This window comes from Parajatrophihabitans canadensis (assembly GCF_053764775.1).
Genome location: NZ_CM132445.1, coordinates 4806399 through 5036299, shown reverse-complemented (window position 1 = coordinate 5036299; position 229901 = coordinate 4806399). Strand labels below are relative to the sequence as shown.

Annotated in this window: 210 protein-coding genes, 1 pseudogene and 2 riboswitches (1 of these 213 only partly in view); of the genes and pseudogenes, 118 read left to right on the top strand and 93 right to left on the bottom strand. The window is 64.2% G+C overall.

From position 1 onward, the window contains the following. The first annotated feature begins 178 nt into the window (after nucleotides 1–178). Together ACSMXN_RS24140 and serA are read left to right on the top strand one after the other, a co-directional pair. Nucleotides 179–559, top strand: a complete 381-nt coding sequence (locus ACSMXN_RS24140; RefSeq protein ID WP_022915838.1) for a GlsB/YeaQ/YmgE family stress response membrane protein — start codon at nucleotides 179–181, stop codon at nucleotides 557–559. Between the two features lie 132 nt (nucleotides 560–691). After that, nucleotides 692–1903, top strand: coding sequence for a phosphoglycerate dehydrogenase (serA, locus tag ACSMXN_RS24135; RefSeq protein ID WP_022915839.1), 1212 nt, complete (start codon nucleotides 692–694; stop codon nucleotides 1901–1903). 99 nt (nucleotides 1904–2002) lie between these two features. On the opposite strand, the gene ACSMXN_RS24130 is transcribed toward serA, so the two are convergent. Continuing rightward, nucleotides 2003–2929: an LLM class F420-dependent oxidoreductase gene (locus tag ACSMXN_RS24130; protein ID WP_022915840.1), complete on the bottom strand. Its 927-nt coding sequence runs from the start codon at nucleotides 2927–2929 to the stop codon at nucleotides 2003–2005. Nucleotides 2930–3033: 104 nt separating this feature from the next. On the opposite strand from ACSMXN_RS24130, the gene ACSMXN_RS24125 reads away from it, so the two are divergent. From ACSMXN_RS24125 to ACSMXN_RS24110, 4 genes are all read left to right on the top strand, one after another. Continuing rightward, nucleotides 3034–3381: a YciI family protein gene (locus ACSMXN_RS24125; RefSeq protein WP_022915841.1), complete on the top strand. Its 348-nt coding sequence runs from the start codon at nucleotides 3034–3036 to the stop codon at nucleotides 3379–3381. A 77-nt stretch (nucleotides 3382–3458) separates the two neighbouring features. After that, nucleotides 3459–4679, top strand: coding sequence for an RNA polymerase sigma factor (locus ACSMXN_RS24120; RefSeq protein ID WP_027140055.1), 1221 nt, complete (start codon nucleotides 3459–3461; stop codon nucleotides 4677–4679). Nucleotides 4680–5220: 541 nt separating this feature from the next. After that, a complete protein-coding gene (locus ACSMXN_RS24115) occupies nucleotides 5221–5478 on the top strand; it encodes a hypothetical protein (protein WP_155958591.1) in 258 nt (85 codons plus the stop codon). A gap of 108 nt (nucleotides 5479–5586) precedes the next feature. Then, nucleotides 5587–7488 carry an acyl-CoA dehydrogenase gene (locus tag ACSMXN_RS24110; protein ID WP_022915844.1) on the top strand — a complete coding sequence of 634 codons (1902 nt, stop codon included), beginning with the start codon at nucleotides 5587–5589 and terminating at the stop codon, nucleotides 7486–7488. A gap of 71 nt (nucleotides 7489–7559) precedes the next feature. Here the strand turns inward: ACSMXN_RS24110 and ACSMXN_RS24105 are convergent, their stop codons facing one another. Continuing rightward, entirely contained in the window at nucleotides 7560–7694 is a 135-nt protein-coding gene (locus ACSMXN_RS24105) for a hypothetical protein (protein ID WP_022915845.1), read from the bottom strand. A 285-nt stretch (nucleotides 7695–7979) separates the two neighbouring features. Here ACSMXN_RS24105 and ACSMXN_RS24100 point away from each other — a divergent pair, with 285 nt between their 5' ends. Next, nucleotides 7980–8468: a glutathione peroxidase gene (locus tag ACSMXN_RS24100; protein WP_022915846.1), complete on the top strand. Its 489-nt coding sequence runs from the start codon at nucleotides 7980–7982 to the stop codon at nucleotides 8466–8468. 39 nt (nucleotides 8469–8507) lie between these two features. On the opposite strand, the gene ACSMXN_RS24095 is transcribed toward ACSMXN_RS24100, so the two are convergent. The 3 genes from ACSMXN_RS24095 to ACSMXN_RS24085 all read right to left on the bottom strand — a co-directional run bounded on the left by ACSMXN_RS24095 (nucleotide 8508) and on the right by ACSMXN_RS24085 (nucleotide 12194). Then, nucleotides 8508–10010 carry a dihydrolipoamide acetyltransferase family protein gene (locus ACSMXN_RS24095; RefSeq protein ID WP_027140056.1) on the bottom strand — a complete coding sequence of 501 codons (1503 nt, stop codon included), beginning with the start codon at nucleotides 10008–10010 and terminating at the stop codon, nucleotides 8508–8510. Between the two features lie 61 nt (nucleotides 10011–10071). Beyond that, nucleotides 10072–11067, bottom strand: a complete 996-nt coding sequence (locus ACSMXN_RS24090) for an alpha-ketoacid dehydrogenase subunit beta (protein ID WP_022915848.1) — start codon at nucleotides 11065–11067, stop codon at nucleotides 10072–10074. Further along, nucleotides 11067–12194 carry a thiamine pyrophosphate-dependent dehydrogenase E1 component subunit alpha gene (locus ACSMXN_RS24085; RefSeq protein ID WP_022915849.1) on the bottom strand — a complete coding sequence of 376 codons (1128 nt, stop codon included), beginning with the start codon at nucleotides 12192–12194 and terminating at the stop codon, nucleotides 11067–11069. Before ACSMXN_RS24085 ends, ACSMXN_RS24090 begins: the two co-directional genes overlap by 1 nt. Nucleotides 12195–12445: 251 nt before the next feature. Between ACSMXN_RS24085 and ACSMXN_RS24080 the strand changes: the two genes are divergently transcribed. The 3 genes from ACSMXN_RS24080 (at nucleotide 12446) to ACSMXN_RS24070 (ending at nucleotide 15651) form a co-directional block, all read left to right on the top strand. Continuing rightward, nucleotides 12446–12775, top strand: coding sequence for a PadR family transcriptional regulator (locus tag ACSMXN_RS24080; protein ID WP_022915850.1), 330 nt, complete (start codon nucleotides 12446–12448; stop codon nucleotides 12773–12775). After that, nucleotides 12775–13908: a hypothetical protein gene (locus ACSMXN_RS24075; RefSeq protein WP_455407652.1), complete on the top strand. Its 1134-nt coding sequence runs from the start codon at nucleotides 12775–12777 to the stop codon at nucleotides 13906–13908. The genes ACSMXN_RS24080 and ACSMXN_RS24075 overlap by 1 nt, the downstream gene beginning before the upstream one ends. A 102-nt stretch (nucleotides 13909–14010) precedes the next feature. Further along, nucleotides 14011–15651, top strand: a complete 1641-nt coding sequence (locus ACSMXN_RS24070) for a purple acid phosphatase family protein (protein ID WP_022916007.1) — start codon at nucleotides 14011–14013, stop codon at nucleotides 15649–15651. Between the two features lie 57 nt (nucleotides 15652–15708). Here the strand turns inward: ACSMXN_RS24070 and ACSMXN_RS24065 are convergent, their stop codons facing one another. Continuing rightward, entirely contained in the window at nucleotides 15709–16176 is a 468-nt protein-coding gene (locus tag ACSMXN_RS24065; protein WP_022916008.1) for a hypothetical protein, read from the bottom strand. 22 nt (nucleotides 16177–16198) lie between these two features. Here ACSMXN_RS24065 and ACSMXN_RS24060 point away from each other — a divergent pair, with 22 nt between their 5' ends. From ACSMXN_RS24060 to ACSMXN_RS24050, 3 genes are all read left to right on the top strand, one after another. Then, a complete protein-coding gene (locus ACSMXN_RS24060; RefSeq protein ID WP_022916009.1) occupies nucleotides 16199–16804 on the top strand; it encodes an NADPH-dependent FMN reductase in 606 nt (201 codons plus the stop codon). A 99-nt stretch (nucleotides 16805–16903) separates the two neighbouring features. After that, on the top strand, nucleotides 16904–17278 hold the full coding sequence (locus ACSMXN_RS24055) for a hypothetical protein (RefSeq protein ID WP_027140080.1): 375 nt from the start codon (nucleotides 16904–16906) through the stop codon (nucleotides 17276–17278). Nucleotides 17279–17306: 28 nt separating this feature from the next. Then, nucleotides 17307–18431 carry an aminotransferase class I/II-fold pyridoxal phosphate-dependent enzyme gene (locus tag ACSMXN_RS24050; protein WP_022916011.1) on the top strand — a complete coding sequence of 375 codons (1125 nt, stop codon included), beginning with the start codon at nucleotides 17307–17309 and terminating at the stop codon, nucleotides 18429–18431. Between the two features lie 79 nt (nucleotides 18432–18510). Here the strand turns inward: ACSMXN_RS24050 and ACSMXN_RS24045 are convergent, their stop codons facing one another. Next, the gene (locus ACSMXN_RS24045; RefSeq protein WP_022916012.1) at nucleotides 18511–20604 is read right to left on the bottom strand and encodes an AAA family ATPase; all 2094 of its coding nucleotides are present in this window, start codon (nucleotides 20602–20604) and stop codon (nucleotides 18511–18513) included. Between the two features lie 57 nt (nucleotides 20605–20661). Between ACSMXN_RS24045 and ACSMXN_RS24040 the strand changes: the two genes are divergently transcribed. The 4 genes from ACSMXN_RS24040 to ACSMXN_RS24025 all read left to right on the top strand — a co-directional run bounded on the left by ACSMXN_RS24040 (nucleotide 20662) and on the right by ACSMXN_RS24025 (nucleotide 24774). Then, nucleotides 20662–21327, top strand: coding sequence for a hypothetical protein (locus tag ACSMXN_RS24040; RefSeq protein ID WP_022916013.1), 666 nt, complete (start codon nucleotides 20662–20664; stop codon nucleotides 21325–21327). A gap of 7 nt (nucleotides 21328–21334) precedes the next feature. Continuing rightward, a complete protein-coding gene (locus ACSMXN_RS24035) occupies nucleotides 21335–21565 on the top strand; it encodes a hypothetical protein (protein WP_022916014.1) in 231 nt (76 codons plus the stop codon). Nucleotides 21566–21628: 63 nt separating this feature from the next. Next, nucleotides 21629–24301 carry an MGH1-like glycoside hydrolase domain-containing protein gene (locus ACSMXN_RS24030; RefSeq protein ID WP_027140082.1) on the top strand — a complete coding sequence of 891 codons (2673 nt, stop codon included), beginning with the start codon at nucleotides 21629–21631 and terminating at the stop codon, nucleotides 24299–24301. Then, on the top strand, nucleotides 24298–24774 hold the full coding sequence (locus ACSMXN_RS24025; protein ID WP_455407651.1) for a barstar family protein: 477 nt from the start codon (nucleotides 24298–24300) through the stop codon (nucleotides 24772–24774). Before ACSMXN_RS24030 ends, ACSMXN_RS24025 begins: the two co-directional genes overlap by 4 nt. Before the next feature lie 48 nt (nucleotides 24775–24822). On the opposite strand, the gene ACSMXN_RS24020 is transcribed toward ACSMXN_RS24025, so the two are convergent. From ACSMXN_RS24020 to ACSMXN_RS24010, 3 genes are all read right to left on the bottom strand, one after another. Continuing rightward, the gene (locus ACSMXN_RS24020) at nucleotides 24823–26655 is read right to left on the bottom strand and encodes a phosphoenolpyruvate carboxykinase (GTP) (protein ID WP_022915902.1); all 1833 of its coding nucleotides are present in this window, start codon (nucleotides 26653–26655) and stop codon (nucleotides 24823–24825) included. A gap of 370 nt (nucleotides 26656–27025) precedes the next feature. Beyond that, entirely contained in the window at nucleotides 27026–28468 is a 1443-nt protein-coding gene (locus ACSMXN_RS24015) for a metallopeptidase TldD-related protein (protein ID WP_035944986.1), read from the bottom strand. Nucleotide 28469: 1 nt separating this feature from the next. Next, the gene (locus ACSMXN_RS24010; RefSeq protein WP_022915900.1) at nucleotides 28470–29993 is read right to left on the bottom strand and encodes a TldD/PmbA family protein; all 1524 of its coding nucleotides are present in this window, start codon (nucleotides 29991–29993) and stop codon (nucleotides 28470–28472) included. Between the two features lie 149 nt (nucleotides 29994–30142). On the opposite strand from ACSMXN_RS24010, the gene ACSMXN_RS24005 reads away from it, so the two are divergent. Together ACSMXN_RS24005 and ACSMXN_RS24000 are read left to right on the top strand one after the other, a co-directional pair. After that, nucleotides 30143–32488, top strand: coding sequence for an EAL domain-containing protein (locus tag ACSMXN_RS24005; RefSeq protein WP_196811477.1), 2346 nt, complete (start codon nucleotides 30143–30145; stop codon nucleotides 32486–32488). A gap of 240 nt (nucleotides 32489–32728) precedes the next feature. Beyond that, nucleotides 32729–34054 carry an ice-binding family protein gene (locus ACSMXN_RS24000; RefSeq protein WP_051149093.1) on the top strand — a complete coding sequence of 442 codons (1326 nt, stop codon included), beginning with the start codon at nucleotides 32729–32731 and terminating at the stop codon, nucleotides 34052–34054. A gap of 27 nt (nucleotides 34055–34081) precedes the next feature. Here the strand turns inward: ACSMXN_RS24000 and ACSMXN_RS23995 are convergent, their stop codons facing one another. The 4 genes from ACSMXN_RS23995 to ACSMXN_RS23980 all read right to left on the bottom strand — a co-directional run bounded on the left by ACSMXN_RS23995 (nucleotide 34082) and on the right by ACSMXN_RS23980 (nucleotide 37882). Then, nucleotides 34082–35227, bottom strand: coding sequence for a ScyD/ScyE family protein (locus tag ACSMXN_RS23995; RefSeq protein ID WP_155958597.1), 1146 nt, complete (start codon nucleotides 35225–35227; stop codon nucleotides 34082–34084). A 255-nt stretch (nucleotides 35228–35482) separates the two neighbouring features. Further along, nucleotides 35483–36028 (bottom strand): hypothetical protein, encoded by a 546-nt coding sequence (locus tag ACSMXN_RS23990; RefSeq protein ID WP_155958596.1) that lies wholly within the window; start codon nucleotides 36026–36028, stop codon nucleotides 35483–35485. 3 nt (nucleotides 36029–36031) lie between these two features. Beyond that, complete coding sequence (locus tag ACSMXN_RS23985; RefSeq protein WP_022915895.1) at nucleotides 36032–36253, bottom strand: I78 family peptidase inhibitor; 222 nt, start codon at nucleotides 36251–36253, stop codon at nucleotides 36032–36034. A 129-nt stretch (nucleotides 36254–36382) separates the two neighbouring features. Next, entirely contained in the window at nucleotides 36383–37882 is a 1500-nt protein-coding gene (locus tag ACSMXN_RS23980; protein WP_022915894.1) for a CoA-acylating methylmalonate-semialdehyde dehydrogenase, read from the bottom strand. A 59-nt stretch (nucleotides 37883–37941) separates the two neighbouring features. On the opposite strand from ACSMXN_RS23980, the gene ACSMXN_RS23975 reads away from it, so the two are divergent. Continuing rightward, nucleotides 37942–39345, top strand: a complete 1404-nt coding sequence (locus ACSMXN_RS23975) for an aminotransferase class I/II-fold pyridoxal phosphate-dependent enzyme (protein WP_022915893.1) — start codon at nucleotides 37942–37944, stop codon at nucleotides 39343–39345. Continuing rightward, the gene (locus ACSMXN_RS23970; protein ID WP_196811476.1) at nucleotides 39342–40574 is read left to right on the top strand and encodes a CapA family protein; all 1233 of its coding nucleotides are present in this window, start codon (nucleotides 39342–39344) and stop codon (nucleotides 40572–40574) included. Before ACSMXN_RS23975 ends, ACSMXN_RS23970 begins: the two co-directional genes overlap by 4 nt. Here the strand turns inward: ACSMXN_RS23970 and ACSMXN_RS23965 are convergent. The 4 genes from ACSMXN_RS23965 to ACSMXN_RS23950 form a co-directional block, all read right to left on the bottom strand. Next, a complete protein-coding gene (locus tag ACSMXN_RS23965; protein ID WP_051149092.1) occupies nucleotides 40519–42156 on the bottom strand; it encodes a PH domain-containing protein in 1638 nt (545 codons plus the stop codon). The genes ACSMXN_RS23970 and ACSMXN_RS23965 overlap by 56 nt on opposite strands. Nucleotides 42157–42308: 152 nt before the next feature. After that, the gene (locus ACSMXN_RS23960) at nucleotides 42309–42857 is read right to left on the bottom strand and encodes a PH domain-containing protein (RefSeq protein ID WP_022915890.1); all 549 of its coding nucleotides are present in this window, start codon (nucleotides 42855–42857) and stop codon (nucleotides 42309–42311) included. Nucleotides 42858–42956: 99 nt separating this feature from the next. Next, complete coding sequence (locus ACSMXN_RS23955; RefSeq protein ID WP_455407650.1) at nucleotides 42957–43784, bottom strand: helix-turn-helix domain-containing protein; 828 nt, start codon at nucleotides 43782–43784, stop codon at nucleotides 42957–42959. Next, nucleotides 43781–45241, bottom strand: a complete 1461-nt coding sequence (locus ACSMXN_RS23950; RefSeq protein WP_022915914.1) for an MFS transporter — start codon at nucleotides 45239–45241, stop codon at nucleotides 43781–43783. Before ACSMXN_RS23950 ends, ACSMXN_RS23955 begins: the two co-directional genes overlap by 4 nt. Nucleotides 45242–45443: 202 nt before the next feature. Between ACSMXN_RS23950 and ACSMXN_RS23945 the strand changes: the two genes are divergently transcribed. Together ACSMXN_RS23945 and ACSMXN_RS23940 are read left to right on the top strand one after the other, a co-directional pair. Further along, nucleotides 45444–45875 (top strand): nuclear transport factor 2 family protein, encoded by a 432-nt coding sequence (locus tag ACSMXN_RS23945; protein ID WP_027140067.1) that lies wholly within the window; start codon nucleotides 45444–45446, stop codon nucleotides 45873–45875. Nucleotides 45876–45983: 108 nt separating this feature from the next. Further along, nucleotides 45984–47885 (top strand): acyl-CoA dehydrogenase family protein, encoded by a 1902-nt coding sequence (locus ACSMXN_RS23940; protein ID WP_022915912.1) that lies wholly within the window; start codon nucleotides 45984–45986, stop codon nucleotides 47883–47885. Nucleotides 47886–47911: 26 nt separating this feature from the next. On the opposite strand, the gene ACSMXN_RS23935 is transcribed toward ACSMXN_RS23940, so the two are convergent. Next, a complete protein-coding gene (locus ACSMXN_RS23935) occupies nucleotides 47912–48937 on the bottom strand; it encodes a hypothetical protein (protein WP_022915911.1) in 1026 nt (341 codons plus the stop codon). Continuing rightward, entirely contained in the window at nucleotides 48934–49488 is a 555-nt protein-coding gene (locus ACSMXN_RS23930; protein WP_022915910.1) for a SigE family RNA polymerase sigma factor, read from the bottom strand. The genes ACSMXN_RS23935 and ACSMXN_RS23930 overlap by 4 nt, the downstream gene beginning before the upstream one ends. 260 nt (nucleotides 49489–49748) lie before the next feature. Here ACSMXN_RS23930 and ACSMXN_RS23925 point away from each other — a divergent pair, with 260 nt between their 5' ends. The 6 genes from ACSMXN_RS23925 (at nucleotide 49749) to clpB (ending at nucleotide 59583) form a co-directional block, all read left to right on the top strand. Next, on the top strand, nucleotides 49749–52607 hold the full coding sequence (locus tag ACSMXN_RS23925) for an Ig-like domain-containing protein (RefSeq protein ID WP_155958599.1): 2859 nt from the start codon (nucleotides 49749–49751) through the stop codon (nucleotides 52605–52607). A gap of 308 nt (nucleotides 52608–52915) precedes the next feature. Next, nucleotides 52916–54766, top strand: coding sequence for a molecular chaperone DnaK (dnaK, locus tag ACSMXN_RS23920; RefSeq protein ID WP_022915908.1), 1851 nt, complete (start codon nucleotides 52916–52918; stop codon nucleotides 54764–54766). Between the two features lie 8 nt (nucleotides 54767–54774). Next, nucleotides 54775–55434 (top strand): nucleotide exchange factor GrpE, encoded by a 660-nt coding sequence (gene grpE / locus ACSMXN_RS23915; RefSeq protein ID WP_022915907.1) that lies wholly within the window; start codon nucleotides 54775–54777, stop codon nucleotides 55432–55434. A gap of 59 nt (nucleotides 55435–55493) precedes the next feature. Continuing rightward, a complete protein-coding gene (locus ACSMXN_RS23910) occupies nucleotides 55494–56465 on the top strand; it encodes a DnaJ C-terminal domain-containing protein (protein ID WP_022915906.1) in 972 nt (323 codons plus the stop codon). Nucleotides 56466–56470: 5 nt separating this feature from the next. After that, nucleotides 56471–56938 (top strand): heat shock protein transcriptional repressor HspR, encoded by a 468-nt coding sequence (locus ACSMXN_RS23905; RefSeq protein WP_022915905.1) that lies wholly within the window; start codon nucleotides 56471–56473, stop codon nucleotides 56936–56938. Nucleotides 56939–57000: 62 nt separating this feature from the next. After that, on the top strand, nucleotides 57001–59583 hold the full coding sequence (gene clpB, locus ACSMXN_RS23900; protein ID WP_022915904.1) for an ATP-dependent chaperone ClpB: 2583 nt from the start codon (nucleotides 57001–57003) through the stop codon (nucleotides 59581–59583). A 3-nt stretch (nucleotides 59584–59586) separates the two neighbouring features. Here clpB and ACSMXN_RS23895 read toward each other — a convergent pair whose 3' ends face one another. Together ACSMXN_RS23895 and ACSMXN_RS23890 are read right to left on the bottom strand one after the other, a co-directional pair. After that, nucleotides 59587–60237: a hypothetical protein gene (locus tag ACSMXN_RS23895; RefSeq protein WP_155958598.1), complete on the bottom strand. Its 651-nt coding sequence runs from the start codon at nucleotides 60235–60237 to the stop codon at nucleotides 59587–59589. A 104-nt stretch (nucleotides 60238–60341) separates the two neighbouring features. Beyond that, nucleotides 60342–60983, bottom strand: coding sequence for a hypothetical protein (locus tag ACSMXN_RS23890; RefSeq protein WP_455407649.1), 642 nt, complete (start codon nucleotides 60981–60983; stop codon nucleotides 60342–60344). A gap of 69 nt (nucleotides 60984–61052) precedes the next feature. Between ACSMXN_RS23890 and ACSMXN_RS23885 the strand changes: the two genes are divergently transcribed. The 6 genes from ACSMXN_RS23885 to ACSMXN_RS23860 are packed head-to-tail and all read left to right on the top strand — an operon-like array spanning nucleotide 61053 to nucleotide 64900. Continuing rightward, the gene (locus ACSMXN_RS23885; RefSeq protein ID WP_455407648.1) at nucleotides 61053–61457 is read left to right on the top strand and encodes an RDD family protein; all 405 of its coding nucleotides are present in this window, start codon (nucleotides 61053–61055) and stop codon (nucleotides 61455–61457) included. Between the two features lie 4 nt (nucleotides 61458–61461). Next, on the top strand, nucleotides 61462–61986 hold the full coding sequence (locus ACSMXN_RS23880; protein WP_022915709.1) for a DUF2752 domain-containing protein: 525 nt from the start codon (nucleotides 61462–61464) through the stop codon (nucleotides 61984–61986). A gap of 31 nt (nucleotides 61987–62017) precedes the next feature. Continuing rightward, nucleotides 62018–62905, top strand: coding sequence for a hypothetical protein (locus tag ACSMXN_RS23875; protein ID WP_155958573.1), 888 nt, complete (start codon nucleotides 62018–62020; stop codon nucleotides 62903–62905). An 11-nt stretch (nucleotides 62906–62916) separates the two neighbouring features. Beyond that, complete coding sequence (locus tag ACSMXN_RS23870) at nucleotides 62917–63678, top strand: SDR family NAD(P)-dependent oxidoreductase (RefSeq protein WP_155958574.1); 762 nt, start codon at nucleotides 62917–62919, stop codon at nucleotides 63676–63678. Nucleotides 63679–63688: 10 nt separating this feature from the next. Beyond that, nucleotides 63689–64216 carry an orotate phosphoribosyltransferase gene (pyrE, locus tag ACSMXN_RS23865; protein ID WP_022915706.1) on the top strand — a complete coding sequence of 176 codons (528 nt, stop codon included), beginning with the start codon at nucleotides 63689–63691 and terminating at the stop codon, nucleotides 64214–64216. A 51-nt stretch (nucleotides 64217–64267) separates the two neighbouring features. Beyond that, nucleotides 64268–64900: a TrmH family RNA methyltransferase gene (locus tag ACSMXN_RS23860; RefSeq protein WP_027140031.1), complete on the top strand. Its 633-nt coding sequence runs from the start codon at nucleotides 64268–64270 to the stop codon at nucleotides 64898–64900. Here ACSMXN_RS23860 and ACSMXN_RS23855 read toward each other — a convergent pair. Genes ACSMXN_RS23855 through ACSMXN_RS23845 form a run of 3 tightly spaced genes read right to left on the bottom strand, consistent with a single transcriptional unit; the run spans nucleotide 64893 to nucleotide 67718 of the window. Next, nucleotides 64893–66254 (bottom strand): 6-phospho-beta-glucosidase, encoded by a 1362-nt coding sequence (locus ACSMXN_RS23855; protein WP_022915704.1) that lies wholly within the window; start codon nucleotides 66252–66254, stop codon nucleotides 64893–64895. The two genes, ACSMXN_RS23860 and ACSMXN_RS23855, sit on opposite strands and share 8 nt — an antisense overlap. A gap of 28 nt (nucleotides 66255–66282) precedes the next feature. Next, nucleotides 66283–66891, bottom strand: a complete 609-nt coding sequence (locus ACSMXN_RS23850) for a hypothetical protein (protein WP_022915703.1) — start codon at nucleotides 66889–66891, stop codon at nucleotides 66283–66285. Beyond that, nucleotides 66888–67718 (bottom strand): ATP-binding cassette domain-containing protein, encoded by an 831-nt coding sequence (locus ACSMXN_RS23845; protein ID WP_022915702.1) that lies wholly within the window; start codon nucleotides 67716–67718, stop codon nucleotides 66888–66890. Before ACSMXN_RS23845 ends, ACSMXN_RS23850 begins: the two co-directional genes overlap by 4 nt. A gap of 79 nt (nucleotides 67719–67797) precedes the next feature. Between ACSMXN_RS23845 and ACSMXN_RS23840 the strand changes: the two genes are divergently transcribed. Continuing rightward, on the top strand, nucleotides 67798–68127 hold the full coding sequence (locus tag ACSMXN_RS23840; RefSeq protein ID WP_022915701.1) for a GNAT family N-acetyltransferase: 330 nt from the start codon (nucleotides 67798–67800) through the stop codon (nucleotides 68125–68127). Nucleotides 68128–68152: 25 nt separating this feature from the next. Here the strand turns inward: ACSMXN_RS23840 and ACSMXN_RS23835 are convergent, their stop codons facing one another. Continuing rightward, on the bottom strand, nucleotides 68153–68848 hold the full coding sequence (locus tag ACSMXN_RS23835) for a TetR/AcrR family transcriptional regulator (protein ID WP_022915700.1): 696 nt from the start codon (nucleotides 68846–68848) through the stop codon (nucleotides 68153–68155). Between the two features lie 80 nt (nucleotides 68849–68928). Between ACSMXN_RS23835 and ACSMXN_RS23830 the strand changes: the two genes are divergently transcribed. Then, entirely contained in the window at nucleotides 68929–70542 is a 1614-nt protein-coding gene (locus ACSMXN_RS23830; RefSeq protein ID WP_022915699.1) for a DHA2 family efflux MFS transporter permease subunit, read from the top strand. A 1-nt stretch (nucleotide 70543) separates the two neighbouring features. Here the strand turns inward: ACSMXN_RS23830 and ACSMXN_RS23825 are convergent, their stop codons facing one another. Continuing rightward, on the bottom strand, nucleotides 70544–73171 hold the full coding sequence (locus ACSMXN_RS23825) for a DEAD/DEAH box helicase (protein WP_022915698.1): 2628 nt from the start codon (nucleotides 73169–73171) through the stop codon (nucleotides 70544–70546). Nucleotides 73172–73234: 63 nt separating this feature from the next. Here ACSMXN_RS23825 and ACSMXN_RS23820 point away from each other — a divergent pair, with 63 nt between their 5' ends. Next, a complete protein-coding gene (locus ACSMXN_RS23820) occupies nucleotides 73235–74692 on the top strand; it encodes a glucose-6-phosphate dehydrogenase (protein ID WP_022915697.1) in 1458 nt (485 codons plus the stop codon). 87 nt (nucleotides 74693–74779) lie between these two features. Here ACSMXN_RS23820 and ACSMXN_RS23815 read toward each other — a convergent pair whose 3' ends face one another. From ACSMXN_RS23815 to ACSMXN_RS23795, 5 genes are all read right to left on the bottom strand, one after another. Beyond that, nucleotides 74780–76441: a S53 family peptidase gene (locus ACSMXN_RS23815; protein WP_022915696.1), complete on the bottom strand. Its 1662-nt coding sequence runs from the start codon at nucleotides 76439–76441 to the stop codon at nucleotides 74780–74782. 64 nt (nucleotides 76442–76505) lie between these two features. Continuing rightward, on the bottom strand, nucleotides 76506–76889 hold the full coding sequence (locus tag ACSMXN_RS23810; protein WP_022915695.1) for a DUF1707 SHOCT-like domain-containing protein: 384 nt from the start codon (nucleotides 76887–76889) through the stop codon (nucleotides 76506–76508). 189 nt (nucleotides 76890–77078) lie between these two features. After that, entirely contained in the window at nucleotides 77079–78734 is a 1656-nt protein-coding gene (locus ACSMXN_RS23805; RefSeq protein ID WP_027140027.1) for an FAD-binding dehydrogenase, read from the bottom strand. Nucleotides 78735–78814: 80 nt separating this feature from the next. Then, nucleotides 78815–79732 carry a type I methionyl aminopeptidase gene (gene map / locus ACSMXN_RS23800; RefSeq protein WP_022915693.1) on the bottom strand — a complete coding sequence of 306 codons (918 nt, stop codon included), beginning with the start codon at nucleotides 79730–79732 and terminating at the stop codon, nucleotides 78815–78817. Between the two features lie 7 nt (nucleotides 79733–79739). Next, the gene (locus ACSMXN_RS23795) at nucleotides 79740–81446 is read right to left on the bottom strand and encodes a ribonuclease J (RefSeq protein ID WP_022915692.1); all 1707 of its coding nucleotides are present in this window, start codon (nucleotides 81444–81446) and stop codon (nucleotides 79740–79742) included. A 129-nt stretch (nucleotides 81447–81575) separates the two neighbouring features. Here ACSMXN_RS23795 and ACSMXN_RS23790 point away from each other — a divergent pair, with 129 nt between their 5' ends. After that, a complete protein-coding gene (locus ACSMXN_RS23790; protein WP_022915691.1) occupies nucleotides 81576–81899 on the top strand; it encodes a hypothetical protein in 324 nt (107 codons plus the stop codon). A gap of 48 nt (nucleotides 81900–81947) precedes the next feature. Here ACSMXN_RS23790 and ACSMXN_RS23785 read toward each other — a convergent pair whose 3' ends face one another. Then, a complete protein-coding gene (locus ACSMXN_RS23785; RefSeq protein WP_035944889.1) occupies nucleotides 81948–82826 on the bottom strand; it encodes an oxygenase MpaB family protein in 879 nt (292 codons plus the stop codon). A 136-nt stretch (nucleotides 82827–82962) separates the two neighbouring features. On the opposite strand from ACSMXN_RS23785, the gene pgi reads away from it, so the two are divergent. After that, a complete protein-coding gene (gene pgi / locus ACSMXN_RS23780) occupies nucleotides 82963–84633 on the top strand; it encodes a glucose-6-phosphate isomerase (protein WP_022915689.1) in 1671 nt (556 codons plus the stop codon). Between the two features lie 34 nt (nucleotides 84634–84667). Here pgi and ACSMXN_RS23775 read toward each other — a convergent pair whose 3' ends face one another. After that, nucleotides 84668–85333 carry a VTT domain-containing protein gene (locus tag ACSMXN_RS23775; protein WP_022915688.1) on the bottom strand — a complete coding sequence of 222 codons (666 nt, stop codon included), beginning with the start codon at nucleotides 85331–85333 and terminating at the stop codon, nucleotides 84668–84670. A 464-nt stretch (nucleotides 85334–85797) separates the two neighbouring features. Here ACSMXN_RS23775 and ACSMXN_RS23770 point away from each other — a divergent pair, with 464 nt between their 5' ends. The 5 genes from ACSMXN_RS23770 (at nucleotide 85798) to ACSMXN_RS23750 (ending at nucleotide 89536) form a co-directional block, all read left to right on the top strand. Further along, nucleotides 85798–86802 (top strand): FAD:protein FMN transferase, encoded by a 1005-nt coding sequence (locus ACSMXN_RS23770; protein WP_022915686.1) that lies wholly within the window; start codon nucleotides 85798–85800, stop codon nucleotides 86800–86802. After that, nucleotides 86796–87416 carry a hypothetical protein gene (locus ACSMXN_RS23765; protein ID WP_022915685.1) on the top strand — a complete coding sequence of 207 codons (621 nt, stop codon included), beginning with the start codon at nucleotides 86796–86798 and terminating at the stop codon, nucleotides 87414–87416. Before ACSMXN_RS23770 ends, ACSMXN_RS23765 begins: the two co-directional genes overlap by 7 nt. Continuing rightward, nucleotides 87413–88675 (top strand): NADH-ubiquinone oxidoreductase-F iron-sulfur binding region domain-containing protein, encoded by a 1263-nt coding sequence (locus ACSMXN_RS23760; RefSeq protein WP_455407647.1) that lies wholly within the window; start codon nucleotides 87413–87415, stop codon nucleotides 88673–88675. Before ACSMXN_RS23765 ends, ACSMXN_RS23760 begins: the two co-directional genes overlap by 4 nt. Then, nucleotides 88672–88875 (top strand): ferredoxin, encoded by a 204-nt coding sequence (locus ACSMXN_RS23755; protein ID WP_027139983.1) that lies wholly within the window; start codon nucleotides 88672–88674, stop codon nucleotides 88873–88875. The genes ACSMXN_RS23760 and ACSMXN_RS23755 overlap by 4 nt, the downstream gene beginning before the upstream one ends. Before the next feature lie 97 nt (nucleotides 88876–88972). Continuing rightward, a complete protein-coding gene (locus ACSMXN_RS23750) occupies nucleotides 88973–89536 on the top strand; it encodes a DinB family protein (protein ID WP_027139982.1) in 564 nt (187 codons plus the stop codon). Nucleotides 89537–89551: 15 nt separating this feature from the next. On the opposite strand, the gene ACSMXN_RS23745 is transcribed toward ACSMXN_RS23750, so the two are convergent. Continuing rightward, nucleotides 89552–90562, bottom strand: coding sequence for an NAD-dependent epimerase/dehydratase family protein (locus ACSMXN_RS23745; protein ID WP_022915496.1), 1011 nt, complete (start codon nucleotides 90560–90562; stop codon nucleotides 89552–89554). Continuing rightward, a complete protein-coding gene (locus ACSMXN_RS23740) occupies nucleotides 90547–90729 on the bottom strand; it encodes a hypothetical protein (RefSeq protein WP_155958552.1) in 183 nt (60 codons plus the stop codon). Before ACSMXN_RS23740 ends, ACSMXN_RS23745 begins: the two co-directional genes overlap by 16 nt. Between ACSMXN_RS23740 and fbaA the strand changes: the two genes are divergently transcribed. Beyond that, nucleotides 90728–91759, top strand: a complete 1032-nt coding sequence (fbaA, locus tag ACSMXN_RS23735; RefSeq protein WP_022915495.1) for a class II fructose-bisphosphate aldolase — start codon at nucleotides 90728–90730, stop codon at nucleotides 91757–91759. The two genes, ACSMXN_RS23740 and fbaA, sit on opposite strands and share 2 nt — an antisense overlap. A 40-nt stretch (nucleotides 91760–91799) precedes the next feature. Next, nucleotides 91800–92192: a DUF3151 domain-containing protein gene (locus tag ACSMXN_RS23730; protein ID WP_022915494.1), complete on the top strand. Its 393-nt coding sequence runs from the start codon at nucleotides 91800–91802 to the stop codon at nucleotides 92190–92192. 86 nt (nucleotides 92193–92278) lie between these two features. Here the strand turns inward: ACSMXN_RS23730 and rox are convergent, their stop codons facing one another. The 6 genes from rox to ACSMXN_RS23700 form a co-directional block, all read right to left on the bottom strand. Further along, entirely contained in the window at nucleotides 92279–93745 is a 1467-nt protein-coding gene (rox, locus tag ACSMXN_RS23725; protein WP_022915493.1) for a rifampin monooxygenase, read from the bottom strand. An 8-nt stretch (nucleotides 93746–93753) separates the two neighbouring features. Then, nucleotides 93754–94716 (bottom strand): RNA polymerase sigma-70 factor, encoded by a 963-nt coding sequence (locus ACSMXN_RS23720; RefSeq protein WP_022915492.1) that lies wholly within the window; start codon nucleotides 94714–94716, stop codon nucleotides 93754–93756. Further along, entirely contained in the window at nucleotides 94716–95684 is a 969-nt protein-coding gene (locus tag ACSMXN_RS23715) for an NAD-dependent epimerase/dehydratase family protein (protein WP_051149071.1), read from the bottom strand. The genes ACSMXN_RS23720 and ACSMXN_RS23715 overlap by 1 nt, the downstream gene beginning before the upstream one ends. A 93-nt stretch (nucleotides 95685–95777) precedes the next feature. Beyond that, nucleotides 95778–96362 carry an RNA 2',3'-cyclic phosphodiesterase gene (gene thpR, locus ACSMXN_RS23710; protein ID WP_022915490.1) on the bottom strand — a complete coding sequence of 195 codons (585 nt, stop codon included), beginning with the start codon at nucleotides 96360–96362 and terminating at the stop codon, nucleotides 95778–95780. Further along, nucleotides 96359–97570: a PrsW family intramembrane metalloprotease gene (locus ACSMXN_RS23705; RefSeq protein WP_022915489.1), complete on the bottom strand. Its 1212-nt coding sequence runs from the start codon at nucleotides 97568–97570 to the stop codon at nucleotides 96359–96361. Before ACSMXN_RS23705 ends, thpR begins: the two co-directional genes overlap by 4 nt. 124 nt (nucleotides 97571–97694) lie before the next feature. Beyond that, nucleotides 97695–98444: a hypothetical protein gene (locus ACSMXN_RS23700; protein ID WP_155958551.1), complete on the bottom strand. Its 750-nt coding sequence runs from the start codon at nucleotides 98442–98444 to the stop codon at nucleotides 97695–97697. A 58-nt stretch (nucleotides 98445–98502) separates the two neighbouring features. On the opposite strand from ACSMXN_RS23700, the gene ACSMXN_RS23695 reads away from it, so the two are divergent. The 3 genes from ACSMXN_RS23695 to purD all read left to right on the top strand — a co-directional run bounded on the left by ACSMXN_RS23695 (nucleotide 98503) and on the right by purD (nucleotide 102646). Beyond that, on the top strand, nucleotides 98503–99792 hold the full coding sequence (locus ACSMXN_RS23695) for an adenylosuccinate synthase (RefSeq protein WP_022915487.1): 1290 nt from the start codon (nucleotides 98503–98505) through the stop codon (nucleotides 99790–99792). 61 nt (nucleotides 99793–99853) lie between these two features. Then, a complete protein-coding gene (locus tag ACSMXN_RS23690; protein ID WP_081649357.1) occupies nucleotides 99854–101317 on the top strand; it encodes an outer membrane protein assembly factor BamB family protein in 1464 nt (487 codons plus the stop codon). An 81-nt stretch (nucleotides 101318–101398) separates the two neighbouring features. Further along, nucleotides 101399–102646, top strand: coding sequence for a phosphoribosylamine--glycine ligase (gene purD / locus ACSMXN_RS23685; RefSeq protein ID WP_022915484.1), 1248 nt, complete (start codon nucleotides 101399–101401; stop codon nucleotides 102644–102646). Nucleotides 102647–102653: 7 nt separating this feature from the next. Here the strand turns inward: purD and ACSMXN_RS23680 are convergent, their stop codons facing one another. Beyond that, nucleotides 102654–104534, bottom strand: coding sequence for a 5'-nucleotidase C-terminal domain-containing protein (locus tag ACSMXN_RS23680; RefSeq protein WP_081649359.1), 1881 nt, complete (start codon nucleotides 104532–104534; stop codon nucleotides 102654–102656). Nucleotides 104535–104696: 162 nt separating this feature from the next. Between ACSMXN_RS23680 and purB the strand changes: the two genes are divergently transcribed. Continuing rightward, nucleotides 104697–106115: an adenylosuccinate lyase gene (purB, locus tag ACSMXN_RS23675; RefSeq protein ID WP_455407794.1), complete on the top strand. Its 1419-nt coding sequence runs from the start codon at nucleotides 104697–104699 to the stop codon at nucleotides 106113–106115. 30 nt (nucleotides 106116–106145) lie between these two features. On the opposite strand, the gene ACSMXN_RS23670 is transcribed toward purB, so the two are convergent. Next, nucleotides 106146–106550 carry a PPOX class F420-dependent oxidoreductase gene (locus tag ACSMXN_RS23670; protein WP_022915481.1) on the bottom strand — a complete coding sequence of 135 codons (405 nt, stop codon included), beginning with the start codon at nucleotides 106548–106550 and terminating at the stop codon, nucleotides 106146–106148. 81 nt (nucleotides 106551–106631) lie between these two features. On the opposite strand from ACSMXN_RS23670, the gene ACSMXN_RS23665 reads away from it, so the two are divergent. The 10 genes from ACSMXN_RS23665 (at nucleotide 106632) to ACSMXN_RS23620 (ending at nucleotide 117920) form a co-directional block, all read left to right on the top strand. Beyond that, nucleotides 106632–107570: a phosphoribosylaminoimidazolesuccinocarboxamide synthase gene (locus ACSMXN_RS23665; RefSeq protein WP_022915480.1), complete on the top strand. Its 939-nt coding sequence runs from the start codon at nucleotides 106632–106634 to the stop codon at nucleotides 107568–107570. Between the two features lie 68 nt (nucleotides 107571–107638). After that, complete coding sequence (locus ACSMXN_RS23660; protein WP_022915479.1) at nucleotides 107639–108175, top strand: GNAT family N-acetyltransferase; 537 nt, start codon at nucleotides 107639–107641, stop codon at nucleotides 108173–108175. A 139-nt stretch (nucleotides 108176–108314) separates the two neighbouring features. Continuing rightward, nucleotides 108315–108432, top strand: a riboswitch (guanidine-I (ykkC/yxkD leader). A 71-nt stretch (nucleotides 108433–108503) separates the two neighbouring features. Further along, nucleotides 108504–109241 carry a DUF1989 domain-containing protein gene (locus ACSMXN_RS23655; RefSeq protein WP_022915478.1) on the top strand — a complete coding sequence of 246 codons (738 nt, stop codon included), beginning with the start codon at nucleotides 108504–108506 and terminating at the stop codon, nucleotides 109239–109241. Further along, nucleotides 109238–109882 (top strand): DUF1989 domain-containing protein, encoded by a 645-nt coding sequence (locus ACSMXN_RS23650; RefSeq protein WP_022915477.1) that lies wholly within the window; start codon nucleotides 109238–109240, stop codon nucleotides 109880–109882. Before ACSMXN_RS23655 ends, ACSMXN_RS23650 begins: the two co-directional genes overlap by 4 nt. Then, nucleotides 109879–112002: a 5-oxoprolinase/urea amidolyase family protein gene (locus ACSMXN_RS23645; protein ID WP_196811446.1), complete on the top strand. Its 2124-nt coding sequence runs from the start codon at nucleotides 109879–109881 to the stop codon at nucleotides 112000–112002. Before ACSMXN_RS23650 ends, ACSMXN_RS23645 begins: the two co-directional genes overlap by 4 nt. Then, on the top strand, nucleotides 111999–113768 hold the full coding sequence (gene atzF, locus ACSMXN_RS23640) for an allophanate hydrolase (RefSeq protein ID WP_081649358.1): 1770 nt from the start codon (nucleotides 111999–112001) through the stop codon (nucleotides 113766–113768). Before ACSMXN_RS23645 ends, atzF begins: the two co-directional genes overlap by 4 nt. A 52-nt stretch (nucleotides 113769–113820) precedes the next feature. Then, nucleotides 113821–114051, top strand: coding sequence for a phosphoribosylformylglycinamidine synthase subunit PurS (purS, locus tag ACSMXN_RS23635; protein WP_022915475.1), 231 nt, complete (start codon nucleotides 113821–113823; stop codon nucleotides 114049–114051). A 55-nt stretch (nucleotides 114052–114106) separates the two neighbouring features. Continuing rightward, complete coding sequence (purQ, locus tag ACSMXN_RS23630) at nucleotides 114107–114799, top strand: phosphoribosylformylglycinamidine synthase subunit PurQ (protein WP_022915474.1); 693 nt, start codon at nucleotides 114107–114109, stop codon at nucleotides 114797–114799. Next, nucleotides 114796–117144, top strand: a complete 2349-nt coding sequence (gene purL / locus ACSMXN_RS23625; protein ID WP_022915473.1) for a phosphoribosylformylglycinamidine synthase subunit PurL — start codon at nucleotides 114796–114798, stop codon at nucleotides 117142–117144. Before purQ ends, purL begins: the two co-directional genes overlap by 4 nt. Nucleotides 117145–117155: 11 nt before the next feature. Beyond that, nucleotides 117156–117920 carry a sterol carrier family protein gene (locus tag ACSMXN_RS23620; protein ID WP_022915472.1) on the top strand — a complete coding sequence of 255 codons (765 nt, stop codon included), beginning with the start codon at nucleotides 117156–117158 and terminating at the stop codon, nucleotides 117918–117920. 85 nt (nucleotides 117921–118005) lie between these two features. Here ACSMXN_RS23620 and ACSMXN_RS23615 read toward each other — a convergent pair whose 3' ends face one another. Next, nucleotides 118006–118275 carry a hypothetical protein gene (locus ACSMXN_RS23615; RefSeq protein WP_155958550.1) on the bottom strand — a complete coding sequence of 90 codons (270 nt, stop codon included), beginning with the start codon at nucleotides 118273–118275 and terminating at the stop codon, nucleotides 118006–118008. 195 nt (nucleotides 118276–118470) lie between these two features. Here ACSMXN_RS23615 and purF point away from each other — a divergent pair, with 195 nt between their 5' ends. Both purF and purM read left to right on the top strand, forming a co-directional pair. Beyond that, nucleotides 118471–120015 carry an amidophosphoribosyltransferase gene (purF, locus tag ACSMXN_RS23610; RefSeq protein WP_022915470.1) on the top strand — a complete coding sequence of 515 codons (1545 nt, stop codon included), beginning with the start codon at nucleotides 118471–118473 and terminating at the stop codon, nucleotides 120013–120015. Then, nucleotides 120012–121106 (top strand): phosphoribosylformylglycinamidine cyclo-ligase, encoded by a 1095-nt coding sequence (purM, locus tag ACSMXN_RS23605; RefSeq protein WP_022915469.1) that lies wholly within the window; start codon nucleotides 120012–120014, stop codon nucleotides 121104–121106. Before purF ends, purM begins: the two co-directional genes overlap by 4 nt. A 124-nt stretch (nucleotides 121107–121230) precedes the next feature. On the opposite strand, the gene ACSMXN_RS23600 is transcribed toward purM, so the two are convergent. Then, entirely contained in the window at nucleotides 121231–121434 is a 204-nt protein-coding gene (locus ACSMXN_RS23600; protein ID WP_022915468.1) for a DUF3073 domain-containing protein, read from the bottom strand. Nucleotides 121435–121855: 421 nt separating this feature from the next. Here ACSMXN_RS23600 and ACSMXN_RS23595 point away from each other — a divergent pair, with 421 nt between their 5' ends. After that, nucleotides 121856–122068: a BldC family transcriptional regulator gene (locus ACSMXN_RS23595; protein ID WP_022915467.1), complete on the top strand. Its 213-nt coding sequence runs from the start codon at nucleotides 121856–121858 to the stop codon at nucleotides 122066–122068. Between the two features lie 166 nt (nucleotides 122069–122234). Here ACSMXN_RS23595 and ACSMXN_RS23590 read toward each other — a convergent pair whose 3' ends face one another. Genes ACSMXN_RS23590 through ACSMXN_RS23575 form a run of 4 tightly spaced genes read right to left on the bottom strand, consistent with a single transcriptional unit; the run spans nucleotide 122235 to nucleotide 127403 of the window. Beyond that, a complete protein-coding gene (locus ACSMXN_RS23590) occupies nucleotides 122235–122585 on the bottom strand; it encodes a UBP-type zinc finger domain-containing protein (RefSeq protein ID WP_022915466.1) in 351 nt (116 codons plus the stop codon). Beyond that, on the bottom strand, nucleotides 122582–124159 hold the full coding sequence (locus ACSMXN_RS23585; RefSeq protein ID WP_022915465.1) for an ATP-binding protein: 1578 nt from the start codon (nucleotides 124157–124159) through the stop codon (nucleotides 122582–122584). Before ACSMXN_RS23585 ends, ACSMXN_RS23590 begins: the two co-directional genes overlap by 4 nt. Beyond that, nucleotides 124156–125856, bottom strand: a complete 1701-nt coding sequence (locus ACSMXN_RS23580; RefSeq protein WP_022915464.1) for an FAD-dependent oxidoreductase — start codon at nucleotides 125854–125856, stop codon at nucleotides 124156–124158. The genes ACSMXN_RS23585 and ACSMXN_RS23580 overlap by 4 nt, the downstream gene beginning before the upstream one ends. Nucleotides 125857–125903: 47 nt before the next feature. After that, a complete protein-coding gene (locus ACSMXN_RS23575; RefSeq protein WP_022915463.1) occupies nucleotides 125904–127403 on the bottom strand; it encodes an MFS transporter in 1500 nt (499 codons plus the stop codon). Between the two features lie 46 nt (nucleotides 127404–127449). Here ACSMXN_RS23575 and ACSMXN_RS23570 point away from each other — a divergent pair, with 46 nt between their 5' ends. Continuing rightward, on the top strand, nucleotides 127450–127956 hold the full coding sequence (locus ACSMXN_RS23570) for a winged helix-turn-helix transcriptional regulator (RefSeq protein WP_022915462.1): 507 nt from the start codon (nucleotides 127450–127452) through the stop codon (nucleotides 127954–127956). Continuing rightward, a complete protein-coding gene (locus ACSMXN_RS23565; RefSeq protein WP_196811445.1) occupies nucleotides 127953–128393 on the top strand; it encodes a PaaI family thioesterase in 441 nt (146 codons plus the stop codon). Before ACSMXN_RS23570 ends, ACSMXN_RS23565 begins: the two co-directional genes overlap by 4 nt. A 71-nt stretch (nucleotides 128394–128464) precedes the next feature. Here ACSMXN_RS23565 and ACSMXN_RS23560 read toward each other — a convergent pair whose 3' ends face one another. From ACSMXN_RS23560 to ACSMXN_RS23550, 3 genes are all read right to left on the bottom strand, one after another. Beyond that, nucleotides 128465–128803, bottom strand: coding sequence for a DUF3800 domain-containing protein (locus ACSMXN_RS23560; protein ID WP_022915460.1), 339 nt, complete (start codon nucleotides 128801–128803; stop codon nucleotides 128465–128467). 138 nt (nucleotides 128804–128941) lie between these two features. After that, nucleotides 128942–129112 carry a hypothetical protein gene (locus ACSMXN_RS23555; RefSeq protein WP_155958549.1) on the bottom strand — a complete coding sequence of 57 codons (171 nt, stop codon included), beginning with the start codon at nucleotides 129110–129112 and terminating at the stop codon, nucleotides 128942–128944. A 253-nt stretch (nucleotides 129113–129365) separates the two neighbouring features. Then, on the bottom strand, nucleotides 129366–129827 hold the full coding sequence (locus tag ACSMXN_RS23550) for a type II toxin-antitoxin system antitoxin SocA domain-containing protein (protein ID WP_022915459.1): 462 nt from the start codon (nucleotides 129825–129827) through the stop codon (nucleotides 129366–129368). A gap of 217 nt (nucleotides 129828–130044) precedes the next feature. On the opposite strand from ACSMXN_RS23550, the gene ACSMXN_RS23545 reads away from it, so the two are divergent. From ACSMXN_RS23545 to ACSMXN_RS23530, 4 genes are all read left to right on the top strand, one after another. After that, nucleotides 130045–130707 carry a DUF6318 family protein gene (locus tag ACSMXN_RS23545; protein WP_455407793.1) on the top strand — a complete coding sequence of 221 codons (663 nt, stop codon included), beginning with the start codon at nucleotides 130045–130047 and terminating at the stop codon, nucleotides 130705–130707. Next, a complete protein-coding gene (locus tag ACSMXN_RS23540) occupies nucleotides 130707–131615 on the top strand; it encodes a hypothetical protein (RefSeq protein ID WP_455407646.1) in 909 nt (302 codons plus the stop codon). The genes ACSMXN_RS23545 and ACSMXN_RS23540 overlap by 1 nt, the downstream gene beginning before the upstream one ends. Before the next feature lie 224 nt (nucleotides 131616–131839). Then, nucleotides 131840–132544, top strand: coding sequence for a hemerythrin domain-containing protein (locus ACSMXN_RS23535; RefSeq protein ID WP_022915759.1), 705 nt, complete (start codon nucleotides 131840–131842; stop codon nucleotides 132542–132544). A 485-nt stretch (nucleotides 132545–133029) separates the two neighbouring features. Next, nucleotides 133030–133977, top strand: a complete 948-nt coding sequence (locus tag ACSMXN_RS23530) for a phosphatase PAP2 family protein (RefSeq protein WP_196811464.1) — start codon at nucleotides 133030–133032, stop codon at nucleotides 133975–133977. Here ACSMXN_RS23530 and ACSMXN_RS23525 read toward each other — a convergent pair. The 3 genes from ACSMXN_RS23525 to ACSMXN_RS23515 form a co-directional block, all read right to left on the bottom strand. After that, a complete protein-coding gene (locus ACSMXN_RS23525) occupies nucleotides 133974–134810 on the bottom strand; it encodes a PIG-L family deacetylase (protein ID WP_022915757.1) in 837 nt (278 codons plus the stop codon). The two genes, ACSMXN_RS23530 and ACSMXN_RS23525, sit on opposite strands and share 4 nt — an antisense overlap. After that, nucleotides 134807–136069, bottom strand: coding sequence for a glycosyltransferase family 4 protein (locus ACSMXN_RS23520; protein WP_081649385.1), 1263 nt, complete (start codon nucleotides 136067–136069; stop codon nucleotides 134807–134809). Before ACSMXN_RS23520 ends, ACSMXN_RS23525 begins: the two co-directional genes overlap by 4 nt. Before the next feature lie 230 nt (nucleotides 136070–136299). After that, a complete protein-coding gene (locus ACSMXN_RS23515) occupies nucleotides 136300–137430 on the bottom strand; it encodes an NlpC/P60 family protein (RefSeq protein ID WP_022915755.1) in 1131 nt (376 codons plus the stop codon). A 12-nt stretch (nucleotides 137431–137442) separates the two neighbouring features. Then, nucleotides 137443–137614, bottom strand: a riboswitch (cyclic di-AMP (ydaO/yuaA leader). A 294-nt stretch (nucleotides 137615–137908) separates the two neighbouring features. On the opposite strand from ACSMXN_RS23515, the gene ACSMXN_RS23510 reads away from it, so the two are divergent. Continuing rightward, on the top strand, nucleotides 137909–138280 hold the full coding sequence (locus tag ACSMXN_RS23510) for a glyoxalase superfamily protein (RefSeq protein WP_027140042.1): 372 nt from the start codon (nucleotides 137909–137911) through the stop codon (nucleotides 138278–138280). Nucleotides 138281–138285: 5 nt separating this feature from the next. Here ACSMXN_RS23510 and ACSMXN_RS23505 read toward each other — a convergent pair whose 3' ends face one another. Further along, the gene (locus ACSMXN_RS23505) at nucleotides 138286–138789 is read right to left on the bottom strand and encodes a DUF5994 family protein (protein WP_022915753.1); all 504 of its coding nucleotides are present in this window, start codon (nucleotides 138787–138789) and stop codon (nucleotides 138286–138288) included. A 350-nt stretch (nucleotides 138790–139139) separates the two neighbouring features. On the opposite strand from ACSMXN_RS23505, the gene ACSMXN_RS23500 reads away from it, so the two are divergent. Next, nucleotides 139140–139352, top strand: a complete 213-nt coding sequence (locus tag ACSMXN_RS23500) for an RGCVC family protein (RefSeq protein WP_022915752.1) — start codon at nucleotides 139140–139142, stop codon at nucleotides 139350–139352. Nucleotides 139353–139420: 68 nt separating this feature from the next. Then, complete coding sequence (locus ACSMXN_RS23495) at nucleotides 139421–139666, top strand: hypothetical protein (protein WP_022915751.1); 246 nt, start codon at nucleotides 139421–139423, stop codon at nucleotides 139664–139666. Between the two features lie 57 nt (nucleotides 139667–139723). On the opposite strand, the gene ACSMXN_RS23490 is transcribed toward ACSMXN_RS23495, so the two are convergent. Together ACSMXN_RS23490 and ACSMXN_RS23485 are read right to left on the bottom strand one after the other, a co-directional pair. Beyond that, the gene (locus ACSMXN_RS23490; protein WP_022915750.1) at nucleotides 139724–140515 is read right to left on the bottom strand and encodes a YbjN domain-containing protein; all 792 of its coding nucleotides are present in this window, start codon (nucleotides 140513–140515) and stop codon (nucleotides 139724–139726) included. Continuing rightward, nucleotides 140512–143289: a hypothetical protein gene (locus ACSMXN_RS23485; RefSeq protein WP_022915749.1), complete on the bottom strand. Its 2778-nt coding sequence runs from the start codon at nucleotides 143287–143289 to the stop codon at nucleotides 140512–140514. Before ACSMXN_RS23485 ends, ACSMXN_RS23490 begins: the two co-directional genes overlap by 4 nt. A 90-nt stretch (nucleotides 143290–143379) precedes the next feature. Here ACSMXN_RS23485 and ACSMXN_RS23480 point away from each other — a divergent pair, with 90 nt between their 5' ends. From ACSMXN_RS23480 to ACSMXN_RS23415, 14 genes are all read left to right on the top strand, one after another. Further along, nucleotides 143380–143937: a septum formation family protein gene (locus ACSMXN_RS23480; protein WP_022915748.1), complete on the top strand. Its 558-nt coding sequence runs from the start codon at nucleotides 143380–143382 to the stop codon at nucleotides 143935–143937. Nucleotides 143938–143949: 12 nt separating this feature from the next. After that, nucleotides 143950–144339, top strand: a complete 390-nt coding sequence (locus tag ACSMXN_RS23475; RefSeq protein WP_081649384.1) for a DUF4280 domain-containing protein — start codon at nucleotides 143950–143952, stop codon at nucleotides 144337–144339. 311 nt (nucleotides 144340–144650) lie between these two features. Then, a complete protein-coding gene (locus ACSMXN_RS23470) occupies nucleotides 144651–146222 on the top strand; it encodes a phage tail sheath subtilisin-like domain-containing protein (RefSeq protein ID WP_022915746.1) in 1572 nt (523 codons plus the stop codon). Nucleotides 146223–146329: 107 nt separating this feature from the next. Continuing rightward, nucleotides 146330–146806, top strand: a complete 477-nt coding sequence (locus tag ACSMXN_RS23465; RefSeq protein WP_022915745.1) for a phage tail protein — start codon at nucleotides 146330–146332, stop codon at nucleotides 146804–146806. 68 nt (nucleotides 146807–146874) lie between these two features. Then, nucleotides 146875–147411 carry a hypothetical protein gene (locus ACSMXN_RS23460; RefSeq protein WP_022915744.1) on the top strand — a complete coding sequence of 179 codons (537 nt, stop codon included), beginning with the start codon at nucleotides 146875–146877 and terminating at the stop codon, nucleotides 147409–147411. A gap of 19 nt (nucleotides 147412–147430) precedes the next feature. Then, nucleotides 147431–147604, top strand: a complete 174-nt coding sequence (locus tag ACSMXN_RS23455) for a DUF6760 family protein (protein ID WP_022915743.1) — start codon at nucleotides 147431–147433, stop codon at nucleotides 147602–147604. Between the two features lie 17 nt (nucleotides 147605–147621). Then, the gene (locus ACSMXN_RS23450; protein ID WP_022915742.1) at nucleotides 147622–148104 is read left to right on the top strand and encodes a phage tail protein; all 483 of its coding nucleotides are present in this window, start codon (nucleotides 147622–147624) and stop codon (nucleotides 148102–148104) included. Continuing rightward, nucleotides 148101–151646, top strand: coding sequence for a hypothetical protein (locus ACSMXN_RS23445; protein WP_022915741.1), 3546 nt, complete (start codon nucleotides 148101–148103; stop codon nucleotides 151644–151646). Before ACSMXN_RS23450 ends, ACSMXN_RS23445 begins: the two co-directional genes overlap by 4 nt. Further along, nucleotides 151646–152305 (top strand): LysM peptidoglycan-binding domain-containing protein, encoded by a 660-nt coding sequence (locus ACSMXN_RS23440; protein WP_022915740.1) that lies wholly within the window; start codon nucleotides 151646–151648, stop codon nucleotides 152303–152305. Before ACSMXN_RS23445 ends, ACSMXN_RS23440 begins: the two co-directional genes overlap by 1 nt. Beyond that, nucleotides 152302–154068 carry a phage baseplate assembly protein V gene (locus ACSMXN_RS23435; protein WP_022915739.1) on the top strand — a complete coding sequence of 589 codons (1767 nt, stop codon included), beginning with the start codon at nucleotides 152302–152304 and terminating at the stop codon, nucleotides 154066–154068. Before ACSMXN_RS23440 ends, ACSMXN_RS23435 begins: the two co-directional genes overlap by 4 nt. Then, complete coding sequence (locus tag ACSMXN_RS23430; protein ID WP_022915738.1) at nucleotides 154068–154511, top strand: GPW/gp25 family protein; 444 nt, start codon at nucleotides 154068–154070, stop codon at nucleotides 154509–154511. Before ACSMXN_RS23435 ends, ACSMXN_RS23430 begins: the two co-directional genes overlap by 1 nt. Nucleotides 154512–154542: 31 nt before the next feature. Beyond that, nucleotides 154543–156495 (top strand): putative baseplate assembly protein, encoded by a 1953-nt coding sequence (locus tag ACSMXN_RS23425; RefSeq protein ID WP_022915737.1) that lies wholly within the window; start codon nucleotides 154543–154545, stop codon nucleotides 156493–156495. Between the two features lie 13 nt (nucleotides 156496–156508). Further along, nucleotides 156509–157231 carry a phage tail protein gene (locus ACSMXN_RS23420; RefSeq protein WP_022915736.1) on the top strand — a complete coding sequence of 241 codons (723 nt, stop codon included), beginning with the start codon at nucleotides 156509–156511 and terminating at the stop codon, nucleotides 157229–157231. Nucleotides 157232–157391: 160 nt separating this feature from the next. After that, on the top strand, nucleotides 157392–158054 hold the full coding sequence (locus tag ACSMXN_RS23415; RefSeq protein ID WP_022915123.1) for a hypothetical protein: 663 nt from the start codon (nucleotides 157392–157394) through the stop codon (nucleotides 158052–158054). A 6-nt stretch (nucleotides 158055–158060) separates the two neighbouring features. On the opposite strand, the gene ACSMXN_RS23410 is transcribed toward ACSMXN_RS23415, so the two are convergent. From ACSMXN_RS23410 to ACSMXN_RS23390, 5 genes are all read right to left on the bottom strand, one after another. Next, the gene (locus tag ACSMXN_RS23410; RefSeq protein WP_035944574.1) at nucleotides 158061–158318 is read right to left on the bottom strand and encodes a PspC domain-containing protein; all 258 of its coding nucleotides are present in this window, start codon (nucleotides 158316–158318) and stop codon (nucleotides 158061–158063) included. A 157-nt stretch (nucleotides 158319–158475) separates the two neighbouring features. Further along, nucleotides 158476–164706: a carboxypeptidase regulatory-like domain-containing protein gene (locus ACSMXN_RS23405; RefSeq protein ID WP_022915121.1), complete on the bottom strand. Its 6231-nt coding sequence runs from the start codon at nucleotides 164704–164706 to the stop codon at nucleotides 158476–158478. Beyond that, nucleotides 164699–167392 (bottom strand): carboxypeptidase-like regulatory domain-containing protein, encoded by a 2694-nt coding sequence (locus tag ACSMXN_RS23400; RefSeq protein WP_022915120.1) that lies wholly within the window; start codon nucleotides 167390–167392, stop codon nucleotides 164699–164701. Before ACSMXN_RS23400 ends, ACSMXN_RS23405 begins: the two co-directional genes overlap by 8 nt. Further along, complete coding sequence (locus tag ACSMXN_RS23395; RefSeq protein WP_196811423.1) at nucleotides 167392–169827, bottom strand: carboxypeptidase regulatory-like domain-containing protein; 2436 nt, start codon at nucleotides 169825–169827, stop codon at nucleotides 167392–167394. Before ACSMXN_RS23395 ends, ACSMXN_RS23400 begins: the two co-directional genes overlap by 1 nt. Before the next feature lie 4 nt (nucleotides 169828–169831). Then, nucleotides 169832–170431, bottom strand: coding sequence for a DUF4255 domain-containing protein (locus ACSMXN_RS23390; protein ID WP_022915118.1), 600 nt, complete (start codon nucleotides 170429–170431; stop codon nucleotides 169832–169834). A gap of 188 nt (nucleotides 170432–170619) precedes the next feature. Between ACSMXN_RS23390 and ACSMXN_RS23385 the strand changes: the two genes are divergently transcribed. After that, nucleotides 170620–172458 (top strand): eCIS core domain-containing protein, encoded by a 1839-nt coding sequence (locus tag ACSMXN_RS23385; RefSeq protein ID WP_022915117.1) that lies wholly within the window; start codon nucleotides 170620–170622, stop codon nucleotides 172456–172458. Further along, nucleotides 172440–174368 (top strand): AAA family ATPase, encoded by a 1929-nt coding sequence (locus ACSMXN_RS23380; protein WP_022915116.1) that lies wholly within the window; start codon nucleotides 172440–172442, stop codon nucleotides 174366–174368. Before ACSMXN_RS23385 ends, ACSMXN_RS23380 begins: the two co-directional genes overlap by 19 nt. A 3-nt stretch (nucleotides 174369–174371) precedes the next feature. On the opposite strand, the gene ACSMXN_RS23375 is transcribed toward ACSMXN_RS23380, so the two are convergent. From ACSMXN_RS23375 to ACSMXN_RS23360, 4 genes are all read right to left on the bottom strand, one after another. Next, a complete protein-coding gene (locus ACSMXN_RS23375) occupies nucleotides 174372–174914 on the bottom strand; it encodes an SRPBCC family protein (protein ID WP_051149030.1) in 543 nt (180 codons plus the stop codon). Further along, nucleotides 174911–175231, bottom strand: a complete 321-nt coding sequence (locus ACSMXN_RS23370; protein WP_027139890.1) for a winged helix-turn-helix domain-containing protein — start codon at nucleotides 175229–175231, stop codon at nucleotides 174911–174913. Before ACSMXN_RS23370 ends, ACSMXN_RS23375 begins: the two co-directional genes overlap by 4 nt. Nucleotides 175232–175312: 81 nt before the next feature. Further along, a complete protein-coding gene (locus tag ACSMXN_RS23365; RefSeq protein WP_022915115.1) occupies nucleotides 175313–178672 on the bottom strand; it encodes a TM0106 family RecB-like putative nuclease in 3360 nt (1119 codons plus the stop codon). A 183-nt stretch (nucleotides 178673–178855) separates the two neighbouring features. After that, the gene (locus tag ACSMXN_RS23360; protein ID WP_022915114.1) at nucleotides 178856–180163 is read right to left on the bottom strand and encodes an HNH endonuclease signature motif containing protein; all 1308 of its coding nucleotides are present in this window, start codon (nucleotides 180161–180163) and stop codon (nucleotides 178856–178858) included. Between the two features lie 394 nt (nucleotides 180164–180557). Here ACSMXN_RS23360 and ACSMXN_RS23355 point away from each other — a divergent pair, with 394 nt between their 5' ends. The 3 genes from ACSMXN_RS23355 to ACSMXN_RS23345 are packed head-to-tail and all read left to right on the top strand — an operon-like array spanning nucleotide 180558 to nucleotide 182789. Then, nucleotides 180558–181685, top strand: a complete 1128-nt coding sequence (locus ACSMXN_RS23355) for an acyl-CoA desaturase (RefSeq protein ID WP_022915112.1) — start codon at nucleotides 180558–180560, stop codon at nucleotides 181683–181685. Between the two features lie 10 nt (nucleotides 181686–181695). Beyond that, entirely contained in the window at nucleotides 181696–182424 is a 729-nt protein-coding gene (locus ACSMXN_RS23350; RefSeq protein ID WP_022915111.1) for an alpha/beta fold hydrolase, read from the top strand. A gap of 20 nt (nucleotides 182425–182444) precedes the next feature. Further along, a complete protein-coding gene (locus ACSMXN_RS23345) occupies nucleotides 182445–182789 on the top strand; it encodes a winged helix-turn-helix transcriptional regulator (RefSeq protein WP_022915110.1) in 345 nt (114 codons plus the stop codon). A gap of 49 nt (nucleotides 182790–182838) precedes the next feature. Here the strand turns inward: ACSMXN_RS23345 and ACSMXN_RS23340 are convergent, their stop codons facing one another. Then, nucleotides 182839–183417, bottom strand: a complete 579-nt coding sequence (locus ACSMXN_RS23340) for a YfcE family phosphodiesterase (RefSeq protein ID WP_022915109.1) — start codon at nucleotides 183415–183417, stop codon at nucleotides 182839–182841. Between the two features lie 295 nt (nucleotides 183418–183712). On the opposite strand from ACSMXN_RS23340, the gene ACSMXN_RS23335 reads away from it, so the two are divergent. From ACSMXN_RS23335 to ACSMXN_RS23320, 4 genes are all read left to right on the top strand, one after another. Then, nucleotides 183713–185161 carry an EAL domain-containing protein gene (locus ACSMXN_RS23335; protein WP_022915108.1) on the top strand — a complete coding sequence of 483 codons (1449 nt, stop codon included), beginning with the start codon at nucleotides 183713–183715 and terminating at the stop codon, nucleotides 185159–185161. A gap of 18 nt (nucleotides 185162–185179) precedes the next feature. After that, nucleotides 185180–185851 (top strand): PilZ domain-containing protein, encoded by a 672-nt coding sequence (locus ACSMXN_RS23330; RefSeq protein WP_022915107.1) that lies wholly within the window; start codon nucleotides 185180–185182, stop codon nucleotides 185849–185851. Between the two features lie 317 nt (nucleotides 185852–186168). Next, complete coding sequence (locus tag ACSMXN_RS23325; RefSeq protein ID WP_022915106.1) at nucleotides 186169–187005, top strand: enoyl-CoA hydratase-related protein; 837 nt, start codon at nucleotides 186169–186171, stop codon at nucleotides 187003–187005. A 190-nt stretch (nucleotides 187006–187195) separates the two neighbouring features. Continuing rightward, nucleotides 187196–188218: a DUF2889 domain-containing protein gene (locus ACSMXN_RS23320; RefSeq protein WP_022915105.1), complete on the top strand. Its 1023-nt coding sequence runs from the start codon at nucleotides 187196–187198 to the stop codon at nucleotides 188216–188218. Nucleotides 188219–188239: 21 nt separating this feature from the next. Here ACSMXN_RS23320 and ACSMXN_RS23315 read toward each other — a convergent pair whose 3' ends face one another. Then, on the bottom strand, nucleotides 188240–188752 hold the full coding sequence (locus tag ACSMXN_RS23315) for an OsmC family protein (RefSeq protein ID WP_022915104.1): 513 nt from the start codon (nucleotides 188750–188752) through the stop codon (nucleotides 188240–188242). A 127-nt stretch (nucleotides 188753–188879) separates the two neighbouring features. Between ACSMXN_RS23315 and ACSMXN_RS23310 the strand changes: the two genes are divergently transcribed. Next, the gene (locus ACSMXN_RS23310; RefSeq protein WP_022915103.1) at nucleotides 188880–189941 is read left to right on the top strand and encodes a calcium-binding protein; all 1062 of its coding nucleotides are present in this window, start codon (nucleotides 188880–188882) and stop codon (nucleotides 189939–189941) included. A 34-nt stretch (nucleotides 189942–189975) separates the two neighbouring features. Here the strand turns inward: ACSMXN_RS23310 and ACSMXN_RS23305 are convergent, their stop codons facing one another. After that, nucleotides 189976–190812 (bottom strand): MerR family transcriptional regulator, encoded by an 837-nt coding sequence (locus ACSMXN_RS23305; RefSeq protein WP_022915102.1) that lies wholly within the window; start codon nucleotides 190810–190812, stop codon nucleotides 189976–189978. Between the two features lie 89 nt (nucleotides 190813–190901). On the opposite strand from ACSMXN_RS23305, the gene ACSMXN_RS23300 reads away from it, so the two are divergent. Continuing rightward, entirely contained in the window at nucleotides 190902–191240 is a 339-nt protein-coding gene (locus ACSMXN_RS23300; protein WP_022915101.1) for a nuclear transport factor 2 family protein, read from the top strand. 41 nt (nucleotides 191241–191281) lie between these two features. On the opposite strand, the gene ACSMXN_RS23295 is transcribed toward ACSMXN_RS23300, so the two are convergent. From ACSMXN_RS23295 to ACSMXN_RS23280, 4 genes are all read right to left on the bottom strand, one after another. Further along, the gene (locus tag ACSMXN_RS23295) at nucleotides 191282–191581 is read right to left on the bottom strand and encodes a hypothetical protein (RefSeq protein WP_155958520.1); all 300 of its coding nucleotides are present in this window, start codon (nucleotides 191579–191581) and stop codon (nucleotides 191282–191284) included. Between the two features lie 128 nt (nucleotides 191582–191709). Continuing rightward, a complete protein-coding gene (locus tag ACSMXN_RS23290; RefSeq protein ID WP_022915099.1) occupies nucleotides 191710–192192 on the bottom strand; it encodes a phage holin family protein in 483 nt (160 codons plus the stop codon). A gap of 41 nt (nucleotides 192193–192233) precedes the next feature. Beyond that, nucleotides 192234–194294 carry a hypothetical protein gene (locus tag ACSMXN_RS23285; protein ID WP_022915098.1) on the bottom strand — a complete coding sequence of 687 codons (2061 nt, stop codon included), beginning with the start codon at nucleotides 194292–194294 and terminating at the stop codon, nucleotides 192234–192236. Nucleotides 194295–194354: 60 nt separating this feature from the next. Continuing rightward, nucleotides 194355–194984 (bottom strand): DUF1269 domain-containing protein, encoded by a 630-nt coding sequence (locus tag ACSMXN_RS23280; protein WP_022915097.1) that lies wholly within the window; start codon nucleotides 194982–194984, stop codon nucleotides 194355–194357. 55 nt (nucleotides 194985–195039) lie between these two features. Between ACSMXN_RS23280 and ACSMXN_RS23275 the strand changes: the two genes are divergently transcribed. Further along, the gene (locus ACSMXN_RS23275; protein WP_022915096.1) at nucleotides 195040–195483 is read left to right on the top strand and encodes a nuclear transport factor 2 family protein; all 444 of its coding nucleotides are present in this window, start codon (nucleotides 195040–195042) and stop codon (nucleotides 195481–195483) included. Here ACSMXN_RS23275 and ACSMXN_RS23270 read toward each other — a convergent pair. Next, a complete protein-coding gene (locus tag ACSMXN_RS23270; protein WP_022915095.1) occupies nucleotides 195480–196034 on the bottom strand; it encodes a MarR family winged helix-turn-helix transcriptional regulator in 555 nt (184 codons plus the stop codon). The two genes, ACSMXN_RS23275 and ACSMXN_RS23270, sit on opposite strands and share 4 nt — an antisense overlap. A 104-nt stretch (nucleotides 196035–196138) precedes the next feature. Here ACSMXN_RS23270 and ACSMXN_RS23265 point away from each other — a divergent pair, with 104 nt between their 5' ends. Beyond that, nucleotides 196139–196567: an SRPBCC domain-containing protein gene (locus ACSMXN_RS23265; protein ID WP_027139885.1), complete on the top strand. Its 429-nt coding sequence runs from the start codon at nucleotides 196139–196141 to the stop codon at nucleotides 196565–196567. An 87-nt stretch (nucleotides 196568–196654) separates the two neighbouring features. Here ACSMXN_RS23265 and ACSMXN_RS23260 read toward each other — a convergent pair whose 3' ends face one another. Beyond that, the gene (locus ACSMXN_RS23260; protein ID WP_081649315.1) at nucleotides 196655–196777 is read right to left on the bottom strand and encodes a 50S ribosomal protein L36; all 123 of its coding nucleotides are present in this window, start codon (nucleotides 196775–196777) and stop codon (nucleotides 196655–196657) included. A 92-nt stretch (nucleotides 196778–196869) separates the two neighbouring features. Here ACSMXN_RS23260 and ACSMXN_RS23255 point away from each other — a divergent pair, with 92 nt between their 5' ends. Continuing rightward, entirely contained in the window at nucleotides 196870–197754 is an 885-nt protein-coding gene (locus ACSMXN_RS23255) for an alpha/beta fold hydrolase (RefSeq protein WP_022915093.1), read from the top strand. A 34-nt stretch (nucleotides 197755–197788) separates the two neighbouring features. Here the strand turns inward: ACSMXN_RS23255 and ACSMXN_RS23250 are convergent, their stop codons facing one another. Further along, nucleotides 197789–198451, bottom strand: coding sequence for an ABATE domain-containing protein (locus tag ACSMXN_RS23250; RefSeq protein ID WP_022915092.1), 663 nt, complete (start codon nucleotides 198449–198451; stop codon nucleotides 197789–197791). A 142-nt stretch (nucleotides 198452–198593) separates the two neighbouring features. On the opposite strand from ACSMXN_RS23250, the gene ACSMXN_RS23245 reads away from it, so the two are divergent. Next, on the top strand, nucleotides 198594–199688 hold the full coding sequence (locus ACSMXN_RS23245) for a pyridoxamine 5'-phosphate oxidase family protein (protein WP_455407645.1): 1095 nt from the start codon (nucleotides 198594–198596) through the stop codon (nucleotides 199686–199688). Here the strand turns inward: ACSMXN_RS23245 and ACSMXN_RS23240 are convergent. Then, the gene (locus ACSMXN_RS23240; RefSeq protein WP_022915090.1) at nucleotides 199656–200177 is read right to left on the bottom strand and encodes a general stress protein; all 522 of its coding nucleotides are present in this window, start codon (nucleotides 200175–200177) and stop codon (nucleotides 199656–199658) included. The two genes, ACSMXN_RS23245 and ACSMXN_RS23240, sit on opposite strands and share 33 nt — an antisense overlap. Before the next feature lie 96 nt (nucleotides 200178–200273). Continuing rightward, nucleotides 200274–200498, bottom strand: coding sequence for a hypothetical protein (locus ACSMXN_RS23235; protein WP_155958519.1), 225 nt, complete (start codon nucleotides 200496–200498; stop codon nucleotides 200274–200276). A 374-nt stretch (nucleotides 200499–200872) separates the two neighbouring features. On the opposite strand from ACSMXN_RS23235, the gene ACSMXN_RS23230 reads away from it, so the two are divergent. From ACSMXN_RS23230 to ACSMXN_RS23205, 6 genes are all read left to right on the top strand, one after another. Next, nucleotides 200873–203020 carry an MMPL family transporter gene (locus ACSMXN_RS23230; protein WP_022915088.1) on the top strand — a complete coding sequence of 716 codons (2148 nt, stop codon included), beginning with the start codon at nucleotides 200873–200875 and terminating at the stop codon, nucleotides 203018–203020. Between the two features lie 132 nt (nucleotides 203021–203152). Beyond that, nucleotides 203153–203599, top strand: a complete 447-nt coding sequence (locus ACSMXN_RS23225) for an ester cyclase (protein ID WP_022915087.1) — start codon at nucleotides 203153–203155, stop codon at nucleotides 203597–203599. A gap of 64 nt (nucleotides 203600–203663) precedes the next feature. Continuing rightward, a complete protein-coding gene (locus tag ACSMXN_RS23220) occupies nucleotides 203664–204218 on the top strand; it encodes an RNA polymerase sigma factor (protein ID WP_022915086.1) in 555 nt (184 codons plus the stop codon). Beyond that, complete coding sequence (locus ACSMXN_RS23215; RefSeq protein WP_022915085.1) at nucleotides 204215–204841, top strand: methylated-DNA--[protein]-cysteine S-methyltransferase; 627 nt, start codon at nucleotides 204215–204217, stop codon at nucleotides 204839–204841. The genes ACSMXN_RS23220 and ACSMXN_RS23215 overlap by 4 nt, the downstream gene beginning before the upstream one ends. After that, nucleotides 204838–205578, top strand: coding sequence for a 2OG-Fe(II) oxygenase (locus ACSMXN_RS23210; RefSeq protein ID WP_022915084.1), 741 nt, complete (start codon nucleotides 204838–204840; stop codon nucleotides 205576–205578). Before ACSMXN_RS23215 ends, ACSMXN_RS23210 begins: the two co-directional genes overlap by 4 nt. An 85-nt stretch (nucleotides 205579–205663) precedes the next feature. Then, nucleotides 205664–206935, top strand: a complete 1272-nt coding sequence (locus tag ACSMXN_RS23205; RefSeq protein WP_022915083.1) for a multidrug effflux MFS transporter — start codon at nucleotides 205664–205666, stop codon at nucleotides 206933–206935. A 25-nt stretch (nucleotides 206936–206960) separates the two neighbouring features. On the opposite strand, the gene ACSMXN_RS23200 is transcribed toward ACSMXN_RS23205, so the two are convergent. Together ACSMXN_RS23200 and ACSMXN_RS23195 are read right to left on the bottom strand one after the other, a co-directional pair. After that, nucleotides 206961–207614, bottom strand: a complete 654-nt coding sequence (locus ACSMXN_RS23200) for a DUF4328 domain-containing protein (RefSeq protein ID WP_196811421.1) — start codon at nucleotides 207612–207614, stop codon at nucleotides 206961–206963. Nucleotides 207615–207971: 357 nt separating this feature from the next. Next, complete coding sequence (locus ACSMXN_RS23195) at nucleotides 207972–209405, bottom strand: APC family permease (RefSeq protein ID WP_196811420.1); 1434 nt, start codon at nucleotides 209403–209405, stop codon at nucleotides 207972–207974. 172 nt (nucleotides 209406–209577) lie between these two features. Between ACSMXN_RS23195 and ACSMXN_RS23190 the strand changes: the two genes are divergently transcribed. Then, a complete protein-coding gene (locus ACSMXN_RS23190; protein ID WP_196811419.1) occupies nucleotides 209578–210504 on the top strand; it encodes a phosphotransferase in 927 nt (308 codons plus the stop codon). Nucleotides 210505–210626: 122 nt separating this feature from the next. On the opposite strand, the gene ACSMXN_RS23185 is transcribed toward ACSMXN_RS23190, so the two are convergent. Further along, complete coding sequence (locus ACSMXN_RS23185; RefSeq protein ID WP_022915079.1) at nucleotides 210627–211520, bottom strand: TIGR03560 family F420-dependent LLM class oxidoreductase; 894 nt, start codon at nucleotides 211518–211520, stop codon at nucleotides 210627–210629. 104 nt (nucleotides 211521–211624) lie between these two features. Next, complete coding sequence (locus tag ACSMXN_RS23180; protein ID WP_022915078.1) at nucleotides 211625–212047, bottom strand: ArsI/CadI family heavy metal resistance metalloenzyme; 423 nt, start codon at nucleotides 212045–212047, stop codon at nucleotides 211625–211627. 87 nt (nucleotides 212048–212134) lie between these two features. Between ACSMXN_RS23180 and ACSMXN_RS23175 the strand changes: the two genes are divergently transcribed. Genes ACSMXN_RS23175 through ACSMXN_RS23165 form a run of 3 tightly spaced genes read left to right on the top strand, consistent with a single transcriptional unit; the run spans nucleotide 212135 to nucleotide 214097 of the window. Continuing rightward, the gene (locus ACSMXN_RS23175; RefSeq protein ID WP_022915077.1) at nucleotides 212135–212494 is read left to right on the top strand and encodes a metalloregulator ArsR/SmtB family transcription factor; all 360 of its coding nucleotides are present in this window, start codon (nucleotides 212135–212137) and stop codon (nucleotides 212492–212494) included. Further along, nucleotides 212491–213186, top strand: coding sequence for an aquaporin (locus ACSMXN_RS23170; RefSeq protein WP_027139882.1), 696 nt, complete (start codon nucleotides 212491–212493; stop codon nucleotides 213184–213186). The genes ACSMXN_RS23175 and ACSMXN_RS23170 overlap by 4 nt, the downstream gene beginning before the upstream one ends. A 17-nt stretch (nucleotides 213187–213203) precedes the next feature. Continuing rightward, nucleotides 213204–214097 (top strand): GNAT family N-acetyltransferase, encoded by an 894-nt coding sequence (locus tag ACSMXN_RS23165; RefSeq protein WP_081649312.1) that lies wholly within the window; start codon nucleotides 213204–213206, stop codon nucleotides 214095–214097. A gap of 44 nt (nucleotides 214098–214141) precedes the next feature. Here ACSMXN_RS23165 and ACSMXN_RS23160 read toward each other — a convergent pair whose 3' ends face one another. Together ACSMXN_RS23160 and ACSMXN_RS23155 are read right to left on the bottom strand one after the other, a co-directional pair. Further along, the gene (locus tag ACSMXN_RS23160) at nucleotides 214142–216193 is read right to left on the bottom strand and encodes an ATP-dependent helicase (RefSeq protein WP_022915076.1); all 2052 of its coding nucleotides are present in this window, start codon (nucleotides 216191–216193) and stop codon (nucleotides 214142–214144) included. An 87-nt stretch (nucleotides 216194–216280) separates the two neighbouring features. After that, a complete protein-coding gene (locus ACSMXN_RS23155; RefSeq protein WP_022915075.1) occupies nucleotides 216281–218641 on the bottom strand; it encodes a CoA transferase in 2361 nt (786 codons plus the stop codon). 257 nt (nucleotides 218642–218898) lie between these two features. On the opposite strand from ACSMXN_RS23155, the gene ACSMXN_RS23150 reads away from it, so the two are divergent. The 5 genes and pseudogenes from ACSMXN_RS23150 to ACSMXN_RS23130 all read left to right on the top strand — a co-directional run. Further along, nucleotides 218899–219891: a protease inhibitor I9 family protein gene (locus ACSMXN_RS23150; protein WP_455407644.1), complete on the top strand. Its 993-nt coding sequence runs from the start codon at nucleotides 218899–218901 to the stop codon at nucleotides 219889–219891. A gap of 38 nt (nucleotides 219892–219929) precedes the next feature. Next, nucleotides 219930–222302: a S8 family serine peptidase gene (locus ACSMXN_RS23145; RefSeq protein WP_455407643.1), complete on the top strand. Its 2373-nt coding sequence runs from the start codon at nucleotides 219930–219932 to the stop codon at nucleotides 222300–222302. Nucleotides 222303–222440: 138 nt separating this feature from the next. Continuing rightward, nucleotides 222441–222755: a muconolactone Delta-isomerase family protein gene (locus ACSMXN_RS23140; protein ID WP_022915073.1), complete on the top strand. Its 315-nt coding sequence runs from the start codon at nucleotides 222441–222443 to the stop codon at nucleotides 222753–222755. An 18-nt stretch (nucleotides 222756–222773) separates the two neighbouring features. Further along, a complete protein-coding gene (locus ACSMXN_RS23135) occupies nucleotides 222774–223484 on the top strand; it encodes an SDR family oxidoreductase (RefSeq protein WP_022915072.1) in 711 nt (236 codons plus the stop codon). 82 nt (nucleotides 223485–223566) lie between these two features. Continuing rightward, a pseudogene (locus tag ACSMXN_RS23130) lies at nucleotides 223567–223848 on the top strand (muconolactone Delta-isomerase family protein); the annotation flags it as partial. A 62-nt stretch (nucleotides 223849–223910) separates the two neighbouring features. Here the strand turns inward: ACSMXN_RS23130 and ACSMXN_RS23125 are convergent. From ACSMXN_RS23125 to ACSMXN_RS23110, 4 genes are all read right to left on the bottom strand, one after another. Next, entirely contained in the window at nucleotides 223911–224669 is a 759-nt protein-coding gene (locus ACSMXN_RS23125; protein ID WP_155958517.1) for a hypothetical protein, read from the bottom strand. 2 nt (nucleotides 224670–224671) lie between these two features. Further along, nucleotides 224672–225232: a SigE family RNA polymerase sigma factor gene (locus ACSMXN_RS23120; RefSeq protein WP_022915069.1), complete on the bottom strand. Its 561-nt coding sequence runs from the start codon at nucleotides 225230–225232 to the stop codon at nucleotides 224672–224674. Nucleotides 225233–225311: 79 nt separating this feature from the next. Continuing rightward, complete coding sequence (locus ACSMXN_RS23115; RefSeq protein WP_051149031.1) at nucleotides 225312–225770, bottom strand: DinB family protein; 459 nt, start codon at nucleotides 225768–225770, stop codon at nucleotides 225312–225314. A 124-nt stretch (nucleotides 225771–225894) separates the two neighbouring features. Next, nucleotides 225895–227163, bottom strand: a complete 1269-nt coding sequence (locus tag ACSMXN_RS23110; RefSeq protein ID WP_196811418.1) for a M48 family metallopeptidase — start codon at nucleotides 227161–227163, stop codon at nucleotides 225895–225897. 112 nt (nucleotides 227164–227275) lie between these two features. Here ACSMXN_RS23110 and ACSMXN_RS23105 point away from each other — a divergent pair, with 112 nt between their 5' ends. Then, on the top strand, nucleotides 227276–227629 hold the full coding sequence (locus ACSMXN_RS23105; RefSeq protein WP_027139877.1) for an MmcQ/YjbR family DNA-binding protein: 354 nt from the start codon (nucleotides 227276–227278) through the stop codon (nucleotides 227627–227629). Here ACSMXN_RS23105 and ACSMXN_RS23100 read toward each other — a convergent pair. The 3 genes from ACSMXN_RS23100 to ACSMXN_RS23090 form a co-directional block, all read right to left on the bottom strand. Beyond that, nucleotides 227626–227916: a hypothetical protein gene (locus tag ACSMXN_RS23100; protein ID WP_155958516.1), complete on the bottom strand. Its 291-nt coding sequence runs from the start codon at nucleotides 227914–227916 to the stop codon at nucleotides 227626–227628. The two genes, ACSMXN_RS23105 and ACSMXN_RS23100, sit on opposite strands and share 4 nt — an antisense overlap. 90 nt (nucleotides 227917–228006) lie before the next feature. Beyond that, a complete protein-coding gene (gene ligD, locus ACSMXN_RS23095) occupies nucleotides 228007–228993 on the bottom strand; it encodes a non-homologous end-joining DNA ligase (protein WP_022915064.1) in 987 nt (328 codons plus the stop codon). Nucleotides 228994–229042: 49 nt separating this feature from the next. Beyond that, nucleotides 229043–229901, bottom strand: partial view of an MFS transporter gene (locus ACSMXN_RS23090; protein WP_022915063.1) — the 3' portion only. The gene runs 491 nt beyond the window's last position; the window shows 859 of its 1350 coding nt (coding positions 492–1350); its start codon lies beyond the right edge, outside the window — the gene reads right to left on this strand; it ends in the stop codon at nucleotides 229043–229045.

Here is a 229901-nt window from a genome sequence, read left to right as displayed (position 1 = left end):
GGTACCCGCGGCCGCGCGGTGGATGTGAAGCTTGTCTACGAATCTAGTTTGTCGGCGCTCAACCCGCAGCAGGAATAATGATCACCAAGGCCCCGGAAGTATCGCGTTGCGGCCACCGCGTCGGACAACCGGGCACGTGTCCCAACAACATCGCCGGCGCACAAGCTGGTGTGGGAACGTGGCGATCGAACCTGTCGTTCACATATCAGGTCCAGTAGGCGTATCCATCGGCAGCTCGAGACACGGCAAGCAGATGGCCACCGGACAGAAAGGGCAGACGATCGCAATGTGGAACCTTCTCAGCTTTATCTTGCTCGGCTTGGTGGCAGGCGCGATTGCGAGGCTGCTGGTGCCAGGGCGGCATTCCCTGGGCCTGATCTTGACGGCCGTGCTCGGCATGGTCGGGTCATTCGTCGGCGGCTTCATCGGCTATCTGATCGGCCACGACAAGGGTGAGGGCGGCTTGCAGGTCAGCGGCATCTTCGGGTCGGTGGTCGGGGCAGTCATCGTCCTCGCCATCTACCAGCGACTGAACCGCAAGAAGCTGGCGCGGCGCTGATCCGGACCCGATCCGGACCTGATCGCTGCCGACCGTCACGGCGATAAATGGCCAGTGGCGGACCCGTAGACTGGTGACAGGTCCGGGCAGGCCGCTCGGATTCGCCCTAGACGCTCGCCGCGAGGTACTCAAGTGCATCCCAAAACAGTTCGTGTTCTGCTGCTGGAGCAGATCCATCCGGACGCGGTGGAGCTTCTCCAATCGCAGGGCTATGACGTCACCTCGCTCAGTCATGCTCTCGACGAGGATGAGCTCATCGAAGCGATCGCGGACGTCCAACTGCTCGGCATTCGGTCGAAGACCAATGTCACAGACAGGGTCCTGGCGGCGGCGCCCAACCTGCTGGCCATCGGTGCGTTCTGCATCGGTACCAATCAGATCGACCTGGTGTCTGCCACCAGCCACGGTGTCACCGTGTTCAACGCGCCGTTCTCCAACACCCGTAGCGTCGTCGAGCTCGCAATCGCTGAGCTGATTTCGCTGACTCGGCGGCTGTCGGAGAAGAACGCCATGATGCACGCGGGCACCTGGGACAAGTCCGCTGACGGCGCACATGAGATTCGTGGTCGCACGCTGGGCATCGTTGGCTACGGCAACATCGGTACCCAACTCTCGGTCCTCGCCGAAAACCTCGGCATGCGGGTGCTGTTCTACGACACGTCCGATCGGTTGGCGCTCGGCAACGCTCAGCGCAGCGCGTCCTTGAAAGAACTGCTGCACGACTCGGACGTCGTGACCTTGCACGTCGACGGCCGGCCGGAGAACAAGAACATTTTCGGTGAGGCCGAGTTCGCCGCAATGCGAGACGGCAGCATCTTCCTCAATCTTTCGCGCGGTTTCGTAGTCGACTACGCGGCGTTGCGGACGCACATCGAATCAGGGCACATCGTCGGCGCGGCGGTCGATGTCTTCCCGGTCGAGCCGAAGGGACGCGGTGACGAGTTCGTTTCCGAGTTGCGTGGCCTGCCGAACGTCATCCTGACGCCGCACATCGGTGGTTCGACCGAAGAAGCGCAACTAGACATCGGCCAGTTCGTCGCGAACAAGTTCGTGGCCTTCCTCGGCGAGGGTTCGACCGCGTTGAGCGTCAACCTGCCCGGCCTCGATCTGCCACGTCGTCAGGACACCCTGCGCATGGTGCACTTGCACCGCAACGTGCCTGGCGTCCTCGCGCGCATCAACGGGTTGCTCGCCGAGCATCACGTCAATGTCGAGGCACAGCTGCTGGGCACCCGTGGCGAACTCGGCTACGTGGTGACCGACAGCGCGAGCGGAGTAACCCAGGCGATCGTGGACGAGATCCGTGCGATGCCGGAGACAATCCGGCTCCGCGTCGTCTTCTAGCTACTCCCGCCGACCCATCACCGAATCGTGTAACGCTCGGCATCTCTACGGTGCCGAGCGTTACACGATTCGGTGCGCGGTGGGTTCGGAATGGTGGAGTCAGAACTGACTCAGGACGGACGAGGCAAGCAGCTCGAGGTGATCGAGATCTGCCAAATCCATCACCTGCAGGTAGACCCTCGTGACGCCGATATCGGTGTAGCTGCCGATCTTGTCGACGATCTCGGCGGGGCTTCCGGCCAACCCGTTGCGGCGCAGCTCATCCGGCTCACGTCCGATGGCCGCCGCGCGTCGCTCGAACTCGGCGGCGTCCTTACCCGCACACACCGTCTGCGCGACGGAATACGTCATTTCCTCCGCCGGACGCCCGGCCTCGGTGACAGCAAGCCGCACCCGATCAAATACCTCGCCCGAGCGGGCGACCGAGGAGAATCCGACGTTGTACTCAGCGGCGTAGCGCGCGGCGAGCGCGGCAGAACGCCGCTTGCCCGAGCCCCCGAGAATGATCGGCAACCGCGCCTGAACGGGCTTGGGACGGCCGGGTGAACCCTCGATCGTGTAATGCTCGCCGGCAAAGTCATAAGTCTGGTCAGCCGGCGTCTGCCACAGACCGTCGATGATCTGCACCTGCTCGCTGAGTAGGCCGAAGCGGTCGGCCAGCGCCGGGAACGGCAAGCCATACGCGCGGTGCTCCGCCTCGAACCACCCGGCGCCGAGGCCGAGCTCGACCCGACCGCCGCTCATCTGATCAACGCCAGCCACCGTAACCGCGAGCGGCCCTGGGTGCCGGAAGGTAACTGGTGTCACGAGGGTGCCGAGCCGAATGCGGCTGGTCTCGCGCGCGAGACCAGCGAGGGTCGTCCAAGCGTCCGTCGAACCAGGCAAACCTGGATCCGCACCCATATGCAGGTAGTGATCGGACCGAAAAAATGCGTCAAAGCCAAGATCCTCGGTCGCCTTGGCCACGGCAAGCAGGTCGTCATAAGTCCCGCCCTGCTGCGGTTCGGTGAAAATGCGGAGCTTCATGTCGCCAGGCTACTGATCAATGTTGTCGATTCGGATGGCGACCGTTCGTCGGTTTGATGAAACGATCCACACGTGTCTAGTGGCACCGACCTTAGGAGACTGGCATGGCGCAGTACCTCATCCTCATCTACGAAGACGAAGCCGGCTACGCGAGCGCGACACCGGACGTAATGCAGGAGGTCATGGAGGCTCACAATCGATTCGCGGTCCAGGTAGGCGAGGTCGGCGGCAAGCTGCTCGGCGGCAACGCGCTGCAGCCGACCGTGACTGCGACAACCATCCGCGGCGATGTGGTCACCGATGGCCCGTTTGCCGAGACCAAAGAGGCCCTCGGCGGTTACTACTTGGTCGACGCTGCTGACCTCGATCAGGCCCTCGCGATCGCGAAGCTCTGCCCTGCTCGCTTCGGCGGCGTCGAGGTCAGGCCGATCATGGAGTTCCCGCCTCAGTGACCGAATCGGCCGATCACCGTCCGGACGCCGACGTCCGGGCGGTGCTCGCCCAAGCGCACCGAGACGAGTGGGCGCGGGTGCTTGCTTCGATCGTTCGGGTGGCGGGCAGCATCGATCTCGCCGAGGAATGCACGCAGGACGCCTTCGTCATGGCGTTGCAGACGTGGGAACGCGACGGTGTGCCGAGAAACCCGGGCGCGTGGCTGACTACGACGGCCCGCCGCAAGGTCCTCGACGCACATCGACGCGAGCACACGCTGCGTGCGAAGTTGCCGCTGCTGATCGAGCCAGATGGCGACGCGCTTTCAACCGGGGATGCTGCTTCAGCAGGCAGCGCGTCTTCGGGAGGCGGTGTGGCTGAGATGGGCCTCGAGGACGAGCGGCTGCGGCTGATTTTCACCTGTTGCCACCCGGCCCTGGCCCGAGAAGCGCAGGTCGCCCTGACCCTGCGTCTGTTGTGCGGCCTGACCACGGCCGAGATTGCCAGGGCTTTTCTGGTGTCCGAGCCGACGATGGCGGCGCGTGTCACGCGTGCCAAGAAGAAGATTGCGGTAGCGCGGATTCCGTATCGGGTGCCGTCGTCCCACGAGCTTCCCGATCGACTCGACGCGGTGCTGACCGTCCTGCACCTGCTCTTCACCACCGGCTACACCGCGCCGTCCGGCGACGATCTGACCCGGCCCGAGCTCGTCGATCGTGCCATGTCGCTGGCTCGCATGCTCGCGGGTTTGATGCCGGACGAGGCCGAGGTACACGGGTTGCTGGCTCTGATGCTGGTTACCGATGCGCGCAGGCCCGGACGAACCGACGCTGGCGGCAATCTGGTGCTGCTGGCAGATCAGGATCGAACCCGGTGGGATCGGGCCGCCATCGACGAGGGCCACTTGCTCGTGGTCGGCGCCCTTCGCCACGGCGGGTTGCCAGGTCGGTTTGCGCTGCAAGCGGCCATCAGTTCCTTGCACGCCGAAGCTCCTAGCTACTTCGAAACCGACTGGCCACAAATCGTCGGTCTCTATGACCTCTTGCTGACCCGCTGGCCCTCGCCGGTTGTCTCGCTCAACCGCGCAGTGGCCGTGGCGATGTCGCTGGGTCCGGCCGCTGGTCTCGATGCGATTGAGGCGATCGCCGGGTTGTCGAGCTTGGCCTCGTATCACTACCTGCCCGCGGCTCGCGCCGATTTTCTCCGCCAGCTCGGACGGAACGACGAGGCCAAGCAGGCTTACCAGGCAGCGCTCGATCTCTGTGAAAACTCGGCCGAGCAGCTGTTCCTGCGGCGCAGACTGGCCGAGCTGGACTGACTCGGCGAGTGTTGAGTTGCACTGAGATTGCGCCGCAAAATCGCACCGGCGCAATCGGAGTTGCAACGGCGCAAACAGCGGTTGCATCCGCGCAATCTCGCCCGCGAAGGAGAGTTGCATCGGCGCAAGGGCGAGTTCGAGGGTGTCCGATTGTCGAACGAGCTGCTCGACGCCTGTGCCAGCCCTTTGACAGGCCCGCAACTGGGGTGGTTCGGGCCCACCTTGGCGGTACCCGGACCCCGGTCCTCGTCCGTAGAGAAGTGCCGGTTGAGTTCTAATCGTACCGGGTGCCCGCGGCCACGCCAGCATCTGCCGGACCCGCGGTGTTGCTTCGTCGCCGGATGAGTGCGTAAGTCCGATGGCCCGGCCTCCGCCGTTTGCCCAGTGGCGCCGCGCCGGGCCGACCCCCCGTCCAGGCACGTGCCCAGGGCGCTGTAACTCGCCGGTCATCAACAAAATAACTGCCCGCAACACCCGGACTACTCGCGACTCGAGAACTGCCCGGTTGCTGCGGCTGACACACGACGGCGACATTGAGGCGATGTGGATTCGGTTCTACAAGTCGTTCAACTACGACTCCGAGCTGAAGGCGCGCCCCGACGCAGTGCTCCAGCAACGGCTGATGACCACCGACGGCTGGCGGCCACACGTGTGCGTCCCCCTCGAACACGACATCACAGCTGTTGTTGGCGCGCCGCTGCAACCAGGCGCAATCCGGGTGCAACTCAACGGCGAGATTTTGTCTGATCTGGCCCTTATCCCGTGCCTTCGAAGGCTGATGCCCGATCTGCCCGTTTAGATATTCGTCATCAGACTCTCCTTGCGGCGGTTACTCACCGGTAATATAGTGGTCGTTACCAGTGAGTAACTTACTGAGCGCAGCGCCCGAATCAGGGAGAGATCGTCGATGGGCCACTACAAATCGAATCTGCGAGATATCGAGTTCAACTTGTTCGAAGTGTTCGGAACTGGCGACAAGCTCGGGACCGGGCCTTTCGCCGACATCGACGCCGATACAGCTCGCACCGTGCTGGCCGAGGTCCGCGCGCTGGCTGAAGGTCCGCTCGCGGAGTCCTACGTCGATGCCGATCGAAATCCGCCGGTCTTCGACCCGGCCACGAACTCGGTGACGATGCCCGAGTCGTTCAAGCGGTCGTATCAGATCTGGCAGGACGCAGAATGGTGGCGCCTGGAATCGACCCCCGCCTACGGCGGTACGCTCGCGCCCCGCTCTCTCGTGTGGTCGATGGCCGAGATGGTGCTCGGCGCGAACCCGGCGATCTGGATGTTCAACTGTGGGCCCGCCTTCGCGAACGTCATCCACGAGGTCGGCACGGACGCCCAGCAGCAGGTCGGCCAGCTGATCATCGACAAGCGCTGGGGCACGACGATGGTGCTGACCGAGCCCGAGGCCGGTTCTGATGTAGGCGCCGGCCGCACCAAGGCCATCAAGCAGGACGACGGAACGTGGCATATCGAGGGCGTAAAGCGGTTCATCACGTCCGCAGAGCACGATCTGAGCGAGAACATCGTGCACTTCGTGCTCGCTCGTCCCGAAGGTGGCGCGCCAGGAACCAAGGGCCTGTCGCTCTTTCTGGTGCCCAAGTACGAGTTCGACTGGGCTACCGGCGAGCTCGGCGAGCGCAACGGTGCGCTGGTCACCAACGTCGAGCACAAGATGGGTTTGAAAGTCTCGACAACGTGCGAGATCACCTTCGGCGACAAGCGCCCGGCGAAGGGCTGGCTCCTCGGCGACGTGCATGACGGTATTGCGCAGATGTTCAAGGTCATCGAGCACGCGCGCATGATGGTCGGGACGAAGGCGTATTCCGAGCTCTCAGCGGGTTACCTGGCCGCGCTCGAGTACGCCAAGACCCGCGTTCAGTCCGCTGATCTGACCCGGACATCGGACAAGACAGCTCCGCGGGTCACGATCATCAACCACCCAGAAGTTCGCCGCCAGCTCATGACCCAGAAGGCCTACGCAGAGGGATTGCGCGCGCTGGCCCTCTACACCGCGAGCGTGCAGGACCGCATCCAGATGGCCGACTTCGAACACGCCGCGGCTGCTGGTGCGGCGGCGGACGGCGAAGATTCCGGCGCAGCGACTGTTGAAGTGTCGGTCGATGTGCGCCTGAACGACCTGCTGCTGCCGATCGTCAAGGGAGTCAGCTCGGAGCGCTCTTACGAACAGCTCGGGCAGGCGCTGCAGGTGTTCGGCGGTTCCGGCTTCTTGCAGGATTACCCGCTCGAGCAGTACATCCGCGACAACAAGATCGACTCGTTGTATGAGGGTACGACTGCGATTCAGGGTCAGGATTTCTTTTTCCGCAAGATCGTGCGCGACAAGGGGGTCGCGCTAGGCGCGTTGTCTGCTGAGATCCAATCGTTCCTTGATTCGATTGCAGACGAAGGCCGGCTCAAGCTCGAACGCGAGGCGGTCAGCCGGGCCCTTGCTGAGGTCGCCGCGATGGTAAAGGCGATGACCGCTCAGTTGGCGTCGGCGGCCGAGGACGAACGCAACGTCTACAAGGTCGGGTTGAACACGACCCGGTTGCTGATGTCTTGTGGCGATCTTGCGATCGGCTGGTTGCTGCTGCGGCAGGCTTCGATCGCGCTGCACAACCTCGACGATGCGGGCCAGCAGGCTGCCTCGACCTCGATCGCCGCCGACCGATCGTTCTACGAAGGCAAGCTCGCGGTGGCGAAGTTCTTCTCGGCGGTTGTCCTGCCGGAGCTGGTCGCTCGTCGCAAAGTGGTGGAAGGTACCGACCTCGCCGTGATGGACGTGGCCGAAACCGCCTTCTAACGCACGAATCGTGTAACGCTCGGCACCGATACGGTGCCGAGCGTTACACGATTCGAGGGTTTTGCTGTTGCTTAGCGGTTGCCGAGGTTCTGCCGAGCGGCAAGTGCGATCAGCTCGCTACGCATCGCGGGCGAGGCTGAGTCGAGTGCGCGCTCGAACTGGCGAACGTTGCGGCGGCTGCGGAGCTTCTGCTTGATGTTGGTCATGATGTTTCTCCCCTTGGTAAAAGCCCGTCTGGCCGGGCTCTCTAGTGACGTCGCTGTCTCATCGGGGCCGGCTCATTGAACGATCAAACGTCTAGCTTCGTTCGACAAACCGGGTACTACGGCCTCGATCTATTAACTACTTTACGCCGACTGCCTAACAGATCAATTTATTAAGTCAACATGTGGTTAACGCCACGCACTCTGGGATCATTCCAAAGAGAGGTGAGACGGGCGTCACCGATCAGAGCCTGCCCAGCCGACGAACGCGGTGCCTAAGGTGGACACATGAGCCTTCTCGATATCGATATTGCTGGGCTGACGGACGCGAGCGCCAACCTCGCCCCTCAGCCAGGCGTTACCACCCTCATCGTCAACGTGGCCTCCAAATGCGGACTGACGCCGCAGTACGAGGGTCTCGAGCGACTGCAGGAGCGCTTCGCCGGTCAGGGTTTCACCGTCCTCGGCGTGCCCTGTAACCAGTTCGCCGGGCAAGAACCGGGCACGAGCGAAGAGATTGCCGAATTCTGTTCCGCGACCTACGGCGTCACCTTTCCGCTGACGGAGAAGGTCGACGTCAACGGCGCGGGGCGGCATCCGCTGTACAAAGAGCTCGTCGAGGTCCCAGATGCATCGGGTTACACCGGTGACATCCGCTGGAACTTCGAGAAGTTCTTGATCGGGCCGTCTGGCGAGGTAGTGGCACGGTTCGACCCCCGGACCGAGCCAGAGGACGCATCTGTCGTTACTGCGATCGAAGCCTCGCTACCGATCTGAGCCGGTCACCGATCTGGGCCGCCTACCGATCTGAGCCGGTTACAGCACCGCCAGGCCCGGATCGCGGAGTATCGCGGCGACGTCGGCAAGAAATTGTGAACCCTGCTGACCGTCCACCGAGCGGTGATCGAATGACACCGCGAGCTGGGTAATCCAGCGCGGCTCGATGCGTTCAGCTGCGCCCGTGCCCACCACCCAGGGCTGTCGACGTATCGAGCCGAGCGCCAGGATCGCTGCCTCGCCAGGGTTGATGATCGGGGTGCCGGTGTCGACCCCGAAGACGCCGACATTCGTGATCGTGAATGTTCCTCCGCTCATGTCCGCAGGTGGCGTCTTGCCCGAGCGAGCGATGTCGGTGAGCGACGCGATGGCCTCGGCAAGTTCGAGCAGCGACATCGTCTCGGCGCCCTTGATATTGGGCACGATAAGACCTCGATCGGTCGCGGCGGCGATGCCGAGGTTGACGTAGTGCTTGACGATGATCTCGGCGGCAGCCTCGTCCCATGTCGAATTGATGATCGGCGTCCGGTTCGCGGCCCACAACACCGCACGGGCGACGAAGAGCAGCGGCGACACCTTCACGTTCTGGAACTCGCGCCGCGCGGCAACGCGATCTCGCAGCTCCATCATTTCCGATACGTCCACCGTGATGAACTCGGTGACGTGCGGAGCTGTGAACGCCGAGCTGACCATGGCGGCGGCCGTGTGCTTGCGCACGCCCTTGATGGCAATCCGCGTCTCGCGCGCACCGGTGGGGACATTCTCGGGTCGGCGGCCATCCGCAGGCTTCGCGGTTGCGACTGGGCTCTTCGAGGCCTCTTCGACGTCGATCCGTGAAATCGAGCCGTTCGGGCCGGTCGCGATGACGCTGGTCAGGTCAACGCCAAGGCTCTTGGCCAGTTTGCGCACCGGCGGCTTGGCGAGCACGGCATGCGCCGGCCGCACGACTGCGTTGGCAGCGTGCGCGCCCGGAGTCACGCCGAACACGTCGTTGGCGCTCGGCGCGGGCGAGACGTCGGGCTGGGAGCGCTTACGACGACGGCCTCGCTCGCCAGACACTCCGTAACCGACCAGCACAGCCTGTCGGCCGTTGTCGGCGGCGCTCGACCCAGCGCTAACCGATCCGTTGACTGATCCGTTGGCCGATCCGCTAGTCGAACTAGGTTGTGAAGCGTCGTCACCAGAGTCGAGGCCGCCGTCTGCGGGCGGGGTGGGCACCAAGTCCTCACCAGCACTGCCTGCCGTAGGCGCACCCGGCGAAGTCAGGGTCGCGCCGGTCGCGGTCGGGAGATCGCCACTGCCAACCTTGATGCTCACGATGGGCTGGCCGACGTCGACTGTCGCGCCTTCTTCGAAGAAGATTTCCTCAATCGTCCCGGCAAAAGGACAGGGCAGTTCTACGGCGGCTTTAGCCGTCTCGACCTCGACCAGGGTCTGGTTGACGACCACCGTGTCACCGACCTTGACGTCCCAGCGCAGGATGTCCGCCTCGGTCAGGCCCTCGCCGATATCAGGCAGCTTGAATTGTTTGAGTTCAGCCATCGATGCGTCCTTGCTCATTGGTACGTAGCGAATTGGTAGGTAGCTAATCGATACGTGCGAGTCAGTACGAGAATGTGCGGTCGACCGCGTCGAGGATGCGGTCGACGTCTGGCAACCACTCCTCTTCGATCCGACTCGCTGGGTACGGGGTATCGAAACCGCCCACCCGCAGCACTGGTGCTTCGAGGGAGTAGAAGGCCCGCTCTTGAACCCGAGCAGCGATCTCGGCTCCCATGCCCAGCGTCACCGAGGCCTCGTGTACGACCACGAGGCGTCCCGTCTTCTGCACCGAAGCCACCACGGTGTCGGTATCGATTGGCGAGAGCGAGCGAAGATCGATTACCTCGATGTCGCGGCCATCTTCGGTCGCAGCCTTGGCAGCATCGAGCGCGGTGGCAACCATCGGGCCGTATGCGACGAGCGTTGCGTCGGTGCCGGGCCGGGCCACGCGGGCCTTGTGCAGGCCCAAGGCCACCGAGTCATCGGAGCTGAAGCCCGCGCTCACGTCGACCTCGCCCTTGCCCCAGTATCGGCGCTTCGGCTCGAAGAACACGATCGGATCATCGGAGGCAATCGACTGCCGGAGCATGAGGTAGGCATCAGCCGGGTTCGAGCACGTCACCACTTTCAGTCCCGCTGTGTGGGCGAAGTAGGCCTCGGGCGATTCCGAATGGTGCTCGACGGCACCGATGCCACCGCCGTACGGGATTCGGATCGTGATCGGCATCCGCACCTGACCGAGTGACCGGTTATGCATCTTCGCGACCTGGCTGACGATCTGATCGAAGGCTGGGTAGACGAAGCCGTCGAACTGAATTTCGCACACTGGTCGGTAGCCACGGATCGCCAAGCCAACCGCAGAGCCGATGATGCCCGACTCGCCAAGCGGAGAGTCGATGACGCGGTCCTCGCCAAAGTCCTTCTGCAGGCCATCGGTGATGCGGAAAACGCCACCGAGCTTGCCGACGTCCATGCCCATGATGACGACCTTGTCGTCGGCTTCGAGTCGCTCGCGCAGAGCGGAGTTCAGAGCGCCGGCCATCGTCAAGGTTGCCATCAGCGATCAGCCCCGCTCACCGATTCGAACGAAGCCAGGTAGTCGGCGTAGTCCTCGCGCTGTTCAGACAATTCGTCGGTGATTTCGACGTAGACGTTGTCGAAGACGGACAGCGGGCCAGGGTCCTCGAGCGCCCGGCAGGCATCACGAATACGCAGCGCCAACTCCTCCGATTCCGCCTCGATGGCGTCGAAGAAGCTCTGCTCGACGCCGGCCTCGCGAATCAGGTAAGCCCGGACGCGCTCGATGGGGTCGCGAAGCTTCCATTTCTCCAGTTCTTCGTTGAGGCGATAGCGGGTCGGATCGTCCGATGTCGTGTGTGCGCCCATCCGGTAGGTGAACGCCTCGATCAGGGTCGGTCCTTGGCCTGAGCGGGCTTCGTTCAGCGCCATCCGGCTCACCGCAAGACAGGCCAGCACGTCGTTGCCGTCGATCCGAATACCGGGGAAACCGAAACCGGAAGCGCGCTGGAAGAGTGGCACCCGGGTCTGTCGCTCGACCGGCTCCGAGATCGCCCACTGGTTGTTCTGGCAGTAGAAGACCACCGGCAAATTCGCGGCCGCGGCCCAGATGAAGGCCTCGTTGACGTCGCCCTGGCTGGAGGCTCCGTCGCCGAAGAAGGTCAGGACGGCAGTATCGCGTGCAGGCTCACCAGTGCCGACCGCGCCATCGCGGGCCACCCCCATCGCATAGCCGACTGCGTGCAGAGTCTGTGCGCCGAGCACGATCGTGTAGAGGTTGAAGTTGTTCTCGTTCGGATTCCAGCCGCCGAGGCTGACGCCGCGGAACATGCCGAGCAAGGTCACCGGATCGACATCGCGGCACCAGGCCACGCCGTGCTCTCGGTAGGTCGGAAACGCCATGTCCTGCGTTCGAAGGGCACGCCCAGCACCGACCTGCGCCGCTTCTTGACCAAGGCAGGAGGCCCAGAGGCCGAGCTCGCCCTGGCGTTGGAGTGCGGTCGCTTCGCCATCGAATCGGCGTACCAACACGAGATCTCGGTAGAGCGACTTGATCTCGTCGTCGGTGATCTCGAGCGGGAAGTCAGGATGGTCGACCCGCACGCCCTCGGGGGTCAGAAGCTGAACCAAATCCGGCTCCGGCGGGACGTGCCCGTGCAACGTCATCTTCGCTCCTCGCGTCTCGAGCACCGTTCGCGGGATCGCCGCCGGGTGCTGCCTTTGCGTCTGATGCTCTCAGTTCGCGGTTGGCGGCGCCCCAGGGGTGACGGATCGACGCTGACCGCTACAGCTCATAGTGGCATGAGTTTCCACGTCGCGGGCGTTAAACGCGATTCGACAGCGCGCGTTGTAACTAGTGCGAAACACGCCGTACTACGCTCTTGATGGTACTGCGGATTGCGTAGTACCCTCCTCGCATGGACAGCACCCAGCTCCTCAAGGGAGTACTCGATCTTGCCGTGCTGGCGGTACTGCGCGATGAGGACGGCTACGGCTATGACATCGTCCGGCGACTGCGCACCGCCGGGATGGACGAAATCGGCGACGCCTCGGTGTACGGCACCCTGCGGCGGCTCTTTCAAGCCGGTTCGCTCACGACTTATGTGGTACCGAGCGAAGAGGGTCCGCACCGTAAGTACTACGCCCTGAACAAGGCCGGTCGAGGGCAGCTCGAGCTTTCGAGCAAGGTCTGGCGCGAATTCGCGTTGTCGATGGACAAGCTTCTGGACGGAAAGGCAGCCGCCTGATGAGCGTGCCAGCGACCACTACTTCGACGGTCGAGATCGAGGAATATTACGAGCGGGTACGAAACGCGCTGGCGGGCCTCGCTCCCGAAACTCGCGATGACCTGCTGGAGGACCTGCCCGACCATCTCGCCGAAGTTCATGCCGAACTCAGCGCGGAGTTCGGCGAGACGACCGAGGGGCGTACGTCGTTGCGCGACCGGCTGGGCGAACCGGAGATCTACGCGACCGAATTGCTGGCCGCGGCGGGCCTCGAGCCGGATCTCTCCGGCCCCGCACCGGCAACGGCCCGCATCGCGACGGTGCAGGTCACCCTCGGTCGCTGGCTGACTCGGGCCGCTGACGCCGCAGACCGACTCGATCACCGCGCCGGACGCTTCTTCGCCTACCCGCGGTTGACCGACCTGTTCCGTGCGGTACGTCCTGGCTGGTGGGTGTTACGCGGCTGGATCGTGGCGCAGTTCCTCTCCGGCGCCCACAACCGTGACACCTGGCACGGGTTCGTCCCGAGTCTGGGCGGCAATTCGCTGGTGGGCTTCGTCCTGACCGTCGTGCTCGTGGCCGCTTCGGTCTGGCTCGGCAGGCGATCGCTGAGATTTGCGCGCTGGGCACGCCGCGCGACGGTTGCGGCCAGCGTCATCATCGCCGTCTGGGGCATAGCTGTGCTTGCCAACAACGTGGGCGGTACGGCCTACGCCTACAGCGGGCCGCCGGACGCCTACTCATCGCCGTATGCGAACGTCGGCGACATCTACGTCTATGACCAGGACGGCAAGCCGGTCAACGGCGCGCGGCTGTTCGATCAGAGTGGCAACCCGATCCAGCTCGGGAACACCTATTGCAGCAACGGTGAGATCGCGCCTGGGACCGGGCCGGACGGCCAGAACCAGACCTGGACGTACCCGCTCTGTCCGAGTGACACCGGCCCATTCCGAGCTGGGCCGGGTCCAGTCACGCCAGCCAGCGGTACGGCGGGAGCCAGCGGTACGGCGGGAGTCAGCGGTACGGCGGGAGCCAGCGGTACGGCGGCGGGACTCAGCGGTACGGCGGGAGCAAGCGGGAAAACGCCAAGCGGCCCCGCTGACAAAGTGACCCCAAAGCCCTCGGGCAAAGTGACGGTCAAACCGACGTCCTAATACCGGCAATTCGCCGCATGATGTGCAGATCGTGTTCACCTCAGTTTCGGTTGCGCCTCCTAATTTCTCTGGGAGTAAGGCCATGCCGATTCAGGAGGATCTGTGAACGACGAAGCAAGCGTCAACGACCAAACGTCCGAGTCATCTGATGATCAGTCCCGCCATGGTTTGAGCCGCCGACACGCGCTCGGTCTGTTCGGAACGGTTGGTGCCGCGGTGGCAGCTACGCCGTTGCTCGGCAGCACAGCAGCTTCAGCGAGCACCGCAAGTGACGAGGCGGTCGGCAGCACGGCCTTTCACCCCACTCCCGGTTCGAGCGGCACCGGACCCGTCCAGGGACTGCACCTCACCTTCGGAGCGGACCCGACGCGAGAAATGGTCGTCTCCTGGTTGACAGATACGGCGGTCGCGAACCCGCGCGTCATGTACGGCACGCTCGACCACGGCTTCGGCTCGTCTGCGAAAGCGAGCAGCGAACAGTACGTTGACGGCGCGTCCGGTCGGGTCGTTTACGTCCATCACGCGCGGCTGCGCAGCCTGCGCCCGAACACCGACTACATCTATGCGGCTCAGCACGACGGCGCCGGCCCCGATTCCGGCTCGTTCCGGACCGCACCATCCGGCCGGGCCCCCTTCACCTTCACCAGCTTCGGTGATCAGTCCGCTCCCCAGGTCACGTGGGCTGCCGACGGCACGGTGGCGCTGGATGCCAACTCGACGCCCGCGACCAAGGACATCGTTACCGGCATCGAGAAGGTCGCACCGCTGTTTCATCTGCTCAACGGCGACCTCTGCTACGCCAACCTCGATGTGGACCGGGTGCGCACCTGGAACAATTTCTTCACCAACAACACCCGCTCGACCCGGTTCCGACCGTGGATGCCGGCGGCGGGCAACCACGAGATCGAAAAGGCCAACGGCCCGATCGGACTGGGCGCGTACCAGACGTACTTCCAGCTTCCATCGACTGACACCGACGCCGAGGTCGACAATCTCTGGTACGCCTTCACCGTCGGCTCAGTGCGCGTCGTCGTGTTGCAGAACGACGACATCGCGCTGCAGGACGGCGGGGACGTGTACATCCACGGGTACTCAGGCGGCCGGCAGCTTGCGTTCCTGGAACGGGAGCTGAAGAAAGCGAGATCATCGAAGGACATCGACTGGATCGTTGTCGCGATGCACCAGGTCATGATCAGTTCTTCAGACGCCAATGGTGCCGATCTCGGACTGCGCCAGGCGTACGGGCCGCTCTTCGACAAATACTCCGTCGACCTCGTGGTCTGCGGCCACGAGCACAACTACGAACGCTCGCTCGCCGTACGCGGAGTGGTGCCGGGCAGCGAGACGCTGACCCCGAACCCGGCCTCACACGCGACCGAGGTCATCGACACGTCGATGGGCACCGTCCACATGATTCTCGGTGGCGGCGGTGTCTCGGGCACCACCAACCAGGCCTTCTTCAAGGACGGTACGGCGAAGGTGATCACCGCGGTGTCGGCTACCGCCGGTTCGAACGGCAAGCGCACGTCGACCTACGTGAAGGAACAAGCGGTGTGGACGGGTGTTCGCGACCTCGAACACCCCTACGGTTTCGCGGCGTTCACTGTCGACCCGGGGCGGCACGCCGGTGACCTGACCAGCCTGCACGTCACGTATTACAACGTGAACAAGCCGCACGGAGAGCTTTCGGTGTTCGAGCAGTTCACGTTGCAGCGGCGGCGATCAGACGCACCGCATCGTTGATCCGGGCAGCCGGGCTCTGTTCCAGGGTTATTCGTTCAGGGGTTATTCGTTCCGGGGTTATTCGGTGGCGAGCGCGACCATGAACTGACCACCACCAGGCTGCACCGACGCGCTGATCGATAGTTGCGGGGCAAGGCGGGAGAACCGGTCGACCAGCCAATCCGCGGTGTCGGCAGCGTCCTGCTCGCTCGGGCAGCGTGCGACGACCTCGCGGCCGCCCTTGCGGCTGAGCCGCTCGGCAACGCCGATGAGCGGGGCCGGATCGGAAACGAAGAGCCGATTCGGCCAGGGGACCACCGGCTTGATGGCACCCTTCTTGGTGTTGCAGCCGCGGTGGGCCAGGCGCTCCCCCGTCGGATCACTGTTGCCCTTGGCTCGGCCGGTCTTGCCGGACTTCGGGGTGGCGGTCAGGCTGTCGACGCTTGGCCCGCGAGCGTCGTTGACCGACATCTGCGGATCCACAGGCTCATCGCAGAGCCAGCACAGCCAGCCATCGCGGTCGGCAATTTCCTCGAGTCGGGTCATGGCGTCACGTTAGCCTGCTCAAGTGAGTGCTGATGGCGATCCTGCTGGTCCGACCACGCCGACCGCGACAGTGCGCATCCTGCTGGTCTGTGGCAGCCTGCGAGCGGGATCGACCAACGAGGCTGTGTTGCGAACGGCAGCCGAATTGACCGAATCGCCCGGCAACGGTGACGAGGCGGTGGCCGCCGTCGCGATGGCGCTCTATCCGGGGTTGGCCGACCTGCCGCATTTCAACCCCGACGATGACCGTGATCCCTTGCCGGGTTCGGTCACCGAGTTGCGTAGGGCGCTCGGGTCCTGCGAGGCGGTGTTGTTCTGCACGCCCGAGTACGCGGGCGCGCTACCGGGGTCCTTCAAAAACCTGCTCGATTGGACGATCGGCGGCGGCGAGATGTACGGCAAGCCAGTCGGCTGGATCAATGCCTCAGCCGGCGGCGGTGCCCAGAACGCGCACGCATCGCTGCGAATCGTGCTCGGCTACGCCGGAACGACCATCGTTGAGGACGCCTGTACCGCGATTCCCGTCGGGCGTCCTGACGTCGGCGAGGACGGTCTGGTCCACTCGCCGGCGATTCGCGAGCGCATCGCCGATACCGTGCGGGCTCTGGCCGCGGCCGCGCGTGCTTGATCTGGCGGTGCCGATAGGCCAGTGCCTGGCGGTGCCGATGGGCGAGTGCCTGGCGGTGCCGGTAAGCCAGTTCTCAGCCTGACTCGGTACTTTGATTCGATGGAAGAAAATCGGGCCAGAAGAGTTACCGACGCATTGAGAGCACGGGGAATCAACGCCCAGATGGCCCGCGCCGGTGTGTACCAATTTGGCATTCAGGTCTCGCTCGGCGACGGCAGGGAGGCGATCTGGGACACCGACGGCACCGCCGAGTTGGAAGCCAACGTCATGCGCGACGGCGTTCTGGTCGGCTTCGTGCCGGTGATCGACGGTTCGGACGACTTCGATGACGAGCAAACGATCGATGCGATTGCGCGCACCGACTACGACAAGCCGATTGCCCGCCAGCGAGCAACGGTCCCGCCACCGAGCACCCCGCTGGCGCCCCAAGGTGGAGTGTTCCGCCGGTTCCTCGACGGGTTCCGGTACAAGTAGCGAACCGCGGAACGGAGTCCAAAGACCGATGCTTCCTGACTTCCGCCTCGAGACGTACTTCTCCAAGTGGGAGTTTCGCGCTCGGTATCACCTGACTGCCTCCGATGCTCAGACCATGCCGGTGTCCGAACTGCTCGAACTCGCCGATGAAGACGGCCGCGCGCGCTGGGAGACGCTGGATCTCGGCTACACCGAAACCTACGGACTGCTGGCGCTCCGAGAGGCGATCGCAGCTACCTACGACGGCTTGTCCGCCGAGGACGTGCTCTGCTTCGCGGGCGCCGAAGAGGCTCTGTATTTGGCCATGCAGGTTCTGCTCGATCCTGGTGACCATGCCGTCGTGATCACGCCCAACTACCAGGCGGCCGAGACCGTGCCCAGTTCGATCTGTGAGGTCACCGGGGTGGCGCTGCGGCCGGCTGCCGGTTGGACGTTGGACGTCGACGAGGTCGCGGCTGCGCTCCGCCCGACGACCCGACTGGTCTCGGTCAACTTTCCGAACAACCCGACCGGCGCGGTGCCCGACCCGCAGAGCTGGCGACGACTCGCAGAATTGTGCGATGACCGGGGCATCCACCTCTTCAGCGACGAGGTCTACCGCGGGCTGGAGCAGCACCCGAGTCGGCCGCTGGCGCAAGCCGCCGATTTGTCGTCCGCGGCCCTCTCGCTGAACGTGATGTCCAAGGCTTATGGACTGCCAGGACTCCGCATCGGCTGGATCGCATGCCGCGACCGGAGCGTCCTTGATCGTCTGGAACGGGCCAAGCACTACACCTCGATCTGCAACGCGGCACCGAGCGAGGTGTTGGCGCTCATCGCGCTACGAGCACGCGAGCGGATCTTGGACCGAAATCGACAGATAATCGCCGACAACCTGCCTGTCTTTGACGAGTTCTTCGCCCGCCACGCTGACACGTTCGAATGGCAACCGCCCCAAGGCGGTTGCGTGGCCTATCCGCGGTATCTCGGCGCTGATGGCGTTGAAGCCATGTGCGCAAGCCTCGTCGACCAGGCTGGCGTGCTGTTGCTGCCAGCCAGCGTCTACCGCTCCGAGTTGACCTCGACGCCGACCGATCGGTTTCGGATCGGGGTCGGCCGACGGGATCCGAAAGCCGCGCTCGACGCGTGGGATGCCTGGCTCGCGGTTCGCTGACCCCGCAAACCCCTCGAATCGTGTAACGCTCGGCATCGATGCGGTGCCGAGCGTTACACGATTCGCCGAAAAAGGGGGGTTAGGCGAGCTCGGGCGGCAGCGGTTGCTGGTGGACCACGGCCAACCGGGAAACCGCTCTCGTCCACGCCACGTACAACCGACGCAACCCGGCGACCCGGTTCGGCTCGGCCGCAACGATCTCGGCCGGCTCGAGCAGCACCACCGAGTCGTATTCCAGACCCTTGGCCGCAGTGGCCGCAACGACGGTGACCCGCGACGTAGCGTCGTCGTCGAGGGATCCCGCCGCGATGCCGGCCGCCGCCAACACATCGGAAACGGCGGACACCGAACTGTCGGGCACGATCACCGCAATCGATCCCTCGATGGCCAGACAGCGGCGGACGGCGGCGACGAGGTCCGCCGAATAGGTGAGGGCATCGGCACCCGCGCGGACCGATGTCGCGGCCGGCACCTCGGCTGCGATGAACGGCAACAGCCGGTTCGCCACCGTCAGTACTTCGCCGGGCACCCGATAGCCGATCGTGAGCGGACGGACCGGAGCTTCGGGTTGACCCAGATGCGTCATCGTCGCGAGCCAGGATCCGGTCGCCCACGGAGCGGTGGCCTGCGCCTGATCGCCCAGCACGGTGACCGAGCCGATCGGGCAGCGCCGGGCCACCGCGCGGCACTGCATGGCCGACAAATCCTGGGCCTCGTCGACCACGACGTGGACGTACTGATCGTTGGCTGTGATCAGCCCGCGCAGCTCGTCCAGCAAGACGCTGTCGGCGAAGGAGTATCTCGCGGTGCGTGCCGACTTGGGGGCCTGAGGCCAGCGGAGCAATGCCAGCTCATCATCGGACAGGACCGATCCTGCACAGCGACGTGCGAATGCTTCGTCGGTGTACAGCCGGGTCAGGAGGTCACGGGGATCGATGGTCGGCCACACCTCGTCGATGAAGGCCTTGACGGCCGCCGAGCGGGCAACTTTGCGTGTCTCGGTGTCAGAAGGCGCGCCGCCGGCATCTTCGCGCTGGCGCCGGACATCCTGCGCGAGCAACATCTGCAACCGTTCGCGGGCGGAATCCCAGCGCAGCTCGCCGGCTGCCAGTGAGCGCCGGGCGTCATCGACATAGCGTTTGACCCGTTCGATCTGAATTCGGTAACGCTTGGTCCCGACGATCGCGACGACATCGTCGCTGGGCTTCTTCACGTGGCTGAAGACTGCTCGGCGCAGTACGTCTGCCATCCGGGCATCGCCTTTGAGGATCGACACCTCGACCGGTTCGTCCCGTACGGTGGGTGGTTTGGTGGGCGATTTAGTGCTCGCCCGGGCGCGGCCGTCCGCCACCAGCTCGCCGACGGTCGTTTGGGTAATGCCGCTCTCTCCGAGTGCCGGCAGCACCTGCGCGATGTAGCGCAGAAAGGCGGTGTTCGGGCCGACCACGAGGACGCCGGAGCGGCGCAGGCGCTCTGGGTAGGTGTAAAGCAGATACGCGGCGCGGTGCAGCCCTACGGCGGTCTTGCCGGTGCCGGGCGCGCCCTGAATGCACAGCGACGTGTCGAGCGTGGCTCTCACCAGCTCGTCCTGATCAGGCTGGATAGTGGCCACGATGTCACGCATCGGACCAACGCGGGGACGTTCGATCTCCTCGCGGAGGAGGTCCGATGCCAGACCGAGGTTTTCGCCGGCGTCCAGATGCTCGTCCTCGTAGGAGGTGAGCTCAGCGATTTCCGATGCCGTGGGCGTGCTGAACCCGAACCGTCGGCGCAAGGTGACGCCTTGTCGGTCCGCGGGCGTCGCCCGGTAGAAGGGGCGCGCAATCGGCGCCCGCCAGTCGATCACTACCGGATCCCCGAGATCGTCGCGCAAGTGGCGCCGACCGATGTGGAAAACCTCGACGGCCGACGTTGTTGCTGCCGCCGCTGGGGTGGGGCGACTGGGGCTGTCGGCGTCGCGATCTCGGTCGATCCGGCCGAAGAACGGCGGCGCATCGCTGTCGGAGCTGAGATATTCGATGCGGGCGGCACGCATGCGCCCAAGGCTCTCGCTCGCCAGCGCATCTACGCCGTAATCGGCAATCCGCTCGGCGTCCTTTCGCATCTGCACCAGGCAGGCTCGTGCCAATTCCAGCTGCGCCCGCTCGGACTGAAGTACTGGATCGTCGCTCACGATTGATCAACCCTAGTCGGGTGCGGCAACTGCTTTTCCTACTGTCAGACTCGGCTGGTGCAGAGTGACGACCCGCTGGTCCAGCGACTCCCGGCCCACTGGGAGAGCTGGCTCACCGTCGCGCTCGGCGCAGTGTGTTTCCCGCTCGGCGTGTACCTGCTGGTCCACGGCATCCTCGATTCGTCGCTATGGTTCGGAATCACCGGCGCGGCCGTCTGCCTGGCGAGCTTCCCGCTGCTCGCCCTTTCCGGGCGTGAAGTCCTGCGAAGGCCGCTACTTCGGACGAGCACGCTCGTCTTGCCGCGGACTTTCCACCGGTCACGGACATTGGCCCTCGGCGATATCTCCGGCGTCGGTCTGCTCTATGAAATCGGCGGCCCACGAGATGGCTGGTCGATGAGAGTGTGGACGGTGGACGGCTCGACCTATGGCGTCGACACGGTGCGTACCTATGCCCGGGGGCGCAAGCAGGGCCGCCAGCCTGCACCGCCGCCCGGAACGCCGCGCTGGCACCGGCCAAGGCTGGACTGGGGCGCGCTGGCCAAAACTGGGGCCGGCCGTGCTGTTACCGCGGTTGACCGACAGGTGCGGCTCGTTCAGGGCCCAGCTGGGCCGCTCGCCGAGTCGATGGACCAGTGTTTCGCGCCGTCCTACGGCACCTATCTCGCCTTCTGGTCGCCGGACGGCCAGGTGGGCTGGCTGGACGGGGAGAACATGCCATGATTCGAGGGTGACCGATGACGCCGCGCGCTCGGAAGGCGCTGTCGGCGGCCCGCAGCAACGCGGTGCGGGCCGTGAACCGTGCGCTGTCTTCAAACGCCGCGTGATTCTCACAGTGGGTCAAGACCTGCTGATGGAACGTCGCCGTCGCAGAGACGAACCCAAGCGACTTCGCGGCGGCCGGGAGTCTGGCCCGTTAGCGCAAGCCGATTCGCACAACAGTCCCGAGCGCGGGCGCTGAGCAGCTTTGAGCCCGTCAGCAGGTAGGCACGCAGCGGCCGAAACCACCCCCCTCAGACACGAGATACGCAGTGCCGAGCACGCCAGGCTTGCCGAATCACCTGGGGCATCCGATCCCTGGCGGTTGTGGGGTCCCTACGTTTCCGGTCGGCAATGGGGCACGGTCCGCGAGGACTACTCGGCTGACGGTGATGCCTGGGCGTACTTCCCTTTTGAACAAGCACATTCGCGGGCCTACCGTTGGGGCGAAGACGGCCTTGGCGGCATCTGCGATCGGTACGGTTTCCTCAACTTCTCAGTCGCGCTCTGGAACGGCAAGGACGATCGCCTGAAGGAGCGACTGTTCGGCGTGACCAATCCGCAAGGCAATCACGGCGAAGACGTCAAGGAGTATTGGTGGGCGGTCGACGCCACGCCAACTCATTCCTACGCCGAGTGGCTGTACCGCTACCCGCAGGCGGCCTATCCGTATGACGATCTGGTGGCAGAGAACGGCCGCCGCGGACGCGACCAGCCGGAATATGAACTGAATGACACCGGGGTGCTCGATGACGACCGGTTCTTCGACGTCGTCGTGCAGTACGCCAAAGCCTCGCCCGATGACATCTGCATCCGGATCACCGCAACCAACCACGGACCCGACGCCGCGCCGTTGGATTTGTTGCCGCAGCTCTGGTTTCGCAACACCTGGGCCTGGGGCCGGGACGATCGACGACCGTCGTTGAGCCGGCTCGATCCGCCGAGCGTCTCCGATGGCGATCTTCGCGCGGTCGCAGCCGAGCATGCCTTTCTCGGAAGATACGTGCTCGCGGCCTCGACGACGGCGGCCGTGCCCGAGGTGCTGGTCTGTGACAACGAGACCGATTCGGTTGCCCTTTTCGGCACAGCGGAAAACCCGTCGCAATACCCGAAGGACGCCTTCAACAGGCGGGTGGTTTCGCAAGACCCGGCGGCAGTGAACCCGGACGGCCGCGGTACGAAGGCGGCGTTCTGGTACCACTTTGACGATATTTCGCCAGCTAGTTCAGTCACCGTCGAGTTGCGGCTTCGCGCCGAGAGCCTGCCTGACCGCTCGTTCGGGCCGGCCTTCGACGCGGTATTCGCAGACCGGTTGGGCGAGGCGGACGAGTTCTACGGCGAGGTCATTCCTGCTGATACCTCCGAGGGTGATGCCGTCATTGCGCGGCGCGCGTTCGCTGGGTTGCTTTGGGGAAAGCAGCTCTATCGCTATGCGATCGAGGACTGGCTGGACGGTGACCCCGCGCAACCTGAGGCACCGCCGGAGCGGACGATGCGGGGCGCCCGCAACGTCGGCTGGCCTCACCTCGACCTGGCCGATGTCATCTCGATGCCGGACGAGTGGGAATACCCGTGGTTCGCCTCATGGGATCTGGCGTTTCACTGCGTTACGATCGCCCACATCGACCCGGCGTTCGCGAAGGATCAGCTGATCTTGCTGTGCCGGGAGTGGGCGATGCACCCGAATGGCCAATTGCCCGCATACGAATGGGCGTTCGATGACGTCAATCCGCCCGTCCACGCTTGGGCCACCTGGCACGTCTACTGTACGGACGGCCGAACGGATCGGGACTTTCTCGTGCGGGTGTTCACCAAACTGCTGCTCAATTTCTCGTGGTGGGTCAACCGCAAAGACGCCGACGGATCGAACCTGTTCGAAGGCGGCTTTCTCGGCATGGACAACATCGGTTTCTTCGACCGGTCCGCACCGTTACCCGCAGGCCACCGCCTGGAGCAGTCCGACGCGACGAGTTGGATGGCCTTCTACTGCTTATCGATGTTGCAGATCGCGCTCGAGTTGGCACGCCACGACAGTGCCTGGGACGATACGGCGACGAAGTTTCTCGAACACTTTCTCTCTATCGCACAAGCCCTTTCGACGTTCGGCAGCCAGAACGTCTCGCTGTGGGACGTCAAAGACGGCTTCTTCTACGACGTTCTCGTCCACCCCGACAACACCTATCAGCCGCTGCCGGTACGCAGTGTGGTTGGGTTGTTACCTCTGCTGGCGGTGGCGGTCGCGCAGAATTGGGTGACGACCGAGCTGCCCGATTTCACCGCCCGGGTTCGCTGGCTGCAACGCCGCCGACCGCAACTGTTGAAGAGTCTGGTGACAACGCACGGTGCCAACGGGCAACATCTGACGCTGGCGCTGGTCGATACAGACAGGGCTGTGTTGGTCCTCTCACGAGCGCTGGACGAGGACGAGTTCCTCTCGCCGTACGGGCTTCGGTCGCTCTCGGCGGCGTACCGCGAGCCGTACGAGGTGGACATCGAGGGCCGGCTGATGTCCATCTCCTACGTCCCCGCGGAGTCAGAAAGCGCAATGTTCGGCGGTAATTCCAACTGGCGTGGACCGATCTGGTTTCCGGTCAACGTGCTACTGGCCGATGCCCTTCGGACCTTCGGTGCGGGTGCCGGATCCGATATCAGACTCGCCTTTCCAACCGGGTCGGACAACAAGCTCACGTTGGTTGAGATTGCCGATGCGCTGCATGACAGGTTGATCGAGCTGTTCCGGTCAAGGCCGGAGGGTGGCCGCCCTGGCGATCCGCGCGATATCGGGGCGGGGCCGTTGTGGTCGGGATCGCACGTGACCTTCAGCGAGTACTTCAACGGAGACACCGGTGCCGGGCTCGGTGCATCACACCAGACCGGTTGGACTGCACTGGTGGCTCATCTGATTTGCATGGGCCCGGAAGGCGACTCGTCGCTATGACCGGCTGGACCTCGATTGCCGAGCTGCTGCCCTGGCTGCGCGGACAAGGTTTGTACATCGCGGCCGCGGGAAGCGAAGGGGTGGTTCGCAATACGGTCTCGACGGCCGGCTACCAGCCGGTCGGGGTGCACACCGGTGCGGTAGCGAACCGGCATGCCGTTTACGCCTCGCTCGCGAATGCCCTGCGGCTGCCTGCGACCGCTGGCACCAATCTGGACGCGTTCGCGGACGGGCTCTCCGATCTCGCGGACTACTGGCCGGGCACCGACCGGATCGCCCTGTTGTGGTCCGGCGCCGAGGCCCTCGTCCTCGAGGACTTGCTGGCCTGGACGATGCTGGCCGGGGTTCTGCGCGACGCCACCGGCTCGGCCTGGTCCAGCGACCAGGCTCGTCCGATTGTGTTCGAGACGGTGGTCTTCGTCGCTGACGGGTTCGGAGCCGACCACCCCGCCCTAACCCCCAGAATCGTGTAACGCTCGGCACCGATACGGCGCCGAGCGTTACACAATTCGCTGAATGGGTTAGCCGAGGCGCTGCTTGAGAGATTCGAGTTCGTCGCTCAGTGAGCTGGGGAGCTTGTCGCCGATCTTGGCGAACCACTCTTCGATCCCCGGAATCTCATTTCGCCACTTGTCGAGGTCGACTGCGACGGCGACGTCCATGTCCTCATCGGACACGTCCAGGCCGTTGATGTCGAGCGCGCCCGGCGCCGGCACCAGACCGATCGGGGTGTCGACAGCGGCCGCCTTGCCCTCGATGCGTTCCATCGCCCACTTCAGGACCCGGACGTTCTCACCGAAACCTGGCCAGACGAACTTGCCTTCATCGTTGCGGATGAACCAATTCACGTAGAACATCTTCGGCAGCTTCACTGCGTCGGCGCTCTTGCCGATACCGATCCAGTGGTTGAGGTAATCGCCTGCGTGGTAGCCGAGGAAGGGCAGCATCGCCATCGGGTCGCGGCGTACCACGCCGACCTGACCGACCGCGGCTGCGGTGGTCTCGGACGAGAGCGTGGCGCCCATGAACACGCCATGCTGCCAATCGCGCGCCTCGGTCACCAGCGGCACCGTGTCACGGCGACGGCCGCCGAAGAAGATCGCGTCGAGCGGCACACCCTTCGGGTCGTCCCACTCGGGTGCCTTGGTGTCGCACTGTTCCATCGGCGTGCAGTACCGGGCGTTCGGGTGCGATGCGAGCAACCCGGAAGCGGCGGCCGCCGTCTTGTCCCAGGACTCGCCCTTCCAGGTCGTCTGGTGCTCCGGCGCGTCACCCATGCCTTCCCACCAGACATCACCGTCATCGGTCAGCCCGACGTTGGTGAACAGCGAGTTGCCCTTGGCGATGGTGCGCATCGCGTTGCCGTTCGTCGACCACCCGGTGCCGGGTGCCACGCCGAAGAAGCCGTTCTCGGGGTTGACGGCATACATCCGGCCGTCCTCGCCGAAGCGAATCCACGCGATGTCGTCACCGACGGTCTCGACCTTCCAGCCCGGCAGCGTCGGCTCGAGCATCGCAAGGTTGGTCTTGCCACACGCGGACGGGAAAGCGGCCGCAATGAAGTAGGACTTCTGTTGCGGGTTGGTCAGCTTCAGGATGAGCATGTGCTCGGCAAGCCAGCCGTCGTCATGTGCTTGAACGGAGGCGATCCGCAGGGAATGACACTTCTTACCCAGCAAGGCGTTGCCGCCGTAGCCCGAGCCGTAGGACCAGATGGCACGATCTTCGGGGAAGTGCACGATGTACTTGGTCTCGTTGCAGGGCCACTTGACGTCCTGGGCACCTGGGGCCAGCGGAGCGCCGACCGAGTGCAGGCCAGCGACGTAAGCCTGGTCGACGCCGTCCTTGGTGAACAGTTCAAGTGCCTTGGCGCCCATCCGGGTCATGATGTGCATCGAGGCGACGACGTAGGCGGAATCGGTCAACTCGACACCGAGCATGGGCTGCGCTGCGTTCAGTGGACCCATGCAGTACGGGATCACGTACATCGTCCGGCCGCGCATCGAGCCACGGAAGCGCTCGGTGAGCAGGGCCTTCATGTCGCCCGGGTCCATCCAGTTGTTCGTCGGACCACAGTCGGACGGGTCGACCGAGCAGATGAACGTGCGATCTTCGACTCGAGCAACGTCGGACGGATCAGACGCGCTGTAGAAGGAATTCGGCTTCTTGTCAGGGTTGAGCCGCACGAAGGTGCCAGCGGCCACGAGCTCGTCGGTGATCCGAATCCACTCGTCCTGCGTTCCGTCGCACCAGACGATCTTGTCCGGCTGTGTCAGTTCGGCGGTTTCACGTACCCAGCGCAGCAGTTCGACGTGGGCGGTGGGGGCTTTCTCGAGATCGAAAGTGGCTGTCATGGGGTGCACTCCTTGGCAGTCGACATTGACTGGATTCAGACCGTTCTAGAAAGAGACAGTCCTCGATTCGGGCAATCACGGATCGTTGAACATCAGAACCTATCGACGACGATACGAGCTGGTGATCTTCGGTCCCCGCGATGGGATAACCGAAAGTAACCGCTGGCAGCGCTTACATGCACAAATTTACCGATGCGTCTCTCCTCACACAGTGACCTGGCTGACGTCGAAATGCGACGGTCACAGTGCGTCGCGCGTCACAGGTGTCACACCGAGTCACCACAATTCGTGAGTCCGAACCGTTGGATCGTGGGTCAGAACTGCCTCAAGGCGCGTCCAGAATGGTCGAATCGAGAGGTATTTCGGGTGGCTATGAGGCTTGGCTCACCGTCGACATGTTGAAGTCAGGGACCCGGACCGCTGGCATGGCGGTTCGGGTGAAGTAGTCGTTCCACTCGCGAGGCAGCGTGTGCACGGTTTGCCCGACTTCGGTGATCCGGCCCAGCAGGTCGACCGGGGACTCGTTGAATCTGAAGTTGTTGACGGCACCGACGACCTGGCCGTTCTCGATCAGATACACCCCGTCTCGGGTGAGACCGGTCAGCAACAGGGTTTGCGGGTCGACCTCGCGGATGTACCAAAGGCAGGTCAGGAGCAGCCCACGCTCGGTCGAGGCAATCATGTCGTCCAGGGTCGCTGTGCCCATTGCTGTGCCTATTTGCGAGCCTATTTGGGAGGACTCAGAACCGTCCGCCTGAGCGCCGACCTCGAGAACGAGGTTGTCGATGAGCGGAACGTAGGCCTGCCCGGTGCGCTGTGCCCAGTTGCGGGTGCGAACCAAGTTCGTGAGCACTCCATCGCTGATCCAGGACGTAGGACCGATCGGTGCGCCGTTGTCGAACACCGACTGCAGGGCAGCCGAGGACGATGTCGCGATCTCGAACGGCGCGCACTCCAGCCCGGGCTCTGACGGGTCCGAGCGCAGCGACAGCGGTAACGGCGACAGCTTCTCGCCGATCCGGGTCGCGCCGTCGCTGGCCGAGTACACGTTGCGCCCCTCCTCGGCGTCGCGAGCTGACGACGTCCAGTACGCGTAGATCATCAGATCGGCAACCGCGCCTGGCGGCAGCAAGGTCTCGTATCGTCCGGCCGGAAGGTCGATGCGGTTGGCCGCCCAGTCCAAGCGCTTTGCCAGCTCCGCGGACAACGACTGGACGTCGACGTCGGCGAAGTTCTTAGTCTGTACGCCGACCCAGGCCGACCGGGACAGATCCGCCGACTTGCCGTTGATCTCGACGCGTCCGGTCGGCTGATCGAACCGGCGCCGAAGCCCGGTCGAAGACGCCATGAAGTACGAGGTCATGATGTGTTCGGCGAAACCGAACAGCAGCCGGTCGGCCGCGGCGGCCTCGGCGAAGGCCGCGCCAAGAGCCGGCGCGAAGTCACCGAAAACCTCGATCGATGTGCGCGCTGGTGCGGCATCCCAGTCGTCGTCAGTCTCGTACTTCTCGACAAGCGGGAACGCGTCATCTGCCGCGGTTGCTGTCTGCGCCGCCGCCTCGCTCGCGGCGACCAGCTCGGCGAGTTCGGTGGAGGTCGTCACCGCACGAGTCACGATCCCCGCTGCCGTCCCGCCGTCGGCGACCTCGATGGTCGAGATAACCGTGATCGAGCGTGAGGTCATCTGCCCATTCGTGGTGAGGCTGTTGTTGGCCCAGCGCAGGTTAGCTTCACTGCGCTCCGCGCCGATCACGACGCAACCGTCGAGGCTCGCCAGTGTGAGAGCCTCTTCGACCAGATCCTGAATTCGCATGTCAGTGACCACCCTCGGCAACGGTATTCAGAACATTGACTCCGCGGAACAGTGCGGCCGGGCAGCCATGCGAGACGGCGGCGACTTGGCCCGGTTGACCCTTTCCGCAGTTGAACGCGCCGCCGAGAACGTAGGTCTCGGGTCCGCCGGTCGCTTCCATCGAGCCCCAGAATTCCGTAGTGGTGGCCTGATACGCGACGTCGCGGACCTGACCGGTGAGCTGGCCATTCTCGATGGTGAAGAAACGTTGACCGGTGAACTGGAAGTTGTAGCGCTGCATGTCGATCGACCAGGACTTGTCGCCGACCACGTAGATGCCCCGTTCGACCCCTGCGATCAGGTCGGCAGTCGAGCCGCCGTTCGGTGTCGGTTTGAGCGAGACGTTCGCCATTCGTTGCAAGGGGATATGCCCGGGTGAATCGGCCAGCGCGCAGCCGTTGGAGCGCGGTGCCGCGGTGGCGGTAACCGCCGCCGTGTCCGCGGCCATCTGACGGTTCAGCTGGTAGCCGACGAGGATCCCGTCGGAAACGATGTCGAAGGCTTGGGTGGCTACCCCCTCATCGTCGAACCCGATGCTCGCCAGGCCATGCTCGACCGTCCGATCTCCGGTGACGTTCAGCAGCGGTGAGCCGTATTTCAACGTGCCGAGCTTGTCCAGGGTGGCAAAGGAAGTCCCGGCATAGGCGGCCTCGTAACCCAGCGCCCGATCCAGTTCGGTGGCATGTCCGATCGATTCATGGATGGTCAGCCAGAGGTTCGACGGGTCGATGACCAGGTCATAGGTCCCAGCGGTGACCGATGGCGCCTTGGCATGCTCGCTCAGCAGTTCGGGTATCTCGGCCAGCTCGGCGGCGAAGTCCCAGCCGGTGCCGGTCAGGTACTCCCAGCCGCGTCCGACTGGCGGCGCGATCGAGCGCATCGACGAGAAGCCGCCACCGGCGAGATCGACTTGTACGGCTGAGAAAACCGGCTCGATCCGCACCCGCTGCTGGGTCGTCACGGTGCCGGCCAGGTCGGCGTAATACTTGTTTTCCAGCACCTGAGTCAGTCGGGCGTCGACGTGATCGACGCCGTTGGCGCTGAGCAGCCGCTCTGAGTAGTCGGTCAGTAACGCAGCGCGATCAGCTTCGGGAACATCGAACGGGTTGATGGCGTAGCTGGAAACCCAAACAGCGCCAGGATAAACCGGCTCGTCGGCCAGCTCGACAGGTTTGGAACTGAGCACCCGGCTTACCTTTGCGGTAGCGACTGCCTGCTCGGCGAGGCGGACCGCCTCCTCCGGACTGCGTTCGATACCGCTGGCGAATCCCCAGGCACCGTCGTGGACAACGCGCACCGCCATCCCCAAGTCCTCGGAGTCCGTGCTCGAATCGAGCTTCGCATCGCGCAACGACATGTTGGCGACCCGGATCCGTTCCAAGCGAAAATCCGCGTGCGAGGCTCCTAGCTCCCGCGCTCGGGTCAACGCTGCGTCGGCGAGGACGGAGGCAGGCAGGGCCAGAAAGGTGTCATCGATTTCAGGCATGAATCGCACCTTATCGGTAGTTGATTGCCGCCATGGGAGTGCCGGATATCCCATTCTGCGGGAAACTGGTCAACAACCGCGGTTTAGGCGTCACACTATGCATGCCACACGGGGGCGTGGCGGCAGTAGCCGCAAACGGGAGAAACTTGTTGGACTCATTCAGTCGCATCGTCATTTCCGGCGACGGCACCGTTCTAGTGCTGGACGACGAGCTCATTGCCGGGTTGCCGCTGGCTGAGGTGCTGCCATGCAGCGATCCGCTGCGGGTGGTGGCCGAGCGGGCGCTGGCTAACACTCACCTTGGCTCGAATCCGTCGCAGGAGCAGGCGAATGCCTTTGTCGACGAGTTCGTCGTTCGAGTTGTTCCCGCCCACGACGGCAGTGTCGCGGCTGTCGAAGTCACGGTGGCGACCGCCGACGTAGTAAGCCTCAGCGTCGAGACCTGGCGACTGCCCGACTCGCCGGAGCCGGTCGGGTCTACGGCGGATGCCGTCATCGACCTCGCTGACATCAGCCGCGCGGCGGGGGTAAGCGCCTATGCGCGAACCTTGCTACTTCCCGGGTTGCCGGCATTTCTCTCGGGCGTCGAGGAGGTCTTCACCGAACACCGTGCGATGCGTGACCTTCGGATCGTTCACCGCGACTCGGGAGACATCCGCACGGTTCGGTTGTACGGCTGGCTGCCAAGCGCCGACGCGTCAAGCACCGACGGCGGGGCTGCCCGTCCGGCCCAAACAGGGATTGCCCGTCCGGGCCAAACAGGGATTGCCCGTCCGGGCCAAGCCATCGGGATCGCTGTCGACATCACGGAGTTGAGTACCGGCCCCGATCCGTCCACGCGGTTCTTCGAGGCGATCGTGGCAGTCGTGCCGGACAGCGTCATGGTTCTCGAGCTGACGTCCGGCCAGATCCTGTGGTCGAACGGGCGGATGTCGGACCGTTTGGGATACCCGCGCTCGCGCATCAACCGATACAGCGACATCAGGGACTTGCTGCACCCGGGCGACCACGAGACGTTGCGAAGTCTTGCCGAGGCCATTCGAGCTGATCCGACCTCGGGGCCGGGTGAAGCTCGCTTTCGGCTACTCGACGCGAGTAGCGAGTGGCGGTGGATGCACGTCTGGGTTGCACCCTGGCTGAGCAATCCACAGGGCGCGGTCGAGCAAGTCGTCTGCATGTTGCGCGACGTGGACGAATCGGTGCGGGCTGAACATCAGATGGCGTGGGAGGCCGGCCATGACCCGCTGACCGGCCTGGCCAATCGGCGAGTCATCACGGACACCCTGCAGCGCGCTGCTGACAACGCGACCGATGCGCGTCGGCACGTGTATTTCATCGATCTCGACGACTTCAAGAAGGTCAACGACGCTTATGGCCACTCGATCGGTGACGAATTGCTGCGCACCCTGGCCGCCAGGATTTCGCTGCTGGTCGGGGCGGCTGACATAGTCGGTCGCTTCGGCGGCGACGAGCTTGTCATCATTTCGTCGCAGCCGCCCGAGCAGCTCGGTGAACGGCTGCTGGCCTCGATTGGCCGTCCGGTGACGGTTGGTGGCGCCGAGTTGGCAGTCACCACCAGCATCGGCGCGGCACTTGTCGGGGTTGGCGAGGACCCAGGCGATGTGGTCCGGCGATCGAATGAGGCGATGTATTCGGCCAAACGCGGCGGCGGAAACCGCTATGTCATTGCAGGGCCGTTGAATACCGGACCGGCGCAACGCCGCGTCGAAGTCGAGGCGGAACTGCGCCGGGCTGTCGCAGGCTCCGGTGCACAGATGCAGATGGTGTTCCAGCCGATCGTCGACGTCGACCGGGTACCGATCGCCGCGGAAGCCCTACTGAGATGGCAGCATCCGACGCGCGGAACGCTGCTGCCGTCGCAATTCCTTGATGTCGCCGAGGCGACCGGTCTGATGACGGACCTGTCCGAACTGATCATCCGGCAGGCCATCGGCGCCGTTGCCGAGTGGACGGCAGCGGGCCAACCGCTGATGGTGACGGTCAATGCCGGGCGACGCGAGCTCGGGACCGGACGCTTTGCCCGGTTGATCTCCGCAGCCATCGACGAGACTGGTATCCGGCCGGAACAGGTCTGTCTCGAGGTGACCGAATCCGTTCTGGTGGATGCGGAATCTCCCGAGCTTGCCGAGCTTTGGCGACTTCGCGAACTAGGGCTCGAAATCGCACTCGACGACTTCGGCACCGGTTATGCCCCGTTGACCTACTTGAAGCGGTTGCCGGCCACGATGCTCAAACTCGATAAGTCCTTCGTGAGCGGGCTCGGCCTGCCGGTCCCTGATCCGGTCGACCTCGCTGTATCTCGGGCGGTTGCGTTGCTCGCCGACGAACTGGGGCTTCGGGTTATCGCCGAGGGCGTTGAATCAGAACGGCAAATGCAGACGCTGATGTCGATCGGCTACACCTGGTTCCAGGGGTTTTGGGCACATCCACCGATGCACGCCGGCGCGATGGGAAGGCTGCTGACGGTCGGATAGGCGGGGTTGGGGTTGCGGTTGCGTGATCCCCATGAGTTTTAACTCTAGTTTTATCTTCACTGCTGAGTTACTGTGAGTACACGGCCGATTACACGGTGACTATCCCGCGGCTAGGTTGGCGCCCTCGCCAGCTTCCTATCAGGGATTCACCGAGCTTCCTAACCGAGATTTGATCGTCCGGCGCGACCGGCAGCAGTCAGTAGCGCTGAGATCGGCTGTTTTGGCTAGGGGAAGGCCCCCATGACGTACAAAACCGCCTTTACCATGCCCATTCGCCACCTGACTGAACTTCGATCGAGCCGCCGCCGAACAGCGACCGCCGTTCTTGCCGGCACTACCGGATGCTTGCTGGTCGCGTTCGCAGCATTTTCGGCGCCGGCATCCGCTGCTCAGGCCCCAGTCTTGCTCGCCACGACCGGCTCCTACTCCGTCCTCGGCGCCTCGACGGTCACCAACACCGGACCGACGACGCTGTCCGGCGATTATGGCGTGAGCCCCGGTACTGCTATCACCGGCTTCCCGCCAGGAACCTCGGGCGGTGTGCGGCACGCAACCGATGCCCCCGCAGCACAAGCCAAATCCGACCTGGCAACGGCCTACAACGACGCGGCGAGCAGGGCTAGCAGTGCCGCTGTCGCAGGCGACTTGGTGGGAAAGACCCTTATCTCTGGTGTCTACACATCGTCGGGCCCGCTGGCCATCAGTGGGACCGTGACCTTCGATGGTCAGGGTGACCCCACGTCGGTCTTCATCGTCCAGATCGCCAAAACACTGATCACTGCTACCGCGAGTCATGTGGCCACGATCAATGGGGCGCAGGCCTGCAACATCTTCTGGCAGGTCGGCAGCTCAGCGACGCTTGGCACGGCATCGACCTTCCAGGGCACAATCATGGCGCTCGCCTCCGTCACGGTGACCACCAGCGCGCACGTGAAGGGTCGAGCTTTGGCTCGCACCGGCGCGGTCACCTTGGACAACGACGTGTTCACATCCCCGGACTGCGGTAACAACACGGTCCCGACGTCGGCCACCGCGACCACGACGACGCTGACTACCTCGCCGACGACCGCTAACACCGGAGGGACGATCGGCCTCTCTGCTGTGGTGTCTTCGCCGACGGGTACGCCAACCGGCACGGTCAGTTTCGTCGAGAATGGCGTCATCCTTGGCACGTCGCCCGTGGGCCCGACCGGCCACGCATCGCTGCAGGTACCAGCTGGCGGTACGGCGCGTAGCGGGACCATTTCCGCCGTCTTCAATGGCAGTCCGACCCAGGCACCGTCGACCTCGGGACCGGCAGCGTTCCGGGTCGTCGCGCTGGTAGTACCGCCCACTGCGGCCGAACTGGCCGCCGCATCGGCCGCGGCAAATCAGGTGGTCGTCGAGGCCGCCACCGCGAGCCAATCAGCCGCAGCCGCGGCGACTGCCGCTCAACTCGCGGCTACCGGTACGCCGCACGTGGCAGTCATGGTCACAAGCGGTGTCGGCCTGCTAGCGCTCGGCTTCAGCTTCGTCTGGTTCAGTCGCCGCCGCCCGGTGGTCGTGGCGTACTTGAAACGCCACTGACCATCGAGCCACGATGCCGATGCGGTATCAGCTCTTGCTTGCGGAGAAATCCGGACCGAGTTTGACGATCGTGCCGGGGTCGGGGCTGTTGTTCAGAGCTGGCGCGGTTGATGCGTACAGGGCACCGTTCGCATATTCGACAGCTGCCACCGCCGGCAGGGACAACACGGGTTGGCCTTTACCACGCACGATCTTCGAGATCTGCCCGGCGAACAGCTCGACAACATAGATGTTGCAGTGATTGTCCAAGGCGAGGTTCGTGGCGCCGGCGAGACCGGTGGCCAACAGAATCGCCTTACCCGAGTGCGGATTCACCTTGTACACGCTGCCCCGAGCGCCTGCGCTCGGATCCTCTGGGCCGCCCGGCAAGGTGCTGACGTACAGCCACCCATCGGCGCCTACCTCAACGTCCGTCGGCACGGGTTCGAAGTTGTAGGTGAGCCCCACTGCGCAGTCCGGAAGGCCGAGCGCGGCGGCAAAGGCTGCGCTGATCTTCAGCGGCTGCCGGGGCAGGACAGCTATCAGCGAGACATGACCACGAGCGTCGACCTTGAGCAGGTCGTTGCCACCAGCGTCGCCGACGACCCAGTTGCCGTGGCCGAGCGACGCGACCGAGTACGGATGCGAATCGATCTGACCCTGGTAGCTGGCCGGCGCATCAGGCGGGAACCCGTCGATGACACATTGGCTGGGATTCCGAATTCCGTAATGGACGAAGCCATCGGGGTTCCGCCTGGATTCGAAGCCGGCAAGGTCGGCGACAACCGGCTTCTTGCCCTTGCTGAGAATGGTGAGCCAGGTATGGGCATGGCTGTCCTCGCTGCTCGTATAGGCAACCGATCGGCCCTGATCGCCGATGGCCACACCGGCCACGTCGCCCGGCGTGGGACCGGTCGCGATCGGTGTGCTTCGTCCAACTTTGTTCAGCGTTGAGGTGAAGGAATCTGCCACGTAGATCTGGTTGTGGTCTACGGCGAATTGCAGCGGGCCGACGTAGCCGGTCGCGACCGTTTTGACGACCTTCAGGCCAGCCGTCGGGTGGTGTTGGTTCGAGTTCGCGCTGGCAGGTTGCGCTGCGTAGACGAGCGCGACCGCTCCGGCAGTTCCTACAAGGGCAATGTTGCGGATTTTTGTGTTGCGGACCTTTACGGTGCGGACTTTTACGAGGCTCATCTCGGCCACCTTCCCCGGTTAAGGACGGCTGATCGGTTTGTGTTGCCGGTCTACCGCCTGGAAGGCGTCAGGTAAAGAGTTTCGTGAGAAACGGCTGTGAATATGACGAGAATCTGATACCTCGCCTGTCTGGCATTATTGGTCGAAGTCGTCGAACCTCGCACACCCGGTGCTCATCATCAAAGTGTGACGAAAGTCCGGGATTCCCCTTGACCAGAAGTGTCTTTCGGCTGCGAGATCAGTTTCGGTTTGAGATCAGCCAGTGTTGGTCTGTCGCGGATCGATCAGAACGTCCGTCCAAGCCCGCAGCCGTTGGCAATCACGGCTGGCGTCCTGACCAGCGGACGGATGCCAGAGCTGCAGGCGCCAGCGATCGCCAGGAGTGTTCGTCCCAGGGCGTTCGTGGGTGGAGAAGCCCTGAGCGCATAGCAATCCCAGGTATTGGCCCGGCGGGACCGGAATATGAAACGTCGACAGTGTGGGGGAATCGTAGATCAAACCGTCCCTGCCAACCTTGAGCGCGAATTCGAACGCCTCTTGCCAGCCGTTCAGATCGAGCTTCGGCTGCTCGTCCCATAACTCCACCCGCATAGCCATCGCGTAGTTGCGTTCATGCGGCGACAACACGACGATCTGACCATGGTGCTGGGCGATTCCCGAGCCGGCGACTGCCTGATCGATCAAGCGCGACAGCTGAAAGTCGGGTCTGGCATAGGGGTCTTCGGTCTGCAGATAGAACAGGCCGTAGTCAAGGCCGACGATGAGGTCCCATGACTTTTGCAGTGTGGCTTCAGACATCATCGATCAACCCCGCCCGTAAACGGATATCACGTTTTCATCCTCAACGATCAGCGTAACGCGATCCGGCCGATAGTCCATCGTCAACGCGCTATTGGGTGCGGCGGCCCGCAGGACGCCGCCGGCGCCTTCGACGCGAGCTCGCGCTTCGGTTACCGGCAGCCCCACAAGGGACTCGAGGTCGAGTTCGGCTAGCCGGCTGTGATCAGAGATGCTGTGATCGGACATGGATTCAGCGTCCGCCGCAAACCAAAGAGCCGCCTGTGCATTTTCCTGCCCCCCTCCAGCATTGTGCGGCCCCAAGTTTCGGTCTGAATCGCGGCAACCGGAAACTCGGGCCGCACAATTCGGTTGGGGTCAGCGGGTGCGGGGAAAGCCGAGGTCGACGGTCGAGGTCGCGGGGTCCGGCCACCGTGAGGTTACGACTTTGCCCCGCGTATAGAAGTTGATTCCCTCTGGACCGTACATGTGCGTGTCGCCGAACAGCGATGCTTTCCAGCCGCCGAAGGAGTAGTACGCGACAGGCACCGGGATCGGTACGTTGATGCCGACCATCCCGACCTCAACGTCAAACTGGAACTGCCGGGCAGCGCCGCCGTCGCGGGTGAAGATAGCGGTGCCATTGGCATAGGTGTTCGCGTTGATGATGGCCAGTGCCTCGTCGTAGGTCTCGGCCCGGACGACGGACAGTACCGGGCCGAAGATCTCATCGGTGTACACCGACATCTGAGCCGTGACGTGATCGAGCAAGGTCGTGCCGAGAAAGAACCCGTCAGGCGGCAGGTCAGCGGTACGGCCGTCGACCACGACGGTGGCGCCCGAAGCTGCTCCGGCGGCAATGTAGCCGGCGACCTTGTCGCGATGCTGCGACGTGATCAGCGGGCCCATATCCGTGTCGGGATCGGCGCCGTCCCCGATGGTCAGCTTCGGCAGCCGGGCCGCGATCGCCTCCACCAGGGCATCGCCGATCGAGCCGACCGCAACCGCCACTGAAATCGCCATGCAGCGTTCACCAGCGGCACCGTACGCGGCCGAAACCGCTGCGTCCGCTGCCAGATCCAGGTCCGCATCCGGCAGTACCACCATATGGTTCTTCGCGCCGCCGAGAGCCTGTACCCGCTTGCCGTTCGAGGTGCCGGTCTCGTATATGTAGCGGGCGATCGGCGTGGAGCCGACGAAGCTCACCGCGGCGATGTCGGGGTGGGTGAGCAGGGTGTCGACTGCTTCCTTGTCGCCCTGGATGACGGTGAAAACTCCGTCAGGCAGCCCGGCTTCTTTCCATAGCTGAGCCAGGAACAGCGACGCGGACGGATCCTTCTCGCTCGGTTTCAACACGAAGGCGTTGCCAGTGGCGATGGCGTTGGCGCACATCCACAACGGCACCATTACCGGAAAGTTGAACGGCGTGATGCCCGCCACGACTCCGAGGGGCTGGCGGATCGAGTAGACGTCCACTCCAGTTGCGGCCTGCTCGGAGAAACCGCCCTTCAGAAGCTGCGGCACGCTGGTCGCGAACTCGACATTCTCCAGACCCCGTGCGATCTCTCCGACGGCGTCGGACAGCACCTTGCCGTGCTCGGCGGTGACGATCTTCGCGAGTTCGTCCGTGCGGGCGTGCAGCAGCTCGCGAAATGCGAACAGGACGGCGGCCCGGCGTGACAACGAGGTCGAGCGCCACTCGCGGGCTGCGCTCTTCGCGCTGGCCACGGCCACGTTCACCTCGGCCGCGCTCGCGAGTTCGACGTCGCCGCTCTGCTGTCCGGTCGCGGGATTGAAGACCGGTGCCAACCGGACTGAGCTGCCCCCGCTGCCTGAAGTGAGGCTGCCGTCGATCCAATGCGAGATGCGCTTCGTCATGTCGAGAGATTACGTGACAACATCCCGCCAAACAAAAGACGGATTGCTATGTTACAAAGGTGAAGAAGCTCTTGAGCATCATCGAGGAGCGGCTGGACGAGCCGACCTCGAAGGCCTTGGCGCTCGCGGTCAGCCGCGGTTTGCGTGAGGGGCTGCTGAGCCCCGGCGACCGGCTACCCCCGATCCGCACCGTCGCAACTGAACTCGGTCTGTCGCCGACAACGGTCAGTGCGGCGTGGGGATTGCTGGCCCGCTCCGGCGCGATCCACACCGCTGGCCGCCGTGGCACGACGATCGCTGAGCAACACGCTCCTGGATCGGTCAGATATCAGAAGGCGATCGATCGAAGCATCTTCTTCGAGCTGGATCTTTCGACCGGGGTTCCGGACCCGGCGCTGCTGCCAGATCTCGGGCCTGCGTTGCGGGCGCTGCAACTCCGTTCAGAGCGCGCCGACAGGGCCGTCAACCCGACCAGCTACCTTGACGATCCGGTGCTGCCGGAATTGCGGGAGGTGCTTCGAGCCGAGTGGCCAGCACCCGTCGGCGACCTGACGGTAGTCGATGGCGCGATGGACGCTTTGGAACTCACCTGTCGCTCGCTGCTGCGATTCGGTGACCGAGTGATCGTGGAGCATCCGTGCTTTCCGCCCTTGCTCGATCTGCTCGAGTCCATCGGGGTCGAGGTGATCGGCGTTCCGGTGGACGACGAAGGCCTGGCTGCCAAACCGCTTGCCAAGGCCCTCGCGCAAACCGCCAAAAACTCGGCCTCGGTGCCGGTGGCGCTCTTCCTACAGCCACGGGCCCAGAATCCGACCGGTGCCTCCTTAACGCCGGCCCGCGCCGGAGAGCTTGTCGACTTGCTGCGCCCAACCGACGTATGGATCGTCGAGGACGATTCCGCGGGTGCGGTCGCCGCGACGGAGCCGATCAGTCTCGGCCGCTGGCTGCCCGCTCGTACCGTGCACATCAGGAGCTTCTCCAAATCCCATGGCCCTGACCTTCGACTGGCCGCGATGAGCGCGCCTACCGAACTGATGACCGACATCATTGGGCGACGACAGTTGGGGCAGGGCTGGAGTAGTCGTCTTTTGCAACGGATCCTGCTGAATCTGCTGACCGATCCAGGGTCGCTCGGTGAGGTTTCGCTCGCGCGGACCGAATATGCCCAGCGTCGCGCGTCGATGGTTCAGGCTCTCTCAGATCGCGGCGTCGAAGTGGGCGGAGGTGATGGGTTGAACATCTGGATTCCGGTTGTCGATGAACCGGCCGCATTGGTCCGGCTCGCCAGCCAAGGAATCGGTGTCACGGCCGGAGCACCCTTTGCGGTGCTGCCGGCCCAAACCGGCTTTATCAGAGTCACCACAGGGTTGCTGGCGAATTGCAGCCCTCAGCGGCACGCCGAGATCGCCGATGCGCTGGCAGCTGCCGCCCGAACCGGTGCGCGCCTCGGAGTGCGTCGGTGAGCCGCCGCCGGCTGAGGCCTTCGCCGTGGGCCGCAACGCGCTCCGGCGCGCTACTCGCGGTGGCGGTGGTGACCTCCCTGGCCATGCTCGCCGGGTGCGACGGGACCAAGAAGGCAGCGCGCGCGCCCTTGCTGCCCACCTCCGGTCTATCGGTTGGAGGCGCGCCGACAACCAGTCCCAAGGTGAACCGACCCCGAACCGTGACCATTCTCGGTTCGGGCGACGTGCTCATCCATCCGCCCCTGTGGGAACAGGCGGCGGCGGACGCAAAGGCGGAGAACAAACCCGGGTACGACTTCGGCCCGATCTATGCCTCGATTGCCGGCGATACGAAGTCTGCCGATCTGGCGACCTGCGAACTGGAAACACCGTTGGCTCCGCCAGCCGGTCCCTTCGTCGGATGGCCGAACTTCAATGCGCCTCCGCAGGTTCTGACCGCGCTGAAGGACATTGGATACGACTCGTGCACGACGGCGTCCAATCACACCCTTGATCAAGGATTTGCCGGGGTGAAGCGAACTCTCGACGAGGTGGACGCCGCTGGGCTGAAACACACCGGCAGCGCTCGATTAGCGAAGGAGGCCGCGACGCCGCTCGTCATCACCACCGCCAACGGTGCAAAGGTAGCCCAGTTGGCATACGCCTTTGGCTTCAACGGCATTCCGTTGCCGCCTGGTCAACCGTGGTTGGCCAACCTTACCGACGTCCCGACGATCTTGGCCGCGGCGAAGCGGGCCAAGCAAGCAGGCGCTGACATCGTCGTTCTGAGCATGCACTGGGGAACGGAATATCAACACGAACCAACCAGCGAGCAGAGCAGCGAGGCAGCGCAGTTGCTGGCATCACCCGATATCGACGTGATTCTCGGCGATCACACCCATGTCGTGCAGCCCTTCGCCAAAGTCGATGGCAAGTGGGTCGCCTACGGTATGGGCAATCAGATAGCGCGTCATGAAGATCCGATAAACGAGAGCCGCGAGGGTGTCATGCCTCGGTTCACGTTCAGTGAGACCAAGCCGGGCTCACATAGGTGGACGCTGACCAAAGCCGAGGCGATCCCGACGTGGATGGATATTTCGCCGAGACTCAGACTGATCGACCTTCCGGTTGCGCTGGCTGATCCAGCGACCAGTGCGGGTCAACGTGCCACATACCAGGCTGCGTTCAACCGCATCAAGGCCTACCTGAACTCGCTCGGGGCTCTTGCGCAGGGTTTGCAGGTCCCCTGAGCAGATGGGTGTCAGCGTCCGGTTCGGCGATCGGTCGTCCGGCTGCATGACCCGGGTTGCTCGGCGACGCGTCGGGGACCAGAAACTGTTCCAACAGCCCCGGTGTGCCGAGCCGGGCAACCCTGATCGCTTCGTCCGGCTGCACGTCGGTGAGCCGGTAATGCTGGCGTCCGGCTGCAGTGGTAGCCGCGAGAGTCACCAAGCCGAGCCGGCGCTGAAAGATGGTCTGGCGCACGTTCCATCCGATGATCGCGTCGGTCTGCAGAATCACCCGGCGGCGGTCGAGAGAACCGTAGCGGGTCACCAAGTGGTCTGCAGAAATCAGATGACCGAGTGAACGGTAACGATCCAGGCCCAGGAGCGGAGAGACCGCGAGCAGGGCGAGCGCCAGCAGTGGCACCCATGCCGGCAGGCTTGTGCGCCACCAAAGAGTCACCAGCACAACACTGACAACGAGAACGGGCAGGGTGGCGCGCATCAAACGGCGCCGCAACGCATTCCGGTCATGTCTGAGCAGCTCACCGCGTACGAGTTCGGCACTGCCGGCCAACACTTGCGTGGCCACGTCTTCGATCCGGCGGCGTGGACCTGGCGGGGCCAACACGGTGCCACCTCGCTCCGAGCCCCGGCCCACCCGCAGGCCGGTGGCGACCGCTGTCATCCGTTCGCCGCCGACTGCCCGCAGCAGGATTGGTTCGCTCAGATCGACTCCGCGCAACCGCCGGTGTTCGATGCTGGTGGCACGGGTCGTGATGAGGCCCCGGCTGACATGCAGCGTCCCGCCGGAGTGGCGCGACAACCTGAAGTTCCAGAACGCCAGCAGGTAGCCGATCGCCGAAAGCACCGTTATCACGACGAGGAGGCTGATCACCACTTGCATCACCAGCCACCACAACGGGCTGTCGCGCAGTTGCCTCGATGCCGACTGAACGGCATCGAGCTTGCTGGCGTTGACTTGAGCCTGGCTGAGCACGTTCCACGAGAAACCGGCGACGGCGAGCGCGGTCACCGCGCCGGAAAGCGTAAACGGCGCGTAACGAACCCACGCCGGATTGAGCGTCAGCAATTCCACCTCGGCCGGTTCGGCCTCGGCAGGGGAGTCCGGCTGCCATCCCGCATCGTTCGCATCGGTCGCGGCACCCTGCGAAGCGGCTGGCGGCCGAATCTCGAACTCCGCCGCACTGCGGTGTAGAAGCTCAGCCCGCAAGGCCCGAGCGTCTTCGGTTGGCAGGCCGTCCAGGACGAGGCCTTCTCGCTTGCGGTCATAGGTGCCGGTCCCGATAGCCACGCGGGCGAGACCGAGAACGCGGTGCAGGGCGTGCGCGGTGACGTCTACGGTCCGGACGCGGTCGGCGGGGGTCGCGATGATCCGCCTGCGAAATAGGCCGGTTCTGAGTTGGACCTGGTCTGCGGTTATCCGGAAGCTGGTCGAAACCCAGCGGGTCACGCTCAGTATGAGGACGACGCCGAGCCCGATCAGGCTCCACCAATGACCTTCACCGCTGCTGCGACCGGCCAGGAAGATCCCGATCAGGGCCGGGATGAACCTGATGATCTCGCGGACCGGGTGAATCAGCAGCATCCGCGGACTCAGCCGTCGCCAGGGGAGCTGCGGAAGCTCTGGCGGTGCTGGTGCTCCCGGTGCCTCCGGTGGCTCGCCGGGTGGTCCGGGTGATTCGGGTGGCCCCGGCACAGGTGACCCCCAGGATGCGGGGGGCTCCGACAGCGAACCGCTCACGTGGCGTCCCCGGTGCTCGTCGACGTGATCGTGGTCAGGTCGTCGATCAGCTGATCCGCGGTGCCGCGATCAAGTCCCTTGATCTTGATCGGTCCGGCAGCTGAAGCCGTCGTGACCGTGACGTTGGCGAGCTTGAACAGCTGTTCCAACGGTCCGCGCTCCGAGTCGACGGTCTGGATGCGCGACAGCGGCGCGATCCGGCGCTGCTGGTTGATCCAGCCTGACTGGGCGTAGCAAGCAGTGGGCGTCAGCTCCCATCGATGCACTCTGAATCGCCACCTGGGCATGACCGATAGGTGCGCCGCCGCGAGGACGACAGTCCCCGCCAGCACCGCGAAGTTGACCGCACGATGGCTGGCGGTGTCGGTGAAGATCAAGATTGCCACCTGAACGCCCGCGATGACGACCCATCCCAACAGCGCTCGTACCGTCCAGAACGTCACGGCCCGGGGGCTGACCCGGTTCGCTGGTTGGCGAAGGCGCAACACCGATCCTGCGGCGTCCTCAGCGACGTGAGCCGACAGCGACGGCAGGTGATCGGTCATGGGTCTACCGTGCCACGTCTGGCGAATTCGGGTGAAAGCGACCTTCGCACGTCTGCAAAAACTAAGCCTGTAGTTAGAAACTATGCCCGTAGATAAAGACTAAGCCCGTAGATGATCGGCCGTCGCGGCATCGGCGGGGTAAAACGATTCGATTGCCAGCTCGGACAGGGTTATGTCCAGCGGGGTGCCGAAGATCGCGGTGATGCTGATGAACGACAGGATCTGCCCGGAAGCGACGCGGAACTGCAGCGGCACGATGACATTGCCTTTTCCCGGAAGGTCAATAGCCGGCTCCGGCTGGTCGCACGGAAGGGCGGTGAGCTCGGCATGTAGCTCACGCAGGCTCTGGTCCTGAGTGACCGCCGCCTGCCTACGCAAGCGTGCCAGGAGATGCGCCCGCCATTCGCCCAGGTTGACGATCTGCGGTGCCATCCCGTCGGGGTGCAGGCTGAGTCGAAGGACGTTTGCCGGCGTGGCGAGCAACTGTGGATCGACGTTCTGCAGAAACAGCGGTACAGCCGCGTTCGCGTCCAGCAAGTTCCAATGCCGATCGATGAGGATCGCGGGATACGGCTCGTGGCCGACCAGCACCTGCTGCACCGCGGATCGCACGGCTGTCATTTGCGGGGCATTGAGCGGCCGTTCGCTGTAAACCGGTGCGAAACCGCCAGCGAGCAGCACCCGATTGCGCTCGCGCAGCGGCACTTCGAGCTCTTCGGTCAATCGCAGGATCATCTCGCTACTCGGTTTCGATCGGCCGGTCTCGACAAAGCTGAGGTGGCGTGCCGAGATGTCGGTTTGCAATGCCAAATCAAGCTGGCTGAGCCGTCGCCGCTCGCGCCATTGCCGCAGCAGAGCACCGACGGGAGCGCTGCTCTGGCGCGTGCTGGTTGGCGAAGGCTTCGGCTGGTTGGCGATAGTGGTCATGGAGCAGGCACCCTCTGCGCATGTCGGTCGGGAACGCATTGCATTCCGATCATCACACCCGCCGCAACCGCGATTAGGAAACCGATACTCAGCTTGAACGCGTGCGGTATGCCATCCGGGGCTGCGCCGTAGAAGATGATTCCGATAACGGCGATGCCCAACGCACCTCCGACTTGCATAACGGTGGACAGGACGCCGGATGCCGCACCCGCATGCTCCGGGGCGACCCGGGCCAGCACGATCGAGGCCATCGGGGCGATGATCAAACCCATGCCGGCCCCGTCGACGACCAGGCCAGGGACGAGCCACCAGACAGTGCCGGTCGTCTGGATGTGGTCAGCCGCGACGAGCAGTCCCAGCAGCCCGACGATCATCAGCACCGCGCCGAGCGCGACCGTCTGCCGTCCCAGTCGCTGTACGACGGTGCCCGACACGATGGACGTTGCGATATAGCCGGTGCCGATCGCGACGAACACGAAGCCGGACGTGAGGGCCGACAGTCCTAGACCTTGTTGCAGGTACAGCGCGAACACCAGGAAGAAGGAGCCTTGGCCCATCCAGGCGACGAGCTGGACGGTCATGCCGGTGCTGAACGCACGATCGGCAAACATTCCTAGATCGATCAGTGGGCTGGCGCTCCTGGCGGCAAGCCAGCGCTGGTGTAACACGAAACCGATGAACAACGCTGCCGCGGCGAGGAAGCTGAGGAAGGTCCACACCGGCCAGCCCTGTGCACGTCCCTGGATCAGCGGCAGCACGGTAGCCACCAGCGCGGCCGAGATCAAGATGACGCCGACCAGGTCGAGGCGCGTTCGGCCACCAGCCGCCGGAGCTGCCGACCGGTCGGGGACGTAGCGCGGTGTGAGTAGCAAGGCCGCGATTCCGATCGGCACGTTGATGAGAAAGCAGGTCCGCCAATCGAGATCGAACAGGTCGGTCCTGATCAATACGCCGCCGATCAGCTGGCCGAAGACCGCCGCCAGGCCCATGGTGAGCCCGTAGGCGGTGTAAGCCTTGGTCAAGGCCTTGCCGCTGTAGTGGGTTCCGATGATCGCTAGCACCTGTGGGGTCATCAATGCGGCCGCGAGCCCCTGTGCGACCCGGGCGCCGACGAGACCTCCGGCGTTCGGGGCTAGCCCGCAGGCAGCCGACGTTGCGACGAACGATCCAAGTCCGAGGGCAAACATTCGGCGCCGGCCGAACAGGTCACCCAGCCGACCCGCAGTAATGACCCCTGCGCCCACGGCGAGCGCAAAACCGGCGATCGTCCATTGGATCTGGCCGGCTGTCGCGCTCAGATCGCTCTGTACCGACGGGACGGCGACGTTGACGATGAAGAAATCGAGAGTGCTCATGAAGGTCGCCGCCAACAGGACGGCGAGGGTAATCGAGGCGCGTCCGCTGACGGCTGGCTCTCGGGTGATCGGCGCCGGTGCTTCGAGATTTGCGACGCTCACGTCGTTGGCTCCTTCCAGATCGTCGGTGGGCCGGGTGCCCGCCGTGCAGGAGCAACTCTCATGGGCGCGCGGGTGTCGAGTCGATTACCTCTGAGGTAATCGCGTCGCCTCGGCTGAGTGGCGATGGTTGTCACCAGCAAGCCGAGATCAACCCATCTGGGATGACCCGAAACGACCGAAGAGCGAGAAGGAGCAGATGATCATGACGGTAACCACCAATCTCATTGCGGATTCGATCAGCGGGTATCTGGCGCTGTGGAACGAGTCGGACGACGGCAAGCGGGCAAAGCTCGCCGAGCAGATCTTCACCGCCGACGCCAGCTACGTCGATCCGATGGTCTCCGCCGCCGGCCGTGAGACGATCGTGGCCACCGTTGGCGCAGTGCAGCAGCAGTTTCCGGGTTGGACCTTCCGGTTGATTGAGCCCGATTCCGCGGCGGCCACCTCGACGCCTGGCATCGACTCCCATCACAACCTGGCGCGCTTCGGTTGGACGCTGTCACCGGAAGGCACCGAAGATCCCAGTAACCCAGCCGTCGCGCCGATCGTTGGCTTCGATGTCGCAGTAGTCACAACTGGCGGCCAGATCACCGCCGTCCACGGATTCCTGGACAAGGTGCCGGTCGGCGACTGAGGCTGCTGCGGGTCCCGGTAACTCGGGGTATCGGATACCCTGGTCGGCGTGCAGGCATCAGTACTGACCGGCGCTAAATCTGCAACGCGTTGCCGGTAGGCGATAACGATGACTGCCCTCCAGGCCCATCTTGACGGGCGCTGGGCTCACGTGCGAACAACCGTGCGGGAGCTCAGCGAACAAGACCTGTTCCGTCCGGCCTACGGTTTGAGCGTCAGCGAGCACCGGGCGCGGGCCCTGCAACAACTGCAGGCCCTGTGCGCGGCGGGCCTTACCAGCTATGGGTTTCCGGTCGAGTACGGCGGCAAGGGTGACATCGGCGCCTCGATCACGGCTTTCGATATGTTGGCCTTGGGAGACCTGTCGCTGCTGGTGAAAGTGGGAGTTCAGTTCGGTCTGTTCGGCGGTGCCGTATTGCACCTCGGAACCGAGCGGCACCACACGAAGTACCTCGCCGACATCGCTGCAGGCAGGCTACTCGGCTGTTTCGCGATGACCGAGCAGGCTCACGGCTCCGACGTCGCCTCGCTGCTCACGACCGCCACCTATGACCCGAGCAGCGATGAGCTCATCGTGAACACGCCTAGCGACGCCGCCCGCAAGGAATACATCGGCAACGTCGCTCAGGACGGTCGCCTCGCGGTCGTCTTCGCGCAGCTCATCACCGGCGGCGAGTCGCATGGCGTGCACGCGATTCTGGTGCCGATCCGCACTGCCGAGGGCACGGCGATGCCAGGCGTGAGGATCGCCGATTGCGGTAGCAAGGCCGGTCTGAACGGCGTAGACAATGGTCGGCTCTGGTTCGACGGTGTGCGGGTACCCCGCGAGAATCTGCTTAACCGATATGCTGATGTGGCACCCGACGGGTCGTATCAGACCGAGATCGTGGACTCTACGAAGAGGTTCTTCACTATGTTGGGCACCCTGATTCAGGGGCGCATCAGTGTCGCCGGTGGTGCCGCGAGCGCGACGAAGGTCGCGCTCAATATTGCGACTCGGTACGGCGACAAGCGGGCCCAGTTCTTCGCGCCGGGGCGCTCGGCTGAGGTTGTGCTGCTCGACTATCAGGCCCACCAACGCAAGCTGTTGCCGCTGATTGCCAACACCTACGCGCTGCACTTTGCCCAATCTTCCCTGGTGGAGACCCTGCACGATGTCTTCACCGAAGGCGGCGTCAACGACCCGCGCCGGCGGGAGCTCGAGGCCCGGGCGGCTGGTGTGAAAGCAGCTACGACGTGGCACGCGACGCGCGCCATTCAGATCGCCCGCGAGGCCTGCGGCGGCGCTGGCTACCTCTCGGAAAACCGACTCGGCGATTTGAAGGCCGACACCGATGTCTTCACCACCTTCGAAGGCGACAACACGGTTTTGTTGCAGCTGGTGGCGAAGGAGCTGCTGACTAGCTACCGCGATCACTTCGGCGAACTCGACGTCCTGGGAACTGTCAGGTTCGTGGCGAATCAAGCTGTCGGGACGGTTCTCGAACGTACTGCGGCCCGAAACCTGATCCAGCGTCTTCTCGCGGCTGCGGGCCGGGATGACGAGGCGGAATGGTCCGATCGGGGTTGGCATATCTCGTTGTTTGATTTCCGCGAGAAGCATCTGCTGGACGCGCTCGCGCGTCGGTTACGTAAGGCCTCGGGTGGCGCCCGCTCCGCCGATGCGGACGGTCCCTTCGCCATCTTCAACGATTGTCAGCAGCATCTACTGGCCACCGCACAGGCTCACGTCGACCGCGTTGTCCTGGAGGCATTCGTCGCAGGCATCGACAACTGTCCGGATCCGAAGACAAAGGCGCTGCTGGACAAGGTGTGTGACCTCTACGTGCTCTCCACGGTAGAAGCGGATCGGGCTTGGTTCATCGAGCATGGACGAATGTCCGCGGCCCGGACGAGACAATTGCCCGGAGTCGTCAACGACTTGTGTCGTGAGCTTCGACCGTCCGCGGTTGCGCTGGTTGAAGGCTTCGGCATCCCTGCAGCGTTTACCGACGTGCCCATGCTCGGCTAGCCCTTCACCACGAGACGCCTTGCCAGCTAACTTCTGGGCAGAGCCTGCGACAACGTAAACCAGGAACTGTTTTGGCGGTCAGGCTGGCTCGCGAGCGTGAGCGAGCTCAGGACCTTTTGAACGGTATCGGGCGAGCTCAGCGGCACCTTCGACTCGACGGACAGGACATGGCCATCGATGATCCGGCTGACAGCTGACTTGTCGGCACCCACGGCTGTGCCAGCGCGCACGGTGATGACGATTGTCTGCTTGCCGTTCTGCACGGCAATGGCGGCAGATGCGCTGCTTGCCGGCTGGTCTGGACCAGGGGTGACTATCGACGCCGACTGCAGCGTCCAGCCGGTGGGCAGGTACCCGACCTTGATCGGCACGGTGACCGGCGCCGTTCGGGCCTCCAAACCCAACTTCGCGGCGATCCCGCTCAGACCGGCAGCGTCTTGCAGCTCAGGCGGATCGCCCTGCAGGATGACCCACTGGTCGGGTGTGACCTGCCAGGCAACTGAGGGCCTCGGACCGTTGTGCACGCTGGCCTGACCGAAGTAGCCCGGTTGGCCGACGACCGTGACCGGTATCGGATCGCTGATTTGCGACATGCTGAATCTTCCCGGTGCGAAAGCCGCGATCTGCAGGTGGTGCCCGCCCAGCACTTCGATGCTCAGGTACTCGACATCGGCCCTCATATCTCGGACGATCGGATCTTCGATACTCACCGTCACCCAGCTCATGGCGCCTGGCACCGTGGCCGTACTCGTCGGCGATTCGCTAGTTAATGATTGGGTGTTCCCAGCCGCCGGCTGGTTGGTCCGCTCGTTGCCGATGGTGGACGAGCCCGCTGGACCAGCCGCGGCGTTGTCGTGGCGGCCGGGGCTTCGGTCCCGGATCAACACGGTCGGTACGGCTACGAGAGCTACCACGGTCGCAGCTGCCAGGGCGATTCCAGCCGTGGTCTGCCAACGGGGCCGCCGAGGTTCACCCACTCCGCTGGGCAGCAGGTCCGGTGCGGAATCGGCGCGTTGCGCCAGCGCCGTGCGCAAGTCGTTCTCGGTTCTCATCGGGATTCCTTCCCTGATAGCGCTGGATGTCCGTCCGCAGGCGGAGCGGCCTTCAGCTGTGGATTCCGCTTCGGGCTGTTCTCCGGGCCTGACAGTTCGACCTTGAGAGCCTTCAACCCTCGGTGGATATAGCCGCGAACAGTGACTTCCCGGCAGGACAGCGCGGCTGCGATCTCGTGATCGGAGAGATCCTCGAAATAGCGAAGTACGATCGCGGCGCGCTGCCTTGGTGGCAGTTTGGCGACCTCGTCGATCAGGGCTCCCCGGTCGTCGAGTTGGTCGGTCTGGTCGGTGACTCGGTGGTCGAGCTCATCGCCGGGACGCGGTTCGATTCGACCCCATTTGCGCCGCCAGGACAGGAATTCGTTGACGACCATCCGGCGGACATAGGCGTGTGGCTGTGGCAGATCAGCGATCTGGGACCAGCGTCCGTGTGCGCGGATCAGAACCTCTTGCAGGACGTCCTCGGCGAGGCCGGCGTCGTTGGTGAGTACGAACGCGAATCGCAGCAATCCTCGGCTGTGTTCCCGGGCGTAGCTGTCAAAATCCACCGCTGGCTCCTCATCGGCCGTGCCTTCTTGGTTGGCCCTTCTTGGTTGGCCCTTCTTAATCGCACCTTCCTACTCGTTGGACGTCGGCGAGAGGCGAACTGTTGTCTCGGGCTCGCACTCCTGTGTATAACGGTTCGGTAACGAAGCCGTCATGTCCCGTAAGACACCTGACGCTCAGCCGTCTTGACCGCGAGCCAGCAGACCGCTGGTCAATCGATGCGATTTCAGGACTGGACAGCGAAATGTTTGTGGGTAGTGGGGTGAGGCGACTGCGTGCTGCTGGCACCGGGCGCGCGTTATCAGCACTGTTGCTGGCTTGCATGGTGGTCGTCTACGCCATCTTCGCCGGCTCGATGAAGGCAGGCGCCGCTGCGCTGCCTGACAACACGATCTCTGGGGTCTCGGTGACCCATCAGGACGGGACGACGGGTGGCACATACGGGCCGAGCGACACTATTCACGTCGATGCGACCTGGGCGATTCCGGCAGGTGTTACACAGCACGCCGGCGACACCTTCGCGATGACCCTGCCACCGCAACTGGCCGGTTTGACCGCGACGTTCAACCTTCCGGACACGGCGGGCGACACCGTCGGGACCTGCACCGTGCAGGCCACCCAAGTCCTGTGCACGCTGGGTAGTTTCGTTGAAGGCAAGACCGACGTGCACGGCACGCTGTTCTTCAACGCACAGATACAGCAGTCCCAAGTCAACCAGGGCACCACGAACACCCTGAACTTCCAAGTCGGCTCGACCGTGATCCCAGTCGCCATCCCGATCGGTACCGCGGGCACCGGTGGAACGATCGGCACTTCGGACATGAACAAAAGCTGCTTCCTCGACGCGGCTGGTACTCAGCTCAACTGCTCGCTGTTCCTTCCGTCGGGTGTTGATCTGACCAACATCAACCTCGTCGACGACGTAACGACCAGCAACGCGGTGCTTCGCGCGAACCCGCCGGCAGTACTCGATGAATCGCCGATCGGCGGCAGCTTCACGGCATCCTCCGCGCCGTACACCATCACCGCGACCGCGCACGGCTTCACCTTTCACGCTGATGCGCTCGCCGCAGCCACGCATAGCTACGTGATCTATTACCACATGGACATCACCGATGGCGGTGCCGGTCCGTACACCAACAACGCGACGATCACCGCCGATGAGGCCATCAGCGGCCCACACTCAGTGAGCACGACGATCTTCGGAGCTGGCGGTACCGGCACCGGAACGAACAACACTCCAGGCATTTCTGTCCACAAGATGGACGGTGACGGTGGCGCTTCCGGTAACAACGCCGAGGCCGACACCGCAGGTGCCGCTGTTGGCTACCAGCCTGGCGTCAACGTGCCGATCAAGATTGTCGTCGCCAACACCGGCACCGATGACCTCGACAACGTAAGCCTGTCCGACGTTCTGCTCACCCCCGGCGTTCCCGGTATGACCGGTCTGGGTGGCTGCGTCGTCGGCACCACTTCGGTGACGTTGCCGACCTCGCTGCTGGCGGGTCAGTCGATGACCTGCACCGGGCAGATCGCCGGCGGCCTTTCGGCTGGGCAGCTGCACGGTGACGAGATCACCGCGACCGGCACCGGCGTCCACAGCGGCACCACGGTCACCGACAAGAACGACTACTACGCCAAGGCCTCGGCCGCTCCGGCGATCACGGTGCTCAAGATGGACGGTGACGGTGGCGCTTCAGGCAACAACGCTCCCGCAGACACCGACACCGCCGCCGTCGTCTACCAGCCGGGCGCCGACGTGCCGATCAAGATCGTCGTGCACAACAGCGGTAACGAAGACCTTGACAGCGTGAGTTTGTCCGACGTACTGCTCACCCCCGGCGTCCCCGGTATGACCGGACTCGGCGGCTGTGTCATCGGCGCGACCCCGGTGACTTTGCCGGCTTCGCTGGCGGTCAACCAGACCATGACCTGCACGGGCAAGATCGACGGTGGTCTTAGCGCGGCTGAGCTGCACGGTGACGAGATCACCGTCAACGGCGTCGGCCACAACAGCAAAATCCCGGTCACGGACAAGAACGACTACTTCGCCAAGGCATCTGCTGCCCCAGCGATCACAGTCGACAAGGTGGACGGCGACACCGGCGCTTCGCCGGGCGCCGAGGCCAACACTGACAGCGATGCGGTGACCTACCAGCCTGGTGTGGGGGTTCCGATCAAGATCACCGTCCACAACAGCGGAAACGAAACGCTGGACAACGTCACCCTGACCGACGCGACTTTGGTCGGCCCGGACATGACGCTGGGCGCGTGCACCCTCAACGGTGCCGTCGTCAGCCTGCCGACCTCGATGGCGGTGAACGACACCATGACCTGCACCGGCACGATCGCGGGTGGCCTGACCGCGGCTCAGTTGCACGGCGACGAGATCACCGTCAACGGCGTCGGCCACAACAGCAAGACCCCAGTAACGGACAAGAACGACTACTTCGCCAAGGCATCGACGGCGCCTGCGATCACGGTGCACAAGCTGGACGGTGACGGTGGCGCTTCGGGCAACAACGCCGAGGCTGAGACCGAACAGGATGCGGTTGTCTACAAGGCCGGCGTCACGATTCCGATCAAGATCGTCGTGCACAACAGTGGCAACGAGGCGCTTGACAATGTCGGTCTGACCGACGTCACCGCCAAGGGCCCGAAGATGAAGCTGGTCAGCTGTGAGCTCAATGGCGCCGTCGCGACGCTGCCGGTCTCCCTCGCGGTCAATGACACGATGACGTGCATCGGCACGATCGCGGGTGGGCTTGCGGCGGGTACGACCCACGGAGACTCCGTGACCGTGACTGGCTCAGGGCACACCAGCAAGACGCCGGTTGCCGACACGAACAGCTACTACGCGCTCGCCAAGACCGCCATCGTCTCGATAGCGGCCCCCAAGGCGCCAGCAGCACCCAAGGCGCCGGCAGCACCGAAGGCACCCGCAGCACCGAAGGTCACGCCTATCGCGCCGTCGACCGGTGGCAGCACTCCGACCGCACTTTCCTACACTGGAGTACCCGTTTTCGGGCAGGCTTTGGCCGTCGTTGCGCTGCTCATGTTGGGCACCGGGCTGATCCTGCTGGTGGGCCGTCGCCGAGCGGCGGAGGACGGAGATCAGTAGGAATCACAACTGGTAGCACAGGGTCAGCAGCGACCTTGGTTGCCAACCTGGATCGCAAAACAGATAAATAGGTTGGGTGAGGGGCGGGAGTCGATTGCGACTCCCGCCCTTCACCTTTCGTGTGACCGGCGCCACATCAATTCTGGGAAGTTGAGCGTGGTCGACTCAGTTCTTTTGACAGAGGGTCGATCCAGGGTGCAAGATGACTGGCGAGGCTTTCGGTCGGTAATCCACCGAAGCAGTACAAAACAGCAGCACAAGCAGTACAACGAAACAGCAGAGCAGCATCAACAGTTAGAGGAGTTCACATGGCACGCGCGGTCGGTATTGACCTGGGCACCACCAACTCCGTCGTCGCCGTCCTCACCGGTGGCGAGCCGGAAGTTATCGCGAACGCTGAGGGATCGCGCACGACGCCGTCGGTCGTGGCGTTCGCCAAGAACGGTGAGGTACTGGTCGGCGAGGTCGCCAAGCGCCAGGCCGTCACCAACGTCGACCGAACCATCCGTTCGGTCAAGCGCCACATGGGCACGGACTGGTCTGTCGACATCGACGACAAGAAGTACACCGCCCAAGAGATCAGCGCCCGTGTCCTGCAGAAGCTCAAGCGGGACGCCGAGGCATATCTCGGTGAGACCATCACCGACGCGGTGATCACCGTTCCCGCGTACTTCAACGACGCTGAGCGCCAGGCCACCAAAGAGGCCGGCACGATCGCGGGCCTGAACGTCCTGCGGATCGTCAACGAGCCCACCGCTGCCGCTTTGGCCTACGGTTTGGACAAGGGCGAGAAGGAACAGACCATCCTGGTCTTCGACCTGGGTGGCGGTACGTTCGACGTCTCGCTACTCGAGATCGGCGACGGAGTCATCGAGGTCAAGGCGACCAACGGCGACAACCACCTCGGTGGTGACGATTGGGACCAGAAGGTCATCGACTGGTTGGTCGAGAAGTTCAAGGGCGCGCACGGCATCGACCTGACCAAGGACAAGATGGCCATGCAGCGGCTGCGCGAGGCAGCTGAGAAGGCGAAGATCGAGCTGTCTGCCAGTCAGCAGACGTCGATCAACCTGCCGTACATCACGGTTGACGCGGAGAAGAACCCGCTGTTCCTCGACGAGCAGCTGAGTCGTTCGGAGTTCCAGCGGATCACCTCCGATCTGCTCGAGCGCACGAAGGTTCCCTTCCAAAACGTGTTACGTGACGCCAGCATCCCGCTGGACAAGATCGACCACGTGGTGCTCGTGGGTGGTTCCACCCGGATGCCCGCAGTCGTCGACTTGGTCAAGGAGCTGACCGGTGGTCGCGAGCCGAACAAGGGTGTCAACCCCGATGAGGTCGTGGCCGTAGGGGCTGCATTGCAGGCCGGTGTGCTCAAGGGCGAGGTCAAGGACGTCCTATTGCTCGATGTCACCCCGCTTTCGCTGGGTATCGAGACCAAGGGTCAGATCATGACCAAGTTGATCGAGCGCAACACCACGATCCCGACCAAGCGTTCGGAGATCTTCACGACCGCGGACGACAACCAGTCCAGCGTGCAGATCCAGGTTTACCAAGGCGAGCGGGAGATCGCGACCTACAACAAGAAGCTTGGAATGTTCGAGCTGACCGGCATCCCACCGGCACCGCGCGGCGTTCCGCAGGTTGAGGTCACGTTTGACATCGACGCCAACGGCATCGTGCACGTCTCGGCCAAGGATCTCGCTTCGGGTAACCAGCAGGGTATGACCATCACTGGTGGCTCCGGCCTGTCCAAGGAAGAGATCGACCGGATGATGAAAGAGGCCGAGGCACACGCCGAAGAGGACAAGGTTCGCCGCGAGGCAGCCGAAGTCCGCAACTCGGGTGAGCAGCTGGTCTATCAGACGGAGAAGTTCATCTCCGATTCGGCCGACAAGATTCCGGCCGAGTCCAAGACCGAACTCGAGGCTTCGCTGGCTGAGCTCAAGACTCTGCTGGCCGATGCGAATGCGAGCAACGACGCCATCAAGGACAAGACCGGAGCACTGAGCGAGGTCTCGTCCAAGATCGGTGCTGCGATGTACGCCTCTGCCTCCGCTGAGGGCGCCGGTGCCGGTGCTGGAACGGCCGGCAGCGCTGGTCCCGAGGACTCGGCAGACGACGTCGTCGACGCCGAGGTCATTGACGAAGAGAAGTAAGTAAGTCGATGAGCGACAAACCCGACGCAGGCAACGGAAACGGGGTTGGGGCCGACAAGCCCCAACCCGGTTTCACCTTCGCCGACAAGCGAAAGATCAATCCTGAGAGCCAGCGCGGCCAGGCTGATTCGGCATCGAGGCCAGCCGGGGGACCGGAGCAGGCGACCACCGACGAACAAACAGGTGGCTCGCCGTCGGACTTCGGCCCGGATCCGATGGCCGAGCTCGCCGCCGACGCCAACGCGTTGCTCGCGGCCGAGCGGCTTTCGGACCTACAGCGGTTGCAGGCGGAGTACGCCAACTACCGCAAGCGGGTGGATCGCGACCGCTTGGTGGCCAGGGAAACAGCGATTGGCTCGGTCATCGAGTCGTTGCTGCCCGTTCTCGACGACATCCAGCTTGCGCGGCGACACGGCGACCTGGAATCCGGACCGTTCGTCAGCATCGCTGAGAAGCTGGAGGCCACGCTGGCGAGATACGGCGTGGAGCGCTACGGCGAACCAGGCACGCCCTTCGACCCGGCCATTCACGACGCGCTGATGCACGTCGAGGAGGAGCTGGCCGAGGGCACCGAAGTTACAACGGTGGTAGGCGTATTGCAGCCTGGCTACAAGATAGGTGAGAAGATACTTCGCCCGGCGCGGGTATCGGTCGCCGATCCCCAGTAAATACAACTAGTAACGCAAGTCAGCGCAACACAAGCGACGAGCGAGGGAGGGACACTCAGATGGCCAATCAGGACTGGTTCGACCGGGACTTCTACAAGTCGCTGGGTGTCACCTCCGACGCATCCGACAGCGATATCAAGAAGGCTTACCGCAAGCTAGCCAAAGACCTTCACCCGGACAAGAATCCGGGCGATGCGAATGCCGAGCAGAAGTTCAAGGAACTCAGCGAGGCTTATGCCGTGCTCTCAGATACCGAAACGCGCAAGGAATACGACGCGATCCGGACCATGAGCCATGGTGGTGCACGTTTCACCGCCGGGGGCGGCGGTCAGGCCGGCGGCTTCTCAGACGATGTCTTCTCCGGATTCTTCTCGCGCCAGTCTGGCCGACAGCCCGGTGGGGGCAATGTCAGCATGGACGATCTGCTTGCCGGGCTGTTCCAGAACGGCGGTGCCCAAGGCGGCTTCGGTCAGACGGCGGCGCGCGGCAGTGACGTCGAGGCTACGACGTCGCTCACCTTCCGACAGGCAGTCGACGGCGACACCGTCACACTCCGCCGGGCCGACGGCTCGACGGTCACCACGCGCGTGCCCGCTGGCGTCCGCGATGGGCAGAAGATCAGGCTGCGGGGCAAGGGAAATCCCGGTGTTGCCGGCAACGGTGATCTGATTCTCAACGTCACGGTAGAACCGCATGCGCTGTTCGGTCGCGACGGTGACAACCTGACCGTGACGGTCCCGGTCACCTTCGCCGAAGCCGCCTTGGGCGCGCAGATTCCCGTTCCGACCTTTGACGGCTCCACCGTCACCGTGAAGCTCCCGCCGGGCACGCCGTCCGGTCGTACGCTTCGAGTCAAGGGCCGCGGCGTCAAGCGTAAGGACGGCACGTCCGGTGATTTGCTCGTCAGCGTTTCCGTTGCTGTACCGCAGAAACTCGACGGTGCTGCGAAAGAAGCGGTCGAGGCCTACGCCGCGGCAACCGCAGGCGATGATCCGCGGCAGGGCTTGGCGGCTCAGGCACGGGAGGAGTGAGCGCAATGGCTGCCACTCAGCCCCAATTCGACGAACACGCCGCCGTCTTCGTGATCTCCGTCGCCGCTGAGCTTGCGGGCATGCATCCGCAGACCTTGCGGCAATACGACCGGCTGGGTCTGGTCTCGCCAGGCCGCACTGCCGGTCGCGGCCGCCGGTACTCGGCGCGAGACATCGCCCGACTCCGTGAAGTACAGCGGCTGTCGCAAGAAGAGGGCGTCAACCTTGCCGGTATCAAGCGAATCATGGATCTGGAGAACCAGGTCGATGCCCTGCGTGACCGGGTCGCGGAGTTGCAGGTCGAGCTCACGTCTCAACTGCAAAGCCAACGGCGGCCGTCACCGCGAGTGGTGCCGGGCCGTCGTCTGTTCGCAGCGGGCTCCGCGGGTGACATCGTCTCCGTCCCGCTCGGCCGTCGAGGCTCGCCCGATCCCGCCACTGCGATGGTCGTCTGGCGTCCGCGGGCCAACTGAATCTCAAAACTGAATCTCAAAACTGAATCTAAAAACGTAGTACGAATAGGGGTATCCACACGATGGAGCTGACCACCCGAAGTCAACAAGCTGTTTCCGGCGCCGTTCGCGCTGCTGCCGAACGCGGCAACCCGGCCGTTGAGCCGGCCCACCTCGCCGCGGCATTGCTCGCCGACGAGCAGGGCCTGACCAGGCCGATCCTGCAGGCCATCGGCATCGACCCGGCCGCTCTGAGCCGTTCAGTCGACGCGATCGTTGCTGCGTTGCCTGCGGCGGCGGGATCGACGGTCGCCGCGCCGCAGCCGTCCCGGGCGTTCCTCTCCGTGCTGTCCGCAGCAGAGAAGGTCGCTGCAGATGCAACCGACGAGTACGTCTCCGGTGAGCACCTGCTGCTGGCTTTGGCGGAAGTGGCCAGCGACGTGAGCCGTGCGCTCACCGGCGCCGGCGCCACCCCCGAGGCGTTACGCGCGGCCTTGACCCAGGTCCGAGGCTCAGCCCGAGTGACGTCACCTGACCCCGAAGGCACCTACCAGGCACTCGAGAAGTACGGCGTCGACCTGACCGCCGCTGCCCGCGATGGCAAGCTCGATCCGGTCATCGGACGGGATTCCGAGATCCGGCGGGTCGTGCAGGTTTTGAGTCGTCGCACCAAGAACAATCCCGTACTGATCGGCGAGCCTGGCGTCGGTAAGACCGCCGTCGTCGAGGGACTGGCTCAGCGGATCGTGGCCGGTGACGTTCCCGAATCCCTCCGCGGACGGACTCTGGTGTCGCTGGATCTCGGCGCGATGGTCGCGGGCGCGAAGTACCGCGGCGAATTTGAGGAGCGGCTCAAGGCCGTACTCACCGAGATCAAGGACTCCGACGGCCAGATCCTGACTTTCATCGACGAGTTGCACACAGTGGTTGGCGCAGGCGCCTCCGGCGAGGGTGCCATGGACGCCGGCAACATGCTCAAGCCGATGCTGGCCCGCGGTGAACTGCACATGATCGGTGCCACCACGTTGGACGAGTTCCGCGAGCACATCGAGAAGGACCCAGCTCTGGAGAGGCGATTCCAGCAGGTATTCGTCGGTGAGCCGTCGGTCGAGGACACGATCGGCATCTTGCGCGGCCTGGCCGGTAGGTACGAGGCGCACCACAAGGTCTCGATCTCTGACGGCGCACTCGTCGCCGCTGCAACCTTGTCAGATCGTTACATCACCTCGCGATTCTTGCCCGACAAGGCAATCGACCTGATCGATGAGGCCGCCTCACGCCTTCGGATGGAGATCGACTCCCGTCCGGTGGAGATCGATGAACTCCAGCGCGCGGTAGACCGGCTGAAGATGGAAGAGCTTGCGCTCTCGAAGGAAACCGATCCGGCATCGGCAGCCCGCTTGGAGGCATTGCGTGCCGAGCTGGCAGACAAGTCCGAGGAACTCAACGCCCTGAACGCGCGGTGGGAGCGGGAGAAGTCCGGCCTGAACCGTGTCGGGGAGCTGAAAGAGCAGCTCGACGCGCTGCGAACTCAGGCCGACCAGGCCAAGCGTGATGGTGATCTGGAGACGGCATCTCGCCTCGAGTATGGCGAGATACCTGCCTTGGAGAAGGAGCTCGCTGAAGCCGCCTCAGAACCGCAACCCGTCGACGTCATGGTCAAGGAAGAAGTGACCGCAGATGACATTGCCGAGGTAATCGCGGCGTGGACGGGCATCCCCGCCGGGCGCCTGATGGAGGGCGAGACCGCAAAGCTACTGCGGATGGAAGACGGTTTGGCCGCTCGGGTGAAGGGCCAGAAGCGCGCTGTTCAGGCTGTCTCCGATGCGGTACGCCGGGCGCGCGCCGGAATCTCAGACCCGAACCGTCCGACCGGTTCATTCCTCTTCCTGGGACCAACCGGTGTCGGTAAGACCGAGCTGGCGAAGGCGCTGGCGGAGTTCCTCTTCGACGACGAGCGCGCAATGGTACGCATCGATATGAGTGAGTACTCGGAGAAGCATTCGGTGGCCCGGTTGGTTGGGGCACCGCCCGGCTACGTCGGCTACGACGAGGGCGGCCAGCTCACCGAGGCAGTTCGCCGGAGGCCGTACAGCGTCGTCTTGTTCGACGAGGTCGAGAAGGCTCACCCGGACGTCTTCGACGTGCTGTTGCAGGTGCTCGATGACGGGCGACTGACTGACGGCCAGGGGCGAACGGTTGACTTCCGTAACGTCATCTTGGTGCTCACATCGAATCTCGGTTCGCAATTTCTCGTCTCGGACCTGTCCGGTGAGACTGCCGAGTCGAAGAAAGAAGCGGTCCTCGAGATCGTCCGAAGTCATTTCAAGCCGGAATTTCTGAACCGGCTCGATGACATCGTGGTGTTCGACCAGCTGACCACCGAAGAGCTGACCGGAATCGTTGACGTGCAACTCGCAGCCTTGGCCAAGCGGTTGTCCGGCCGGCGGCTCACGCTCGACGTGACCGATGCGGCTCGAGAATGGTTGGCGATCAACGGGTTTGACCCGCTGTATGGCGCGCGACCGTTGCGACGCCTGGTTCAGACTGCCATCGGTGACCAGTTGGCCCGCGGGCTCATTGCCGGTCAGATCGCCGACGGTGACACGGTGACGATCGACGTCACCGAAGACCGCGGCCAGCTGTCGCTTACCGCGCACCCATAGTGGCTACTCGGGTTGGGCGGGCGGAAGCACGCCCAACCACCGGGTGATCGACGGGTGATATACCGCGATCAACGACGCCACTGCCGCCAACCCCAGCACTATCGGAATGCCTGCGGGTACCGGTGTTTGTCTATACCAATAAACGCTGAAGCCGATCACCACCCACAGCCCGGCCGTCAGCGCGATGCGGCCACTGACCTTGCATGACAGCAGGCCGATAGATCCGCCGATGAGTGCTATCGCGACGCCGAAGTCCAGGACGCCCATCAAGACGTAGGTCGCGTCGGCGCCCTGGTAGAACGACCTGTCGCCGATATCGAGGTTGTTCGAGATGTTGATGACGGCGATCACCAAAAGCCCCAGGATGCCGATCAAAACCCCCATCACGATTGCGGTCACGGCCACCGTGACGGCCAGTACGGACGGTTGTGTCCGGACGTACGGCGGCGCAGCCGGTGTGCGAGCGGGCCGGGCAACCACTACCTGACGGACGCCCCGGGGCACGAAGAGCGCAACATCTTCGGGTACCGGCCGTTGCGGGAACGGGTCCGAGAGCTGCCCGCGGTAGGGGTCGGCGACCGGCGAGCGGGCCAACTCCCGCGCATCTTGGGGTCCGCTCCGCGACGCCGCGGCGGACATTCGAGGCGCAGACATGAAGCCACGGTAGTCCCACGGCCGAAAGGCCAGACTTGCCGTCGGGTGAAAGTCCGATAAGTTCGGCAGACGCGGGCAACGCGGCACGACGGTTGCGCCCGTGGTTACACCGACATGACATCATCGCGCGCAGCGGACCAGGAGATAGCAAGATGACTCAGTGGGGAAACGACCCAAGTGGGAATTCGGGCGATCAGGATAAACCGTCCGACCAGCAGCCCGACCAGCAGCCCGACCAGCCGCCAACCGACCCATGGGCGCAGCCCAGCGAGCCGCCGCAAGCGCCGCCTGACCCGTGGGCCCCGCCCGCCCCGCCAGCTCAGTCGCCACCACCCGCCCAGCCAGATCCGTGGGCGCCGCCGGTGCAATACGGTCAGCCGACCCAGCAACCCGGTCAGCCTCAGTACGGCGAACCACCGCGACCGGGTCAGCCTCAGTACGGCCAGCCACCGCAACCGGGTCAGCCTCAGTACGGCCAGCCACCGCAACCGGGTCAGCCTCAGTACGGCCAGCCACCGCAACCGGGTCAGCCTCAGTACGGTCAACCACCGCAACCGGGCCAGCCCCAGTACGGCCAACCCGGGCAACCGCAGTATGGCCAGCCTCAGTATGGCCAGCCCGAATACGGTCAGCCGACCCAATATGGTCAGCCCCAGTACGGCCAACCGCAGTACGGCCAACCGCAGTACGGCGAGCCGCCCCAATACGGCCAACCGCAATACGGCCAACCGTCCCAATACGGCCAACCGGGCGGTTACGGTGCGGCGCCGGCGTATTCGTCCTACGGCCAGCAGGGAACTGTCGGTGGCGCGACGGTGGCCGCAAGCTGGGGAGCACGATTGGGCGCCTATCTCATCGATGGCGTCATCATTGCGATTGTTTATGTAATCGTCATCGCGATCGTCGCCGCGGCATCCGGTTCATCCAGCGACGGCGCAGGGGCAACCGCCGAGGTTCTGGTCTTCCTGGCTTCGCTGGCGTACTTCGGCTACTTCGACGGTATGCGGACGCAATCAGTGGGCAAGCGGCTGGTTGGCCTGCGGGTGGTATCCGGAGCAACCGGTGCAGCGATTGGTTTCTGGCGGGGAGTGTTGCGCCAGTTCATCTTGAGCCTGTGCTTCATCGTCGGCTTCTCGCCTCTCTTCGACGGCACCGGACGTAATCAAGGCTGGCATGACAAGGCGGCCAACGCCTTCGTCGTCAAAGCTCGGGGAAACTGAGTACGTGACCACCGTGCGACCGGCGCTCAGCTCTCGGGACGAAAGTGCTCGGGAGCTGTCGCCGGTCCAAGCCGCGGTAGCCACCAGCTCGGTAGTTGGTCGATCGGTGGTCGGCCCGCCGTTGGACCGCAAGCCGAGGTCGGCCGCATATGTGCCGCTGGTCACCGCGGGTGCCAGCCTCGCGGCCCTGCCGGTGCTCTACAACGTCAACCCGAACACCACGCACGTGCCGCTGTGTCCGCTGCACGCCTTCACTGGCTTGAACTGCCCGTTGTGTGGTGCGACCCGCGCCACCTACGCGCTGCTACACGGCGACTTTCTTACCGCGCTGCATGACAACGGCCTTTACGTCTTGGGCATTCCATTCCTGCTCGTGCTGTGGTGGCGCTGGAACGCCGATGCCCGAAGCGCCACACCTCGCGGTAGGTTGTTACCGCGCCGATTGTCCCAAATGCTCATCGTCACCGTCGTCGTCTTCGGTATCGTGCGCAACCTGCCGTTCGCGGCCTGGCTGTCGCCGCCCGTGTGAGCGACCATAATCCGCCGGTACTGTGCTCGACATGAACAACGAGTCGAGCCCTGCGCTTGAGCCGACCGCTCAATTCGCATCCGAGGGAGCGCCGGGCGGTCAGCCACCGATCGCTCAGCTGCCCGTCGACCAGCAGGCCGTCGGCGTCAGCCCTGCCGGCCGAGCCCTCGAGCAGGTGCCGCCGGTTCCGCGGCCGAAGACGGTCGATTGGGCGCTGTGGGCAATCGTGGCCCGCTGCGTGTTCGTCATCGGGTTTTCGCTGTCGTTATATACGGCCAAGTCAGATCTGATCCGCGGCATCCGAGACAGTGACCAGGCCAAGGGCTGGACAGACGCCCAGATATTGCACCAGTACCACAACGTCGTCCGGTCGAACATCGTGGTGGCCGTCCTGGGCTCAGTCATCGTTCTGATTCTGGCGAAGTACATCCGGAGTGGGCGCAACTGGGCGCGCTGGCTTTTCGCCGTCCTCGTCGTGTTTCCGTTCAGTCCATTGTCGGACGTGGTGCGCATTCTCAACGTTGCGATCGACGTGCCGATCCTGGTGCGAATTCTGTCGCTGCTGACCGGACTCTCCGCTTTAGCGGCGGTTGTGTTGCTCTTCATCAAGCCGTCGGCACCGTACTTCCGCAAGCCGGTCACAGCTGGCGCCCCCGCGACGGCCACAGTCGGCCCTGGCGCGCCGTTTGCGGTGTTTTCCTCGTTGTTGAAGCCCCGCGCCGTTCGGCCGTCGCCTCCAGCCGAGGAGCCCCCCGGGCAGCAGGGGCAGACCCCGGCGACCAGACCCCTCGCCCGCAGTAAAGTGCGGGGCCCAGCAGGAAACGCCACCAACGACTCTGACAGTTCTGAGCGTGTCGCCTCGCCACCCTCAAAGCGAAACTCGGCGCGGGCCAAGTCCCGGAAAGCGCCCACCGAATGACGGAACTGCCGATCGGGCAGGCGCTGGTCACCGGCGCTAGCTCGGGGATCGGCGCGGCATTCAGCCGCCGGCTGGCCGCTGAAGCCAGAGACCTGATCTTGGTCGCGCGCGACGAGACACGGCTGGACGAGCTCGCCGGCGAACTTCGCGATCGCTATCTCGTTCAGGTCGAGGTGCTGCCCGCCGACCTGGCCACCGACGATGGCTGCGAGCGGGTGACGGACCGTATCGCGGCTACTGACAATCCTGTCGATATCGTGATCAACAACGCTGGCATCGGGCTGTATCAGGCTTTCGGCGAAGCGTCCATCGACCGTGAAGAACTGATGCTCGACATCAATGTCCGCGCCGTGCTCAGGTTGACTCACGCGGCCGTGAACGCGATGGTTCCGCGACGGCGTGGCGAGATCGTCAATGTCTCCTCCGTAGCCGGCTTCCTGCCTCGCGGGGCGGCTGCGACCTATGCGGCGAGCAAGTCGTGGGTGAGCTCGTTCACCGAAGGGGTCGCCTTGACGCTGGAGGACAGTGGCGTCCGCATCGGCGCGATCTGCCCCGGCTTCGTACATACCGAGTTCCACCAACGGGCCGAAACCGACATGAGCCACCAGCCATCGTGGATGTGGCTCGACGCCGATCGGGTGGTTGCCGAAGGGCTCGAAGCCATCCGAGGCGGCAAGATCCTCAGCATCCCCAGCCGCCGCTATCGCTCGATGGTGCTGGCCGCGCGGATCGCGCCGCGCCCGCTGCTGCGCAAGGTTATGGCTCGCCGATAGGGTTGTGCACGTGACTGATCGCGACGAACTTCTCACCCTGATCAAGGATCTGGCCGTTGTACACGGCAAGGTCACGCTCTCGTCCGGCCTGGAAGCCGACTACTACATCGACCTTCGCCGGATCACCTTGCATGCCAAGGCCGCGCCTCTGGTCGGGCGCGTGTTGGCCGAGCTGACAGCCGATTGGGACTATGCCGCAGCCGGCGGTCTCACCCTCGGCGCCGACCCGGTCGGTACCGCCATCATGCACGCCTCGAACGGAACCGTTGACGCGTTCGTGGTGCGCAAGGAGGAGAAGAAGCACGGTATGCAGCAGCGGGTCGAGGGGCCAAGCGTGACCGGCAAGCGCGTGCTGGTGGTGGAGGACGTGTCTACAACCGGTGGCAGCCCCTTGACTGCGGTCGAGGCACTTCGCGACGCTGGTGCCGAGGTCGTCGGCGTTGCGCTCATCGTCGATCGCGGTGCTGCGAGCACGATTCGCGCCGCTGGCCTGGAATGTCGATCAGCCTTCAGCCTGGCCGATCTCGGATTGGCCTGAGCCAAGTGCCCGCCTGTGGCAGTTGAGCCGTCGTCGTCGGCGCCTCCGGCGATGGACCGCGATCCCGACGACGCAACGCCGGACTTCGAGGTAGGCGTCGGACCGCACCCCAGACCGTGGCCAGCCGGCGACCAGTACGATCCGGAACTGCTTCAAGCCGGCGATCGCCGCAACGTCATCGATCAGTACCGGTACTGGCGCGTCGACGCGATCGTGGCCGACCTCGACACCCGGCGGCATGATTTCGTCGTCGCGATCGAGAACTGGCAGCACGATGCGAACATCGGGACGGTCGTGCGCACCGCGAACGCCTTTCTGGCTCGGGAGGTTCTCATCGTCGGACGCAAACGCTGGAATCGGCGCGGTGCGATGGTGACTGATCGATACCAGCACCTCAAGCATCTGCCGGCAGTCCAGGACGTCGTCGACTATGCCCGCGCTGGCGAGTACACCATCATCGGGGTCGACAACACTCCGGGCTCGGTCCCGATCGAGACGGCCGAGCTTCCTCGAAGAGCGCTGTTCCTCTTCGGGCAGGAAGGCCCAGGGCTCACCGACGGCGCGCATGACGTGGCATCGGTGACGCTGTCGATCGCCCAGTTCGGATCAACGCGATCGATCAACGCCGGCGTAGCCGCAGGGATTGCGATGCACGCCTGGATCAGGCAGCACGCGACTAGCTGAGGTAGCTCAGGTCGGGCAATCGTCTTTGATATTCATCGAGCAGCGCTCTTGCCACCGATACCGAATCGATCAGCGGGTGCTCGGCGAACGCTCGTACCGCTGCGTCTCGTGACCCGCCGGTTGCCGCCTCGATGACCGATCGCTCGACAGCCTTGACAGCGCACACCAAACCGGCTTGGTGATCGGTCAGCGGTGCCACCGCAAGCGGCCGCGGGCCAGCCGCGGTCACGGTGCACGGCAGCTCGATTACGGCGTCCTCGTCGACGCTGGAAAGCGTCTCGCCGTTGCGCACATTGACGATGAGCGTCGCCGGGTCGTCGTGGGCGATCGACCGCATCAGGGTCACCGCGACCTGCTCGTACCCTCCGGCAGCGAGGTCGCTCGCGGCCCGTCCGGCGCCGTCGTCGCGTGTCTCTGCCATGTAGGTCGCGTCACGCTCGGCGCGTACCCTCCGCCAATTGTCATAAGCCATACCGGATTCGCCGGTTGATGCGTAGAAGTTGCCTTGCTGGTCGAGCAGGAACTCGCCGCGGGTGTTGTGACTCGACTTCGCGGCTTGTACCGCCTCGCGGTGGAAGTAGTAATAATGCAGGTATTCGTTCGGGATCGAGCCGAGGCTGCGTAACCAATCTGCGCCGAAGAGCTGACCCTCTTCGAACGATTCGAGCGCCGCCGGATCGGCGAGCAACCGAGGCAGCACTTCGGTTCCATCGATCGAGATTCCCCTGAGCCAGCCAAGATGATTCAGCCCGACGTAGTCGAAAGCGATGGGCTGGCCGTTCACATCATTGGTCAGGTCGGTCTCGATCATGACGCCCAACGCGCCGGCAACGCGCCGGCACAGACCTGCCGGCGAGTCACAGATTCCGATTACTCGGTCACCGAGGACGGTCTGCATGGCCTCGGTGACCAAGCCCGCCGGGTTGGTGAAGTTGATGATCCAGGCTTGGGGTGCGAGTGTGGCGATCCGGCGAGCCTGTTCCATCGCGACGGGCACGGTCCGCAGCCCGTAGGCGATGCCGCCAGCGCCAACCGTCTCCTGGCCAAGTACTCCCAGGCCTAGCGCTACCCGCTCGTCCACCGTTCGCGCCTGGGCACCACCGACCCGAATGGCGCAGAAGATGAAGTCAGCGCCTCGAACGGCTTCATCCAAGGTTCTCGCCAGGATTACGTCCGGCGCCCGCGGCGAACGCGCCGCCTGGTCGCGCAGAACTGCCGCGATCGTGTCGACCCGGCTGGGATCGGTGTCATACAGGACAACCTCGGTGATCGGGTCGGGCCCGGTGTCTGCGAGTAGTGCCGAATAGACCAGCGGTACCCGAAAACCCCCACCGCCCAGGATCGTCAGTCTCACGAGCTAGACGCTAGCGGTCAGCAATGGCTCAGCCGACGCCGAGTGCAGCCGCCGTCACTCCAACCGTGGCCAACGCGAGGATCAGTGCTCCGATCGCACCGGCATAACCGATGGCGCCGAAGCCACAGACCGCGACGATGATCAGCGCCGCGAGCGGCGTGCTCTCGCCTGGAGGCACCGGCAGCCCGCGGCGCTCGGTCAGGTTCACGCCCAGCACGATGCCGATGCTCGCTCCGAGGACCATGACCAGCAGGTGCAAGCCGATGCCGCCCCACCAGACTCCGGTCCGGTCAGCGCCGGACTGCCGGCCGACCTCGGCGGCGATGACGCCCAGGACGAAGTACGGGCTGGCTGCCACGACCGCGGACAGCCAACGGGCGAACAGCGCCCGCTCGCGGCCGCCGACGGCGACCATCGCAATCTGCCACACCGGTGCCTGCCGGCCCGAGCAGATCAGCCAGCCCGTCCAGGCTGAGATCATCAGAAGCGCAGGCGCGATGAAGCCGTAGGCGGCCGGAGCCGGATGAACTGCCAGCGCCGTGAAGATGATCAACACCAGCACGTAGCTGATCAACGGCCAGAGCCACTGTCCCGAACGGATATAGCTGCTCAGTTCCTGCCGGAGCAGCGTCCTCATGAATTCGGCTCGACTCGGCGGATCAGCCAGCCGTTCTGCAACGCAATCCTCAGCAGATCGTTGGTGCGGTCGTGTTCAGCGATCACGGTGAGCCCGTCCGGGTGTGGGCGGTAGTCGATGATGCCCACCGCATGGTCGAATCCCTCGCCGGTGCCGTACAGCTCCAGTCGCATGCTGGTCTGCTCGCCGCTGGGCGATTCGTGTGGCAGCGGAAAGATGATCCCGCCGGACAGCGACAGGTGCTGATCGACTTCGAGCGCACGAAGGCGCCAGCTGCGATCGGTGAAGACGATGACGCAGCCGACGTCGGCCAGCCGCTTCAGCTCCGCGGTCGCCACCAGCAAAGGCGTGCCTTTGAGGTCGTTCCAGGGGTCATCGACGATCAGCAAAGACGGCCGGTCGAGTAACGATTGGGCGAAGGCAACTCGAGCCAGATCTTCAGCCGACAGTTCTTTCAGGTCGAGATCAACCACGGCTCGCAACGAGAACCGGTCGATCACACCATCGGCTCGGTCATAGGCTTCTTTCGCAGACAGCCCGCGCAGTTCCCCGAGCCGGCGCAGATACCGTTCGGTGGTCACGCCAGAGTGTGCCGGGAATCTCGAGGGGACATAGCTAATGACCGGTGGCCGATGCCGGACGGTGCCGGCCGAGGGTCGGGTGACGCCTGCAAGCACTCGAAGCAACGTCGACTTTCCGCTGCCGGGGGTTCCGGACAGACGGACGATCTCACCGGCTGGCAACGACACAGCGACATTTCGAAATACCCAGCGGCGCTTGTAACGCACCCCGAGACCACTGGCCCAGAGCGCAGCAGCCTCCACCATGTCGCCATGCTCTCACGACGCGAGAAAAGGACGGCGTTAGCTGCGTGATGGTCGACGATTAGGTCGCTACTGTGTATGGATGGTCAACGATGCGATCAAGATCGTCGAGAATACCGGCGACACCCGCTTCGAGATCTACGTCGATGGTGAACTTGCCGGATTTACTGTCTATCAAGTACGGACGCCCGAGCTGTACGCGTTCGTCCATACCGAGATCGGTGCCGAGTTCGCCCATCGTGGTCTGGCATCTGAGCTGATCGAGTACGCGCTGGAATCGATGCGGACGCGCGCTATCTCGGTTCTGCCCTACTGCGCGTTCGTCCGGGCTTTCATCGCGCAGCACGACGATTTTCTCGAACTTGTCCCGATGCAGAGCCGGGTTCAGTTCGAACTTCCCGACCTCAGCTGACCGGGTTCAGCTATGTGTTCGACGGTTAGTCGGTGATCTTGGCCAATCCGAGGATGAGCCGGTCGAAGATCTCGTCATAGGCGGGCCACGGAAAATCCGGGTGGCGTGCGCGCAATGATGCGTAGCCGTGCATGGCCACCCACAATGCGGTGGCGTCGACGAACGGATCGGTGCTCGCAGATCGTCCGGCCACTGCGCACGCGGTGATGCCGTTGACGAGTATGGCGAAGGCATCGGCCCCGATCAGGTGATCGGCCAGGAAATCGTCGGGGTCCGGTTTGCTTTGCTCGGTAGAAATGGGCGGTTCGACGGGTCCGGAGCTTTGTAGATCTCTCGTCAGCGCGTCGCTTTGGAAGAGCAGGCGATACCGCTCAGGCCTCTCCTCGGCAAAGCGAAGGTAACCGTTGCAGCCCGCGCGTAGCCGGCGCACCGGATCGGATTCGGGCACGGATCCGATTGCCTGGGTGAGGGCCTCGATGAGTTCGGTGAATGCCTCGTCCAGCACCGCCTCCAGGATCGCCTCGCGGTCGGCGAAGTGGGCGTAGATCGAGGGCGCCGAAATTCCGACCTGCCGCGCAACAGCCCGAAGCGTGACCGCGTCCTCCCGCCCGGTGCGCTCGAGGATCGCAGTCGCCGCGTCGACGATGTCGTCGCGCAGTTTGGTTCCTTCGCCGCGCCGGTTCCGGGTGCGCTGGATTGCTGACTGCTGGGATGACTTCACGCCCGTTACTTTACGGCCGTTCACTCATGGTGTAGAACTAACACACGTAACCAAACAGTCGTTAGCTTAGGAGCAAGGTTATGACCGGAATCGTCACGGACGGGCACCCCAGACGGCGCCAAATTCTGGCAGTGCTCTGTCTGTCACTGCTGGTCGTCGTTATCGACAACACCATCTTGAACACCGCGTTGCCGACCTTGGCACGCGAACTCAACGCCACGACGAGTGATCTGCAGTGGATCACCGATGCCTACACCCTGGTCTTCGCCGCACTACTCATCGTGGCCGGCGCGCTGGGGGACCGGTATGGCCGCCGAGGTGCCCTGCTCCTTGGCCTGAGCATTTTCGCCCTCGGGTCGGCTGCGGCCGCGATGTCCACCAGCGCGGACATGCTGATCGTGTTCCGGGCCGTCATGGGCCTTGGTGGTGCCTTCGTCATGCCAGCTACCTTGTCGATCATCACCGCGGTGTTTCCGACGAAGGAACGCGCCGGGGCAATCGGTGCGTGGTCGGCGATCGCAGGTATCGGGATCGTCATAGGGCCCACGCTCGGCGGATTCCTGCTTAACCACTTCTACTGGGGATCCGTTTTCTGGGTCAACGTGCCGCTGGTTGCCATCGCTATCGCCGCCGTATATTTCGTGGTCCCCTCGATGCCCGGTAGTGCCAGTGCGAAATCGGCCGGTCGCCTCGACGTCCTTGGTGCTTTGCTGTCGGCTGCGGCCATGGTGGCAGTCATCGATGCCGTCATCGAAGGTCCCAACCGCGGTTGGCTAGGCGTCAGCACCCTTGGCGAACTCGCTCTGGGTGTCGCGCTCTTCGCCGCCTTTATCGTCCGTGAACTTCGCATCGACAACCCCCTCCTCGACGTTCGGGTCTTCAGGCACCGGGCGTTCTCGGCGGCGGCTGCGGCCGTTGGCGTCACCTTCTTCGCGCTGTTCGGTTCGCTGTTCGCCCTCACCCAGTACCTGCAGCTTGTGCACGGCTACTCGCCGCTGTCGGCCGGACTTCGGGCGATGCCGTTTGCGGTCGCGGTGATGATCGCCGCGCCGTCGAGCAGCCTGCTCGTAAGGCGATTCGGCGTTCGGGTCGTGATCCCGGCCGGGCTAACCGCAATGGCTACCGGACTGCTCATCCTCACCCAGGCCACACCGACCTCGAGTTTCTACTACCTCTCCCTGGGTGTCGCGATAATGGGCGCCGGTATGGGCCTCGTGATGGCTCCCGCAGGCGAATCGATCATGACGGTGCTGCCGGTGTCGCAGGCCGGCGTCGGCAGTGCAGTGAACGACACCGTGCAAGAACTTGGTGGCAGCCTCGGTGTGGCGGTGCTGGGTAGCGTGGTTTCCGGCGCCTTCCGACACAGCATGGACACGGCAGGCTTGCCGGGCGGAGTGGTCGAGCACGCCCGGTCCTCGATCGCGGCCGCCGACGCGACCGCTCAGTCGCTGACGGCACAAGGAGGCCCCGCGGCCGCCGGGTTGGCCAGCCACCTCACCGGCGTCGCGCATGACAGCTTCACCAGCGCGATGACCACCGGTTTTACCGTCGCTGCGATCGTGGCCCTTCTTGGCGCCGGCGCCGTTGCCATCTCATTGCCGCGCAAGAGTCGCGGGATGGCCAGCCCGACCAGCAAAGCGGCTGGTGAAAGAGCCGACTCGGACGACGCCACTGATGCGTTGGCCAGCGCCTGAGCTACCAGCGGTTCACATCAACCAGCCGCACGATCGCCTCGCCCGCCTCGTCACTGGCGGCGAGGTCGATCGTTGCTTCGATCGCCCAGTCGTGGTCATCGTCGGGGTCATCGAAGACCTGCCGTACCACCCACTGAGTGGGCTCGACGGTGATATGTAACAACGCCGGGTTGCGGGCATCGGCACCGATACCGATCTCGTCGTACTCGGCGAAGTACTCCTCCAGGGCGGCCTGCCACGTCTCGGCATTCCAACCGGCGGACCCGTCGAGTTCGCCGAGATCGACATAGCGGCGGTGGGCGGCCAATTCCACCCGTCGAAACATTGCATTACGGACCAGGACGGTGAATGCGCGAGTGTTCGCGGTGAGCCTGCGAGTGGGCGGTGCCACCTGAGCGATCTCGCCGGGCATGGTGGGGTCGAAGGCCGTCAGTTGTTCCCATTCGTCGAGCAGGCTCGAGTCGACCTGGTGAACCACTTCGCCCAGCCATTCGGTCAGATCCTCGACGCTTTCCGTCCTGGCCGCGGCGGGAACGCCGGCGCGCAGCGCTCGATACGCATCGCTGAGATAGCGAAGTACCAGCCCCTCGGATCTGGTCAAACCGTAGAACGCGACGTACTCCCCGAAGGTCATCGCCCGCTCCCACATCTCGCGCACGACCGATTTTGGCGAGACGTTGAATTCGATCAACCAGGGATGGGTCTGACAGTAAATCGCGAAGGTTGTATCGAGGAACTCGAGCAACGGCTTGGGGTAGGAAACCTCCTCGAGCAATTCCATCCGCTCGTCGTACTCGATGCCCTCGGCCTTCATCGCTGCAACCGCTTCACCGCGCGCCTTGAACTGCTGTGATGACAGGATCTGACGGGGATCTTCCAGGGTCGCCTCGATGACGGACAGCACGTCAAGGGCGAACGTCTCTGATTCGACGTCGAGAACCTCCATGGCTGCCAATGCAAAAGTCGACAACGGCTGGTTCAAGGCGAAATTCATCGGCAGATCGACGGTGAGGCGCACCGTGCGCCCGGTCTCGTCAGGTTCGGGCAGGCGTTCGATGACTCCGGCGGCCAACAGCGACCGGTAGGCCTGGATGGCCGTCCGAACGTGTTTGCGCCGCCGGGTCGTCGGCTCATGGTTGTCGAACAGGAGTTTGTGCATAGCGGCAAAGGCATCGCCCGGACGAGCCACGACGTTGAGCACCATTGCGTGCGATACCGCAAAATGCGAGGTCAACGGTTCCGGTGGTGCGGCGATCAGCCGGTCGTGGGTCGCCTTCGACCAGGAGACGAAACCTTCCGGGGGCTTCTTGCGCTGCACCCGACGACGTTTCTTCTCATCGTCGCCGGCCCGTGCCAGCAGCCGAACGTTCTCGACCTCATGCTCGGGCGCTTGGACGACGACCGTACCGGCGGTATCGAATCCGGCCCGCCCGGCTCGGCCAGCGATCTGATGAAATTCGCGGGCCTGCAGTTGTCGCGTCCGGGTGCCGTCGTACTTGCTCAACGACGAGAACACCACTGTTCTGATGGGAACGTTGATACCGACGCCTAGCGTGTCGGTACCGCAGATGACCTTCAGGTGGCCCGCCTGCGCCAGTTTCTCTACCAGTCGGCGGTACTTCGGCAGCATGCCTGCATGGTGGACACCGATGCCGTGCCGGACCAACCTGGACAGCACCTTGCCGAAGCCGGAGGAGAACCGAAAGTCGCCGATCGCTTGGGCGATAAGGTCTTTCTCCGCGCGAGTAGCCACGTTGACGCTCATCAACGCCTGGGCCTGCTCGAGGGCTGACGCTTGAGTGAAATGCACGATGTAGATGGGCGCTTGGTGAGTGTTCAGCAAATCGGTGATCGTTTCGTGCAGGCTGGTCACCGCGTAGTAGTGATGCAATGGCACGGGTCGGTCGACCGAGGTCACGACGGCGGTGTTTCGTCCGGTGCGCCTCGTCAGGTCACCAGCGAAGAAGTCAACGTCGCCGAGGGTGGCCGACATCAGTAGAAACTGCGCCCGGTTCAGTTCCAGCAACGGGATCTGCCACGCCCAGCCGCGTTCGCTGTCACCGTAGTAGTGGAACTCGTCCATGATCACCAAGCCGATGTCGGCCGCGGGACCCTCCCGCAAGGCGAGGTTTGCCAGTACCTCTGCGGTGCAGCAGATGATCTCCGCACCAGGGTTCACGCTCGCGTCCCCGGTCATCATGCCGATCCGCTTGGCATCGAAGATGTCGCAGAGATCGAAGAATTTCTCGCTCACGAGAGCCTTGATCGGCGCGGTGTAGAAGCTGCGTTTGCCGGCGACGGCGGCTGCGAAATGGGCGCCGGCCGCGACCAGGGACTTTCCGGAACCGGTCGGCGTTGACAGGATCACGTTCGAACCGGAGACGATCTCGATCAAGGCTTCGGACTGCGCCGGGTACAACTCGAAGGCGGTGCCGTCAGCTGAAACCCGCCCGCCGGCCTCGGCCCAGTCGGTGAAGGTTTTATAGATGGCATCCGGGCTGGCACTAGAGTTGGCACCAGAGCTGGCATCGAGTAGTCCGGCGTCGAGTACTTGGGCAAGGCTGAGCACGCTGTCGGAAGCCACACCGGGTTCACCGCTTGGCCCGCTGTCAAGGCCTGCTGCGGTCATTCCTCGACCTTACAACCCGGCCGTTATTGCGGATGCCACGTTGATGCGAGGTAGTTTTGCACTATGGCAGAAGCAGCTAGCTCAACGGCAGGGACGCCCCGTGCCACCAGGTCTGCGAAAGGCGTCGTAAAGCCCGGCCCGACGCTGTTCATCCTGTATGGAGCGACAGGTGATCTGGCCAAACGGATGGTGATTCCCGCCTTCTTCACACTGGCGAAGGAGGGACTGCTGCCCAAGGAGTGGCTGCTGGTCGGCAATGGGCGCGGAGATGTCGCGCACGAGGACTTTCGCCGTCACGTCCACCAGGTGCTCACCCAGTTCGGCCCGCACCCGGACAGTGGCCCGTGGGAGGAATTCTCGTCCCGGCTGCGCTTTGCCGGTGGCGGGTTCGCCAGTGATGATCCGGGAAGTTTGCTCGACGTGCTGGGTCAGGCGCGTAAGGAGGTGGGCAAGAAGGCTCAGTTGGTGCATTACCTTGCGGTGCCGCCGTCTGCGTTCCAAGGCCTGACTGAAGCTATCGGCGAACATGGACTTGCAGACGGCGCGCGGGCGGTCTACGAGAAGCCGTTCGGAACATCGCGTGCCGGCTTTCGCGAGCTGGACAAGGCCGTGCATTCGGTGTTCAACGAGCAGCAGGTCTATCGAATCGATCACTTTCTGGGCAAAGAGGCGACCCAGGATCTCCACGTTCTTCGTTTCGCCAATGGGTTGTTCTCATCGCTCTGGAACAACCGGCACATAAGTTCGGTCCAGATCGACGTGCCGGAACGGCTCGGGATCACTGACCGCGCTGAGTTCTACGATCACACCGGCGCGGTGCTGGACATGCTGGTGACGCACCTGTTTCAGGTCGCCGCGGAAGTCGCTATGGAGCCACCAGTCAGCCTGAACGCCGAAGACCTGCAGTCGGCACGTGAAGAGGTCATCGCATCGTTTCGGCCGCTTGACCCGGCAGAGGTCGTCCTCGGCCAGTTCAACGGCTACCGCGACGTTGCGGGAGTGAAGGCGGGGTCGCAGACGGACACCTACGTCGCGGCGAAACTGTGGATCGACAACGAGCGCTGGAGCGGCGTGCCCTTCTTGCTGCGTACCGGTAAGCGCCTCGCGCGCAACGAACAGCGGGTCAGCATCGTGTTGCGCCCGACTTTCGGGCCGATCCCCGACTTGCCGGAGGAAGGCAACGTCCTGTCGTTCTCGATGGCCGGTTCTGGAGAGTTGTGCCTGACATTGTTGGCGAAGCAGCCCGGCCCGGCACTCGCAGTAGCAGAAGCTGAAGTAGAGATCGCCCTCGCTGACCTTCCACATGCACAGCCGCTGCCGCCGTACGTCAGGCTCATCCACGACGTGTTGCTGGGCGACCGGTCGCTGTTCACCCGCCCTGACGGGTTGGCCGCAGTCTGGGACGTCGCCGAGCCACTGCTGTCGGCCCGGCCCAAGGTGCAGCCCTACGCGCCGGGTTCGTGGGGGCCGAAGGGTGCCCGGGCTCTCGTCGCACCGGGACGCTGGTTGCTCGGCGAGTAACCCCGCCCGCGCTCAACCCCGACCGCGCTCAACCGCGCCCGAATCGTGTAACGCTCGGCATCGATACGGTGCCGAGCGTTACACGATTCAGCTGGACTGGAGGGACGCCAGCAGTCGCGTCCCATCTGGAACGCCCAGTCCGGTGCAAGCATCCCAACCTGGCCCGGCGGGGTAGGCGCCGTTGTTGCCGTCCGTCACATCCCGAAAGCCCGGCGCGACGGAACCGGCCGCCGTCGTGCCGTACAACGCCGGTTGCAGTAAGCCAAGCTTGCGCCCCGTCGACTGCGCCAAGCGGGCAATCAGCGCAGCCCAAAGCGGCGCGACCGCGCTCGTGCCCCCGATGACCAGGTCTTTGCCGTCCACTCGAACGCGGTAACCGGTTCGCGGATCGGCATTTGCTGCTACGTCTGGAACGCCCCGCCCGGCCCAACTGGCAAGATCGTCGGCCCCTGGTTTCGACGATGTCTCGTTCGCCGCGACCGGTACGCCAACGTGTTGCTGCCAGGTCGGTACCGCGAAGGTGTCGCTGACCCCGCCACCGGTCGCGCCCTTGCCCGGGCCGTTGTTCCAGACCGTCTCGGCAGTCACGGCCCCGGTCTTGCCGTCGGCCTGCAGTCGGGTACCGCCACAGGCCAGGGCGTGCGGGCTCGCCGCCGGGAAGTCGACGTGGGACCGCCCGTCGGTGGCACGGTCGGTGCTGCCGTCGTCACCGGCAGCCACCGTGACCGTGACGCCCAGGGCAGCCGCGTCGACCAACGCATCGTCGAAAGCGCCGCGGGCCTGCGCCGTCCACTCGTCCTCGCTCTGCCCCCAGCTGATGCTGATCGCTGCCGGCGTCGGTTGCGCATGCGCTGCTTGGCTCACCGCATCGACGAAACCTGCGTCGGTGTTCGGCGCGAAGTACACGACTATCTCGGCACCCGGTGCCAGTGCACCGGCGACCTCGATATCGAGCAGGACCTCACCGTCGGCGCCGTTCGGATCTTGCCCCGGCTGGTTCTGGGCCCCATCGACGCCAACCGCCGTCACCTTCGGACCGGTGATACCCAACCCGGCGAAGTAGGCGTCGAGGTCAGACTGGGCGAAGCCGCCACCCAGTTCGATGATCGCGATCGTCTGACCGGTGCCGTCGGAGCCCTCAGGGAATCGATAGATCGTGCCAAGCTCGAGTGGCGTGTAGCTAACCGACGTGTCGGCCGCTGGCGCGATCCGGAACTGGGTACGTGACTGTGGGCGGTCGTCGAGGCCGAGCACGGCTGTGACCACCCCGTCAAGTTCGGCCGGCACGCTGAGCGCACCGGTGCGCTGGCGGAACGTAGCCGTGCCGCCGGCGGCGTCGGGGCCGGACACCTGTTGCAGGCTCGTCCCGAAGATCTGGCTGAGCACACCAGCCGCGCCGGCCACTCGGACTCGACGGCTGGCCTCATCGACCTCGATGACCTCGGCGCCCAGCCGCTCAAGCGTCCTCGTGACCAACTCGACGTCCGCCGGATCGGCGCCATAGCTCGCCGCAAAGTCCTCGGCCGAGATCGGTTCGGCCAGAACGCTTTCGGGCACCTCAGCTCGGCGGCGCAGTATCAGCGTGGCCTCGACGCGCGTATCTGCGGCCAACGCGGAGAACTCGTGGCCAGCTTTGCTGGGTACGGGCGCCCGCTCACTGCCAGGCAGCGGCAGTAGGCCCGGGTCTTCGGGGTTCGGCTTGGCGGAGTGATGGGGCAACTGACCGGCGTCGGAATGGTTGTCGTTCATGCCTCAGGTTTACCTGCTCCGTCCGACGTTTTGGGCCGATTTCGCGAAGTGGCCCGAAGGTCGATCAGTGGCGGTAACCGCGGGTTCGGTTTCGACCCCAGAACAACCAGATCAGCGGGAAGATGAAGAACGGTGGAACGTGTGCCTGACTGACCCAGGTGACAGTCCATGCGATCAACAGCACGAAAAGCAAGATCGGCAAGACGGGAACGTGCCGGCGAGCGTGATCTCGGCTGCGAACCGGCTCTACCCTGGACGGGCTCCGCGGCAGATCGGCGAACAAGGGCTCAAGGTCCGACGCGGTCTTGGCCTGGTAGACGAGGTGAACGCGCTCGTCGAATTCGTCCGGATCGAGTCGCCCGGCGGAGAAATGCTCGCCGAGAGCCTCGGCCGCCTGTTCGCGTTCGGCATTGCCAATACGTAGCGAGCGAGCTTCAAGATCACCCATGGGTATCACCACTCCGTCGTGCAGCCTTTTGTAAGACTGTAATAACCTCGGGCCGCTTACGGCGAGAATCTCAGCATTCCGCCAGCATCGGGCGGCCCAGCGATGGGCGGCCCAGCGATGGGCGGCCCAGCAACGGGGAGCCCAGCACCGGGCAGCCCAGCAACGGGCGGGCGGCCCGGTTAATCCGTACTAACCGACCGACTCGGCGGCCGCGCGTCCTGCGGCCCGGCCAGAAAAAATGCAGCCACCGAGGAAAGTTCCTTCCAGCGCGCGGAAACCATGCATTCCGCCGCCTCCGAATCCGGCGGCCTCGCCCGCTGCGTACAGGCCAGAGATCGGCTCGCCGCCTTCTCGCAGCACCCGGGCCGACAAGTCGGTCTCGAGGCCGCCGAGCGACTTTCGAGTCAGGATCTTCAGCCGCACGGCGATCAGCGGCCCGGCTTTCGGGTCGAGGATCCGGTGTGGCGTCGCGACTCGCGTCAGGCGATCGCCGCGATAGCGACGAGCACCGCGGATAGCGGTGACCTGAAGGTCTTTGCTGAAGGGATTTTCGATCTCGCGATCGCGAGCCAGTAGCTGGCTTTCGACCTCGGCAAGGTCGAGCAGCCCGTCGGCTGTCAAAGCATTCATGCCTTCTACCAGATCGGCCAGGTCATCGGCCTGGACGAAGTCCACACCGTGGTCGAGGAATGCCTGGACCGGCTCGGGTGCGCCCGCACGGATGCGATGCAGGACAGCAGGAACTGACTTCCCGGTCAGGTCGGGATTTTGCTCCGAGCCCGAAAGGGTGAACTCCTTTTCGATGATCTTCCTCGTAAGCACGAACCAGGAATAGTCGTAGCCGGAACGCATGATGTACTGCAGTGTCCCCAGGGTGTCGAAGCCGGGGAAGAGTGGCACGGGCAGGCGTTTACCCTTTGCGTCCAACCAGATCGACGACGGCCCAGGCAGGATGCGGATACCGTGATTTGGCCAGATCGGGTTCCAGTTGGTCAAACCTTCCGTGTAGTGCCACATCCGATCCTCATTGATGACGTGGCCGCCCGCCGCTTGGGCTATCGCAAGCATTCTGCCGTCTACATGGGCGGGAACTCCGGCGACCATTGACCGCGGGGCGGTCCCCAGACTGGACGGCCAGTTCTTGCGCACCAGGTCCAGATTCGCCCCGATACCACCAGAGGTGATGATCACCGCTTGAGCCTTGAACTCGAAGCTGCCTACGACGTTGCGGGAACTCGATCGGCCGCGATCCACACCGGACCGTTCGAGCACGCTGCCGCGGACCCCGTCCACGCCGGCGTCGGAGACCGTCAGCCCATCGACCTGATGGCGGAACTTGAAGGTCACCAGGCCAGCCGCTTCGGCCTGTCGCACTCGTCTGATGAAGGGCGCGAGCACCGCAGGCCCGGTGCCCCAGGTGACGTGGAACCGCGGCACCGAGTTGCCGTGCCCGCTTGCCAGGTAGCCGCCTCGTTCAGCCCAGCCAACCACCGGAAAGAAACGAACACCCTGGGCGTGCAACCACGATCTCTTCTCCCCGGCAGCGAAATCGACATACGCCGCCGCCCATTGACGAGGCCAGTAGTCTTCGGCGCGGTCGAAACCCGCGGTGCCTAGCCAGTCCTGCAGGGCAAGCTCTTGGGAGTCTTTGATGCCGAGCCGTCGTTGCTCCGGGGAATCGACCAGAAAGAGCCCACCGAAGGACCAGAATGCTTGGCCGCCAAGGGATTGTTCAGGCTCTTGTTCGACGACGATCACCCGGCGGCCGGCGTCGGCAAGTTCTGCGGCAGCAACCAGTCCCGCCAGGCCGGCGCCGATCACAATCACGTCCGCGCTGTTCACCATGGCCGCCATCCGCTGATCGATATTTACCTTTGGTAGTACGGTAAATTGGTAGTCCGGTCAACCGGTAAACCGGTCTCAGGCTAGGGCAGCGTGAGAATCTCCGCACCGTCTTCGGTGATGTGCAGCGTGTGCTCCCATTGTGCGACCCAGGATTTGTCCTTCGTCACAACGGTCCAACCGTCTGGCCACATGTCCCAGCCGTAGCCGCCGAGGGTGAGCATCGGTTCGATCGTAAATGTCATGCCGGTCTCGATGAGCGTGGTCGCACGTGGCTCGTCATACGGCCAGATTGTCGGCCTGGAATGAAAGGACGGTCCCACTCCGTGCCCGGTGAAGTCACGAATGACCCCATAGTTGAAGCGCTTGGCGTAGGACTCGATGACGCGGCCGATCACGCTGACCGGGCGGCCCGGGCGAGCGGCTTTCACCCCGCGCATCATGGCCTCGCGGGTGCGTTCGGAGAGCAGCCGGACTTGTTCTGCGGGCTCGCCGGCGAAGAAGGTCGCGCAGGTATCGCCATGGACTCCGTCGACGAACGCCGTCACATCGATCTTGACCACATCGCCGTCGAGCAGCGGCCGATCATCGGGGATTCCGTGACAGATGATCTCGTTGACCGATGAGCACAACGACTTCGGGAAACCTTTGTAGCCAAGAGTGGACGGGTAGGCGCCATGATCAAGGATGAACTCGTGACCGATCCGGTCGAGCTCATCGGTGGTGATCCCCGGCGCCACGTACTTGCCGACCTCGTCACGCGCCATGGCGGCGATCTGTCCAGCTAGCCGCATCTTCTCGATGACCTCGGGGCTTCTGACCGGGGCATCGTCGAAATCCCACGGAAGGTCGGCCGGCTTGCTACCGGACGCAGGAGCGTAGTGCGGCCGAGCGATGCTCGCAGGTACCTGCCGCAGTGGACTTATCTTGCCGGGCTCGACCAACGGTCGATCGGCCGAGCTGCCGGCAGACGCTGTGTGAGTGGCTGAACTAGTACTCATCGACGAATCAAACCTCGATCACCATTGGCATCAACATCGGGCGGCGGCGGTATTTCTTGTCGACCCATCGACCGACCGTGCGGCGCACCAGGTGCTCGAGCGCGTCAGCGTCGCGGGTGCCGTCCAGCAGCGCCTTCTCGATGGTCTGAACGAGCTCGACGCGGATCGGCTCGAGGGCTTCGGGATCATCGGTGAAGCCACGAGCTGTCAGCTCCGGCCCGTACACGACCTTGCCTGCGCGCAGATTGACCCCGACAAGGATCGACACGAAGCCCTCATCGCCGAGAATCTGACGTTGCTTGATGACCTGGTCGCCAATATCGCCGACCGCGAGGCCGTCGACGTAGACATTGCCGATATCGATCTGGCCTACCAGTTCGGCCTTTCCTTCGAACAAATCGACGACCACGCCATTCTCGGCAAGCATGATCTGTTCGTCTGTCATGCCGGTCGACCTGGCGATCGCGGCGTGAGCCCTGAGGTGGCGCCACTCACCGTGCACCGGCATCAGGTTCTTCGGCCGGACTGCGTTCAGCAGATAGCGCAGCTCACCTGCCGGCGCGTGCCCAGAGACGTGTACCAGCGCTGTCGATTTGTGGACCACGGTTGCACCGAGCCGCGACAGCCCATTGATGACGTTGAAAACGGAGTTCTCATTCCCCGGGATCAGCGAGGAGGCCAGCAGGATCAGATCGTCCGGAACGATGCGGATCGATGGATGTTCCCGGTTGGCCATCCGCGACAGCGCGGACAGGGGCTCGCCCTGCGATCCGGTACAGACCAGCAGAACCCGCGAGGACGGCATCGCTTCGGCGTCCTTCAGATCGATCAGGATGCCGTCGCGGACATGGAGCAGACCAAGATCGCGTGCGATCTGCATATTGCGAACCATCGACCGGCCGACCAATGCGACGTGCCGACCTGACTCGTGCGCAGCGTTGAGAACCTGCTGTACTCGGTGAACGTGGGAGGCGAAGCAGGCGACGATGATCCTGCCCTTGGCCTTGGTGATCACGTCCGCGACGACCTTGCCCACGTCAAGCTCACTGGGGATGAAGCCGGGAACCTCGGCGTTCGTCGAATCGGCAAGCAGCAGATCGACCCCTTCGTCGCCGAGGCGTGAGAACCCTGGCAGGTCGGTGATCCGTCCATCGAGCGGGGTCTGATCCATCTTGAAGTCACCCGTGTGCAGGATCGTCCCGCCGGGCGTTCGGATCGCCACCGCCAGCGCGTCCGGAATCGAATGGTTCACCGCGTAGAACTGCAGGTCCCACTCACCGACCGAGAGCCGGTCGGTTTCGCGCACGATGCGGATATCGGGACGAATACGGTGTTGTTCGAGCTTGGCAACGATCAGGGCGCTGGTCAGCCGGGAGGCGATCAACGGGATGTCGGGGCGCGACCGCAACAGGTACGGCAACGCGCCGATGTGGTCCTCATGGCCGTGGGTCAGCACGATGGCGTCGATGTCTTGGAGCCGGTCCTGATATGCCGACCAGTCCGGCAGGCCGAGGTCCACGCCAGGCGCGTTGGTCTTGCCGAGCAACATGCCGCAGTCCACGACGAGCAGCCGCGATCGTCTGGCGCCGTTCGGGCGGGTCTCGAACATGGTCATGTTGCGACCGACCTCGCTGATACCGCCGAGGGCAACCACCCGCAAGACGTCCTTGTCGAGCTTTGGCGGTGCCGGAAGCGCCCGATCGGGATTACTCATGCGGCAATCTCTCCCTACGTATTTCGACCCGACGTCACCGTGAAAATTGGCGTTCGGAAGCGCAGCGGCAAAACGCTGCTCTACTCAAGGCTAATCGCTTGCCGGTAGCCCACCCGCTAGCCTCACCTCATGAGCGCCCCCTCGGCCACGAGTCACGTCGTCGCCCTCGACTCCAGCCAGGTCAAAACCGTCGGACTCGGCGCGATCATCGTCATCGTGCTGATCGGTCTGATCATCTCCTTCGTCGTGACCAGGATCATCACCAAGATCATCACCATTGCGATCATGGTGGCGCTTGTCTTCGTCCTCTACAACCAGCGCCAGAAGGTGATCGACGCCATCGACAACTCAGCGAAGAAGTGCGATGCGACGTTCTTCGGCGTCCATGTGCAGCCCAGTGACGAGAACATCAAGAAGGCTTGCGCGGCGGTAGCCAAGCAACGCGGCAGCTAGCCTCCCAGCGCGGGGTGGGCGGCGGCCCGTTCACCGTCTCCGGGGGCGTTACGCCGTCTCGGCGCGTAGCCTGGCGGCCCGTTCGGCGGGCGGCACCATCGCCCACCGAATGCCGCCGACGATCGTGTTGCCTGCAAGGCGAACCACGGTGCCTTCGGCGACCGGAAGGTAGGGCAGCCGCAGCGGCCAGCGGGCCCATCGTGGCAACAGGCCGATCGCGGTCGCGGCCAGGATCGCGTACGGCGGCCGCGCTGGCAGCGGTAACGGCGGCCGGAAGAGCATGAACCTGGCCGCGGCGCGGGCCTCGCTCGTCCCGCTCAGTTCGGGGCGGTAGGCCTCCAGTTGGGCTCTGAGGTCGAGGTAGGTCAGGGGTGGGTCGACAACTCCGAGCGCGGTCGCGACCCGGGCCGTGTCGGCCACATAATCGTCCCGACCGGCGTCGTCCAGCGGGGCGGCGCCGTAGTGCTGGTGCGCGAGCAGGAAGCTGTCGACCTCGGCCAGATGAACCCATTTGAGCAGGTGCGGATCGCTCGCCGCGTAGCGACGCCCGTCCGGCGCGGTGCCGGCGACTCGCTCGTGGATGCCGCGAATCTTGGCGACCATCGCCTCGGCGTCATCGGCCGCCCCGAAAGTGGTCACCGCCAGAAAGTGGCTGGTTCGGGCCAACCGACCCCAGGGATCGCCACGGTAACCGGAGTGTCCCGCTACGCCAGCCATTGCCAACGGGTGTAGCGACTGCAGCAGGAGAGCCCGAAGACCACCGACGAACATCGAGGCGTCGCCGTGTACCCGGCGAATCGGGCGGTCCTCGCCGAACCAGCGGGGCCCGGCCGCCAGATGGACCTGCTTGGCATGTTCGGGTCCGTCAGCGCCGGCGACCTTGGCGAACAGGTCGGAGGCGATCTTCGCGCGGAACTCTCGGACCATCGGAAGCGCGCTCACGCCGTCGGTCAAACTGCTCATCGATACCGTCCGTTCATTTATCCAGTGTGCCGTGGTTTGTGATGACGGGAGTAAGTTCGCGATCGGTAAGACCCGAGATGCGACGGAGAAGTGAGTAGCTATGACCGAGGATCGCCGCACGGTTCCGCTCCGGGAGCGGCCCGCCTACGCGCAGCTTGCCGCACACTACGAAGCGACGAAGGCCACGCATCTTCGGGACCTCTTCGCGGCCGAACCCGACCGCGGTACCCGATTGGCGACTCAGTTCGAAGGCATCTACTTCGACTATTCCAAGCACCGCATCACCGACGAGACGTTGCGCTTACTCATCGCACTTGCAGAGGAATCCGGCCTCAGCGAACGAATCGCGGCGATGTTCGACGGCGAACACATCAACATCACCGAGGACCGCGCGGTGTTGCACGTCGCACTGCGGGCGGCTGCCGATGAACACATCAGCTTCGACGGCCACGACGTCGTGCCTGACGTTCACGACGTGTTGGCAAAGATGGCCTCTTTTGCGAACCGGGTTCGGTCCGGCGAATGGACCGGTCACACCGGCCAGCGGATCCGCAACATCGTCAACATCGGCATCGGCGGCTCCGACCTCGGGCCGGTCATGGCCTATGAGGCACTCAAGCACTACAGCCAACGAGATCTGACGATGCGTTTCATTTCCAACATCGACGGAACCGATTTCGTCGAGAAGACCCTCGACCTCGATCCAGCCGAAACGCTGTTCATCGTCGCCTCCAAGACATTCACCACCCTGGAAACGATGACCAACGCGCACACCGCGCGTGATTGGCTACTCGCCGGGCTTTCCACGAGTGGGGCCCCGGGGAGCGGAGACGATACGGCGGTGGCCAAGCATTTCGTCGCGCTGTCCACCAATGCCGAGAAGGTCTCCGAATTCGGGATCGACACCGACAACATGTTCGGCTTCTGGGACTGGGTCGGCGGTCGTTACTCGATGGACTCGGCGATCGGCTTGTCGACCATGATCGCGGTCGGACCGGACGGATTCACCGAGCTGCTCGCCGGGTTCCACTCCGTCGACGAGCATTTTCGCAGGGCCCCACTGGCCGAAAACATCCCGGCTCTGATGGGACTGCTCACCGTTTGGTACACCGATTTCTTTGGATCGCAGACTCAAGCCGTTCTGCCTTATGACCAGTACCTGAACCGTTTTCCGGCCTATCTGCAGCAATTGACCATGGAATCCAACGGCAAGTCGATTTCGCTCGACGGCAAGCACGTGGACTACAACACCGGTCCGGTGTACTGGGGCGAGCCCGGCACGAACGGCCAACACTCGTTCTATCAGCTGATTCACCAAGGAACGCTGACCATTCCGGCCGACTTCATCGGATTCCTGCATACCCTGAACCCGATCGGCGAGCATCACGACCTGCTCACCGCGAATGTGTTCGCCCAGACCGAGGCGCTCGCGTTCGGCAAGACCGAGCAACAGGTCCGCGAGGAAGGCACACCGGATTCCCTCGTGCCATTCAAGGTTTTCGAAGGCAACCACCCGACGTCTACGTTCCTGGTGGACAGACTCACCCCCTACACGCTGGGCCAGCTGGTCGCTTTGTACGAACACAGCGTCTTCACCCAGGGAACAGTCTGGGCAGTCGATTCCTTCGACCAATGGGGCGTCGAGCTCGGCAAGGTCCTGGCACAGCGGGTGATTCCCGAATTGCAGGCCCCGACAGCGGTCGAACTGAAGCACGACAGCTCCACCAATACCCTGATTTCGAAATACCGGGACGCTCATGGTCGGCCGTGACGTTCGGGCCCCGAGCCGACGCGTGAGAGAGCAATTATTCCGGAACGCGGCGGCTGCGCAATAAGTGAATCAGAGTCGGGAGCAACGACAGGATCACCACGGTGACCAGGATCAGATCGATCTTGGGCGCAATGGTCTTTCTGACGAACTCGATATGCCCGAGCCAGTAGCCGAGTAGCAGCACGCCGTCGGTCCAGATGATGCCGCCGATAACGGAGTACAGAACGTAAAGCGAGAAACGCATCCTGCTGACGCCGGCCATTACGGTTGCCACTGTCCGTACCACGGGGACGAATCTGGCCAGGATGATCGTTGCGGCGCCGTACCGATCGAAAAAGGCTTGGGACCGAGTTACGTAATCGGGCCGGAACAAACGTGATCTGGGCCGATCGAAGACCTTCGGACCCGCCTTCCGGCCGATCCAGTACCCCGCGATGTTGCCAAGGATTGCTGCCAGCGGCAATGCGACGAGCAACACCGGTAGCGACGGCAGGTTGATGCTCGGATCGTTGATCGCCAACACCAAGCCCGCTGAAAACAGCAGGGTGTCGCCGGGTAGGAAGAATCCGATCAACAGTCCGCACTCGGCGAAGATGATGATGAGCAGGCCGACCAACCCGTAGCTGCCCAGCAGATGGTTCGGTGAGATCGGGCTGGCGAGCGTGTTGGTGGCGAATTCGAGCGCCAGCTGGTGGGTCATGATCGGATACTTTACGGAGCAATCCGGCCCACTCCGACTTGCCGCTCAGGCTCTCGTCATTCACAGACTCCGTACAGATGAATCGAAGGACTCGTCCAGCGCGGCCGCGCAGAGTTGGGTCATGAACACCAGATGCGGCGGAAGCAGCGACCCGATAGCGGGCGATTTCCGATGACGGGGCGAGCGCGGACCTCGTTGCGGACTCGTATCAGACTAGCGGTCGGTGGGGTGGTCGCCGCTGCTCTCGCGAGCTTCGGGCTCTTCGCCGAGCAGGCCGCCCGCGCGACGGATCAGGCTACCGATGAGTCGGTTCAGACCAATACCTCGGGTTCGAGCGCGGCAACTCCAGCCCCAAGCAGCTCCGCGAGCGCGAGTTCCGGAGCCTCCAGCTCAAACGGGTCCAGCTCGTCGAACGTGACCAGCGGTAACAGTGACCAGCAAAGCAACGGCGGGAGTCACGCATCATGACAACGTCAGCTCGTACGCCCTACGCACTCTGGAACGTCCCGACCCCGGTTCAGCTCCTGGAGGCTGAACTGCCGACCGCGACCTGGAGTGAGTGGAGTTGCCTGGTCCGCTTGGTCGTCAGCGATCCGCGAGCGCTCGAACCTGCCGTAGCGGACCTGCAGGCGCTCATGCACCGTGTCGATCGGGCGGCCAGCCGCTTCCGGATCGACTCTGAGCTGAATTGGGCCAATGTCAACAACGGGCGACCCGTTGCCGTGTCGCGAACCCTCGTCAACCTGGTCGAGACCGCTCTCGGTGAGGCCAGTCGTTCATCCGGCGCCGTCGACCCGACCCTTGGTCGAGACATCGTCCGGTTGGGATATGACCGGGACATCACCCTGATCGGCGACAGCGACCTGCCGGTGGAACCCCGGCCGGGAAATGGCAGCGCAGCGGCCGATGACGAGTACCGGCAATCGGGCTGGCGGGACGTCAAGCTCGATCGGTTCGCGGGCCTACTGACCGTCCCGACGGGGTGCGCTCTGGACCTCGGGGCAACGGCGAAGGCGCAAACCGCGGACTGGGCCGCCGAGGACCTACGTGATCGCTATGACTGCGATGTCCTCGTCGAGATCGGCGGTGACATCGCGGTGGCGAACACCAGCCGGAGTGGCCGCCGCGGTTCATGGCAGATTGCGGTGGCCGAGAAGGCAGGCGGACCTGGCCAACAGGTCACCCTCGCTGCGGGTGGTCTCGCCACCTCGTCCACTGTGATCCGGCGGTGGCAACGCGGCGACGTCGAGATCAGTCACATCATCGATCCGGCCAGCGGCCGCTCGGCAGCGGGCCGATGGCGCACCGTCACGGTTTGCGCCGACAGCGCCACGCACGCCAACACGTGCAGCACGGCCGCGATCGTGCTGGGCGACGAAGCGCTCATTTGGCTCAGGACCCAGCGAGTCGCCGCACGCCTGGTGGACCGCACGGGCGCCGTCGTCACGATCGGAGGCTGGCCGTGCTGATCTGGTATCTCGCACGCGGAGCGGGCATCGCCGCGTTCGCAGCCTTGAGCGTCGCGACCGCTGCTGGCGCTTTCACCGCCAGACGAACCGGAAACTCCATCCAGGCCCTGGATCGGCGGGTCATTCTGCAGTACGTCCATCGCGCCGCGGCCCTCGCTGGCCTGACCCTGCTGGCCGCGCACGTCGGACTGTTGCTGGCCGACTCATTCGCCCACGTGGGCTGGGTCGGGGCCTTGGTTCCGTTCGCGTCCGGCTACCGGCCGTGGCAGGTGACACTGGGACTTGCCGCTTGTTACCTGCTGGTCACAGTAGCGGTCACCGGCATCGTGCGATCGAGGTTCGCCCGCTCGGAGCGAGCTGTTCGGGCTTGGCGGCGTATCCACACGTGCTCCTACCTGGCGTGGGCGAGCGCCGCCCTGCACTTTCTCGTGACCGGTACGGACTCGGGAACCTGGTGGGCCCGCACGGTCCTCGTGGGTGGCGTGGGCATTGTGGCGCTCGGCGTCCTGGCCCGGCTGGCCGGGCGGCCGCACACTGATCGGCGGCTTGGCGCGCCCGCTCGGCCGGTCGCCGAACCGGCTCGCCAGATTGCCTCGATGGGAGCGTTGCGATGACCGCGATGATCAATCCGCTGCTAGCTGAGACCGGCCCGCATTCGATCGCCCTAGGCTGGCTCGGGCAACCAAGCTTGCTCGCCGGGCTGGATCGTGGCGATCTGCTCAGCTTTGACGACCATCTGGCGCAGCACGGCAACGTCCCCGCCGTCCCCACCTCGAACAGCCTGTTGCGTTCGCTCGATGCGGTCCGACTCACCGGGCGAGGCGGCGCGGCCTTTCCGCTTGCGGCCAAGATTCGCGCGTTGCGCGCCGACCAACCGCCTGTGATCGTTGTCAACGGATGCGAGGGCGAGCCGGGCAGCGCAAAGGACACGGTCCTGCTGGGTCGCGCGCCGCATGTCGTCCTGGACGGCGCGGCCCTGGTGGCGGCCACGATCGGCGCTCGGCGGGTCGTAGTCGCGATCACGAACGTTGCGCTCGAGCGTGCGCTTTTTGCGGCGACCTCGACCCGTCCGGATGCGCGGCTGTTCGAGGTTCGTCGGCTGCCTGAACGGTTCGGCTCGGGTGAAGCTCGCGCGCTCGTTGCCGGATTGAATGGTGGGCCGGCAGTGCCGCCCGGGCGGCGAATTCTGCCCACCGATCGAGGGGTGGACGGAGCGCCGACCCTGCTGTCCAACGCCGAGACCTTCGCCCAGGTGGCGTCCTTGCTACGGCACGGGGTCGGTGGCTCGGACCGGACGGTTCTGCTGACCGTGACCGGTGCCGTCCGGCGGCCGGCCGTGCTCGAGGTACCGCTGGGCATCGAGTTGGGCGCGGTTGCGCAGGCAGTCGGCGCCGAGGCATGTCAGGCAGTGGTGATAGGCGGCTACCACGGCAGCTGGGTGTCACCGGATCCGAGAATTGTGCTCTCCGACGCTGGTCTGGCGGCTGCTGGTGGCACCTTCGGCGCAGGTGCGGTGATGTTCGTCGGGCAGCAAACGTGCGGCCTGGCCGAACTGGCCCGAGTCGCTGAATGGCTGGCCGCGCAGTCGACGAAGAGTTGCGGGCCTTGTGCGTTCGGCTTACCGGCGCTCGCCGCAGATATCCGATCGATCGCAATGGGTTCGGCACCCCCGAACGTCGCGCTCCGGCACGCGGGGCTGGTGACCGGACGTGGCGCGTGCGCTCATCCCGGCGGCGCAGCGCGCTTCGTAACCACCGGCCTGCGGCTCCTTCAGGCCGACATCCGCGCGCATCAAGGGCGCGCTGGTTGTGACCGTCCCGATCTTGCAAACCTGCCGATGTCGCGGGCGCAAGCCTTCAGGGGTGCGCTGTGAGCGCGGCCGGCTTGGCCATCGACTGGACTCGCTGCGATGGTCACGGGCTGTGTGCCGCGCTGCTGCCTAGATCCGTGCGCCTTGATGATTGGGGCTACCCCGTCATCGACGCGCGAGCAATCGCAGCCGAGCCGGCCGGCGACGTCCAGCGAGCGATCTCGGTTTGTCCGGCACTGGCCTTGCGGTCCGAGAGTCGCTGAGCCGATCGGGGGAGCCCGCCCCTGCTCGGCGGCTATTCGGCGAAGCTAGGCAGTATCTGCCTCGCGCGCCGTCATGGCGATCGTTAGCGTTCTTGCCGTGACCGATCAAGCTGTGTACGACGAGTCCGCGAAACCCGCACCGGACAATCCCGTCCCTGATGAGAAGGACTGGACGTGGGTCCTCGACCAAGCCTGTCCGGAGTGCGGTTTCGACGCTCGCACGGTGAGCGGACGCGACGTGCCGGCGATAGTGCGCGACGCGGTGATCCGTTGGGGTCCGGTGTTGAGAAGGTCGGACGCCGCACAACGTCCCGGACCGCAAGTGTGGTCGGCTCTTGAGTATGGCTGTCATGTCCGCGATGTCTTCGCGCGCTTCGATAGCCGGGCGCGCTTGATGTTGGCCGAGGACGATCCCCTGTTCGAGAACTGGGATCAAGACGCGACCGCCCTCGCGGACAGATATTGGGAGCAGGCGCCGGCGACGGTTGCCGTTCAGCTTGCCGACGCGGGTGAGCAGATCGCGGCTACGTTCGACGCCGTAGACGGTGCCGAGTGGCAACGCACCGGGCGCCGATCCAACGGCAGCGTGTTCACCGTTGACTCGCTCGGCAAGTATTTCGCGCACGACATCGTCCACCACCTCGCCGACGTGCAGGCGTGATCGCTCGTTAGCTGGCTAGCGGTTGTGCCACGCGGCCAGCAGCTCTGATTCCCGCTCAGCGGCCAGCCCGGGCGTTCGGACCGATGGCTGCCACCCGCCCTCGATCGACTGCATCCACTTCCAGGTGTCAGCAACGGTGTCGCTGACCGGCCGACAGGCCAGCCCAGCTGCCTCGGCTGCCGAAGTGTCGTGCTTGAACACGCTGGGCGCCTCTTCCGAGGGGATCCAGAGCGGGAGTTCCGTCCAGCCCTCGACCGGTTGATCGGCGAGCCATTTGTCGTCCACCCAGGTGAATTCGGCTGTTGAGCCGGTGCTGCGGCGGATGTCGTCGAACAGAGCCTGGCGGGTGATCTGGTGCGGCGGCCCGGTGACCTCGAACGTCCCGCTCGGCAGCTTCAGAGCGAACTCTGCGATGTCGCGAGCATCGATCAGCGCGAGCTCCTCCGTCGGCGAACCCGGCGCAAGCACTTCGCCGCCGCGACTTACCCGATTGAGCCACCACGGCAACCGGCCGATTATGTCGTGCGGCCCGACGATCAGCCCGGCTCGCAGAATGGAGGTCCGGTGCTCGCCGAAAGCTCGCAGTACCGCGCGTTCAGCGCCCACCTTGCGCCAGCCGTACGGCCCGGAGCCGTCTGCCAACCCCTCCGGCACGTCCTCTCCCGCCGCGTCCGGGTCGCCGTCATAGACACCGCCAACGCGGTAGTCGGCCTGCTCGGGCCAGCCCGGGTAGGCGTTGATCGAGGACACGAAGCAGTAGTGCCCGGCACTCGGTTCCAGGAGCTCGGCGCTCGCCTTGACCTGGTCGGGGAAGTAGCCGGTGTCGAAGACAAGATCGAAGGACTGCCCTCGTAGCTGCTCCAGATCGTCGGACCTGGTGCGGTCACCGGTGAGGGCGCGGGCGCCGACGACCGGATCGCCATTGAGTCCCCTGCTGAAAGTAGTGACGTCGTGGCCACGAGCCAGCGCCGTTTCGACCACCGCCCGAGAGAGAAACACCGTGCCACCGATTACCAGAATCTCCATGGGTCCACCCCACCACCGACCACCGCCACCAGACAATGGATGTTCGCTGCGAGCGTGAGCGCGGCGATTGCGGCCGGCCGATGCCCACCGCGGTTCTCATCGACCAGCCCGGGTGAAATACTCGCCGGGTTGACCCAACCCGGCTGAACCGACGGAGACGTTCTCATGCCCATCGCAACGCCCGAGATCTACCTGGACATGCTCGACAAGGCCAAAGCAGGTGGCTTCGCTTATCCGGCCATCAACTGCACCTCGTCGGAGACCATCAACGCCGCCCTGAAAGGCTTCGCCGACGCCGGCAGCGACGGGATCATCCAGGTGTCGACCGGCGGTGCCGAATTCGGCTCGGGCACCGGCGTCAAGGACATGGTCACCGGAGCGGTAGCGCTTGCCGAGTTCGCACACGTGGTGGCCGCCAAATATTCGGTGAACGTGGCGCTGCACACTGACCACTGCCCGAAGGACAAGCTCGACAGCTACGTCCGTCCGCTACTCGCCTTGTCGCAGCAGCGGGTCGACGCCGGCCAGAATCCGCTGTTTCAATCCCATATGTGGGACGGCTCGGCGGTAGCGCTGCCGGAGAACCTTCAGATTGCCCAAGAGCTGCTGGCCGCCGCGTCGGCCGCCAAGATCATTCTCGAAGTCGAGATCGGCGTCGTCGGTGGCGAAGAGGACGGCGTCGCCAACGAGATCAACGACAAGCTTTACACCACCAAGCAGGACTTTCTGGACACGCTCGATGCGCTCGGCAGCGGCGAAAAGGGCCGGTACATGCTGGCCGCCACCTTCGGCAACGTCCACGGCGTTTACAAGCCCGGCAACGTGAAGCTGCGTCCGGACATCCTGAAGAATGGCCAGGACGTGGCCGCCGCGAAGCTCGGTCTGCCCGCGGGCTCAAAGCCCTTCGACCTGGTTTTCCACGGTGGTTCCGGGTCGTTGCTCGAAGAGATCCGCGAGGCGCTTTCCTACGGTGTGGTGAAGATGAACGTTGACACCGACACCCAGTACGCCTTCACCCGGCCGATCGCCGGTCACATGTTCACCAACTACGACGGCGTGCTCAAGGTCGACGGTGAGGTGGGCAATAAGAAAGCCTACGACCCTCGCTCGTACCTCAAGGCCGCTGAAACAGGCATGGCGGCCCGAGTCGTCGAAGCCTGCGAGAACCTGTTGTCATCTGGCACCAGCAAGCCCTAAACCCTGCCGCAGCAATGACAGGTGAGAGCGTGGAGATCTGATGGACTTGCTCAATCCGGCTACCAAGCTGCCCGTGGACCCGGCCTCGGCCTTGCTCGCCGAAGGCGCGGACCCGGTGCAGGTCGCCGCGGCACATCCCACCTCATCAGCAGCGTGGGCAGCGCTTGCCGACGAGGCTTTGGGCCGCGGGTTCGCGGTCGAGGGTTATGCGTACGCCCGCACCGGCTATCACCGCGGCCTGGACGCCCTCCGCAAGGCGGGTTGGCGCGGTACCGGCCCGGTGCCGTGGTCACATGCTCCGAATCAGGGATTCCTGCGCGCCGTGTACGCACTGTCGTTAGCGGCCGCGGCCATCGGCGAGACCGACGAAGCCGACCGCTGCCGGCACCTTCTCGACGATTGCGACCCGCTGGCGGCCGCCGAAATGGACTAGCTCCTGTTGGACTAGCTTCTGTGGATCGGCCCTGTGGATCGGTCTCTGTGGATCGGCTCCTGTGGACCGCTCGATCTCGAGCCGGATTACGGCGGGTTGGCGACACCGAACCATCGCGGCAGACTGCTGAGCAGATCGCGCTGATCGTCGCCTGCCCAGACCACGTGGCCGTCCGGTCGTAACAGCACTGCGGGTGCGTCCAGCTCGTCGCTGACGTCGATGACGTGATCGACCCGGTCCGACCATTCCCCGATCGAGAGCTCACCGGCCTGGTCGAGCAGCACGCCGCGTCCTCGATGCATCAGCTCGTAGAGCCGACCCCGCGTCAGGCGGACGTCGCGCAGTCGCCTGCCAAGCACCTCGCGGCCTGCACCGACCTCATGGCCGATCTCGTAAGAGGAGTCGGAACCGGTTTCGTAGCGGATCCCGATCCCGGTGACCCGCTCGATCAAGAACCGGTTTACGTCCTCGAAGTCCATCAGCTCGGCGATCAGCCGGCGCACCGCCTGGGGACCGGGTTCGGGCAAGATCAGTTCCGAATGGGCACGGGTGTAGTTCAGTGCGTCATCGGCGACCGGGTGCCGCTCGGCGTGATAGCTGTCCAGCAGCCCTTCCGGTGCCCAGCCGTTCACAGCGGCGGCGAGCTTCCAGCCGAGGTTGAACGCGTCCTGGATGCCGAGGTTGAGCCCTTGTCCCCCCAAGGGCGGATGGATGTGCGCCGCGTCGCCGGCGAGGAACACCCGGCCGGTGCGGTATCGCTCGGCCAGCCGGGTAGCGTCGGTGAAACGGGACAGCCAGCGCGGTGAGTGCGCACCGAAGTCCGTGCCCGCGTAGGCCCGCAGCTGCGTCTGGAGCTCCTCGAGGGTCGGCGGCGTGGTGCGGTCCTCGGCCACGGTCGCCGCAGGCACCACGGCACGGTGCAACCCGTTGCCGCCGGGGCCGATACCGAATCCCTTATGGGTCTTGCGAACCTCGTCCACCGCTGCAGCCAACTCGTCGGGCGGCGTCGTGACCTCCAGCTCTGCGAGAAGCCATTCCGTCCGTGCGGGTTCGCCGGGAAACCCGACGCCTAGCAGGCGGCGTACCAGGCTTCGGCCACCGTCGCAGCCGACCAGCCAGCGCGAGCGCAAGCGCACGCCGTCGGCAAGTTCGACCGTGACGCCGTCCTCGTCTTGCTCGACGCCGGTGACCTCGTGGCCGCGGCGGAGCTGAGCGCCGAGCTCGACGGCACGCTCAGCCAGCAGACGGTCGGTGGCCGGCTGCGGGATGCCCAGGACGTACCCGTGCGCAGTGTCCAGGTCGGCCGGCCAAGGCTTGTCGATCCCGGCGAAGCGGGCGGCACCTGGATATTGCTGCCCGTGCGCGAGAAAGCGGTCCAGCAGACCGCGCTGAGCCATGATCTCGATGCTGCGCGGATGCAGGCCCAGCGAGCGAACCAGCTGGCTCGGCTCGCCATCTTTCTCCAGCACCAGCACGTCCACGTCGTGCAGACGCAGCTCGCTCGCCAGCATCATCCCGGTCGGACCGGCCCCGCTGATGATCACATCGAACATCGCCCGACTCAGCCTTTCTCGCCGCGGGTTAGTTGGCCCATGAGGCGTTGCCTGTTGGCCAGCGGCCCAAGATGACCGAGCTTGCCAGGGTTGATCACCGAGCGAATAGCCGCGATCGTGCCATCGACGATGTCCAGGGCCCAGACGTTGATCAATTGCCCGTCGCAGTCCCGGACGATTGCCCCGGGCTGTCCGTTCACCTCGGCCGCCTCGACGCGCAGTTGCAACTGGCGTATCTCCTGACCGAGCGCCAGGAGCAGCCGGTTGACCCGGTCACGTCCGAAGATCGGTTTAGGCCACGAAGGCCGCGTTCCGCCGCCGTCGCCGTAGACCACGACGTCGGAGGCGAGCACCGTGACCAGACCGTTCACATCGACGCCGGATACCGCGCGAATGAAGGCGTCCCGCAGCCGGTTCTGCTGTTCCCGCGACGACTCGAAACGCGGCTTCTGATCCGTGACGTGCCGTCGGGCCCGCGAGGCAAGCTGGCGGCAGTAGTCTTCGCTGCGCTCCACGATGCCCGCTACCTCGCCGTATTCGTAGCCAAAGATGTCATGCAAGAGGAACACCGCCCGCTCGAGCGGCGTCAGTCGCTCGAGCAGGACTAGAAACGCCATCGACAGCGAATCCGCCATCTCGGTGTACTCGGCGGGGTCATCAGCTTCCGGTCCGGCGGTGAGCAACGGCCGACCGGTAGCGGTGAGCAACGGCTCCGGCAACCAGGTGCCGATATAGCGTTCCCGCCGAACGTGAGCCGAGCGAAGATGGTCGATGCTCAGCCGAGTGGTGACGGCGGCCAAGAATGCCTTCGGCGACTCGATCTCGACGCCCTCGGCCAGTGCGCCGTCGTAGCGGAGAAAGGCCTCTTGGACGATGTCCTCGGCCTCACTCACGCCCGACAGCATCCGGTAAGCGATCGAGAACATCAGCGGTCGCAACTTCTGGTAAGTCGCTACCTCTGACGATTCCACTAGCGGCTACCGTCCTTCTCTACTTTGTAGCGCGCTTCGTCGGTCAGCCCGGCACGAAATCCATCTCGCCAGGTTCGCCAGCGCGGCTCCCATTGCAAGGCCGTTTTGGCTTTGAGATTGGACGATCCGCGGATCTGCGTCATCATCGAAACCGTAACCTCGCCGCCCGCCAACCGTCCCAGCCAGACCGGGACCCGGCGAGGGGGTTTTGCCTCGATTGTCTCGGCCAAATACGGCAACCATTCTGCCACTGGAGCTGGTTCGTCGTCGCAGACGTTGTAGATCCCGCGCGTGCCGTGCTGCACAGCCGCAACGGTGGCCGAGGCCGCGTCGTCGATGTGCAGGAAGGACCAGATGCCCGCGCCGCTGCCGACCACCGGCACCTTTCTGGCTTTGACCAAATCGGTAATCGGGTCCGATGCACCGGGGCCGTAGAGCGAGCCGTACCGCAGGGCGATCCCCACGAGTCCGGCGCAATCGAGGACCGCCTGCTCGACGTGGCGGATCGCGCGCAGGCTCTGCCGCTGAGCAGCTGGTGGCTCTGGGTCCAGCGGATCGTCCTCGGTCTTCACGAGACCGCCGGATCTGCTGTTCGGCCAGCCGGTATAGCTCTGCGCGATGAACTTCTGTGCGCCAGCGGCTACGGCCGCTGCCAGCAGATGATCGAGCCCGGCCGTGCGAAGCTCATTCGTCACGGCAAAGTCCCGATCGAAGCGACGCAGGTTGCCTGCCGCGGCCAACGCTGTCATCTGATGGATCACGACATCGGGTTCGGCTCGGCCAACAGCCTCGCCGACCGCGCGGGCATCGAGGCCATCGAGGATCACGGGTTCGCTTCCCAGCGCCTCGAGCAGCCGAAGCTTGTCGGCAGTGCGCGTCGTCGCGACCACCTCATGCCCCGCCCCGACCAACTGCGGGACCAACCGCCGTCCGATCGCGCCGGTTGCACCTGCAACGAAAATCTTCATGATCACTCCGTCCTCTCTTCGCTGCCCGCTTGTTCGGGCACCTACTTGGGACGAGACGTGCCACGGGTTTGTGACAGATCCGCGCAGCTGTTTCTAGGCGGTTTCGCTGCCGAGAGCGATGGTCTCGAGCGTGTGATATCGGGCCCGGCCGCGGCTGCCTTCGCCGAGGTGTGACTCGATCAGCTCGATCTCGTCGACCCGCCAGACCGGGCCCGCATAGGTGTCGAAGACCTGCAGCCACTTGCCCAGATGCGTCGCGCTGTTCATTCGGGCCAGGGTCAGATGTGGGCGAAATTCCGCGCCGTCCACCTCGATGCCAGAGGTGGCTGCGGCGTTGCGTGCTCCCACGCTCAACCGCCGAAGTTCCTCGAGATCGCCCCGTACCCCGCCCCAGAGGACTTTCGCCATTGCTGGATTGGGGAAAGCGCCGGCGCCGAACACTTGCAGCTCGAACGCGGCGCGCTTCGCCGCGGCCGCGTGCAAGCGCTCGATGAAGTCATCGACGTTGCGATCGGCCACCTGCGGCATGAAAGCAAGGGTGAGATGCCAATGTTCTTGTGGAGTCCATCGCAGCGGGGAGGTGGCCGCGTCGTGGGCTTGCCGCGGCTCGACGAAATCCGCAAGGTCCTCGATCGCCTCGATCGGTGGCACGACCGCCACGAACATTCGCGTGCTCATCGCTGAAATGTGGGTCGGGCGGGCATGACCGGTGGGGCAGCTGACGGGTTCTGGGCCAACGGCGACTGGGCCAAGGCTCGATTGCGCGCGAGAGCCTGGACAAGTTCGGCGTGCAGGTAATAGGCATCCGGTGGCCCGGCACCACGTTCGACCCGGTCACGCAGAAACGCCAGTTCGGTTGCCGCATTCTGAAAGGCCGTCAACGCCTGAGCTCCGGCTCGGCCGGACCTGGCGGCCACCGCCTTGCGCCACGCCCGCCGGGAGGCGATGTTGGCCAGCCAGCCGGCCTCCATCGGGGTGATCCAGCGGTAATAGACCATCGCTGGCAGCTGGCGCCGAATCACATCTCGTTCGAATCGGCGGTGATGGCGAGCCCACAGAACTGCTCCCACGAACACCGGAACCATCACCACGAAATACACGATCAGATAACCGGCGAGGCCAAAGTTTGTAGAGCCGTTCCACAGTGCGTGCAGGCCGACAGCTGCGAGGTAGCCGACCAGCGGGCCGGCCCACGTGATGGTTCCTCGCGGCCGGCTGACCGCCAGTCCGACGCCGATACCCGTCATCGACGTGAACAGCGGGTGGGCGAACGGCGCCAGCACCAGCCGCAGGATGATCGTCACGATTCCGGTGTCGGTACCTTCGCCGAAACTCTGCGCGATGTAACCGATGTCTTCGATGAACGCGAAGCCGACAGCGGTGAAGCCCGCATAGACCAGCCCGTCGATGACCCCGTCGAACTCCCGCCGCCGGGCGCCGGTCAGCATGACCAAAAGAAAAGCTCCCTTGGCTGCTTCTTCGATGGCTGGGGCGGCGAAGTTGAGGACGAATCCCTTGCCGAGCACCTCGCTCGTTGCCAACTCGAGGACCAGGCTGACCACGACTGCGACGGTCGCGCCCCAGAGAAAGGCGAGCAGGAGTAACCGCGTCGGCTCGGGCTCCCAGCGATCCAGCCAGAAATAACAAGCTAGGACGATGCTCATCGATATCGCCGAGCTCGGCACCGCGATCAGGAGACCGGCCGGGTCATCGACGCCGGCAATGAGCGCAAAGGCCGCTGCGAGGATGCCCAGAATGATCAATACCGCAATCGGCGCCCCGGTGGACCGCGCCTGCCGGCTGAGCCAACTCTGGTAGTAGCCCTGTGGTGGTCCGTACCCAGGAGCAGGCGAGGTGGAGTAGCCGGCGGGCGGCATCGTGCTCATGCCGACAGCCTAGGGTGCTTCATGATCGACAGCTGCCGGGTGATCCGCTGTTGCGGGTGATCTAAGCGGGCCGGCTGAGCTAAGCGGGCCGAGGCCCTACACCTACGAGACACCTACGTGACACCTACGAGACACCTACGAGGTTCCACAGCTTCGGCTCGGACCAGAAGATGCGTTTGGTCCTCGGTCGCTCGCGCGGCACGCCGTCCTGTTCGATCAGCGCGTCGTCACAGGCAAGTTGCAGCGATCGCCCGCGCAGGGTTTTTCTGCCGAACCGGCCTAGCCGCACGGTGGCTTCGAGTTCGCTGGGCCCAAGCCTGCGAAGCCGGACCGATCGGGCGGGACCGTCGCACAACCGCTGGTCATCCACCACGGCGCGCAACCACCAATTTCCGGTTCCCTTCCATCCGACGACCGAGGCGTAATCCACGCATACCCCACCTGAATCGTCCTTGATCACCCCGACGAGCTGTGGCTTACCGTGCACTGCAGCTTCCAGCCTGCCGGCGGCCGTTCTCGGCAGGCCGATCCGGTTCAGGTAATCGACCTGCTGGCGGGGCAGTACCGCAGTCTCCACCGATTCGAGCCAGCCGCGTCGCATCAGCCGATTCAGCATGAGTTGCAACCCTGTCAGGTCGGCGTCGATGATCAGGCGGCGGCCGTCGAGATGATCTAGCGGTTCATCAACTGCGACGGGCGTCGGCGCGACCGCGAACGGCTCCACCAGCCACCGCCCCGCACCGCCCGCTGCATCGGCCAGGGCGGCGGCAAGCTGCACGCTGTCGGGCCCGGCCCTGTTGTGGCCGATGCTGACCAGCACTGCATTCACGACTGCACCGCCCTCATGCCTGCCAATGGCTCCATTCGTGGTCAACAGTTAGCCTTCATGCGCACCGCCGTAAAGTAGGCGGCCAACGTCAGGAGTCTGCTACATGCCCGCGATCGTTCTGGTCGGCGCCCAATGGGGCGACGAAGGCAAGGGCAAGGCCACCGATCTGCTCGGCTCCTCGGTCGACTACGTCGTCAAGTTCAACGGCGGCAACAACGCCGGGCACACGATCGTCATCAATGGTGAGAAGTTCGCCCTACACCTGCTGCCGTCTGGCATTCTCAGCGAGAATTGCGTGCCGGTCATCGGCAACGGAGTCGTTATAGACCTAGAGGTCCTGTTCGGCGAGATCGAGGCGCTCGAGGCCCGCGGCCGGTCGGCCGCAAAACTCGTCGTGAGTTCGGACGCGCACGTCATTCCGCCGTACAACACGACGCTGGACAAGGTGACTGAACGGTTCGCCGGCAGCCGCAAGATTGGTACGACCGGTCGCGGGATCGGGCCAACCTACGCGGACAAGATGAATCGCATCGGTATCCGCGTCCAGGACCTGTTCGACGAACAGATCCTGCGGGCGAAGGTCACTGCTGCGCTCAATCTCAAGAACCAGATTCTCTCCAAGATCTACAACCGCCGGGCGCTGGACGTCGATGCTGTTGTCGCCGAGTTGCTGTCCTACGCCGATCGCCTGCGCCCGATGGTCGCCAACACCGCGCTGTTGCTGCACGAAGCGCTTGATCAAGGCAAGACGGTGCTGCTCGAAGCCGGGCAGGCCACGATGCTCGATGTCGATCACGGCAACTACCCGTACGTGACGTCCTCGTCTGCCACCGCGGGTGGTGCCTGCACCGGTAGCGGTATCCCGCCGACGCGGGTCACTTCGGTCATCGCGGTCGTCAAGGCATACTCCACCAGGGTCGGCGAAGGACCGTTTCCGACCGAGTTGCACGACGAATGGGGAGACCGACTGCGTAACACCGGCGGCGAGTTCGGCACCACAACCGGACGGCCACGTCGCACGGGTTGGTATGACGCACCGATCGCTCGGTTCGCTGCCCGCATCAATGGCGTGACCGACTTCGTGCTGACCAAGCTCGACGTGCTCACCGGTATCGAGTCGATTCCGGTGTGCGTGGCCTACGAGGTCGACGGCAAGCGAGTCGAGGAGATTCCGATGACCCAGCGAGACTTCGCTGCCGCCACCCCGATCTACGAACACTTCGCAGGCTGGACAGAAGACATCTCCGGTGCTCGGTCACTGGACGATCTGCCACCGAACTGCCAGGCGTACGTGACCGCGCTGGAGAAGATCTCCGGCGCCCGCATCTCGGTGATCGGGGTCGGGCCGGGTCGCGAGGAGTCGATCGTCGTCCACGACCTGCTGGGTCGCTGATCTGCTCAACCCTGAGCCGGGGCGTGACTGTTTTGTCACCAACACTGCCTAGCCTCAGGGGATGGTGTTCGGTGCGAGGTCAAGCCGACGGCAACTCCGCAACGGCGGCGGTGTCGGTGGCGTTGTCGCCTGCCTCGCGCTGATAGCTGGGTGCACGTCCGGCTCCGGTGACAGTTCGCCCCCTCCACCACCGGTTACCCAGTCGTCGAGTCAAGCGGTCCCGTCCACGCAGGCTGCATCGTCGTCACCCGCTGCATCGTCGTCACCCGCGGCTGCGTCCCAGAATTGGCCGACATACCACGGTGACCAGCAGCGCAGCGGGTTCAGCGCTGGGATGCCTGCGGCCTCGGGCACGCTGACCGCCACCGCGGTCAAGTTGGACGGTCAGGTTTATGCCTCACCGATCATTGTGAACGGCACGGTCATCGTCGCGACGGAGAACAACGTCGTGTATGGCCTGAACACTGCGGGTCAGCAAAGATGGCGAGTCCAGCTCGGTACGCCGACGCCGTCGTCCGCGCTCGCCTGCGGGAACATCGAACCGATCGGCATCACCGGCACGCCCGTGTACGACGCCGCAACCGACACGGTCTTCGCCGTGACATCGACTGGCAGCGCGGTGATTCAAACACTCATCGGCATCGACCCGGCCAAGGGCGCCGTCCGGTTCCGTCGCCCGATTGCCTTTCCCGGTGTCGACCCTAATGCGATGCAGCAGCGCGGGGCGCTCGCGGTTACCGGCGGCAGCGTGTGGATTCCCTTCGGCGCCCGCGCCGGCGATTGCGGCAACTACAAGGGCCGGGTCGTCGGCATCCCCACCTCGGCCACCGGTGATCAGGTCTACTACAGCCCAGAGACCCGACGCGGCGGTGGGATGTGGAATCCGATGGGCGTCGTGGTCAATTCGGCGGGGCACCTGATGGTTGTTTCAGCGAACGGGGCAGCGTTTCCAGGCGATGAGTACGACCACACCAACTCGCTGCTCGAACTAGACGCAACGCGGCTGGTGGATTCGTTCGCGCCCTCGGATTGGGCGGAGAACAATCGCGGTGACGTGGGTTTGGGGTCGCAGAGTCCCGCTCTGGTGGGTGACAAGTGGATCTTTATCGGGGGCAAGTCGATGACGTCCTACGTCTTGCGGCAGGGCAAGCTCGGTGGCATCAGCGGCGAGGTCGCTACCGGCGACTTCTGCCGTTCGTTCGGCGGCACCGCGGTGTCCGGCAGCACGGTGTACGTGCCCTGTACCGACGGTGTTCGATCGGTCAGTATCAGCGCCGGGGGCGTCCCGACCGTGAACTGGCACGCGGACTCATCAGTTGCCGGTTCGCCGGTGGTCGGCGGCGGGCGTGTCTACGCCCTGGACCAGTCCGGCGGCGTGCTGCACGCTCTCGACCCCGCGTCTGGCCGTACCCGCGAACAGGTGCGGGTCGGTACGACGAGCCGGTTCGCCACCCCGGCGGTCAGCGGCGGCAAGCTCTTCGTGCCCACCCTCACCGGTCTGACCATCGTCGACACGGACGGCTGATCGGCCGGTGCCCGCGAGTGGGTCATGAAGGACGATCCAGGTGCGGTTAGACGGTCCGGGCGCGCTTAGTAGCCTCGTCTCATGCGTGTTCTCGTGATTGGTTCCGGTGCCCGTGAGCATGCCTTGTGCCTGGCCCTGGCCGCTGACCCCGCGGTGACGGCGCTGATCTGCGCGCCGGGAAATGCTGGGACGGCTGCCGTCGCAGAGCAGCGTCCAGTCAACGCGCTCGATCCCGCTGCCGTCGCGGAGCTTGCCACCGAGGTCAACGCGGACCTCGTGGTGGTCGGTCCGGAAGCCCCTTTGGTCGCGGGCGTCGCCGATGCCGTCCGGTCAGCCGGTATCGCTTGCTTCGGTCCGTCGGCCGCCGCAGCGCAGCTGGAGGGCAGCAAGGCGTTCGCGAAGGACGTCATGGCCTCGGCTGGCGTTCCGACTGCCGGCGCGGTGGTATGCACCACGCCGGCCGAGGCTGCGGCTGCGCTTGATCGTTTCGGTGCGCCGTACGTGGTCAAGGACGACGCTTTGGCCGCCGGTAAGGGTGTGGTCGTGACGAACGATCGAGAGGTAGCGCTGGCACACGCGGCCGACTGCGACCGGGTGGTCATCGAGGAGTTCCTGGACGGCCCCGAGGTGTCGCTGTTCTGCATCACCGACGGCAACACGGTGTTGCCGCTACTTCCGGCACAGGATTTCAAGCGAATCTTTGATGATGATGCCGGTCCTAACACCGGTGGAATGGGGGCGTACGCGCCGCTTGACTGGTTACCTGACGGAACGGTCGCGGACGTGATGGCCACGGTCGCCCAGCCGACGATCGACGAGATGAGGCGGCGTGGAGTGCCGTTCGCGGGACTGCTTTATGTCGGGCTGGCCATGACCGCGCGCGGCCCGCGAGTGATCGAGTTCAACGCACGGTTCGGCGACCCGGAGACGCAGGTCGTGCTCGCTCTGCTCGAGACTCCGTTGGCGGGTTTGCTGAAAGCGGCAGCCACCGCCACGCTGGCGCAGCAACCGGCGCTGAAGTGGCAGGACGGCGCGGCCGTCACAGTGGTGATCGCGGCCGCGAATTATCCCGACACGCCCCGAACCGACGATCCTATTCGGGGCGGCGATCAACCGGGAGTGATTCACGCCGGCACCCGTCGGGACAGCCATGGCGTGCTGCGGTCCTCGGGTGGGCGGGTGCTGTCAGCGACGGCGGTGCGGGCAACGCTGGCCGAGGCTCGGTCGGCCGCCTACCGGCTGGTCGATTCGATCGAGTTGCCCGGCGGGCAGCATCGGACGGACATCGCCCTGAAAGCTGTGAACGACCAGGTCAGTATTCCGGTCTGAACGGCCTCTACAAGGCTTCCTGAGGGACAGGGACAATCTTCACCGGTTGCCCGCCGGAAACGAGCCGCCAGGTCGGAACCGAGGACGCCGAGAACACCGCCGGGTCGATTGTGCCGGTCTCGCTCACCCAATCGAGGATGAGCTGGCGTATCTCTAGCTGGGCGTCGTAGACGACCGGCGCGGTCGTGACGCCCGGAAAGTTGCCACCTCCCGCCGCCCGGTAGTTGTTGATCGCGACCACGAAACGGCGGTCGTCGCCGATCGGTTCTCCTGCGTAGCTGAGATTGCTGATCCGCGACCCGGGAGGACGAGCGATGTCGATGTCGTAGCTCAGCGACGTTGACACCGACGTGCCGAGGCCGCCGATGATGTCGAAGTTGTAGTCGGGCACGCCGGTCGGTGCCGCAGTCGTCGGCGCGTTCGTCAGGTCGCCGGGGGCGAAGGGTCCGGTGCCGCTGACCTGCTTGAAATAGCTAGCCGAGAACTCCAGATATTCCCGGATCTGGGCGCCCGTGAGGACGATGGCGAGCAAGGTGTTGTCGTAGGCGTACAGGCCGGCAACGTGGCGGATCGTCACCTCGCCAGCGGGAATAGCCGAGTCGGCGTTGAACGGAGCGGCAATCGCGAGCACCGGTAACTCGGCCCATTCGCTGTCCGCGAGCGCGGCGGTCACCGCGGCTGCCTGCACGTAGTTGATGAAGTCGATGGCCTCGGTCGCCTGGTAGCGCGCGGTTGCTGCCGACATTGCCGTCGTTGAGGTTCCGATGACGCCGTTGACGTACGTCCGGGTCTGCTCGTGCTGAGCCGCGATCAGCTGGCTTATCGCGGGATCTTCTTTGGCCGCATTGGCGTTCAGCAAGGTCGCGCCGGAGCGCAGGACCTGCCAACGGCCGTCCTCGCCCCGTTGCAGATCGAGATCCATGACCGTCAGCCGCATACCCCATTTGAAGGGTTCGGACAGCAATACCTGGGTGCGACCGTCGGGCCCGGTGACGAAGCGTTGCGGTATCTCAGCGTGCGCATGACCCACCAGAATCGCGTCGATGTCCGGCACGTTCTCGGCCAGCAAAGTGGCAGCGTTCTCGGGCCAGGGCAGCGCATCGCCGTAGGAGGACGAAGTGTCGGCGCCAGAGTGGCAGGCCACGATGATGATGTCCGCGCCGGCCTGCTTCACCTTCGGAATGAGCTGTGCGGCCTGTTCGACGACCCCGGTGAACTTGAGCCTGCCTTCGAGCAGGCCCTTGTCCCAGATTGCGCAACCCGGCGTCACGAGGCCGACGATTCCGACGTTGACGTAGGTCGGTTGCCGGTCGGTCGGTTGCTGGTCGGACGGTTGCTGGTCGGACGGTACAGCCAAGCCGGGCGACACCTCGACCCGTTTGATGATGTACTCGCCGAAGGCAGGCTCGTCGGTGTGCCAATCGAGTGCATTGGCACCGAGCAGCGGGTAGTTCAACTGAGATTCGAAGGTCCGAAGGACGTCGAGACCGTAGTTGAACTCATGGTTGCCTAGTGCCGCTGCGTCATAGCCGATGGCGTTCATGACCGCCGCCATCGGGTGAACCGAGCCGCCGGTGATCGGATCGATCTTTGCGAAGTAGTACGACAGCGGGGTGCCCTGAATCGTGTCACCGGCGTCGATGGTGAGCGTGGCCGATTGTCCGCGGTCAGCCCGTACCTCGTTGATCAGCGATGAGAGCTTGGCCAAGCCGATGCCGTTGCGCGCCGGGTCGGCGTACTCGGCGTCCTTGAAGTAGTCCCAGTTCAGGACGTTTCCGTGCGTGTCGGTGGTGCCGAGCACCGTGACCCGGACGATTTCGCTACCACCGGCGTCGCCAACGGCAGCGCCGTCGATTGCGGCACCGGGGGAGGCTGTGCGGCTGCTCATGATGAGGTATTCCACGGTACGTGCTGTCCGATTCCGGCAGGTTAACGACACCCGCCGGTGTCTGGGAGAATTGGTGTTGTGACTGCTTCGGAAACCGCCGCCGCTCAATCCAAGGCTTCTCAGACCAACACCGGGTACGCGGTCAAACCGACGATCCCGGACGTGCTCGCCGCGCGATACGCCTCGACCGCGATGGCGACGGTCTTCAGTCCCGAGCACAAGATCGTGCTCGAACGGCAGTTGTGGTTGGCGGTGCTGTCAGCCCAACGGGACCTCGGCATCGAGACTCCCGCAGGTGCCATCGAGGCTTACTCGGCGATCGTCGAAAAGGGGATCGCGGCCGTTGATCTCGCCTCGATCGCCGCGCGGGAGCGGGTAACCCGGCACGACGTGAAGGCCCGGATCGAAGAATTCTCCGAGCTGGCGGGTTACGAACAGATCCACAAGGGCATGACGAGCCGGGATCTCACTGAGAACGTCGAGCAACTGCAGGTGCGCAGCGCGCTCGCACTGGTTCGGACGAAGATCCTCGCGGTGCTTGTGCGGTTGGCTCGGCGAGCCGCTGAGTACGAGACCCTCGTGATGGCAGGGCGGTCACACAATGTCGCCGCCCAGACCACCACCTTGGGCAAGCGGTTCGCCACCGTGGCCGATGAATTGCTGGTCGCGTTAGGGCGGCTCGATGACCTGACCGCGCGCTACCCGTTACGCGGCATCAAGGGGCCGGTCGGAACGTCGCAGGACATGCTCGATCTGCTGGACGGTGACGCAGCCAAGCTCGCCGAACTCGAGCAGCGAGTCGCCGAACATCTGGGCTTCGACAAGGTGCTGACCTCGGTCGGCCAGGTGTACCCACGATCGCTCGACTTCGACGTGTTGTCGGCTCTGGTGCAGGTTGCGGCTGCCCCGTCCAGCATGGCCAAGACGATCCGGTTGATGGCCGGCCACGAGCTCGTCACCGAGGGTTTCAAACCGGGCCAGGTTGGGTCCTCGGCCATGCCCCACAAGATGAATACTCGATCGGCCGAGCGGATCAACGGATTCGCGGTGATCTTGCGTGGTTACGCAGGCATGGCCGGCGAGCTCGCAGGTGACCAGTGGAACGAGGGCGACGTCAGCTGTTCGGTGGTGCGTCGGGTGGCCCTGCCGGACGCGTTCTTCGCCATCGACGGCCTACTCGAAACGACGTTGACCGTCCTCGATGAGTTCGGGGCCTTCCCAGCAGTTATCGCACGCGAACTCGACCGGTACCTGCCGTTCCTGGCGACGACGAAGGTTCTGATGGCAGCAGTTCGGGCCGGCAAGGGTCGAGAGCAAGCCCACGAGGCGATCAAGGAGCACTCGGTCCGCGTAGCCCTCGACATGCGCGAGCAAGGTGCGGCGGACAACGACTTGCTGGCACGTCTGGCCGCCGATGAACGGCTCGGGCTGGACGAAGGCACCTTGTCGGGCCTGCTAGCCGAGCCGCTGGCCTTCACCGGAGCCGCGCAGGCCCAGGTACAGGCGGTGATCGCGGCCGTCGACCTCGCACTGTCGTCCGAGCCGTTGGCGGCGAGTTACACCCCGGAGCCGATCCTCTAGCTGTGCGACAACCGGGTACGGTGACCGGGTTCAGACAGATCGTGCCGCGATGCTCGTTTGACCGGCGTCGAGACCGAACGAATTCACCCGGGTGGGGTGCAGCCTGATCAGCTGGTCGGCGAACCCCGGTCCCAGCAACGTCCCTCCGGTGTCCAGCGCTTCAGCGCTGCCGCGTATCTCCAGCATCCGCGGCTGCCATGGGTCTACGGTCACCAGGTCGTCGATGACGATCGCGGCCCAAGGGTTGGTTTTCACATCGCGGAATTTCTTCCTCGCGCCGAAATTGTGGCCGCCGATGTCGATCGTGTCGAGGTCGGCGTTGTACTGAAAGGACACCGGCACCACGTGGGGCTTTCCGTCCGGTCCGGCAGTCGCCAGGCGTCCCAGGCGTTGGGAGCGGAGGTAGTCGATCTCGGCTTCGCTGAAGAGGCTCATAGCGCCATTGGACACCCTGAAGTCGAGTTCAGGTCAAGGTATCCGCGGGTCCGGCCGCCGACTGTGTGACAGGATTTGCCGGTGAGTACCCAACCGAGCCCACCGGCCGAGATCACTGACCGTGAGTTGGAGGCCGCCGGGCTCACCCACCTGCATTCCGGAAAAGTCCGAGACCTCTATTCCACCGACACCGGTCATCTCGTGATGGTCGCCAGCGACCGTATCTCGGCCTACGACTTCATCCTGCCGACGCCGATCCCCGACAAGGGCCGGATCCTGACCGCGATGACGGTGTGGTGGTTCGATCAGCTCAGCGATTTGGTCGAGAATCACCTGGTCAGCTACGACGACGAGTCGATACCTCAGGCATGGCGAGGTCGAGCGATGCTGTGCACCAGACTCGACATGATCCCGGTTGAGGCCGTCGCGCGCGGCTACCTAACGGGCAGCGGCTTGGTCGACTATCAGGCGTCGGGCGAGGTTTGCGGTGTCCCACTACCGGCGGGCCTGATCGATGGCGATCGGCTACCAGAGCCAATCTTCACCCCTGCCGCGAAGGCCGCGGTCGGCGAGCACGATGAGAACGTCAGCTATCAGGCAGTCGTGGAACTTCTTGGCGCCAAGGCTGCGCACGGATTGCGCGACATGACACTGAGGATCTATGCCCGTGCGGCTGAGATTGCCGCAACCAAAGGCATCTTGCTGGCCGACACGAAGTTCGAGTTCGGTCTGCACCCCGCGACCGGCGAGCTGGTACTTGGCGATGAGGTGCTCACGCCGGATTCGTCCAGGTTCTGGCCCGCAGACGAGTACCGCCCGGGTCGGCCTCAGCCGAGCTATGACAAGCAATTCGTCCGGGACTGGCTGACTTCGCCGGCCTCCGGTTGGGATCGCCGGAGCAACCTGGCCCCGCCGGAATTACCCGACGACATAGCCTTGGCCACCAGGCAGCGCTACGTCCAGGCCTACGAACGGTTGACGGGGCTTCGGTTCGACGACTGGCTCTCACCTGAGCGTTAGCTTCCCGAGCAAGATTCTTGCGATTCATTGGTCAAAAAGCGGCCGCACTGCACACGAACGGAACATGCATGCTCAAAGGCAAGCTGGTCACGCTGCGCGCGATGACGCCCAAGGACTACGTGCGCATGACCGAATTCAAGAACGACGTCGAGATCGAATTGCTTGGCGGTGGTGACCCCCCGCGGCCGCGCGCCCTCGCCGGTGTCACCGAGTTCTTTGACGGTATGGCCAAGGACAACGACAACCTCGGCTTTGCGATCGAGGCCAATGGCGTCTTTATCGGTGACATCGGCCTGTTTCACGTGAATCGAATCTCGCGCACCGCTGAGGTCGGTATCGGCATCGGCGATCGTGACTACTGGGGCAAGGGATACGGCCGCGAAGCGATGGCACTGATCGTCGAGTACGGCTTCCGGATGCAGAACCTCCGCCGGATCTGGTTGGAGACGCATTCCACCAACGAGCGGGCCATTCGCTCATACCTCGCAGTCGGCTTCGTCGAGGAAGGACGTCAGCGCCAGCACGCCTGGGTCGCGGGGGAGTACGTCGACATCGTCCTGATGGGCCTGTTGCGGGAGGACTGGTCGGGCATCCCTGCGCGCTGACGGCGCGCCCTCAGAGGCTGGTCACGCATCGCGATTCGGCAGCAACGTGCGCAGTGGCCGGTACGGAAACACGAACGTTACCAACCCGGTCCGCTGGCGAAACTCCCCTTGCCTGTAATGGTCTCGACCCGTCATCACGGCGGGGCGCGTCTAGGGTTCCGCTCCACCTTCGGGTGTTGGCCTGGTCCGAGAGATGCAGGCGGCAAGGCACAGTGTTGTGTCGCGTCGCTCCACGGCGGGAGAAAAGCCCGGGAGGCCACTTGGCCCCGGTTGCCGTGCGCGTTACGCGTTACCAGGGCCCCGTTTCGGTTGGGAGTCCTCACCCGATATGAGCGCCTCGGCAGCGAAGTCGAACGAAAGCTCGAGTCTCTACAGCCACGAGCTACCCGGCGGAGCCGCATGGTCGGCGCCGGTTCAGGCGGGTCGGACAATCACCTTCACCGCGATGGCCGCGGATGCGAACTTGACGGTGTTGCTCATCGGGGCGAATCGGCTCGATCGGATGAACATCCCGGACACCCTCAAGGCGCAGATGAGCGCTTGCATCAAGGTGCCGATGGTGCTGATGTCTGACCGTGGACTCGCGTTGGCGACGGTCGTCAGCTCGTCCCTGCCGTGGCACGACGCACTCGGCGGCATCGGGCACCCGCGCCACCTTGATCGGTTCGGTGCCACCAGCTACGCCGTCGACCGCAACGAGTGGCGCCGGTCAGCTCGTACTGGACTGATCAGCGAGCTGACCAAGCACGGCCTAGGCGAAGCCGACCTGCACGGCTGCGTCAACTTCTTCTCCAAGCTTGGCATCGCCGATGACGCGCAAGCCTCTTTGGCATACGTCGCAGGACATTGCACCACCGGTGACCAGGTGACGCTGCGCACCGAACAGGACGTGCTGCTGGTGTGCGCGTCGACGCCGCATCCGATGAATCCCAATGCTGAGTACCGCCCGGCAGGCGTGTTGGTCGACGTTGGTAAGGCCGAACCGGTCTTAGCGGACGATGCCGCGATGACGTTCAGGGACGAGAGTGCCCGAGCACTGCTCGAGACGCAGAAGGCCTTCGCATGACAGACATCCTTGCCTCTGCTGTTGATGCCACGACTGCGGCGAACTTCGATCAGACCGTCCAGGCCGGCGACGGGGCGCTGCTGCGGGTGCCCTGTGGCGGCCGGCTTCGAATCGTTGATCTGCACGGCAACCAAGCCGTTGACACCTTGTTCTACGACGCGAGCGATATCGACAACCGCTACAGCGCGTTCGACACGATTCGCGAGCAGGGTGCGGTGTACCTGACCACGGGATCGCGGCTGCTCTCCGGCCGGCTTGACGAACTTGCCGTAATCAGCGATGACACCTGCGGCCGTCACGACACCATTGGTGGGGCGTGCGCTCAGGAAAGCAACGTGATCAGGTACGGCGTGCACACGCGGCACCAGCATGCCTGCCGGCAGACGTTTCTGGCCTATGGCGCGGCAGCCGGTATCGGGCAACGGCAACTGGGGCACAACATCAACTTCTTCATGAACGTTCCGGTCGAGTCGTCCGGCGCCTTGAAATTCGACGATGGGCTGTCCGCCGCCGGCAAGTACGTCGAGATCATCGCGAGTCGCGACTTGCTGGTGCTGATCAGCAACTGCCCGCAGCTGAACAATCCCTGTAACGGCTGGAATCCGACCGCCGTTCAGTTGCTCGGTTGGTGGGCCGGGTGACGTTGGTCAGGTCCGAACTCGGACCTTCTTTCGACCAGGCGATCGGCATGCAGGCCGTAGCGGGTAGTGGCGTTCACGGGCCGACTCGTCCGAGCCCGGCACGTCGGCCCGTCGTCATGACGGTGCTCTCAGCCGGAGTTCAAACGACCGTTCAGGACGTGGCCGGTCGCACCGGCTACTGGGATGTCGGGGTGCCCCCGTCCGGTGCGTTCGATGAGTTTTCAGCCGCTCTCGGACAGCTCGCCGTCGGCAACGCAGGCGCGTCGGCAGGTCTCGAATTCGTGGTCGTCGGGCCACGATTGTCTTTCGACCAGAAGGTTTTCATCTGCATCACCGGCGCTGCGACCGAGGCGCGTCTGGACGATAGGCCGGTGTTGGCAGGTGAGGTGGTCACGGTGCTTGCCGGCCAGGTGCTGGACCTCGGCCCGCTCAACGGTCCGGGCATGCGTGGGTATCTCGCGATCGCTGGCGGGCTGGACATACCGTTGGTTCTGGGGAGCCGTGCCACGTTCATCCTGGGGGGTTTCGGTGGCTTGAACGGCCGCCCTCTCCAGGACGGTGATGAGATCGCGATCGGGTCGGCCCGCAACCTGCGCGATCCCGTTGATGTCGTCGAGGTGTTGCCGGAGCTCGGTCATGATTGGCAGATCAGGGTGATCGCTGGACCACATGGCGCACCGGAATACCTGACCGAAGACGGCGTCTCGCAGTTCTTTCAAGCTCACTGGCAGGTCGACCACCGCGCCGATCGCACCGGTGTCCGGCTGGTGGGGCCAGTACCGCAGTGGGCCCGGACCGATGGTGGTGAGGCCGGAATTCACCCGTCGAACCTGCACGATTCGGCATATCCGGTAGGTGGAATCATGCTTTCGGGCGACACGCCCGTCATCGTCGGCAAGGACGGCCCAAGCCTTGGTGGTTTCGTCGTGCCGGCGGTGATCATCGGCGCTGATCGGTGGATGCTCGGCCAGCTGCGACCCGGCGACACCGTGACTCTGGTTCCGGTTACCTCGGTGGAGGCCTCGGCCGCGATGGCGTCGCGCCGTGAGTTGCTCGCTGACCTTCCCGGCGCGATCGGCTACGAATTTCAACGTGTGCTTGGGCGAATCGAGTCCGCGCGATCCCCGCGGCCGTCCGATTCCTCAGGCTCGCCCACGCGTCCGGCACCACTGACCCGACGCGTTGAGCAAGAGGCTTCGGCCCATTCTCCTGCCTTCACCATCCGGCAGGCCGGTGACCGCCACCTGCTCGTCGAGGCCGGAACGATGGAACTCGATTTGACCGTCCGGGTGTGGATTCACCTGCTGGCGCAGGCACTTCGGGCCCACCAGCCAGCAGGAGTCGTCGAGATCGTCGAGGGAGTGCGCTCGTTACTGGTGGCAGTAGACGATGCGGTACTGCCGCTGGCCCGACTCGCGGCTCAGCTGGCGGAACTCAGCACCGGACTCGATGATCCGGCCACCGTCACGCTCGACGTTCGCGAGGTGACGCTGCCGATTGCCTTTGACCATCCTGGAGCGCACGAGGCGATGCGCCGCTACGACTCGGTTCGCCCGGACGCACCCTGGAGCCCGGACAATGTCGAGTTCATCCGGCGGGTGAACGATCTGCCCGAGCGGTCCGAGGTCTTCGACATAGTGGCGCGGGCCACTTACCTGGTAGTGGGACTTGGTGACGTCTACCTCGGTGCGCCGGTCGCTGTGCCGATAGATCCCCGCGACCGCCTCGTGACCACGAAATACAACCCCGCGCGGATGTGGACGCCGCAGAATGCCGTTGGAATCGGCGGCATCTACCTGTGCGTGTATGGGATGGAGGGCCCAGGCGGCTATCAGCTCGTGGGACGCACCGTGCCGGTCTGGCGGTTGTCCGAGGCTGATGACAAACCGTGGTTGCTGCGGCAGTTCGACCGGTTGCGCTTCGTCGCGGTCTCCGCCGAGGAACTGGCCGCTCAACGCGCTGAGATCAAAGCGGGACGGGCCGATCTGGCGATGCGACCGGCAACCTTCTCGGTGCGAGAGATCGCCGAGTTGCACGAGAATCACGGTGCCGAGATCGAAGCACTACGAGCTCAGCGAAGGACAGCGTTCAACGCTGAACGCGAAAGGTGGTCGGCATGACTCTGGTTGAGGGTGACAGCAAGATCGGCAACAAGATCGGCAGCACCGGCGTGGCCGCTGCCGGGGCATTAGCAGCGGCCGCGGCTGCTCGCGCGCTGGAACAGCCCGCTTTCATAACGGTCCTGACCGACAAGCAGATCGAGGACTTCGCTGGCACGGCCTCAACGGATGGCGCGCTGAGCGGTATGGCTTTCGCGATAAAGGACAACATCGATCTTGCCGGCGTGCCTACGACGGCTGCGAATCCGGCGAGGTCGGCCTTGGCTCAGGCCTCGGCGCCCGTCGTACGCCGGTTGATCGCGGCAGGTGCGGTTCCCGTGGCCAAGACCAACCTGGACCAATATGCGACCGGGTTGGTCGGGACCAGATCTCCTTATGGAGCTTGCCACTCGGTCTTCTCGGCCGATCACGTGAGCGGCGGTTCGAGCTCCGGCAGCGCCATCGCGGTCGCGAGCGGCATCGTGTCGTTCGCGCTCGGCACCGATACGGCCGGTAGCGGGCGCGTCCCGGCGGCGTTCAACGAGCTGGTGGGTCTCAAACCAACGAAAGGACTGCTCTCGGCCACGGGTGTTGTGCCGGCGTGCCGGTCCCTGGACTGCGTCACGGTACTGACCCGGTCTGTTGCCCTGGCCCGAGAGCTGTTCGCCGTTGCGGCCGCCTTCGACCCGTCCGATCCGTATGCCCGCCCGAAGCCGTTAGCGCAGGGCACGCTGGACCGCCGACCCGTGATCGGAATACCCGCGGGCGACCTGGGCTTGGACCCGGCACACGAAGACGCCTGGCGACGTGCCTGTGAGCACGCGGGTGAGCTCTTCACCCTGGTCGCGTTCGATGTGCAGCCCTTTCTGGACGCGGCCAAGTTGCTGTATTCGGGCCCGTGGGTGGCAGAACGTGCCGTGGCTTTCGGTGCCGAGCTCACCGACAGCTCTCAGATCGATCCAACGGTGCGGGGCATCGTGTCTGGAGCTGCAGTGATCTCGGCGACCGACGCCTTTCGCGGGATGTACCGGCTGGCCGAGCTCAAGCGGGCGACCGACCCAACCTGGGCGCAGGTGGACGCCATCTTCCTGCCCGTGACTCCCGGGCATCCGACGCTGGCGGAGGTCGCCGCCGATCCGGTTGGCGTGAACTCACGGCTGGGCCGGTTCACCAATATGACCAACCTGCTCGATCTGGCCGCGCTGGCGGTGCCGGCCGATCGCCGGGCCGACGGTCTGCCGTTCGGTGTCCAATTCCTCGGACCGGCGTTCTCCGACGAGTTACTGCTCGATCTGGGTTCGATGTGGCTTGGCGAGAGCACGGACGACGTGCATGCCGATGCTGAACGGGATGCGAATGACCGCGTGCTGATCGCCGTCGCCGGCGCACACCTGACCGGTCAGCCGTTGAACGCTGATCTGGTCGCGCGTGGCGGCAGGTTTGTCGAGTCGACCCGTACCGGACCTGAATACCGGATGTTCGAGGTGCGCGGCGCCGTCCGGCGGCCAGGTCTGACCCAGCTACCGGTTGCAGCGGGCAGCACCGCCACCGACGCCGCGTCAGCCATGGGTATCGAGGTCGAGTTGTGGTCGTTGCCGAGTGCCTCGGTGGCGGGCTTCATCGGGACGGTCGCGCCTCCGCTGGCCATCGGTCCGATGACGTTGGCGGATGGTCGCGGTGTTCTCGGGTTCGTCTGTACCGCCGACGGTGTCGATCCAGAACGCGATATCACGGCCTTCGGTGGCTGGCGGGCCTATCTGGCTCAGGGACCGACCGCTGATAGATAGGGTGTGCCTGAGCAAAGAAACCACCTAGGCGAGAAACCAAAGGAGTGCTGACGTGGCCCGTGTCGTCGTGGACGTCGTGATGAAGCCCGAGATCCTGGACCCCCAGGGCCAGGCGATTCTCGGTGCGCTGGGCCGCCTGGGGATCGAGGGTGTGAACTCGGTTCGGCAGGGAAAGCACTTCGAATTGGACGTGGAAGACGGCATTTCGGACGAGACACTGCGCAAGCTGGCCGACACCTTGCTGGCCAATCCGGTCATCGAGGACTTCAGCGTCCGTCGCTGAGCGGGTGGCGGTAGTGACGGCATCGACGGCCTCGGGGGGCCGGTAACCTTACGGGGTGGCTAACAACAGGCACCGTGTTGGCGTAGTGACCTTTCCCGGCAGTCTCGACGACCGCGACGCGCTGCGCGCCATCCGGTTGGCGGGCGCTGAACCGGTCCCGCTGTGGCACGGCGAGGAGTGGCTGTCAGATGTGGCGGCAGTCGTGCTGCCCGGCGGGTTCTCCTACGGCGACTATCTGCGGGCCGGCGCCATCGCCCGGTTCTCGCCGGCGATGCAGTCGGTCATTGACGGTGCCCGTAACGGCATGCCCGTCCTCGGCATCTGCAACGGATTTCAGGTGCTCTGTGAAGCTCACCTTTTGCCCGGGGCGCTCGTGCGCAACGATCACCGCAAGTTCGTCTGTCGGGATCAACGCTTGCGGATCGAGAACGCCGAGACCGCCTGGACCAATCTCTACGAGCCCGGGCAAGAGATCGTCGTCCCGCTCAAGAATGGTGAAGGTGGCTACGTCGCCGACACGGCCACCCTGGACCTTCTCGAATCCGAGGGACGGGTGGTGGCCCGTTATCTGGGCGACAACCCGAACGGTTCGTACCGGGGGATCGCGGGGATCACCAACGAAGCCGGAAACGTCGTTGGGTTGATGCCGCATCCCGAGCATGCGGTAGAGACACTCACCGGGCCGAGTACAGATGGCTTGGCGTTCTTCACGTCAGTTCTGCAGAAACTGGTAGGTATTGCGGCATGACGGCAATTCGCACTTCAGGCTCTGGCAGCACGGTTGGCCCTGATGCGGTCAGGCCCCCAGTCGATACGGTCAAGATCGCCAAGAAGGATTCCGACGCATCCCAGCCCTATCAGGCCTTGGGCCTGGCCGAGACCGAATACGAACGTATCAAAGAGATTCTGGGGCGGCGGCCCACCTCGTCCGAGCTGGCGATGTACTCGGTGATGTGGTCTGAACACTGCTCGTACAAGTCGTCCAAGGTGCACCTGAAGCAGTTCGGCGACAAGGTGCCGGCCGAGGCAAAGGACATTCTGCTTGTAGGGATGGGGGAAAATGCCGGCGTCGTCGATATCGGCGATGGCTGGGCAGTCACCTTCAAGATCGAATCGCACAATCACCCGTCCTACGTCGAGCCCCATCAGGGTGCGGCTACTGGCGTCGGCGGCATCGTCCGCGACATCCTGACCATGGGTGCACGTCCAATCGCGGTGATGGACTCGCTTCGTTTCGGGCCGGCTACCGCACCGGACACGGCTCGGGTGTTGCCAGGGGTCGTCAGTGGCGTCGGCGGTTACGGCAACTGTCTGGGACTTCCGAACATCGGCGGCGAAGTGGTGTTCGACGCCACCTACCTGGGCAATCCCCTGGTCAATGCACTGTGCGTCGGCGTACTTCGGGCCGATGAGATCAAGCTGGCCAAGGCCGAAGGCCCCGGCAGCAAGGTCGTGCTGTTCGGTGCTCGCACCGGCGGCGATGGCATCGGCGGCGCGTCGGTGCTGGCGAGCGCAAGCTTCGAGGCAAAGGGCAAGACGAAACGCCCTGCGGTGCAGGTTGGGGACCCGTTCGCCGAAAAGGTGTTGATCGAATGCTGTCTCGAGATTTTCGCCGCCGATCTGGTGACCGGTATTCAGGATCTGGGTGCAGCCGGCCTGTCCTGCGCGACGACTGAACTGGCAGCGGCCGGTACCGGCGGGATGGCCGTCGAGCTCGACCTTGCTCCGTTGCGCGACGAGACGCTGACTCCCGAAGAGATCCTCATGAGTGAGTCTCAGGAACGCATGATGGCGGTGGTCACGCCGGCCAATCTGGCGGCGTTCATGGCGATCTGCGAGAAGTGGGACGTCACCGCGACGGTTATCGGCGAGGTCAACGACTCGGGTCGGCTCACGATGCGCTGGCACGGCGAGAAGATCGTCGACGTGCCACCGCGAACCCTCGCGCACGAAGGCCCCGTCTATCAGCGACCGATGCGCCGTCCGTATGACCAAGACGCGCTCAACGGTGAGCACGGTAATGGCTTGCCTCGTCCGAAGTCGGGCGACAAGTTGCGATCGACCGCACTTGCCCTGATCTCCTCACCGAATCTTGCTGACAAGTCTTGGGTGACAGACCAGTACGACCGCTACGTGCTCGGCAACACCGTGCTGTCACAGCCCGAGGATTCGGGAATGGTTCGGATCACCGACGAGCGCTGGCGAGACGAGCACGACGGCGAGGATTCCAACCTGGGGATCGCGATGGCGACCGACGGCAACGGCCGTTATACCCGCCTCGATCCCTATGCGGGCGCGCAGCTCGCGCTGGCTGAGGCCTATCGCAACGTAGCGACCACCGGAGCCCGCCCGCTGGCCGTGACGAACTGTCTGAACTTCGGCTCGCCTGAGGATCCAGCGGTCATGTGGCAGTTCGCCGAGGCCGTCCGCGGTATTGCCGATGGCTGCCAGAAGCTTGGCATCCCGGTCACCGGCGGCAATGTGAGCTTCTACAACCAGACCGGGACTTCGCCGATCCTGCCCACGCCCGTGCTGGGCGTCCTCGGCGTGATCGACGACGTGAACCGGCGGACCCCGATGGCGTTCAAGAACGATGGCCATCAGCTGTACCTGTTGGGCGACACCCGCGACGAGTTCGGCGGCTCGGAGTGGGCGCACGTGATGCATGGTTTTCTGGGCGGCAAGCCACCCAAGGTCGATCTTGATCGCGAGAAGCTGCTGGCCGACGTCCTCATCAATGCATCTCGCGATGGCCTGATCGACTCGGCACACGACCTTTCCGATGGCGGTTTGTTCGTGGCGCTCGCGGAATCATGTCTGCGCGGAACCACCGGTATCCGGGTCATCGTGCCCGACGGTCTGGACCCGTTCGTGTTTCTGTTCTCCGAGTCTGCCGGCCGTGCCGTCGTGGCCGTCCCCCGCACGGAAGAAGTGCGGTTCACCGATATGTGCACGGCGCGGGGCCTGCCCGCGGTCCGCATCGGAGTGCTCGACATTCTCGAATCGGCTATCGATGTACAGGGTCAGTTCCGGCTGCCGCTGAGCGAACTACGGACGGCCTGGGCGGCAACGCTGCCGTCGCTGTTCGGCTGAGTCGGGCCGCAATGACGGACGCGCTGGTGCTTCAGGCGGAGGCCATCGAGTACTGGCTGCGGCAACTTCCCGATGATGCGTTCGTCAAGGACTCGGTGCTCGAGAGCTGGGATGTGCGGACGCTGGTAGGCCATCTTGTCCAGTCGCTGCGCGGCTATGTCCGAGTGAACGGGCTGGCCTCGACTGAGCGTCCGGTCTCGGTGGGCGCGTACGTAAGCCAGTACCGCCCGTCGGCGGCCATCATCGATCAGGGCACGCGAGAGACGACGGGCACTCTGAGCCCTCACGAATTGCGGGTGGCGTTCTCAGAGGCGCTGAAGATCGCCCGGACCCAGGTGGAGCACAAACTGCCTGCAGTATTGGACGGCCCGCGAGGACCAATCACCGCGGCCGATTGGGAGCGGACGCGGATCATCGAGCTCGTGGTGCACGCCGACGACCTGTCGCGTTCAGTACCGGAAGTCGCAGCGGTCAAGTTGGTCCGCGCGGCGCTGGCAGATGCCGTCCGATCGTTGGCCGGTGTCCTGGCCGAGCGCTACCCGGGACGGTCCGTCGAAGTGCGGGTGCCGCCCTTTGCCGCCGTGCAATGCGGCGGCCTCGACGGCGACGGTCCTCGTCATACCCGCGGGACTCCGCCAAACGTCGTCGAAACCGATCCGCTGACCTTCATGCGCCTTGCCACGGGCCGGACGAGCTGGGCCGACGGGGTCGCCCGCGGCAAGGTCGCCGCCAGCGGTAACCGCGCCAACCTGAGCGGCCAGCTCCCCCTGCTGTAACCCCCCGTCCTGATTGCCATTGCGTGGCCCGAGTTTTCGGTTTGAGCGCCGCCAACCGGAAATTCGGGCCACGCAATAATGCTCGCTAGGTGATGCCGAGGAGTACCCCGAGCGCGACGGCGATGGCGGCCATCGTGAATATCGATGCTCGCGACCCGAGGCGGTTCGACCGTTCACACCAGTTGCCGATGAACGCGATTGCCCCGGTTGGGATCAGCAACGACAGGGCGTCGGGTATCGCCTCCTTGACGGTGAGGGTGGTGACGTAGCTGACCAGATACAGGGCCGCCAGTGCGACTCCCTGAGGTAACTGGATTGCAGAGCGCATCGTGGTGGTGCAGTCCTGTCTCGTCATCGTCTGAAGGCGCCGGGCGGCGCCAGAGGGGACTGTGCCAGGACAGGACGATAAATGTAGGCAAACGCTGAAACCGGCCGGCGGTTGCTCGTCGAGCGTGTCGACCGCGTCGAGAGGTTGCCGGGCCAGAGATGGAGGTCTCTCGAATCGGCGGTCCAGGCAGCAGCGCTCGGAACACCCCGTAGACTTGCGAGCGTGACTCGCGGCGATGGCAGGCTCACCCACGATCTCAATCCCCACGACCAAGGTCCGCAAGATGCTTGCGGCGTCTTTGGTGTGTGGGCGCCCGGCGAGGAGGTTGCAAAACTCGCCTATTTCGGCATGTACGCGCTGCAACATCGTGGCCAAGAGGCCGCCGGCATCGCGGTGAGCGATGGTTCGTCGATCCTGGTTTACAAGGACCTCGGCCTCGTGTCACAGGTTTTCGACGAGTCAACGCTCGCGACCCTGAAGGGTCACATCGCCCTTGGGCACACCCGCTACTCAACGACCGGGTCGACGACCTGGGAAAATGCTCAGCCGGTTTTTCGCACGACCCGTACCGGCACCGGAATAGCCCTCGGTCACAACGGAAACCTGGTGAACACCGCCGAGCTTGCAGCTTCGGCACCGAACCTAGGTGTGAGCCGCAACTCGCTCGAGATGGACTCGACCTCTGACTCGGACCTGATGACAGCCCTGTTGGCTGATCACCCGGATGTCAGCGTCGAACAGGCTGCGATGGAGGTACTGCCCACGTTGAAGGGCGCCTTCTCGCTCGTCTTCATGGACGAACACACCCTGTATGCCGCTCGCGATCCGCAGGGCGTACGGCCACTTTCGCTGGGCAGGCTCGAGCGAGGCTGGGTGGTCGCCTCAGAGTCGGCAGCGATGGACATCGTCGGCGCAGCGTTCGTGCGAGAGATCGAACCAGGCGAGCTGATTGCGATCGACGAGGACGGTCTGCGGTCGCAGCGTTTCGCCAACCCCGACCCCAAGGGCTGCCTGTTCGAATACGTGTACCTGGCCCGGCCGGACACCACGATTTCGGGGCGGTCAGTGCACTCGACCCGGGTCGAGATCGGTCGCCGGTTGGCTCGCGAGCACCCGGTCGAGGCAGATCTCGTGATGCCGACGCCTGAATCGGGCACCCCGGCTGCGATCGGCTACGCGGAAGAATCAGGCATCCCGTACGGCATGGGGTTGGTGAAGAACGCCTACGTAGGCCGCACCTTCATCCAGCCCTCCCAGACCATCAGGCAACTCGGTATCCGCCTGAAACTGAATCCGTTGCGCGACGTGATTCGCGGAAAGCGCCTCATCGTCGTCGATGATTCGATCGTGCGTGGCAATACCCAGCGGGCCGTGATCCGGATGCTGCGCGAAGCCGGTGCGCTCGAAGTTCACGTTCGCATCGCATCGCCGCCGGTGAAGTGGCCGTGCTTCTACGGCATCGACTTCGCGTCCAAGGCCGAGTTGTTGGCCAACGGCCTCGACAACGACGGCATTCGGGCCTCGATCGGTGCCGACAGTCTCGGCTACATCTCGCTGGACGGCGTGATCGCGGCGAGTGAGCAGCCAAAGACCCGGCTGTGCCGCGCGTGCTTTGACGGTGAATACCCGATCGAACTGCCAGATGTCGTGGGCAAGCATGTGCTTGAAGGCATCGGCCGAGCAGTCGGCAACGGTATGCCGACCGGTGCCCGCACCCCTGAGGTAGCCGAGGGCTATCAGGCCGCGGACGCACTGCAGCGTCCATGACCGAGGTGACGCAACCGGTTTCCTACGCCTCGGCAGGCGTGGACATCGAGGCCGGCGATCGTGCGGTCGAGTTGATGAAGAGTTCGGTCGCCCGCACCGCAAGGCCAGGCGCTATGGGCGGCCTAGGTGGTTTCGCAGGCCTGTTCTCGCTGGACTTGGCCCGCTACCCGCGCGCCGTGCTGGCGACGTCGACCGACGGCGTCGGTACCAAGCTGGTGATAGCCCAGCAACTCGACAAGCACGACACGATTGGCATCGACCTCGTCGCGATGGTGATCGATGACCTCGTCGTTGTTGGTGCCGAGCCGCTGTTCATGACGGACTACATCGCCACGGGCAAGGTAATACCGGAGAAGATCGCGGCCATCGTGTCTGGCATCGCTGAGGGCTGCGTCCGAGCCGGTTGCGCGCTCGTCGGCGGTGAGACTGCCGAGCACCCCGGGGTGATGGGGCCTGACGACTATGACATTTCCGGTGCGGGAACTGGTGTGGTCAACTCCGACGAGATCTTGACGCCCGAGCTGATCCAACCCGGAGACGTGCTCATCGCAATGGGTTCGTCCGGGATGCATTCGAACGGCTACTCCCTGGTCCGTCACGTGTTGGAGGCTCAGGATCTTGCGCTGACCGCTACCCCGGACGAACTGGAGGGTCGGACACTGGGCGCGGAGTTGCTCACTCCGACTCGCATCTACGCGAAGGACTGCCTCGCGCTGATCTCAGAGGTCGGCGTGCACGGCCTATCGCACATCACCGGCGGTGGCCTGGCCGGAAATCTGGCGCGGGTGCTACCCACCTCCGTCAGCGCTGTCGTCGACCGCGCAACCTGGTCGCCGTTGCCGATCTTTCAACTGTTGGCGCGCGAGGGTGGCATCGCCCGGGCCGAAATCGAACCGGCGTTCAACGTTGGTGTGGGCATGGTCGCCGTGGTCGCCGGCGACCGCGCCTCGGCAGCGTTGGAGCTGCTGACTTCGCGCGGAGTTCCCGCTTGGCAGCTGGGCGACGTGGTTCCGCGGAAACAGGCGGCGGGCGTCGCGTCGGACGCGGGGCACGTCGAGATGATCGGCGACTACGCGAGCTGCGTGTTCTGATGCCCGCGCCCTGCCGGGTGGGTCTCCAGCTGTGACCGACGAGTGGTCAGCAGCTGGGTTGCCGCAAATGGGTAACGCAAAGAGACCAGATCAGCCGTTCACACAACGAAGCTGTCAGGTCGAGTCAGCGCGAACCGGTTGCCCAGGTCGGGCCGTCGTCCTCATCTTCATCTGAGTAAGGGTCCCGATCGGACTCTGTCCCGCGGTAGCCCGGCTCGGCCGAATGGCCCAGCTCGCGCTGTAATGCGGAAAAGTCAGTGTCCTGGGTGTGGTACTTCAGTTCCCTGGCCACTTTGGTCTGCTTTGCCTTGGCACGGCCGCGCCCCATGGCTCGACCCCCTCGCTCACACAGTCATCCGGGACGGAGTCGGAAGACGAAGTCCGGCCCGGGAATGGGTTATCAATTCGTACCTTGAGGGTACAACGCCGGTCGGCCTCGGCGCACACCGACCGGCCGAGGTGCTGAGTGCCGTCTCAGTCAGCTCATAGGTCCCGCCGTGGTTGGCCGCAAATAGCCGCAAACTGACCAGGACGAATATAACAATTGTGTAGTTTGATATTACAACCCGAACACAGCTAGTAACTCCCCGTGACGGATATACCTAATCTGGGCTTTCGTTACCAAACCGATATCCTACAGGTCGGGCTTCACAGTGCGCAGACACGTTTTTGCCCCGAAAATGGTGCATACTTCCTTAGACGTCGCAACGGGATGCGCGTTTTGTATATCCAGGAAGGGGGCGAGGGCCATGACCAATCCTCGTCAACGCACCGAGTCAGAACCTCTGCTGACGCCATCAGAGGTGGCCACGCTGTTCCGGGTTGACCCTAAGACGGTTACCCGTTGGGCAAAGGCCGGCAAGCTGACTTCTATTCGCACCCTCGGCGGCCACCGCCGGTATCGCGAGTCCGAAGTCCGTTCGCTGCTCGAAGGCAACACGAACACTCCTGTCGAGGCGTAGTGCCGAGGTTTTCGGAGCCGGGATCCGAAAACCTAACGGACGCCTTCAAGGACATCGGGGGTCGTAGCTTCAGCGATGAAGCTACGACCTCCGTTTTTGCCTTGTGCACCAATCAGGCTGTGCGTGCCAGCCAGGTTGGGCGTATCAGCCAGGTTGTGCGCATTGGTCAGGCGTTGAGGTGGTTGCGCCAATCCGACGGAATACGGTCCGCGGGCCCGGGAACAGTCTGATCCGTTGGGTGGTAATCCGGCGGCGGCAGCGGCGGCCCGTCGTAGTAGCTGTCCGTCGTGAAGCTCCAGAACCAATCCTCGCCCGGTTCGAAGCTGCGGATGATCGGATGCCCCGCCTCCGCGGCGTGCTTGCGGGCATGCTGAGACGGCGAAGTGTCACAACAGCCGATGTGACCGCATTGCGCACATCGGCGCAGATGTAGCCACCAGCCGCCGTTCGCCTCACATTCGACGCAGCCCGTGCCACTTGGTGTGGCGGAGACGTCGATTCCGTTCGATTCGGTCATGTGCTGGATGTCTCCTCGGTCACGATGATTGGCTCACTACTCGGCTCGGCGGTCAGCCCTGTAGTCGACTCGGTGGTCGACGCAGTACTCGGCGCGGCGACCGGGTCAGCAACCGGCTCGGCCGCGGCGATCGGCAACAGCACCTGAAAGCGAGTGTCGCCAGGCACGGACTCGACTCGCAGATCGCCGTGGTGCTTCTTGACGACGATCCGCCAGGAGATGTCGAGTCCGAGGCCGGTGCCCTCGCCGAACGGTTTGGTCGTGAAGAAGGGCTCGAAGATCCGGCTTTGGATGTCGGCGGGGATGCCGGTGCCGGTGTCGCCGACCTCGACCATCAACCGTCCTGATTCAGACTCGGCCTTGGGCTCGGCGGCCGTCCTGATCGTGAGGGTGCCGCCGTCCTTCATCGCGCCGACCGCGTTGTCGATCAGGTTCGTCCACACCTGGTTGAGCTCGGCCGCGAAGGCCGGAATCTTCGGCAAGGATCGGTCGTAGTCCTTGACTACCTTGATCTTGTCGCCGATCTTGCGTCCGAGCATCAGCAGCGTGCTGTCCAGCAGCACGTGAACATCGACCACTTGATAGGGAGCACGATCCATCTGCGAGTACTGCTTTGCTGCTGCCACAAGCGTCGAGATGCGAGTGGTCGAATCCTCGATCTCATTCATCAGCAGCTCGGTTTCGAGGGTGTAGTTGATCCAACGGATCGCGCCCTCGAAGATGCTCGGGTCAGCGATGGCCGCAGTGTTCTCGAGCCAATCGACACCGACGCCCGCCTGCACGAAATTGGGGGCGAGGTCCCAGGCATCCTGCACGCCGTGCGCCTCCAGCCAGTCGGCCATCTCGTCCTCCCGGTCGGCCGCCTCGATCGGCGAGAGGTCGGGCGCCTTGCCGACGTGCTCGACAGCGTCTTCCTGGAGCCGGATGAGAGCTTCGAGAGTCGTCCGGTCCCACGGCCCGGCGGCGATGGTGCCCAGTTTGTGCCGCATGCCGGCGACTCTCGTGCGCAATGACGAGGTCGCCCGGACGGCGGCTGCCGCCGGATTGTTGAGCTCATGGGTCAGGCCCGCCGACAGTGACCCGAGAGCGAGCAAACGTTCCCGTTGACCGACTGCTTGCTGGGTGTTCTGAACACCGAAGAAGACGCCTTCAAGCATGTGCAGGGCCATCGGGAACCATTCGCTGATCATTTCGGCGAATTTGTCGGCGTCCAATACGAAGAAGCGGGAGGACGCGACGACGCGCATCGAGCTGTCGTATTTCTGTGGCACCCGATCACCGAGGAAGGCTCGCCAAGCACCCGAGTACACGCCGCGCTGGGAGGTGCGATTGACCTCGACGTCCTCGCCGCCGATCCGGCGAGTGAGGACGAGGGTGCCCTCGATCATTACGTAGAAACAGGTGGCGTCGTCACCCTCATCGAACACTGGCCCAGGGTCGAACGCCTCCACGGAGCCTTCGCGGCACAGCCACGCGAGCTGGTCATCGGTGAGTTTCTCGAATAGAAACAGGGTGCGGAGTTCGGCCGGATCACACGGCATGGGGTGGTGATCTGCGCGGGGCACAGCGGTCATAACTTCTCCAGATAGCGATGGACGAGCATTACGGCCATGGCGCCTTCGCCGACAGCAGAGGCCACTCGTTTTGCAGAGTCGGCCCGTGCATCGCCGGCGACGAAAACCCCGGGCACGCTTGTTTCCAGGTGATACGGCTGGCGTTCCATCGTCCAGCCGCGTGGCGGTTGGCCATCGATCGTGAGATCAGGCCCGGCGACAACAAAACCGTTGCCGTCACGAACGACAACGCCGTCCAGCCAGTCCGTACGGGGCGCGGCGCCTATGAACGCGAACAGCCACTGGGTGTCGACTTCTTCGCTCTGGCCGGTCGATCGATCGTGCAGCGTCAGGCCCTCGAGATGACCGTCGCCTCGACAGTTCAGAATCTCCGTGCAGGTTCGGACTTCGATGTTCGAAATGCCCGCAATCTGCTGGATCAGGTAATAGGACATCGATGACTCGAGGCTCGTGCCCCGGACCAGGATGGTCACCTTCTTCGCGCGCCGGGCGAGAAACACGGCTGCCTGCCCCGCGGAGTTCGCACCACCGACGACGTAAACATCCTGCTCGGCGCAGTTGGCCGCCTCGGTCAGCGCGGACCCGTAGAAGACGCCTCGACCCGTCAAGTCGTCAAGGCCGGGAGCGGTCAACTGCCGGTATGACACCCCGGTCGCGAGGATGACGGTGTGGGCGTCGATGGTGTCACCGTCGGCGAAGCGAACGGTGCGGGCCGAGCCGTTGACGTCGAGCCCGATCACGTCGCGCGTTGTGATTACCTCGGCGCCGAACTTGTTGGCTTGACGCCTCGCGCGTTCGGTGAGTTGAGCGCCGGAGACGCCATCGGGAAAGCCGAGGTAGTTCTCGATTCGGCTGCTCTGGCCGGCCTGCCCGCCGGTAGCTGTCCGCTCGACCAGTACGGTCCGCAAACCTTCCGATGCCCCGTAAACCGCTGCGCCCAAGCCAGCCGGGCCACCGCCGATGACGATGAGGTCGTAGAAGGCCTTGGCAGGCGTCGTGTTCAGGCCGACCTGGGTAGCGAGCTCGCTGTCGGTCGGTTCGATCAGAGCGTCGCCCTGCTCGGTGATGACGACAGGCAGCTTCAGATCGTCGGCATTGGCGGCGGCCAGCAGGCGCGTGCCTTCGGGCTCATCTGAGAGATAGAACCGGTACGGCACCTGATTGCGCGCAAGGAACTCCCGTACTTCCGACGACCGGGCCGACCAGCGGTGGCCGATGACCTTTGTCTCCGGGGTCGGCCGATGATCGCTTTGCGCCCATGCCTCGAGCAGGCCGTCCAGTACCGGATACAACTTCTCCTCGGGCGGATCCCATGGTTTGAGCAGGTAATGATCGAGATCGACGACGTTGATGGCCTCGATCGCGGCGTTGGTGTCGGCATAGGCGGTCAAGAGGACGCGACGGGCCGAGGGGTAGAGGTCCATGGCTTGCTCGAGAAACTCGATGCCGCTCATATTGGGCATCCGGTAGTCGGCAAGCAAGACGGCTACCAAATCGCCGCGCAGCTTCATCTCCCGCAGCGCGTCCAGAGCCTGGTCGCCCGATTCGGCGCGCACGATTCGATGCGTGCTGCCGTACTGACGACGCAGGTCCCTTGCTACGGCGCGCGAGACACTCGGGTCGTCGTCGACGGTCAGAATTGCTGCGCGTTGCTCGGTCGCTGGCTCGGTTCTGGCCTGCTGATCGCTGCCCTGCATCAATTCATCCTAGGGCCCTCTCGCCCGATTTGGTCAGGCCCGTTCGGTCAGGCGCCGGCTGGCACCGGGTTCGTGTCGAGGTCCCTAGTCTCAGTGTCAGCGTCGGTGTCGGTGTCGCTGCTCGAACTGGCCATTGGGATCTGTGCGGTGGGCGCGGACGTCGGGGTGCGCCGCAAGGTGAGCGCCAGCCCGCTTGCCGCCAGCGCCAGCCCGGCAGCCACCAGCCAGCTCGTCTGGAAGTCCGAAACGCTGGAAGCATCCACCTGAGTCCCGAGGATCGTGACCAGCAGCGCTACACCGACGGCCGAGGCGACCTGACGCCCGGCGTTCACCACGGCCGAGCCGGTCGCCGATCGGTTTGGCGGCAACGCGGTCACGGCGGCTGCGATGAGCGTGCCGAGCCCCAATCCGACGCCGATGCCGCCCAGGATCATGCTCGGAAGCAGATCACGCACGTAGTCGGGTTGCACCGTGGCGAACAGCACGCGCCAGATCATCGCGGCCGCGAAGAGAAGCGAACCCACCGATGCCAAGCGCCCCGGGCCGTACCGGCTCATTGCCCGCACGGTCAGGATGGTGACTATGGGGACCAGGAGCGGCCCTGGAATCATCGCCAGGCCCGTCCGTAACGCTGAGTAGTGCCAGATGTCCTGGGCCCACAACACGTTTGACAGCAGCATGATCGCGAACGATGCGCCGAAGATGAACACGGCCACGTTGGCCAGGCTGAATTGGCGTACTCGGAACAGGGAAATCTCGACTAGCGGGTACTTGTGGCGCGCACTCCGACGGACGAAGACCACGCCGGCCAACACCGCGAGCAAGATCAGCAGCACCGTCGCAGCCGAGGTCCAGCCCCACTCGGGCGCTTGGACGAGGGCACCCGTTGCTGCGGCAACGGCGACCGTGACGAGCGCGGCTCCGGTCAGGTCAGGCCATGGCTGTCGCTCCCGAGCGACCGGGCGGGGCAGCAAACGGTAGCCGACGATGATCGAGATGACGCCGATGGGAATGTTGACGACGAAGACCCAGCGCCAACTTGCTTCGACCAGCAGGCCACCGATCACCGGCCCGCTCGCGGCGGCGAGCCCACCGACGGCCGCCCACCCGCGAGCGGCCGTAGCGCGCTTGGCTTCGGGCACCGTGGCCATCAGCAGGGCGAGGCTCGTCGGTAGTTGTGCGGCCGCGCCGAATGCTTGGATCACCCGCGCTGCGACCAGCAATTCGAGGTTCGGTGCCACTGCGCAGGCTGCGGAGGCGATCGTGAACAACGCGATGCCACCGAGGAAAACTGGGCGATGCCCGATCCGGTCACCGAGTCGGCCGGCCACGATGAGCAGCGCGGCCAGCCCGACGGCGTAGCCGTTCAGCACCCACGACAGATTGGAGAGCGATGTCGTGCCGTGCGCGCCCGCGAAACTGGCGCCGATGTCAGGTAACGCAACGTTGACGATCCAGAGATCGAGATTGGTCATGAAGACCGCAGCCACGATGACCGTAGTGACGAGGCGTGCTCTCAATTTAGGGTTTGATTCTCCAACTGACATGGCCCCGACGCTAGCGGGTCATGGTTTGATGTGCAAACCTAGAGAGGTGAATGCCACAGACTCAGCCGGACGGATTGACCTCAATGACCTCAAGGGACGGCCCTGCTCGATCGCCGGAGCCCTCGCTGTTGTCGGCGACCGCTGGTCGCTGCTCGCGGTTCGAGAGGTCATGTTCGGCAACCATCGCTTCTCTGAGATCGTCCGCAACACCGGCGCGCCCCGCGACCGGCTGGCCGCCCGATTGAAGGTGCTGGTCGAATCCGGAATCCTGGAGCGCCGGCAGTATCAGGACAGCCCGCCGCGTTCTGGTTATCACCTGACCACAGCGGGTCGGGCGCTGTCGCCGGTACTGCAGGCGTTACGTCAGTGGGGCGATGAATTCATAGCCGAGACGCCGCCAATGACCTTGCTGCATAAGGGACATGAGCTACACGGCGCGTGGTACTGCGAGACCTGCAACGAGCCGATTCACGGTCGTGACCTCGATCGACAGGTAAACGCACCGGGTTGGGATGTCGCTGGTCCCATTACCGACGAAGCGGCAGCCGGATGATGTCCGAACCTAAGGGTGAACATCCGGAATTCGGGTTGAGTACGGCGAGTGCCTTCGTAGCGGCGGCAGGTTTGATGATTGATGAAGCCGACGGCGCACGAGTAGTTGGACATCTCGAACTGGGATCGGAGCATCACACGCCCTGGGGTGTCGTCCACGGCGGTGTGTACGCGAGCGCAGTCGAGACAGCTGCGAGCATCGGCGCTAGCCTGGCCGTACGCGAACGCGGCCAGTTTGCTGTCGGGGTGCACAACGGGACGGATTTCATCAGATCCGCTACGGGTGGCCGTGCCGAAGTGCTGGCTGAGCCGCTACAGCAGGGACGGGTACAGCAGTTGTGGTTGGTGACGATTACTGGATCGGATGGCCGCGCCCTGGCGCGTGGGCAGGTTCGGCTGCAGAACGTTCCCTTGCCGGCTGGTGTCCCGAGGTCGTGATATCGTGGAGAGGCAGGAAGGAAGCTTCCCGCCCAGCCTCAGACCCCGTCTATGACGGGGTCTTTGTGCATCTAAGGCAGCCAGCAAAGATGGTGGGTTTCTCGCGGGCGCAGGCGGTCCATGATCGCGGACCATGTGCGTTCGGCACGCTTGTCCCGCTCAGTTATGGTCATACGCCTGCGGTACAGGTAGGCGATCAGATCCGCGCCCTGAACGAGTCTGCTGGCGTGAGAGGGCGCAAAGTGGATCGTGTCGATGACCCGGGTTATCCGCCGCGAGCGGTAGCCCCACGTTGCACCGTGCTGGTAACCCCAGAGTTCTTGCCGGTACTGGCTCTGTCCGTCCACTTCATCTGCGATGACTAGCGCATTCCGGCCCATCTTGCTTGCGTGTTCGTCCAGACGCTCCATTGACCCGAAGGAGTTCTTATGGGCTCTACTGAAGATCAGCCCGGAGGACGCCGCGAGGGCCCGTGATGACTCGCCCGCAACCCGTAAACGACGCCCTGGAAAACCTACGCGAGAGCGCGACAATAAAGACGGTTAGCGTCATCCATGGTCATAGAGGTCACCAAACTTTGGTTCGAGCCACAGCAGGTGCAGCACGTCGTTTATGCGAACGCCCGCCATCGGATGTTTCCCGTCGTAGCGGAGGACTAGCACCCGTTCCTCGCCGCTGAACGCGGCTGGTGCGGCCGCCCGCAGTTGCCCAATGGGCATGAACTCGCTGCCCAATCCATGTAGGGAGCCAAGGTGATCTCTTGCCACGTCATGGACGAGCGCTTCTGTAACGCGACGGCGAAAGCTGCTTGCGCTTCGGTTTCCAATGCATGTACGTCGAAGCCAGGCTGCAAATGTCGAAGGCAAAACTTTGGTGTCTCGGCGTTGTAATCAACGCGGACCTGGGGCTGGGCTAGCTTTCCGTCGGTCTTCGCGGGTTTCTGACCGCGCGATCTGTTCACTCAGCAGAGGCTTAGTGGCTCGTGCCAGAAAGGCGGCTTTTGAAGTAGGTCCGCATCGACTCGACTTCGATGACTGCCCCCCGGGTATTGAAGTCAAATACGTCAGCCCAGGGCGCCTCGTTGTGCGTCATGTTCCTCAGCGTCCATGCGGCATAACCGCCGTAGGTGTTCCAGGTCTTGATCAGCAGGTCAGTCGTCTGAGGGTCTACTTGGACCCACTGGAAGTCGTCATTGCTGTCTAGGTGCACGTCAGCAGACTCGTAACGCTTGTACTCGCGGTAGACGTCGGGGACTACGGGACCATGGATCCAAGCTTGAATGTTGTCTGAAAACAAAGGAGTGTCGTGCATGGCTAGGTGGTGGCCCTGCGCGTAGTACAGCAGCTTTTGAAGCTTCAGATTCGACAGGTCAGCTTCCTCGGACTCTGCCCATGCGATGAACCACTTCGCGATCGTCAGGGCACCGTAGACCACCGGACATCCCCTTCGATCCATAAGCTTGAACTGTTCATACCCCATGCCGTCCTTCGAACTGTATCGGCATCCACCGACAATTTGTGAAGAAGAGTGACAAGACGCGCGCCGGATGTGGTGAACCATAACGGGTTTGTCCAGCCGCATACCGGAGTTATCCACAGATTGTTGTGTTTGGCCTCGGTGGTTGGTTGGTGTCTGCAGGATTGGGCGCGTGATGCGTCTGAATGCTGGTTTTGTGGTGGCGGTTGTGTGCGTGGCGGTTGCCGTGGTGGGTTGCGGTTCGGGTTCGCGGGGTGGTCGGTCGGGGCCTGTCGTCGGTAGTTCTGCCGGGTCTGCTTCGGCGGTTGGGTCGGGTTCGTCGTCGCCGGGGGTGGTGGCCAGTCCGGGTCCTACGGCGAGTGTGGTGACGACGGGTCCTAATTTGTTGCCTGGTCAGACTCGGCCGGTTCCGCCGGCTGGGCTGATGGAGCACACCCAGCGGGGTGCCGAGGCAACGGCGGTGTTCTTTTGGGTCGCCACAGACTGGGGATACGCCACCGGCGATGCGAGCGTCCTTCGACCCGTGACTGCGGCGACGTGTGGTGCTTGCGGCAGCCAGCTCGCCATTTTCGCGGATGTGAGCGCGCAAGGCGGTCATTTCGTTGGTGGTCATATCGCGATCGACGGCTATCGCGATGTGGATGTTGTCAATGCCCGGGCACACGGTGAGATGGCCGTCGATACAACCGTCACCGCAAGACCGCTGCGCGTCGTGAATCAAGCTGGCAAGGACACCGAGTCCCCGACTCCGACGCTCCATTTGACCCAGCGCATCTACGTCAGATGGGGCGCGCAGGGATGGCAGGTGTCAGAAACTGCAAGGGTTGAAAACCGGTGATGGCTTGTCTTCGGAGGCAGGCTTTCCTGACTCTCTTGATCGTCGTCGCGCTCCTGTTATGGGGGATAGATATACCAGCGGGATCTGCATTGGGCCGCGGGGGTGGAATCGACGTGGGCGGCGGAAAGAACGCTATCGACATAGCCGGGACTGCGTCGTCGGATGGGTCGGCGACCCGGCCTGGTGCGGTGGGTTCTGGTGTGGGGTTGGGGGTGGTGCCGCGGGTGGTGTCGTTTGATTGTGGGCCGGCGCAGGTGTCGCGGGTGTGGCGTGGGGGGTCGTCGGTGGTGGGGTGTGATGATCCGTTGTTTGTGTGTTCCTCGGCGGCGCGGTTGGGGGTGGCGGCGGGCTCGCATGTGGGGGTGCGGGTGACGTATCCGGTGAATGGTAGTGGTGGGTTTTCGGAGGTGGATTGCGCGGCTAGCCCGGGGTCGGGCCCGGGGGTGGTGTCGGCGGGGGTGGTGTCGCAGGTGGTGCGGCGGTTGTTGCCGGTGGCGCCGATCGGGACGCCGCAGCCGGTGGGTTTGGTGGGGTTGCCGGTGTTGTTGTGGTTGCGGGTGTCGGGGTCGCCGGGGGTGGGTCCGGTGGTGGTGCTGGGTCAGCGGGTGGGGTTGCGGGTGGGGTTGGCGGCGGTGTCGTGGTCTTTTGGTGATGGGGTGTCGGTGGTGGCGCCGGATGCGGGTCGGGTGTGGGTGGCGGGGGTGGATTGTGGGCGGTGTGGTGAGTATTTCGGGCATACGTATCGGGGTCGGGGTGTGGTGGTGGTGACGGCGCGGGCGCGGTGGTCGGTGCAGTATCAGGTTGGTGCTGGGCCGTGGCAGGCGATCCCGGAGCCGATCGAGGGGCCCCCGGCTTCGACCAGGCTGCTGCTGAAGGAATCACGATCCGTCCTCATCCCCGATCGTTAGGCCGCGAACCGCCCGTTCGGCAATCGAGAACTGCCAGGTTGGCCGCGAACATGCGACCACGAGCGGGGTTGGTATCAGACAGCCTTCACCGCACTCCTAACCACGAACGGTGCCGTGGCCGAGCGGCCCTTTCGGACGTCCGCCTTTGGCGACAAACGTTCGAGAGCGCACGAGTATTGCTTGGTCTTTCAGCGGCGCATGAGGTTTCGCTAGTGGGGAGAAAGATGCCTGACAACTCAGCTGCACCAAAGACCTGCGACACGTCCGACATGCTCGTCGTACACCGGGTATTCCGACGCGAATTCCGGCTGCTTCCGCAACTTGTTCGTTCAGTGCCACCATTTGAAATCAGGCGTTCGCGCATCGTCGCCGACCACGCCGCTGAACTCATGGACGCGTTGCACCATCACCACGCGGGTGAAGACGAGCTGCTGTGGCCGAAGCTCGCTGACCGCGTTGATCTTGACCCAGACTTGACCGAGCGCATGGAGATGGAGCACAAGCAAATAGCGACGCTGCTCGATGAAGTCAATCGAGTGCTACCGGAATGGAAGCGCACAGCGGCGGCAGACGCACGGGCCGAAGTGGCGGGACTACTCGGCGAGGTATCGGCTGAAGTCGATAACCATCTTGTCGACGAAGAACGCAACGTCCTACCTGTAGTCGAACAATGCATTACCGCTTCAGAGTGGAAAACCCTAGGCGAACGTGGAATGGCCTCAATCCCGAAGAAGCGGTTGCCCGTCTTTCTCGGACACATCCTCGAGGAGGCGACGCCGAGCGAACGGGCCACCTATCTCGGACGCGTCCCCATCCCAGGCCGGGTTGCATACCGCCTGGTCGGCGAGCGCAGATTCCGTCGAGAAGTCTTCGAACTGCGCGCGCCACTCGGATCGGGACCGAAGCTGATGCCGCCGCCGGAGCAATGAACCTCCGCCACACGCCACCTTGGGTCGCGTTCTGGTTGGGTATAGCGGGCGTTCGATGGGCACAGCATCGGCGGTCGCGGCATACGTGAGCCCGAACCGCCCTCCGGTCTCTCCCCCGTAACCCCCGAAGGACTGCCCGGGCTACCGACTTAGTGTAAGGGGCGTGTAAAGACTTTGCACGGTCGAATGTGACGAAACCCCCTTCTTACACGCAGAATTTTTCAGGAAGCAGCGATTGTCGCCAGATTTATACGATTCGTCCGAACGAATAACCACTTCGCTTCTGAGACTGGCCCCCTCTACAGTGGTAGCCAGGCTGCGGCGACGTGGAAAGTACTTCGCCGCTCGTGATCGGTCCGTCGCAAATGCGCCGTGTCAGACGCTCGGACCGAGGCCCTGAGGGCGGTAATTGCCCCGATCAATCAGCGTGCACTGAGTGTGAACTGAGTGCAATTGGAGGCCACGTTGCCGGAGATGTCGGTGGCATGAGTAATGATGTACCGATGCGGGGACGAAACGAGCAGCTGCTGACTCGTCCCCAGAACCTTCGGTCACCCCGCGGAGAGCCTTCCCAGCAAGCTGGTGTCGAGGGCTCTTCAGCCGTAACGGCCCACAATCCGTCGCTGTTGCGCCGCGCGCTCCAGCGCACGACTGGCGTGCTACGACGGCTTGCGACCGATCGGCCGCTGCTGATCGGCGAGGTCGTCATCGTCCTGGTCTTGCTGAAGGTGTATGACCTCATTCGAGGCCAAGCCGAGGTCCGCAGAGGTGCTGCGATGCACCATGGCGAGCAGCTGATGAATCTCGAGGGCAACCTTCACATTCAGTTCGAGCCAGCCATCAACCGCTGGGTCACCAATCATCACGCCCTGTCGATGGTTGCAAGCTACTGGTACCAGTACGCGCACATCTCGGTCACGATCACGATGCTCGCCTGGTGCTGGTGGTGCCGGCCGGCAAACTATCGAAGCGCCCGAAACTCGCTCGTACTGATAAACGCCGCGGCACTCGCCGTATTCTTCCTGTTCCCCGTTGCCCCGCCGCGGTTGCTACCGGGCTACGGCTTCGTTGATGCGGTGGCGAACGCCGGGTTCGGCACCACCCACGGTGGCCCGGTGACGGCCGATCAATACGGCGCCTTGCCGTCTCTGCACATCGGTTGGGCAGTGTGGACTGCACTGGTCGGCTACCGCCTGGTCAAGTCTCGCGCACTCAGCTGGGTTTGGCTCTGCTACCCCCTGATCACCCTGGCCGTCATCGTCGCCACCGGCAATCACTACATACTCGACGCCGTCGCTGGTGGTGCGCTCGCTCTCGTCGCCCAGAAGATCACTCACGTGCAACGACTCCCGAAAGCAGAGCGCAGGCTAGCCGAGCAGCGTCGCAACCGTGATGAAGCCGAGGACGAGGAACTCGACCAGCTGGCGGGTTAGCTTTCGCCGAGCGATTCCGAAGGCCGCAGACTGTCGAAGATGTCAGACGAACGCGGATCGGTTGGTGTCCGGCCTCGCTGCACGAACCATTCGCGGCCGAATGCCAACCTGAAGAGTGGGCCCGGCAACCGGACGCAAAACGCCAGCGTTCGCTGGCTTTCGCCCCCGCCGGCTTGTGTTGCATGTGCCTGCATGGACGCCCGCTTCTGCGCGAGATAGTGCCGAACGTCCACGCGGTGGGTGATGTCCCGAGGGTCGCTATAGACGTTGCGCATTCGATCGGCGGTGAAGTCGGGTGGCATCAATCTCGTCCATTGCAGAGCCCTTGCCACCCGTACCAAGGCCTTCTGATTGACAGTTGCCTCGAGAACGACGGCCGTGCCCGCAAGCTCTGCCGCTCGGTGACCGACTCGGTGTACCTGAATATGATCCGGGTGGCCGTACCCGCCCCGCGCGTCGTACACGGTCAGCACGTCAGCGCGCTCCTCGGTCAGGATGTCGGCAAGGCGCTGAGCGGGCTCCTCGATATCGAGCGCTGCGAATCCACCACGCTCACCCGCGAGACCGGAATCGGGGTATTCCAACCGCACAAGCCTGTCGCAACCGAGGATGGCCGCTGAACGTTCCAATTCGGCTATGCGTAGCGCTCCGAGTCGCTCGGCCCCCTGATCGTCCAGCCCACTCTGCGCCGCGGCGGCCAAACCTGCTTCGCCCGACGTCGCAACGACCAGCACTACGCGATGGCCTTCGGCTGCCGCCCTGGCAAGGGTGCCGGCGGTCAGCAGCGCTTCGTCATCTGGGTGGGCGTGGAAGGAGACCAGCGTGTACGTCACCGCGCGGCGACTCCACCAATCGAGGCAGCCTCAGAGCGACCGGCGCCATGCGCGGCGACCCGAGCCCCCGCGCCTGCGCGCGCGTAGACCTCTTCGCAGATTTGAAGGACATTGCGCCAGGAGAAGCCGGATTCGACGTGCGTGTTGTGCAACGTCATGGCCGAGCGCAAGAGAGGGGACGTCACCAGGCGCACCATCGCGGCTGCCATCTCATCGTCGCTGTCCACCAGAAGGCCGTTGTGACCGTCGGCGACGAAATCCGAGACGCCGGAATGGGCAAAGCCGACGACTGGGAGTCCGGCAGATCGCGCCTCGAGCGCGGCGATGCCAAAAGACTCGAGCGTGGCTGGTGAGGCGTAGAGATCAGCCTGAGCGAAGATCTCGCGGATGCCCTGCTGATCAAGCTGGCCGGTGAGCTGAACCCAGCTGTCCATCCCGTGTCGCTTCAAGTAACGCTCCACGGCTTCGCGCTTCGGACCGTCCCCGATGATCTTCGCCTCAAGCCGAATGTGCGCCGGCACCTTGGCGCGAACCTCTCGCAGCATTCTCAGGAAGGGCAGTGGACGCTTGCGTGCGGCTAACCGCATCACGCTCACGATGACGACCGGACCCGGCCGGTCACCCTGAACGTCGCCGTTGCCACCCCGTGAACCCTCGGAATCTCGACGCTGGCGATCGAGCCTCGGGATATGCCAAAGGTCCGGGGAGACCGCGTTCGGCAACACCGAGATCTCGGTGCCGCTACGCAACACGGGCGCCAGCGAGGCTGCGGCCACCCGGCTCACCGCAGTCCAGGTGACCGGCCAGCGCCGCCAACCAAGCGGCAGGTCCGCGACTCGAAATATCGGTGTCGCGTATGACCACAGCGAATGCAAGGTAATGACAGTCGGAACACCGGATTTGCTGGCAGCCCCAGCGGCCAGATATGCCATCGGCGAGAACGTGGAGGCGTGCACGTGCACCAGGTCGTAATCGCCTTCGAGGACCGCCCTCCGGCCGCTCAGCATCGTCGAATAGCGAATGTCACCTGGCTCGCCCCGGCGCGGTTCGGGCCGGATCACGGTTACGGGGTCGTGCTGCTGTCGAGCCCCGGCGCCCCGGCCCGTTGGCGAGCCGGCCAGCTCGGACGATGCCGGCACAGAGGTGATGATCTCGATCTCGTGCCCGAATGCAGCCTGGGCGTGCGCTAAGCCCTCAACCTGACGCTCGATACCGCCCATTCTGGGCAGGAAGCAATCGGTGACGTGCGCAATCCTCATTCTCGGCCAGCTCCTGCTAGTGATCCGGTGCTCTTTCAGGGCAATCGGGATAGCTCTGACCTCGATGTCCGCTGCTATGTGTGGCCTCAATCTAGCGGTTCATCGGCAATCTGCGCGTCACTAACTCGTAATCTGCGGCCCGCCACGCTTCGCCAGTTCTCAGGAAGGGGCGAGTTCCGTGCCAGGCACTGGGCGTAGCAGGCCGTGATCGGCCGCTGAGAACGGAGGGATCAGCCGAGCCGGGTCGCGCTGCTGTAGCTGCTCATACCGGCCAACGGGCTGATCTTGACGACATCACCAGAGTTGGGGGCCTGGATGACCATGCCAGAGCCCATGTAGAGCGCGACGTGATACGCCGGTGAGCCGAAGAACACCAGGTCGCCGGGCCGCAGCTGGCTCTTGTCGACGGGTGTTCCCATGTTCTGCTGATCAGAGGCGAGATGGGGCATGCTCACTCCGGCTGCGCGCCAGGCAACCATGGTCAGCCCGGAGCAGTCGAACGAGTCGGGGCCTGCCGCCGCCCACACGTATGGCTTGCCGAGCTGGGCCAAAGCCGTCCGAATCGCGGTGATATCGGCGGGCGTGGCGCCGATCGCGTAGTCGGACACCGCGATCGTGATCTCGGCGGGAGTCGCGTTGCTCGACCCGTAGTACGCCGAGCGAGCCGTTGCTGTGAGCGTGGTCAGCACGCTTTGGTACTTGCCGATCTGAGCCTGAAGCGCCGACCGCTGCTTAGCCACTTGAGCCTGCTGGGACAGGGCCGTTTTTACTGCCTGCTGGGCGCGCTGTTGCGTGGCGGCTACCGTTGCGGCGGCAGCCTTCGCGGCCTGCGCGACTTGACTCTGGTGGGTCGCGAGTTGCTCGAGAGTTTGAACCCGATCAAGGTAGCTCTGCCCGGAATTGCTGACGAAGAGCGATGCTGTCTGGCTGAACGTCGAGGATTTGTACTGCATGGCGAGCGCGGAGCCCAGGGCGCGTTGCGCCGCGAGTCGATCCCGTTGGGCCGCCTGTACAGCGACATTGGCTTTGGTGGCCGCCACCCGAGCCTGCTCGACCTCGATCTGCGCCTTGTTGAGCTGCTCGGTGAGCTTCTCATTGGCAGTAGCGAGGGCGGCGATCTTCGTGGTGACCTCGCCGGAGGTGCTGGGCGTCGCATCGCTAGGCGTTGCAGCGCTCGGCGTCGCAACATTGGCCGGCGCACTACTTGCGGCGGTGGGAGTCGCCGGAGCTGTCACATACGGTGCCGCGCCGGCTGAGGAGCCACTACCGCCCAACGCGAAGGCAGATACGGCGACGGCGCTTGCTAGGAGTGCTGAACAGGCCAAGATGCGGTGGGACCGCGTGATACGAGCTTTCGCCACGGCTGGCGGAACTCCTCTTCCAGTCAACCGCCTACCAAGTTAGCTGTCGGATTCGGGCTTGGAAGTTGCCCTACGGTGTCGTCCCAGCGGCCGCAAGCGGCCACCGATACGGCTCCGATTCACCCCAGAGAACGGTGGGTCCTCGGCTCGACTGGATCGTTGCGGTTCCGGGCGATGCCCGGCCGCTTCGACCCGTGATGTCGACTCGGCGGTGACCTACGGCGTCCCCGGCTAGGAACGAGCTTCCGAAAGGTCTCGGTCAGGTTACGCCTCAGGGCAACGGCTTAGGTATGGCACCCCTTGGACGGGCAGGCAAACGTGATGAAAGCGACAGGCATGGATCCGGCGCCTCGTCAGGGGGCCCGCTCGGGGCTGGGAGGTTCCTTGGGCGAGCGGTTTGTCAGAGGTCAGCGATAGCGTCGCAACGCAACGCAAGCCTGCCGGCGGCTCAACCCGGCTGATCGAAGGAGAATCGGACATGGACTTCAAGCTCGAACTCGTGGCCGTACCGGTTTCTGATGTCGACCGGGCGAAGCTTTTCTACACCGACAAGGTCGGCTTCAATGCTGATCACGATCACGCCGTGAGCGAGGGCCTGCGGTTCGTCCAGCTCACACCGCCGGGCTCTGCCTGCTCGATCGCCATCGGCGAAGGCGTCATCGACACACCTCCCGGTTCGGTACGCGGTCTCCAGTTGGTTGTGACCGACATCGAGGCCGCTCGATCCGAACTCGTGGGTAGAGGCGTCGAGGTCGGCGAGATTCAAGAGTTTCCGTGGGGCAGATTTGTCTTCTTCAGCGACCCGGACGGCAACGGCTGGTCCGTCCAAGAGGTCCAGACTGCGGGCTGAGAGGGTCAGCCGCTGGTGGCAGCCAATCTCAGGATGTCCGCTGGCCGCAGATAGCCGCCTGCGCCGCTCAGGTCCGCCCCGTGACGTGGCGCTGGCCCGGGCTGACTGGCGATCTCGAGCGCCCGGTGAGCGAATTCTGGGTCGGCATCCGGATCGATCACGAGGACGTCGATTCGTTCGCTGCTCCAGAGATCCATCATCGAGAGCAACGACGGGTTTTGCATCCGGTAGCCGCCGAGCTTGATCGTCCGACCTTCGACGATCAGTTGCTTGGGTGCCGGCGCCCAGAAGTCCAGGTTGTAGGCAACCCGGGTTATCTCACGGCCGGCCGTCCACAACTCCTCGAGTAGAGGTGGCAACTCGATCGCGAGACTGCGCGAGCGCGGCCACCATCCGGCATCAACAAAGCCAGCGCCGGAAACCGGTTGGCGGAAGCGGACGCGTGCAACCGATTCGACCAGCGGATTGGCCGGATGCAGTGTGGGTTCAGTGGTATCGATGACAGTCATGGTGGAGTCCCAGCAGCCCGGTTACGAGCGAAGATTTGATCGCCGGGGATGAAGCCGATATCGGGGTCGGCACACGAGAAAGCCTCGGTACCTCTCAACGTACGCTTCCGTGCTGCCGTGGACTGGACCCGTGGACTGGACCCGTGGATTGGGGTCGTAATGGCCGTCTGCGCACGTTCTGGGCGGTCCGGTGAATCGACGTCAAATTGAGTCCGCACCAGCCGTGTCCGAGATAGCGTTATTCAGCGTAGACTCGGAATCACCGAGGACTCCTCACTGCTGACGTCCTGTCGGCCTGCCCGCGGCGATTGAGCATCCGACCCTCTTGACGGGTCTGGACGGGCGTGAAAATGAGTCTTTCAGATCTGGCTATGCCAGTTATCGAAGCCGACGAGTTGGCTCAACCCGTTGCCATCTGCGCGTCCTGTACACATCCGCTGGCTGTTCACGATGCGATCTCTCAACGCTATTGCGCTGCCACTGCTCAAATGGCGATGACACGCGGTTGCATCTGCCGCGGCGGCATGGCTGATGCTGCAGAGGCTTCGAAGTCCAGCCACTAAGTCTCGCCCGCTCGTAAGTGTTCCGCAGTCGGCGGGCGCTATGCATCACTGAATGGAAGGTAGTCGCAATGACCCGCACGTTGTCGCAGGAAGTCCTCGAGGTTCTTCAAGGATCCAGCATCGACAAAGGGCCGCTCAGTCTGGCATTTCTCGCCCGCCGCTTCGGCGTCAGCTCCGCGCTGATGACGTCGTGCGCACGCGAACTGGTAGCAAACGGCACCGCCGATGCGACGATGGCAACCCATCGCGGGGTGCTCACCATTCAGGGGCTCGTCCAAGTTGCCGCACCGACCCCGGCCGCTGCAGCTTCGTAGTCTGGATGCCGTCGGGGCAAGGTAAGCCACCTACCGCGTCGATCACGTAACGCCGCGTCAGCCTTTGCCGAGTTCGCTGAACGTCTGCCCTGGATCGTCACCGGCGGCCACCGCCCGTACCAGCGGAAGATACTGTTCGGCGTGCACGACCACCGGGTAGATCACATTGCGGATCAAGGCCGAAGTCAACGGCACGTCCTCGACGTCGATGCCGTGCCGTACGCGGACGTCGTGTGTCTGCGGCGCAATCTCGATCGCGCCGAGATCCATCCGAAAGTTCAACAGGTTGGCGAGCTCGCCCATCTGAGGGAGCCGGGATTCGGCTACCGGCACTGGCAAATAAGCCACTACGACCAACAGTTCTCGATCTTCGTCGACGTAGATATCGCAGTCGAACTCACCGCTGGTACCCGAATACCTCGTACGAATCGGCTCAGCTGGCGACGTCCGCAGCGATTCCCAGCCATCCGCGGCCAGAAAGCTCAGCACTGCCTCACTGATGCGCTCGGGCCGCTGCGTCCGAAACCCGACCTGGACACCGTCGCGGTCCTGAGTTGCCTCCAACAACTGCCAGTTCGAGGCATCGAGGCCCTCGATCGATCGTGGTGGTTCGCCGGAGCCGATCCATTTGAGTAAGAGATCAACTGGTTCATCCGACACGATCGGCTCGATGAGCCGTGGTTGATCTGCCGATCCGGAGAACAGCCGCTCCTCCCGGATTCGCTCATAGCCTGCGGGGTCAACCGTGACTCGAAGTTGATTCTGACCGGGGTCAGGCAACGCTGAGACTGTCGCCTGGGTTGTCGCCAACAGATCGGCTTCAGAGGTCCGGAACGAAACGCTGCTCATATCAACACCTTGAGTTCGGGCAACAGAACGATCGTCACCAGGTTGTTGACGCGGCTCATCGAGACCGTCACGACATCGATCGCTGCAGACATGTCGCTTTGGGTACCGAGCGAAAAGGTCAGCGTGTGTGCGCTGACGTCACCGGTGCGCTCGAGTTTGTAGCGACCGTTGATGTTCACTGACCCCTGGGTCTTCAACCCGGTGGCGTCTTTGGCTGACTTCAGCGCCGACTTGGCACCGCCGGCCGCGGCCCCCAGCGGAGACGAGCTACCCCCCGGCGTGCCTGTGCTGGACTTCCGCACGGCCTCGTACCAACCCTTTTCAATATCAGCAGCGCCCGTTCCTTCATTGATCTTGTAGGCGAGAGCTGCCGACGGTGCCATCATTCGTGACTTGTCAACCTTGCTCAGTTTGCCTTCGATCTCGGACTTTTCTTTCTCCTGCATCTTCAGAACGAGCTGCTTGATCTTTGATAGCAGCGATGCCGACCAGTTTCCAATCGTCAGGGCCATGTTCTTGTCGCCGCTGAGCAGCGATGCCGCCGGTGCCTTACCGATGCCGGAGACGCTGATGTCGAGGCTGTCGAACTCGTACTTTCCGGACGCGGCGTTCTTGCCCCAGGACGCCGAACCGGTGCCCGTGCCACCGAAACCGGCGGCGGTGACCTCGGCAGCGACCGCGACGGTGCGTCGACCTTGGCCAACTGAGGTCTCGGCACCTCGAATCGGGACGACGGCGCCTTTGCCCCGATCGCGTGCCGTTTCGACGGTATCCGCGGAGTATTTCTTGCCGAATTGCCCTGCAACACTGGCCTTTGCGCCGAGGCCGGTAGCATCGCCGGGGGACGCACTCTGGCCGATCTCACCGCGAGCCGCGATGTAGCCACCGGTCTCGGCACTGGCGTTGCGATCCGCGCCCAGCCGCTCTTCCATGCCCTTGCCCCAGGCATTCGCCTCGGCATGTTTTGCCTGCGCACTCGTCTCGCCACCGGCCGCGGTGACGCCACTGGCACCCCAGATGCTGTTCGTGACCTCACGAGGGACCAGGCTGCTCTCGCGGAAGCGGCGGAACAGGGCGTAGGAGATGAACTCCATGGCGTCGGCTGCTGTCTTGCCGGCCCCCTTGAAATAGCCGCCTAATTCGACAAGGGCCTTTGCTGCCAAGGGTAATGAGCCGCCTGCCTGCAGGCCTAGTTCCGCGCCGACGGACGTCTGCTGACCCTTGACGAAGTTACGTTCGCCTTCCAGATGCATGCGAATTCCCAGAAATGCCCCGGGGAAGGCGGGAACCGGGATCTGAATCGTCAGATCCATTGTCACCGAACCCCCGGCCTCCGCGCCCTTCGCACCGGGGATGGCCGCGTCCATCGCCTTGCCGACATTCTTCAGCCTGCTCGTAGCGCCGTCCGCAGCGGTGTTGATCTCGGCTTTTGCTTTGGCGACAACCTGTTCCTGCAAGCCTGTCAGCGCCGCACCCGAACCGATGACCTTCAGATCGCGCTCTACCCGGTCGTCGACGTCTTTGCGTTGCTGAAGATACTTCTTCGAGTTCGTCTGGATATAGCTGCGGATTCCCTTGACCGAGGTGGCTTGTTCGCGTTCGGCTGACGCCGCTGCCTGATTCATCGCAACCCGTTGCAGGCTGGGATCATCAGTCACGAGATCCTTGAGGTGGTTGTCGAAGTCTCCTAGCATCTCCCGGGTGCTGCCGCTCAATTCGCTCAGCGCGCCCATCCGCTCGTTCAGCGCGACCTCACTCAACCCGGCCCCGCCGTCGACCTCCGCGGCGAGGTTGACCACGGCGCTACTCCAGTCGCGCAGCTGATTGGACATCTCGGCGGACAGTCCAGCGATCACGTCCTTGCGGCCTCGGAGGGCAGCGGTCGTTTCAGCGGCGATAGGGAGTTTCGTGTGTGTGTAGAAGGCACTCAGGTTGCCATCGGCCTCGACGAGCTCGCGTAGCCGGGCATCGATCAGGTCCCGCGTCAGCTGTCGCCCGGCCTGCAACATCGCGTCCTTGGAAGGCTTTCCGTCCTTGCCGCCCAGAGTCGCACGCGCTCGACGAGCTCGAGCCTGGGCCTCCGGCGACTGGTAACTGCGCGCCCCCTTGAGCTCGGGCGGCAGGTCATCGCCTCTCTCCAGCTTGTCCATCAGACCTGCGAGCTTTGCCAACTTCTCTGACCCGGACAGCTTGTCCAGCGCAGCGTCGGCGCGTGATGGCTCGAGCTCGGCCAGGGCTGCGAGCCTGGCCTCGATGAGCGGCTTCGCGGCCGCCTTTCCCAGATCGTCCATCCGCCCTGAATTGAAGAGTTTCTTGATGCTCTGGCCGGCACCTTCGCTGTCGGTCAATTTGCTGACCGCAGCGCCCATGACGGCAGGCTTCACGATGGTCTCGACCACGTCGGCGGCGGCTTCGCTACCAATGGCCGCTATCGGAGCCGAGGACGCGGCGATCATTTTCGCGGGATCGAGCCTGTCGGCCAACTGCCCGGCCTGAGCCAGAAAGAGCGATTGCTCACTTCTGGCCCGCATCTGCATCGCCTTGAGTGTCTCGGGCGACACGGCAGGTGCGGCAAGTTTGTCCACGACCGCCGACGCGACGTTGCCGATGGCTGCGCCTGGCGCGGCTGCGGCAGCCTTAGCGCCCGCAATCGGTTTGTTGACGGGTGCTGCAGCGGCTACCTGTGGGGCCGGGCTCGGGTCGGTGCGCGCCTCCGGGGTCGGCGCAGCTGCGGCTGCGGTCGGTTCCGCGAACGCACTGGTCAAGGTAGGCACTCACTATCAGAAAACAGCGGCGGAGTTAGCGTGGGGTTAAATTTCACTGAGACCATACCGAACATTGATCACGCAGGGTAGCTTTCATGCGTGCTCCAGTTACTGACACGGTCGCGGCAGGAATCATCCTGCAGCACAGCGGGCGATAGGGGGCGCAAGGCGGCGGTTGCGGCTCGGTCGGCGGCGACGTTGGCGTTGATGGTTGGACTCGTGGCGGCGTTGAGTGGTTGCGGCGTTGTGCACCGTGACAAAAAGAGCGTCAAAGAGATCTCGGTGCTAGACGTCAAACCCGGCGAGTGTTTCACTGCGCCGGGTGATGTGAAGACGGAACTCTCGACGCTGAATTCTGTGGCCTGCACTGATCCGCACACGCAGGAGTCTTACGCCAGCGTGAGTTACGCCAAGACCGACGGCACGACGACCTCGACCTATCCCGGCGCTGACGCGCTGACGAATTTTGCCCAGGGCAGCTGCGCGCAGAAGTTTCAGACCTACGTTGGGGTCAACTACCTCGACTCGAAACTGTTCTTCACATTCCTGCTGCCTTCGGCCCGCGGCTGGGAGCAGGACGGGGATCGCAGTGTTGTGTGCTTCGTGACCACCACCGGTGCCACTTTGACCTATTCGGTCAAGGGCAAAAAGCAGTAAGGACGTAGCGCCATGGCTCAAGCAGTAACGGCTACCGCCATGATCAAATGCACCTTTGGCGTCGCCCCGAGCACGCTGTCGGTGTTGCCCGTGAGTCGAGTCACAACCGAGGGCAAGCCCGCCGCGACCATCACCGATATGGCTCCCGGTCTGAACGTCCCACCGTTCGGGATGTGCACGAGCCTGTCCAACCCCACGGTCGCTGCGGCGACCGCGGCCGCACTCGGGGTCTTGACTCCGATGCCCTGCATTCCAGTCACGACCGGACCGTGGATGCCCGGAGCGCCACAGGTGATGATCGGCGGGAAACCGGCCTTGGTCTCCGGCTCGATGTGTATGTGCGCGTGGGGTGGGGTCATCGACATCACCTTCGCCGGGACGATGCGAACGACCATCGGCTGATCGCTCCGACGGATTGGTACGACGGATCGATCCGGCTTGTCGACCCGGTTGATCGACCCGGTTGATCGGCGGTTGCGGTGGCTGGGCAGCTGCCGGTGATCGATTAACCGTCCGTTAACCTAAGCGCCACAATCTGGACGTTGAGCCCGAATTGGGCGTTTCGCCGGTTACGTACGTGACTTTCCTCGCCCTGAAAATTTTCTTTGACGGGGATCTAACTTTCCGGACGATTTTGGTTTACCGTTCACGCTGAATGATCAGTTGATCACGTTGCGCGATACGAAACAGTCCCCCGAACGGAGCGGTCAAGCATGCCAACGTACACGGCGCCCGGCGTTTACGTCGAAGAAATCCCGTCATCTCAGAAGGTGCTCTCCGCCGCTCCTACGGCCGTGGCGGCCTTCGTCGGTTTCACCGAAAAGGCCCCGACCGACGATCCGAGCGACCCTCAGGGTGTCGCTCCGCGGCTGGTTACGAGCTGGAGCCAGTTCGAGGCGCTGTACGGCAGCTTTGCCGAAGGTTGTGTGCTGCCGCTGTCGGTGTATGGCTACTTCGCCAACGGCGGAAGCCTTGCCTACATCTGTCGTATTCCGAACTCGGAGCCCGCCGGTGAGCCGTCGCGCCGGGCCTTGCCGGCCGCCGACCGCGCTCTCGGCGAGCCGTTGGTGATCGAGAGCCTCGAGCCCGACGCCGACATCACGATCCAGATCGCAAGTGTCGACGGCGGTGACGATGCCCCCGAGGGACCGTCGCCGTTCAGTCTCTCGGTTCTGCTCGGCGGTATCGAGGTCGAATCGTTCGACAACCTCGACTTCGGCGCCGGCGACCGCAACGTCAAGACCGTCATCAACAAGACCTCGACCAAGATCAAGGTGGACGTCGCACTCGACAAGACCGCTGACCTGGCCTCCCAGCTCGAGGTACTCAAGCCCGGCCTTTACCCGCTGCAGAAGTCAGCGGCCGTGCCGGTGGCAGTGACCGGGCGCAAGTTCGCGGGCTCGGAATCGGCCCGCAACGGCATCAACGGCCTGGCGGTAGCCGACGAGGTCACGATGGTGGTCGTCCCGGATCTGATCACCGCCGCGACCAAGGCCGACGGCACCATCGACCTGAACCTGTGGAAGGCCGTCCAGACCGCATTGATCTCGCACTGCGAGCAGAACGGCAACCGGATGGCCGTCCTCGACGCGCCTCCCGGCATGAACACCCAGCAGATCAAGGAATGGCGCAGCGAGGTCGCGATGTACGACTCCGCCTTCGCCGCCCTGTACTACCCCTGGATCAAGGTCGAGAACCCGATCGGCGTGAACGGCAACGCCGAGGTCTTCATCCCGCCGTCAGGTCACGTGGCTGGCGTCTGGGCACGCACCGACGAGACGCGCGGTGTCTGGAAGGCTCCCGCCAACGACACCATTCGCGGTGTGCTGGACATCGAACGGGGAATCACCCAGAACGAGCAGGGACTGCTGAACCCGATCGGAATCAACTGCATCCGCCCGTTCGGCACTCGCGGAATTCGGATCTGGGGTGCCCGCACGTTGGCCTCCGATTCCGACTGGCGCTACATCAACGTCCGTCGCCTGTTCAACATGGTCGAGTCGACGATTCTCGAGGGCACCCAGTGGGCGGTCTTCGAGCCGAACGACATGGCCCTGTGGGAAGGCGTCAAGCGAACCCTTGATGGCTTCTTGCGTGGGCTGTGGAGCTCGGGCGCCTTGTTCGGTGCCACCGCGGAGCAGGCGTACTACGTCAAGTGCGATGCCGAGACCAACCCGCCGCAGTCGATCGACGAAGGCAAGCTCGTTGTCGAGGTCGGCATTGCGCCGGTCAAGCCAGCTGAGTTCGTGATCTTCAGGATCAGCCAGCAGAAGCAAGTTGCCTGATCCCGCGAGATCGATCGTCTGGACCGCCGGCTGAAACCGGCTGAAATCACTAACTGCCCGAATCGACAACAGCACCCCGTCGTGAGCAAGCGAACCAGGAGTAGGCAATGCCCAATGACCTGATCAATACCGACCCGATCGTCGCCAGAAACTTTTTCCTCGAGATCGACGGCGAAGCGACCGTGCTGTCCGGCGTTTCCGGCCTCGACATGGAAGTCGAGGTCGTCACCATCCAGCAGCAGGGTAAAGACGGCAAGTCTCAGAGTGTGAAGACTTTGGGCCAGACCAACAAGGCCCCTGACATCTCCATAACCCGGATGGCGCCGATGGATGCGGCCAACGACCCCATCTGGAAGTGGTTCAAGGCGGTGCGTGATACCGGCTTCACCGGTGCCAAGCGCGAGTCGAATCGTAAGAACGGTTCGATCGTCCTTTACGACACGGCACATACCGAGATCGGCCGCTACAACTTCTTCAACGGCTGGCCCAGCAAGATCGGCACCGATGCGTTGAGCACTGATTCCAATGACGCGGTGAAGGAAACGATCACATTGACCATCGAGCGCATCGATCGGATCAAGTAACCGCTTATCTACCGCAGAGGGCGGCGTGGGAGATCTGATGAGCTGCGCCGCAATGAAAAGGTTATGACATGACCGAGCCGACGCTACGTACCCGATACGACTTCACCTTGCCACGTGGATATATCGATCACCACGGCCGGATGCATAAGACGGGCACTATGCGTTTGGCGACCGCTCGGGACGAACTTGAACCGTTGCGCGACCCCGGGGTGAGCGGGCCTGATGATCCGCGATTGACGATTGTCGTCCTCGCCCGGGTCGTGGAACGGCTCGGTGACATGGAACTGGTCACCGCGCACGACATCGAAGGGCTTTTTGCGGTCGATCTGGCATTTCTGCAGGACTTCTACGGCGTCATCAACTTCGGCACCCAGGAGGAGTTCGAAGCGCTGCTCAATGCCCAGCAGGCCAACGCCCTGCTCGGCAGTGCACCGGTGGCACCGAGGGCGTCGGATCCAGGGCAGGGAATGCAGCCCGAGGTGGTGCGCGAGTCGGAAGTCGAGCCAGGGTCTGAAGGCAGTTCCCCCAATTCAGGTATGACGTTCGAGAACGCCGCCCGACCCCTGCGTGCTGCGGTCGAGGAACTGCCTCGCCGGGCGCAGTAGAGGTAGGTGCGTCGCCGTGATGAGGTACCCGACCGACGCTCTCTGGCAGGAGATTGCCTACCTCGCCTACCACCTGCACTGGCCACTGGATCAGTTGCTCGACCTGGAACACATGGACCGCGTGCGGATGGTTCGCGCCGTGGTGTCCTTCAACGAACGGGCCTGGCAGGCGGTACGCGAATATGCCCAGTAATGCAGAGGTGATGATCAGTGGCTGACACGGATCCTTTGGGTGGCGATCCGGCGACCGCGTCGAGGTTCCTATTCGAGGTCGATGGAGTCGAGATCGGTGTTTTCCGCGAAGTCAGCGGTCTTCAGGTCACCGTCGGAATTCAGGAATTCAACGAGGGCGGCCAAAACGGGTTCGCGCACAAGCTACCGGGCCGAATGACCTGGCCGCACCTGGTGTTCCGTCGCGGCGTCACCGAGAGCGATGCCCTCTTCGACTGGCTGTCTAAAACGTCCGGCGAGGGTTTCGCCGGCAACAACAACAAGCTGACCAAGTCCACCGGGGCAGTGACCGCGATCAATTCAGAGGGCGGTCGGCTGCGGTCGTGGGATTTCGCCGACGTCTTTCCCGTCCGGTGGAAGGGTCCCGATTTCGACAGCAACAGCAACGCGCCACTGGAAGAGGAGTTGGAAGTCGCCCACCACGGCTTCAAGTCCCGGACCCAGCCCGCTGGCACCGCATGACCGAGAACACTGATGCCGAAAGCGAACCGAGGTCGGCGGAGACCTCCGCACACCCCGATGAGCCGCCGCTGGCCGGAAACCTCGGTGGCGATATCGCTCGACGGCTGCGGCGACCTGGGCCTCCGCTCGGCACCCTTCGACCTTCAGGTGTGGGCAGCATCGCCTCCTCGGCATTGAGATTCGCATCCTCGACCGGCCGGGCAGTGCCGTTGCGTCGGCTGCTGCACGGCCCGGGTGATGTTCGGGTTCGCCGCATCGGCGAGGCAGACACCAGGCCGCCACGGTGGTGGACGCCGCCCGCGGTTGAGGCGGCCGGTGAAGCTACGTCGCCGATCGCTCGAACTGCTCGAACCGGGGGAGCTCGTGCTCAGCCGGCGGTCGCTCGGATCGAGGACGTCGACCTGCCGTCACGTGCGCTGCCCAGGGCGGTCCGGAGAGTTCCTGACGAGCAGACCTGGACGCCCGGCGGAATCGTAGAGAATCTCACGTCGACTGTCGTTCAGGTGCGGCGGATGGACGAGGTGACCGCGGCCGGACCGATGGTGAATCGGCAGGACGCAGCGCGTCTGTCAGCGCCGCGACGTGTTCAGCGTGATGTTGCTGTGCCCGGATCGAGCGGTTCTGCTCAGTCCGCTAACGGTGCCACCGTCGCGCCACGAGCGAGCGCGCAATCGACTTCGCAACCGGTTTCGCCATCCTCGGCGGGGACTTCGCTGTCGAGTGCTGGGCGGTCGGGTGCTGGGCCGTCTGGCGCTGGGCGGTCGGGTGCTGGGCCGTCGGGTGCTGGGCCGTCTGGTGCTGGGCCGGCGGGGTCGGGCTCATCGGGTGCAGGCTCATCGGGTGTAGGGCCGTCTAGTTCGGGGCCGTCGGCTGGTGGGGTGTCGACGTCCGCTGTGACCCCGTCAGCAATCTCGCAATCCGCAGCCTCGCGGTCCGGATCGCCTAGTATTCGGGCCGATACCTCGGTGGCGAGCGGATCATCGGTTGCGGTGGCTCGCCCGGAACGCGGCGGCTCGCCCGCGACCTCGTTCGGCTTTCAACGCGCCGCGGCCGTGTCGCACTTCGCGACCGTACGCCGTGCTGCGCTAAGTGCTTCGCTCGCTGCGCAATCGGCGTCCGCTCAATCAGTGTTGACTCAATCGGCTTTGACCCAATCGGTACCAGCGAAGGCAGCCCCGCGGCAGCCGGTGGATGCAGCCGGGTCCGCATATCAACCGACCTACCGCCGCGGTTACGGCTCGACCCTGCAGTCTCATTCAACGGCGCAATCTCAGTCACCTGCATCAGCGGAATTCGCGCCGTCACCGTCAGCCCCAGCGTCACTGGCTTCAACGCGCTCGGCCGCGATGACCCGTCCGGCTCAGATCGGTCTTCGACGCTTGACCCAGCGAGGGCACCTGTCGGCGCGGCTGCCTTCGGTAGTGGGGCAGTCATCAGGCGGCCAGCCCGTATTGCCGAAGCCGTCATCGAACTTGCCGACCCAGTTGTCTGAAGCACGGATCAGCTCCGCGGTACCCACCGGCGAGACGGTAAACCCGCTTGCCGACAATGGTGAGCCGGTGATGCGGCGAAGCCTGTTCGTCCGTCCTGACCGTGCGGCGGTATCCACCACGTCGCCGGCGTCGTCGCCGACGCGTGCTCCCTCTGCAGCGAGTAGCGCTGCAGTGAGTAACCCGGCTGACCAATTGCGCTCCGACAGTGCTCACGCTTCCGCCTCTGCCCCGGGCTCGTCGCCTGCCTCGACGGGATCAGCTGCCGCCGCCTCGCAAGCGCGCGCAGCCGCGCCGAGCATTGCGATGGTCGCGCGGACCTTTGCCTTGCCCCGGTCGGTGACTACCGCCGCACAAGCCGCGGCGGATGGCGCCGCTGGTATCGGGCAGCGCACAACTTCTGCAGCACCTGGTCAGGCACCGCAGCAAGGCCCTGCGGTTTCGGGCGATTCTGCTGGGACGGTCCGCACACTTCGACGAGCGACCTCCGTCGCTGACGACATTCGGCCGGTCGGATCGTCAGCAACACGCCCGGTTGCGCCCAATGCGGCTGCTGGCCGTGCTGCATCTCCCGGCAGAGTGCCCGCAGCCGATGGGCTGGTCCGTCCGACCGCCGGCAGACACCGCGACATTGATACGCCGGCGACGGTCACCCCGCTGAGGAGCGCCGCGACCGGCAGCGCCGGTGCTGGAGTTTCAGGATCGCCATCGACCTTTGATCCGGTGCTGCGCCGATCGGTCAGCCCAGCGAGTGTTGCCGACGTGAGAGCCGGACGGGTTGGTGTCGGGCAGGCTGGTAGGGGGCAGGCAGGTGTGGGGATGGCTGGCGTCGGGTCGGTTGGCGTCGGAAGGAGCGCGATGCCACATCCCGCGTTCGGACCAGAGCCTTCGTCAACGTCGTCGACTGCGGACGCGTCGATCGGGCACCGCGCTGCGGCAGCGCAGCGTGCGGTGGCAGAACAACATGCAGCTGCGGGGAAATCGATTGCTGCTGCGCAACCCCAGAGCACCATCGCCGCGATAACCCGCGGCATCCGCTCGGGCCCGGCGAGCGAGATCCATCCGGCTATGGCAATTCATCGGCTGCCGCTCACCGCGCCGGTTGCCATGGGCGCACGTGCCGCAGTGGAGGGCTCTCACGCGCGTCGTGTCGACACTCAGACAGTTGCCCCTGCCGGCAAAGCTCGAGCTGACATGTCGCGCGCGCCGGTGGCTTCGGGCGCGCCCGGTTCGCCTGCGCCGGTCAGCTCGTCGTACGCCGGTTCCCGTGCAACCATTGGTGCTCCGGCAACGTCGGCCGGCCTCGCGTCGGCGTTCGGTGCGCCTCAGCCCATCCGCACAAACGCCTTGCCTGGAGGGAACAGCGCGCCGATGGCTGCAGTTGCCTCGACGGTGCAAGCGAGAGCTGTTGACCGAGTCGGCGGGCGCGCAGCCGTTGCGGCCAGTTCGGCCCGATCGGTCCAGGCGACCCGCACGAGTCCAAACTCGACCGCACTGAGGCGGCTGCCGGTCGACTCATCGACGAATGCAAGTCGATACGTTGTGGCGCCACCGCGGGTCAGCCTTCGTCAGGCTCCGAATGGTCCCGCAGCACCGCCTGTCCCGGCCGTCGCAGCTCAGTCGTCAACGACTCCCGTGCGACGATCCCTCGTCGAGGCAACCGCGGATCTCTTCCGCGGCGCCGATCGCGGATCAGGCGCCGAGGCACTCACCGCGTTCTTGAGACGCTCGACCGCCGCTGGCGCGATGGGCAAAGCGACGTCTTCAACTGAGCGATCCAGCAGTGCACCACAGTCAGGAAGCGGGACGATGGCCGAACTAGACGCGCCAGGCACGGAGGTCGCACGCCGGTTGACCAGCGGCGGTTGGTTGTCCTCGTCCGGCGGGGATCACGGCGGCCCGATGGCCCCGCAAACGTCGATGATTCCCGACAGCAGGCTTTCTGGCGCCGAGCTCGAGGAACTGGTCGACCAGGTAGTGGATCGAATCGAGCAGCGGGTAGTCGATGAGCTCGAGCGTCGCGGCCGCCATCGCATCCCGGGAGGGTTCTGATGCCAGCATTGGAGAAGGCCTTTCTCGAGATCGAGGGCGGCGAGCGGGTGCCCTGCCTGTTCAACCCGGAGTCCATTTCGGTGGGACGGCGAAACAACTGGGCCGGCAACCCTATGCCCGGCAAAGGTGTTCCGAAACTGCGTTACTCCGGAGCGGACTCGGGGTGGATGCGACTCGACCTGATGTTCGATACGACCGATGTCGGAACCGCCGTCACCCGCTACACCGGCAAGATCCTCGGCCTGATGGATGTCGATCCGTCCCTGGCGGGTACGGACGAGTCGACGAACAATGCCCGGCCGCCAACAGTGACCTTTCACTGGGGCGATCTGCATTCCTTCACCTGCGTGGTGACCGACCTGGGGCTGACCTTCACCTACTTCTCGTCGGCCGGTGTGCCCCTGCGAGCACAGATGAAACTCGAACTACGGCAGTATGAGCCGTCCAAGGCCTTCGGTCCGCAGAACCCCACCTCCGGGACCCCAAAGCCGCATCGCGTGCACCGCATCCAGCCCGGCGAAACCCTCGATCGGATCTCGGCCCGCTACTACGGAGACTCGACGCGCTGGCGTGCGCTCGCCGTCGTCAACGGCATCGAGGATCCGTTGTCACTTCGGCCCGGCTCCTTGCTCTCGGTACCTCGGATGGACAGCACATGAGTGGCCCTACCCTGCTCGCGCCAGTCATCACCGTCGATGGCGAGTTGCTTGCCGACCGCTGGATGGTGAACATCATGTCGGTACGGGTGGATCGAGGTTTGGGCTTGGTAGGACGAGCCACGCTGCGATTCGCAGATCCAGGGTACGGCTTGGCCGCATCGTCGACCTTCGCCCTTGGCGCGACGGTTGGGATTGCCGTACACGCTGGGGATTCGCTCATCGCCGCGACGGTGACCGGAGTGAGCTTGGAGCAAGGCTCGAGCGAGCAACCCGAACTCATCGTTACGGCCGACGATGTTGCCTACAAGCTGACGCGTGGCAGCACGAACCGTACCTACCTCAAACAGACCTATTCCGACGTCGCGCGCTCGATCTTTCAGACCGCAGGCATTACGGCAACGGTCGATGCCGGTGGCTCGACCGTCCATGAGTATCTGCTGCAAACCGGCACCGACCTCGCCTTCATCGACACCCTGGCCGAGCGAAATGGCTTCGTCTGGTGGGTCGAAGGCACCACGATCAACTTCAGGCCGGCCGGCACCTCAACTGCGACAGTCTCGAAGACCATGGCTGACCAGCTGATCGAGTTCGGTGTGCACGCCTCGGGGCTGCGACCGACCAAGGCGATAGTGAGCGGCTGGAACGTCGATCGGCAGGAAGCACTTGTAGGTCAGCAGGAGGGCGCCACGTCGAGCGCGGGCAACCTGTCGGACTTCGCGGGAGGCAGCCGTACCTCCAAGCTGGGAACCGCGGTCGTGATGACCCCTGCGCCTCATCCTGCAGATCATAGCGACGCTGATCTGATGGCCTCGTCGATGATGAACGATTGGACGGCTGGTTCTGTCATTGCCCGCGGCACTTGCGACGTCGATCCGGCGATCAAGCCGTCGGTAACGCTAACCGTGCAAAGCGCAGGGCCGGCCTCTGGCGACTACCTGATCACCAGGGTCGAGCACACTTATACGGCTCGAGGCTTTCAAAGCCGTTTCACCGCCGGCGGAAACCGGCCCTCCGGGCTCGTCGATACCTTGAATCCGGTGCAGGACTCGGCTGGATTCGACTTTCCGGGACTGGCCATCGGTGTGGTGACCGATATCAACGATCCGGATTCCAGCGGCCGGGTAAAGGTGAAGCTCGTGGGTCTGGCCGCCGACAGCCAGGCGATCGGAAGTCCTTGGGCGCGACTCGTCACACTGGGCGGCGGCCCCAAGCGAGGTGCGGTGTTCCAGCCTGAAGTCAACGACGAGGTTCTTGTCGGCTTCGAACACGGTGACACTCGCCGACCGGTAGTTCTAGGTGGTCTCTACAGCAAGAAGAATGTCCTGCCGACCTGGGAGGTCAAGAACGGTCAGGTCCAGGCACGGCGGATCACCTCCCGGCTAGGGCACATCGTCGAGCTCTCCGATGGCGACGACCCGGCGGCCAAGCACGTGCTCTTACAGCTGGCTGGCGGATCGCACCGGCTGAGACTCGGTGAAGACAGATTCGACGTCGAACTGGCGTCCGGCAAACCCATCAAGATCATGGCGGGCGAGGCGTCGTTCGAGATCACCGAGCAGGGCGATATCAATATCGTTGCAAACAACATTTCGTTGAAAGCGAAGGCGAAACTCGATCTCGAAGGCGCCTCGCAGGCAACAGTGAAGAGCAATGGGACGGCCGCGGTGCAGGGGACGCAGGTGCAGGTCAAGGCCGATGCGACAGCCGAGGTAAATGGCGGCGGCCAACTCGCGCTCAAAGGTGGAATGGTGGCGATCAACTGATGGACGCAGCCGTTCCGCACTCACGCGACCAGCTCAACCGCTACGATGCGACTTTCGTCGGTCGGGGGTTCTCGTGGCCGATGCAGGTCGATCACACCGGCTCGATCAAGCTGACCAGTACTGCTGAAGACATCGACCGCTCCATCCAGATCGTGTTGCTCACCGCACCTGGCGAACGACTGATGCGCCCGCAGTTCGGTTGCCGGATCTGGGATCTGCTCTTCGAACCGGTCACGCCGAACCTGCTCGGGCTGATAGCGGAGGCAGTCCGTGACGCGCTCGCCCAGTGGGAGCCGAGGATCGAGGTCGACGATGTTCGACCAGAGGCCGATTCTGATGAGAGCGCGCTCATCCGGATCTTGATCAGTTATCGCGTGCGAGCGACCAACGATCGGCGAAACTTGGTCTACCCGTTCTACGTAATCCCGCACGGTACCGAGTAGCGAACCCCGAACAAGAAGCGAGTCAGTCACCATGCCATTACCCGCGCCCAACCTCGACGATCGTCGGTTTCAAGACATCGTCGACGAGGCCAAGCGGCTCATCCCGCGTTACTGCCCGGAGTGGACGAATCACAACGTCTCCGATCCCGGCGTAGCGCTGATCGAGCTGTTTGCCTGGATGAGCGAGATGGTGCTCTACCGCGTCAACCAGGTACCCGAGCGGTTGTATGTCCACTTTCTGAACATGGTCGGGGTGGAACCGTTCCCGCCATCGGTGGCCCGTGCGGATCTGACGTTCTGGCTGACCGCGATTCTCGACACGCCGGTTATCGTGCCGGTGAGCACCGAGGTCACCACGACCGCATCGTTGACCAGCGGCGATGCGGTGGTCTTCACCACCTCCTCCGAACTCGTGATCGCACCACCTGAGCTCGTGATGGCAAAGACGGTGACGGTTTCGGACGAACGAGTAGCCGATGTCTGGGAAGAGCTCCGCTTCAACCCCGAAGGCGTCCGTTGCTTCGCCTCGCCCGACTTGACGCCAGGCGACGGGTTCTACCTCGGCTTCGCGCGCAGTCTGGCGGGCACCGTGCTTCGCCTGGCGATAGAGGCCAAGGCCGAAGGTATCGGTGTCGACCCGCGCAATCCGCCGTTGGTGTGGGAGGTTTGGAACGGCGAGGCCTGGATCAGCGCGCAAATACATGAGGATTCGACCGGCGGCCTCAATCGAGCCGGCGAGATCGTGCTGCTCATTCCCGTCGAGCACGAACTGTTGACCCTTGGCAACGAGGCCGCTTTCTGGTTACGCGCCAGACTGCTTTCACCCCGGGCAGGACAGCCCACCTATCAGGCATCGCCGCGAGTCCGTTCGGTGATCGCGGCGACGCTAGGTGGCACGGTGGCGAGCGAGCACGCGGAGGTCGTCGGTGCTGAGACGATCGGACGCAGCGACGGCAGTCCAGCGCAGACCTTTGAAGTGTCGAGGGTTCCCGTATTGCCACGACGCGACGGCGAGCACGTCCGGGTGATAGACGCTGACTCGAGCGTCGACTGGACCGAGGTCCCCGACTTCAGCAATTCCAGCCAGCGAGATCACCATTACGTCTGGGACAGCGGAAGCGGGATCGTCCGCTTCGGCCCCCGGGTCCGCTACCCCGACGGTTCGGTCCGCCAGCATGGCCGGATCCCGCGAGACGGTGCGCAGATACTGGTCACCGGCTACCGACACGGCGGCGGCGCCGGAGGCAACGTTGGTGCCCGAACGCTGACCGTGTTGCGTACCAGCCTTCCTTACGTTCGCGGCGCCACGAACCTGGTGGCCGCCAACGGCGGGGTCGACGCCGAGACGGTGGCCGAGGCCAAAGTTCGCGGACCGCTCACGCTGCGGACGGGCCAACGCGCTGTGACTGCAGGGGATTTCGAGCGGCTTGCGCTCGAGTCGTCCACCGAGGTGGCCCGAGCGCGCTGCCTGCCGGCCACGCGGGCGTCGAATGGTTCAGTTCGTGTGCTGGTGGTTCCACACGTGCGTGCAGTCGGCGGCAGCCACCACCTCGACGATTTCGCCATCGCCGCGCCATTGATGCGGCGGATCGGCGAGCACCTCGACGCTCACCGGCTGGTCGGTACCGCGCTCGAGGTCGGTACGCCCTACTACCAGGGAGTTTCGGTGGTGGCGTTGGTGCATACCGCGCCCGGTCGTCCGGCACCGCTGGTCCGGCAGCGAGCATTGGACGCTCTCACCGCCTATATCGATCCGCTGAGCGGCGGCCCGGACGGCACCGGGTGGCCTTTCGACGCGGACATAAACTCCGCCGTGGTCACCCAAATGCTCGAGTCTGTCGATGGGATCGAACGCGTCGAGGAGGCGCTGCTGTTCGAGTACGACTTGCGCACCGGACGTCGCCTAGGATCAGGCAAGGACGTCATTCATCTGGACAGGCATTCGCTGTTCCTGTCGGCGGGACACCAGGTCGTCGTCCGATGAATGGGGCATCATCGTGACCGAACCGATCGTCGCGTCGCTACCGGCCGGCACCGGCCGTGGTCTGTCGATGCGCCCTGGCGTTCGTAGCGCGCCACGAAGCCCGCAATGGTTGTTGAACCAACTGCCGGTAGGCATGCTGGACAGTGACTTCTTCGTCCGATTCGTGTCGTTGTTTCAGGAGCTCGGCACCAGCCTGCTCGAGAACGCCGACAACGTCGACAACCTGCCGGACGTATCAGTTGCTCCGGATGCAATGGTGCGATGGCTCGGTTCTTGGATCGGTCTCACCTCGCTGGACCCGTCGCTGCCCGAGGAATTGCAGCGCAGGATCGTCGACGGTTCTGCGCAGACACTGACCTGGCGAGGCACCGTGGTTGGACTGCGCCGTTTTCTCGAGCTGACGACCGGCGGCCCTGCCGAGGTCACCGATGGGGGAGGGGTGTGGCGCGAGGGCGAGGCTCCCGAGGACACTGCATGGGTGCGGATGTCAGTAGATACCACCGGGTGGTTGTCCGAATCCGATTTTGTCGAATTGGTGCGCGACGAGATTCCGGCGCACGTGCACGCCGAGTTGTGGGTGGCAGGCGAGCGAGCGTGGGTGTCTGATGGGACGGCCGATCCGCTGCCGCACCGGCCGTCCGGGTCGTTGCCGATCGCGGTCGTCGCAGATGATGAGAACACCGGGCCACACGGCCAAGTAGCCCGACCAGAAGCACCGGCGGCCCACAATGAGTGAGCATCGCAGCGACGCAGGAGCGAGGAGCGGAGCGATTGGTGGCTCGAGTGAGCATCGCAGCGACGCAGGAGCGAGGAGCGGAGCGATTGGTGGCTCGAGTGAGCATCACAGCGACACAGGAGGGATCGATGGTCTCGCTGCTAACGGAACCTCGGAGAGCATGAGTCCACTGGATATAGCGACCCGTGACGATGGTCTGCCCGCGACTGGCGATCCGCCACCGACCACACCGGGTGGCGAATGGCCGGCAGACAATTGGTCGGCGGAGGACCTACATGCAGATTGGCAGGTCTCCGACCCACGAACCGAAGTGATGCCGGTGGATGCTGCGCTGACGAGCACCATCGCCCCGGCTCTGCCGTCCCAGTCTGCCGCGCAGCACCTCGTCTGCCCGGAGTGCGGAACGTCGGCGATGGTCACCGTCAATCGCCGGGAGTCGATGGACTTCTGCCGCAAGTGTGATTACCCGTTGTTCTGGGTGCCATCGCGGGTCGAGCTGGACCGTTCGTCGACGACGGCGACCGAATCGCTACGCCGACTGCCCGGCACCGCTGGGCGGGCAACGGTCGCATCGGTACCGTGCCCGCACTGTGCGGAGCCGAACACCGTGACTGCGCAGACCTGCGTGCGGTGCGGGCAGCCGATGATCGTGGTGGCCCCACCGACGCCACCGCCGACCCCCGTGTATCGAGCACCCGAGCCTGAACCGGTGGTGGAAATCTACGAGAAGCCCACGCCGTGGTGGGTCTGGGTGCTTCTCTTCGGCACATTGGCGGTCATCGCGGCACTCGTGGCCTATGGCGTGGTCCGCCGGTACGGCTGATTGCCGCTATACCGCCGTCCAACCTGCTTCGGTGTTGACGGGAGTTTCCGGACGGTCGGCCAACGGCATGAGCAGCCACAAGATCGGGTAGACGAGAATCTGGCTGCCGGGCAGCACGAGCAAGGTGAGAATGAAGAGCAACCGGGTGGGCCACGGGTCGAGGCCGATCTTGTTGCCGAGAGCAGCACAAACGCCGCCGAGGACGCGGCCCTCGCGCTGTCTGGTCAGGCCCTTGCTACGGAACAGGTCGTGTATTGACCGCATGATCGTTCTTTCTGTTCGAATGTGAGCCAGCTGGCCCATCGATGCCAGGAGCGGCGTCGATGGAACTAGCATCGGCCTTCCGGGTCACCGGCACATGAGGGAAAGTCCTGGGATCAACCCTGGTACGAGCTGAGCCTTCTCAGGGTCGAGGCGGCGATTAGGGCTGAGAATCCAGCGTGTACGTGCCGCCACCCGGGCTCGGCCCTGCCAGGCCGCCTGCGAGAGTGATGTTGGTCGGTGCAGATGTTCCGGTGTAGGGAACCGCCGCGGGCGTTGGATCGGCCATCGTAGCGGCCGGTGTCGAGCTGACGGCGCTGGTGAGTTGGTAGAGGCCGGGCGGCAGGCCGGTGAAGGTGAAGTTGCCGGTGGCGTTGACAGTCACCGGAACGAGGTACGCCGCGGGGACGGTCTGACTTTGCAGCGGCGTAAGGGTGATCGTGCCGGTGTCGGTCGCGCCACCGAAGCCGAAGTTGTGCCCGCCGCGCGTGAGGTGCACGACCAGCGGCAGCGGGCCCTGCTCGGTAAGCGTGACCGATCCGGTGACTGCCGAGCCCGCGACGACGACCGACGGACTCGACGTGGTGACCGCCGTCCAGCCGGCTCCGGCGCCGGCCAAAGGCGTGCCGGTCACGTTGTACGAACCAGGTGGCAGGTAGATCGGGATTGCCGCCTGGTTGGTGGCGAAGCTGTTCGCGGTGTAGATGTCGCTGGGCGCGCCGACCTTACGAACAGTCAGTTTCACCTGCGCCAGTGCGGTATCTGGTGCCACGGCAGTGGTTGTCACCGCCAGGTTCAGCTGGCCCTCGCTGAGTGCGAAGGCGTCGGTCACGGCGCCAGCAGTAGTCGCGGACAAGGTCAGGTCGGTCTGACCACCGGTCAGGGTGCCGCCGTGGTCTGTCGCACCGAGTGCGATGGCCACCGTGTATTCGCCGAAGGGCACGTCCTGAAAGACCGTCGAGTAACCGTTGGGGACGGACGGCGTCGGGTCCAGCGTCCCGCTTAGGGTGCTTCGGCTGGTCGCGCTTGGCGGGGTCGCGACGGGTGTCAGCGTGACCGAAACGCCGGTGAGTGTGCTGCCCAGCGACGAGCTGACGCTGACGGTGACATCGTGCGCGACCACGGGCAGGGTGATATCTGTCTGCGGTGTGGTCTGGGAGTGGGTCACCGGCACGGAGACCTGGTGCGAGAGGTACCCGCTCACCCCGCCGCGATCGGAACCAAGTGCCAGCACGACCCAGTTGGCGCCGTCCGGAACGTTGTTGAAGGCGTAATGGCCGAGCGTGGCAGGGCTGGTGCTCGAGGTGGTGGTCATCGGTTGGTTGTCGGTGCCGGTGCCAACCGTGAACGTCGAGCCGGAGAAGGTGCCGATCTGTACAGTGATCCCGCCGATTGCCGTGCCGGCGTTGACGTCCATGCCCTGTGCCGCGAGGGTGTTTCCGCTGACCACGCTGGCATTGAGGTCGGTGGTCACCGTCAAGGACTGGTTGCCAGCACCGACTGTGATGGTCGTCGAGAAGTAACTGGTCGGCACCGCAGCCCCGGTGACCTTCACGCGTGCGGTGACGGGCGAGACCGCGGTGAACACGTATGAGCCGTGGGTCGTTGACGATTCGACGGCGGCGGCGAGCGGGGCGTCGTTCCCGTCGACCAACGTCACCGTAAGCCCCGTGATCGGGCTGCTATTGCGATCTTGCACCTTCACCGTGTAATTGACGGGCGTTGCGGTGATCGTTGGATTGAACGTCGTGTCGGTGGTGGTCGTCCGGATCAGTACGAATCTGTTCGCGGCGGTGGTCGGGCTGTCGTAACCGAGCGAGGTGACGACCACCCGGTACCAGCCGGTCTCCAGCCCGGACAGCGCGGCCGTGCCTGCGATGCGGAAGCTGCCGTTCTGAGCGGTGTCTGCGGAATAGCTCTTTGTCGAATCGACTGTGGCACAGGGGGTGCTGCCATCGCCGGTTGCGGTGGCCAGATCTGCGGGGTCTGCACCCGCGCCGTTGCACTTCGTCGCGACCAGCGTGGCACTTCCGGACGGGTTGGACGGTGATTGCACCGCGGACGGAGCGGGAATTGCGGTAACCGTGCCGCTAATGACGCCGAGTCTCGCCAACGTCGCGGTACAGGTCGTCGGCGTACTCGCAGCGGTCACCGTGATCGCGCTGGCCGTGGTCGGGGTGCTCGAACCGCCGCCGGTGCAGGTGATCGGTTGGCCGCCGGAACCGTAGGTCTGGAAGGCGTACCCCGCAGCCTGGATGCGCACCGCATACGTGGGCGCGCTGGGCGAGGAACTCGGCAGCAGATTCGTGAACGTGGCGCTGCCGCCGCTTGCCGCCTGCGGTGTCTGGGAAACGCCGTTGATGCGCAGCGTGTATGTAGCGCCGTTGATCGCGGTTCCATTTGAATCGACGGCGGAGACCTGTAGGCCGGTCAGTTGGGTGAGCCTGAAGGCGGACAGATCGGGGTTGCACGCAACAACCGGATCGCAGTGGAACGAGACGCTCGTCGGTGTGAAGCCGCCGAGGTTCGCCGAGATCGTGTAGTTACCCGGCAGAATCTGGTTGTCACCGGCAAAGTTGCTGTCGTGCCAGGTCAGATGGCCCTGCGCATCGGACGTGATGTTGAGCGTGCCGGACCCGGTGGCCTGACTGGTCGGCTGGATGCTTGCCGTGGACAGGTCTGTCGACGCTGGATCGGCCGACAACGTACCGGTGAACGTGACGGCCGACGGAGCCATCGTGAACGTCGTGACGCCGGTTTGGGTGACTGCGACGGAAGGCAGGTTCACGGTCTGATAGCCGGTCGCGGTGACGGTGGCCGTCACTTGCGTCGACACCAGGGTGGCTTGGCTCACCGGGCCGTTGGCGGCTGTTGCGGTGACGCTCGTGCAGTTTCCTGCGCCGTCACCGGTCGAGGTCACCACCGAACCTGTCGTCGGCTGGGCGTTGGTCAGCGCGAAACACCCGTTCACATCGGTGGTAACGGTGACCACCGGTCCTGGTATCGGGAAGATACCCAGCAGGTAGAAGGCCGTCCCGCTGATCTGCACCTGTGCGCCTCGCACTGGAGTCGCGGCGGCGCCCCCGATTGACGTGACCACCCGTCCCACGACCTGAGTCAGCGGATCGGCGAGGGAGAGTATGTAACCGATTTGCTGGTCGTCGGTGATGGGCGCAGCCACACTGCCCGAGCCGGTGGCGGTCGTCGCTTGCAGGGTGTAAGCGCCCGGCGGCAGATGATCGAAATGCACCGAGCCGCTGGCGTCGGTCAGCTCAGGAGGCACCACATCGGTGATTCCGTTGGCGCCATTGGTGGTCAGCCGGACGGAGATGCCGGCGCCGCCCGCGATCAGGTTGCCGGTATTACCGGTTGGGTTGCGCACCAGGACGGAGACATCGATGCGGCCCTTGCGGTGCAAGGTCGCGTTGTATTCGACGGTGCCACCCAGCGGTAGCAAGAGCTGCGATCCAGAGATCGGCCGGTACTCGTCGTCGGCTGGTGTCACGAAGACGCTGTAACCGCCGTTCTGTGCGACGGTCAAAGAGTATCCGCCGTTGGCGTCGGCTTGGGTACAGACCACATCGGTCGGGCTCGGTGGCACCGAAGCTTGCTCGGTGGGACATCCCGGAGCGGCCACCGACCCAGGCGGGTTGTACGACGAACAGGCCAGCTGGGCGGGCGTCGGGGTAACGCCTACGCCGACGGCAAAGATGCACACCGGATTTGCCGGGACGGCAGGAGCGTTGCCCGACGCGGGTGTGCCGAGCGTGACGGCCTGGCCTACGGCCGAGCTGATGGTTCCCTTGATGATCGGCGCGGGATACATCGCGATCTCGGGTGCGTTCACCGTGGCGTTGAGGGGAACTTGGACCTTGATCGAGGCGGTCTGGTAGCCGGGCGCGAAGGCGGTGATGGTGTGCAGGCCAGGTTGTAATCCGGTGCTTCCGAGGGGGGCGGTGTATTCAGACGATGGCAGAATCCCAGGCGCAAATGCCCCACCGTCGATGGCAATGGCCAGGCACGACGGTGTCGGCAGGGGACAGGTGATGTGGCCGCCGGCGCGGGCGTCGCTGACCTGGCCCTTGATGAACGACGTGGACGGCAGCACGCCAGTCGGGACGAGCTTCACCGTCAGGACGTTGTTGAGGTTCTCCAGCCCCGCGATCGCCTTGACGTTGAGGTAGGACGTGGTGAAACCGAACAGGTCAGCGGAGAGGACGTAGGACCCGGGAGCTATCCCGTTGAACCGGAACACGCCGCCCGCGCCGGCCAGGGTCTTGTAGGTGTTGGCGCTGTTGGTGAGTACCAGCCCGCCGCCCGTACCGTCGCTGGTCGGGTCATTGGTCTTGAGGATTCCGCCGATGGTGGCTGAGGAAGGCACTAGCGTGGCTGAGGCGGTTACCGATGGCGCGCCTGCCGCGAGCGTGACGAACTGGGTTGCGGGCTGGTACCCGGGCGCGGAAATGGTAACGGTGTACTTGCCGGGTGACGGCAACGACGACAGGTTGAACTTGCCCGCCAACCCGGCCGTGGTGATGGTGGTTGCGGTGCGAGTGAGCGTTCCGTCTGAGGCCGTCACGGTTGCGCCGCCGACGCCGCCGACGACACCGTTGCTGTCTGGGCCTTGGACGAATCCCAAGATCGAGCCGATGCCGCGGCGCAGGACCAGCGACGCTGTTGCGCTCGCACCGGCACCTAGCGGCACCAGAGCGGATTCGGTGTCGAGGCCTTCTTTGCTGGCGCTGACGAGATAGGTGCTGGGGGTCGAAAGGCCGGTCGCGCTCCAGTTGCCGATGTTCGGACCGGTGGATGCGGTGCTGGTTGTGATCGTGTTGGTGCCGTCGGTAATGGTGAGTTGCGCACCGCCGACCGGGCCGTTCGGGCCGGTCACGGTGCCGGTGAGGGAACCTTGACCCGGGTTGAGGTTGACCACGAGGGGCTGGGTGGCGACGGTCTCGGCGGAGTTGATGACGAACCGTTGAGTCTGATAACCGGGTTTGGCGAAGGTGGCCAGGTAATAGCCAGGGGCGTTGATACCGGGGAATGACCAGGCACCGTCAGTCCCGGTCAGCATCGAACGGCTCGTCGCGATCGTAGGCGTATCGGGAGCAGCAGCAGGCGTTACCGTCGCCGGACGAGTGGTCGCCAGTGGCCCGGTGAGGAGGCTGGCCGGTTGCGATGAGGGGTGGTCGCCGGTCAGCAGCTGGCTACGTAATACCGCGGTCTGTGGCACCAATCCGTGCACGTTCAGCGATTGCGCGGTCAGGCCGATCGGCGTGGCACCCTCGGCCTGTTCGTCCACCAGCGAGGTAGGACGCAATGACACGGTGACGCCGTCTGCCGACTGGCCTGTCACCGAGCCGTTTAGCCGTACGGTGTTCGGTGCCGCGCCGGCTGGACCGCCGCCTGCCGCAGCACCACCAGAAGCGCCGCCGGCCGAGCCACCAGCACCGCCGCCCGCAGCACCGTCAGCTCCGCCCGCGGCCGCCGAACCGCCGGCGGCGTTGGAGGCACCGACCGTCACTGTTGGCCCGGCCACCTGCTTGTTCTTGGTGTTCTGCGCGAGTTTGGGAATCGCGATCAGGGCGAGCGCCAGCCACACGGCAACCACCGCGGCGAGAATCCCCATCTTGGCACCGCCGGAACCGAGAAATGCCCGTTCGGTAAGGGAACCCGATACATACCGCGGAGCCCCGGAGCTGCGAGCGGTGATGGTGTACGGATGCCGGGCGCGCTGACCGATCAGCCGTGGCCGCCGCACTCGCGCGCGTCCGGAGATCCGTACCTCCGAGTTGGGCTGCAGTTCGAGTTGGTCGGCGTTGAGTTGGATTCGCGCTTGCGGCGGTGCCTGCACATCGAGACTGACCTCGGCGGGCATCGGCCCGCTGTTGCGCAGCAGAACCGTGATCCGACGGCTGAGCCGAGCGGACACGTCGGCCGGCTGGAGGTCGATGCTGATCTGGCCGGGCCCATCCACGATCAGCGTTACTTCGCCCATCGCAGTCGGAGCCGTGGATGCACCAGAAACCGGATCGAGAGCCTGCACGGCGACGACCATCGGATACCGAGCCGGCACCGTCCCGATGGATGGCGTGATCTGCAGCTCGACCGTCATGTCCATACCGGGCATCACCGGGCGTCGCATGTCGAACGGCCGTTCGGACTCCGGTGCCGAGGCGCTCATCGAGCCAGGTCGCGGCAGCCACGCGGCATCCACGCCGAGGGCCGTCACCGACAAGATGCGGGGCTCGGGGGCGTGATTGGTTACCCGAAGTTGCAACACGACCGGGCTGCCGGCACCGGTTCGTACGACCGGCAGCATGGCAATCCCAGGCGCGCGTTCGCGTCCGACTGGGTTGGTACCGCCCGTACCGTTTCCTGAATCAGGCATTGGGATCCGCCGTGATGATCAGGGAAGGATGCTTGGTATCTGACGGCGTGCCGTACTGCTCGCTTGCCGCCAGCTGGATCGTCGCCGAACCGGCCGGAGCCGCCCCGGCGCCGGGTGCCACCTCGATGACGTAACTCTGCGGGGCGTCGACACTGCTGAAGCTGAACGCGCCGGCGCTGTTGGTGGTGACGGTTTGCGAGGCCGTGGCCGGATACTGGCTGGCCAGGTACAGGGTGACCGTCCACCCGGCGCGCGGAGTGTGATCGGTACCCACTACCGTCCCGCTGATCGTCGCGGCACGTGGCAGCGGGAAGTCCTGGCGCTGGTTGTCGCCCGCCTTGACGGTGATGATTCTCGTCGTCGGGCTCGTGCCGCCAACGCTGACGCTCTCGGTGTAAGTGCCCGGCGGTATAGAGCCGAAGCGGTAATCGCCCGCGCCGCCATAGCTGTTCGAGACCGATGAGGTGGTCACGGTGTAACTTGACGTCCCCGAACTCAACGTCACCGTCGCTTCGCCTCGAGGTCCGTTACGGACGGCGTTGTTGACCAGGCGTGGCTGGGTGACATTGCCGTAGACGCTCGCAGTCGAAGATTGCATCGTGGTGCTGATGCCCGCCGCCGTGATTGCCGCGCCGAGGGAGCCCTGGGTGATCGACCCGTTGGAATCGAGGGAAACGGACACGGTTTGTGATGCCAGATCGCTTCGGGAGAACGTGACGGTGTAGGCGCCCGGTAGCGACAGCCCGCCGGAGGACCATGCGCCCGGCGTGCTGCCGTTCTGGCCGGTTTCGGTCACCGTCTGAACGGTGAGTTGGCCGTTGGTAATGGTGACCAATACGCCGACGCCGGGCGTGGTTGTTGGCTGTGTCGCACCGGATGTTGCCGATTGGACGGTGACCATCCCTGAAAGCGATCCGGACGACTGGCCGAGCGTGATCACCTCACCGGTCATCTTCTGGCCGGCGGACAGGCTGAGCGTCAGGGTCTGCGACGCGTAACCGGTCTTGCTCGCGACGACGGTGAACGTGGCGGGCGTAGGCATTCCGCGCAGGGTGAAAGACCCGACGTCATCGGTGGTGAGTGACACCGTGCTGGCTACGCTCTGGCCGGCGGTTGCGGTCAGCGTGACGCCGCCGAGCCCGCCGGTCGAGGAGTTGAGGTGGCCGGAGATGAGCCCGTCGCCCTTCTGCAGCCGGATCTGCACTCCGGTTCGAGTTTCACCTGCGCCGACATCGATGCGCTGGGTGGACGTGGCGTAGCCCTTCTTGGTCACTACCAGGTCGTAGATGGTTGGCGAGGGCACGTTGGTCAGGCTGAAACTGCCGTCGGCGCCGATCGGGACGGTGCGCACGACGGCTTCACCGTTGTCCGGAGGTGCGACCACGGCGGTGGACGCGCCAGTGCCCTGGGTACCGCCGGTGTTGGCCGCGCTGCCGGCAGTGGCGGTGGTCGTGCTCTGCCCGGCGCCTGTTCCCGACATCAGAAACAGCGTCGCGGCCGACACGTCGTCACCGACGACGCTGCCATTGATCGTTGCGGGAACACCGCCCAGGCGCACGTCCAGCCCGGCCTGGCTCTGCCGTTCTTTCAACGTGATCGTGGTCGCGTCGGCATCGGTGGCGGCGCCTGGGTACCAGAGCTCGACGAAGCCCGCGCCGCGGAAGCTCAGCTTGTAATTGCCGGCCGGCAGGTTGCCTATCGAGTAGGCACCCTTGGCATCGGTGGCGGTGGTTGCGATCGGCGTCGTGACGTCTGTCGCGGCGAAGGCGTTGACTGCTACGCCGCGCACCGGCGTGCCGGAGGTGAGTAGGCGCACGGTTCCTGAAACGCTTGAAGTGCCGCTCGTAGCGGCGGCATCGCGGGCGGCTGCAACCTGCAGCGCCAGGTTTCGATCGGCGGCTGACTGGCCGACCAATCGTGACAGGGCCAAGGTGATCACGATGGCAAAGACCGTTACCGCGGCCAGCAACCCGAGCAGCGCGATGGGACCGCGGGACAGCATCGGGCGCTGGATGAAGCTGCCGATGGCCAGCGCGTCGCGCTCGTCGCGGGCCGGGTCCTCGTCCGCCGGTTCCGGCCCGTCGAAGAACGCATCCGGCACCTTCTCGTCGAGATAGATGGACAGCACCCGAACAGTCGGCGAACCCATGAAATGCTGGCGGGCGCCGGCCTTGAGATCCACCACGGCATGCTCGCCCGCGTTCAGCGAGAGTGTCTCTGGTTCGAAGGTGAAACGAACCTTGTTCTCGGGATCATCGCCGGCAAGCCGTCCCGCCACGACTGTGTTTCCGGTGTTCTCGACGATCACGCTGAAGTTCGCGCGCCGCCCGCCGGTAACCGCGAGCGGGTCCATTCGAACCTGCATTGCCTTGGCGGCAGGCACGGTGAGGTCGATCTCGGCGACCATGCTGTCTTCGGGCGGCGTGAGCTCTCGTACCTGGACGGCGATCCGCCGCACCCCAGCGGAGATGCCTTTCGGCACCGTGATCTGGGCAATGATCGTCCGGCTCTCGTCAGGGAAGAGCGAGATCTGCTGGCTGTCGATCGACACCCACGACGGATCGGCACCAAGCACCCGGATGGTGTAACCACCAATGACGGTAGCGGTATTTGCGATGGTCACGGTGACGGCGAGTGGTTGCCCGGGGGTGACCTCGGCATGTCTGGGGTTGACGTCGACGCGCATCAGCCGTTGCCCAACGTGAGGTTCTGGGCTGAACTCTTACCGGCGCTGACGATGACCAGTGCCGTCTGCTGAGTCTTGCCGGTCGCGGTGGTGGTCACGCTGTACGTCCCCGGCTGCAGTCCGTCGAGCAGGTACGAGCCGTCCGTCCCAGCTGCGGTCGTCGTCCAGTTCTGCTTGCCGTCGGTGGCCGTAACCGTTGCGCCGGGGTGCGGTCCGGATGAATCGCTCACCCGTCCGACTATGCTGCCCACCTGGGTCGTGAGCGTGATCCGGATCGATGGCGGTGGTCCGGTGCCCGACAGCGTGACCGGGACGCTGGCGGGCTGATACCCAGGAAGCGTCACCGTGATCGTGTAAGAACCTGGCGCCGTCAGACCATTGACGGCGAACGTGCCAGTGGCACCTTGGGTCAACGTCGTCGTGGTCGGTACGTCAGCGGCCGACGCCGTGGCGCCATCCGCCGAGTCGCCGGTGCTGCTACCGCTGCCAGCAGATCCGTCGGCGCCGGTGCCTGGCGTTCCCGTGCTACCCGTCGTTGCGGCGCCGCCGACCCTGACGGTTGCTCCGCCCAAACCGCCCTCGCCCGGGTTGCAGCCCGAACCGAGGGTCACGCAGCCACTGACGCTTCCGGTTCCTGACGCGAGCGCGATCGCAAGGTTGGCGCGGCTTTGGCCGGCGGTGAGATCGATAACGGTGGTCTGAGCTCCGTACCCTTCGCGGGCGAAGGTGATGACGTACGTCGCCGGTGTCGGCAGCGCGCCCAACACGAACGAGCCGACGGCGCCCGTCGTCGGTGTTGTGATCGCGAGCGCGGTTCCCCCGACCGTCGTGCTGACGGTCACGCCGCCGAGTCCGCCGCCGGCGCTGGTCACCAGGCCGCTGATCTGGCCGTTGCCGACGCCCAACCGGACGATCGGTTCGAGGCGTTGCTGGCCGCCGGAGACTGTATCGACGAGGGTGGTCGGCTCGTAGCCCGGTGCGGTGAAGGTCAGTTCGTAGCTCGCCGGAGCAGGTAGCGAACCGAGCTTGTAGCTCCCGTCAGGGGCGGTGGTCGTGGTCGCCAGCGGCGTCGCCGCGGCTGATCCGACCAAGGATCGGACCGCGACCGTCGTGGTGATCGGCGTCAAGGTATCGCCTGGATCGACCGTGCCGGACATACTCGCCAGGTCGCCGGTCACGACAGCGTTCACGCCGGTGGTCGCGCCCTGCGCAATGGCCGCAACCGGGGTGGCGCCGACCTGGGTGCTGGCCGAGGGGTACCAGATCGTCTTGAAACCAGCTGAGGTGAAGCGAAGCAGGTATTCGGTCGGAAAGAGGCCGGCGACCGTATAACTCCCGTCGGATTGCGTCGCGGCTGAACTGACGACGATCAGTCCCTTCGGCGTTTGGCGTAGCGCTTCGACCAGAATCCGTCCGACGCCCTTGTGATCACTTGTGGCCGTAACGGTTCCTGAGATCGTGCTACCGATCCCGACCGGGACCTGGCCGCTCTTCGGCAGCGCGCCGGCCGGTGCCGCGCCGGCCGCTCCGGCAGCCCCTGTTCCGCCCGCACCTGCGCCGATTCCGGTTTGGCTGGCAGCGAAGAAGGATGCGGGTGCGTCCTTCGTGGAGGGGTCTCCAGCGAAGACCTTGTTCAGCCCGAGCAGGAACGCGCCCGCCCAGAGTGCCACGATCGACGCCAGGATCAGGGCGGTGAGCAGCCCGCGTGAGAGTTGCGGACGCTGGCGTAGCCGAACGCTCGTCTCCTGCTGCAGCCGAAGCGGTTCGCCGAGGGCAGCGGCAGTTTCGGGGTTGCTCGCGCTGACTTCAGCTGCGTTTCCTAGAGTGTCGGGCGGCAGCAGATCGGCTTGGGTCGCGATCAACTCGACCGCCACGACCCGGTCGATCTCCGCGCCGAGCCACATTCGTGGGCCCTTGACGGTGAGCAGAACGGGCGCGGTCGAGCCAGCCGGAACCCGCAGCGAGGCTGGAGTGAAAACGGCGGTGACGGCCCGGTCGGTATCGGTCGCGCGCAGGCTGACCTCGAGCGCGACGTTGCCCTCGTTGGCAACCTCGAGAACGAATCTGCCCTGTCGGCGCGAACGAATGACGCGAGGCTTGGGCGCGACCGACATTGCCGGGTGGGCGGCGACCTGCATGTCGACGTCCACGAACGCCGAAGGCAGCCGAGCTCCGTGGGACACGACTTCGACGGTCAGTGGATGCCGGCCGGCGGGATGCGTCGCGGGCACCGTGACCGACAGCGTCACCTCACCGGTCGCGTCCGGGAACAAGGGCAGCAATGCCGGCTCGGCGCGGACGCTTTCTTCGGGCAGGCCAATGATGCGCGCGGTCAGCCCGTCGATCACCTTGCCGGTGTTGACGATCTCGACGCGTACCGAAGCCACCTCACCGGGATCGACTTCGAGGAGCTGAGTGTCGGTGGCTACCCGCATGGGCTCATCGGGGGGTGGTGGCGGCTTGGCCGAGCGCATCCGGCCGCGTCGGACGGGGCACTGTGAGCGCCTCGATGCGAGTGACCGCCGGTGCCTCGTCCTGCCAGTCGAAGGTGTCCGAAGCCACCGTGGCTTGCAAGGTGAACGACGCCTTGAGCTGGCCGCCGGCACCTGCCCAGATGTCTCGGAGCCGGTTTGTCGGGTCCTCGACCAGATCGAGGTGAACCGTGGAGGTGAGCTCGTTGGGTAGGTGCTCGGCCGGCAGTACTGCTGCCGCGGCCAGCCGGCTGACGAGGTCGCCGAGCAGCTGGTGTTCGTCTCGCGGACTGCCTGCCCACGCGCTTACCAGGTAGCCGAGCTGAATCATCGGCTGCGGTGGTCGCCGCACCGGCCTGCCATTCGCGTCGATCGCCTGGGTGGCCGATCGAGCGGGCTGGGTGCTGCGGCACACATCGTAGAGAAAGAGGTTCACCGTAATTCGCGACAGCTGGGCCGACCAGTTACTGGTTGGAGCGTCGAACGTCACATCGCCGATCTCTTCGGGCAGCGGTAAAGAGGTACGGAGCAGCCGCTCCAACCCCTCGTCCACCGTGCGGATGAACATCGACGCGCTCTCTTCGTGACCTTTATGGTGCTTTTGCGAGTGTTTGGTAGATGTTTGTTCGCGTGACTGCCCAGGTCATCGATGATCGACATGGGTGTTGACACCCTGTCACGAATTACTCACACTGAGCAAACTTATCTTTCATTTTGTTACCTGTGTCGCGCGCGACATTTTCGAGAGGTGTCCGAATGGCCGGACCAGACTTCGCGTCGCTGCTGCGTGTCCGAGAGCAGGCCTTCAAGGCGGTCGATCGCCATCCCGAGCCCACCCTCGACGATCTTGAGATCGCCCGACGCGAACCGGCTGGGAGCGTTGCGGCGACCGTAGGTGCGCCGGCCACGCTGGTCGTGGGCAACGCCGACGACCGGGCTGAACACGACGCCGACCGGGTGGCCGACTCGGTGTTGGCGCGGCTGAACAGTGACATGCCCGACCGCCACCAACACGGCCCGTCTTGCGGTCATGGTGGGGCAGGATCAGAAGGCTTGGCCGCCATGGCTGATCCGGTGCGTCGTCGGCCGGCGGCGGGGTCGTCAACTGAGCGGCCGTCAGTAGCGGAATCGTCAGCAGCACCTGTGGTCGGACGGGCCGGCGGCGCGCTGTCCGGTGATCTTTCGGGCGAGATAGATCGAGCCAGAAGCGGCGGGTCCGCCCTGGATTCGGACGTCCGGCAGCGGATGGAGGCCGGCTTCGGCGGGAGCCTCGCCGACGTTCGCATTCACACCGACAGCCAAGCCGCCCGATTGAGCCGGACGGTAGCTGCTCGCGCATTCACCACTGGGAGCGACATCTTCTTCGGTGCCGGTGAGTACCAGCCCGATACTCCTGAAGGCGAGCGGGTACTTGCGCACGAGTTGGCCCACACCCGCCAGCAGGGTCCGGTGTCGCGGAAGATGATCTCCCGGTTGTGGGACCTCAAGGCCAACGGTCCGATTCCGTGGAACCAAGCCGTCGGAATCAGGACGCTGGCCTCCCGGCCGATCTGGTTCATCGCTGACAGCGCGGGCAACGAGATCGTCGTCAAGCCGGAGAACCAGCCCGTTGGCCTCGGCTCTCTCGTCGGTCTGATGCAACACAAGGTGTCGCAGATCAAGTCTGTCGACCAGCGCACGCTCACCGGCTCAGACCGGCTGGCAATCGACAACACGATCGGCATCGACGGCTGGACGACCAATGACCCCAGTTGGGCCAAACGTGGCGACTTTCTCAAGGCACAGCCTAAGAGCAAGATCGCGCCAACCGAGGACTCTGCCGAGGCGGCCAGGGACGACGCAGCGGCGCGACTCGGCGACAGGAAGACCAACGTAATCGCGATGTCCGTCGCAAAGGGCGAGGACGCAATGTCGGCGGCGACGCCAAACGCCACCGCCGACAAGATGTCGAGCGGAAAGTCCCGGCTTCGGGGGCTGCTGGAGGACAAGGAACACATGAGGAGCCTGGGTCGGCTCAACATGGTCGACCTGTTCATGGGCAACAAGGACCGGATCGCGAGCGGCAACCTGGGCAACTGGTTCTACGACCCGACCGGCGAAATCACCTTGATCGACCACGTGGATCCGGGCGACAACGAATCGGCTGAGATGACCCGCGGCATGGTCGACAACAACGTGTGGATCAGCACCGTCGGCCGGAACAGCCTCACCCCGAAACGCCGGATCGATGCGGCGACAGGGGGCGTCGGCAAGATCATCCAAACGGCAGCTCGCGATGATGACGACGGCGGCGCCGGCGACGGGGGCATCACCGCCTGGTCGCAACAGGTCATCAACGGCACGAAGCGGCGCGACGCGATGAACGCGGCGATGCTCGAAGGCATCGAAGAAAGCCGTCGTCAGATCATCAAGATCTTCTCGACCTCGAAATGGGACCTGGGCAAGGGCTCAGCCCATGCAACCAAGAAGAAACTGCGCAGCGCAGCCAAAAAGTCGACCGCCGTCGACGTCGGTGACAATGCTTATGGCGGCAACGATCCGACAAGCTACTATGCGATTCTCAAGGCGAGGGTCGCGTGGCTCAAGGCCAACTGACCGCCGATGTGACGGTGAATCACCGTTGGCATCGGTTGCCTGAGGTTCTGCTCGAACGGCTCGGATTGCAGGCGCAGCTGCACAAACGGACGTCCGCCGGTGTGCCCGTTGAAGAGGGCAGCCTGGCGCTCATCTTCGACGTCGCCGGTGCTGAGCATCTGCAGCGGGCGCAAGAGGTCGACGATGCATACCAGCCGGTTATCGCTATGGCCGAGCAGGAGTTCGACGACGTCCTGACCACTGACGGATCATTCGCGGCGCTGGTCAACTCCTGCGCACTGACGTCCCTTGATGCGCGCGTGCTGGCCATCGTCCTGGCGATCGAGACAATTGGCCGATGCCGAGATCTGGCCGCGCTCACTGGCTGTGGCGCCAACGCAGGCCGGGCCACGCCGCAGTTGATCGAGCAGCTGCTCGGGAGCGACGCGCTACGCAGCCTTGCTCCGGACGCCCCGCTCGTCCGAGCAGCGTTGCTGGCCGTCGATGGCACGCCGTCGTTCGCAGTCGCAGAAATCCTCCTTGCCCGGCAGGTGGTCTGGCGCCAGCTGGAGGCCGGCACACGTGACCCCGCGCTGCCCTCCGGAGCAAAGGTCCGTGGCCTGCCCCCGACGATGGTGGACGGCATCGAAGGCCTGGTCGTGGTGCATGGCGAAGATCCGACACGACGGGTGCAAACCGCGTTGGTCTCCCTGTGGGGGCTCGGGTTTCTCATCACCGATCCTCCTGTCGACGAGGTCGGCTGGCGAGCCGTAGTGCGCCAGGCCAGCCTCGACGGTCTGTCGGTGGTTCTGACGCTTCAGGACGAGCTGAGTCCGATTGGCCGCGAATGGATCGAGCGCGCGAGCCATTTGTCGTGGGCGCTGTGTTCGAAGGATCCGCTGCCGTTGGAGGCACTACCAGAACGTCCGTACCTCGAGGTGGAAGCCGCAGCGCCGGAAATCCTCGAACAGGAATGGTCAAACGTGTTTCCCGGTTGGCCACAACCGAGCCGGAAACCAAGCGCTGAGCAGCTCCGCCTGATCCGGACGGCCGCGCGGGAGGGTGAGGATCCGTCCGTCGTGATGCGTCGACTGGCAAGCGGTTCGTTGCTCCGCCATGCCCGCCGGATCTCGCCCCGGGTTGGCTGGGAGGACCTGATCCTGCCGCCGGTGCAGGAGAATCGGCTTCGCAGCCTGGTTGATCGGTATCGTCACCGGTCGGTCGTCCACGATGACTGGGGATTGCCGCTCTATCCATCGCCAGGTGTTGTCGCGTTGTTCTCCGGGCCGTCGGGCACCGGCAAGACGACGACCGCCGAGGTGATCGCGGGCGAGCTCGGCGTTGACATGTTCCGGGTCGACCTGTCCGCGTTGGTCAGCAAATACATCGGTGAAACCGAGAAGAACCTGGAAGAGATCTTCTCGGCCGCACACGCCGGCGATTACCTGTTGTTGTTTGATGAGGCTGATTCACTGTTCGGATCGCGGTCGAAGGTGACTGATGCTCGAGACCGGTACGCCAACATGGAGGTGTCCTACCTTCTGCAGCGACTGGAAACCTACGATGGGTTCGTGGTGTTGACCTCGAACTTTCAGGGCAACATCGATCAGGCGTTTCTTCGACGGATCCATGTCACGGTGCATTTTCCAGTGCCGTCGGCCCACGATCGGGAGCGGATCTGGGCGCGCTCACTGGCTCACGCGCCCACCGACGGCCTCGATTTGGCCTTCGTTGCCGAGAAATTCGACCTCGCCGGCGGTTCAATTCGCAACACCGCGCTGTCGGCGGCATTCTTCGCCGCCGCGCAGCAGTCACCGGTCGGCATGGTGCATGTCTTGCGCGCGATCTCGCAGGAGCTGACCAAACTCGGCCGGCGACCAACCGATGACCAGTTCGGACGCTGGCACGCGGAGGTTGCTGCGGAGGGATAGGCGTTAGCCAGCCTGCTGATTCAAGCCGACGCCCGTCTCGAGGAGCGACTTCAGGTCGCTGAGCACCCAGGCGTGACCACCACCGGCGCCTTCGTGTTCGAGAGCTCCACCGACCAGCAGCGCGAGCTTCGGCGCGTTCTCGAGGGCGTGGACGACCGTGAGCTTGGTGACATCATCGGTGATCGGGTCGATCTCATAGGTCAGTCGAGTGAATCCTTCTGAGGCCAGATCGGGATCCATCAACATTCGCCAGCTGATAACCAGTTTCCGCGGTGGATCTGACTCAAGCACTTCGCCGTCGACCATGACATCAGGGGTGTTGTGACCACCGGCAGCTCCGGCGGCCTTGATCTCGCTCGTGGCGCGTAGTCGGTGGACGCCACCTGGGCGGAGGTCGAACTCGGCGCGCCCGCCATAGCCGTACCGTTCGGTCCATTCGGGTTTGGTGATGGCGTCCCAGATCGCCTGCGGGGTGGTCTTGATATACACGCTGTAGACCTGGGTTGTCGCGGCCTGAACGGCCGATCGAGTGCTCTGAGTGGTCATGAGGGCTTCTCCAGTTCGGCTTTGAGTTCCACCAGCGCGGTTACTTCGCGCTCGGTGTACTTGTCGATCCACCGGTCGTGGATCAATCTGATCGGTATCGGGTTGAGAAAGTGCAACTTCTCCCGACCGGATTTCCGGGAGACGACGAGGCCTGCCTCTTCGAGAATCTTCAGGTGCTTCATTACGCCGAATCGTGTCATCGACAAGTCGGATTCGAGCTCGGTGAGCGTGCGGCCGTCACGCACAAAGAGCTGATCGAGCAGGTGTCGACGAGTCGGGTCGGCGAGTGCCTTGAAGACCAGGTCCTCGTCCATCACGTTAAGGACCATAGGTGACCAGATAGTCACATGTCAAGGGTTGACTGTTGCCGGAGCGCGGCCGTTGGAACCCGCCCGTTTCTACGCTGACATCTCCACGTAGCGGCACAGTGCGTTGACCAGCCTCAGTTGATGGGGGTTGTGTACCTCGGCGTCCAGGAGCCGCGGTGAGCCGACAAGAATGGTCATCGCACGTGCACGTGAAACGGCCACATTGAGGCGATGGATGTCGTAAAGAAAGTCGATACCCCGAGGTGCGTCCTCGGCCGACGAGGATGCCAGCGTGTAGATGACGATTGCTGCCTCGCGGCCCTGGAACTTGTCAACCGTGCCCACCCGAACCTCATCGGCGATCTCCTGCCTGAGTCTGCCGACGTGGGCGTTGTACGGTGCGACCACGAGAATCTGCTCTGACGTTATCGGCTGGGTAAGTCCGGCTGAGTTCGCCCATTCGCCACCGAGTAAATCGCGAACAATGCCCGCGACCACGGTCGCTTCCTGCGACGAGGCCGATTCGTTGCCGACGTGATCGACGGGCACCCACCTGAGCCCGGAACCGCTCCACCGCCGCGGGCTGAGGATCGTTTGCCGTTCGAGCGTGGCCGCTGACAGCAGCCGGGACTCATACGACGTCTTCGAGACGAAATCGGTGATCGAGGGATGCATACGCCATGTCGTATCGAGAAACACACCTCGTTGTGCCGGCATGGTGTCATGACCCTCGAGAAGATGTTCCAAGGCCGAAATGCCTGCGCCGAATGGGTGTTCTGCTTGGCTCGGTTGGGAGAGTTGTTGTGGATCGCCGAGCAGAACCATCGATTCAGCCGAGCGCGACACGGCGAGCGCGTTCGCCAGCGAGAACTGACCGGCCTCGTCGATCAGCAAAACGTCGACCGAGGCCTTGAACTCGGGCCGTGACCATACCCACGCGGTACCGCCAACGAGTCGATGTTCGCCCGATTCGAGGGCTGCTGCAACGTCGGAATTGTCCGCCGCGCATTCGATCAGGGGCGAATCACCCTTTGCCGACTCGTCACATTTTTGTAACGCAGGACGATCAACCTTCGCGAGCAGGCTGCCGATGACCTGGTGCGACAACGCGGTCACACCGACTCGAAGCCCCGCGTCGAGCAATGCGCGGATCAGTGCAGCAGCTGCCGTGGACTTGCCGGTGCCGGGAGGCCCCTGTACTGCGAGCACCTCACCTCGCAGCTCCAGGCCTAGCCGAACCACCGCTTGAGCAGGATCCTCGCCTGCAGCGATGGGTAGGGACGGTGGTACCTGGCGGTTGAGCAACCTCAGCCCGAGGCTGGTCTCCCCGTCCAGGGCACTGTGAGCCAGCTCCGCAATGGCTTGGCGCTGGACGGTGTCGGCCAACGGCCCCGTTGGCCCGATCCCGCGCGGCCGTTGCAGACCGCGCCTCTTGGAAATCCGGATCTCGATCCAGCCAAGCTCTGCCGACATGTCTTCGACGAGACCGACGGCAGTGTGCGTGTCGACGTCCAAGGGACGCTCACCGGTTCGAACCTTCGTGTCCTGCGGCGGAAACTCGTAGCGATAGATGCGCGATTGCGCCACGTCGCGTACGGCCATCGGCTCGCTCAAACCACCGATCGCGGAGCCGTCCTCGATCAGCTCCTCGTCGTCGAGATCTGTCAGTCGAAAGACCTCCCACCACGCAGGTCTGGCCTCGCGCCGATGCCAACCGACCAGGCCCGCGAACAGCTCTAGCCCGGCATCGACCAAGCGTTCGGCCAATGCAAGCTCGGCCCGCTCCTCGTCGCCCGGGCCCGCTTCGTCCTTACTCGCGCCACCGGCCGGGCGCGGCAGCGGCGTCGCTGATCGATTGGCCAGCTCGGAGCGGCGATCCTCCAACCAGTCGTGTAGCGCCAGCGTTGACCGAACGTCATCGTGGTTGTAGTTCTCAATCTGTTCGAGTGTGCCGTCCTGATCGGTGGCTGAGCCTTCGGCGAGCCAGCGTTCGTAGGCCACGACGCTCGACATGGCGTCGGCGACCTCGCGGTCGCCGGTGTTGGTGGTGCTGCCACCGCCGTTTGTGGTGCTGCGGCTAGTGCTGCTCCCGCTAGTGCCGCCACCGCCGCTAGTGGCGCCGCGAACGTGACCCCAGTAGAACGCCTCCATCTTCTTGATCGAATACGATTCTTTGCTGATGCGCAGACCCTGCCGGACGACTGCGTATAGATCTACCAGGACCTCCGCCCGCAACAACGTGTCCAGTTCGGCTTCGCGTACACCATGTCGAGCAGTTAGCCGCTGCAATGCGCTTTTCTCATATGGCGCATAGTGATACACGTGCATGTTCGGATGGGCATGCCAGCGCTCGATGATGAGATCGACCAGACGTTGGGTCAGCAGGGATTCGTCCTCGAAGCTATGCGCCCACATGGCCTCGAAGCCGCCGTCGCGCGTACCGACGCCCGCCAGATATTCCCGCCCGGACGGCTCGACGTACGGATCGCCCTCGAAGTCGAGGTACAAGTCTCCGCGATCAGGTTCGGGGAGCCTTAGTAAACCTAAACCAGTCTCCGGCTCGAGCAATTCGTACACCGGCTCGCCGTTGCGTCGCTCTTGGAGTTGAAGGGCAGCCTGACGAACCAGTCGCTCCCGAGAGCTGCGCCCAATCGTGTGCGGCAGGTTCTCGGGCTCGCTCTCGCCAAGTTGTGCGACCGTCGATATGCCAACGGCCTCCAGGGCTTGGCGATGATCTGTGCGCATGAAGGCGACCAGCGAAAGGTGGTCCTGCCGTCGCCAACTGCCGGCGCAGGTCGCGATCCATCGGCACTGGGTGCAGTGGGCAACGGGTTGCGCAACCGTGCTCGGCCGCTCGGTGACGAACATGCCGAAGCGTTGTGCGACCCGGCGATAGTAGGACTCAACGTCGGCGTAGCGGTAGGAGTGTTGAACACCGTCGCCGGCCACCACAGTGAGCCACGTGGGGGCGATGCCCTGCAGGCGTACCAGGTGTTGGCCGTATTCGGCCATCTGCAACAGGGCAGGCACCTTGAGCCGCCTAGCGAGCTTGGTGTCTGCGATGTCGTAGGACCACGGACCCAGCTCGGATGGTGAGTTCGTCCGCAGTAGAAAGTCGGCGTGGCCACGACGGCCGTCATGCAGAAAGGTCGCTTGATAGATAACCCGCGCGCCGTCAACCATCGCTGCCTCGGTGTCGATCGCGGCTTGCTTGAGCACGGTCTGATCGATATTCGTGACCGGGCCGCCGGCTTCAAGCTGGGCAAGGTACCGGTACTCATGTTCGAGGCCCTTGCGAAAGAGTAACTCGAGGGCCTCGTCTGGTTCGGTATTCGGCCGGTTTCGGTTGCCGTGCACCACGGCGAGGTCGAGCGAGGTGAGATGTGGACACGCCAAGAATTTGGTCAGGTCGGTTGGGCTGACCACAAGTTCGGTCTGATCCAGATACATCGTCGCATTTACCCCGGTCTCTCATGAGCGGCCTTTGAGCCAACGCACCCCGAAATATGACCACGGCAATATCAGCACGGCGCTCTGACAGTCTGCGTCAGCCGGTCAACATTCGACCACGAGGTGTTTGCCGTACGCACGAAGTGTTCGCGGTACAACTGTGCTCTGGTGCTTGGGCGACGGTCACGTCCTCAACTGGATTCGGTGATTCTGCTGCAGCGTCCGGTTGGGGTCTCGAGAGGCGGGTGGGCGCCACCATGGCAGGCCGTCGATCATCACGCAGTCCCAGCCTCGGCGAGCGAACTCGCGGTGGTGATAGCGGCACACGAGGGTCAGGTTGGCGAGGTCCGTTCGGCCGCCGGCCCACCACGGCTGGATGTGATGTGCCTGCGTCCATTCGGCAGGTTTGGTGCAACCGGGGAAGCTGCAGCCGCGGTCTCGCACGGTGAGAGCGATGCGTTGCTGCCTGCTAGCGAGCCGCGCGGTGAGCCCGAGGTCGAGCACCGCGTACTTGGCGGCACTGACGATGACCGCGAGGCTGGCCTGGCGAGACAGCTCCAGAGCCGAGTCGACGGAAAGAAGTTGGCCGTAGGTGGTTTCGGCCAATCCTCTGTTGGCGTCGTATTGCTCCTGGCTCATGGTCAACGTGAGGGTGACGGCCGGTCCGTCGCTGGTTATGCGCCCGGCACGCAACGCCAGGTCGCATAGATCTTCGAACGCATCGGCCATCCGCTGCTGATGGCTGCGGGGGTCAGGGCTGCCGTCGGCGGCTGGCAGTGGCGCGGAGTGAGCGTGCAGAACCGCGATCGCCTTGGCGCCCGCTTCGGGATCGAGGCAGAACGTACCGGTGACCATGCCGTCGCGCTGCGGGCCGAGCGTGAGCGACCGTCGCCGTCGGGCGTCATATTCGGTCGGACGGGTGCCGTCCGGGTTGATCGTCGCCTGTAATCGTTGGCTCGCGGCGATCAGCCCTGGGGGGTCCAGTTCGCAGGCCGCGCGGGTCAGGATCTGTTCGGCGGCGTGGAATTGGTCAACCGGCAATGCGGCGGGTAGATCGTCCATAGCTCGGCAAAGCAGGTCAACGTGCTCGGGTGAGACGTCGCCGGCGTGGGCCGCCTCAGCCGCCGTGGGCAGGATTGGCTCCATCGGCTGCCCGGTCAGACCGCGCCTGGGGCCTAGGGCAGCCGCCGCGCGCACGCGGGCGTTGGCCTCGCGTGGAGACAACCGCAGCATGTGGCGCAGCAGGGCAGCCACGGTGGCGCAGCCGTGACTCGGCGCCAAGCCGCGGCTCTCGATCTCGGGGAGTAGAAGGTGATCGGCGGCGGCGAGTTGCCTGCGCAGGGTCTCGAGTTCTGCGACTTCAGCGAGCAAGTCTGCGCTGGAGGCCGTTCGCGTTGTCTGACTGAGTTCGGCGAGGTAAGCGCGCACCGAAGCGGCCGCCTCAACCAGCCCGGTCGAGACGGCGCCGGAATGGAACTGCTCGGCCGTCATGAAGATCAACCTAGATCAGGGATACGACAACAACGGCCCGGTGGTGAAATCGGCTTTCGATAGGTTTTATATGGTGATTACTCAACGGAATATGTCGCACCCGCGTGCTAAGCGGCTTTGTTGCCAGACCTCGGAGCTATTCGAAGCGTCTACGTAGACGGAATCGCCAAAGAAGGAATTACCCGAGTAGGGATCAGCAACTGAAAGGCCGCCTGAACCGGTTCTCAGGTAACAGCTACTTAGGGGATCCTTTTCTGAGAGCCTGCACATCCGGGGTGGGCAAGGTAACGTTTCAACTGGCTCAGCCTGAGTGCGTATCGAATGCCGAATGTCGATGCCGGGTTGAGAGCAAGATGTCCGCGCGCTGGCACGTTGGGCGCAGTCAGGTCGCCCGATGTTCGCCGCGTCAGCCGAGTCCACACTCGACACCAATCCGCATACAGATTCCGATTCTGCGGTCGATTTCGACTCGGACCGCCAGGCGCCAGACCCGGCCGAGGTCCGCCGAGGCAGTGATTTTGCGGGCTTAGCGCGCAAGATCAAAGACGCGAACCTGCTCGAACGGCGTCGAGGTCACTATGCCGCCCGGATTGCACTCACCGGCCTCGCCTTCGCCGCCGCGTGGCTGACCTTCGCCCTCCTCGGGGACTCGTGGTGGCAGCTCGTCGTCGCAGTGGCAGTGGCGGTGCTGGCAACACAGCTCGCGTTCCTCGGGCACGACGGTGGCCACCAACAGGTATTCCGATCTCGTCGGGCGAACGATCTGATGGGAATCATCCTCGGTGATCTACTCGTCGGGCTCAGCTACGGCTGGTGGCTGGACAAGCACAACCGGCACCACTCGCACCCGAACTATGAGCGCCTGGATCCCGACATCGGCGATCGAGTCTTTGCCTTCACCACGAACCAGGTCGCGGCCCGGACCGGGCGTCTAGGCAGGCTTGTCGCGGGTTATCAGGCCTGGTTATTTTTTCCGCTTCTGACGTTGGAAGGCTTCCACCTGCACGTGGCGAGCCTGCGGTCACTGCTCAGCGGCAAAGGCCGCCGATATCGCAGCACCGAGTTAGTGCTGTTCACGCTGCACATCGTGATCTACCTGGCTGCGGTGTTCATCGTGTTGTCACCGATCAAGGCGGTCGTCTTCATCGTCATCCATCAGGCGGTCTTCGGTCTGTACATGGGATGTTCGTTCGCCCCGAACCACAAGGGCATGCCGAGTTTCAAGGCTGACGACAAGGTCGACTTTCTGCGACGCCAAGTGCTGACCTCGCGCAACGTCCGAGGCAACTGGTTCACCGATCTGCTGCTCGGCGGGCTCAACTATCAAATCGAGCATCACCTTTTTCCCAACATGCCGCGGCCGAGCTTGCGTCATGCCCAGCACCTCGTGATCCAGTACTGCCGCGATCACCACATCAGCTATACCGAGACGACGCTGCTCGGCTCCTACGTGGCGGCGGTAAGTCACCTGAACCAGGTTGGTCGGCCGCTGCGTCGACCGGAGCCGATTCCCACCCGCTGAGCAGCCAGCGATGACGACTCCGACGTTTGTACTGATTCCTGGTGCGGGCGGTGCCGCCTGGTACTGGAACCTGGTCGAAGCTGAACTGCGAAACCGAGGCTATGACGCCATCTCGGTTGGCCTTCCTGGCGCGGACGAGAACGCTGGCCTGCCGCAATATCTCGATATCGTCGTACAAGCTGTGTCAACGGTCGACGACCATACAGAGCTCATCATGGTCGGGCAATCGCTCGGTGCATTCACCGCCTCGCTCGCGTGCGATCAACTTCCGGTGAGCACACTCGTCCTGCTCAACGCGATGATCCCGGCCCCGGGTGAGACTCCTGGCGACTGGTGGACGAATACCGGCCAGGCTGAGGCCCGCCGAGCGCTCGACGAACAGCAAGGGCGTGACCCCGATGCCGAATTCGATCCGATGATCTACTTTCTGCATGACGTCTCGCCGACGCTGATTGCCGAAGGCGAGGGACACCAAAATCCAGAAGCCGACGCCGTCTTCGCAACGCCGTGGAACCTGACTGCATGGCCGGACGTGCCGACTCGCGTTCTATCCAGTCGCGATGATCGATTCTTCCCCTTGGCATTCCAGCGCCGAATAGCTCAACAGCGATTGGGAATCACCCCGGATGAGATTGACGGCGGCCATCTCGTGGCGCTCAGCGACCCGATCGGAGTGACCGATCGGCTGGAGAGTTACCGAGTTGCGAGTGGCAATCTCGATCCTCAGGCCGGGCGGTAAGCCTTCGGTATGCTGGCTGGATGGCTACGGACCGCGCCGAGCACCATGAACCGCGCGCCTGCGATGCTGCCTTGGCCAGAGCGTTTGGTTTCCTCGGCAAGCGTTGGAATGGCGTGATCATCGCGACGCTTACGTCGGGCCCAGCCGGCTTTTCCGAGCTCAGAAGGGCCGTCGTCGGTATCAGTGATTCGGTGTTGTCCGAGCGACTCTCCGAACTCTGTGGGGCCGGGCTGGTCGAGCGTGTCGTTGACGGCGGGCCGCCGCTAGCAGTCGAGTATCACCTGTCACCGGCGGGGAATGCGTTGCTGCCCGCGATGGAGGAACTAAAGGTGTGGGCTGACAACAACCTGCCGGTGAGTACCTGAGGCCTACACATCCGCCCGCAAGTCGACGGGCTCAGATCGGGTGGCTGCCTCAGCCGAGAGACTCGACGATGTGTCCGTCAAAGCGGAACTCGGTGCACGGGTTTCGCAAACCGGCTGACTCGCCCAACCGCTCTATGCTGGCGCGCAATACGCCAGGTTCGAGATCGAGAAAAGCCACAGTGCCGAGCCGGGTAGACCAGAGGTGAGGGTGTACGGCGCTCCCGGAGTTGATCTGAAGCACGCCGTCGCGAAAGTCCATGCGTTCGAAATGCGTGTGGCCGGTGATCATCACGTCGGCGTGCTCGCCCTTGAGATACTTGCGCTCCAGCACATCGATGGGCTCGTCCTCGGGCTCCATATCGTGGACCATGGCAATCCGGAATCCTTCGATGTCCAGCCATTGGGTCGGCGCAACCCGGTGGTCGATCATGCCGAAATCGTTGTTGCCTTCTGCAGCGATGACCGGAGCCCATTGTTCGAGTTGATCGAGGATCATCGGGTGCACGATGTCGCCCGAATGCAAGATGAGATCGACGTCGGCGAAGGCGGTGGCGACCTCGTCCCAGAGAACCTTCAGCCCCGCGGGCATATGGGTGTCAGAGATGATGCCGATCCGCGTATGTCCCACGGCAGGCCACTCTGCCTTACGGTGTCCAGTAGTACAAGATCATGAACTCGGACGGGCTGCCGCTGAGGCTGGCGCGGCAATCGGTAGGGACACGTTGTCATGGCGACCCGGCGGTATTCCGATCAAACGACCAGATACCCAAAATCGTACCTAGCTGTGACAGACGGTAGCCAGGCGTGTTTGGTTAGCGTATGGTGAGAATTACTACGGGTACTTCGGATGTCGGCCTCCACGCTGATTTCGCCCCTGGCGATTGCTAACCGGGTCTTAGTCGGACCTTGGATCGGCGCACTTGATGAGTCACCGCACGCTGCTCAGCTCCGCAGAACTCCGCAGGTCAGCGGTAGGAACCGCAGCCACCGCGACAGACGCAGCCGCAGCCAGAGGCACAGGCACAGGCACAGGCGGCTCCATCGCCAAGCATCGCTACCATGCGCAGCCCCCATGGACGATCGACGCCGTAATCGACAACGACGCAATTCGGACGCTCTTCCAGCCGGTAGTCCACCTGGCATCGGGCGCGATTGTAGGTTTTGAAGCGCTCTCGCGGGGCCCTGCGGGCAGCTTGCTGGAAACGCCCATGGCGCTGCTTGCGGCCGCGGCGAAGGTGGGCAGACTCGGCGAGCTGGACTGGCTGTGCCGGACCCAGGCCACCCGAGCTGCTGCCGACGCTGATCTGCATCCGGACCTGTCCTGGTTGATCAACGTCGAGCCCGCGGGGTTGGTCATCGACTGTCCGCCACGGCTGGCCGCCGAATACATGCGATCACGTACCAAGCTGCGGGTGATCCTCGAAGTTGTCGAGCGCGATGTCGAAGCACACGTCGCCGACCTGCTCTACGCCACCGATCAGGCGCGCCGCGACTCGTGGGGGATCGCCTTGGACGACGTCGGGGCGGACCAGAGCTCGTTGGCGCTGCTCCCTTTTCTGCGGCCCGACGTGGTCAAACTGGACATGTCTTTGGTTCGTTCGGCGCCCTGTGCCGCCGCTGCGGCGATCACTGCCGCGGTGCGTGCCTACGCCGAGCGTACGGGCGCTGTCATTCTTGCCGAAGGCATCGAGACGCTCGAACAAGAGCAGTTGGCGCAGGTCTTTGGTGCGACGTACGGCCAGGGCTTTCGCTACGGCCGCCCAGGACCGCTGCCAAGTACGGTGCCTGCGCCCGGACATGTCATACCGAGACGTGGGGGCTTGGTACCGCTGTGTGGACGTACCCCGTTCGAGGTGCTCACCGCGACGTCCGAGCCCCAGCGGGCCCGTAGAGCCGATCTGCTCCACATCAGCCAGCACCTGGAGCATCAGGCCGCCAGCGGCGCGGAGTCATCAGTCGTGCTGGCCTGCTTTCAAGATCGGTCCTACTTCTCCGCGAGCAATCAACGTCGATACCACGAGCTCGCGCAACTCAACGCCTTCACCGTCGTCTTGGCCGCTGGCTTGGATGCCAAGGCCGAACCCCGCTTTCGGACGGCTCCGATCGGGCCCGGCACCGGTTTGGAGCGGGAATGGATCGTCATCGTCATCAGCCCGCACTACGCCGCTGCCTTTGTGGCCCGCGATCGTGAGGACACCCTGTCAGACGGTGAGCGTCAATTCGACTATGTCTTCACCCACGATCGGGACTGTGTCATCGCAGCGGCCAGGAGCTTCTTGCAGAATGTCGATCGCAACAGCGTGACCGCTGACGATGCCCGGATCTTCGACGCGGCGGTCAACACGGAAGCCTTCGCTTCAGTCATGCTGTGAGCTGCCGATGTTAGCGGTATGAACGGCCAACCGGCCATCAATCAGTTGATCTCGCTTCGTGCTGACAACGGCCAGGAGTACGCCAGCCGCGTCGAGGATGTCGGCGACGGTTGCCTGACTGTTGCGCGGCCATTGGATCTGCCCGCCGAACACGGCTTGTGGGTTGGATGCACCGTCGAGACCACCTGGCACGTATCGAGCGGATTATGCGTTCTGCCCTGCAAGCTGGTCGGCGTTCGCCGCGAAGGTGCCGTGCCGTTGTGGGACATCGATATCGTCGGCAACGGTTGGCGTGAGCAGCGGCGAGCGTTCGTCCGGGCCGCCGTGATGGGAACCGTTGCCCTGCGCTGGGCCTCGGCTGATGGCACCGGGCACGAGGCAACGGGAGTTGTGGCTGACCTCAGCGAGGCCGGCGTTCGCTGCACGAGCAAGAGTCAGTCGCTGGTCGACCACCCCCCGACGGATTCTCCAGTCGAGCTTTTACTCAAGACCTCTGGCAACTCGTTCGAACTGCATGCTGACGTGCTCCGGGTGACTGAAGTGTCGCCAACCGACGGCCATCCGACCGCACCGCCACAGTGGCAGATCGTGCTGTTGTTTGCAGATCAGGGAAAGATCGCCGATGACCTGCGGCGAATCGTCTTCAATCAACAACTTCTCGAACGTAACGGACGTAGAGCCACGCAATGATGGCCTTGTCCGGAAAACGTCGTCGGGCACTGTCAGGCCTAGCGCAGAGTGAGAGCCTGCTCACCTTCTGCGCTAGGCCTCACAGTGCCGAACGTTGTGGAGCATCGCCTTGTAGACGAACAGCTCGGATCAATCCAGCTTTGAGGTAGGGCGTTGCGGGCCACCGCTGCAATCCAGATCGAGCGTTTTGCGGCTCGCCAGCAGGTGGTGTGCAGGGTTGACCGACAACGCGGGTATATCCCTGACCCCTCGCGAGGGGTTATAACTGGGCCGGTGCAGGACGCCTACAGCTATCGGACAAAAGGGAGAGCCACCTAGTGACTGCGGATGTGAAGAGTTGGGACGACGCGGGCTTGCAGTACGAGGTCGAGGACGGAGTGGCCTGGCTTAGGTTGAACCACCCGGACAAGCGCAACGCCATCGATCGGCCGATGCGCATCGCTCTGCTCGCAGCGATTCATGAAGTGACCGAGGATCCTGCGGTTCGTGCTGCGGTTATCACCGGTAACGGCAAGGCGTTCTCGTCCGGAGCCGACCTGACCCAGGAAGGTGGTCCGCTCGAAGTGCCGCCGGAGCGCCGCCGCAGCGAAGGCCCGAACGTGTCCCGGGACGACGGCCTCATGTACGGCTGGGCCCGGTTGCTCGAGCGAATCTGGCGTAGCGAAAAGACCTTCATCGCCGGCGTGAACGGAATGGCAGCAGGCGGTGGCTGCCAGCTCGCATTGGGCTGTGACCTGATCATCGCTTCGGAAGAGGCGAGCTTCTGGGAGGTCTTCGTACAGCGTGGCCTCCCGCTCGAGGGTGGTGGCGCCTGGATCTTGCCGAAGCTGACAAGTCTTGTGCGCGCGAAAGAAATGGCCCTGCTCGGTAAACCGTTACCAGCGATTCAGGCCGAGAAGTGGGGCATGGTCAACCGGGTCGTGCCGCATGCGGAATTCGACGCCACCTTGCGCGAATGGGCCAAGGAGGTTGCCAGCGGTCCAACGGTCCGGATGGGCCACATCAAGGGCCAGCTCAATTCGTCTTTCGAGGCCGGAATGCTGGCCTCCTTCAAAGAAGAGGCCACCCTGCTCGGTATCGGTGGTGGCGCGGACGGGCACGAGGCAATGCAGGCCTATGTCGAACGTCGGGCGCCGCAGTTTCGGGGCATCTGACACCCCTTAGCCAAGGCGTTCCGCACTGCGTGCTGTGACCCGCGGCTCAGCCGGCCGGTCGCCTGGACGTTGTAAGGCGACCGTGCCGTGTGCCAATATCGAATTGTCGCTATCGAAAGCGATTCGGTAATTCAGCTGAACCGGGTGTCCCCTGGTGATCTGGCCCGAAGAGCTGGTCTGAGGGGACCTGATGAACTCGATGTCAGCACTGCCCGGACTCTTGGGGCACGATCCGGCACAGCCGACGCCGCAAAAGCTGGCGAACCCGTTGCTGGTCTTGCCTTCGCGACGGCCTAATTCGGTCCGACGGGCGACATCGTTGCAGATCTTGCCCGACCCCAGCTGGGACCTGGGCTTTCAAGTGCACGCCGTCGCCCAGGACAGCTCGACCGATGCTGCAGGCGTGGTGTCGACGGACGAGGTCAACCCGCTCGAAGTAAGCGTGGACGCTGAGTCCCGGATCGTGGCGATAGCGGCGTCGCTGCCGCAGCAGGTGCTTGATTCGCTGGTCGGCCGACCTGCGATCAGTGGCTTTCGCGCCGCCTTGGTCACGCTTGTCGAGCAGGGTGTGGACTTGTCTTCACCCACCGGTGCCCTGCTCGATGACCTGCCGACCGTACGGTTGATTTCGGGCTACGCGCGCCTGATGAACGAACCGCCGAGGGTCTCGCCGATGCCGAACAGCCACCCGCAGCTCGATGTCTGCCGTGGCTGGGCGGTCGGAGACACCGCGCACCGGCAGGCGATGGAAGGGCAATCGCTCGTCAGGACCACGACCGATGCGCCGTTCTTCGCCGAGATGTTGACTGATCCGTCCGACTTTCCGGCTGAACCTGAACCGGTGCGCGATTCGATGCGCCGGCGCCGGATCTTCGAGATCACCAAGGTTGACAACGGTATCGAGCTTTATCAGTACTTCCGCGACAGCTACGTCGATGACGAAGGTGTCGAGAGTTCGCTGCACGAATACATCGTCCGAGCGACCGCTGGCTCCGATCTGGTGCTGACCGATATAGCAGTCGAGCCGCGGGCGCTTCCGTTCCCGGAGTGCCCGCTGGCCTCGCAGAACGCCGGTGCCTTGCGAGGTTCATCGCTGCGCGACGTGCACAGCTCGGTCCGTTCGATGCTTTCGGGGACTCGCGGGTGCACGCACCTCAGCGACACCTTGCGGTTCTTGCGATTCACCGAACCGCTCAGCGAATCGCTGCTCTGACCAGCCGTTACTTCCTAGACGTCACGCGCTCAGCGCCGTCGTCGTCACGGTGCACCGCGGTGACGTAGTGATCGTCTGCAGCACCACGCAATAGCGCTCGGTGAGGCGGGTAAGCGTAGCCAGCTGCTCCGCGTCGGCATCGGTGTCGAGCTGGAACGAGAGCCGGATGTCGGTCAGGCCCACCGGCACGGACTTGTCGACCGCGAGGGTGCCACGAAAGTCCAGATCGCCCTCAGCGCGGACCGTTCCCCCTCTGATGTCGAGACCGAGCGAGGTAGCTACTGCGCCGAGGGTGACACCTGCGCAGGCGACCAGCGCCTCCAACAGCATGTCGCCTGAACACAATTGGGCGCCGTCGCCACCGGACGCGGGGTGCAGGCCGGCTGTGGCCATTGCGCGGCCCGTGTCGACCGAGCAGGTCACGCCGTCACCGAGTGACCCGCTCGCGCTCAGCGTCACTCGCGCGGCCTCGGGCTTGGCCCGATACTTCTCCTTCAACGGACCCTGAATTGCACTCAGCGCGGATTCGACCATGACCAACCGTAACGCTTTCCTTCCGGCACGTCGCCGGAATACGTGCCGGGAACCGCCAGCGCTTCGACGTCCGTACTAAGCCCGATGGCCGGCACACCGCTGGCCCGACAAGGGTGAAAGAGGAGAAATGAATATTCAAACCATCTTCGGCAAGCGTCAAATCGGTCTCGCCGCCGCAGCGCTGCTGACCGTGGGCGGGGGTTTGGCCATCGCTGGGGCCGCCGATGCCGCGCCGATTGCGTCAGCCTCGGTTGCCAACAACACGCTCACGATCAATGGGACGAGCGGCGATGACGACATCGTGATCGGCTTAGCGGCCGATAACCCGAATACGTTGGTGATCGATTTCGGGAACGGGACTCTGCCGCAGAGCTTCGACCGCACGACCTTCAACACGATCTCTGCGTTCCTCGGGCGCGGTGATGATCAGTTTCACGAGAACGAACTCAACGGCAGGTTTGTCGAAGAGGCCTTGATCGTCGACGGTGGCGCCGGAAACGACACCATCGTGGGAGGGTCCGGCAACGACACGCTTTCCGGCGGGGCGGGCGATGACAACATCCAGGGTGGCGCCGGTAACGACGTGATTTTCGGCAATGCCGGCAACGATGTCATCGACGGCAATGTCGGGACCGATACCGAGATCCTCGGCGCCGGGGCTGACACCGCGGTATGGAATCCGGGAGAAGGAAACGACGTCGTGGACGGCAGTGCCGGGGTCGATACCCTCGCCTTCAACGGCTCGAACGCGAACGAGATCATGGCACTGTCGGCCAACGGACGCCAGGCTGTGCTGACACGTGACGTCGGCGGGATCCGGATGGACCTGGACAATGTCGAGCATGTCAAGGTCGCGGCGGTCGGTGGTGCTGATTCCGTCACGATCAACGACTTGACCGGAACCGATGTGCGCTCGGCTGACGTCGACCTTTCAGCACAGGGTGTCGGTGACGGTCAGGCCGATACCGTAACGGTAAACGGCACCAACAAGGCCGATCGAATCTACGTTGCCGGCCATGGCAGTGCAGCCGACGTAAGGGGCCTGGTGGCGGCAACGCACGTTACCGGCGGCGAGACCGCCGACCACCTGCAGGTGAACAGCCTGGGCGGAAATGACACCGTCGCGATAGCCAAGGCCGCCGGCACGTTGATGAGTATCGCGGCCGACCTCGGAACCGGTCAGCGCTGAAGAATGCCGCGGGGCGCGCCGAGATGTCGATTCATCAACGACGATGGGCCGATCGGCTGGCAGAGGTATGAAAAACCGGCCAGCCAATCTCGGTGCGCCACGCGGTGCTTTCGTCCGTGTCGCGTGGGCCAATGAGATAGATCTCGTGCACAGGCCCCACGACGGCGAACTCATGATCGGCGACGTACCTACCCAGCCGTCCGTACGTAACGTCAATATCGTCGTGCGGGCCGTTGTGCACCGTGATCGCCAGTTCTGCTGCGGGCACGATGAACGGCTTTATCCTTCCAATTGCGGGAGGTTCCGCGACCGGAACGTAGACCAGCACGTCGCCTCGATCGTTGGTGAACAGCTCGTTGTCATACAGCCCACCAGGCGGCCCAGTCACGTGCAGGCGTTGCCCCGACACGGCCTGTTCGATTTCGCTCATGGCTGTGCCATACCAGCTAAGAACGTTCCCGCGCTCAACCGTCTCACCGATCGCGGCAACCGTTCTGGCCGAGGTCGAACGATGCTCGACCTGGATCGCGGGCGGGACGGGTTCAAGCAACCTGCGAAGGGCCGCGACTGCGGCTCGCGTCTGATCGAGTTGACTCTCCAGACGCGCGAGGTGCTCGGCGATCAGGGCACTTCTGGCGTCCGGATCAGTGGTCGCCAACACGTCCGCCACCTCCCGCACCGGCATGTCCAGCTCGCGAAATCGGCGGATCACCTGGGCGGTGGGAATCTGCTCGGCTGAGTAGTAGCGATACCCGCTGTGCGGGTCGATCTCGGCAGGTTCAAGCAGCCCGGCCTCGTGATAGTGCCGCAGGGTCTTGACGCTCAAGTGAGTGAGTTGGGAGAAGTCACCGATCGTCAGGGAGGCGCGCATGTGGACAACTCTGCACCCCTCCAGTGCCTGCGGTTGACTCTCCCCCTACCGGAGGGGTCACGGTGATGCATCGACCGAGGAGGATCCAGATGAGCACCAACCTTGCAATGACCGAAGACGAAAACCGCATCCGCCGGTATTTCGAATTGGCACCCGGCCCGGGTGTCGATGCCTATTTCGCTCAGTTCAGCGCAGACGCCATCGTCGAGGACGAGGGCAACACCTATCGAGGAGTGGCCGCCATCCGTGCGTGGCGTACGACGGTACCAAGGGTCGTTTACACCGTGCAGGACGTTGAAAAGTCTGCGACCGAGCACGTCGCAATCGTCGATATCGCCGGTGACTTTCCCGGTAGTCCCGTGCAGCTACGATTTCGGTTCCGGTTCGCAGCGGACGGGCTGATCGACTTCCTCGCTATTGCACCGTGACTGGATCTGCACCCTGACTGGACCGCGCCGTGGTGGCCTGATCACCGACCGCGAATGACGTCGAACGCTTCGCTGATGTTGGCCGCTGGTGGGGGCCCGTCCATCGAGATCCCACGTTGCGGCAGCACCTTTGCCATCGCAGGCGCGAGTTGTTCGTCGGTGAACCTGCGGTAGTCCTCCGCCGTCTCCCAGACATCGACCACATGCACGCCGGCCGCCGTCTCGGTGATGAGGTGGACGATCAAGCCGGCCGGAGGATTGTCGTGAGCGCCGGTCTCAGCGCTCACCGCCTCTACGTCTGCACGGCTCGCTGGGATATCTGTCGTCATCAAAACAGGCATCGAACCCTCCCCTGACGGCCGACGATCGGCCGATGCAGGCAAGTGTGAGCCGGGCCGTGCCAATGCGCAATGGATCAATGTGGCAATGCGCCGACGCACCGATGCTGGGCTCAGGTTGAGCCGGACGCTCAGATGAGCCCGCTCGCGGCGCTCTTGTTGTCACGTTTGTTGTCCAACTGTGCGTTGCGGCGCAGCCATGCCCCGAGAAGGCCCCGCACGATCAGAAATGGAATCAACAGCGTCGCCAACATCGAGGCAATCCACACAATAAGGGTCGCGAACACCCACGTGCTCGCGCCCCGGATCGATAGGCCGTCCGAAATCCAGGTCGTGATCAACAAGGCCAACAGCGTCGAAATCAATCCGGCCGCACCGACCACGGCCGGGGCGCTGCGAATCGCGACCTTGAGGATGAACGGCGACAGTATCGCCCGCAACACCGCGAAAATGACCACGTCGACGAGGAACGAGCTCACGCTGATGGACATATCGGGAAGCACGATGACGGCAACGATCAGTCCGATAGCAGCCGTGACGACGAAGATGCAGAACCTGATGATGAGGCGGATCACAAAGGCAACATAGCTGCCAACGGACGGTACGCGCGACATGCGCTTCGGGTGAGATGTCGGGTGGCAGTAGCCGCGGTCGGTCAGGGCCGGGCTCTCCGGCTCACCATCGTCGTGAGGGCGGCGCCAGCGACGGTTAGCGCGATACCGATCGCGAGCACGCTCGATGCGGCCGTGCCCGTCGCGGCGAGTTCTGGATTGAAGTCGACTGGTTGGGCCGACGGCGTTTCCGGTAGCACGGACGGCGGGAAGGTGGATTGTGTCGGAGCCGGCGGTGGTGGCGGGGCGGTGACCTCGACGATTTCGGCGGGGTTTCCGAAGCCTTGATCGGTCGGGACCTCGCCGCCGGTGACGAAATTGTTCGTCGCAGCGGTCGCGAACGTGTAGCAGCCTATGCGGGTCAAGTGCACCGGCGGGGTTTGAGTGGTGCCGTTGCTCGCCAGCACCAGGGGCGCGAACCGGGCGGCAACCGGAGGTCGGGCACTGAGCCAGTTAATGCTGGTGCAAGTGCCGTCTGCCGCGGGCGCCAGCGGTCCGTATAGAGCGGACGCGAGAGTCATGGTGCGGCCCGGCAACATACCGGTCAGGGTTATCCGGTCCGAGACGCTGTCACCTGGTTCGACCTGCTGCGCAGAGGCAGCGGAACGCACTTGCCAGGGCGGGACGACGGGACGCGGTAGCACCCGCACCGTCTCGGTCGGGTCCCCAGGGGCCGCGGTGACCTGGGGTCCGGCCGCCGGTGCAATCAGTGCACCATAGGAGTAGCAGCCAGGCTCGGTGAGCTGGGTTGGGTCGATGTCGATCGGGCCATCCCCGACCACGGCAATCGGGGCGAAGCGGCGTGTGACCGGCAAGCTGGAGACAGGCGTCCAGTTGACGCCGACACAGCCGTCACCACCCACCGGTGAGACTGGGCCGTACAGGATCACCTGGATGGTGGCTGGCTCGGCGACGCCGAGCCCTCCGACGGCGTAGGTGTCGGCCACGCTCCCGCCGACCTCGATCAGGTGACTGGAAACTTGACTGGCAAGGGTGGCCTCGACGGGCGCGGCCGCGAAGGTGCCGGTGAAGCCGACCTTGCCCAGCAGCGTGATCGGTTTGGTGAGAAGCATTGACTGCACTCTTGCTACCGCGGTGTCACCGACCATGAGGGTGCCCGTCGGGTCAAGCCTGCTCGCGGTGGCCTTGATCGTGAAGGTGGAGTCGGTCGCAGACCGCAGCCAGAGTTGTGCTCCCGCCGCGAGTGCGGATCCATTGGTGAACGGCTGGGTCCCGGCGGCGTCGGTGAAGGCTTGCGCGCCGTCCACAGTTACCGTGATCGGGCTTGCGAGTCCGCTCGGTCCGAAGGTGTACGGGCCGGCGAGTGTTCCGGTCACGCCGCTGTCCGGCCCCGTGATCGTGGGGCTTGGGTCAGTTGGCACAGTGGGGAGCGGGCCTTTGGCGATCGCGTCGGCAACAATGCCAGCGACGACGTTGTACAGTCCTGCGGTCTGGTAGGTGGGCGGCATCACGATGCCGTCAGTGAAGAAGTGGATCGCCATCGCGACGGTTCCGGCCTTCTGGGCATTGGTAGTAGCCGCTCCGGCAGGCAATGTGGTCAGCGGGTAATAGTCCTGAAGTATTCGCAGCACGTATCCGAAATTCGCGATGCTGGTCGGTGTGGCAGGTTCCGGATCGTAACCGGTACCGGATAGCTGCCCGGCACCGAACTGAATGCAATACCCGGTGCCGATGACGACGGCGGCCGGGTCAACTTTGCGGTTCTTGTCGTAGAAGTTGTAGAGGCAGGAGTTCGTGCCGCTCTGTGCGGTGAATCCGAGGGCAGCGGGGTCGTAACCGCCGGTCGGGTAGCCCTGGGCAATCCGGTTGTAGGAATCTGGAACCTGATAAGGCGGCAGCTGGTTAAACGGCGCGGCTGGTCGCACGCCAACCTCGATACATCCGGCCGTCCCGTACTGGAAAGCGGCGAATGGCTGCTCAGCGACCGCCGGCGTCGGCAGGCCTGACGCTGGCATCGCCCAGACGAACAACATCAAGCCGCTGAACAGGACGAGAACGGCGGCTGCAGCGACGCCTCGCCGCGCGTCGGGCACTGCTCTGTCCGAAGTGTGACCGCCTGCCGTGAGACCGAGACCGGGCTCCATTGGGGCAACGCTACGCTGGTGGGCGGCTACCCGTGCATGCTTCGGATCCGCCCGTTCGAGCTACTTTGACGTCAGCGCGTCGATCTCCTTCTCGAGTTGCTTCTCATCTGCTCTGAGTTGTTTCTTGCTGACCTTCGCGGCATGTTCGAGAGCATCCTCGACGCGCGATTCGAGGTCTGTGGCGGCGATGACGACCAACCCGCTCTCACCTTCATCGAGCAGTTCGCCGAGGTCCTTGAGGTCAGACCGGCTCATTCCGGCGGCGACGTGCCCGGCGAGCGCGCCGAGCCCGGCTCCGCCCGCTCCGCCTAGTAACAGGCCGGCACCCAGGCCGACTGCCGGGAACAGTGCAACCAACGCACCGCCGACCAGCCCGATACCGAGGCCGCCCCAACCCCCCTGTCGGGTGGGCTGCTCGTGTTTCTTGACGATCTTCACCTTGCCGTCAGCGTCACGGGTGACGACGGCGGCATCGTAGGTGTCGATGATCCCGGATCGGATGTAGAGCTGGTGAACGGCGTCGTAATCAGCCTCAGCGTCGGCTTGCGATGGGTAGCTCGCCGCGACGACCACGAAAGTGTCCAGCGCCATTGGATGATTCCCTTCTTCCTCACTTCCGGTCCACTGAGAACGTGGCCGGACGCCGACCGATGCCAGCACAGGGTCGATCAAATCCGAAATCTCGCCCACTGCACTCATCCTCCGCGAGTGACGCCGGGCTAGGGTCGAATCAGGAGGTCTGCCAATGAGCGATATCGAAAGCCGGTTGGCCCGGCTGGAGGACGAGAAGGCCATCTTGAATCGGCTGTACGCGTACGGGCACTCCATCGATTATGGCCATGAAGAGGTCTGGGTAGATTGCTTCACGCAAGACGGCGTGTGGGATGCACGCCGACGCAGCGGTAGTGAGCACAACACCGTGTGCCGCGGCCGCGCGGAACTCGCAGCGTTCATCCGCACCCACACCCGAGCCCCGATGGTTTACCACAAGCACATGCTGTCCGAGCCGATGATCACCGTCGAGGGAGACCACGCAACGTGCGACAGCTACTTCATTCGCCTTGACGTCGTGGATGATTCGCCGACACCGCGAGTTTCGGGGATGGGCCGCTATCGCGACAAGCTACGTCGTTGCGAGGACGGTGTCTGGCGCTTCAGCGAGCGAATCGCGGAGATCGAGTCCCTTTAGTCGTCGGCGGAAACCATCGCCGGGCAGCGTCCGGCTCTTCGTCCGCAGGCAGTGAAATCGCACATTCGGCAGAGCGCGCCGCCGCCGGGGCTTTCGCCAGTCGCGCGTTGTGCAAGACGTTGGGCGGTCAGGTTCGCCACCAGCACCTCGCACGCTTCGAGCAGAGCCTCGCGCTGCCCGTCACTCAGGCCCGTCATGGTGTCAGCGATTGCATCAAAGCGCTGCTGTCGCACCCGTTCGGCGACCTCTCGGCCATGACTGGTGAGCGCAACCGTGATCGAGCGAGCATCTTCACCGGGTAGACGCTCGACCAAATCCTCCGCTACAAGGCGATCGACCAGTCGGACCCCGCCTGAATGGGTCAGACCGAGGATCTGGCTCAGTACCTGAACCGAACCCGCCGGTGCGAAGTCCATCAGCGCGATGAGTGCCGCCGGAGCGCTCCCGTCCAGCTGAGCCGCCTGCCGGGTAGCAGTGGACACGCGGTCGGACAGGCCGGTGGCGACGGTTCCCAGCAGGTTGGCGAGCCGGACGTTACGAGACTTGCGCATGGACCCACGATAGGGGTTGACCGCGATTCGCACCTGTGATTGAGTCACATCTGGATATATGAGTCACTCATATATCTGCAAGGTCACTTTCGAGGGAGGGCATGATGACCAATCTCGTGGCAAAGGCGGAGATTGACATCGCTGCGACACCACTCGCGGTGTGGCAGGCGTTGACTGACCCGGCACAGATCAAGCAATACTTCTTCGGTACCGAGGTCGAGACAGACTGGCAGCCTGGCAGCGCGATTGTCTGGAAGGGCGAATTCGAGGGCAAGACCTATGAGGACAGGGGCGAGATTCTCGAAGCTGTGGTCGCCCAAAGACTGAAACTGACGCATTTCAGTCCCTTGAGCGGCCGGCCAGACGAGCCCGAGAACTACCACACGCTCACCTATGAGCTCGAGCCGCGCGACGCTGGTACCCATCTTTCGCTGAGCCAGGACAACAACAACGACGAGGACGAAGCCCGTCGAGCTGGCGAAAACTGGGAAGCGATGCTCGCCGGACTCAAGTCGACCGTAGAGACCGCCTAAACCTGCAGAATCGTGTAACGCCCGGCATCTATACGATGCCGGGCGTTACACGATTCGGGTTTCTGCCGACGAGCGGTCAGAACGAGATCAGCCTTGACGAGCCTTCAAACGGGGGTTGCGCTTGTTCATCACAAATGTGCGACCGCGCCTACGCACCACGTACGAGCCGTCCTTGGACTTCAGGGACCTGAGCGAGTTTCTAGCCTTCATTTTCTTCCTCCTGTACCGACCTGAACAGCACCTGCGATCGCGGTATTCCCTGACTCGCAAGGGCTGTCACCCCCTTAGTGCATGATCGACCTATGTTCGAGGGCTTCGATGAGTGGTTCCGCGAGGTCAGCGACGATGTCGTCTTGCACGGCCGCAGCGGGGGGTCGGGTCCGCCGGTGCTGCTCTTGCACGGGCACCCCAGGACGCACGCGACGTGGCATCTGGTCGCTCCGATGCTGGTCTCGGCCGGCTACACGGTCATCTGCCCAGACCTACGGGGGTATGGGCGATCGTCGAAGCCGGCCACGACACCAGACCATTCGCCCTATTCGAAGCGGGCGATGGCAGGTGACCTCATAGGTCTGATGCGCGGGCTCGGTCATGACCGTTTCGCTCTCGTCGGTCACGACCGTGGCAGCTATGTCGCACTGCGGCTCGCCCTCGACGCGCCCGACGCGGTCTCAGCCTTAGCCGTGCTCGACTGCGTCCCGATCGGCGAGGCGCTGGCACGTGCCAACGCCCGGTTCGCGACCGCGTGGTGGCACTGGTTCTTCTTTGCCCAACCTGACAAGCCCGAACGCGCGATTCTTGCCGATCCCGAGGCTTGGTACGGGGGCGATCCGGAGCGAATGGGTACGGAGAACCACGCCGATTACCTGAACGCGATCAACGATCCGGCAACGGTGCGGGCCATGCTCGAGGACTATCGAGCTGGTCTCGGCGCTGACCGCGCGGCTGACGACGCAGATCGGGCCGCCGGAAATCGACTGAGCTGCCCCACGTTGGTGGCGTGGTCGGCGCACGACGATCTCGGTTCGCTCTACGGCGATGTGCTCGCGATTTGGCGGGGCTGGGCCCAAGATCTGAGGGGCGCGACCATCGACAGCGGGCACCACATGGCCGAGGAGGCACCCGAGCAACTCGCCGGCGAGTTGACCGCTTTCCTGAGGCAGGCCTCTTCTGACAAGTCGGCGTAGTAGCCCCTTATTGACAAGTCGGCGTGGTAGCCCCTTACTGTGTTGCTCCATCGAGATCGGCGTGGTGGCGTTTGTAGTGCCGGGCAACCCGGGCGCGATTTCCGCAGCTAGCCGAGCACCATTCCCGGCGCGGGTGGTCGCGCACGAAGTACCGGACGCAGCCGGGTGCCTGGCAGGCGCGCAGATCCACACGCTGTGGGCTGCTGAACAGGGTGGCCGCCTGCTCAGCGATCTTGGTCAGGGTTACCTCCGCGCCCGAGTGAGCCGAGATCGTGCGGCGCCGCACTGTGTTGTCGGCGCTCCAGGTCAGCTCTGACCAGGCTGGGGCCTGGGCGCAAGCCTGGTTCACTATGCGGACTGCTTCGGCATTGTCGGCGATCATCGATGCGGCAGGCTGGCGCGGGTCGGCAGTGGCGGTAGCGGCAAGCCGGCGCAGTGCATCGCGCAGTTGCCGTAGGTCGCCGATGACGGCGGTGCTGGACTTGCCCATCGCAAGCTTGCCGACATGGGGCACATCGATGGTTTCGGCCTCGCGAGCGATTCGATCCCTGGCCGCGGCCAACCACGCTTCAGCTTCAGCGGCGTTGTCGAGCGCGTCATGAATGTCGGCCCGATCGGCCCAGATCGTATTCATCAGCTCGACCGGCAAAGGCTCACCGGATGCGTGCTCGGTCGAGCGTGGACCGGTCGAGGGCATGAAATCAGGCTAGCACGACCTAATGGTAAGACGGGTATCTATGCATTTGACATCCTCGCGTCGCCAACCTAAGCTACCTAACGGTAGACATTTAGCCACCCATTAGAATATGCCTCCAAAACTCAAGAAGGGCGGCCTCCTCATGCCTACAGCGATGGGCTTCCACGAGGGCGAGCTCGCTGTCCAGTCGCGCGCCGGCCTTCGCGCCGAGGCCGCGCGCCTCGAGGGAATGCTGGCCCCGGCGGATCTCGATGGCGGTGCCGGGCGATTCTTGCGCGACCGCGATTTCGCGCTTCTCACCGCTCGAGACCGAGCAGGCCAACTCTGGATCTCTCCTTTGACCGGCACACCGGGATTCTTGACCGGCGAGGGCACCACTCTGGGGGTGCGAGCCCTACCGGCGACGGGCGATCCGCTGCGCGATCTGCGGCCCGACCAGCCGGTCGGCATCCTGGCCATCGACCTGGCCTCGCGCCGGCGCGTGCGGGTCAACGGTGTGCTGAGGGCAACCGACACGGCTGGTCTGACCGTCGAGGTTGAGCAGGCTTACGGAAACTGCCCGCAATACATCCACCCTCGACGATTCGTCGGAGACCGGGCTTCGTCCGTCGTAGCCGAAGAAGGAACGAAGCACGGTTCGCGTACGGAAGCACTCGGACCAGATCAATCAGAGCTGATCGAGCGTGCCGACACGTTTTTTCTCGGCACGGTTCATCCGAGTCGCGGTGCGGATGCGTCTCACCGTGGCGGAACACCTGGCTTCGTCCGCGTCGCAGGCAATTCGCTGTGGTGGCCGGACTATCCCGGCAACAACATGTTCAACAGCCTGGGCAACCTTGCGGTCGATGACACGGCGGCGCTGCTCTTTGTCGACTTCTCGACCGGGACGACCTTGCAGTTGTCGGGTAAGGCAGCACTCGAATGGACAGTGCCAGGATCAGCGGGCGATGACGGTGGGACTGGGCGCCGGGTGCGCTTACTCCCCATGACATCGTCCAGAGCGCAAGCGTCGCGCTGGTGGCAACCGTCACCGACCGGCGCCCACGCGATCCGGCGCTTTCTGAGCGGGGCGCAAGGTGAACCCAGCGCAAGGTCAACCCGGCGCAAGGTGGACCCAGCGCAAGGTGAACCCAGCGCAGCGCGGGAGGCCTACGAAACCGTCTCCCGCGCTGGTGAGCGCAATTCTGCGCGCGACGCTGCTCGTTCAGGACGACCAGCTCTCGGCAATCGCAGCTGATCGCGCACCTGGCATGGTCGCCAGTACCTGTTGAGCCTGTGCGGCCAGCCGGTGTTCGACCATTATTTCGTACTTGGTGGCAACGACCTGGCTGATCGAAGAGAAGTCACGGGCGCCGCGCCTGGTTGCCGCGCTGAAACCGATCTGACTCCAGATCAATCCGAACAACGCGCCGAGCAGTGGAGTCGTGATGAGGAAACCGAGTTGACCTTGGCGGCTGAACAGCGCGAACGCGATGCCCACGAACAAGCCCATCCACAAACCGGATAAGGCTCCCGCCGCAGCGAGTTTGCCGCGGGTCAGCCGTCCGGTGACGCGTTCCACGGACTTCAGTTCGGTGCCGATGATGGAGACGTTCTGAACCGGGAAGTCATTGTCGGAAAGGTAGTCCACGACACGTTGCGCTTGGGCGTAGTCGTCATAGGTACCCAACGCCATGGGGTAATCGAGGTCGAGTTCGGTGCGAGGGATAGTAGCTAGAGCGGTCATTGTTCCGTCCTTCTTTCTGGGGTTTGGTTTCAGTAATTGGTGTTCAGGGTTTTCGCGCGGCCGCGATGATCGGCTGAGCGGCTGTAGGGATTTGGCTTACGCAGCCAGGGCAACCGGCCGTTCGGTTGGCGACACCGCAGCAGGACTCGATTCAGCCGGGCTCGTGTCGAGTGCGGTCAGAATGCGACCGGTAAGCATCGGGTCGGCGTAATAGACGCCTGCGTCGAGCGGGCTGATTGCCATGCCGAGCGGGTCGGCGGTGGCCATCAGCTCGAAGTAGCGGACTACCGGGCGCTTCATTGCGGCGAGCAAGCGGTTCATGTCGATCTCCAAACTCGGTGTGTGTTGACGCTGTTCAGCATCGTCGCCACTACCGAGCCGTGCCCTCACCCGATCGGTTGATCTGTTGGTTGATCCCCTTGCCCACCAATCAGTTGACACCGGCGCTGCGCCGCGGTTGACCATGGTGCTCTGCGCCGCGGTTGACAAAGGCGGCCAAGATTGCCAGAGTGCCCGTACTGCGGACTGTCGGGTGCCAGGGTGGGTCTCGCGGGCGGTGCTCGCACGGACGGCGTCAAGCTGCGCCGATCCCGTCCGTAATTTCATTGCGGTCAGTGTCGATCAGCGCCACTCTGGTTCGACTACTTGTTAGTTCGACAATTTGTCAGCGATTACCTATCGACAGGGGAGCCACCATGACCAGGTTGGCTGAATTCGTCCTTCGGCACCGCAGGTGGGTAATCGCCTTCTGGGGAATAGTACTAATCGCCGGAATTGCCTTAGCAGGTAAGACAACCAGCCGATTGACAGTCGATTTCTCGCTGCCGGGTCAACCTGGCACCGAAACGGCACATCAGATCAAAGCCATTCTCGGCAACGGCGGCGATACCAGCCCCTATCTGGTATCTGTCACCCTGCCGCCCGGCGAGCAGATCACCGGTAACGAGCAGGCGGTAGCAAAGGTCTTCAGTTCCGTCGAGCAAACTGTGCCCAACGTCCGCGTACTCGATGAGGCGAATACGGGCGATAAGGCTTTCCGGACGAATGACGGCAGGACCGCCTACGCGCTGCTTTTCTACCGGTTCGACCCGTCGCCGACGGCGACCCTGCAGACCGACGCCATCCACGATGCCGCCACGAGCGCCGCACCGGCCGGTTCCACGATCGGTGTCACCGGTGAGGATGCCCTTGCCGTCGGCAACTCCGACGGTGGGCCGGGAGTGCTCGGCGAAACTCTGCTGGGCGCTCTCGGCGCATTGATCGTCCTCGCGTTCGTCTTCGCGTCGTTCCTTGCGTTCCTGCCGCTCGTGGTTGCCGGAGTGTCGATCCTGGCAACCTTCCTCATGCTCTTGCCGATCACCTATCTCACCGATGTCTCGTTCATCGTCGAGTTTCTGATTGCTTTGATTGGCCTGGGCGTCGCGATTGACTACTCGCTGCTACTGGTAACCCGATGGCGCGAGGAGCGTGACCGCGGCCGCGACAACCATGACGCCGTCGTCGTGGCGATGCAAACTGCCGGGCATGCCGTGGTGTTCAGCGGTGTGACGGTGGCGATCGGTTTGCTGGCGCTCGTAGTGCTGCCCGTGCCCTTCATGCGCAGCATGGGCTACGGCGGCGCCTTGATACCGCTTGCCAGCGTTCTGACGACCCTGACGTTGACGCCGGCGATCCTTGGTGGCATCGGGCCGAAGGTGGACTGGCCGAAGATGCGGCATGAGAACCGCGCGAGCCGATTCTGGAGTCGCTGGGCGGCCCTGGTGGTTCGCCGGCGTTGGCTCGCCGCCGGTATCGCGCTCGTCTCGCTCGCTGCTTTGATCGGCGTCTTCCTGGGCATCAAGATCGGCCTCGCGTCGTCGAGTTCACTGGCCCAGAACGGCCCGGCGTATGACGCGCTGCAGACGTTGGAGAAGGGTGGCGTGTCGACCGGCTCGCTGACACCGATGGAGGTCCTGGTCAGCAGCGATCAGGCCGCCAACACGGCTACGCAGATCGCGAAGGTCGAAGGTGTGGAGCACGTCTTCATCTCCAGCGCTCCGAGCAGCAACCGTGAGGGCATGACGTCCATCGTTGTCGTGCCGGATACCGAGACCGTCAACTCGCAAAGTGTTGACGTGGTCAAGCGAGTCAAGTCGGCAGTGGACGGTCTACCGGGCGTAGTGGGAGTGGCCGGGGTAGGCGCTGCCCAAATCGACTTCCTGCATGCTGTCTATGGTCATTTCCCACTGATGTTGCTCATCATCGCGTTACTGACCTATGTGCTGCTGATGCGAGCGTTCCGATCGCTCTTGCTGCCGCTCAAGGCCGTCTTGCTGAATCTGATCTCGCTGGCGGCGACGCTGGGGCTGATGGTGTTGTTCTGGCAGGACGGACACGGCTCGGACGCCATCTTCGGGATCGCCGGCACCGGGGCGGTTACCTTCTGGATACCGTTGATGATCTTCGCCTTCTTGTTCGGGCTATCGATGGACTACGAGGTGTTCATCCTGTCGCGGATTCGCGAGGAATATGACGCCGGACGGACGACCGACGAGGCCGTGATCGAAGGCGTGGGTCGTACCGGCCGATTGGTCACGAGTGCCGCGCTGATCTTGTTCCTGGCGTTCGCGGCACTGGCGTCCGGCCCCGGAACGGACCTCAAGACACTCGCCACCGGCCTCGGTATCGGCATCCTGCTCGATGCCACGGTCGTTCGCGCGTTGCTGGTTCCCTCGCTGGTATCGCTCTTCGGTTCCTGGAACTGGTACCTACCGGCTGGCATTGCCAAGGTCCTGCGGGTGCAGCCCTCGCACCCGCATACCGAACGGGACGAGCCACTCGAGCCAGTTCTGACGGGTAGCTGACGCGGTCAACGGCGGTGTCCCACGAGGCCAAAAGCTGAGTTCCACTGAGTTCCTAGTCGCCCTCACGTTCTCCGCGCCGCGCGCGTCTTCGAGGTGAACATTCCTTCGAGACCCGTACTGGAAAGGACAATCATGTCCGAAGCAGAGAACAAGGCCATCGTGGGACGGTGGTTCGCTGAGTTCTGGGGCAGCGACTTCAACCCGGCCGTCATCGACGAGCTTGCAGCGCCAGACATCCGTTTCGAGTACTCGCTGCACGCGCCCTGCCGTGGTCGAGACGAGGTTCGAGAGTTCGCGACGAAGTTTCGGGCGGCCTTTCCGGATCTGAGTTTCGGCGGCACCGCGGACCTGATAGCCGACGGTGATTACGTGGTGGGCCAGTGGGTGGGTGGGGGCACCCAGACGGGCGCGGCCTTCAGCGATATGCCGATCGGTGCGCTACCGGCGAAGACCGGCAAATCGATGCGGTTCACGGGTATCACCGTCCTTAAGCTCCAAAACGGCCTCATCACCGAGGAACTCGGCCTGGACGACGGCGTGACCGTGCTCAGGCAACTCGATCTCATCACCGAGGCATGATCGACGTCTGACAGAGTCACGTCGAGCAACCTCACGTCGAGCACAGCCGGAGCGTCTACCGAGTGTGAATAGCAAGCAGCCATTCGAGAGGGTCGTCGCGGAGCACGGGACAACCGTGCTCCGCGTCTGTCGCGCCGTGTTGGGCTGGGCAGATGCCGACGACGCCTGGTCAGAGACGTTTCTTTCGGCTTTGAAGGCCTATCCGGATCTACCCACGGATGCGAATATCGAGGCCTGGCTGGTCACGATCGCTCACCGCAAGGCCATCGACGTGACCCGGGCTCGCGCTCGGCGCGCGATTCCGGTTGCGGACTTGCCAGAATCACCAGCTCCGCAACGCACACGAGATCTCGACCTGACGCTTGCCCTCTCGCAGTTGCCCGCGAAGCAGAAACAGGCAGTCGCCTATCACTACCTGGCCGGTTTGCCCTATTCGGAGGTGGCAGACATTCTCGGCGGCAGCGCCGACGCCGCCCGCCGCGCGGCTGCCGACGGCATCGCCACACTTCGACGGACCTTTCCCGGCCCGAATGTCAGTAGCCCGAATGTCAGTAGCCCGAATGCCAGTAACCCGAACGCGAGTAGCCCGAATGCCAGTACAGAGAGAAGATCATCATGAACGCGTACCCCGATGAGAACAGCGAGGTCGAACGTGAGCTCGCTGGGGCGTACTCAGTCGATGTTGAGGACGTTCGGCGGCTGCAAGCCGGTCTGACCGCGGCCGCTCAGGCCGAGGGGATTCTCGACATCACTTACCGCACTATCGACACCCCGGTCGGCCGCCTGCTGCTTGCCGCGACGGACCTCGGGCTCGTCCGAGTGGCTTATGCCAGCGAGGGTCACGATGCTGTGCTGCAGGCTTTGGCCGATCGGATCAGCCCACGCATCCTGAACGCGCCGAGGCGGCTCGATGTCGTAGCTGCAGAGCTCGATGAGTACTTCGCCGGTCGCAGGCAGGCCTTCGACGTGCCACTGGACTGGCGCCTCTCAGCGGGGTTCCGCAACACCGTATTGCGACGGCTGCCCGACATCGGCTATGGGCACACCGCTACGTACGCGGCCGTTGCCGAGCTCGCGGGCAATCCGAGAGCAGTCCGCGCGGTGGGTACGGCATGCGCGACGAACCCGCTGCCAGTCGTAGTGCCCTGCCATCGGGTAGTTCGCTCGGACGGCAAACTGGGCGGCTACCTCGGTGGGCCGGAGGCGAAGCGCGCGCTGCTCGGTCTGGAGGCCGCCGCGTGAGCTCGAACCAGACGCACACCCGAGTCCCTGGTGGTTGGGGTGAGCGGGTGGCTGCAACCGACTGGGATGCTCTGCGTGCCGAGCTCGACGACGCAGGCTGCGCTCTCACCGAGCCACTGCTCTCGACAGCGGAGGCGACAGCAATCGCAGCTTTCTATGCTGACGATTCGCGCTTTCGGTCGACGGTGAACATGCGTAGGCACCGGTTCGGCGAGGGCGAATACCGTTATTTTTCCGAACCATTCCCAGAGCCGATCGTTGGACTGAAGCATGCTCTCTACCCGAGGCTGCTGCCGATCGCACGGGATTGGTGGACGAAGTTACGCAGGGATCCACCCTGGCCGGACAGTCTGGATGAGTGGCTGGACAGCTGCCACGCGGCTGGCCAGAAGAAGACCACCCCGATCTTGCTCAAGTACGGGCAGGGTGATTGGAACGCCTTGCATCGCGACCTTTACGGCGAGCTGGTATTCCCACTGCAGGTCGTTATCAACCTGACCGTACCTGGCGTTGATCACACGGGCGGTGAATTCCTCTTGTACGAGCAGCGCCCCAGGGCGCAGTCACGCGGCACCGCCACGGTCATTCCGCAGGGGCATGGCCTGGTGTTCACGACGCGTGATCGCCCCGTCGTGTCGGCCCGGGGTTGGTCCGCCGCACCCGTGCGGCACGGTGTATCGGTCGTTCGATCGGGTTACCGGTACACCTTGGGGTTGGTGTTTCACGACGCTGCCTAGTAGCTGATCGGCGTCCGGATGCTGTTGAGGCCGCAGTTGTCGCGGGACGATAAAGTTAGTTCATGAAACGAATCGCCCGATGAGAATGACGGTGTCCCCAGACCAGTCGGGGCGCATTCCAGCACGGATGATTCTCATCGTCGGCGCACTGACCGCGTTTGGTCCGCTGTGCATCGACATGTACCTCCCGGCGCTGCCGCGCATCGGCCAAGATCTGGACGCCTCCGCCTCCGCGGTTCAACTCTCGCTCACCGCGACACTGATCGGACTGGCCCTCGGCCAAGTTCTCATTGGTCCGTTGAGCGACCGGCTTGGCCGGCGAAGGCCGCTGTTCTTCGGCCTCGCGGCCTTCATCCTCGCGTCGGCGGCCTGCGCGCTAGCTCCCGGAATCGCTAGCCTGATCGCGCTTCGGTTCGTTCAGGGCCTCGGGGGATCGGCGGGAATCGTGGTCGCCCAGGCGATTGTGCGCGATCAATACTCTGGGAACACGGCAGCGCGGTTCTTCTCTGTCCTGATGTTGGTGACCGGGGCCGGCCCGATCGTTGCCCCGCAGATTGGAGCGATACTGCTTCACCTGGGTTCCTGGCGCGTGCTGTTCTTGACGTTGGCGGGCGCAGGACTGCTGTTGCTGACCATCGCCGCGCTTCGTCTTCCAGAGACGCTTCCGCGCGAGAACCGGAGCTCCGGCAGCTTGGGCGACACCCTCAGGACCATGCGAAGCGTCGCCACCGACCGGGAGTTCCTCGTGAATGCCCTTGCGTGCGCTTTCGGGTTCGGCACTGTTTTTGCTTATATCGCTGGCTCATCGTTCGCCCTCGAGAACGTCTATGGTTTGAGTCCGCAGATGTTCAGCCTGGTGTTCGCGCTCAATGCCGTGGGTCTGGTCTGCGGCAGCCAGGTCAACGGCAGACTGGTAGATCGGCTCGGGTCAGCGCGTTTGTTGACCGGTGGACTCGTCGGGCTTGCCGTCGGTGGTTTCGCGTTTCTGGCGTTGACTGTCACCTCCGTCGGCGGTCTCAGCGGCGTGTTGGCATGCATGTTTCTGGTGATGACGTCGTTGGGCTTCGTCGGGCCAAATGCCACGGCGCTCGCCTTGAACGACTTTCCGCACTCCGCCGGTAGCGCGTCGGCGCTACTTGGCCTTCTTCGCTTCTCGTTGGGCGCTGCCGTGGCTCCACTCGTAGGACTGCGCGGGCCGAAAGACATCCTGCCGCTGGCCATCGTGATGGCGGCGTGCGGCGCCATCGCGATTAGCGTCCGGCTGCTGTTCACGGCAAAAACGCCACCTGTCGGCCTAGCGGGCGATGAAACGCCACAGAGCCTGGTGGCCGAGACCGCCGCCGATCTGGCGATCTGACAATCGACGGCGATTGTTGAGTCGTTCAGCCGGCCTGCGGTGCTGCAGCGCGGCGTTGTGTTTGAGCCGTGCTGATCCGAACGACCAACCCGATGAGAAGGATTGCCGCCACCAGCACCGCCGCCGCGGACAGGATGCCTAGCGCCGCATGGGTTTTGGCCTGACCGATATCGGTGAAGTTTTCGGACTGGCGACCAGCAAAGTCGATTACCCCGACCAGCAACCAGGTTGTCCACCAGGCGCGAACCAGACCTGGCGAGCGGGTGCCGTACGGCGATTCGCCGGTAGCGGACTCGCTCGCGAGCAGGGCATCCGTCATCATCTGGTACGGGTACCAGAGCACGAGGATCGGGCAGAACCAGCCACCGATCGACCAGCCATTCGACTGCCGCTGGAAGTGCGTGTGGTACTCGCGCGCATTGGCCCGGATTCGAGAGAACCAAAAGAGAAAGACGATGGCCGTCGCAATGAAAACAAGCGCCCAGACCTGACTTGCGTTGTGAACGAGGCTGTCGGCGGTGTGCGCGGTGGCCGGTGACACCGACCCTGGCGACGTTTCAAGCTGGCGGAGCAGCGAATACTCGCGGACCCAACCGTATAGCTGCACGAGCGCGACCAGCACGCTCAGCAGCAACATGACCCGAACGGCCAGCGCCAGGCCCACGACCGACCTTGTCATCGGTGCCGACTGCCATCTCGGACGGATTGGGTTGGGATAGCCGTGGGGCTGGACTGAAAAGGGTTGCTGGGGTGTGAAGGGTGTCGCAAACGGTGGCCCCTGCGGTGGCTGAGACGCTTGGGGGACCCACGGTGCCACGTACGGCTGCTGCGGCACCTGCGCCGGCGGCTGGGGCGGCGGCGGAACCGGCGCCCAACTCGAGGGCGGCTCGTCCTGAAAGGTCACGCGACACTCCTGCTCGATAAGCACTGGCGATGGCATAGGGATGATGCCCGGTTCGAGCCCTATCGGCAGGCAGTTGCAGATATTGAGCTCAGCGCGTGCGGACGCGAACGAGCATTGCACTGTGACGCCAGTTCAGGAAAGGGCCGCGGTCGGTTCGTCTATTGGATTTCGCGCATCCTCGGACGGGATCGACCAGCTCGGACGCCTGAACAGCTTCAGGGCGACCGGAACGCTGACGAACACCGCGGTGCCGCCGATCAGGGCGGCCTCGTACGCCCAGAGCGGCAGGCCCTTGGCATCTGAGGTGGGGAACAGCGACAAGGTGATACCGAAGAGGCAAACCAGCCCGCCGGCGCCGCACACGATGTACATGCCGGCGCGTCCCCCTGGAATCCGATAGGGACGCGACGCATCCGGCGCCGTTCGCCGGAGTCGGATCAGCGCCGAGAGCATCAGGATGTAGAGGATCAACGACATGTTCGTCTGGATGAGCGCAAACATGAACCAGGCATTCTGCACTGATCCCATCAGGTGATAGCCGAGCGCGAGGACGGAGCTGATGCTCGCTTGCAGCACGATGATGGCGGCCGGCATCCGAGCTCGATTCTCTCGTTGCAATACCGGTGGCAAGTGGCCGCCATCACGCGCAGCGATCATGAGTCCGCGCGAGGGGCCGCCTAGGATCGGCACGAGCGCGGCCGCCAGACCCAGGACGAGCATTGCCGCGAAGACCGGGAGCAGCCAGCCTGCGTGGATTTCGTTGAACATCGTCTTCGCGGCCTGGAGCACCCCGGTGATGATGTTGATCTTACCGGAAGGAATGACAACGGCGATGGCGAGCGTCAGCGGCACGAACAGCACGAAGCACAGGGCCACCGCGATCACGTTGGCGCGCGGGATCGTGCGGCCAGGGCGCTCGATATCACCGGCATGAATGGCTGAGATCTCGATACCCATGAACATCAGCAACGCCCCGGACAGGAACGCCAGATCATTTCCGTGTAGGTGCGGTATCAACGACCCAGCGTTGGTCGGCATCGCGACCGTCCGACCGGCCACGATCCATTGCACCGCAAGTGCACACACGATAAGCGTTGGCAGCACGACGCCACAGGCCACCGCAAACCAGGTCAGGACGTTTGCCAACTGGAGGCCGCGCAAGGCGAGAAACGTGGCCAGCCAGGTGACAGTGACGATAATGACGATCAGGAAGGCGCTGTTGTTCTGGAGGCTCGGATCGACGACGAACGCAGCCTGCAGCGTGATCGTGCCCATGATGCCCGGCCATGCCACGACGAAGCTGGCCCATTCGATCCAGATGACGACGAAACCCCAGGTCTCGCCGAAGGACATTCGCACCCATTGATAGATGCCGCCGGTTTGCGGAAAGGTCGAGCCCATCTCGGCCGAAGCCATCGCGGTCGGCACCAGGAAGAGCAGGATGGCCAACGCGATGAGCACGATCGCACCGAGGCCGAACGTGGCCAGCTGCGGGGTGGTGTTCACGTTGGCGAGGAAGCTGAACGTGAAGATGCCGAGCGACCATACGCCGAAGACCTTCTTCATCCGTTCGCTCCTCCGCCACCGAGGTTGTGTCAGAGTGTAAATGATCAATGTGTCGTTGAACCTGCGCGATTGGATTGCCGGCTCGGAGTCGCTGCCCGCCGACATCAGAAGGGGCTAAGGGTGGCCGGTCGTTGCTAGACGTCCGCCGTTTTCCTGTGGCAGCGTGCTGCGTGTGGCGAGTGGGGGAGTGGGCGACGGTCTCGGCGTCCATCTGGCAAACCACTATGGTCTCGACGCCAGCCACATTGCCGCGCTCGACGTGGGCGTGTTCCGCGTCGACTTCAACAACGGACTCACCTGGGTCGCGCGTGCGTTCGCGGCTCGTCAGACTGCTGAGGTCGAGCGTGACGCGGCTGTCCTGCGGGCGCTCGAGGCGAGCGGTTTTCCGGCTGAGCGATGCGCGCACGATGATCCTGTCTCCGAGCACGAAGGCGTGCCGGTGCTCGTGACTCGTTGGGTTGAGGGCGTCCCGGCAGACGGCCGTGGCCGCACCTTCGCAATCCTGGGCGTCTTGCTCGGGCGTCTGAATTCTCACCGAGCCGAGTCGATGCGCTCCGGCGGAGCATGGCATCACCTCAGCGCGACGGGTGGTCCTCGCGAGGAGATAGACGCCGCGATCGCCGTGCTGGAGAGCGCCGAGGGGCGTGTACCGCCTGAGCAGCATCACTTGTACGACGAGACGCGCGAGGCGCTGGAGTACCTCGATGATTGCCACGATCTGCCGCATGCGTTTGTACATCCGGATTTCGTGCCGGCAAACGCGCTGGCCACACCCGATGGCGGCCGAGTCATTATCGACTGGGCGGGCACCGGTAACGGCCCGCGACTCTGGCCTTTGGCCTTCCTGCTATGGGCGGGCGGCGTTCGCGATTTGCGACTCGTTGACGCTGCTTTCAGCCGCTACACGCGGCACATCAGTCTCGAACCTGAAGAGCTGGAACGGCTGGCGGCGGTGATCCCGAGCCGTCCACTCACGATGGACGTGTGGTCCTTCGGTAACGGCCGCATCGATCTGCGCGAGGTCATCGTCCGGCTCCGGCGCAACCGCATCGCCGCAGACCGAATCAGCGGCCACGTCCGCGGGAAGGACTGGGCCTGAGGGCGTTGTGCCTGTCCCGGCCATCGCGGAGCCAGTCGTAGATCCCAATCAACGCGCAGGCCAGCAAGACAGCGGTCAAGAAGATCAAGACGACTGAAATCCGCGGAGCCCAGAACATAGGACTAACTCAGCTGGGGGAGAACGTCCTCAATGACGCGGGTGAACAATTCGCGGGCCTCATCTGGTGAGCCCATCGAGCGCACGATCCACTCGTCGAGTCCAGACGCCCGCCACTGGCCGACCGTGTCGACTATGCGGTCGACCGAGCCGCCGACCGTGACGAATCGCGAATCGTCGACGTCCAGATCGCCAAAGTTCAGAATGGCCTGCGTCGTACGCCAGATCGACTTCGGATCTCGTCCGATCCGGGCGCAGTGGTCGTTGAGAACCGCGGATTTCTGCGCGAAGATCTCAGGGGTGGACCAGCAATTCCATTCATCGGCGGCCGCCGCGACAATTGCGAGCATTCGCCGTTCGCCGCTGGCGCCGATCAAGATTGGTAGTCGAGGCTGAAGCGGTTTCGGCTCGAGGGGAGCGTCGTTCACGGTGTAGTACTTGCCCTGCAAGGTCGTCCGTGGCTCGGTGAGCAACCCACGAACTATCTGCACAGCCTCTTCGAAACGATCGATGCGCTCCGCTACCGGTCCGAGCTCGATACCGTAAGCCGCATGCTCGTTGAGCTGCCACCCCGCACCGAGGCCGAGAACCAGTCGGCCCGCACTGAGATGGTCGATCGTGGCTGCTACGTTGGCCAAGACCGCCGGATGGCGATAAGTAATGCCAGCCACCAACGATCCCAAACGCACTCGCGGCACGGTTGTGGCCAGACCGGCGAGCAAACTGAAGCACTCGTGCACACCGGCATCGGAGCGTCGCTCGGTGCCCGTGTTCGCCATGAAGTGATCGGCCAACCACACGCCGTGATAGCCCGCCTTCTCGACGTGGTTCGCCACCGAAATCAGTGCATCAGGCGGCCACGCCGCTTCGAGCCACGCACTGACTTTCAGACTCGACACGGGTCTTCTCCAGCCATAGCGACAACCCTACTTGAACGCCCCGTCTGCGGCGCAACCCTTGCACAACAGGACGATCCAGCGACGTATGTGACCGTCGTGCCGTTCTAGCAAGCCTCACCGCAGCACGTCGCACCGGCAGGATCGTCTGCGGAAAAGGTCAAGGAGTCGGCGAGCACGGTGTAGAACTCCCACCGCTCACCGTTCGGAGCCCCTGTGACCCAGAACTTGTCCTGCTTGGCGTAGCAGCAGGTCGTCCCGCGTTCGTCGATTGATGCCAACCCCGACTGAGCGAGACGCGTTTGCTCCGCGTCGACGGTGTCGACATCCGCGACCTCGACACCGAGATGATTGATGCTGCCACCCTGGCCCGGATTCTCTATGAGAACAAGCTTGAGTGGCGGTTCTGCGACTGCAAAGTTGGCATACCCAGGTCTGGTTTTCGCTGGCGAGGTGTTGAAAAGCTTGCTGTAGAAGCTGATTGCCTCGTCGAGGTCGTCGACATTGAGGGCTAGCTGTACACGGGACACGAGGACCTCCGGTAAGACTTCGACGTCTGTCGATATCTATCGTCACCCAGGTTGCCACTACATATCGACGTCTGTCAATATAGATGGATGTCGAAGTCGCTGATGACGCTCACTCCGGTCGAGACCGTCGCGTGTTGCTCACCCCTATCGCGCGAACCACTGTCGCAGCCCGAGGCCGAACAGATCGCGCCGCTGCTCAAAGCCCTCGCGGATCCGGTGCGATTGCGTTTGATGTCGCTGGTCGCGTCACACGAAGGAGGCGAGGCATGCATCTGTGACCTCAACCCGGCGTTCGAGCTTTCCCAACCGACGATCAGCCATCACCTGAAGGTTCTGAACGAAGCCGGTTTGCTGGATCGTGAGAAGCGAGGCGTGTGGGTGTATTACCGCGCGCGAACCGAGGCGCTGGCAAACCTGGCCGCGCTTATCGGCGGCGCGTCCTCATGAGCGAGTCTCTGGCGCGGCGGGCGTTGGCTGAGCTTGTCGGTACAGCCTTTCTCGTTGCGGCTGTGATCGGCTCCGGAATCGCCGCGGTCCGGCTCTCGCCGAACGATCCGGCCTTGCAACTGCTCGTGAACAGCCTCATCACCGGTGGCGCGCTCCTCGCCCTGATCCTTGCACTGCAACCCCTTTCCGCAGCGTTCAATCCCATCGTGACGCTCCTCGAGCGAGCGCTGCACGAGATCTCGAGTCGCGAGGCGGCGGTGCTGATCGCGGCGCAGACAGCGGGCGGGATCGTCGGCGCCGTCGTCGCGAACCTCATGTTCAACCTCTCCGCAATCAACCTCTCGACCCACCACCGTGGCGGAAGCGGTGTGTTGCTCGGCGAGGTTGTGGCGACGCTGGGCTTGCTGGTGGTCATTTTCGGCACGGTCCGCAACGGTCGTCCGGATCGCGTTGCCTTCGCAGTCGGCGGTTATATCGTTGCCGCCTACTGGTTCACGAACTCAACCTCCTTCGCGAACCCAGCCGTCACCATAGCGCGGATGTTCTCCAATAGCTTCGCCGGGATCGCGCCTTCGTCGGTGGCGCCGTTCATCTTCATGCAACTCGTTGGCGCGATCCTGGGGTATGCACTGATTCGGTGTCTCTACCCCTCTTCTCCCGTCATGGCAGCCGAAGCCTTCGCTCGGCCATAGTCGGAAAGGCGTTTGCCATGGGTACCAAACCCGCTGTGCTGTTCGTCTGTGTTCACAATGCCGGCCGCTCCCAGATGGCCGCTGGGTGGCTCAAACACCTGGCCGCTGATCGCATCGAGGTCTGGTCGGCGGGCTCCGAACCTGCAGATCAGCTAAATCCATTGGCGATTGAGGCGATGCGTGAGGTCGGAATTGACATCACGGGGGAGTCTCCGAAGATTCTGACGACCGAAGCGGTATCGCGTGCCGAGGTCGTCGTGACCATGGGCTGCGGAGACACCTGCCCGTACTTTCCCGGCAAGCGTTACGAGGACTGGCAGCTGACAGACCCGGCGGGTCAGCCGATCGAAGTCGTGCGTGAAGTGCGCGATGACATCAGGACGCGAGTCGAAACGTTGACGAACGAACTGCTTCGAAGGCCGAGCGTACGCATCGAGCCGATGACCGAGGCGCACGCTGATGCGGTGCTGTCGATCTACCAGGCTGGAATGGACGAAGGTAACGCGACCTTTGAGACGAACGCGCCGACGTGGTCGGAGTTCGACGACACGAAGACTGCCGGCCACCGATTCGTCGCGCTCAACGAATCTGACGTTGTCCTGGGTTGGGTCGCGGTGGTTCCGGTGTCAGACCGCTGCGTCTATGCCGGTGTCGTGGAGCATTCTGTCTACGTCTCGCCGGCGGCTCGAGGTCTAGGCGTGGCTCGCGCCCTACTCGAGACGCTCGTGGCCTCGACAGAAGCTGCTGGAATCTGGACGATCCAATCAGGCATCTTCCCTGAAAACGAGGCGAGCATCGCGCTGCACCGAGCGGCCGGGTTCCGTGAGGTCGGACGGCGTGAGCGAATCGGCCAGCACAACGGTGTCTGGAGAGACGTGATTCTGTTCGAGCGCCGCAGCGAACGAATCTAGCAATAGTGAGGTTCTTGGCGGCTAATCCTTCGCGTCTGTGTGCCCTAGTCGAACAGCGCGTCTAGAGAGGGCATTGCCACGGCGGGTAAGTGTGCGGGGGCCTTGCCGTGCTGCTGCTGAGGGCGGGCCTTCTCGATCACATCCAGCGTCTGCACTGCATCCTCGGTCAGGAATCGGCTTTCGGGTGCGTAGCTGTGCTTGTCATCGCGCGCCCGGCGATGGTGCGGCATGCGCAGCGGGGTGTAGACAGACAGTTCATCTCGAGCACGTGTGACGGCGACATAGAACAACCGCTGTTCTTCGGCCAGTCCAGCGGGGGTAGACAACGCCATGTCAGACGGGAATGCACCATCAACGGCATGGATGAGATGGACGTTGGCCCACTCCAATCCCTTCGCGGAGTGAACGGTTGAGAGCGTGAGGTAGTCCTCGTCGAGGTGCGGTGGCTTCGCGAAATCGCCCGTGCTGGCGGGCGGGTCGAGCGTGACTTGAGCGATGAAGGCAGCGAGGTTGGTTGAGGTTTCTGCCGCGGCGGCCAACCTTTCGAGGTCGGCGACTCGCGGCGGAGCATCGGTGTAACGATCTTCGACGAGTGGCCTGACGAGCGCGGCGCACGCGGTGACCCGCGCGGCGATCGAGAGCTGCTGGCGTGCGGCGAGTATGCAACGGAGTGTGGCGTCGAGCCGTGTTCGGGCCTGCGACGGGGCCGTTGCGACGACGGTGTTTAGCCACGCATCGACGTCCTCGGCCTCGTCGGGTTCGAGTAGCAGCGGTAGGAGCGAGCTCGCTCGGGCCGGGCCGATGCCGTCGTGCAGCCGAAGCAGTCGAAACCAGGCGACCTCGTCGCGGTCGTTGTTGGTGAGACGAAGCGCGGCCAGAAAGTCCTTTACATGTGCGGCTTCGAGAAATTTCAGTCCACCAAATTTGACGAACGGTATGTGGCGCGCGGTCAACTCGACTTCGAGCAGGTCACTGTGGTGGCTCGTACGCATCAGAACAGCGTGGTCGCGAAGGCGCTGGCCGTCCTCAGCGCCGGAAAGGACCGCGTCGGCAATAAAACGTGCTTCTTCGGCCGCGTCATAGCAACGAACCAGCCTGGGACGCCTGCCCTTACCTGTTCGGTCAGCGTGCAGCGTGAGCCGTCCGTCCTCGCCAGGTCGGATGACGTTGGCCAGATCGAGCAACGGTTGCCGGGAGCGGAAGTTGCGTTGCAGGCGGATGATCTTCGCCTGCGGCAACGAGTCGGCGAGGTCGAGGAGATGGCCGCTGGTCGCGCCGCGGAACCCGTACACCGCCTGGGCATCGTCGCCCACCACCGTGAGACCCTTGCCCGCTGGTCGCAGCCCGGTGACGATGTCGACCTGAATCTGGTTGACGTCCTGGTACTCGTCGACGAGAACGTGGTCCCAGCGGTCGATCAGAAGTTCGGCGATAGCAGGCTGCGCGAGCAGCGCCCGCCAGGCCAGTAGCAGGTCGTCGAAGTCCATCATTCCGCGGGCGCGTTTGCGGGCAACAAAGTCCTTCAGTAGCAACATGATCTGCTCGGCATGCGGCTCACACCACGGGTAGTCGGTGGTGATGACATCGCGCGCCGGGCGGGCGGTGTTGACAGACCGAGAGTAGATATCGGCCAAGGTCGCAGCGCGCGGCATTCGTACCGAGACTCGACGGATTTCGCCCTGGTCGGGGCTCGAGGCAGTGAGCCCGTGCTCATCGCGCAGTAGATCGAGTAGATCGGCGACGTCACCGGGGTCGATGATCGAAACTTCAGACAGGCCAAGTTGGGCGGAATACTCACTGATCAGGCGGTGCGCCACGGCGTGAAACGTGCCGCCCCAGACCCGGCGCGCGGCGTCGCGGTCCGCGCAGAGCGATGCTGCCCTTGCAAGCATGTCTTCGGCAGCGCGGCGAGTAAAGGTGAGTAACAGGATGCGCTCTGGGGGTGTCCCGCGTTCGAGAAGGCTGGCTACCCGACTGGTCAACGTCCGGGTCTTGCCGGTGCCTGCACCGGCAAGGATGACGAGGGGTGTGTCGGCATGGGTCGCAGCGGCGAGCTGGGCGTCGTCCAGTCCTGAATCCCAGCGCAAATCGAACACCTGAGCGACTGTAGTCGACCGAGAGTCGCTTGACCTGCTGGTAGCGGCCGTGTCGCGGAGGGAACACGGATTCTCCGGACGATGAGGTCAGGCGGACTTGACTACCTCCGCGGCCAGCAAGGTCTTGATCTCTGGGTCGGCGAACCCGATTTCGCGCAGGACTTCCTCGGTGTGTTCGCCGAGCACGGGTGGTGCGTAGTCGAAGCGGGTTTCCAGGTCGCCGAAGTCCCACATCGCGCCGGGCTGTTCCAGCTTGCCCCACACCCGATGTTGGTACTCGACCACGAGGCCAGCCGCTCGGTTGTCCGGGTCGTCGAAGAAGGCTGCCTTGTTGTTCAAGCGGACCTCTTCGGCCGGCACGTCGGCTTCCGCGAGCGCATCGAGTACCTCGCTCATCTTGCGTTCGGCGGCGGCTGCGGGCAGGCCGTCCGGGTCAGCACTGCCGAGCGCCTGGCACAGTCGCGCCACCTGGTCGTCGCGGTGGGCGGCGACAGCGACCCAGCCGTCCGAGCAGATGAGCAGCCGGGCGCCGGGCGTGGTGACCATTTGCTCCTTGTCGAGCTTGATCATCGGGGCGAGCGTTCCGTCGCTCTGCAGGTAGGTCTCGCTGGTGGTGAGCACCCCGGGGCCGAGCAGCGATCCGGCGGCATCCGTCGCGCGCCCGGTGCGGTCGCGTTCGAAGACCGCGAGCAGGGTCGACACGACAGAAGACATCGCGCACTGATGGTCCATGAAGCCGAAGCGATGCCACATCGGCGGATTACCTTCGCCCGCACCCGCGACCTCCCAGCCGCAGGAAGACTGGAACAGCTGGTCATAGCCGGGCCAGTCTGCGCGCAACCCCTCCGGGCCGTACGAGCTGGTGTGGCAGAACACCAGATCGGGGTTGATCTTGCGCAGTGCCTCGCTGTCCAGACCCAGCTTGCGGGCGGCGGGTTTGCGCAGGTTGTGGTGGACGACGTCGGCCCACTTGACCAGCGCCTCCAGTACCGGGCGTGATTCCGGCGACTTGAGGTTCACGGCCACAGTGCGCTTGCCGCGCTGGCAGCCGGCGAAGGGCCAATCTCCCCAGCGCATCGGGTCACCGATCGTGGCTTCGACCTTGATCACGTCGGCACCGAGGTCGGCCAGCAGCATCGGGCCGAGCGGTCCGGCGAGGTAGTTGCCGAAGTCGAGCACTTTCATGCCGGCCAGTGGCCAACGCTGATCGGTGTTCGTGGTGGCGGCGCTCGGGCGCGGCGTCCAATCGATGCCGGCCTCGTCCTGGTGCTGGCCCAATGCAGGTGCTGGCGAGCGAACCTCGGTGGGTGGGTCGATCGTCAACGGCAGGCCGGGGACGGTTATCTTCCCGGCCTCCGGATCATCGAGCTCGATGACGTAGCGATTGGTTCGTGCCTGCTCGTCCTGCAGGATCGCCCCCACCTGCCAAGCTCCCTGGGCCGGCTTGTCATTGGCCCACGCGTTGTCGAGCCAAGCCTGTGCGGGTCGTCGCAGATACGCGGCCTTGTTGGCGCCTGCGTTCGGGTACGCCGCTGACCAGTTGGGCATGGTGGCGTTGGCTGCTGCGACGGCGTCGGGGCCCATCTCGGCCCACACCTCTTGCATCAATGGGGTGTCGTCGGGTGCTGGCGGCATGACGTGGATCCACTGACCGTCCGAGCACTCGAACAAGGACGCGCTCATGTTGTCCTTGGGCATCCCGATGCGCAGGTTGTCCGACGGTGTCTCGGCCCGTGACCAGTGCATCATCATCGGGATCAACGCGCCCTGGACCAGGCTGGTGTGCGCCGGACCCGCCTTGCCGGTGCGCCCGCGAACGATCAGCCGGGCCATGATGCCGATCGCAGCCAGCCACACCGCGCCCCAACTGCCGAGCGGGAAGCGCACGTAGATCGGGCCGTCGCGCAGACCCTTCTGCTCGTCGAGAACTCCCATCCGCGCGAGCGCGAGTAGGTCATCGACCGGCTGATCAGCGTCGGGGTGGTTGGCCGGCCACGCCAGCACCGAGCAGGCGATCAGGTTGGGATATTCGGCGGCGAGGCTGGCGTCATCGATGCCGAGTTCCCTGGCGCGGAGCGGTGAGTACGAGTGCACGAGCACGTCGGCGCCAGCGAGGAGTTGGTTGAACCGTTTGCGGTCGGTCGAGTCAGCGATATCGAGCTGGACGGACTGCTTGCTGCGGTTCCACGTCTTGAAGCCGGGTAGGCCTCGCGTACCTACGCCGCCGACAGGCTCGACGAGGACGACGTCCGCGCCGGCCTCGGCGAGCACCATGGTCGCGGTTGGTCCGGCGATGCCGTCGGAAAGATCAACGATGCGGATCCCGTTCAAAATGGCGGTAGAAATGGCCAGTCTCCCAACTCGAAAGGCATCGGCGGCGGGAAATCGGGCGTAGACATCCCGGTCGTCGCGGGCGTTGATTGCGCTGCCGCGAGTGTGCCACGCCACAGGGCCGAATCAACGAGGTGTGATTCGTTTCAACGTCGAATTTCGTCGCACGCGACCGCCTACCTCTTCGCTCCGAGCTCGGGCAAGGGAAAAGCGAGCTCGGACGAGCAATTCAACCGAGATGGCCCCATTTGAACGACTTACGGACCGATTTCGCCGGATATCTTGTGAATCAAATGTGATATGGGGCATAGTTCGCCCGGAAACGTCGAAGCGGTACCTAAAGCGGCCGCGAGAGTGCGTAGGGAGAACAGCCGATGCGTCATACCCGGCGATCGATCTTCATCATGCTGGCCGCGGCGGGAGCGACTGTGCTCTCGGCAGCCGGGCTTGGCGGCCTTCCAGGCGCGAACGCGGCGCCGAGCGCAACCCCAGCGGCAGCAGCGACCGCACCACAGAACGTCATCGTCGTGCTTCGCGACCAGCTGGCAAGTACGCCCGCGAACAAGCACGACATGTCTGCCCGTCGGTCGAAGGCGACTGGTGCTCAGGATGCGGTGCTGAAACGGCTGAGCGGGACGGCGCCGACGCACATCAAGCACTTCTCGCTCGGCAACGCCTTCTCGGCAACGGTCACGCCGAGCCAGGCGGTCGCGCTCGCGCAGGACCCGAATGTCGCATCGGTGGTGCCCGACCGCACCGTCGAGCTCCCGGCGCCCGCTGCCTCGACGTCGACAACTGCGAAGCCCACCGCGCCGGCACCAGCGGTGAGCGCGGACGGCCCCAACGCGATCTGTCCGAGCGATCCCAGCAAGCCCCTCGTCGAACCCGAGGCCTTGCAATCAATTCGAGCGCTTACGTCTGATGGAAGTCCGAACGCCCAGCAGCTGGCGACGGGCGCGGGCGTAAAGGTTGCCTTCATCGCCGACAGCATGGACCCGAACAGCCCTGACTTCATCCGGCCTGACGGCAGCCATGTGTTTGTCGATTACCAGGATTTCTCCGGCGATGGCCCGAGCGCAATTTCCGACGGTCGCGAGGCATTCGGTGACGCCTCGTCGATCGCAGCGCAGGGGACCGTCGTTCACGATCTCTCGAAATTCGTCAATCAGGCCTACCCGTTGCCGGCCGGTTGCAACATTCGTGTGGTCGGCGTTGCGCCAGGCGCGAGCCTGGTCGGACTGGTGTTCGCCAGCAACTCATCGATTCTGCAAGCCATCGACTACGCGGTGGGCACAGATCATGTAGATGTCCTCAACGAATCCTTCGGCCTGAACACTACCCCGACCAGAGCACTCGCAACGCCCTGACGCTGTTCAACGACGCGGCAGTGGCCGCTGGCGTCACCGTGACGGTTTCATCCGGCGATGCCGGCATCACCAACACCATCGGCTCCCCGCCCGACCCGAATGTGATCCAGGTGGCGGCCACAACAGACAATCGCCTGTACGCGCAAACGAAATATGCGGCAGCAAACTTCGCCAACGGAACCTGGGCGAGCGACAACATCTCGGCGCTCTCCTCGTCCGGCATAACCCAGTTCGGTCGAACGGTGGACCTCGCAGCACCTGGCGAAGGCAACTGGGCAGTTTGTGCGCCCGCCTACACCGGCTGCCGTGACTTCAAATCCGTTCCCCAACCCACTGATCTGCAATCCTTCGGCGGAACAAGCGAATCCGCTCCGTTGACTGCTGGTGTGTCGGCGCTGGTAATCGACGCCTACCGGTCCAAGCACGGTGGCGCGTCGCCAACTCCGGCCGTGGTGAAGCAGATCATCACCGGCACCGCCCACGACCTCGGCATGCCAGCGGACGAACAAGGCGCGGGCCTGCTCGATGCCCGTGCGGCGACCGAGGCGGCGCTGACCTGGCCGGGCGGCGGTGCAGTCCAAGCCGGCGTCAAGTCAAACCTGGTCACCGACGATGACCAACTCACGTTGACCGGCAAGCCGGGTACGAACCAGTCCGGCAAGGTGACCGTGACCAACGTCGGCACCAAGCCATTGACGGTGGCAGCCGGAACCCGCGGTTACACCACGGTCGCCGCGGTCAACCAGACCGTGCCGTTCGATTCGCGGACGTTGCCGACCTTCGTTTACTACAACGGGCAAACCTGGGCGCAGAAGCAGGTCACTTTCAACGTCCCGGCCGCAACGCAGCGGCTGTTCGCCCGAATGGCCTTCCAGGGCACCGGTCCCAACGACATCATCAGGCTCACCCTGCTCGATCCTTCGGGAAGGCTCGTTGCCAACAGCCGTCCGCAAGGCGGTACCGCCACGCCGAACTACGCCAACGTCGATGTCCGCAATCCCGTGGCCGGCAAGTGGACTGCGGTCCTGTACTCGATCGCCGGGCCTACCGGGTATCACGCGACTCCGGTACTGCTGCGCACCGAAGCGCAGCGCAGCACTCCCGTTGGTTCGGTGAGCCCGGCAACGTTCACACTTGCTCCCGGACAGAGCAAGAAGGTCACGGCCTCGTTCCGACTGCCGGCCGATAGTGGCGACACCGACTACGCAGTCACGTTCGCCAGTTCGGACGGTCACCAGACCGCAGTCAGCGCGATCCTTCGAGCGTTGATCGACACCAAGTCCGGTGGCGCATATTCCGGCGTGATCACGGGCGGAAACGCTCGTGCCGTTTCGCCGGCGCAGCAGTTGAGCTACGCCTTCGATGTGGGTAACAACAAGCACGATCTGGCGGTATCCCTCACTCTGGCCAATGATCCGAACAACTTCGTGGACGTCGTCCTCATCGATCCGAACGGAGAGCTGGCAGACGTCGGCAGCAACCTGACGTTCGATGCGACCGGAGACCTCACACCAGGTCTGAATGCCCAGCTCTTCGACGCGAACCCACTGCCCGGTCGTTGGCATCTCGTCGTGGTCGTTCAGAACCCGGTTAGCGGTGCTGAGCTCGCGCAGGCCTTCCACGGCGCGGTCACCTTCAATGGCGTTCAGACACAGAGTAGTGGCTTGCCGAACTCTGCCAACAAGGTTCTCAAGGCGGGCAAGGCGGTGACGGCGACGGTGCTGATACGTAACACCGGCGTACAACCGATTGCGGTCGGTGCCGATCCTCGGCTGAACAAGGTGTCCACGATTCAGCCGGTTCCGATCGGCGGGGCGCTGACATTCCCGTTGCCGGATACGTCGAATGCTCCGCAGTACATCATTCCGCCGGACACCTCGAGCTTCACGGCTGCCGCCAGCAGCACGCTGCCTGCTCAGGTCGAGATCCAGAACGGCGCAGGAGCCGGATTCGATGTCTTCGGTGATCTCCAGGCCGCCAAGGCCGGAAGCACCGTTTCGGTGGCGACCGTTCGAGAAACGGACGGCTTCATCAGCAAGGGGCTGTGGTTCACCAATGTGAGCGAGCTCGGCCCGTACACCGATGACGGACCGCCGGCTGGACAGACGACGATCACAGCATCCATGCGAACCGCAGGTTTCGACCCTGCGGTGACGTCATCGACGGACGACCCGTTCCGGATCTCCGTCGACGCCACCTCGGATGGCTTCGGCACCCCGATACTGATCAACCCCGGTCAGGTTGGAGCGATCCAGGTGGTCATTACACCGCAGGGTAAGAAGGGCAGCGTCGTAGCCGGGCATCTGAACCTGGTAACGCCGTCTACCCTGCCGACCGGTCCGACTGCGCTTCCTCAGGTCACCACAGGTGAAGTGATCAGCGTTCTGCCGTACCAGTACACGATCGGCTAGGTTCGCCCCGGCCAGCTTCGCTTCGCCCCGGCTAGGCCGCCAGCTGCGGTCCTAGCCGGGGTCGACTCGTTGGTCGTGCGGGCTAAGTAGGCCGGGTAGCAGTTAAGAGCATTGCGGGTTGCGGTTCACGGCGGAAATATGGACGCCATGGAATTCCTGGTCGAGTTCGAGATCGATGTGCCGGACGGCACGTCGACGTCTGAGGTCGATGACCGTGAGAAGGCCGAGGCGGTCGCCGCCGCTGGGCTGGTCGACGCCGGTCATCTGGTTCGGGTCTGGCGGCTTCCTGGCACGCCTGACGAGACAAAGATCCTCGGCTTGTACCGTGCCGACAGCGAAGCGCAGCTCGATGAACTGCTCGTTGCGTTACCGCTATACGACTGGATGCACGTCACCGTCACCGCGCTGCAGCCACACCCCAACGACCCCGCCGCGACCCACTCGACCGGCTGAGCCAAGGCTGATCTGTCGATGTCGGAGGCTCAGAGAGTCGCGATCGTTACCGGTGCCTCGCAGGCTATCGGCGCTGGCGTGGTAGTCGGGTTCCGTCGCGCGGGTTACGCCGTGGTCGGCACCTCGCGCTCGATCCCGCTTCGCGACGAGCGAGATTTCGTCACGGTCCAGGGCGACATAGCTGAGGCAGAGACTGCGCGGCGCGTGGTCGAACAGGCGCTTGATCGATTTGGACGGATCGACAGTCTGATCAACAACGCGGGTGTCTACATCGGCAAACCCTTCGCGGAATACACCGCCGATGACTTCGCCGCCATCCTCGCCGTCAACCTGACCGGGTTCTTTCACATAACCCAGCGAGTCATAGCGCAGATGCTGAGCCAGGGCGGCGGCCACATCGTCAATGTCACCACCAGCCTTGTTGACCATGCGGACAGCAAGCACCCCGCCGCCCTCGCTTCGCTGTCCAAAGGCGGACTGGATGCGGTCACCCGATCGCTGGCTACCGAATATGCTTCACATGGCGTGCGAGTCAACGCCGTCGCGCCGGGGGTCATCAAAACGCCTGCCCACGATGCCGCGTCCTACGACGGTATGGCCGAGCTTTACCCGCTTGGCCGGCTTGGCGAAATCAGCGATGTCGTCGATGCAATTCTCTATCTCGAACGCGCCACCTTCGTCACTGGTGAGACGCTGCACATCGACGGCGGTCGTGCGGCCGGGCACTAACGCCACAGTCGTGGCTGACGCTCACCCGTAGCTAACGCTGACCCGTGGCATAGCAAAGCAACTCCTCAAGGAGGTTCGCAGCATGGAGTATCTCGTCACGATGACCACCCACGTCCCGGCGGGGACGTCGGACGAAGCGGTAGCCGAAATGCGCGCCCGAGAGGCCGCTCATTCGCGCGAACTTGCGGCGCAGGGACATCTACTGCGGCTGTGGCGTCCCCCGCTGCAGCCAGGCGAATGGCGCTCGCTCGGACTCTTTGCAGCCGACAACGAGCGAGAGCTGGAAGACGTCCTTGTCTCGATGCCGCTTCGCGTGTGGCGCACGGACGAGGTCACACCGCTGTCGCCGCACCCCAACGACCCGGCACTTGCCACAAGCTAACCCAGCTGGCTCGGTCCTTTGGTTGCACGGGCAGCCCGTCCGGGTCAGTGTCCAGAAAGGACGGTGAAGACTCGGTTGGCCAGGTCGGCGTTTCCGCCAGTGACTACCAGCGGCCCCTGGATTTGGCTCTGAACGGTAGCGCTGTACAGAACCTCGCCCTGGAACACCAGCGCGATGCTGTCGCCCGGCAGCGGTTGCCGATGCCCTACCAGGGATGCGTTGTGCTGCGCGGCGTACGCCGACATTTGCTGTTGCTGGGGCGCAAGCAAATTGATTTCCACGCTGCCTTCGTGCTCATCTGGTCCGGACGGGACCGCGGGATGAAGGATGACGCGCTCGAGAGCGGTGATCGTAGCGATCGCTGGCCCCAGCAGGTAGCAGGTCGTGCCCGTCGCGTCCCTGAGCTGCACAGGCCGCCCAGGATTGGCGAGCGCGGTGCCGCTCGGCGCCGAGGCGGCAGGACACGACTGAGGTTCCTTGACCAGCGGACGAAACTGCGCCGGCGATTTCAACACCGGTTTGATAGCGATGCGTTCGCCGGCGGGTCCCGTGGCAGCTCGCGAATTGTCAGCGCCGTGTGACCTCACCAGCGTCAGGCCAACACCGCCGACGACTGCGACCAGCAATGCCGTGCTCGCCAGAATCGAGATGAGTCTTCGGGAGCGATCCGCTCGCGCACGGAGGCGGACCTCCGCCGCCTCCGGTACCGAGAGGATTGCCAGCTTGGGGTCCAGCTCACGAATATCGGATGGCGCTTGTGCCTCGAGGAGGGAAAACGCATCATGCAGGTCTTGCTCGTTCACGATCATGCCTCCTTAGGCCGGTTCCGTTTGTTTGTTGAAGGGTCCGCGCCGGTGGATGGATCGAGTCGTAAACGCTCGAGCCCCCGCGAGATGTGGCTGCGAGCGGTGCTGGGCCGGCAGGAAAGTGTCGTGGCGATCTCATCGTCGGATAGCCCTGCGTAGAAACGCAGAACGATCGCTGCACGTTGACGCCGGGGCAGGCTGGCCAAACGCCCGATCATCTCCTGACGACTTGCGTACGAGGCCGCGTGATCCTCGACAACGGAAATGGGGCCCTGTCGCTGGGAGTAGGAGCGCGCCAACCGCATCCGTCGCCGCCACGAAATGAAGTCGTTGACAATCATCCGCTGGACGTAGGCATTTAGATGATCGGTGGACCGAAGCCGTTCCCACCGTTCGAAGACCCTGACCAGAACATCCGCGCAGATGTCCTCAGAGAGTTCGCGATCGCCGGTCAGCACCATCGCGAACCGGAGTAGCCCGCGTTGTCGTGCCGCAACGAAGTCGACGAATTCGGGTAACCCATCAGGGTCGTCCGAAGGGTCGCCCTCTGAAACGTCCATGTCTATTCAACGAACTGGTCGTCCATTCCGTTGAGTCCGAATGCCGACCAGTTTCAGATCAGCGCGGCGGCCCTCCGACTTAGGCGCCCACGACCCCGTCTATGCCTTCGCGCAGGAAATCGGCGTGTCCGTTGTGTCGGGCGTACTCATGAATCATGTGCAACATCACCAGCCGCAGAGAGACTTCCTCGTCCCACTTTGCGAAGTAGCCGGTTATCTCCAGAGACGGTGCCGCCTGCTCGATGCGGCGGGCATGGGCAACCTCACGGTTCCAAGCTTCGAACGCCCCGGCAGAGTCAGCGTCAGTCGTGTCGAATGCCGCTTGCACATCGCCGCGCTCCGACCAGATCAGAGGTATATCTTCGCCGTTGATGACCCGACGGAACCACGTACGTTCGACCTCGGCCATGTGCCGCAGTACCCCTAGTAGCGTCAGCGTCGACGGCGGCATCGAGCGGCGACGCAGCTGCTCATCGGACAATCCGACGCACTTCATCGCCAGAGTGGCTCGGTGGTAGTCGAGAAAGGCCCGAGTCATCTCGCGTTCGCTGCCAACAACGGGCGGCCCGACCCGGGTATCTCTTATCGTGCCGTCTTCTTCGGAGGCTGAGCTGACGGCCTGCTGATCCACGCGGAGAAGTATCGCAGATACAGCCGTCGGCCTACCTGTTCAGGGCCCTGGCGACCCGACGGTAGAGGTTGGCAAGCTCGGCGTCCGCTCGGAGCCACGTCTCGCTGTCGATCCTCAGGCTGCCGCTGGCCGATGGGCCGCTGCGGGTCACCCGCGACCGAAACCCCGCCGGGGGATGGCTTTCCCACAGCGACGCCTCCTCGCGAATCGATTTCTGTTCCCAGATGGCTCGGTGGTTGGTCCGTTCTGCGATGATCGCCGCCGCGGCCGCGTGCCACTCTCGGGGATCCGATGCCTTCGCAGCCGCTCGACTCACTCCGGGTCGTACCCCGTCCAAGTAGAGCAACGTGTCACTCAGGTCGCGCGCTCCCTCAGTCCCGGCCAGTCTCAGCGCGACGTCATCGGCGAGGTATTCCGATCGCTGCGAATCCCGCATGCCGATCCAGCACATGACGTAGCGCGAGGCGAGACTGACCGCGTAGATGGGGACTAGAAGGATGCGCACCAAGCCCTCTGCGATCCACTCAATGGCGCCACCGGTGAAACGGTGATTAGGGTACGTGATATCGGCGATCCTTCCGAACGTCGTCAAGGCAGGTTGGGTAAGCAGCGCTTGTTCGGGGTCGCCGTTGACCAGGTGTCCGAATTCGTGACCTAACAGCGCGATCCGAGCCTGACCACTCAGCGCGCCCCACAGAGGCAGGCCGAGAATCAGGACTCTCTTTCGCCGGAGGCCCGATCGGCCACAGGAAGCATTGAAGTACTGGTCGACACCTAGCGTGTTCACGGGCTTATTGCCCACCTCGGCGGCGACCTGGTCCAGGATTCGAAACAGCGTTGGTGCCTCAGTCCGCTCCACTGTTGCGTAGAAGTTTTTGATCTTCGGCACGCGAGGGCGGACCTCGAAACCAATGAGGAGCATGAAAATCCCGAGCACGAACGTCAGTACCGGGAAGGTAAACAGCAGTTTCAGGCCGACCAATACGAGGGCGACTGTGCCGAGGAGCAACGCTGTGGAAACCGTCAATAGGGTGGCCCGGGCTACGGTCCACCCTGGACGCGCGGCCCGCCGCGACGTCTGCTCGGCAAAGAGTGTGGCGTTCAAGTCGAACGCCGTCTTGTGGCTGAGCTGGTCAAAACGACGACGTAGCCGTCCACCGATGGGCCACTCGACGGCTCTCGTGGGAGGAGTGAAGTCCTGTAGTCCCCACTCGCACTGCGGGCACCAACCTGAGCCGCGAGCGGGGACCGTCAATGTTGTTTCGCAGTTCGGGCAGGCTTCCCCGTTCTCGCTGTCCACGCGACGAACCGTAGCGTATGCATCCTGCGCGATCTCCCTTAGCCAAGCGTGCATCCGGTGACGCTGGTCGCTTAGCCTGGGCGTATGAGCGCGCGACGACCTGGTGGCTCCGGTGGCTGACGCCGACGATGTGCGACGGCTAGCACTCGCCCTTCCTGACGTAGTAGAGATCGAAAGCGAGGGGTTCGACTTTCGGGTGGCGGGTAAGGGATTCGTTTGGTCCTACCCCGAACGGCGACCTGGCCGGGGCCGGCTCATCCGGACTGACATCGCTGTGCTGTTCGTCGGAGACGAGGCGGAGAAGCAAGCGCTGCTGCTCGGAGAGCCCGGGGTGTTCTTCACCTCGCCAGGCTATGAGGGTCTGCCACTCGTGATGGTACGCCTGGCAGAGGTCGATGTCGCCCGGCTGGAAGAGCTCGTGAGCGACGCCTGGCAGATGCGCATCAGCGGAGCGGGCCAGCGCTAGGCGATGCCGCCGGCGTACTCGTACGCGCAGTATTCATCGCCGTCTTCGTCGATTCCGGTGTCGACGAGAACCCACACTCCAAGGCCTTGGCCTTGCGGATCGGTGTCGAGAATGGCTTCCGGGCAAACTTTCGCGAACTCCAGGTTCGTCGCGACCGGAATCGGTAGCGTGAGCTCCGTACCCGGCCTTCCGGGGACAAGCGGCAGGTCGAGGCCGCCGAGACGGGAGCGCGCGTAGCGACGATCGGACGGCGTTGGCTCATACGCGGGTGTCAGCTCATCAGTCACGGGATCTCCCATCGCTTTGTCGAAGCGTAGCGGGGCCGGCCGGGGTCGCCAAGGATCGCTTGGCCAGGGCGAGACGTCCGTATGGCCGGCCTATCTGGCCTCGTCCGCTGCGCTATCTGATTGAGACACGCTCTCGCGACGAGCCCGTGCCCGGCGTTTGCCTTCGTGCATAGCCTGAACCCGTGCGATCGGTATGCCCCGGCCCTCTTCGATCAAGTCTGCGCCGAGGAGCTGAGGCTCGGGCATCTGATCGGCCCACAGATTGCGTCCCGACAGCAAGCCGACCGCGTTTAGCAGGTTGAAGTCCGCGGGGGTGGTGCTGTCGAGTTGTTCCCAGCCCACCGGATACGACACCGGCAAGCCTGGCCGCAGCCGCGGGCTGTAGGTGGAGACGACGGTGCCACCGCCTGCTCTTGTCGAGTCCAGAAAGACCTTTCCGCCACGATCTTCGCGGACGAATGCCGTGGTGGTGATGGCGGGATCGAGCCGCTCGGCCCGTGCGGCGATGGCGCGGGTAGCCGCAGCCGCCTCCTCAGGCCCGGCCGAGCGGATTGGAATGAAAACGTGTAAGCCCTTTGCGCCACTGGTCTTCACTGCCCCTGACAACCCGGCATCGGCGAGCGACTGCCGAACCAGCTGGGCGGCGCGTACGGCGAGTCCGAAGGCGGCGCCCTCGGGTGGATCGATGTCGAGCACGAGATGTGTCGGGCGTTCTGGCTCGTCGATGCGGAACAGCGTCGGGTGGTATTCCACCGCGCGCTGGTTGGCGAACCAGAGCAACGTCTTGCGATCGTTGCACAGCGCGTAGGACACCTCACGCTTCGATCGATCTGCCCACATGCGTGCCGTGCGCACCCAGTCCGGCGTGTATTTCGGGAGGTTCTTTTGCATGAACGGCGCCTGGCCACGCAGAACCCGCACCACCGAGAGCGGCCGGTCACTCAGCTCAGGAATCATCCGGTCGGAGATCGCATCGAGGTAGTCGACGAGATCTCGTTTGGTCGCACCCGCACCGTCGAACAGTTCTTGGTCGAGGTTGGTCAGAGTTACCCCGTCGCGCACATCGTCGGTACTCATCCGACTATCGTGCACCCGTCAGACGACATCGCGGGCCGGGCGGCCTGACTCAAGCCGTCGCGATTATCTCCGCGGCGTGGCTCTCAGTGCCTTGCCTGATGACGCTGGGACCGTGGGTCAGACAGAACGCCATCAAGGTGACCAGAACGGCGGCGCCGCACAGCCCGACCGTCAGCGGCGCGCCCAAGATCGAGGCGAGGCCTCCGGCGATGATCGAGCTCACCGGGGTCAAGCCGGCCGTCGCCATCATGAACAGGCTGATGACACGTCCCCGGAACGCATCCTCGCTCACCGTGATGAGCACCGTCATCGAGGTCGTGGAGACGGCGAAGTAGCAGCCGCCGAAAAGCCCTAGCGCGGCCACCGTCAGCGGTACGCTGCGAGAGAGCCCAACCACGACCAAGGCGAGACCGATTCCGAAACCACCCACGACGAGGGCAGCGCGCTGTGGTCTGCCGGTTTGAATCCAACGAAACGCCAATGCCCCGAAGACGGCGCCGATTCCAGGTGCTGAGGACAGCAGGCCGTAGGTCGAGACATCACCGTGCAGGACCTCTTTGGCGAAGATGGGCATCAACGCGCCCTGCATCAGCAGCAGGCTTACCACGCACGTCAGCAGAATCAGGCGCCCGACCGCTCGATTGCGGCGGGCATAGGCGATACCTGCCTTCAGCTCAGCCAGATTGTTTCCCGCCACATGTGCTCGCGGCACGCTTCGTGCTCGAACGAGCATGCATGCCAGGGTCACGCCGAGAAAGCTGATCGCGTTGATATTGAAGCCCCAGGCGACGCCCCAGGCGCCGATCACCGCGCCGGCCAATGCTGGTCCGACGATTCGGGTGGATTGCGTCAGGCCGGAGTTGACCGCGATGGCCGCCGGCACCCGATCCGCCGGTACCAGGGCCGGA

Coding starts and splice junctions, on each gene's coding strand:
- ACSMXN_RS23240 (WP_022915090.1), bottom strand. CDS start 200,177: ATGACCGCTCTAGCTACTATCCCTCGCACCGAACTCGACCTCGATTAC.
- ACSMXN_RS23310 (WP_022915103.1), top strand. CDS start 188,880: ATGAATATTCAAACCATCTTCGGCAAGCGTCAAATCGGTCTCGCCGCC.
- ACSMXN_RS23475 (WP_081649384.1), top strand. CDS start 143,950: ATGGCTCAAGCAGTAACGGCTACCGCCATGATCAAATGCACCTTTGGC.
- grpE (WP_022915907.1), top strand. CDS start 54,775: ATGAGCGACAAACCCGACGCAGGCAACGGAAACGGGGTTGGGGCCGAC.
- ACSMXN_RS23315 (WP_022915104.1), bottom strand. CDS start 188,752: ATGGTCGAATCCGCGCTGAGTGCAATTCAGGGTCCGTTGAAGGAGAAG.
- ACSMXN_RS23545 (WP_455407793.1), top strand. CDS start 130,045: ATGCGTCTGAATGCTGGTTTTGTGGTGGCGGTTGTGTGCGTGGCGGTT.
- ACSMXN_RS24015 (WP_035944986.1), bottom strand. CDS start 28,468: ATGCGAATTCAGGATCTGGTCGAAGAGGCTCTCACACTGGCGAGCCTC.
- ACSMXN_RS23275 (WP_022915096.1), top strand. CDS start 195,040: ATGAGCGATATCGAAAGCCGGTTGGCCCGGCTGGAGGACGAGAAGGCC.
- ACSMXN_RS23410 (WP_035944574.1), bottom strand. CDS start 158,318: ATGCGGTCAATACACGACCTGTTCCGTAGCAAGGGCCTGACCAGACAG.
- ACSMXN_RS23535 (WP_022915759.1), top strand. CDS start 131,840: ATGCCTGACAACTCAGCTGCACCAAAGACCTGCGACACGTCCGACATG.
- ACSMXN_RS23695 (WP_022915487.1), top strand. CDS start 98,503: ATGCCCGCGATCGTTCTGGTCGGCGCCCAATGGGGCGACGAAGGCAAG.
- ACSMXN_RS23990 (WP_155958596.1), bottom strand. CDS start 36,028: ATGATGTCTGAAGCCACACTGCAAAAGTCATGGGACCTCATCGTCGGC.
- ACSMXN_RS23935 (WP_022915911.1), bottom strand. CDS start 48,937: ATGAGAACCGAGAACGACTTGCGCACGGCGCTGGCGCAACGCGCCGAT.
- ACSMXN_RS23230 (WP_022915088.1), top strand. CDS start 200,873: ATGACCAGGTTGGCTGAATTCGTCCTTCGGCACCGCAGGTGGGTAATC.
- purD (WP_022915484.1), top strand. CDS start 101,399: ATGCGTGTTCTCGTGATTGGTTCCGGTGCCCGTGAGCATGCCTTGTGC.
- ligD (WP_022915064.1), bottom strand. CDS start 228,993: ATGAGTACCGACGATGTGCGCGACGGGGTAACTCTGACCAACCTCGAC.
- ACSMXN_RS23140 (WP_022915073.1), top strand. CDS start 222,441: ATGGACGCCATGGAATTCCTGGTCGAGTTCGAGATCGATGTGCCGGAC.
- ACSMXN_RS23235 (WP_155958519.1), bottom strand. CDS start 200,498: ATGAACCGCTTGCTCGCCGCAATGAAGCGCCCGGTAGTCCGCTACTTC.
- ACSMXN_RS23350 (WP_022915111.1), top strand. CDS start 181,696: ATGACGACTCCGACGTTTGTACTGATTCCTGGTGCGGGCGGTGCCGCC.
- ACSMXN_RS23845 (WP_022915702.1), bottom strand. CDS start 67,718: ATGGTGGAGGCTGCTGCGCTCTGGGCCAGTGGTCTCGGGGTGCGTTAC.
- ACSMXN_RS23195 (WP_196811420.1), bottom strand. CDS start 209,405: ATGAAGAAGGTCTTCGGCGTATGGTCGCTCGGCATCTTCACGTTCAGC.
- ACSMXN_RS23825 (WP_022915698.1), bottom strand. CDS start 73,171: ATGACCGCAGCAGGCCTTGACAGCGGGCCAAGCGGTGAACCCGGTGTG.
- ACSMXN_RS24025 (WP_455407651.1), top strand. CDS start 24,298: ATGACCGGCTGGACCTCGATTGCCGAGCTGCTGCCCTGGCTGCGCGGA.
- ACSMXN_RS24090 (WP_022915848.1), bottom strand. CDS start 11,067: ATGGCAACCTTGACGATGGCCGGCGCTCTGAACTCCGCTCTGCGCGAG.
- ACSMXN_RS23905 (WP_022915905.1), top strand. CDS start 56,471: ATGGCTGCCACTCAGCCCCAATTCGACGAACACGCCGCCGTCTTCGTG.
- ACSMXN_RS23980 (WP_022915894.1), bottom strand. CDS start 37,882: ATGACGAAGCGCATCTCGCATTGGATCGACGGCAGCCTCACTTCAGGC.
- ACSMXN_RS24010 (WP_022915900.1), bottom strand. CDS start 29,993: ATGCCTGAAATCGATGACACCTTTCTGGCCCTGCCTGCCTCCGTCCTC.
- ACSMXN_RS23595 (WP_022915467.1), top strand. CDS start 121,856: ATGACCAATCCTCGTCAACGCACCGAGTCAGAACCTCTGCTGACGCCA.
- ACSMXN_RS23245 (WP_455407645.1), top strand. CDS start 198,594: ATGCCTACAGCGATGGGCTTCCACGAGGGCGAGCTCGCTGTCCAGTCG.
- ACSMXN_RS23790 (WP_022915691.1), top strand. CDS start 81,576: ATGAGCGCCCCCTCGGCCACGAGTCACGTCGTCGCCCTCGACTCCAGC.
- ACSMXN_RS23500 (WP_022915752.1), top strand. CDS start 139,140: ATGAGTCTTTCAGATCTGGCTATGCCAGTTATCGAAGCCGACGAGTTG.
- ACSMXN_RS23810 (WP_022915695.1), bottom strand. CDS start 76,889: ATGGGTGATCTTGAAGCTCGCTCGCTACGTATTGGCAATGCCGAACGC.
- ACSMXN_RS23560 (WP_022915460.1), bottom strand. CDS start 128,803: ATGGAGCGTCTGGACGAACACGCAAGCAAGATGGGCCGGAATGCGCTA.
- ACSMXN_RS23400 (WP_022915120.1), bottom strand. CDS start 167,392: ATGCGCGTCGACGTCAACCCCAGACATGCCGAGGTCACCCCCGGGCAA.
- ACSMXN_RS23440 (WP_022915740.1), top strand. CDS start 151,646: ATGCCAGCATTGGAGAAGGCCTTTCTCGAGATCGAGGGCGGCGAGCGG.
- ACSMXN_RS23255 (WP_022915093.1), top strand. CDS start 196,870: ATGTTCGAGGGCTTCGATGAGTGGTTCCGCGAGGTCAGCGACGATGTC.
- purM (WP_022915469.1), top strand. CDS start 120,012: ATGACCGAGGTGACGCAACCGGTTTCCTACGCCTCGGCAGGCGTGGAC.
- ACSMXN_RS23305 (WP_022915102.1), bottom strand. CDS start 190,812: ATGCGCGCCTCCCTGACGATCGGTGACTTCTCCCAACTCACTCACTTG.
- ACSMXN_RS23395 (WP_196811423.1), bottom strand. CDS start 169,827: ATGCGGGTAGCCACCGACACTCAGCTCCTCGAAGTCGATCCCGGTGAG.
- ACSMXN_RS23860 (WP_027140031.1), top strand. CDS start 64,268: ATGGACCGCGATCCCGACGACGCAACGCCGGACTTCGAGGTAGGCGTC.
- ACSMXN_RS23875 (WP_155958573.1), top strand. CDS start 62,018: ATGAACAACGAGTCGAGCCCTGCGCTTGAGCCGACCGCTCAATTCGCA.
- ACSMXN_RS23115 (WP_051149031.1), bottom strand. CDS start 225,770: ATGACTCGGGCCTTTCTCGACTACCACCGAGCCACTCTGGCGATGAAG.
- ACSMXN_RS24125 (WP_022915841.1), top strand. CDS start 3,034: ATGGCGCAGTACCTCATCCTCATCTACGAAGACGAAGCCGGCTACGCG.
- ACSMXN_RS23295 (WP_155958520.1), bottom strand. CDS start 191,581: ATGCCTGTTTTGATGACGACAGATATCCCAGCGAGCCGTGCAGACGTA.
- ACSMXN_RS23770 (WP_022915686.1), top strand. CDS start 85,798: ATGACAACGTCAGCTCGTACGCCCTACGCACTCTGGAACGTCCCGACC.
- map (WP_022915693.1), bottom strand. CDS start 79,732: ATGAGTACTAGTTCAGCCACTCACACAGCGTCTGCCGGCAGCTCGGCC.
- ACSMXN_RS23490 (WP_022915750.1), bottom strand. CDS start 140,515: ATGAGCAGCGTTTCGTTCCGGACCTCTGAAGCCGATCTGTTGGCGACA.
- ACSMXN_RS23705 (WP_022915489.1), bottom strand. CDS start 97,570: ATGAGCACGATGCCGCCCGCCGGCTACTCCACCTCGCCTGCTCCTGGG.
- ACSMXN_RS23565 (WP_196811445.1), top strand. CDS start 127,953: ATGATGTCCGAACCTAAGGGTGAACATCCGGAATTCGGGTTGAGTACG.
- ACSMXN_RS23150 (WP_455407644.1), top strand. CDS start 218,899: ATGCGTCATACCCGGCGATCGATCTTCATCATGCTGGCCGCGGCGGGA.
- ACSMXN_RS23390 (WP_022915118.1), bottom strand. CDS start 170,431: ATGTTCATCCGCACGGTGGACGAGGGGTTGGAGCGGCTGCTCCGTACC.
- ACSMXN_RS23415 (WP_022915123.1), top strand. CDS start 157,392: ATGAGTCCACTGGATATAGCGACCCGTGACGATGGTCTGCCCGCGACT.
- ACSMXN_RS23365 (WP_022915115.1), bottom strand. CDS start 178,672: ATGTATCTGGATCAGACCGAACTTGTGGTCAGCCCAACCGACCTGACC.
- ACSMXN_RS24100 (WP_022915846.1), top strand. CDS start 7,980: ATGAGCCTTCTCGATATCGATATTGCTGGGCTGACGGACGCGAGCGCC.
- ACSMXN_RS23265 (WP_027139885.1), top strand. CDS start 196,139: ATGACCAATCTCGTGGCAAAGGCGGAGATTGACATCGCTGCGACACCA.
- ACSMXN_RS23650 (WP_022915477.1), top strand. CDS start 109,238: ATGACAGACATCCTTGCCTCTGCTGTTGATGCCACGACTGCGGCGAAC.
- ACSMXN_RS23740 (WP_155958552.1), bottom strand. CDS start 90,729: ATGAGAACGTCTCCGTCGGTTCAGCCGGGTTGGGTCAACCCGGCGAGT.
- ACSMXN_RS23200 (WP_196811421.1), bottom strand. CDS start 207,614: ATGACAAGGTCGGTCGTGGGCCTGGCGCTGGCCGTTCGGGTCATGTTG.
- ACSMXN_RS23955 (WP_455407650.1), bottom strand. CDS start 43,784: ATGACCACTATCGCCAACCAGCCGAAGCCTTCGCCAACCAGCACGCGC.
- ACSMXN_RS23120 (WP_022915069.1), bottom strand. CDS start 225,232: ATGGACGTTTCAGAGGGCGACCCTTCGGACGACCCTGATGGGTTACCC.
- purL (WP_022915473.1), top strand. CDS start 114,796: ATGACGGCAATTCGCACTTCAGGCTCTGGCAGCACGGTTGGCCCTGAT.
- ACSMXN_RS23745 (WP_022915496.1), bottom strand. CDS start 90,562: ATGGAGATTCTGGTAATCGGTGGCACGGTGTTTCTCTCTCGGGCGGTG.
- ACSMXN_RS23995 (WP_155958597.1), bottom strand. CDS start 35,227: ATGAGCCTCGTAAAAGTCCGCACCGTAAAGGTCCGCAACACAAAAATC.
- ACSMXN_RS24080 (WP_022915850.1), top strand. CDS start 12,446: ATGGACAGCACCCAGCTCCTCAAGGGAGTACTCGATCTTGCCGTGCTG.
- ACSMXN_RS24020 (WP_022915902.1), bottom strand. CDS start 26,655: ATGACAGCCACTTTCGATCTCGAGAAAGCCCCCACCGCCCACGTCGAA.
- ACSMXN_RS23425 (WP_022915737.1), top strand. CDS start 154,543: ATGCCATTACCCGCGCCCAACCTCGACGATCGTCGGTTTCAAGACATC.
- ACSMXN_RS23590 (WP_022915466.1), bottom strand. CDS start 122,585: ATGACCGAATCGAACGGAATCGACGTCTCCGCCACACCAAGTGGCACG.
- ACSMXN_RS23815 (WP_022915696.1), bottom strand. CDS start 76,441: ATGAACGACAACCATTCCGACGCCGGTCAGTTGCCCCATCACTCCGCC.
- ACSMXN_RS23430 (WP_022915738.1), top strand. CDS start 154,068: ATGGACGCAGCCGTTCCGCACTCACGCGACCAGCTCAACCGCTACGAT.
- ACSMXN_RS23775 (WP_022915688.1), bottom strand. CDS start 85,333: ATGACCCACCAGCTGGCGCTCGAATTCGCCACCAACACGCTCGCCAGC.
- ACSMXN_RS23655 (WP_022915478.1), top strand. CDS start 108,504: ATGAGCGCCTCGGCAGCGAAGTCGAACGAAAGCTCGAGTCTCTACAGC.
- ACSMXN_RS24130 (WP_022915840.1), bottom strand. CDS start 2,929: ATGAAGCTCCGCATTTTCACCGAACCGCAGCAGGGCGGGACTTATGAC.
- ACSMXN_RS24000 (WP_051149093.1), top strand. CDS start 32,729: ATGACGTACAAAACCGCCTTTACCATGCCCATTCGCCACCTGACTGAA.
- ACSMXN_RS23830 (WP_022915699.1), top strand. CDS start 68,929: ATGACCGGAATCGTCACGGACGGGCACCCCAGACGGCGCCAAATTCTG.
- ACSMXN_RS23575 (WP_022915463.1), bottom strand. CDS start 127,403: ATGTCAGTTGGAGAATCAAACCCTAAATTGAGAGCACGCCTCGTCACT.
- ACSMXN_RS23580 (WP_022915464.1), bottom strand. CDS start 125,856: ATGCAGGGCAGCGATCAGCAGGCCAGAACCGAGCCAGCGACCGAGCAA.
- ACSMXN_RS24075 (WP_455407652.1), top strand. CDS start 12,775: ATGAGCGTGCCAGCGACCACTACTTCGACGGTCGAGATCGAGGAATAT.
- ACSMXN_RS23170 (WP_027139882.1), top strand. CDS start 212,491: ATGAGCGAGTCTCTGGCGCGGCGGGCGTTGGCTGAGCTTGTCGGTACA.
- ACSMXN_RS23300 (WP_022915101.1), top strand. CDS start 190,902: ATGAGCACCAACCTTGCAATGACCGAAGACGAAAACCGCATCCGCCGG.
- ACSMXN_RS23910 (WP_022915906.1), top strand. CDS start 55,494: ATGGCCAATCAGGACTGGTTCGACCGGGACTTCTACAAGTCGCTGGGT.
- ACSMXN_RS24055 (WP_027140080.1), top strand. CDS start 16,904: ATGGAAGAAAATCGGGCCAGAAGAGTTACCGACGCATTGAGAGCACGG.
- ACSMXN_RS24050 (WP_022916011.1), top strand. CDS start 17,307: ATGCTTCCTGACTTCCGCCTCGAGACGTACTTCTCCAAGTGGGAGTTT.
- ACSMXN_RS23760 (WP_455407647.1), top strand. CDS start 87,413: ATGACCGCGATGATCAATCCGCTGCTAGCTGAGACCGGCCCGCATTCG.
- ACSMXN_RS23345 (WP_022915110.1), top strand. CDS start 182,445: ATGGCTACGGACCGCGCCGAGCACCATGAACCGCGCGCCTGCGATGCT.
- ACSMXN_RS23660 (WP_022915479.1), top strand. CDS start 107,639: ATGCTCAAAGGCAAGCTGGTCACGCTGCGCGCGATGACGCCCAAGGAC.
- ACSMXN_RS23215 (WP_022915085.1), top strand. CDS start 204,215: ATGAACGCGTACCCCGATGAGAACAGCGAGGTCGAACGTGAGCTCGCT.
- ACSMXN_RS24110 (WP_022915844.1), top strand. CDS start 5,587: ATGGGCCACTACAAATCGAATCTGCGAGATATCGAGTTCAACTTGTTC.
- ACSMXN_RS23375 (WP_051149030.1), bottom strand. CDS start 174,914: ATGACCACTCAGAGCACTCGATCGGCCGTTCAGGCCGCGACAACCCAG.
- ACSMXN_RS23250 (WP_022915092.1), bottom strand. CDS start 198,451: ATGCCCTCGACCGGTCCACGCTCGACCGAGCACGCATCCGGTGAGCCT.
- ACSMXN_RS23260 (WP_081649315.1), bottom strand. CDS start 196,777: ATGAAGGCTAGAAACTCGCTCAGGTCCCTGAAGTCCAAGGACGGCTCG.
- ACSMXN_RS24065 (WP_022916008.1), bottom strand. CDS start 16,176: ATGACCCGACTCGAGGAAATTGCCGACCGCGATGGCTGGCTGTGCTGG.
- ACSMXN_RS23505 (WP_022915753.1), bottom strand. CDS start 138,789: ATGACTGTCATCGATACCACTGAACCCACACTGCATCCGGCCAATCCG.
- ACSMXN_RS23530 (WP_196811464.1), top strand. CDS start 133,030: ATGAGTAATGATGTACCGATGCGGGGACGAAACGAGCAGCTGCTGACT.
- ACSMXN_RS23165 (WP_081649312.1), top strand. CDS start 213,204: ATGGGTACCAAACCCGCTGTGCTGTTCGTCTGTGTTCACAATGCCGGC.
- ACSMXN_RS23820 (WP_022915697.1), top strand. CDS start 73,235: ATGGCAGAAGCAGCTAGCTCAACGGCAGGGACGCCCCGTGCCACCAGG.
- ACSMXN_RS23225 (WP_022915087.1), top strand. CDS start 203,153: ATGTCCGAAGCAGAGAACAAGGCCATCGTGGGACGGTGGTTCGCTGAG.
- ACSMXN_RS23690 (WP_081649357.1), top strand. CDS start 99,854: ATGGTGTTCGGTGCGAGGTCAAGCCGACGGCAACTCCGCAACGGCGGC.
- ACSMXN_RS23715 (WP_051149071.1), bottom strand. CDS start 95,684: ATGAAGATTTTCGTTGCAGGTGCAACCGGCGCGATCGGACGGCGGTTG.
- ACSMXN_RS23850 (WP_022915703.1), bottom strand. CDS start 66,891: ATGAGGACGCTGCTCCGGCAGGAACTGAGCAGCTATATCCGTTCGGGA.
- atzF (WP_081649358.1), top strand. CDS start 111,999: ATGACTCTGGTTGAGGGTGACAGCAAGATCGGCAACAAGATCGGCAGC.
- ACSMXN_RS23385 (WP_022915117.1), top strand. CDS start 170,620: ATGGCCGGACCAGACTTCGCGTCGCTGCTGCGTGTCCGAGAGCAGGCC.
- ACSMXN_RS23330 (WP_022915107.1), top strand. CDS start 185,180: ATGAACGGCCAACCGGCCATCAATCAGTTGATCTCGCTTCGTGCTGAC.
- ACSMXN_RS23270 (WP_022915095.1), bottom strand. CDS start 196,034: ATGCGCAAGTCTCGTAACGTCCGGCTCGCCAACCTGCTGGGAACCGTC.
- ACSMXN_RS23540 (WP_455407646.1), top strand. CDS start 130,707: ATGGCTTGTCTTCGGAGGCAGGCTTTCCTGACTCTCTTGATCGTCGTC.
- ACSMXN_RS24085 (WP_022915849.1), bottom strand. CDS start 12,194: ATGACGTTGCACGGGCACGTCCCGCCGGAGCCGGATTTGGTTCAGCTT.
- ACSMXN_RS23805 (WP_027140027.1), bottom strand. CDS start 78,734: ATGGTGAACAGCGCGGACGTGATTGTGATCGGCGCCGGCCTGGCGGGA.
- thpR (WP_022915490.1), bottom strand. CDS start 96,362: ATGAGCACGCGAATGTTCGTGGCGGTCGTGCCACCGATCGAGGCGATC.
- ACSMXN_RS23615 (WP_155958550.1), bottom strand. CDS start 118,275: ATGACGAGACAGGACTGCACCACCACGATGCGCTCTGCAATCCAGTTA.
- ACSMXN_RS23620 (WP_022915472.1), top strand. CDS start 117,156: ATGACGGACGCGCTGGTGCTTCAGGCGGAGGCCATCGAGTACTGGCTG.
- ACSMXN_RS23600 (WP_022915468.1), bottom strand. CDS start 121,434: ATGGGGCGCGGCCGTGCCAAGGCAAAGCAGACCAAAGTGGCCAGGGAA.
- ACSMXN_RS23585 (WP_022915465.1), bottom strand. CDS start 124,159: ATGACCGCTGTGCCCCGCGCAGATCACCACCCCATGCCGTGTGATCCG.
- clpB (WP_022915904.1), top strand. CDS start 57,001: ATGGAGCTGACCACCCGAAGTCAACAAGCTGTTTCCGGCGCCGTTCGC.
- ACSMXN_RS23435 (WP_022915739.1), top strand. CDS start 152,302: ATGAGTGGCCCTACCCTGCTCGCGCCAGTCATCACCGTCGATGGCGAG.
- ACSMXN_RS23730 (WP_022915494.1), top strand. CDS start 91,800: ATGGACTTGCTCAATCCGGCTACCAAGCTGCCCGTGGACCCGGCCTCG.
- ACSMXN_RS23290 (WP_022915099.1), bottom strand. CDS start 192,192: ATGTCGCGCGTACCGTCCGTTGGCAGCTATGTTGCCTTTGTGATCCGC.
- ACSMXN_RS23355 (WP_022915112.1), top strand. CDS start 180,558: ATGTTCGCCGCGTCAGCCGAGTCCACACTCGACACCAATCCGCATACA.
- ACSMXN_RS23470 (WP_022915746.1), top strand. CDS start 144,651: ATGCCAACGTACACGGCGCCCGGCGTTTACGTCGAAGAAATCCCGTCA.
- ACSMXN_RS23360 (WP_022915114.1), bottom strand. CDS start 180,163: ATGACGGCCGAGCAGTTCCATTCCGGCGCCGTCTCGACCGGGCTGGTT.
- ACSMXN_RS23285 (WP_022915098.1), bottom strand. CDS start 194,294: ATGGAGCCCGGTCTCGGTCTCACGGCAGGCGGTCACACTTCGGACAGA.
- ACSMXN_RS23895 (WP_155958598.1), bottom strand. CDS start 60,237: ATGTCTGCGCCTCGAATGTCCGCCGCGGCGTCGCGGAGCGGACCCCAA.
- ACSMXN_RS23455 (WP_022915743.1), top strand. CDS start 147,431: ATGAGGTACCCGACCGACGCTCTCTGGCAGGAGATTGCCTACCTCGCC.
- ACSMXN_RS23445 (WP_022915741.1), top strand. CDS start 148,101: ATGACCGAGAACACTGATGCCGAAAGCGAACCGAGGTCGGCGGAGACC.
- ACSMXN_RS23945 (WP_027140067.1), top strand. CDS start 45,444: ATGACGGTAACCACCAATCTCATTGCGGATTCGATCAGCGGGTATCTG.
- ACSMXN_RS23205 (WP_022915083.1), top strand. CDS start 205,664: ATGACGGTGTCCCCAGACCAGTCGGGGCGCATTCCAGCACGGATGATT.
- ACSMXN_RS24095 (WP_027140056.1), bottom strand. CDS start 10,010: ATGGCTGAACTCAAACAATTCAAGCTGCCTGATATCGGCGAGGGCCTG.
- ACSMXN_RS23175 (WP_022915077.1), top strand. CDS start 212,135: ATGTCGAAGTCGCTGATGACGCTCACTCCGGTCGAGACCGTCGCGTGT.
- ACSMXN_RS23670 (WP_022915481.1), bottom strand. CDS start 106,550: ATGAGCCTCTTCAGCGAAGCCGAGATCGACTACCTCCGCTCCCAACGC.
- ACSMXN_RS23510 (WP_027140042.1), top strand. CDS start 137,909: ATGGACTTCAAGCTCGAACTCGTGGCCGTACCGGTTTCTGATGTCGAC.
- ACSMXN_RS23405 (WP_022915121.1), bottom strand. CDS start 164,706: ATGCCTGATTCAGGAAACGGTACGGGCGGTACCAACCCAGTCGGACGC.
- rox (WP_022915493.1), bottom strand. CDS start 93,745: ATGTTCGATGTGATCATCAGCGGGGCCGGTCCGACCGGGATGATGCTG.
- ACSMXN_RS23335 (WP_022915108.1), top strand. CDS start 183,713: ATGAGTCACCGCACGCTGCTCAGCTCCGCAGAACTCCGCAGGTCAGCG.
- ACSMXN_RS23785 (WP_035944889.1), bottom strand. CDS start 82,826: ATGGTCCGAGAGTTCCGCGCGAAGATCGCCTCCGACCTGTTCGCCAAG.
- ACSMXN_RS23795 (WP_022915692.1), bottom strand. CDS start 81,446: ATGAGTAATCCCGATCGGGCGCTTCCGGCACCGCCAAAGCTCGACAAG.
- ACSMXN_RS23135 (WP_022915072.1), top strand. CDS start 222,774: ATGTCGGAGGCTCAGAGAGTCGCGATCGTTACCGGTGCCTCGCAGGCT.
- ACSMXN_RS23320 (WP_022915105.1), top strand. CDS start 187,196: ATGAACTCGATGTCAGCACTGCCCGGACTCTTGGGGCACGATCCGGCA.
- ACSMXN_RS24115 (WP_155958591.1), top strand. CDS start 5,221: ATGTGGATTCGGTTCTACAAGTCGTTCAACTACGACTCCGAGCTGAAG.
- ACSMXN_RS23495 (WP_022915751.1), top strand. CDS start 139,421: ATGACCCGCACGTTGTCGCAGGAAGTCCTCGAGGTTCTTCAAGGATCC.
- ACSMXN_RS23460 (WP_022915744.1), top strand. CDS start 146,875: ATGACCGAGCCGACGCTACGTACCCGATACGACTTCACCTTGCCACGT.
- ACSMXN_RS23985 (WP_022915895.1), bottom strand. CDS start 36,253: ATGTCCGATCACAGCATCTCTGATCACAGCCGGCTAGCCGAACTCGAC.
- ACSMXN_RS23465 (WP_022915745.1), top strand. CDS start 146,330: ATGCCCAATGACCTGATCAATACCGACCCGATCGTCGCCAGAAACTTT.
- ACSMXN_RS23520 (WP_081649385.1), bottom strand. CDS start 136,069: ATGAGGATTGCGCACGTCACCGATTGCTTCCTGCCCAGAATGGGCGGT.
- ACSMXN_RS23840 (WP_022915701.1), top strand. CDS start 67,798: ATGGTCAACGATGCGATCAAGATCGTCGAGAATACCGGCGACACCCGC.
- ACSMXN_RS23940 (WP_022915912.1), top strand. CDS start 45,984: ATGACTGCCCTCCAGGCCCATCTTGACGGGCGCTGGGCTCACGTGCGA.
- ACSMXN_RS23555 (WP_155958549.1), bottom strand. CDS start 129,112: ATGCCCATTGGGCAACTGCGGGCGGCCGCACCAGCCGCGTTCAGCGGC.
- fbaA (WP_022915495.1), top strand. CDS start 90,728: ATGCCCATCGCAACGCCCGAGATCTACCTGGACATGCTCGACAAGGCC.
- ACSMXN_RS23965 (WP_051149092.1), bottom strand. CDS start 42,156: ATGCTGCTGATTCACCCGGTCCGCGAGATCATCAGGTTCATCCCGGCC.
- ACSMXN_RS23680 (WP_081649359.1), bottom strand. CDS start 104,534: ATGAGCAGCCGCACAGCCTCCCCCGGTGCCGCAATCGACGGCGCTGCC.
- pgi (WP_022915689.1), top strand. CDS start 82,963: ATGACCGAGGATCGCCGCACGGTTCCGCTCCGGGAGCGGCCCGCCTAC.
- ACSMXN_RS24105 (WP_022915845.1), bottom strand. CDS start 7,694: ATGACCAACATCAAGCAGAAGCTCCGCAGCCGCCGCAACGTTCGCCAG.
- dnaK (WP_022915908.1), top strand. CDS start 52,916: ATGGCACGCGCGGTCGGTATTGACCTGGGCACCACCAACTCCGTCGTC.
- ACSMXN_RS23960 (WP_022915890.1), bottom strand. CDS start 42,857: ATGACCGATCACCTGCCGTCGCTGTCGGCTCACGTCGCTGAGGACGCC.